This window comes from Bradyrhizobium sp. CCGB12 (assembly GCF_024199845.1).
Classification (GTDB): Bacteria; Pseudomonadota; Alphaproteobacteria; order Rhizobiales; family Xanthobacteraceae; genus Bradyrhizobium.
In genome coordinates this window covers 626,875-857,560 of the sequence record NZ_JANADO010000001.1, presented here as the reverse complement: position 1 = coordinate 857,560, position 230,686 = coordinate 626,875, and the positions used below count along the sequence as shown (strand labels likewise).

The 230,686-nt window shown below is 61.0% G+C and carries 207 protein-coding genes and 4 pseudogenes (2 of these 211 running past the window's edge); 58 read left to right on the top strand and 153 right to left on the bottom strand.

Translation table 11 applies throughout. From position 1 onward, the window contains the following. A protein-coding gene (locus NLM27_RS03965; protein ID WP_254142105.1) for an alpha/beta hydrolase crosses the window boundary here: on the bottom strand, window positions 1-1,067 show its 5' portion. It extends 721 nt beyond the left edge of the window; the window shows 1,067 of its 1,788 coding nt (coding positions 1-1,067); its start codon is at window positions 1,065-1,067; its stop codon lies beyond the left edge, outside the window. 702 nt (window positions 1,068-1,769) lie between these two features. On the opposite strand from NLM27_RS03965, the gene NLM27_RS03960 reads away from it, so the two are divergent. Next, window positions 1,770-2,048 (top strand): hypothetical protein, encoded by a 279-nt coding sequence (locus NLM27_RS03960; RefSeq protein ID WP_254142104.1) that lies wholly within the window; start codon window positions 1,770-1,772, stop codon window positions 2,046-2,048. Between the two features lie 800 nt (window positions 2,049-2,848). On the opposite strand, the gene NLM27_RS03955 is transcribed toward NLM27_RS03960, so the two are convergent. The 10 genes from NLM27_RS03955 to NLM27_RS03910 all read right to left on the bottom strand — a co-directional run bounded on the left by NLM27_RS03955 (window position 2,849) and on the right by NLM27_RS03910 (window position 11,911). Continuing rightward, the gene (locus tag NLM27_RS03955; RefSeq protein ID WP_254142103.1) at window positions 2,849-3,607 is read right to left on the bottom strand and encodes an SDR family NAD(P)-dependent oxidoreductase; all 759 of its coding nucleotides are present in this window, start codon (window positions 3,605-3,607) and stop codon (window positions 2,849-2,851) included. Between the two features lie 42 nt (window positions 3,608-3,649). After that, window positions 3,650-4,360, bottom strand: a complete 711-nt coding sequence (locus NLM27_RS03950) for an ABC transporter ATP-binding protein (RefSeq protein ID WP_254142102.1) — start codon at window positions 4,358-4,360, stop codon at window positions 3,650-3,652. Further along, complete coding sequence (locus NLM27_RS03945) at window positions 4,360-5,106, bottom strand: ABC transporter ATP-binding protein (protein ID WP_254142101.1); 747 nt, start codon at window positions 5,104-5,106, stop codon at window positions 4,360-4,362. Before NLM27_RS03945 ends, NLM27_RS03950 begins: the two co-directional genes overlap by 1 nt. Continuing rightward, on the bottom strand, window positions 5,103-5,984 hold the full coding sequence (locus tag NLM27_RS03940) for a branched-chain amino acid ABC transporter permease (RefSeq protein WP_254142100.1): 882 nt from the start codon (window positions 5,982-5,984) through the stop codon (window positions 5,103-5,105). The genes NLM27_RS03945 and NLM27_RS03940 overlap by 4 nt, the downstream gene beginning before the upstream one ends. Further along, window positions 5,981-6,868, bottom strand: a complete 888-nt coding sequence (locus tag NLM27_RS03935) for a branched-chain amino acid ABC transporter permease (protein WP_254142099.1) — start codon at window positions 6,866-6,868, stop codon at window positions 5,981-5,983. The genes NLM27_RS03940 and NLM27_RS03935 overlap by 4 nt, the downstream gene beginning before the upstream one ends. A gap of 50 nt (window positions 6,869-6,918) precedes the next feature. Next, the gene (locus tag NLM27_RS03930; RefSeq protein ID WP_254142098.1) at window positions 6,919-8,163 is read right to left on the bottom strand and encodes an ABC transporter substrate-binding protein; all 1,245 of its coding nucleotides are present in this window, start codon (window positions 8,161-8,163) and stop codon (window positions 6,919-6,921) included. Then, window positions 8,160-8,879: an isochorismatase family protein gene (locus NLM27_RS03925; protein WP_254142097.1), complete on the bottom strand. Its 720-nt coding sequence runs from the start codon at window positions 8,877-8,879 to the stop codon at window positions 8,160-8,162. Before NLM27_RS03925 ends, NLM27_RS03930 begins: the two co-directional genes overlap by 4 nt. Next, the gene (locus tag NLM27_RS03920) at window positions 8,876-9,715 is read right to left on the bottom strand and encodes a polysaccharide deacetylase family protein (RefSeq protein WP_309144734.1); all 840 of its coding nucleotides are present in this window, start codon (window positions 9,713-9,715) and stop codon (window positions 8,876-8,878) included. The genes NLM27_RS03925 and NLM27_RS03920 overlap by 4 nt, the downstream gene beginning before the upstream one ends. Before the next feature lie 98 nt (window positions 9,716-9,813). Next, window positions 9,814-11,037 (bottom strand): CaiB/BaiF CoA-transferase family protein, encoded by a 1,224-nt coding sequence (locus NLM27_RS03915; RefSeq protein ID WP_254142095.1) that lies wholly within the window; start codon window positions 11,035-11,037, stop codon window positions 9,814-9,816. Continuing rightward, window positions 11,030-11,911, bottom strand: a complete 882-nt coding sequence (locus NLM27_RS03910; RefSeq protein ID WP_254142094.1) for a CoA ester lyase — start codon at window positions 11,909-11,911, stop codon at window positions 11,030-11,032. Before NLM27_RS03910 ends, NLM27_RS03915 begins: the two co-directional genes overlap by 8 nt. A gap of 179 nt (window positions 11,912-12,090) precedes the next feature. Between NLM27_RS03910 and NLM27_RS03905 the strand changes: the two genes are divergently transcribed. From NLM27_RS03905 to NLM27_RS03895, 3 genes are all read left to right on the top strand, one after another. Beyond that, window positions 12,091-13,020, top strand: a complete 930-nt coding sequence (locus tag NLM27_RS03905) for a LysR family transcriptional regulator (RefSeq protein ID WP_254142093.1) — start codon at window positions 12,091-12,093, stop codon at window positions 13,018-13,020. 292 nt (window positions 13,021-13,312) lie between these two features. Then, window positions 13,313-13,459 carry a hypothetical protein gene (locus NLM27_RS03900; protein ID WP_254142092.1) on the top strand — a complete coding sequence of 49 codons (147 nt, stop codon included), beginning with the start codon at window positions 13,313-13,315 and terminating at the stop codon, window positions 13,457-13,459. 1,342 nt (window positions 13,460-14,801) lie between these two features. Further along, window positions 14,802-16,181, top strand: coding sequence for an L-serine ammonia-lyase (locus tag NLM27_RS03895; RefSeq protein ID WP_254142091.1), 1,380 nt, complete (start codon window positions 14,802-14,804; stop codon window positions 16,179-16,181). A 41-nt stretch (window positions 16,182-16,222) separates the two neighbouring features. Here the strand turns inward: NLM27_RS03895 and NLM27_RS03890 are convergent, their stop codons facing one another. Then, on the bottom strand, window positions 16,223-17,482 hold the full coding sequence (locus NLM27_RS03890; RefSeq protein ID WP_254142090.1) for an aminotransferase class III-fold pyridoxal phosphate-dependent enzyme: 1,260 nt from the start codon (window positions 17,480-17,482) through the stop codon (window positions 16,223-16,225). A gap of 266 nt (window positions 17,483-17,748) precedes the next feature. On the opposite strand from NLM27_RS03890, the gene NLM27_RS03885 reads away from it, so the two are divergent. Next, window positions 17,749-18,471, top strand: a complete 723-nt coding sequence (locus NLM27_RS03885; RefSeq protein ID WP_254142089.1) for a GntR family transcriptional regulator — start codon at window positions 17,749-17,751, stop codon at window positions 18,469-18,471. A gap of 8 nt (window positions 18,472-18,479) precedes the next feature. Here NLM27_RS03885 and NLM27_RS03880 read toward each other — a convergent pair whose 3' ends face one another. From NLM27_RS03880 to otnK, 12 genes are all read right to left on the bottom strand, one after another. After that, complete coding sequence (locus NLM27_RS03880; protein ID WP_254142088.1) at window positions 18,480-19,478, bottom strand: transketolase family protein; 999 nt, start codon at window positions 19,476-19,478, stop codon at window positions 18,480-18,482. Beyond that, window positions 19,475-20,347, bottom strand: a complete 873-nt coding sequence (locus tag NLM27_RS03875; RefSeq protein WP_254142087.1) for a transketolase — start codon at window positions 20,345-20,347, stop codon at window positions 19,475-19,477. The genes NLM27_RS03880 and NLM27_RS03875 overlap by 4 nt, the downstream gene beginning before the upstream one ends. Before the next feature lie 21 nt (window positions 20,348-20,368). Then, window positions 20,369-22,045, bottom strand: a complete 1,677-nt coding sequence (locus NLM27_RS03870) for a N,N-dimethylformamidase beta subunit family domain-containing protein (protein WP_254142086.1) — start codon at window positions 22,043-22,045, stop codon at window positions 20,369-20,371. A gap of 74 nt (window positions 22,046-22,119) precedes the next feature. Beyond that, the gene (locus tag NLM27_RS03865) at window positions 22,120-24,381 is read right to left on the bottom strand and encodes a LamG domain-containing protein (protein ID WP_254142085.1); all 2,262 of its coding nucleotides are present in this window, start codon (window positions 24,379-24,381) and stop codon (window positions 22,120-22,122) included. Beyond that, window positions 24,378-24,722, bottom strand: coding sequence for a hypothetical protein (locus tag NLM27_RS03860; RefSeq protein ID WP_254142084.1), 345 nt, complete (start codon window positions 24,720-24,722; stop codon window positions 24,378-24,380). The genes NLM27_RS03865 and NLM27_RS03860 overlap by 4 nt, the downstream gene beginning before the upstream one ends. 56 nt (window positions 24,723-24,778) lie before the next feature. After that, entirely contained in the window at window positions 24,779-25,840 is a 1,062-nt protein-coding gene (locus NLM27_RS03855) for an extracellular solute-binding protein (RefSeq protein ID WP_254142083.1), read from the bottom strand. 30 nt (window positions 25,841-25,870) lie between these two features. After that, window positions 25,871-26,665 carry an ABC transporter permease gene (locus NLM27_RS03850; RefSeq protein ID WP_254142082.1) on the bottom strand — a complete coding sequence of 265 codons (795 nt, stop codon included), beginning with the start codon at window positions 26,663-26,665 and terminating at the stop codon, window positions 25,871-25,873. Beyond that, window positions 26,662-27,537 carry an ABC transporter permease gene (locus NLM27_RS03845; RefSeq protein WP_254142081.1) on the bottom strand — a complete coding sequence of 292 codons (876 nt, stop codon included), beginning with the start codon at window positions 27,535-27,537 and terminating at the stop codon, window positions 26,662-26,664. The genes NLM27_RS03850 and NLM27_RS03845 overlap by 4 nt, the downstream gene beginning before the upstream one ends. Next, on the bottom strand, window positions 27,537-28,640 hold the full coding sequence (locus tag NLM27_RS03840; RefSeq protein ID WP_254148743.1) for an ABC transporter ATP-binding protein: 1,104 nt from the start codon (window positions 28,638-28,640) through the stop codon (window positions 27,537-27,539). The genes NLM27_RS03845 and NLM27_RS03840 overlap by 1 nt, the downstream gene beginning before the upstream one ends. 110 nt (window positions 28,641-28,750) lie before the next feature. Beyond that, window positions 28,751-29,539, bottom strand: a complete 789-nt coding sequence (locus tag NLM27_RS03835; RefSeq protein ID WP_254142080.1) for a shikimate dehydrogenase — start codon at window positions 29,537-29,539, stop codon at window positions 28,751-28,753. Between the two features lie 10 nt (window positions 29,540-29,549). Continuing rightward, window positions 29,550-30,197 (bottom strand): class II aldolase/adducin family protein, encoded by a 648-nt coding sequence (locus NLM27_RS03830; protein WP_254142079.1) that lies wholly within the window; start codon window positions 30,195-30,197, stop codon window positions 29,550-29,552. Beyond that, window positions 30,194-31,576: a 3-oxo-tetronate kinase gene (gene otnK, locus NLM27_RS03825; protein WP_254142078.1), complete on the bottom strand. Its 1,383-nt coding sequence runs from the start codon at window positions 31,574-31,576 to the stop codon at window positions 30,194-30,196. Before otnK ends, NLM27_RS03830 begins: the two co-directional genes overlap by 4 nt. Before the next feature lie 45 nt (window positions 31,577-31,621). On the opposite strand from otnK, the pseudogene NLM27_RS03820 reads away from it, so the two are divergent. After that, window positions 31,622-31,843, top strand: a pseudogene (locus tag NLM27_RS03820) (L-serine ammonia-lyase, iron-sulfur-dependent, subunit alpha); the annotation flags it as partial. Here NLM27_RS03820 and NLM27_RS03815 read toward each other — a convergent pair. The 8 genes from NLM27_RS03815 to NLM27_RS03780 form a co-directional block, all read right to left on the bottom strand. Further along, a complete protein-coding gene (locus NLM27_RS03815) occupies window positions 31,810-32,832 on the bottom strand; it encodes an ABC transporter ATP-binding protein (protein WP_254142077.1) in 1,023 nt (340 codons plus the stop codon). The pseudogene NLM27_RS03820 and the gene NLM27_RS03815 overlap by 34 nt on opposite strands. After that, window positions 32,825-33,820 carry an ABC transporter ATP-binding protein gene (locus NLM27_RS03810; protein ID WP_254142076.1) on the bottom strand — a complete coding sequence of 332 codons (996 nt, stop codon included), beginning with the start codon at window positions 33,818-33,820 and terminating at the stop codon, window positions 32,825-32,827. Before NLM27_RS03810 ends, NLM27_RS03815 begins: the two co-directional genes overlap by 8 nt. A 9-nt stretch (window positions 33,821-33,829) precedes the next feature. Beyond that, window positions 33,830-34,639, bottom strand: coding sequence for an SDR family NAD(P)-dependent oxidoreductase (locus tag NLM27_RS03805; protein ID WP_254142075.1), 810 nt, complete (start codon window positions 34,637-34,639; stop codon window positions 33,830-33,832). A gap of 25 nt (window positions 34,640-34,664) precedes the next feature. Continuing rightward, on the bottom strand, window positions 34,665-36,104 hold the full coding sequence (locus tag NLM27_RS03800; protein WP_254142074.1) for an amidase: 1,440 nt from the start codon (window positions 36,102-36,104) through the stop codon (window positions 34,665-34,667). 3 nt (window positions 36,105-36,107) lie between these two features. Further along, window positions 36,108-36,995, bottom strand: a complete 888-nt coding sequence (locus tag NLM27_RS03795) for an ABC transporter permease (protein ID WP_254142073.1) — start codon at window positions 36,993-36,995, stop codon at window positions 36,108-36,110. Continuing rightward, a complete protein-coding gene (locus NLM27_RS03790; RefSeq protein ID WP_254142072.1) occupies window positions 36,988-37,941 on the bottom strand; it encodes an ABC transporter permease in 954 nt (317 codons plus the stop codon). Before NLM27_RS03790 ends, NLM27_RS03795 begins: the two co-directional genes overlap by 8 nt. 26 nt (window positions 37,942-37,967) lie before the next feature. Then, window positions 37,968-39,545: an ABC transporter substrate-binding protein gene (locus NLM27_RS03785; RefSeq protein WP_254142071.1), complete on the bottom strand. Its 1,578-nt coding sequence runs from the start codon at window positions 39,543-39,545 to the stop codon at window positions 37,968-37,970. A 68-nt stretch (window positions 39,546-39,613) separates the two neighbouring features. After that, window positions 39,614-41,032: a sulfatase gene (locus NLM27_RS03780; RefSeq protein WP_254142070.1), complete on the bottom strand. Its 1,419-nt coding sequence runs from the start codon at window positions 41,030-41,032 to the stop codon at window positions 39,614-39,616. Between the two features lie 117 nt (window positions 41,033-41,149). Here NLM27_RS03780 and NLM27_RS03775 point away from each other — a divergent pair, with 117 nt between their 5' ends. Together NLM27_RS03775 and NLM27_RS03770 are read left to right on the top strand one after the other, a co-directional pair. Continuing rightward, window positions 41,150-41,833 (top strand): GntR family transcriptional regulator, encoded by a 684-nt coding sequence (locus NLM27_RS03775; protein WP_254142069.1) that lies wholly within the window; start codon window positions 41,150-41,152, stop codon window positions 41,831-41,833. 874 nt (window positions 41,834-42,707) lie between these two features. Further along, entirely contained in the window at window positions 42,708-44,093 is a 1,386-nt protein-coding gene (locus NLM27_RS03770) for an integrase arm-type DNA-binding domain-containing protein (RefSeq protein ID WP_254142068.1), read from the top strand. Window positions 44,094-44,110: 17 nt separating this feature from the next. Here the strand turns inward: NLM27_RS03770 and NLM27_RS03765 are convergent, their stop codons facing one another. The 5 genes from NLM27_RS03765 to NLM27_RS03745 are packed head-to-tail and all read right to left on the bottom strand — an operon-like array spanning window position 44,111 to window position 48,534. Further along, window positions 44,111-45,472 (bottom strand): LLM class flavin-dependent oxidoreductase, encoded by a 1,362-nt coding sequence (locus NLM27_RS03765; RefSeq protein ID WP_254142067.1) that lies wholly within the window; start codon window positions 45,470-45,472, stop codon window positions 44,111-44,113. A 3-nt stretch (window positions 45,473-45,475) separates the two neighbouring features. After that, the gene (locus NLM27_RS03760; RefSeq protein WP_254142066.1) at window positions 45,476-45,901 is read right to left on the bottom strand and encodes an OsmC family protein; all 426 of its coding nucleotides are present in this window, start codon (window positions 45,899-45,901) and stop codon (window positions 45,476-45,478) included. A 31-nt stretch (window positions 45,902-45,932) separates the two neighbouring features. Further along, window positions 45,933-47,015 carry an ABC transporter substrate-binding protein gene (locus NLM27_RS03755; protein ID WP_254142065.1) on the bottom strand — a complete coding sequence of 361 codons (1,083 nt, stop codon included), beginning with the start codon at window positions 47,013-47,015 and terminating at the stop codon, window positions 45,933-45,935. A 20-nt stretch (window positions 47,016-47,035) separates the two neighbouring features. After that, window positions 47,036-47,764 carry an ABC transporter ATP-binding protein gene (locus NLM27_RS03750; RefSeq protein ID WP_254142064.1) on the bottom strand — a complete coding sequence of 243 codons (729 nt, stop codon included), beginning with the start codon at window positions 47,762-47,764 and terminating at the stop codon, window positions 47,036-47,038. Next, window positions 47,761-48,534, bottom strand: coding sequence for an ABC transporter permease subunit (locus NLM27_RS03745; RefSeq protein WP_254142063.1), 774 nt, complete (start codon window positions 48,532-48,534; stop codon window positions 47,761-47,763). The genes NLM27_RS03750 and NLM27_RS03745 overlap by 4 nt, the downstream gene beginning before the upstream one ends. A gap of 560 nt (window positions 48,535-49,094) precedes the next feature. Here NLM27_RS03745 and NLM27_RS03740 point away from each other — a divergent pair. From NLM27_RS03740 to NLM27_RS03725, 4 genes are read left to right on the top strand one after another with little or no spacing between them, the layout of a single operon-like run. Further along, complete coding sequence (locus NLM27_RS03740) at window positions 49,095-50,747, top strand: ABC transporter substrate-binding protein (RefSeq protein ID WP_254142062.1); 1,653 nt, start codon at window positions 49,095-49,097, stop codon at window positions 50,745-50,747. Window positions 50,748-50,785: 38 nt separating this feature from the next. Beyond that, the gene (locus tag NLM27_RS03735; RefSeq protein ID WP_254142061.1) at window positions 50,786-51,796 is read left to right on the top strand and encodes an ABC transporter permease; all 1,011 of its coding nucleotides are present in this window, start codon (window positions 50,786-50,788) and stop codon (window positions 51,794-51,796) included. After that, window positions 51,793-52,632, top strand: a complete 840-nt coding sequence (locus NLM27_RS03730) for an ABC transporter permease (protein ID WP_254142060.1) — start codon at window positions 51,793-51,795, stop codon at window positions 52,630-52,632. The genes NLM27_RS03735 and NLM27_RS03730 overlap by 4 nt, the downstream gene beginning before the upstream one ends. Then, window positions 52,611-54,314 carry an ABC transporter ATP-binding protein gene (locus NLM27_RS03725; protein ID WP_254142059.1) on the top strand — a complete coding sequence of 568 codons (1,704 nt, stop codon included), beginning with the start codon at window positions 52,611-52,613 and terminating at the stop codon, window positions 54,312-54,314. The genes NLM27_RS03730 and NLM27_RS03725 overlap by 22 nt, the downstream gene beginning before the upstream one ends. Window positions 54,315-54,333: 19 nt before the next feature. Here the strand turns inward: NLM27_RS03725 and NLM27_RS03720 are convergent, their stop codons facing one another. Continuing rightward, the gene (locus NLM27_RS03720; RefSeq protein ID WP_254142058.1) at window positions 54,334-55,347 is read right to left on the bottom strand and encodes a DUF2891 domain-containing protein; all 1,014 of its coding nucleotides are present in this window, start codon (window positions 55,345-55,347) and stop codon (window positions 54,334-54,336) included. Then, the gene (locus NLM27_RS03715) at window positions 55,344-56,267 is read right to left on the bottom strand and encodes a hypothetical protein (RefSeq protein ID WP_254142057.1); all 924 of its coding nucleotides are present in this window, start codon (window positions 56,265-56,267) and stop codon (window positions 55,344-55,346) included. Before NLM27_RS03715 ends, NLM27_RS03720 begins: the two co-directional genes overlap by 4 nt. Before the next feature lie 71 nt (window positions 56,268-56,338). On the opposite strand from NLM27_RS03715, the gene NLM27_RS03710 reads away from it, so the two are divergent. Together NLM27_RS03710 and NLM27_RS03705 are read left to right on the top strand one after the other, a co-directional pair. Beyond that, the gene (locus tag NLM27_RS03710) at window positions 56,339-57,271 is read left to right on the top strand and encodes a LysR family transcriptional regulator (protein ID WP_309144733.1); all 933 of its coding nucleotides are present in this window, start codon (window positions 56,339-56,341) and stop codon (window positions 57,269-57,271) included. A 181-nt stretch (window positions 57,272-57,452) separates the two neighbouring features. Then, on the top strand, window positions 57,453-58,805 hold the full coding sequence (locus NLM27_RS03705; protein WP_256569922.1) for an FAD/NAD(P)-binding protein: 1,353 nt from the start codon (window positions 57,453-57,455) through the stop codon (window positions 58,803-58,805). Window positions 58,806-58,843: 38 nt separating this feature from the next. Here NLM27_RS03705 and NLM27_RS03700 read toward each other — a convergent pair whose 3' ends face one another. From NLM27_RS03700 to NLM27_RS03680, 5 genes are all read right to left on the bottom strand, one after another. Then, window positions 58,844-59,245 (bottom strand): glyoxalase/bleomycin resistance/extradiol dioxygenase family protein, encoded by a 402-nt coding sequence (locus tag NLM27_RS03700; RefSeq protein ID WP_254142054.1) that lies wholly within the window; start codon window positions 59,243-59,245, stop codon window positions 58,844-58,846. 131 nt (window positions 59,246-59,376) lie between these two features. Beyond that, the gene (locus tag NLM27_RS03695; protein ID WP_254142053.1) at window positions 59,377-60,159 is read right to left on the bottom strand and encodes a class II aldolase/adducin family protein; all 783 of its coding nucleotides are present in this window, start codon (window positions 60,157-60,159) and stop codon (window positions 59,377-59,379) included. A 16-nt stretch (window positions 60,160-60,175) separates the two neighbouring features. Next, window positions 60,176-61,168 carry an NAD(P)-dependent oxidoreductase gene (locus tag NLM27_RS03690; RefSeq protein ID WP_254142052.1) on the bottom strand — a complete coding sequence of 331 codons (993 nt, stop codon included), beginning with the start codon at window positions 61,166-61,168 and terminating at the stop codon, window positions 60,176-60,178. Window positions 61,169-61,310: 142 nt separating this feature from the next. Beyond that, a complete protein-coding gene (locus NLM27_RS03685) occupies window positions 61,311-61,691 on the bottom strand; it encodes a ferredoxin family protein (protein ID WP_254142051.1) in 381 nt (126 codons plus the stop codon). Next, window positions 61,688-63,292 (bottom strand): FAD-dependent oxidoreductase, encoded by a 1,605-nt coding sequence (locus NLM27_RS03680; protein WP_254142050.1) that lies wholly within the window; start codon window positions 63,290-63,292, stop codon window positions 61,688-61,690. The genes NLM27_RS03685 and NLM27_RS03680 overlap by 4 nt, the downstream gene beginning before the upstream one ends. 503 nt (window positions 63,293-63,795) lie before the next feature. On the opposite strand from NLM27_RS03680, the gene NLM27_RS03675 reads away from it, so the two are divergent. From NLM27_RS03675 to NLM27_RS03665, 3 genes are read left to right on the top strand one after another with little or no spacing between them, the layout of a single operon-like run. Next, window positions 63,796-64,803 carry an ABC transporter substrate-binding protein gene (locus NLM27_RS03675; protein WP_254142049.1) on the top strand — a complete coding sequence of 336 codons (1,008 nt, stop codon included), beginning with the start codon at window positions 63,796-63,798 and terminating at the stop codon, window positions 64,801-64,803. 1 nt (window position 64,804) lies between these two features. After that, the gene (locus NLM27_RS03670; protein ID WP_254142048.1) at window positions 64,805-65,620 is read left to right on the top strand and encodes an ABC transporter ATP-binding protein; all 816 of its coding nucleotides are present in this window, start codon (window positions 64,805-64,807) and stop codon (window positions 65,618-65,620) included. Next, a complete protein-coding gene (locus NLM27_RS03665) occupies window positions 65,613-66,437 on the top strand; it encodes an ABC transporter permease (RefSeq protein ID WP_254142047.1) in 825 nt (274 codons plus the stop codon). The genes NLM27_RS03670 and NLM27_RS03665 overlap by 8 nt, the downstream gene beginning before the upstream one ends. Window positions 66,438-66,464: 27 nt before the next feature. Here NLM27_RS03665 and NLM27_RS03660 read toward each other — a convergent pair whose 3' ends face one another. Genes NLM27_RS03660 through NLM27_RS03630 form a run of 7 tightly spaced genes read right to left on the bottom strand, consistent with a single transcriptional unit; the run spans window position 66,465 to window position 72,069 of the window. After that, window positions 66,465-66,812, bottom strand: coding sequence for a DUF3088 domain-containing protein (locus tag NLM27_RS03660; protein ID WP_254142046.1), 348 nt, complete (start codon window positions 66,810-66,812; stop codon window positions 66,465-66,467). Between the two features lie 27 nt (window positions 66,813-66,839). After that, on the bottom strand, window positions 66,840-67,160 hold the full coding sequence (locus NLM27_RS03655) for a ferredoxin family protein (RefSeq protein WP_254142045.1): 321 nt from the start codon (window positions 67,158-67,160) through the stop codon (window positions 66,840-66,842). Next, window positions 67,157-68,785, bottom strand: coding sequence for an FAD-dependent oxidoreductase (locus NLM27_RS03650; protein ID WP_254142044.1), 1,629 nt, complete (start codon window positions 68,783-68,785; stop codon window positions 67,157-67,159). Before NLM27_RS03650 ends, NLM27_RS03655 begins: the two co-directional genes overlap by 4 nt. 24 nt (window positions 68,786-68,809) lie before the next feature. Further along, complete coding sequence (locus NLM27_RS03645; protein WP_254142043.1) at window positions 68,810-69,592, bottom strand: MetQ/NlpA family ABC transporter substrate-binding protein; 783 nt, start codon at window positions 69,590-69,592, stop codon at window positions 68,810-68,812. Window positions 69,593-69,634: 42 nt separating this feature from the next. Then, window positions 69,635-69,886, bottom strand: a complete 252-nt coding sequence (locus NLM27_RS03640; protein ID WP_254142042.1) for a hypothetical protein — start codon at window positions 69,884-69,886, stop codon at window positions 69,635-69,637. A 29-nt stretch (window positions 69,887-69,915) separates the two neighbouring features. Next, the gene (locus tag NLM27_RS03635; RefSeq protein ID WP_254142041.1) at window positions 69,916-70,713 is read right to left on the bottom strand and encodes a MetQ/NlpA family ABC transporter substrate-binding protein; all 798 of its coding nucleotides are present in this window, start codon (window positions 70,711-70,713) and stop codon (window positions 69,916-69,918) included. A 36-nt stretch (window positions 70,714-70,749) separates the two neighbouring features. After that, window positions 70,750-72,069 carry an O-acetylhomoserine aminocarboxypropyltransferase/cysteine synthase family protein gene (locus NLM27_RS03630; protein ID WP_254142040.1) on the bottom strand — a complete coding sequence of 440 codons (1,320 nt, stop codon included), beginning with the start codon at window positions 72,067-72,069 and terminating at the stop codon, window positions 70,750-70,752. Window positions 72,070-72,323: 254 nt separating this feature from the next. On the opposite strand from NLM27_RS03630, the gene NLM27_RS03625 reads away from it, so the two are divergent. The 3 genes from NLM27_RS03625 (at window position 72,324) to NLM27_RS03615 (ending at window position 76,282) form a co-directional block, all read left to right on the top strand. Continuing rightward, window positions 72,324-73,730 carry an LLM class flavin-dependent oxidoreductase gene (locus NLM27_RS03625; RefSeq protein ID WP_254142039.1) on the top strand — a complete coding sequence of 469 codons (1,407 nt, stop codon included), beginning with the start codon at window positions 72,324-72,326 and terminating at the stop codon, window positions 73,728-73,730. A gap of 185 nt (window positions 73,731-73,915) precedes the next feature. Next, a complete protein-coding gene (locus NLM27_RS03620; protein WP_375142226.1) occupies window positions 73,916-74,881 on the top strand; it encodes an aliphatic sulfonate ABC transporter substrate-binding protein in 966 nt (321 codons plus the stop codon). A gap of 60 nt (window positions 74,882-74,941) precedes the next feature. Then, entirely contained in the window at window positions 74,942-76,282 is a 1,341-nt protein-coding gene (locus NLM27_RS03615) for an LLM class flavin-dependent oxidoreductase (RefSeq protein ID WP_254142038.1), read from the top strand. Between the two features lies 1 nt (window position 76,283). On the opposite strand, the gene NLM27_RS03610 is transcribed toward NLM27_RS03615, so the two are convergent. Continuing rightward, a complete protein-coding gene (locus tag NLM27_RS03610; protein ID WP_254142037.1) occupies window positions 76,284-77,375 on the bottom strand; it encodes an LLM class flavin-dependent oxidoreductase in 1,092 nt (363 codons plus the stop codon). A gap of 334 nt (window positions 77,376-77,709) precedes the next feature. Here NLM27_RS03610 and NLM27_RS03605 point away from each other — a divergent pair, with 334 nt between their 5' ends. Genes NLM27_RS03605 through epsC form a run of 6 tightly spaced genes read left to right on the top strand, consistent with a single transcriptional unit; the run spans window position 77,710 to window position 83,081 of the window. Next, the gene (locus NLM27_RS03605) at window positions 77,710-78,513 is read left to right on the top strand and encodes an ABC transporter permease subunit (RefSeq protein WP_254148741.1); all 804 of its coding nucleotides are present in this window, start codon (window positions 77,710-77,712) and stop codon (window positions 78,511-78,513) included. Next, a complete protein-coding gene (locus NLM27_RS03600) occupies window positions 78,510-79,238 on the top strand; it encodes an ABC transporter ATP-binding protein (protein ID WP_254142036.1) in 729 nt (242 codons plus the stop codon). The genes NLM27_RS03605 and NLM27_RS03600 overlap by 4 nt, the downstream gene beginning before the upstream one ends. Window positions 79,239-79,255: 17 nt before the next feature. Then, on the top strand, window positions 79,256-80,260 hold the full coding sequence (locus NLM27_RS03595; protein WP_254142035.1) for an NrtA/SsuA/CpmA family ABC transporter substrate-binding protein: 1,005 nt from the start codon (window positions 79,256-79,258) through the stop codon (window positions 80,258-80,260). A gap of 22 nt (window positions 80,261-80,282) precedes the next feature. Further along, window positions 80,283-81,515, top strand: coding sequence for an acyl-CoA dehydrogenase family protein (locus NLM27_RS03590; RefSeq protein ID WP_254142034.1), 1,233 nt, complete (start codon window positions 80,283-80,285; stop codon window positions 81,513-81,515). Between the two features lie 42 nt (window positions 81,516-81,557). After that, window positions 81,558-82,130: a flavin reductase family protein gene (locus NLM27_RS03585; protein ID WP_254142033.1), complete on the top strand. Its 573-nt coding sequence runs from the start codon at window positions 81,558-81,560 to the stop codon at window positions 82,128-82,130. Between the two features lie 6 nt (window positions 82,131-82,136). Next, a complete protein-coding gene (gene epsC / locus NLM27_RS03580) occupies window positions 82,137-83,081 on the top strand; it encodes a serine O-acetyltransferase EpsC (protein ID WP_254142032.1) in 945 nt (314 codons plus the stop codon). Here the strand turns inward: epsC and NLM27_RS03575 are convergent. The 5 genes from NLM27_RS03575 to NLM27_RS03555 form a co-directional block, all read right to left on the bottom strand. Then, a complete protein-coding gene (locus tag NLM27_RS03575; protein ID WP_254142031.1) occupies window positions 83,078-83,944 on the bottom strand; it encodes an ABC transporter permease in 867 nt (288 codons plus the stop codon). The genes epsC and NLM27_RS03575 overlap by 4 nt on opposite strands. Then, window positions 83,937-84,812 carry an ABC transporter ATP-binding protein gene (locus NLM27_RS03570; protein WP_254142030.1) on the bottom strand — a complete coding sequence of 292 codons (876 nt, stop codon included), beginning with the start codon at window positions 84,810-84,812 and terminating at the stop codon, window positions 83,937-83,939. Before NLM27_RS03570 ends, NLM27_RS03575 begins: the two co-directional genes overlap by 8 nt. Continuing rightward, window positions 84,809-85,867, bottom strand: coding sequence for an ABC transporter substrate-binding protein (locus tag NLM27_RS03565; RefSeq protein ID WP_254142029.1), 1,059 nt, complete (start codon window positions 85,865-85,867; stop codon window positions 84,809-84,811). The genes NLM27_RS03570 and NLM27_RS03565 overlap by 4 nt, the downstream gene beginning before the upstream one ends. 21 nt (window positions 85,868-85,888) lie before the next feature. Then, on the bottom strand, window positions 85,889-86,815 hold the full coding sequence (locus NLM27_RS03560) for a TauD/TfdA family dioxygenase (protein WP_254142028.1): 927 nt from the start codon (window positions 86,813-86,815) through the stop codon (window positions 85,889-85,891). Between the two features lie 296 nt (window positions 86,816-87,111). After that, window positions 87,112-88,551: an FAD-dependent oxidoreductase gene (locus tag NLM27_RS03555; protein WP_254142027.1), complete on the bottom strand. Its 1,440-nt coding sequence runs from the start codon at window positions 88,549-88,551 to the stop codon at window positions 87,112-87,114. Between the two features lie 373 nt (window positions 88,552-88,924). Between NLM27_RS03555 and NLM27_RS03550 the strand changes: the two genes are divergently transcribed. From NLM27_RS03550 to NLM27_RS03525, 6 genes are all read left to right on the top strand, one after another. Then, complete coding sequence (locus NLM27_RS03550; RefSeq protein ID WP_254142026.1) at window positions 88,925-89,761, top strand: class I SAM-dependent methyltransferase; 837 nt, start codon at window positions 88,925-88,927, stop codon at window positions 89,759-89,761. A gap of 44 nt (window positions 89,762-89,805) precedes the next feature. Further along, window positions 89,806-91,149: an LLM class flavin-dependent oxidoreductase gene (locus tag NLM27_RS03545; RefSeq protein ID WP_254142025.1), complete on the top strand. Its 1,344-nt coding sequence runs from the start codon at window positions 89,806-89,808 to the stop codon at window positions 91,147-91,149. A gap of 38 nt (window positions 91,150-91,187) precedes the next feature. After that, complete coding sequence (locus NLM27_RS03540; protein WP_254142024.1) at window positions 91,188-92,003, top strand: MetQ/NlpA family ABC transporter substrate-binding protein; 816 nt, start codon at window positions 91,188-91,190, stop codon at window positions 92,001-92,003. A 9-nt stretch (window positions 92,004-92,012) separates the two neighbouring features. Next, a complete protein-coding gene (locus NLM27_RS03535) occupies window positions 92,013-92,339 on the top strand; it encodes a hypothetical protein (RefSeq protein WP_254142023.1) in 327 nt (108 codons plus the stop codon). A gap of 212 nt (window positions 92,340-92,551) precedes the next feature. Next, on the top strand, window positions 92,552-92,704 hold the full coding sequence (locus NLM27_RS03530) for a hypothetical protein (RefSeq protein ID WP_254142022.1): 153 nt from the start codon (window positions 92,552-92,554) through the stop codon (window positions 92,702-92,704). A 44-nt stretch (window positions 92,705-92,748) separates the two neighbouring features. After that, entirely contained in the window at window positions 92,749-93,258 is a 510-nt protein-coding gene (locus NLM27_RS03525) for an Lrp/AsnC family transcriptional regulator (protein WP_254142021.1), read from the top strand. 38 nt (window positions 93,259-93,296) lie between these two features. Here the strand turns inward: NLM27_RS03525 and NLM27_RS03520 are convergent, their stop codons facing one another. Continuing rightward, a complete protein-coding gene (locus tag NLM27_RS03520) occupies window positions 93,297-94,181 on the bottom strand; it encodes an alpha/beta fold hydrolase (protein WP_254142020.1) in 885 nt (294 codons plus the stop codon). A 513-nt stretch (window positions 94,182-94,694) separates the two neighbouring features. Here NLM27_RS03520 and NLM27_RS03515 point away from each other — a divergent pair. Together NLM27_RS03515 and NLM27_RS03510 are read left to right on the top strand one after the other, a co-directional pair. After that, window positions 94,695-95,684 (top strand): annotated as a pseudogene (locus tag NLM27_RS03515) (integrase arm-type DNA-binding domain-containing protein); the annotation flags it as partial. Window positions 95,685-95,758: 74 nt separating this feature from the next. Continuing rightward, window positions 95,759-96,145, top strand: coding sequence for a hypothetical protein (locus NLM27_RS03510; protein ID WP_254142018.1), 387 nt, complete (start codon window positions 95,759-95,761; stop codon window positions 96,143-96,145). Window positions 96,146-96,355: 210 nt separating this feature from the next. Here NLM27_RS03510 and NLM27_RS03505 read toward each other — a convergent pair whose 3' ends face one another. The 8 genes from NLM27_RS03505 to NLM27_RS03470 form a co-directional block, all read right to left on the bottom strand. Further along, window positions 96,356-97,165: a crotonase/enoyl-CoA hydratase family protein gene (locus NLM27_RS03505; protein ID WP_254142017.1), complete on the bottom strand. Its 810-nt coding sequence runs from the start codon at window positions 97,163-97,165 to the stop codon at window positions 96,356-96,358. Between the two features lie 71 nt (window positions 97,166-97,236). Further along, entirely contained in the window at window positions 97,237-97,995 is a 759-nt protein-coding gene (locus tag NLM27_RS03500; RefSeq protein ID WP_254142016.1) for an SDR family NAD(P)-dependent oxidoreductase, read from the bottom strand. Window positions 97,996-98,173: 178 nt separating this feature from the next. Further along, on the bottom strand, window positions 98,174-100,024 hold the full coding sequence (locus NLM27_RS03495) for a feruloyl-CoA synthase (RefSeq protein ID WP_254142015.1): 1,851 nt from the start codon (window positions 100,022-100,024) through the stop codon (window positions 98,174-98,176). Window positions 100,025-100,036: 12 nt separating this feature from the next. Further along, window positions 100,037-100,741, bottom strand: a complete 705-nt coding sequence (locus NLM27_RS03490) for an ABC transporter ATP-binding protein (RefSeq protein WP_254148740.1) — start codon at window positions 100,739-100,741, stop codon at window positions 100,037-100,039. Between the two features lie 2 nt (window positions 100,742-100,743). Beyond that, window positions 100,744-101,502: an ABC transporter ATP-binding protein gene (locus NLM27_RS03485; protein ID WP_254142014.1), complete on the bottom strand. Its 759-nt coding sequence runs from the start codon at window positions 101,500-101,502 to the stop codon at window positions 100,744-100,746. After that, window positions 101,499-102,689, bottom strand: coding sequence for a branched-chain amino acid ABC transporter permease (locus NLM27_RS03480; protein ID WP_309144788.1), 1,191 nt, complete (start codon window positions 102,687-102,689; stop codon window positions 101,499-101,501). The genes NLM27_RS03485 and NLM27_RS03480 overlap by 4 nt, the downstream gene beginning before the upstream one ends. Window positions 102,690-102,730: 41 nt before the next feature. Further along, complete coding sequence (locus NLM27_RS03475; RefSeq protein WP_254142013.1) at window positions 102,731-103,672, bottom strand: branched-chain amino acid ABC transporter permease; 942 nt, start codon at window positions 103,670-103,672, stop codon at window positions 102,731-102,733. A 33-nt stretch (window positions 103,673-103,705) separates the two neighbouring features. After that, window positions 103,706-104,959, bottom strand: coding sequence for a branched-chain amino acid ABC transporter substrate-binding protein (locus tag NLM27_RS03470; protein ID WP_254142012.1), 1,254 nt, complete (start codon window positions 104,957-104,959; stop codon window positions 103,706-103,708). Window positions 104,960-105,373: 414 nt separating this feature from the next. On the opposite strand from NLM27_RS03470, the gene NLM27_RS03465 reads away from it, so the two are divergent. Both NLM27_RS03465 and NLM27_RS03460 read left to right on the top strand, forming a co-directional pair. Next, window positions 105,374-106,243 carry an amidohydrolase family protein gene (locus NLM27_RS03465; RefSeq protein WP_254142011.1) on the top strand — a complete coding sequence of 290 codons (870 nt, stop codon included), beginning with the start codon at window positions 105,374-105,376 and terminating at the stop codon, window positions 106,241-106,243. A gap of 174 nt (window positions 106,244-106,417) precedes the next feature. Then, window positions 106,418-106,825, top strand: coding sequence for a MarR family winged helix-turn-helix transcriptional regulator (locus tag NLM27_RS03460; RefSeq protein WP_254142010.1), 408 nt, complete (start codon window positions 106,418-106,420; stop codon window positions 106,823-106,825). 620 nt (window positions 106,826-107,445) lie between these two features. Here NLM27_RS03460 and NLM27_RS03455 read toward each other — a convergent pair. The 3 genes from NLM27_RS03455 to NLM27_RS03445 all read right to left on the bottom strand — a co-directional run bounded on the left by NLM27_RS03455 (window position 107,446) and on the right by NLM27_RS03445 (window position 112,950). Continuing rightward, window positions 107,446-109,167, bottom strand: a complete 1,722-nt coding sequence (locus NLM27_RS03455; RefSeq protein WP_254142009.1) for a methyl-accepting chemotaxis protein — start codon at window positions 109,165-109,167, stop codon at window positions 107,446-107,448. Between the two features lie 205 nt (window positions 109,168-109,372). Continuing rightward, window positions 109,373-111,532 carry an alpha/beta hydrolase domain-containing protein gene (locus NLM27_RS03450; protein WP_254142008.1) on the bottom strand — a complete coding sequence of 720 codons (2,160 nt, stop codon included), beginning with the start codon at window positions 111,530-111,532 and terminating at the stop codon, window positions 109,373-109,375. Between the two features lie 170 nt (window positions 111,533-111,702). After that, entirely contained in the window at window positions 111,703-112,950 is a 1,248-nt protein-coding gene (locus NLM27_RS03445) for an acyl-CoA dehydrogenase family protein (protein WP_254142007.1), read from the bottom strand. Window positions 112,951-113,121: 171 nt separating this feature from the next. On the opposite strand from NLM27_RS03445, the gene NLM27_RS03440 reads away from it, so the two are divergent. Then, entirely contained in the window at window positions 113,122-114,063 is a 942-nt protein-coding gene (locus NLM27_RS03440) for a helix-turn-helix domain-containing protein (RefSeq protein ID WP_254142006.1), read from the top strand. A 168-nt stretch (window positions 114,064-114,231) separates the two neighbouring features. Further along, window positions 114,232-114,576 carry a multidrug efflux SMR transporter gene (locus NLM27_RS03435; RefSeq protein WP_254142005.1) on the top strand — a complete coding sequence of 115 codons (345 nt, stop codon included), beginning with the start codon at window positions 114,232-114,234 and terminating at the stop codon, window positions 114,574-114,576. Window positions 114,577-114,644: 68 nt separating this feature from the next. On the opposite strand, the gene NLM27_RS03430 is transcribed toward NLM27_RS03435, so the two are convergent. Continuing rightward, on the bottom strand, window positions 114,645-115,460 hold the full coding sequence (locus NLM27_RS03430) for a helix-turn-helix transcriptional regulator (protein WP_254142004.1): 816 nt from the start codon (window positions 115,458-115,460) through the stop codon (window positions 114,645-114,647). Window positions 115,461-115,749: 289 nt separating this feature from the next. Between NLM27_RS03430 and NLM27_RS03425 the strand changes: the two genes are divergently transcribed. From NLM27_RS03425 to NLM27_RS03415, 3 genes are read left to right on the top strand one after another with little or no spacing between them, the layout of a single operon-like run. Then, window positions 115,750-116,871, top strand: a complete 1,122-nt coding sequence (locus NLM27_RS03425; RefSeq protein WP_254142003.1) for a hypothetical protein — start codon at window positions 115,750-115,752, stop codon at window positions 116,869-116,871. A gap of 51 nt (window positions 116,872-116,922) precedes the next feature. Further along, window positions 116,923-117,444 carry a VOC family protein gene (locus NLM27_RS03420; protein ID WP_254142002.1) on the top strand — a complete coding sequence of 174 codons (522 nt, stop codon included), beginning with the start codon at window positions 116,923-116,925 and terminating at the stop codon, window positions 117,442-117,444. Window positions 117,445-117,468: 24 nt separating this feature from the next. Further along, window positions 117,469-118,671, top strand: coding sequence for an ABC transporter substrate-binding protein (locus NLM27_RS03415; RefSeq protein ID WP_254142001.1), 1,203 nt, complete (start codon window positions 117,469-117,471; stop codon window positions 118,669-118,671). Window positions 118,672-118,709: 38 nt separating this feature from the next. On the opposite strand, the gene NLM27_RS03410 is transcribed toward NLM27_RS03415, so the two are convergent. From NLM27_RS03410 to panD, 11 genes are all read right to left on the bottom strand, one after another. Continuing rightward, window positions 118,710-119,063 (bottom strand): DUF1330 domain-containing protein, encoded by a 354-nt coding sequence (locus NLM27_RS03410; RefSeq protein WP_254142000.1) that lies wholly within the window; start codon window positions 119,061-119,063, stop codon window positions 118,710-118,712. Then, on the bottom strand, window positions 119,060-119,647 hold the full coding sequence (locus NLM27_RS03405) for a TetR/AcrR family transcriptional regulator (protein WP_254141999.1): 588 nt from the start codon (window positions 119,645-119,647) through the stop codon (window positions 119,060-119,062). The genes NLM27_RS03410 and NLM27_RS03405 overlap by 4 nt, the downstream gene beginning before the upstream one ends. 100 nt (window positions 119,648-119,747) lie before the next feature. Continuing rightward, complete coding sequence (locus NLM27_RS03400) at window positions 119,748-120,245, bottom strand: MaoC/PaaZ C-terminal domain-containing protein (RefSeq protein WP_254141998.1); 498 nt, start codon at window positions 120,243-120,245, stop codon at window positions 119,748-119,750. An 18-nt stretch (window positions 120,246-120,263) separates the two neighbouring features. Further along, a complete protein-coding gene (locus NLM27_RS03395; protein WP_254141997.1) occupies window positions 120,264-121,391 on the bottom strand; it encodes a thiolase family protein in 1,128 nt (375 codons plus the stop codon). After that, window positions 121,388-122,896, bottom strand: a complete 1,509-nt coding sequence (locus tag NLM27_RS03390; protein ID WP_254141996.1) for an AMP-binding protein — start codon at window positions 122,894-122,896, stop codon at window positions 121,388-121,390. Before NLM27_RS03390 ends, NLM27_RS03395 begins: the two co-directional genes overlap by 4 nt. Next, complete coding sequence (locus NLM27_RS03385) at window positions 122,893-123,447, bottom strand: biotin transporter BioY (protein WP_254141995.1); 555 nt, start codon at window positions 123,445-123,447, stop codon at window positions 122,893-122,895. Before NLM27_RS03385 ends, NLM27_RS03390 begins: the two co-directional genes overlap by 4 nt. A gap of 11 nt (window positions 123,448-123,458) precedes the next feature. Then, window positions 123,459-124,085: an energy-coupling factor transporter transmembrane protein EcfT gene (locus tag NLM27_RS03380; RefSeq protein ID WP_254141994.1), complete on the bottom strand. Its 627-nt coding sequence runs from the start codon at window positions 124,083-124,085 to the stop codon at window positions 123,459-123,461. Next, on the bottom strand, window positions 124,082-124,852 hold the full coding sequence (locus tag NLM27_RS03375) for an energy-coupling factor ABC transporter ATP-binding protein (RefSeq protein ID WP_254141993.1): 771 nt from the start codon (window positions 124,850-124,852) through the stop codon (window positions 124,082-124,084). Before NLM27_RS03375 ends, NLM27_RS03380 begins: the two co-directional genes overlap by 4 nt. Before the next feature lie 24 nt (window positions 124,853-124,876). Further along, window positions 124,877-125,725 (bottom strand): pantoate--beta-alanine ligase, encoded by an 849-nt coding sequence (gene panC, locus NLM27_RS03370; protein WP_254141992.1) that lies wholly within the window; start codon window positions 125,723-125,725, stop codon window positions 124,877-124,879. A gap of 2 nt (window positions 125,726-125,727) precedes the next feature. Next, window positions 125,728-126,612 (bottom strand): 3-methyl-2-oxobutanoate hydroxymethyltransferase, encoded by an 885-nt coding sequence (panB, locus tag NLM27_RS03365; protein WP_254141991.1) that lies wholly within the window; start codon window positions 126,610-126,612, stop codon window positions 125,728-125,730. A 27-nt stretch (window positions 126,613-126,639) separates the two neighbouring features. Further along, a complete protein-coding gene (gene panD, locus NLM27_RS03360; RefSeq protein WP_254141990.1) occupies window positions 126,640-127,095 on the bottom strand; it encodes an aspartate 1-decarboxylase in 456 nt (151 codons plus the stop codon). 371 nt (window positions 127,096-127,466) lie between these two features. Here panD and NLM27_RS03355 point away from each other — a divergent pair, with 371 nt between their 5' ends. From NLM27_RS03355 to NLM27_RS03345, 3 genes are read left to right on the top strand one after another with little or no spacing between them, the layout of a single operon-like run. Continuing rightward, window positions 127,467-127,766, top strand: coding sequence for a Dabb family protein (locus tag NLM27_RS03355; protein ID WP_254141989.1), 300 nt, complete (start codon window positions 127,467-127,469; stop codon window positions 127,764-127,766). Window positions 127,767-127,771: 5 nt separating this feature from the next. Continuing rightward, window positions 127,772-129,154 carry an aminodeoxychorismate synthase component I gene (pabB, locus tag NLM27_RS03350; protein ID WP_254141988.1) on the top strand — a complete coding sequence of 461 codons (1,383 nt, stop codon included), beginning with the start codon at window positions 127,772-127,774 and terminating at the stop codon, window positions 129,152-129,154. Further along, window positions 129,151-129,744, top strand: a complete 594-nt coding sequence (locus tag NLM27_RS03345) for an aminodeoxychorismate/anthranilate synthase component II (RefSeq protein ID WP_254141987.1) — start codon at window positions 129,151-129,153, stop codon at window positions 129,742-129,744. The genes pabB and NLM27_RS03345 overlap by 4 nt, the downstream gene beginning before the upstream one ends. A 100-nt stretch (window positions 129,745-129,844) precedes the next feature. Here the strand turns inward: NLM27_RS03345 and NLM27_RS03340 are convergent, their stop codons facing one another. From NLM27_RS03340 to dgoD, 6 genes are all read right to left on the bottom strand, one after another. Then, on the bottom strand, window positions 129,845-130,582 hold the full coding sequence (locus NLM27_RS03340) for a FadR/GntR family transcriptional regulator (RefSeq protein WP_254141986.1): 738 nt from the start codon (window positions 130,580-130,582) through the stop codon (window positions 129,845-129,847). 4 nt (window positions 130,583-130,586) lie between these two features. Then, entirely contained in the window at window positions 130,587-131,588 is a 1,002-nt protein-coding gene (locus NLM27_RS03335) for an ABC transporter permease (RefSeq protein ID WP_254141985.1), read from the bottom strand. Beyond that, window positions 131,585-133,150, bottom strand: a complete 1,566-nt coding sequence (locus NLM27_RS03330) for a sugar ABC transporter ATP-binding protein (RefSeq protein WP_254141984.1) — start codon at window positions 133,148-133,150, stop codon at window positions 131,585-131,587. The genes NLM27_RS03335 and NLM27_RS03330 overlap by 4 nt, the downstream gene beginning before the upstream one ends. 50 nt (window positions 133,151-133,200) lie before the next feature. Continuing rightward, the gene (locus NLM27_RS03325; RefSeq protein ID WP_254141983.1) at window positions 133,201-134,175 is read right to left on the bottom strand and encodes a substrate-binding domain-containing protein; all 975 of its coding nucleotides are present in this window, start codon (window positions 134,173-134,175) and stop codon (window positions 133,201-133,203) included. Window positions 134,176-134,244: 69 nt separating this feature from the next. Then, on the bottom strand, window positions 134,245-135,021 hold the full coding sequence (locus NLM27_RS03320; protein ID WP_254141982.1) for an SDR family oxidoreductase: 777 nt from the start codon (window positions 135,019-135,021) through the stop codon (window positions 134,245-134,247). Window positions 135,022-135,029: 8 nt separating this feature from the next. Next, window positions 135,030-136,202: a galactonate dehydratase gene (gene dgoD, locus NLM27_RS03315; RefSeq protein WP_254141981.1), complete on the bottom strand. Its 1,173-nt coding sequence runs from the start codon at window positions 136,200-136,202 to the stop codon at window positions 135,030-135,032. A 159-nt stretch (window positions 136,203-136,361) separates the two neighbouring features. Here dgoD and NLM27_RS03310 point away from each other — a divergent pair, with 159 nt between their 5' ends. The 3 genes from NLM27_RS03310 to NLM27_RS03300 are packed head-to-tail and all read left to right on the top strand — an operon-like array spanning window position 136,362 to window position 139,596. Further along, window positions 136,362-137,228, top strand: a complete 867-nt coding sequence (locus NLM27_RS03310; protein WP_254141980.1) for an SMP-30/gluconolactonase/LRE family protein — start codon at window positions 136,362-136,364, stop codon at window positions 137,226-137,228. 22 nt (window positions 137,229-137,250) lie between these two features. Next, a complete protein-coding gene (locus NLM27_RS03305) occupies window positions 137,251-138,201 on the top strand; it encodes an aldose 1-epimerase (RefSeq protein ID WP_254141979.1) in 951 nt (316 codons plus the stop codon). 42 nt (window positions 138,202-138,243) lie between these two features. Beyond that, window positions 138,244-139,596, top strand: coding sequence for an MFS transporter (locus NLM27_RS03300; RefSeq protein ID WP_254141978.1), 1,353 nt, complete (start codon window positions 138,244-138,246; stop codon window positions 139,594-139,596). 249 nt (window positions 139,597-139,845) lie between these two features. Here the strand turns inward: NLM27_RS03300 and NLM27_RS03295 are convergent, their stop codons facing one another. From NLM27_RS03295 to NLM27_RS03270, 6 genes are all read right to left on the bottom strand, one after another. Further along, window positions 139,846-141,402 carry a PAS domain S-box protein gene (locus NLM27_RS03295; protein WP_254141977.1) on the bottom strand — a complete coding sequence of 519 codons (1,557 nt, stop codon included), beginning with the start codon at window positions 141,400-141,402 and terminating at the stop codon, window positions 139,846-139,848. Between the two features lie 362 nt (window positions 141,403-141,764). Beyond that, window positions 141,765-142,022 (bottom strand): hypothetical protein, encoded by a 258-nt coding sequence (locus NLM27_RS03290; RefSeq protein ID WP_254141976.1) that lies wholly within the window; start codon window positions 142,020-142,022, stop codon window positions 141,765-141,767. Window positions 142,023-142,180: 158 nt separating this feature from the next. Beyond that, window positions 142,181-144,889, bottom strand: coding sequence for a CoA-binding protein (locus tag NLM27_RS03285; protein ID WP_254141975.1), 2,709 nt, complete (start codon window positions 144,887-144,889; stop codon window positions 142,181-142,183). Window positions 144,890-144,899: 10 nt separating this feature from the next. Beyond that, complete coding sequence (locus tag NLM27_RS03280) at window positions 144,900-146,195, bottom strand: ATP citrate lyase citrate-binding domain-containing protein (protein ID WP_254141974.1); 1,296 nt, start codon at window positions 146,193-146,195, stop codon at window positions 144,900-144,902. Between the two features lie 71 nt (window positions 146,196-146,266). Further along, window positions 146,267-147,496: an NAD(P)/FAD-dependent oxidoreductase gene (locus NLM27_RS03275; protein ID WP_254141973.1), complete on the bottom strand. Its 1,230-nt coding sequence runs from the start codon at window positions 147,494-147,496 to the stop codon at window positions 146,267-146,269. Window positions 147,497-147,532: 36 nt separating this feature from the next. Next, window positions 147,533-148,801, bottom strand: a complete 1,269-nt coding sequence (locus NLM27_RS03270) for a Rieske 2Fe-2S domain-containing protein (RefSeq protein WP_254141972.1) — start codon at window positions 148,799-148,801, stop codon at window positions 147,533-147,535. A 138-nt stretch (window positions 148,802-148,939) separates the two neighbouring features. On the opposite strand from NLM27_RS03270, the gene NLM27_RS03265 reads away from it, so the two are divergent. From NLM27_RS03265 to NLM27_RS03255, 3 genes are all read left to right on the top strand, one after another. Beyond that, a complete protein-coding gene (locus tag NLM27_RS03265; protein ID WP_254141971.1) occupies window positions 148,940-149,248 on the top strand; it encodes a non-heme iron oxygenase ferredoxin subunit in 309 nt (102 codons plus the stop codon). Window positions 149,249-149,346: 98 nt separating this feature from the next. Then, complete coding sequence (locus tag NLM27_RS03260) at window positions 149,347-150,189, top strand: LysR family transcriptional regulator (protein WP_254141970.1); 843 nt, start codon at window positions 149,347-149,349, stop codon at window positions 150,187-150,189. Between the two features lie 308 nt (window positions 150,190-150,497). Beyond that, a complete protein-coding gene (locus NLM27_RS03255; protein WP_254141969.1) occupies window positions 150,498-151,271 on the top strand; it encodes an SDR family NAD(P)-dependent oxidoreductase in 774 nt (257 codons plus the stop codon). 123 nt (window positions 151,272-151,394) lie between these two features. Here the strand turns inward: NLM27_RS03255 and NLM27_RS03250 are convergent, their stop codons facing one another. The 9 genes from NLM27_RS03250 to NLM27_RS03210 form a co-directional block, all read right to left on the bottom strand. After that, window positions 151,395-153,098, bottom strand: a complete 1,704-nt coding sequence (locus NLM27_RS03250) for a methyl-accepting chemotaxis protein (protein WP_254141968.1) — start codon at window positions 153,096-153,098, stop codon at window positions 151,395-151,397. 458 nt (window positions 153,099-153,556) lie between these two features. Beyond that, window positions 153,557-155,296 carry a methyl-accepting chemotaxis protein gene (locus NLM27_RS03245; RefSeq protein WP_254141967.1) on the bottom strand — a complete coding sequence of 580 codons (1,740 nt, stop codon included), beginning with the start codon at window positions 155,294-155,296 and terminating at the stop codon, window positions 153,557-153,559. 68 nt (window positions 155,297-155,364) lie between these two features. Next, window positions 155,365-156,147 carry a GntR family transcriptional regulator gene (locus NLM27_RS03240; protein ID WP_254141966.1) on the bottom strand — a complete coding sequence of 261 codons (783 nt, stop codon included), beginning with the start codon at window positions 156,145-156,147 and terminating at the stop codon, window positions 155,365-155,367. Between the two features lie 27 nt (window positions 156,148-156,174). After that, window positions 156,175-156,957 (bottom strand): ABC transporter ATP-binding protein, encoded by a 783-nt coding sequence (locus tag NLM27_RS03235; protein WP_254141965.1) that lies wholly within the window; start codon window positions 156,955-156,957, stop codon window positions 156,175-156,177. Beyond that, complete coding sequence (locus tag NLM27_RS03230) at window positions 156,954-158,732, bottom strand: ATP-binding cassette domain-containing protein (RefSeq protein WP_254141964.1); 1,779 nt, start codon at window positions 158,730-158,732, stop codon at window positions 156,954-156,956. The genes NLM27_RS03235 and NLM27_RS03230 overlap by 4 nt, the downstream gene beginning before the upstream one ends. Beyond that, window positions 158,733-159,767: a branched-chain amino acid ABC transporter permease gene (locus NLM27_RS03225; protein ID WP_254141963.1), complete on the bottom strand. Its 1,035-nt coding sequence runs from the start codon at window positions 159,765-159,767 to the stop codon at window positions 158,733-158,735. It lies immediately after the preceding gene. A gap of 58 nt (window positions 159,768-159,825) precedes the next feature. Then, window positions 159,826-160,977, bottom strand: a complete 1,152-nt coding sequence (locus NLM27_RS03220) for an ABC transporter substrate-binding protein (protein ID WP_254141962.1) — start codon at window positions 160,975-160,977, stop codon at window positions 159,826-159,828. 35 nt (window positions 160,978-161,012) lie between these two features. Beyond that, the gene (locus tag NLM27_RS03215; protein ID WP_254141961.1) at window positions 161,013-162,107 is read right to left on the bottom strand and encodes a 2,5-dihydroxypyridine 5,6-dioxygenase; all 1,095 of its coding nucleotides are present in this window, start codon (window positions 162,105-162,107) and stop codon (window positions 161,013-161,015) included. Between the two features lie 22 nt (window positions 162,108-162,129). Continuing rightward, on the bottom strand, window positions 162,130-162,771 hold the full coding sequence (locus tag NLM27_RS03210; RefSeq protein ID WP_254141960.1) for an isochorismatase family protein: 642 nt from the start codon (window positions 162,769-162,771) through the stop codon (window positions 162,130-162,132). 156 nt (window positions 162,772-162,927) lie between these two features. Here NLM27_RS03210 and NLM27_RS03205 point away from each other — a divergent pair, with 156 nt between their 5' ends. Next, window positions 162,928-165,363, top strand: a complete 2,436-nt coding sequence (locus NLM27_RS03205) for a xanthine dehydrogenase family protein molybdopterin-binding subunit (RefSeq protein ID WP_254141959.1) — start codon at window positions 162,928-162,930, stop codon at window positions 165,361-165,363. A gap of 1 nt (window position 165,364) precedes the next feature. Next, the gene (locus tag NLM27_RS03200; RefSeq protein WP_254141958.1) at window positions 165,365-166,390 is read left to right on the top strand and encodes an alpha/beta fold hydrolase; all 1,026 of its coding nucleotides are present in this window, start codon (window positions 165,365-165,367) and stop codon (window positions 166,388-166,390) included. Here NLM27_RS03200 and NLM27_RS03195 read toward each other — a convergent pair. From NLM27_RS03195 to NLM27_RS03185, 3 genes are read right to left on the bottom strand one after another with little or no spacing between them, the layout of a single operon-like run. Next, window positions 166,356-167,366 (bottom strand): ketopantoate reductase family protein, encoded by a 1,011-nt coding sequence (locus tag NLM27_RS03195; protein WP_254141957.1) that lies wholly within the window; start codon window positions 167,364-167,366, stop codon window positions 166,356-166,358. The two genes, NLM27_RS03200 and NLM27_RS03195, sit on opposite strands and share 35 nt — an antisense overlap. Before the next feature lies 1 nt (window position 167,367). Then, on the bottom strand, window positions 167,368-168,132 hold the full coding sequence (locus NLM27_RS03190; protein WP_254141956.1) for a class II aldolase/adducin family protein: 765 nt from the start codon (window positions 168,130-168,132) through the stop codon (window positions 167,368-167,370). Between the two features lie 10 nt (window positions 168,133-168,142). Continuing rightward, window positions 168,143-169,312, bottom strand: a complete 1,170-nt coding sequence (locus NLM27_RS03185; RefSeq protein ID WP_254141955.1) for a pyridoxal phosphate-dependent aminotransferase — start codon at window positions 169,310-169,312, stop codon at window positions 168,143-168,145. Window positions 169,313-169,527: 215 nt separating this feature from the next. Between NLM27_RS03185 and NLM27_RS03180 the strand changes: the two genes are divergently transcribed. Together NLM27_RS03180 and NLM27_RS03175 are read left to right on the top strand one after the other, a co-directional pair. Next, window positions 169,528-170,031: a (2Fe-2S)-binding protein gene (locus NLM27_RS03180; RefSeq protein ID WP_254141954.1), complete on the top strand. Its 504-nt coding sequence runs from the start codon at window positions 169,528-169,530 to the stop codon at window positions 170,029-170,031. Continuing rightward, window positions 170,024-170,830 carry a xanthine dehydrogenase family protein subunit M gene (locus tag NLM27_RS03175; protein WP_254141953.1) on the top strand — a complete coding sequence of 269 codons (807 nt, stop codon included), beginning with the start codon at window positions 170,024-170,026 and terminating at the stop codon, window positions 170,828-170,830. Before NLM27_RS03180 ends, NLM27_RS03175 begins: the two co-directional genes overlap by 8 nt. Before the next feature lie 177 nt (window positions 170,831-171,007). On the opposite strand, the gene NLM27_RS03170 is transcribed toward NLM27_RS03175, so the two are convergent. The 7 genes from NLM27_RS03170 to NLM27_RS03140 form a co-directional block, all read right to left on the bottom strand. Further along, complete coding sequence (locus NLM27_RS03170) at window positions 171,008-171,463, bottom strand: CoxG family protein (RefSeq protein WP_254141952.1); 456 nt, start codon at window positions 171,461-171,463, stop codon at window positions 171,008-171,010. A 329-nt stretch (window positions 171,464-171,792) separates the two neighbouring features. Beyond that, window positions 171,793-172,815 (bottom strand): helix-turn-helix domain-containing protein, encoded by a 1,023-nt coding sequence (locus NLM27_RS03165; RefSeq protein ID WP_254141951.1) that lies wholly within the window; start codon window positions 172,813-172,815, stop codon window positions 171,793-171,795. 131 nt (window positions 172,816-172,946) lie between these two features. Then, window positions 172,947-173,933, bottom strand: coding sequence for an NADPH:quinone oxidoreductase family protein (locus tag NLM27_RS03160; RefSeq protein ID WP_254141950.1), 987 nt, complete (start codon window positions 173,931-173,933; stop codon window positions 172,947-172,949). Between the two features lie 34 nt (window positions 173,934-173,967). Next, window positions 173,968-174,366 carry a PaaI family thioesterase gene (locus NLM27_RS03155; protein WP_254141949.1) on the bottom strand — a complete coding sequence of 133 codons (399 nt, stop codon included), beginning with the start codon at window positions 174,364-174,366 and terminating at the stop codon, window positions 173,968-173,970. A 50-nt stretch (window positions 174,367-174,416) separates the two neighbouring features. Then, window positions 174,417-176,084: a class I adenylate-forming enzyme family protein gene (locus tag NLM27_RS03150; RefSeq protein ID WP_254141948.1), complete on the bottom strand. Its 1,668-nt coding sequence runs from the start codon at window positions 176,082-176,084 to the stop codon at window positions 174,417-174,419. After that, a complete protein-coding gene (locus tag NLM27_RS03145) occupies window positions 176,081-176,695 on the bottom strand; it encodes an SRPBCC family protein (RefSeq protein ID WP_254141947.1) in 615 nt (204 codons plus the stop codon). Before NLM27_RS03145 ends, NLM27_RS03150 begins: the two co-directional genes overlap by 4 nt. Before the next feature lie 32 nt (window positions 176,696-176,727). Next, window positions 176,728-178,041, bottom strand: coding sequence for an amidase (locus NLM27_RS03140; protein WP_254141946.1), 1,314 nt, complete (start codon window positions 178,039-178,041; stop codon window positions 176,728-176,730). A 343-nt stretch (window positions 178,042-178,384) separates the two neighbouring features. On the opposite strand from NLM27_RS03140, the gene tcuA reads away from it, so the two are divergent. The 3 genes from tcuA to NLM27_RS03125 are packed head-to-tail and all read left to right on the top strand — an operon-like array spanning window position 178,385 to window position 181,859. After that, the gene (gene tcuA / locus NLM27_RS03135) at window positions 178,385-179,821 is read left to right on the top strand and encodes an FAD-dependent tricarballylate dehydrogenase TcuA (RefSeq protein WP_254141945.1); all 1,437 of its coding nucleotides are present in this window, start codon (window positions 178,385-178,387) and stop codon (window positions 179,819-179,821) included. Then, entirely contained in the window at window positions 179,808-180,917 is a 1,110-nt protein-coding gene (gene tcuB, locus NLM27_RS03130) for a tricarballylate utilization 4Fe-4S protein TcuB (protein ID WP_254141944.1), read from the top strand. Before tcuA ends, tcuB begins: the two co-directional genes overlap by 14 nt. Before the next feature lie 48 nt (window positions 180,918-180,965). Next, window positions 180,966-181,859 (top strand): polysaccharide deacetylase family protein, encoded by an 894-nt coding sequence (locus NLM27_RS03125; RefSeq protein WP_254141943.1) that lies wholly within the window; start codon window positions 180,966-180,968, stop codon window positions 181,857-181,859. A gap of 341 nt (window positions 181,860-182,200) precedes the next feature. Here the strand turns inward: NLM27_RS03125 and NLM27_RS03120 are convergent, their stop codons facing one another. From NLM27_RS03120 to NLM27_RS03050, 15 genes are all read right to left on the bottom strand, one after another. Continuing rightward, window positions 182,201-182,656: a CoxG family protein gene (locus tag NLM27_RS03120; protein WP_254141942.1), complete on the bottom strand. Its 456-nt coding sequence runs from the start codon at window positions 182,654-182,656 to the stop codon at window positions 182,201-182,203. A gap of 72 nt (window positions 182,657-182,728) precedes the next feature. Continuing rightward, window positions 182,729-183,490, bottom strand: a complete 762-nt coding sequence (locus NLM27_RS03115) for an ABC transporter ATP-binding protein (protein ID WP_254141941.1) — start codon at window positions 183,488-183,490, stop codon at window positions 182,729-182,731. Further along, window positions 183,487-184,482 carry a branched-chain amino acid ABC transporter permease gene (locus NLM27_RS03110; RefSeq protein ID WP_254141940.1) on the bottom strand — a complete coding sequence of 332 codons (996 nt, stop codon included), beginning with the start codon at window positions 184,480-184,482 and terminating at the stop codon, window positions 183,487-183,489. Before NLM27_RS03110 ends, NLM27_RS03115 begins: the two co-directional genes overlap by 4 nt. Then, entirely contained in the window at window positions 184,479-185,336 is an 858-nt protein-coding gene (locus tag NLM27_RS03105; protein ID WP_254141939.1) for a branched-chain amino acid ABC transporter permease, read from the bottom strand. The genes NLM27_RS03110 and NLM27_RS03105 overlap by 4 nt, the downstream gene beginning before the upstream one ends. A 30-nt stretch (window positions 185,337-185,366) precedes the next feature. Beyond that, entirely contained in the window at window positions 185,367-186,554 is a 1,188-nt protein-coding gene (locus NLM27_RS03100) for an amino acid ABC transporter substrate-binding protein (protein WP_254141938.1), read from the bottom strand. Window positions 186,555-186,624: 70 nt separating this feature from the next. Further along, on the bottom strand, window positions 186,625-187,110 hold the full coding sequence (locus tag NLM27_RS03095) for a (2Fe-2S)-binding protein (RefSeq protein WP_254141937.1): 486 nt from the start codon (window positions 187,108-187,110) through the stop codon (window positions 186,625-186,627). After that, window positions 187,110-187,973 carry a xanthine dehydrogenase family protein subunit M gene (locus NLM27_RS03090; RefSeq protein ID WP_254141936.1) on the bottom strand — a complete coding sequence of 288 codons (864 nt, stop codon included), beginning with the start codon at window positions 187,971-187,973 and terminating at the stop codon, window positions 187,110-187,112. Before NLM27_RS03090 ends, NLM27_RS03095 begins: the two co-directional genes overlap by 1 nt. Next, a complete protein-coding gene (locus NLM27_RS03085; RefSeq protein ID WP_254141935.1) occupies window positions 187,970-190,339 on the bottom strand; it encodes a xanthine dehydrogenase family protein molybdopterin-binding subunit in 2,370 nt (789 codons plus the stop codon). Before NLM27_RS03085 ends, NLM27_RS03090 begins: the two co-directional genes overlap by 4 nt. A 3-nt stretch (window positions 190,340-190,342) precedes the next feature. Next, complete coding sequence (locus NLM27_RS03080; protein ID WP_254141934.1) at window positions 190,343-191,107, bottom strand: ABC transporter ATP-binding protein; 765 nt, start codon at window positions 191,105-191,107, stop codon at window positions 190,343-190,345. Next, window positions 191,104-191,607, bottom strand: a complete 504-nt coding sequence (locus NLM27_RS03075) for a (2Fe-2S)-binding protein (protein WP_254141933.1) — start codon at window positions 191,605-191,607, stop codon at window positions 191,104-191,106. The genes NLM27_RS03080 and NLM27_RS03075 overlap by 4 nt, the downstream gene beginning before the upstream one ends. A gap of 1 nt (window position 191,608) precedes the next feature. Beyond that, window positions 191,609-193,897, bottom strand: coding sequence for a xanthine dehydrogenase family protein molybdopterin-binding subunit (locus NLM27_RS03070; protein WP_254141932.1), 2,289 nt, complete (start codon window positions 193,895-193,897; stop codon window positions 191,609-191,611). 4 nt (window positions 193,898-193,901) lie between these two features. Then, on the bottom strand, window positions 193,902-194,759 hold the full coding sequence (locus NLM27_RS03065) for a xanthine dehydrogenase family protein subunit M (protein WP_254141931.1): 858 nt from the start codon (window positions 194,757-194,759) through the stop codon (window positions 193,902-193,904). Window positions 194,760-195,938: 1,179 nt separating this feature from the next. After that, on the bottom strand, window positions 195,939-197,669 hold the full coding sequence (locus NLM27_RS03060) for a GMC family oxidoreductase (protein WP_254141930.1): 1,731 nt from the start codon (window positions 197,667-197,669) through the stop codon (window positions 195,939-195,941). A 59-nt stretch (window positions 197,670-197,728) separates the two neighbouring features. Next, window positions 197,729-199,216: an aldehyde dehydrogenase family protein gene (locus tag NLM27_RS03055; protein ID WP_254141929.1), complete on the bottom strand. Its 1,488-nt coding sequence runs from the start codon at window positions 199,214-199,216 to the stop codon at window positions 197,729-197,731. Window positions 199,217-199,282: 66 nt separating this feature from the next. Continuing rightward, window positions 199,283-200,242, bottom strand: coding sequence for a helix-turn-helix domain-containing protein (locus NLM27_RS03050; protein ID WP_254141928.1), 960 nt, complete (start codon window positions 200,240-200,242; stop codon window positions 199,283-199,285). An 838-nt stretch (window positions 200,243-201,080) separates the two neighbouring features. Here NLM27_RS03050 and NLM27_RS03045 point away from each other — a divergent pair. Then, complete coding sequence (locus NLM27_RS03045; protein WP_254141927.1) at window positions 201,081-202,028, top strand: LysR family transcriptional regulator; 948 nt, start codon at window positions 201,081-201,083, stop codon at window positions 202,026-202,028. On the opposite strand, the pseudogene NLM27_RS03040 reads toward NLM27_RS03045, so the two are convergent. The 26 genes and pseudogenes from NLM27_RS03040 to NLM27_RS02915 all read right to left on the bottom strand — a co-directional run. Next, a pseudogene (locus NLM27_RS03040) lies at window positions 202,001-202,244 on the bottom strand (DUF2274 domain-containing protein). The gene NLM27_RS03045 and the pseudogene NLM27_RS03040 sit on opposite strands and share 28 nt — an antisense overlap. Before the next feature lies 1 nt (window position 202,245). Further along, the gene (locus NLM27_RS03035; protein ID WP_254141926.1) at window positions 202,246-203,445 is read right to left on the bottom strand and encodes a TrbI/VirB10 family protein; all 1,200 of its coding nucleotides are present in this window, start codon (window positions 203,443-203,445) and stop codon (window positions 202,246-202,248) included. After that, on the bottom strand, window positions 203,442-204,416 hold the full coding sequence (trbG, locus tag NLM27_RS03030) for a P-type conjugative transfer protein TrbG (RefSeq protein WP_254141925.1): 975 nt from the start codon (window positions 204,414-204,416) through the stop codon (window positions 203,442-203,444). Before trbG ends, NLM27_RS03035 begins: the two co-directional genes overlap by 4 nt. After that, window positions 204,413-205,093: a conjugal transfer protein TrbF gene (trbF, locus tag NLM27_RS03025; RefSeq protein ID WP_254141924.1), complete on the bottom strand. Its 681-nt coding sequence runs from the start codon at window positions 205,091-205,093 to the stop codon at window positions 204,413-204,415. Before trbF ends, trbG begins: the two co-directional genes overlap by 4 nt. A gap of 50 nt (window positions 205,094-205,143) precedes the next feature. Next, window positions 205,144-206,361: a P-type conjugative transfer protein TrbL gene (gene trbL, locus NLM27_RS03020; protein ID WP_254141923.1), complete on the bottom strand. Its 1,218-nt coding sequence runs from the start codon at window positions 206,359-206,361 to the stop codon at window positions 205,144-205,146. Then, window positions 206,358-206,741, bottom strand: a complete 384-nt coding sequence (gene trbK-alt / locus NLM27_RS03015) for a putative entry exclusion protein TrbK-alt (protein WP_254141922.1) — start codon at window positions 206,739-206,741, stop codon at window positions 206,358-206,360. Before trbK-alt ends, trbL begins: the two co-directional genes overlap by 4 nt. Further along, on the bottom strand, window positions 206,741-207,472 hold the full coding sequence (trbJ, locus tag NLM27_RS03010) for a P-type conjugative transfer protein TrbJ (protein WP_254141921.1): 732 nt from the start codon (window positions 207,470-207,472) through the stop codon (window positions 206,741-206,743). The genes trbK-alt and trbJ overlap by 1 nt, the downstream gene beginning before the upstream one ends. Further along, window positions 207,469-209,910 carry a conjugal transfer protein TrbE gene (trbE, locus tag NLM27_RS03005; protein ID WP_254141920.1) on the bottom strand — a complete coding sequence of 814 codons (2,442 nt, stop codon included), beginning with the start codon at window positions 209,908-209,910 and terminating at the stop codon, window positions 207,469-207,471. Before trbE ends, trbJ begins: the two co-directional genes overlap by 4 nt. Before the next feature lie 8 nt (window positions 209,911-209,918). Continuing rightward, complete coding sequence (locus tag NLM27_RS03000) at window positions 209,919-210,182, bottom strand: VirB3 family type IV secretion system protein (RefSeq protein WP_254141919.1); 264 nt, start codon at window positions 210,180-210,182, stop codon at window positions 209,919-209,921. Further along, complete coding sequence (locus tag NLM27_RS02995) at window positions 210,182-210,508, bottom strand: TrbC/VirB2 family protein (protein ID WP_254141918.1); 327 nt, start codon at window positions 210,506-210,508, stop codon at window positions 210,182-210,184. The genes NLM27_RS03000 and NLM27_RS02995 overlap by 1 nt, the downstream gene beginning before the upstream one ends. Next, window positions 210,505-211,425, bottom strand: coding sequence for a P-type conjugative transfer ATPase TrbB (gene trbB / locus NLM27_RS02990; protein ID WP_254141917.1), 921 nt, complete (start codon window positions 211,423-211,425; stop codon window positions 210,505-210,507). Before trbB ends, NLM27_RS02995 begins: the two co-directional genes overlap by 4 nt. 601 nt (window positions 211,426-212,026) lie before the next feature. Continuing rightward, on the bottom strand, window positions 212,027-213,310 hold the full coding sequence (locus NLM27_RS02985; protein WP_254141916.1) for a glycerate kinase: 1,284 nt from the start codon (window positions 213,308-213,310) through the stop codon (window positions 212,027-212,029). Between the two features lie 43 nt (window positions 213,311-213,353). Continuing rightward, window positions 213,354-215,045, bottom strand: a complete 1,692-nt coding sequence (locus NLM27_RS02980) for a methyl-accepting chemotaxis protein (RefSeq protein ID WP_254141915.1) — start codon at window positions 215,043-215,045, stop codon at window positions 213,354-213,356. A 243-nt stretch (window positions 215,046-215,288) separates the two neighbouring features. Beyond that, window positions 215,289-216,152: a sugar phosphate isomerase/epimerase gene (locus tag NLM27_RS02975; RefSeq protein WP_254148738.1), complete on the bottom strand. Its 864-nt coding sequence runs from the start codon at window positions 216,150-216,152 to the stop codon at window positions 215,289-215,291. 240 nt (window positions 216,153-216,392) lie between these two features. After that, window positions 216,393-217,349, bottom strand: coding sequence for a LysR family transcriptional regulator (locus NLM27_RS02970; RefSeq protein ID WP_254141914.1), 957 nt, complete (start codon window positions 217,347-217,349; stop codon window positions 216,393-216,395). A 155-nt stretch (window positions 217,350-217,504) separates the two neighbouring features. Then, window positions 217,505-218,695, bottom strand: coding sequence for a dihydrodipicolinate synthase family protein (locus NLM27_RS02965; RefSeq protein WP_254141913.1), 1,191 nt, complete (start codon window positions 218,693-218,695; stop codon window positions 217,505-217,507). A gap of 10 nt (window positions 218,696-218,705) precedes the next feature. Continuing rightward, window positions 218,706-219,857 (bottom strand): Gfo/Idh/MocA family protein, encoded by a 1,152-nt coding sequence (locus tag NLM27_RS02960; protein ID WP_254141912.1) that lies wholly within the window; start codon window positions 219,855-219,857, stop codon window positions 218,706-218,708. A gap of 27 nt (window positions 219,858-219,884) precedes the next feature. Beyond that, window positions 219,885-220,913: an amidohydrolase family protein gene (locus NLM27_RS02955; protein ID WP_254141911.1), complete on the bottom strand. Its 1,029-nt coding sequence runs from the start codon at window positions 220,911-220,913 to the stop codon at window positions 219,885-219,887. A 32-nt stretch (window positions 220,914-220,945) separates the two neighbouring features. Continuing rightward, on the bottom strand, window positions 220,946-222,316 hold the full coding sequence (locus NLM27_RS02950) for an MFS transporter (RefSeq protein ID WP_254141910.1): 1,371 nt from the start codon (window positions 222,314-222,316) through the stop codon (window positions 220,946-220,948). A gap of 400 nt (window positions 222,317-222,716) precedes the next feature. After that, on the bottom strand, window positions 222,717-223,481 hold the full coding sequence (locus NLM27_RS02945; RefSeq protein WP_254141909.1) for an IclR family transcriptional regulator: 765 nt from the start codon (window positions 223,479-223,481) through the stop codon (window positions 222,717-222,719). Window positions 223,482-223,815: 334 nt separating this feature from the next. Continuing rightward, a pseudogene (locus NLM27_RS02940) lies at window positions 223,816-225,113 on the bottom strand (MFS transporter). A gap of 109 nt (window positions 225,114-225,222) precedes the next feature. Continuing rightward, a complete protein-coding gene (locus NLM27_RS02935; RefSeq protein WP_254141908.1) occupies window positions 225,223-225,885 on the bottom strand; it encodes a hypothetical protein in 663 nt (220 codons plus the stop codon). 182 nt (window positions 225,886-226,067) lie between these two features. After that, complete coding sequence (locus NLM27_RS02930) at window positions 226,068-226,505, bottom strand: ribbon-helix-helix domain-containing protein (RefSeq protein WP_254141907.1); 438 nt, start codon at window positions 226,503-226,505, stop codon at window positions 226,068-226,070. A gap of 9 nt (window positions 226,506-226,514) precedes the next feature. Then, window positions 226,515-228,515: a conjugal transfer protein TraG gene (locus tag NLM27_RS02925; RefSeq protein ID WP_254141906.1), complete on the bottom strand. Its 2,001-nt coding sequence runs from the start codon at window positions 228,513-228,515 to the stop codon at window positions 226,515-226,517. A gap of 120 nt (window positions 228,516-228,635) precedes the next feature. Next, entirely contained in the window at window positions 228,636-230,168 is a 1,533-nt protein-coding gene (locus NLM27_RS02920) for a collagen-like protein (protein ID WP_254141905.1), read from the bottom strand. After that, window positions 230,165-230,686 carry the 3' end of a hypothetical protein gene (locus NLM27_RS02915; RefSeq protein WP_254141904.1) on the bottom strand. It continues 678 nt past the right edge of the window, so only the last 522 of its 1,200 coding nucleotides appear in the window; its start codon lies beyond the right edge, outside the window; it ends in the stop codon at window positions 230,165-230,167. The genes NLM27_RS02920 and NLM27_RS02915 overlap by 4 nt, the downstream gene beginning before the upstream one ends.

The window sequence follows — 230,686 nt, the reverse complement described above, 5'->3', positions numbered from 1 at the left end:
AAGTACGTTGCGCTTGCGATCCTGCCGTCTTCGTTCGCAGCCAGGTAGGCGGCGGTTGAGGCGAGCAGAGTGCCCCCAAGACAGTATCCGATGGCATTGACCTCCTCTTCGCCGGTCGCCCTTTTGATTGCATCCAGGGCCGCGACTGGACCCTCGAGCATGTAGTCTTCGAAACCCTTCTCGGCGAGCTTCTCGTCCGGATTGACCCAGGAGATGACGAAGACGGTATGGCCTTGGTCGACCGCCCACTTGATAAGCGAATTCTTCGGCTGAAGATCGAGGACGTAGAACTTGTTGATCCATGGCGGGATAATGAGGAGAGGCCGCTTGCGTACGTCGCTTGTCGAAGGAGCGTACTGGATAAGCTGCATCAGATTGTTCTGGAAAACGATCTTCCCGGGAGTAGTTGCGATATTCTCACCGAGCCGGAAAGCCTTCATGTCGGTCATCGTGATGGAGAGGCGACCCTCGCCACGACCGAGATCGGAAAGCAGGTTGTCCAGCCCGCGGAGCAGGTTTTGTCCTCCGGACTCTAGCGTGGCTTTGAGCACCTCCGGATTGGTGGCGACGAAGTTCGAAGGAGAAATGGCGTCGACGAACTGACGCGTGTAGAAGTCGACCTTTCGAGCAGTGGCGTCGTCCATGCCCTTTACGTCTCGGACGGTCGAAAGGATTGCCTTGGCGGCGACCAGATAGCTTTCCTTCACGTAGTTAAAGACTGCGTTCTCGGTCCAGTCGGGATGCTTGAAACGTTTGTCCTTGAGTTTGTCGGACTCGCAAGGCCGCGTCAGCCACATGCTTTCTGCCGCCGATTTCCACACCGCCATGCTGTCGTTGAAGAGGTCGATCTGGGCCTTCGCCACCGGCGTCGGGTCCGACATCATTCTTGTCATGAGATCGACGAAATCAAACCCGAGCGTCGAGGTGTCTCCCATGCCGACCTTCGTGGCGTCGGCCTGGGATGTGGCGAACCGCTGCATCAACAACTGGCTCTGCTTCGCGACCGAGTGCAGTTGGCCGGCGAGAACAAGAGGATCCCACGTAGGTTGCGTCGATCGATCTCCCATGTCTTCCTCCCTCCGTTTTTCGAAAGAGTACCACCGCTGGGACCGAAGGCCAGCGAAGAGGCGGTCGATTCCGCGGGTGGCGGGATTAACGTGGGGTCGTAAGCCAAGTTTCCGTGTGCCGCGATCAACGTTGAGCATCACATGTAGGTACCTGGATTCGTCCGGCGATCCGCACAAATTCGGGTATATTGTGCTCTGCAAAGGGCACCCGGGCGTCTAGGCGCGAGGGCCGCCAAAATATCCGATCGCCGCTGAAGCGGCTGTGATTGCGGCCCCAATGTAAGAGATTGTTCAACGTCTATGAGCTGCCTGTTGCCTCGTCAGCACTGAGGCCGCCCGAAATGGACCGTGCCGCTGATTGTCTCGATCGCAGCTGGCCCATGCAAAGGCGCATGGCGATCGGAGGGATACGCTGCCGCTTCGCCGACATCGGAGAGGATCGGTTGCGCAGATCGCCAAACGCTGGGTCCCCAGGGTGACGCACAGCGGAGTCTAGGGAACAACCGAAGCGATGATGCTTGCGCGTGGAATAGGTTACCAATAACGGACATCGTCAAGCGCCGCGTCCCAGGCCTCTACGAAGCTCCAAACAACGGCGGTGCAACCAGAGCAGCATATTGGTCCAACCATGGGTTGGTTTTTAGACCGATCTTCATCGGCTATCTGATCCCAGCTCCAACGACTTACCCTCCGGATCCTGCATTGCTGACAGAACAACTAAATCTCGAAGATTGGGCCTGGCAAATTTCGGCCGAAGTCTACCGTCTCAATTTGTATAGCCGTCTGACGGGAAAAGCAGAGCCAAATCGATCATCGGTCACGGATGAAGAGTTGGCTGAAGCGATCCGGGACAGCTTCACTCAAATGAACGAGATCGCCTATCGCGAAATGGTCAAGTTGGCGACCGAGGCAGCACTAGAAACCTATGATCGGATCGTATCGTCCGTCGTCAAGCGGTCGCGCGTTCGGCTGCGCAACTGAAGCCGCTTTGCGCGCACCCGGAAGGTCGCTCTCTTGACTTGGCGCACATGCCGTTGCGCCGCTTGCGGCCGGTGTCGCGGCGCGGCTGAGCGTGGGCTCTCACTAGGGAAGCGACCCCGGCAGGGGCTGGCAAGCGCCGGGGCCGCTCCATCCCTCTTGAAGCACGCCCCGCCGAGCGCAAGCCAAGCATACTGGAGAAATCGAAAGGCGAGGACTTGGTCGGCGCGGCAGCCTGTCGCACCCGATAGTTGGCCTAAATTAGCCGCAAGCTTGGACCGACCTTTAGGTCAAGGTTCCTGAGGTTTTAGTTGTCCTGCGGCAACAGCTAGTCTCGCTCGTCAAGCGACGCGCCGATTCTATTTGCGGCGCAAAAACCTCGGGGCGTAGCTTTGTTGACGCCGGGGCTGGACCATATTTCACGTATTTTTTTGACCCGGCGGGGGCCGCAGCGTCGCAAGCCGCTGCGGCCTTTTTTACTGACAGGCTGCAACGGGCGAACACCGTTCGAGTTGCAAGACGATGGTTCCGCTATGGGCACAAGATAGACACTCCCTCGGCAATCTTTCCCGTGGCACGCCTCCCCGCGATCCGGGCCGGGATTTCATTTCCGGAACTCTCGCTTTGCTCTTGCCGCCGCTCTCGCGCAGCATTTGCGTGCGATACGCCTTGCCTTAACCTTCGCTTTGCTCTCCAGCCGCGCAAAGCCCGTGTTGATCGATTGTGAGCGCGGTCTGCAGGATCACCGCATATCTGTATCGCGTGTTGCACGCATCGATCTAACAAATATTCACGAACCTGACCTAGTGCGAGAAGCGTCGCGCACCTCCGTCAACGTGGATTACCTGGCCCGTGATGTAACGGGCAAGTGGCGAGGCAAGAAAGGCGACAAGCACTGCGAGATCTTCCGGCTCGCCGATATAGCCAGCAGGACAATTCTCCGCGACCCATTTGCGCTGAGACTCCTCGGTCGGCAATAATTTCTGATCGATCTGCTCGGAGTGTAGCCGGCCGGGCGGGATCGAATTGACCGTGATCCCATCCTTGCCGACGACACGGGAGAGCGACTTTGCCCAGATGTGGGTGGCCCCATTGGGTGGAATGCCGCCATTCAATGCCAGCGGCTCATCGCCCCCGGTCAGATTGATGATCCGGCCGAATTTCTGAACCTGCATGATGGGCACGAAGGCGTGGGCGAGCTCCCGACCGGCATGAAAATTAAGCGCCATGGCCTCATCCCATTGCTCACGCGTGCCCAGCCCGTCGAAGGGCCGCGAACCGCCGGCATTGTTGACGAGGATGTCGAGCCGGCCGAAAGCGGCAAGCACCTCATCTCTGATACGCGGGGCGGCGTCGTGCTGCGTGATATCTGCGACGATCACCAACGGCCGCTCGCGTCCAGAAGCCGCAATCTCGTCCGCCGCATTTCTCAGGCGGTCTTCTCGCCGGGCCACGATTGCAAGGCGACATCCCACTTCGGCAAGCGTCTGCGCGATCGCGCGGCCGAGGCCAACGCTGGCACCGGTGACAAGCGCGACCTTGCCGGCGAGCTTGAGATCCATGGTTTTCCCCTTTTGCCGTGACTTGATACTTGCCAGCGTACCTCAAAGGCCGAGATATGCCTTTCGGACCCGATCATCGTCCTGAAGAGCGGCGGCGGGGCCCTCGATCGCGATCCTGGCCTGCTCCAGCACGTAGGCGTACTGCGCCTGCTTGAGAGCCAGGGCGACATTCTGCTCCACGAGCAGAATGCCGATGCCTTGTGCCACAATCTGGCCGATGACGGCCATGACCTGCTTGACTACAATCGGGGCCAGACCGAGCGAGGGCTCGTCGAGCAGCAGGTAGCGCGGCTTCGACATCAGGCCGCGCGCGATTGCGCACATCTGCTGCTCGCCGCCAGACAGCGAGCCAGCCTGTTGGCCGAGCCGCTCCTTGAGCCGAGGAAAAATGGAAAGGACGCGGTCAAGCGCGTCCTTTTCGTGTCCCCTCGCCCGCGGTGCGTAGCCTCCGAGTTCAAGATTCTCGCGCACGCTCATGAAGGCGAAGAGCTGGCGGCCCTGCGGAACATGGGCAATGCCTGCCTCGACCCGCTCATGGGCCGGCATACGCGTAATATCGTTGCCTTCCAGCCGGATCGTGCCGCCAGAGACATTAGCTTGCAGGCCGGAGATCGCGTTCAGCGTGGTGGTCTTGCCCGCACCATTGGCTCCGAGCAACGCGACAACGCTATTGGCCGACACCGAACAAGTGACACCGCGCAATACGGTGATGTCGCCATAGCCGGCAACGAGATCGGTTATATCGAGCGTCATCAGTCGTCGCTCCCGAGATAGGCGGCCACTACGGCCGGGTCTCGCACCACCACTTCCGGCTTGCCCTCGGCAATCTTGCGTCCATAGTCGAGCACCACAACCTTGTCGGCGAGCGACATCACGGCGTGCAAATTGTGCTCGATCATGATGACCGCGAGGCCGTCCTGATGCGCGAAGCTCCGGATCAAATGAATGCTCTCATTGATCTCCGAAGCGTTGAGGCCAGCGAGTATCTCGTCGAGCAGTAACATCCTTGGTTCGATCGAGAGAGCGCGCGCGAGCTCAAGCCGCTTGCGGGACTCCAAGGTCAGACTGCCCGCCTGCTGGTCGAGCAGCGCATGCATGCCGACGCGGCCAACGATCTCCGCGGCCTTTTCGCGTGCCGTCGCCAGCGGATAGTTCAACAACGCGCCGACGGTGACATTCTCATGGACCGTCAGGCTGACGAGGGGCTTGACGATCTGGAACGTACGGCCAATGCCCACGCGAGCGCAGACACTTGCAGAAGCACCGGTAATGTCCTGGCCGCCAAAACTGACGCTGCCGGAATCGGGCCCGAGTTGACCGCTCAGCATATTGAACAGCGATGTCTTGCCGGCGCCATTTGGACCGATGAGCCCAACCATCTCGCGGTCGGCTACATCCAGCGACACCTCGTTCACGGCGACGAGTCCGCCAAAGCGGCGTACGAGCCCGCTGGCGCGCAGCAGTTCCTTGCCAATCGATCGGTTGGTCGTGCCCGTCATGTGGGGCGCCATGCCTTGACCGTGCCGACAATACCCCTGGGCGCCAACAGCACGGTCCCGAGCAGCACGGCGCCATAGATCAACAGCCGGGGCCCACCACCGAAGAACTGGCTCAACACCCCGTCGAGCGGTGTCATCACCAGCGAACCCACGATCGGGCCGAGCGGTGTGCCAAGCCCGCCAATGATGCTCAGAAGCGCGATCTGCACCGAAATGTTGATCGAGAACACGCTCGGCGGATCGAGGAACAGGATGTACTGGGCATAGAAGAAACCGCCGACGGCCGTGAGCGCGGCACTGATCATGGTGACGATCAGCTTTACCTTGACCGTCTCGATACCCATGCTGGCCGCGGTTGCCTCGTCGTCGCGAACGGCGATCAGATAGAGGCCGAGCCTGCCACGATGCATCCAACGGGTGATCCCGTAGACCGTCATCATCAGTGCGAAGGCCGCGACGAGATAGGCCCACCGCGAACTGAAGATGAATGTGGAGATACCCGGCTGGAACGGGATTGCGATGCCGCTTGGGCCGCGTGTGAGATCGCTCCAGTTATTGGCGACGATTTCCATCGCGATCGGGAAGACCAGCGTTGCCAGCGAGAAGAATGCTCCGCGCAGCCGAAAACAGGGCCAGCTGATCGCCACAGCAAGCCCGGTCGTAACAAAGATGCCAGCGATCAAGCCTAGCCAGGGCGAAATACCGTATTTGGTGAAGACGATCGCAGTGATGTAGGCGCCGATGCCGAAAAACGCCGACTGTCCGAGCGACACAAGTCCGCCATAACCCGCCATCAAATTCCAGGCTCCGGACAGGGCGGCCCAGAGACAGGTCATCACGGCGATGTTGAGGTAGTAGTCATTGAAGAACGCGCTCATTTGGTGCCGACCTCTTCCATGCCAGCGCGGCCGAATAGTCCCTGAGGACGGATCAACAGAATCAGGATGAACAGCACAAGCGCGATGACGTCCTTGAGTTCGACCGAGACGTAGAAGCCTGTCAGCGTCTGGGTGACGCCAATGATCAGCCCTCCGACCATGGCGCCGGCGACGCTGCCGAGCCCACCGAGAACGACAACGACAAAGGCGGTGATGATCAGGTCGACCCCTGCGGTCGGAAACGTATAGAACATCGGCGTCAGGATGCAGCCTGCCACCGCCGCACAGGCAACGCCGGCGCCGAACGCCAGCCGGTTCAGCCGGTCCGTGTTCACACCCATCAGCGAGGCAGCATAGCGGTTTTGCACCATGGCGCGCAGCGCCTTGCCGTCGCGCGAGAGTTGCAGAAACGCGATCAACGCTCCCGCCATCAGAAAGGCGACGATGAAGGCGTAAAGTGAGCTCACGGAGATGGCGACATTCCCGACGATGAGGGATTGCGAGGAATACGCCGTCTGAACCGAACGATAGTCGGGGCCCCAGAAGGTAAGGGCAACGTTCTGAAGGATCACCGAGAGCCCGAAGGTCGCGAATATTTGCATCGCATGCGGCGCGTGCAGGATCGGCTTGATCACCACGCGTTCGGCAAGCAAGCCAAGGCCGAACAGGACCGGCGTGACGATGAGGATCGACATATAGGGATCGATTCCCCACAGCGCGTTAAGCCAGAAGGCCCCGAACATGGCGAGCATGATGAACTCGCCTTGCGCGAAATTGACGATCCGCAGGACACCAAAGATCAACGTTAAGCCGATCGACAGCAATCCGTAGACACCGCCGATCAGCAGGCCCGAGACCAGCAATTGAGGAAGGATGTCCAGCATCTCGTATCCAGGCTATGGGCGGTGACTGATTGCCCGCCACCGCGGCCAGATCAGCGCTTGTCCCAGGTCTGGAGCGGCACCAGCACCGGATCGCCGGTCTTGAGGTTGTCCGGCGCCACCACGACGAGCTTTCCATCCTGCCATTGCTGAGCGACCGGGAACGAACGCTCGTTCTGCCCCTGCATCTCGCTACCCGGCCTGGCAAATTTGACGCCCCAGCCGAGCGAAGTGCCGCCGGCGGGAATGTCGAGCGCAAGCGCGGCGTCCTTCAGCTTGACTGGATCCGTCGCGCCGGCCGTGCGGAGCACCTTGTCGAGCAAGATGTAGGTGCCGACAAACCCCTGGGTGCCGACGTAGGATGGCGCCTTGCCCTGACTGGCCTGGAAGCGCTTCTGGAACTCGGCGAGCAGCGTCCGCGCCTCGTCCGAGAGGGATGCGGGATTGATGCCCGCCGATCCCTCGGTGTCGAAGATTCCATTGACGGCGCTCCCCAATCCTTCACCGAAGCTCGCCAGACCGTAAATGCCGCCAGTACCGATGAAAGCCCCGACATTGACGCCGAGTTGCTTCATCTGGCGCTGGATCAGGAGTGCATCATTGGCATAGGACGAGGCGATGACGATGTCGGCGCTGCTCGCTTTCATACGCAGCACGAGCGGGGCGAGATCGGTGGTCGCGGCCTTGTATGGCAGACGCCCAGCGACCTTGAAGCCGAGGTCCTTAGCCTTGGTCTCGGCCGCGGTCGCAACCGAGGTACCGTAATCCGAATCTTCGTGCACGATGAGCACGGTGAGATCAGCAGGCTTCTTGCCTAGACGCGGCGCGATGGCGCTCGCAGCGAGATTGGCGGCAAGCTGACCGTTCGAGCTCGCCGTGAACACGAGGCGGAAATAGCCGCTGAAACCGCGCTTGGTCAAACCGTCGGCAATGCCGCCGGTCTCCCAGTAGAGCCCGCCGCGGCGCTCTACCACCTGGCTTGCGGCGTAAGACAGTCCGCTCGAATAGGTACCCGTGATGATCTGCAAATTCTCAAGCGAGGACAGGCGCTCAGCCTCCGACTGCGCCTTGTCGGGGGTCGAGGCGTCGCCCTGGACGAGTTCGACTTTCTTGCCGGCGATGCCGCCTTTCTCGTTGATCATGTCAACGGCGATACGCGCGCCATTGAGGTTTTCATTGCCGAGCAGCGCCAGGCCGCCTGTCAGCGGGTAGAGTGCGCCGATGCGCCACGTCTCTTGCGCGCTCGCGGACAAAGTCGAGGCAGCCAACACGAGAGCCGTCAATACAAGACGTTTCATTGTCTATCCCCCTTGCTGTGTTTCTGAAGTCTGGCAATGACTGCGGCCGCATCCGTCACGTCGGCGAATTGCCGATCCATGTCGAAGAGGCTGATCGCGTGCGAGATCGGCAACCGGTCGAACACCGCGTCGGCCGGAACGATCGCGCGATAATTGTAGGAAGCGGCGTCGAAGACGGTGGCGCGCACGCAATTACTGGTCGCACCGCCGAGCACGATCACGGTGTCGATATTGCGCTCGATTAGATAACCGAGCAGTGGCGTCCCGTGGAAACCACTGGGTTTTTTCTTCACGAAGACGATATCGCCTGGCTTGGGTCCGACTTCGGGCAGCAGTTCGGCGCCCATCGTTCCGTCGATGCACCAGTCATCGCGCTCCTTCATGAAGGCGCGCTTGCGACCATAAACACCAATATCATTGCCGCTGGCGTCGAGGGCGAACCGGGTCAGAAACACCGGAACGCCTGCCTCTCGTCCGGCGTCCAGGATGGCCGCGATCCGATCGACTGCCGCCCATCCAATTTCGCCGCAGGATGAAGGATAGCGTTCGTCGCGAATGCCGCGCTCGCCGACCATGTAGCGTTGCGCGTCGATGACTACGATCGCCGGCCGGGCGCCGAAACCCATCCGCTGCGCAAACCGCCCCCTCGCCAATACGGCGCGGTCGGCCTCACCCAAATAGCTATCCCAGATTTGCGTGCCGGTTGTGTCGTTCATCGGCCAGCCTCGGAGGGCGCGTGGTGGGCGTGCCAGTGCTCGGCGACATCGAGGCGCCTGCAGACCCAGACGCGGTCATGCTTGAGGATATGATCGAGGACGTTCGCCAGAGCTCGCGCCCTTGCCGGCCGCCCGGTAATGCGCGGGTGAAGGCCGATCGACATCAGCCCAGGCTTCTCGGCACCTTCCGCATAAAGCTGGTCGAAAGCCGACTTCAGATAGCCCTCAAAATCCTCGGGCGCGGAGAAGCCGGAGGGAGCTGCAAACTTTCCGTCATTGGCATCCATCGTGTAGGGCACGACAAGATGGGTCTTGCGCTCGACCTCGACCCAATAGGGCAGTTCGTCATTGTAGGCGTCCGAATCGTAACGAAAGCCGCCCTCCTCGACGATAAGGCGACGCGTATTCTCGCTCGGCCCGAAACGACAATACCAGCCGAACGGCCGCTCGCCGGTCGTGCGCTTGATCGAAGCAACCGCGCGCGCGATGCGCTCTCGCTCTTCCTCTTCGCTAAGGCGGAAATGCTCTTCCCAACGCCAGCCATGACAACAGACATCGAAATTCGAAGCAGCGATGGCCTCCGCTACCTGCTGATTGCGCTCGAGCGCGAGGGCACAGCCAAAAACCGTTGCTGGCAACTGCCGTTCCTGGAATAGATCGAACAGCCGCCAGATTCCGACCCGGCTGCCATACTCGTACATGGTCTCGAAGGCGAGGTCGCGCTGTCCGGCCGGCACCCGCCCACCCGGGGCCTCGGCGAGGCCAAGCTCGGTACGATCACAGCCGTCTGGAACGCTGTATTCCGACCCTTCCTCATAGTTGATCGCAAAATTCACGGCGATGCGTGCCTTACCAGGCCAGCGCGGATCGGGGCGTTTTCGACCGTAACCAACAAAATCACGCGGATGTTCGGAACTTGGCCGCCAGACACTTGTCATGCTCTGTCCTCTCCCTGTGCCGGGAGCCGGCCTGCGGCCCGCAACTCATCAATGATCTCGTCGCGATCCTGGTCGATCCGTGCGCCGGTGCGACGGATCGCGCCGGGCGTGCGCGACATCACCGGGAAGACGTTCTGCATCCGCACCGGGCCGAGATCCTCGTCGGGCACCGAGACCACAGAGTTTCGCGCTATATATTGCTGATCCCCGAAGATCTGCTCGACATCGTAGATTGGCGCAATCGCTGCCTCGACGCGCTCGAACGTCTCGAGGACTTGGGACAAATCATGTTTGGCGATCCAGCCACCGACGATCCGGTCGATCTCCTCGACATGCTTGATGCGGTCGAGGTTGGTCTGGAAGCGCGGATCATCCGCCGTACCCGGACCACCCGTCAGGTCGAGCACGCGCTTGACGATGCTGGGCGTCGCCGCCGATAGCGCCACCCAGCGCCCCTCACGCGTGCGATATGCATTGCGCGGAGCGTTGTTGACCGAACGATTTCCAGTGCGGTTCTGGATCACACCGAGTTGGTCGAAGATGATAGGCTGCGGTCCCAGCAAGGCAAAGATTGGTTCGTAAATGGCTAGATCAATATACTGACCCTTGCCGCTGCCGCCGATGTCACGTTCGTAAATCGCGAACATCGAGGCGAAGCAGCCGTAATAAGCCGCGATGCCGTCGGCGAGCCCAAATGGCGGTAAAGTCGGCGGGCCATCGGGCTGACCCGTGATATGAGCGAAGCCGGACATCGCCTCGGCCAGCGTGCCGAACCCGGCACGTCGGCTATACGGACCAGTCTGACCGAACCCGGTCACCCTCACCATCACAAGCCGGGGATTGATCTTCGAGAGCACATCCCAGCCAAGCCCCCAACTTTCCAGCGTGCCGGTTCTGAAATTTTCCACGAGAATATCTGCGTCGATGATCATCGCCTTGAATATCTCGGCGTCCTCGGCGGTCTTCAAATCGAGCGCGATGCAACGCTTGTTGCGCCCTGTAGTCTTCCACCATAGGCCGTGCCCTTCTTTTTTGGCGCCCATGTTCCGTAACGGATCGCCGCTCGGGTGCTCGATCTTGATGACGTCCGCCCCGAAATCGCCCATCAGCGTTGAGATGATCGGTCCCGCGAACAGCGTTGCGCAATCAATGACGCGTAGACCCTTCAGAGGGCCTGCGGCTGCAGGCATGGCCCGTTCGGTTTTCATCGTTTCAGGCATGGTGGGCCGCCCCTTCGGCGATTCTCAGCACGGCGCGGGCCCGGTCGATAAATGGTCCATCGGCCATGACGCCATCGACCATGAACGCCCCGACACCGCGCGCGAGCATCTCTTCGGCTTTGGCGACGATACGCCGCGCATTTTCGACTTCCGCGTCGCGCGGAAAGAATACCGCGTTGGCGATGTCGATCTGACTGGGATGGATGCAACTCTTTCCCGCAAGACCTAGCGCGCGGCCAGCTTCAGCATCCATCCGGAACGCTTCGCCATCTGCCACGCCGACGAATGCTCCGTCAAAGGCGTCGATACCGGCTTCGGCAGCAGCAAGCCGAACAGCCAGGCGCACCGGCGCCAGCGCAAGTGGAGTGCGCTCGATTCCAAGCGGTTCGAACAGATCGCCGAAACCGAGCTGCAAGCCGATCACCCGCTCATGGGACAGCGAGATCTCGGCCGCCACACGCAGGCCGCGCGATGTTTCGATATTGGCGAGAATGCCGACGCGGCGGCTGATACCGTTCTCGCGCTCTAGCCGATCGAGCAGCCGCGCCGTCTCCAGGATCGTTTCGGCACTTTCGACCTTCGGGAGATTGACGATGTCGAGGCCGGGTCGCACGACCGCCTCAAGATCATCGGCAAAGAAAGGCTCGCCCCAGGGATTGATGCGGACAATCACAACCTTTCCCGCCGTTGTGCGATGTTCAAGCGCCCTGGTGACGTAGCCGCGCGCTTCGATCTTACGGTCTTCCGCGACGGCATCTTCGAGATCAAAAGAGATTGCGTCGGCGGCCGATTGCCACGCTTTGTCGAACAACTCGGGACGGGAACCCGGTACGAAGAGCTTGCTTCGCATCGACGGGGAACGGGTAGCAGACATCGCCACGACCTACCTATGAGAGCGCGTTATACCTCACCGTCCAGCAACTCCCATCTTCGCGTTGGCTTTTGCTGGAAAGCCTCGCCATTCCATCCTTAGATTGCTTGTTCGACAAATATAATGTTGTTAGAGGGGCATTCCTGTGGGGAATGCCCTGGACACCACCAAAACGTGCAGCCATGGACTTTCGCAAGCTTCGCTATTTTACCGCCGTCGTCGAAGCGAAAAGCATCAGCAAAGCAGCTGAAAGTCTTCACGTGGCCCAGCCCGCCTTGAGCAAGAGCATCCAGTCGCTCGAAGAGGAACTAGGCGCCCTGCTTTTGCAACGCTCGGCCAAGGGTGTTGCCCTGACGGAGGCGGGGGCCAGGCTCTACGAGCATTGTCAGATTGTCTTCAAACAACTCGACCGGGCCCGGCACGACGTACGCAAATCGATCGAACAACCGTCGGGTGTCGTGGCCGTCGGGCTGCCACACAGCTTGATGACGGTGCTCGCCTTGCCTCTGTTGCAGCTCACTACAGCGCGTTATCCCGATGTTCGCCTGGAGCTGAAGCAAGAGCATACCCATTTGCTGGGTAACGATATCCGAGCGGGAAAGCTGGATTTCGCCGTAATGGCAGAACCGCGCTCAGCATCGGGCCTGCACTGCCAGCAACTTCTGAAAGAGGAGCTTCTCTTTGTCGGACCGACCTCAGCCGACCTGAGTGCCCGTCAGACCCATATTTCCTTCATGGATGCTTCAGCGCACGAATTTATCCTTCCTTCGGTCGGTAATGGGCTACGCCATACGGCAGAAGGACATTTTCGCGCCCGCTCCCTGCCGCTCAACGTCAAATACGAAGTCGATGCCATCGCCCTGATCACGCAATGCGTACAAGCCGGGCTTGGCGTCTCGCTGCTGCCAGGCGGGTGCATCCGCATGGATGCCGACCAGGGCCGTATTCGGGCGATGCCTTTCGCGGAGGGCGGTTGCCACCGTACCATCGTGTTGTGCCAGGCGGCGGAAGCAGCCTTATCTCCAGCAGCGGCCACCGTAATGGCAGTGGTGGAAGAGGCTGCCCGGGAATTGGTGACTGGCGGTCAGTGGCTGGGAGCTAGGTTGGCTTGAACGATTCTCGCATTGCAAATGCGCATTCGACAGCCCGTCGCAATGTACGCCAACATGCGTGTGCGATCTGCCCTTTTGCACATCGCTTTGTTCTCCGGCCCAGCTTCGCTGAGCCAGTCTGGATGAAAGCTCGAATTTGCACTGCCCCATGGTAACGATACAATCTCCTGCCGTTTTCTTGGGACCGGTCACTCCTTTGAAGCCCGACAGGGATCGTCTAGACCTCTTTCGGCTTCAAGGTCGCTTTTGACCCGTGGACTCGCAAGGCCGGCGCATAACTGACAAGGGACCAATGACCGTCTTTGCTTACGTCAACACGAGCAAGCAGGTCGGCCACGCAGACTATATCAATTTGTTCGCCACGGTTGAGTCCGCGGAAAACTGGTTCGAGGAAAATGACCCCGAGAGCGTCGCGTTCGAGTACGACGTTCTGGAGTGAGCCGGATCGCTGTAGGCAAGCTGATGAAGCGTACCGCCGAACAACCCTACTCTGATCCTGAAGCCACTAGAAACGAAAACTAGTCGAGCTCGCAGCCACCATCGAGTCGGTCCAGAACGGCCGCATTCATATCGGGAATCAACGCGCCATTCCTCTACGCGCTCAAAGCCAGCAACCAGGAGGTCGGCGACGGCATCAAATGCGCTGTCGAGAAAGGCTGGCTCGAGTGGCACAAGAGCGAGACTTACGCCCGGCTCGTGAAGACAGGCGTCGCTTAACTCGCCTTATCGAAGGAAGCCCGCCATTCGCGACGGGCTCAAGTCTATGGGAGGAAAAGCGCCATGAAGGACGCAGCAAGAGCCTACGACGAGTCGCGCCGATACGGTGTGTCGCGATCGACACTGTGGGCAACAAAGCGCCCTAGCGCCGCCTTTTGAAGCACGCCCGTCCTGCATCGCGCCCACAAGTCGACGCGACCAATCAAGACCTTGAACCGCAAAGCTTCTCCTCGCGACAGAATTAAGAGACGGGTTGTTGAGTGAGTAGCATCATGCGTATCAAGTCACTCACGTCATATTTTCTTACCTGTATCATGATACTGGCCGCTCTGATTGGCACGCGGCAGGCATTTCCCCTTCAGGCGGATGCCAGCGCGAGGGCCGCCACATCTGTTGATCAGTTAGCGAATCGGGCAGCCAAGCGTGACAGGCTACCAATTGTGCGAGCATTGCCTAACGACACCCGTTGCAAGCCGCCGATTGACGTCGTGGGACGTTGTTTCGCCGACGCGAGATTGAATCAGAGCGTGGCCTGAAGCCGAGAAGCATCCCCTGCCCTGCTGAAGCGTCGCTTGACGACTACTTCAGCGGAGACCCCGGCCGACGCCGCGCGTAATTTTCTGGCGAACGGCGAAGTCGATATCGGTTCGCTGCTGCCGCAGGTCAAGGTGCCGACCCTCGTCATGCATTGCCGCACCGTTCGAGGCGGGGCGGCAGCTGGCGGCCGGCATTCCGGGCGCCCGCTTCGTACCGCTCGAAGGCCGTAACCACATCATGCTGGAGGGCGAGCCGGCACGGAGCTCTTTCTCGAAGAGCTGCGGGCGTTTCTCGCGTAAGGAGGGAAGCGCCGCAACGTCAGTGGTCAGCTCGCCGCCGCAGGCTATGATGTCAGACGTTCGGCCCAGACCTTTCCTTTCGCCGCTCTTCACGTGATCGGCATCGTCAATGGTGTTTGCGCGGGAGGGGCCGATCCGCAGCGCGATGGAATGGCGATTGCCGTCTAAGGGTTGGGCTGCTACCGCACAGCCTGTCGTGCAGAAAGCCGGTTCGACCAGAGGCGCGTGATGTTTCTGAGCGTATTCGACGTCTTCAAGATCGGCATCGGCCCCTCGTCGTCGCATACGATGGGGCCCATGACGGCCGCCGGACATTTCCTCAATCTCTTGCGGCAGAATCCGTCTGGTCGCCAATCGGCCGCCGTCGGAGCGACCTTGCATGGATCGCTCGCATTCACGGGGAAAGGCCACGCCACGGATCGCGCCGTGGCGCTGGGCCTGCTCGGCTGGACGCCCGCCGAATTCGATTTCGACGCGGCCGAACGCCAGCTCGACGATCTCCGACGCGGTCGTCTCCTGCGCCCCAATGGGCTGCCGCCGCTCAAGTTCGACCCTGCCCTCGACATCGTCTTCGACTACGGGCCACCATTGCCCGGTCATGCCAACGGGCTAGTTCTGTCCGCCCGCGATTCCACCGGGGCGGTGATGTTGGACGAGACCTATTATTCCATCGGCGGCGGTTTCGTGGTGACGGCGCGGGAGCGCGAAGCATCGCCGGCTGCCGCTGACGCGGTACCGTGGCCCTATCCATTTGCGAACGCGAGCGCGATGCTGCGCATGGCGCGCGAGAGTGGGTTATCCATAGCGGACATGAAGCGCGCGAATGAGACCCACCTCCGTACACCTGAAGAAGTCGAACGCGGCCTCGTCCGTCTCTGGTCGGTCATGAACGGGTGCATCGAACGGGGGCTGAGTCAGGAAGGCGAGTTGCCCGGGGGCCTCCACGTGCGTCGCAGGGCCGCGCGGATTCATCAGCAATTGATGGCTGAACGGCGGGCCAATCGCTCTCAGCCCCACGCGGCAGCCGACTGGCTGAGTGTCTACGCGATGGCCGTGAACGAGGAAAACGCGGCCGGCGGCAGAGTAGTAACCTCGCCGACTAATGGGGCCGCCGGCGTCGTGCCCGCGGTACTGAAATATTATTTGGATCACTGCATCGGGGCGGAGCCCGACAAGATTGCCGATTTCCTGCTTACGGCTGCGGCGATCGGCGGGTTGATCAAGCACAACGCCTCGATCTCTGGAGCCGAGGCTGGTTGTCAAGGCGAGGTTGGGGCGGCGGCCGCGATGGCCGCGGCCGGATTCTGTGCGGTGCTGGGCGGATCGCCCGAGCAAATTGAAAATGCCGCGGAGATCGCCCTCGAACACCACCTCGGCATGACTTGTGATCCCGCAGCGGGGCTGGTCCAGGTCCCGTGCATCGAGCGCAACGGCATCGGCGCCATCAAGGCGGTCGCGGCGGCCTCGCTAGCGCTGCGCGGCGACGGATCTCATTTCATGCCGCTGGACAACTGCATCGAGGCAATGCGGCAGACGGGCGAGGCCATGAACGCGAAGTTCAAGGAAACGAGCCTGGGCGGATTGGCGGTCAACTTGCCCGAGTGCTGAACTTCACTATACGTCTTGATGCATGGCCTCATGGCGGGTGTTCAAGATCGACCCATCCGCCCCTCGCTCCCCGTGCCAAGTGCCGCCACAACTGAAAAGCTGTGCTCGGCTGCATCGAGCGCCGCGGCGATGTCGGCCTCGGTATGGGCGGCGCAGAGAAACATGTTGTGCTTGGGATGGAAGTACACTCCGCGCTCGAGCATGGCGTTGCAGAAAGCAAAGCCCTTCCGAAAATCTGGATCGTCGTCGAATAGCACCGTTGGCATTTGCGCGGGGCCCGACTGGCGAATGGACTGGCCGAATTGGCGAGAACGGGTTTCCAGACCATCACGCAATAATCGTCCGAGATAGGCCAGGCGGCTTGGAATGTCGTCCCGGCGTACGATCTTCAATGTCGCGACGGCAGCTGCCATCGAGACCGCACCCGCCCAGAACGAACCCGTCACGAAAACCTGGGACGCCGCGCGACGTAGCCAGTCGGCCCCGGTGATGGCTGCAAGAGCGTAGCCGTTTGCCATAGCTTTGCTCCAGGCCGACATGTCGGGACGGACGCCCAGCGCTTCCCAACTTCCGGCTGTATCGAGACGAAACCCGGCGCGGACTTCATCGATGATCAGCACGGCGCCCTTGTCAGTGCACAGACGCCTTGCAGCCTGGGCGAACGCCGGAGAGGGGAGCTCCTGGTCAAAGCCCATGTCATGGCGGAAAGCAGAGATCAGGATGCCAGCAAGATCACCGCCTGCTGCCTTCACCGCTTCCTCAAGGCTCTCGACGTCGTTGAACTTGAAATACGACAGATGGGCGCGATCTTCCGCAGTCACGCCGAGAAGCGAGGGTGAGCACCACGGCACGGCGCCATGATAGGCGCCCTTCGCAACCACTATCTTTCGCTTCCCCGTCGCCGCCCGCGCGATGGTGACGCAAGTTGTTGTCGCGTCGGTGCCGTTCTTCTGGAACTGCGTCCAGTCGGCGTGCCCAACCATGTCCACGACCAGCTCGGCCAGCTCGACCATCACTTCGGCGGGGCCGTTGAGACAGTCGCCGTCGCGCCGTTGGCGCTCGGCGGCCTCGTCTACTTCGGGATGATGGTGACCGAGCAGGTTGGGCCCCCAACTGCACATAAAGTCGACATACCGGTTGCCGTCGACATCCCAGAGCACTCCGCCCTCGCCGCGGCGAAAGAATTGTGGGTAGGCGTCCGGCAACTTGGCGGCATGAAGATGCCCCCACATCCCGCTCGGAACGACCTTTTCAGCGCGAGCGCGCAGCGCAGCATCCTGTCTCCTATTCAATCCCGGCATATCGGCCTCTTCTGATCAATATTGATATATCATATATCTGAACGAGTGTCGCAAGCCAAGAGGTTTTGTCGCGTCGGCCGCGCGCCGGCGGCACGCTCGCGCAATGTTTCGAGACCCGGTTGCATCCAAAAGTGAATAAGAGACCAGTGGCTCACGCGCGGAGGTTTTCGCCATGGTGCACAACCAGCCCGGCCTATATTATATATAAAATGGACTCGGGCTGGGCCGGATCGGCAGGCAGGCCAAGACCGGTTTGAGGACCTAAGATGGCTGATGTTGACCTGAGACTGAGTGATCGCGGGGTAGGACCGGTCGCCCGCGACAGCTTGACGAGTCTTGTCTACAACAACCTGCGCCAGGCGCTGATGGAAGGCCGGTTCTCGCCTGGTCACCGTTTCAAGATCCGCGAACTTGCCGCGACCATGAATGTGTCGGAGACGCCCATTCGGGAAGCCTTGATGCAGCTCGTGCGCGGGCGCGCACTGGAGATGCAGGCCGGGCGCTCGATCATGGTAGCCCACATGACAGCCCAGCAATATATCGAGCTCCGAACCGTCAGGCTGTTTCTCGAGGGCCTCGCCGCGGAGCACGCGACGACGCGCATTTCCGAGGCCGGCATTGACAGGATGGAGGCGATCCATCACGAGCTAATCAGTGCCGAAAAGGAGCACAGATGGCCCGATGCGGTTCGTGTCAACTGGCAATTCCACCGCAGTCTCTATGATGGATCGGGACTTCCGGAGGTTCTCGCCATCCTCGACGACATCTGGATGCGCAACGGCCCATTGCTGAATTTTCTCTACCCCCACGCGCCACCGACCTATTCGAACGAGCATCAGCATCTATCGGTGCTCAAATATCTTCGGCAGCGACGGCCGGACAAGGTTCGCGAAGCAATCCAGGCAGACATGATGGAAGGCGGCCAGAATCTCGTTCGGCTTTTGGAGAAGCACGGCGGCACCTCCAATATCCCACCGGACGAAGACTGAGCAGCACCTCAAGGACGCCGCCTTTGGCGCAGATCCTCGACCGCATCGATGATCGCGCGCTTCGACAGACCGTATTTCTCGAACAAATAGCCGGTCGAGCCGCCCTCGGCGAAGGAGTCGCCGACACCGATGCGGCGAAATCCTGTATGAACACCTTCTTCGAGCAACAGCTCGGCCACCGCACTACCCAATCCGCCGATAATGGAGTGGTTTTCGGCCACGATCACCAAAGGTGCAGAGCGTGCCAGCTCGGCCAGATCCGGATCAAGCGGCTTCACTGTCGGCATGTCGACCACCGTCAACGACAAGCCTTCGCACGCAAGCGTCTCAGCGGCGCGTAGCGCAATCGCCACCATCATGCCGCAGGCCACCAGCACGCCATCTGCGCCGCGACGGAGCACCTGCATTCTTCCGATCTGAAAGTCCGACTTCGCTGAAGCCGATTCATCCGCGCCATCGGCACGCTTGAGCCGCAGATAGACCGGCCCTTCATGTGCAGCCACCGCGGCTACGGCCGCGCGTACGTCGCCTGGACCGCAGGGCTCGATCACGGTCATGTTTGGCAAGGCGCGCATCAGCGCGAGATCGTCGATCGCCTGGTGTGAGACCCCGAGCAACGTCGTGAGGCCCGGGATGACGCCCACGATCTTCACGTTCGCACGCGGATAGGCGACCTGCATGGCAATCTGGTCGTAGCAGCGGCGGGTGGCAAATACGCAGAAGCTATGGACAAAGGGAATTTCGCCGGACCGTGCGAGGCCGCCGGCGATCCCTATCATGTTGGCTTCGGCAATGCCGATCTGATGAAACCGGTCGGGGAGAGTGTCCCGGAACAGGTCGGTCTCTGTCGGCAGCGTCAGGTCAGCCGTCAGGCAGACGATACGCGGATCACGCTGTGCGGCCGCGACGAGGGCTTCCCCATAGTGCTTGACCGCGGGCGCGGCGCTGGCGTTGCGCGCCGTGAAATCCAGAACTTCGAGCGAGTCCCGATCGTTCTCGGCGATCATCTTGATCCCTCCCTGGCAGATTGCGAAAGCTCGGTCAGCGCCCTCGACGCCACGGTGGGCGGCAGTTTCAGATTGTGAGCGAGCAGCCCCTCGAGCGACGGCACACCCTTGCCGGCAAGCGTGCGGGCCACCAGACATGTCGGGCGTTCCTCGCCGCGCGCACGCTCGAGGCTGGCCAGCAGCGCGGAGATGTCGTGCCCATCGACGGTCTCGACAGCCCAGCCGAACGCAGCGAACTTCGCGTCGATCGGCGCCACCGTGACGACCTGATCGATATGTCCTTCGACCTGCATCCGGTTGTCGTCGACGATCAGGCAGAGATTGGAAAGACGCGCGCTTCCCGCGAACAGGGCCGCCTCCCAGAGCTGGCCTTCCTGCAATTCACCGTCGCCCAGCAGCACATAGGTCCGAGCCTGGGAGTGCCGGCGGCGCGCGGCGAGCGCCATGCCGATCCCGACAGACAGCCCCTGCCCCAGCGAGCCGAGCGTCGCTTCTATGACGGTCCCGACGCGCTCCGATGCATTGATTTCGAACGGCGATCCGTCGCCACAATAAGAATGGACTGCCTCACAGGCGACCAGACCGCGTGCCGCAAGCGTGGCATAGAAGATGGCCGTATTGTGCGCCGTGGACAACAGGAATCGGTCGCGATCCGGCCATTCGGGGTCCAACGGATCGAGACGCAGCTCGGAGAAATACAGGACCGCGAACAGGTCGGCTGCCCCCAATCCTTGCTGCACATAACCCTGGCCCGTGGGTGCGACCAGATTGATGACGTCACGCCGAAGGCTCCTGGCAATGCGCGCAAGCTCCTCGACTTCGGTCGTTCGCGACGCGGGCTGTCGGTCGCCGGTGGCTCGATCGAACATGTCTTCTCCTTTGCGGCGACTTCAGCCGCGCGTCTCTGAGGTAAAGCGATCGAGGATGTTGCGGGTGATGCGCTGCGTGAAGGGATCACCGCGCTTGAGTCCCATCACCCATTCGCAAGTGGCAGCCGTCAACACCTCGCCCTTGCCGCGGGACATGTGTACCATCATGCCGGAGCCATATTTGTAGCGGGCAAGTCCTTCCGGCGTGACCTCGCCAGTGACGCACTCCACCAGGCCTTCATGGTCGCTGCTGCGCACGTAGTATCGGAAGCCCTCGCCCGGGAACTCGTCCTCCGCCAGCACCGCCGGTGCCATGGCGAGAATCTGGATGGACCCGGGCTGGCCTTCGACGGGAACGGGAAACGGAAGGCCGTGACGGAACGTATAGTCGAGCCCGTCGACCTCGTAGGCGAAGATGCGCTGCTTGTCGCCGAAGATGTCGGCATAATGCAGCCCGGTGCCGGCAAAGGCCCAATGTTCGGGGCGATACACCGTGAAGCCTTTTTGGCCGTTCGGCGCGAAGCCGCCCCAAGACGCGTAGAGGCCGTGCACGCCGTTCACCCCGACGGTCGACGAGCCGGGCCAGCGGACATTGCGGTCTTCCCAGGCCGACGTCATACGACGTGCCTTGTCGGTACCGACGACCGGATCCCTGTGGATGGCCTTGAACTTGTGGCAGACCTGACGCTGACCATCGTCCTCGAGCCTGATCTGCCAAAGGAAGTTGGCGCCGAAGCGCGCGAGGCGGCCACCAGCCTCGACATAACGCTCGATCGCCTCGCGCATTTCCCAGGTCCAGTATTCGTCATGGCCGATGATGGTCACGCAAGGGTAGGCGTCGAGCAGCTCCGGCCGATAGTGCAGGTCAGTCTGAGTGATCATGTCGAGCTCATAGCCCTCGCTCTCCGCCCAGAGCACGAAATGGCGGTCGTACTGAGCCCAGCCCGCGGCGGCGTAGTACTGGCCAAAGCCATTGGCGAAGGCCCACTCCTTCATCGGATAGCGCGGTGCATCGCCCATCTCGGGCGCGGGATCAGCGCAGATGCGCGGCGCGCCTGCGGGCAGCCAGACCATGCCGCGCGTCCACGGCCGCTGCAGCGATAGCACCGGCGACGGTTCATCGCGGTTCGGACCTTCGACGCCGAAATAATGATTGGCCCCACCGAAATCGTTGTAGGCGGTCCAGGTGCCGGTCGGCAGGATCATCAGGATCCTGGCCCGCCGCGTCTTCTCGGTCGGCCGCACGACAAAGAAATGGTGCTGGACGAAGCGGGCGCCGTTCGGCCGTTCGCAGGAGGACACCACGCGATAGAAGCCCGAACGGAGGTCGGGCGGCAGCTTCCAGCGGTGCGAGACAGGCCAGTTGCAGCCGCTGCAATAAGCATTGTCCGGCGTCGGCGCGAATACCCCATCAACTGCTGCGACCTCGCGCACCATTTCCGGCTCGAGACCGTCGCGATAAATTTGCAGCCGCCAGGCCTTGGCCGTTGCCGTCGAATGGAAGACGACCTCGTCGCCGGGATCGTACGACATCGCGTCGGTGTAGGTGTAGACTTCAGGTATGGCAGGATCGCCGCGCGGCGCCTCGTACCATGGCTGGCTGCCCCAGTGCTCGTCCGCATGCATCGGACGCGTCTTGCGGGGAGCGACGTTGACGGATCCCATTTCCGGCGATTGAAACTCGCGCTTGTCTGACATGACAGCCTCTTGTTCGAAGTGCCATCCCCAACTGGGATGGCGATATTACCTGATAAGCCGAAGTCGCCAGCCAGCTAGGCGCCGGCAGATATGACGAAAGGCCTTGGATCGAGGAACCGATTGACGACGTTCAACGTGATCGTGCTGATGTTGTTGTCGTAATTGTTGTGGCTCAGCGACATGCCATAGGTGATCGATCCCGTCGCGAAGACGGCACCGCCATTGGCGGTCTCGAAGAACACCATGTCGGCGCGCACAAGCGCGTTCTGTGTGCCGTCCAGTCCATCGACTACAGTTCGAAACTCTTCCGGCGTCGGCAGCGCGCCGGCTCCCAGTCCTTCCGAGGTCGCTATCCGCAACGCGTGCCGCGGCGTTCCCAGTTCGAGATCATACCGGTCGATCTCGCTGCCGACCGCGCCGTTGTAGCGAAAGCCGAAATCGCCGAACTTCTCGTGGCGGCCCGTGCCCTCGAAGATGAAGGCGACGCGCCCGTCCTCGCTTTCGGCGGTGCGCAGGTAATAGCCGCAGGTGTCGTTGATCATGGCGGAAAACCCGACGCCGACGAGCTTCTGCGGCGCAAAACCCGAGTGCCGCCACAGCGAGCCTGGCTCGCCGGTGCCGGCAAGATGCACCTCGCCCGGTTCGGACTCCCAGGTCCGTGTCCCTGCCATGCCGCGACGCACTTCGAGCGCGGCCGGTGCTGCCGGATGAAAGCCGCAGCGCCAGTAGAACGCATTGCCGCCCATGGAGATGTGCCGCCCGCCGGCGTTCTGATACGCCATGATCGCGTTCATCATGTTGAAGCTGAAATATTCCGGATGGGTCGGCGTCATCATCGCCCGGTAAGGCGCAAGCGCCCGCGCGCCCTCCCGGTCAAGCTCGACATCCGTGATCAGGTCGTAGGCGATGCCTTTCTCCTCGAGCCAGTCGAGAATGTGGGTATCGTTGATCAGGTTGAACCAGTAGCCGCGCGGCCGCATGTTGAGTATGGGACGCAGCCAGGAGCTGTAGGCGCGGCCCGATCCGTCGACATGGCTATCATAGGTTGACTGACCGATCTCGGGGTTCTCCTGCATGAAGACATCGTCCAGCGGCAGCCACAGCACGTGCTCCATGAGCGTCTCGAAATGAACCTGATAGAGCCGTAGCGCACTGTTGGCATAGGCAAGATAGGTCCCAATCGACGCTACCACTACAAGATCGGCGCGCTTGGTCTGCCTGCCCGGTGTCACGAAGAAGGTGACATAGCTCTCGTACTGCCCGTCGGGGTCACCGCTCGTCGGCGTCAGCCGCAGCGCATAGACGCCCGATCGCCAAGCAACGGGCACATCGAGCGCGCAGGTGGTCTGCCACTGACAATCATAGATGTCGTCACTGTGGAAATGGATGGCGGCATATTCGCGCGGCGAAAGCCGGAAGTCGTGTACGGCGCCGGACCAGTGAAAGCTGGTGACGCCTCTGCGAGGCAATTGGTGCAAGCGGCCATGCAGGCAGTTCGGCGAGATGTCCTTGATTAATAGCGTCGAGATTCCATCGGAAAAATCCCAGAACGCGACGAGCCCGGCCTCGGTCACGCCCGTCCGCGGACCACACTCGAATACACGCAACTCTTCCGCGTCGAGTTGCTGCGAAAAGATTCGCGGAGCCTCGATCTTGCCGTCGAAATGAGCGGCATATTGCCGATCGCCGTTCAAATGATGGGCCGCAATCAGGAAAGGCAGTCCGGAATCGACATCAAGGCTCCGCGGTAGTGCAAAGGATTGCGAGTGGGCCGCCGCCGGGCGAACGCCATCTGCCGGAACGATCAACGAAACCGTGGCCGACGCTGCCCCGAAATCGAGCGCGCACGATATGAAAGCCCAGACGCGTTCACGCAGCCTGACGTCGAGGACGAAACGAACCGGCCCACCCTCTGCTCGGCCGAGGACCAGTACCGGACGCCCATCCTCGTCGAGCTCGAGCGCATAACCCCGTCCCGAACCCTGGCACCAATTCCCCATCACGGCCCTGGGATTGTCGGCAATACGCGTGGGATAGACGTAGGCGCCGAAGGACCAGTGCGCACCGGTGGGCACCAGCACGCCATCATGCTTGATGACGGCGTTGGAGCCGGGCCGGATGGGTTGATCGAGGCAAGCATGCTCGCCGTCGATGTTGCTTGCCATGATCTCGTACTTGAAACCAGGACCGTTGGCGTCGACGTCGCCGCAGCGCAGCCGCAGCACCTCGACTTTCACCTTCCGCCGCTTGCTGCTGAGCTGGAACTTCACCTGCTCTCCCGCCGGCACGCTGATGCGATCGGGATAGCCGAGATACTCGTTGGTCTTGTAGATCACCCCAGCATCTCCGCCGGTAGGGCTACGCCGGTCATCTCCAGCCAGCGCAGCTTGAAAACATGCCATTCGGCCTCGGCGAGCGAGGTGAAGACGCAATCGTCGACAAAAGGCATCGGATCCCCGCGACGCCTGGGGATCCGCGACAGCCGCCACGCCTTTCCCGGCTCGAGCACGATGAGGACCAACCGGCCTTCCGGCCGGCCCCATCGCATTCGCGCCAGCAGCTTGCGCAACTCCGGACTGTGAACCCCCAGCGGGCTTGCACGGAACTCCTCCACGAGGTCGAGCCTTTTGGAGTCGATGACGTAGCGCAACGCGTTGGGGTCACTGGTCTGATCCATGGTCCGTTCCTGTCTCATGCGGGCGATGCGGCCGCCGGTTGCGCCGCTGCATCGGATTAGCGAGTCAGCCAGGCCATCCAGCGCTCACGCAGCTCGTTGCGATGCTCGCCGATCCAGGCGAAGTCCGGCTTCACGAGTTTTTCGTAGTTTTCCGCTGAAGTCGCATAGAGATTGCGTTCTTCCGGCTTCATCAATTCGATGGCCGACTTGCTGGCGGTCGCATAGTTGACGGCGCGCATGAACGGCACATGCGCCTCCGAGCTTGCATAGAAGAAGTCGAGATAGGCCATGGCCGCGTTGACGTCGGGAGCGCCTTTCAGGATGGCCATGTAGCCGGTGTCCCGGATCGCCTGATCCCAGGACAAGGCCGCCGGCACGCCCTCTTTCACGACGGCCAACGCGCGCCCGGAGTAACTCATTGCCATAACCACCTCGCGGCTGCGCATGATCTGTTGCACCTGGTCGCCGGTCTTCCACCAGACGGAGACATTTGGCCTGATCTGATCAAGCTTCTTGTAGGCGCGGTTGAGATCCAGCGGGAAAAGCTGGTCCGCCTTGACGCCATCGGCAAGCAGCGCCGCCGCCGGGACCCACCAGTCGCTATCGCCAGTATCCGGCAGGCCGCGCGGTCCCGGAAACTGTTTCACGTCCCAGAAGTCGGCCCAATTCTTCGGCGCCTTCTCCTTGAAGGCCTCCGTGTTGTAGGTGATCAGCATGCCACCGGTCGTGCGCGCGACGCCATAAGGCTGGCATGCGTCGGAGACGCCGAACTTCTGGACGTTCGGCAGCTTGGCACAATCGATCTTCTCCAGCATGTCGGCGCGCCCGACGAGGTCGGGCCCCGTTGCGGTGACGATGTCGAACTCGATCTTGCCGGTTCGCTGCATCGCCTTGGCGCGCGCCCACTGATCGGGAACCTCGATCGCAACGGGAACGACTTCCACGTTCTTTGCCTTGTTGAAGGGCTCGTAGAAATGCTTGGCGAGCGTGTTGCCCATCAGGCCGCCGGTCGTGGCAATCACCACCTGGTCCTCGAGCTTCTGGGCGGCGACTGGCAACGTTGCGGAAAAGACAACGGTCATTGCGCAAGCGGCGGCCGTCCACATGCTCTTCGACATCGACGTACTCCTCTGTTGTGCTCGCCCGGACTACTGGGTCTTGCTGCGGGATCTGAGGGCATGAGCCCCAAGTAGAATCGCGATGGACAGAACGATCAGCAACGTGGCGATCGCGGGAATGATCGGCGTCAGGTTCTGCTCGATGTCCTCGAACATCCGGCGCGGCAAGGTCTTCTGGCGCACGCCCGACAGAAAGAACGACACGACCGGCTCATCAAACGAGATGATGAAGGCAAACAGCGCACCGCTCGCCAGGCTCGGCAGGATCAGCGGCAGGGTGACGTGGCGGAAGGCGGCAAAGCGCGTCGCGCCACAGCTCATGGCCGCGGCCTCGAGATTGGCATCCACCCTTCCCAATGCGGCAGCCATCGTGAAGACGACGAAGGGTAGCGTCAGCACGGTATGTGCCAGCACGAAACCGGGGATGGTGCCGGAGAGTCCGATGGTCTGGAAGAAGAGATAAAGACCGACCGCGATCGCGATATGCGGCACGATGATCGGCCCGATCAGCAGAACCTGGAACAGGGTCACGAGCCGACTACGGCCGCGCACCATGGCATAGGTCGCCGCGGTACCGATCACCGAGGCGCAGATGGCGGTCAGGAAGGCCACCTGCAGGCTGAGCAAGGTCGCCGCGCGCCACTGCCGGCTGTCGAAATATTCGGCGTACCATTTCAGGGTGAAGCCGGACGGCGGAAACGCCAGATAATCGTTTTGCCCAAACGACATCGGAATGACGATGACCAGCGGCACGATGATGAAGGCCAGCACGGCATAAACGCATGCGCCGAGCGCGAGCGATCCCTTGTCGGCGGGCGGCTTCACGACGCTGCCCCCATCAACCGGTCAAAACGCAGGGTCTTGCTGAAGATAACGGCCAGCAATGTCACGAACAGGGTGAGCACGCCCACGAGGGCCGCCGCGAAAGGCCAGTCGAGCACCTCACGGATCTGCTGCGAAACCAGCGTCGAGACCATCATCTCCTGCGGCGAGCCCAGGAGCGCCGGCGTGATGAAGAAGCCAAGCGCCGTGAGAAACACCAGAAGTGAGCCACTGACGACGCCCGGCAGGCTGAGCGGCAGGATGACTTCGAGGAAGGTGCGCCAGCGCGTTGCGCCCAGCACGGCGGCGGCACGCGTGTAATCGTTCGGAATGCTGCGCAAGGCACCGTAGATCGGCAATATCATGAACGGCAGCAGCACGTGGGTCATGGCGATGACCACCGCGCTCTGGGTATAGAGCAGCTTGAAGGGCTGCGAAGTCAGGCCGAGCCCCATCAGCGCCGAGTTGATCAACCCGTTGCGCTGGAACAGAATGGACCAGGCTGCCGTGCGGACAAGCACACTGGACCAGAGCGGCAGGATGACACACACCGCGACGAAGCCGGCGACCGCGCCCTTTGACCGGCTCATATAGTAGGCCACCGGAAATCCGAGGATCACCGACAGAACCGTCACCAGCGTCGCGGTCCAGAGCGTGCGGGCCAAGACGCGTGCGTAAACCGGGTTGCCGACGACGCGGGCGTAATTGTCGAGGGTCGGATGCGGCTCGGTGACGCTGATCACCAGGAGCTGCACGATCGGATAGATGAAGACGAAGGCGATGACGGCGAAGAACGGCGCGAGCAGAAACAGCGTCGAAAGACCACTCAGCCGGCGGCCGTCGGAATGCCAAAAATCCGATCGCACCGGCTTCATCACTCACGCCCTCGATAGAGCAGAAGCGCCTCCATGGGCACGGAGAAGGACGCGATATCACCCGGGGCCAGGTGACCGACATCGGAGGCACCGGCGATGCGTGCACGCATCTCTGTGCCATCGGCAAGGCGCCCGATCAGGAGCAGCGCCGATCCGGCATAGACGATATCGCTGAGCGTGACCTTGATGACGGGCGCGGTGCCGGCACCAAATTGCAGGCGCTCCGGCCTCACCGCCAGAACTGCCGACTCGCCCGCCCTCACCGGCTCGACGGCAGCATTCGCCGGAAGGCTCCATGTCTCGCCCCACGGCAGCCTCACCGCGACGGTGTCGCTCGCGCGTTCGACGGTAACGTCGACGAAATTCATCTCGCCGATAAAGCCCGCGGTGAAGAGATTGGCAGGACGCTCATAGAGCTCGCGCGCGGGCCCGATCTGCTGGATCCTGCCATCCTTCAGAACGGCGATCCGGTCCGCCATGGTCAGCGCTTCGCTCTGATCATGAGTCACGAAGATGACTGTGATGCCAAGCTCGGCATGCAACCGCTTGATTTCGAGCTGCATGTCCTCGCGCAGATTCTTGTCGAGCGCGCTGAGCGGCTCGTCCATTAGCAGGACGCGCGGGCGATAGACGATCGCTCGGGCCAAAGCGACGCGCTGCTGCTGACCACCGGAAAGCTCGTTCGGACGACGCGTGCCATAGCCGGCAAGGCGCACCGTTTCGAGCGCGGCTTCCGCACGCGCATGGCGCTCAGCCCTCTCAAGGCCACGCATCTTCAGGGGAAAGGCGACGTTGTCGAGAATCGACATGTGGGGGAACAGCGTATAGTTCTGGAAGACCATTCCCAGATTGCGCTTGTTCGAAGGAACGTAGGTCAGATCTTCGGAATCGACGTGAATGCTCCCGCTGGTCGGGAATTCGAATCCGGCAACGCTCATCAAGATCGTGGTCTTCCCGGAGCCGCTCGGCCCGAGCAGGGCGATGAACTCACCGGCCGCGATATCAATATCGACGCCATCGACGGCAGACACCGCGCCGAAGCGCTTCTCCAGGCGACTGATGCGGATCGATGCGCCTGATACCGCTTGTCTGGCCGATGCAATATTCACGGAGACCTATCTCCTTCTTCCGTTATCGTCGAGAAGGGCCGCGGTCTCGCGCCAACCCTCGTATCTGCCTGGAACTTCCTCGATATAATATTTGATATATCAGGCTAGCGTGCAATGAACCGTGCGACAAGGGCCATTTGCGCATCGAGCATGGGCTTTCCGCCGATAGTCCTCGCGCCCTGCCCGGCAGCCTTGGCGAGAAGTCGTGTGACGGCCGGATTCACAATGATGTCGCTGACCACAGCGCCCGGACCGATACTGTCGATATCCAGGGGCAGCGGATCATCCGCTTTCATGCCGAGCGACGTCGTGTTGACGATCAGATCGAATGACCGTGCCTCTGCATGATTGGCGCTGACTTTCGTGGCTGGATAGTGCTCGGCCACGGCCGCCGCGAGTGCGCGAGCTTTCTCCTCGTCACGGTTCATGATCGTAAGCTCGCGCGCGCCGGCCTCCGCCAAGCCGAAGGCGGTCGCGCGCCCCGCTCCACCCGCCCCGACCTGGAGCACCTTCCGGCCACGCACCGCGATCTCGTGTTGGGCGAGGCTCGAGATGAATCCTCTCGCATCGAGGTTGTCACCGATGAGCCGGCCTTCGGCCGTTCGCTTGACGAAATTGACGGCACCAATCATCCGCGCCGTGGGCGTGATCTCATCCAGATGCTCGATCACCTGCGTCTTGTGCGGAATCGTTACGCCGAAACCAAAGACGTTGCGCATCAACCTAACGCTCGCGACGACCGCTCCGAGATCGCCGGGCAAGATATGGAGCGGCGACACCGCGACGTCATCGCCGATCGACTGAAAATAAGCGTTGATCACCGCACTCGCCCGAACATGGTCGATCGGGTCGGCCAACACGAACATGATCTTGGATTTGCCGGTGATCTCCATGATTGTCTCCTCAGGCCGGCAAGGCAGCGCGGCCGTAGCTGCCATAGCGTTCGAGCACCCGCACCATCTCATCGTCGGGAAGGATTGCAGGCGCGCCGGCCTGGCAGGCCAGCAGATATTGCCGCGCAAGGGTTTCGAGCTTCACCGTGAGGTCGAAGGCTGCCTGCAGCCCTTTGCCTGCGGCAATCATGCCGTGGTTCGCCAACAGGCATGCCTTGCGCTGTTCCAGCGCAGCGACGGCGCCGTCAGCGAGGGCTCGGGTGCCGAAGGTCGCATAGGGCGCACAGGGCACATCGTTTCCACCAAAACTGGCGACCATGTAGTGGAAAGCCGGAATTGGTTTTGCAAGACAGGACAGGGCGACACAGCAGTCAGCGTGGGTGTGCACGATCGCGTTCACGTGCGGATAGGCGTTCAGAATGGCCAGATGCATGTGCCATTCGCTGGACGGCAGGCCGTCTCCGACGACCGTTCCATCGCGTCTCAAACGGACCAGACGGTCGGGCGTCGTATTGCCGCTATTGCCGCCGGTCGGTGTGATGAGAATGTCTTCGCCCATGCGGCAGCTGACATTTCCGCTGCTGCCGTGATTGAAACCCTTGACTTCCAGACGGGCAACCACATCCAGCACGGATTGCCTGAGCTCACCTTCGTTCAATTGATGCCCTCCGGATGCAGCATTGATTGAAGTGTTGTCGCGAACAGGTCGACCGGACCCAGCTTGCCCGACTTCAGACAAAGAGCGACCGGATCGTCTTCGTCAGTCACGGCCGTGCCGATACCCGGCCCGCCATAGGGACCGACCCGCAAGCGCCGAATGCCAAGGTGATCGACGATCGAGCCAGACGTCTCACCGCCGGCTACGACGAAACGCCGCACGCCGGCGCTGCGAAGCGAGACGGCTAGTCGACCAAGGATGCCTTCAGCGAGTTGCGCCGCGCCTTCGCGGCCATATCGCTGCTGAGCCAAATTGACGGCGTCGTGAGACTCCGACGTCGCGATGCCGACCGGACCGTTTTCCAGCCGCGGCCGTGCCCAGTCGAGCGCGGCAGCAACCGCCGACTCGACGCCATCCGCCTTGAGAAGATCGATGCGGAGTACGGGATGGCATTTCTCGAACTCGGCGAGCTGCTCCAATGTCCGCTCGGCACAACTCCCGGCGAGAACGACACCGGCTCCGCCGACCGCAGGCAGACTTGGTGATGTCTTCGCCGTCGGGATGAGCCCCCGCGCCTTCCATATCTCCGGATAGTGCTGGACGATTGTCGCATTGCCGGTCATCAGCTTCCAATCGCTGGTGAGCGCGGCAAGCGTCGCGAGGTCGCGCTCGTAAATAGTGTCCGCAATGAAGTAGCGGACACCTCGCGCAGTCTCCTCTGCTATCGCGCGTTTCAGGGGATCGAGCCCCGCGCCCAAGAGGGGGTGAGCCAAAAGACCAACCTTGTTTTGGGTCTGCCGCTGCAGAACCCGGACCAGATCCGGATCGGTCATTGGCGTCAGCGGATCGTTGCGTTTGGGCGATTCCGAGATCAACTCGGTGCCGAGAAACAGATGGCCGTTATAGACGGTCCGGCGGAGGGCAGGAGAAGCCGGACAAAATGCGGTGTATTCCGCACCTGAGAGTTGCATCAGCAGGTCCGACACCGGACCGATATTGCCCCGGTCGGTCGAATCGAACGTCGCGCAATACTTGAAGAAAATCTGCCTCGCGCCTCGCGCAAGCAGCGCCCGCGCCGCCCTCTCGGTCTTGGCGACGGCTCGGTCTGCGGGAATGACGCGCGTCTTCTGTGCAACGACAATGGCGGGAGGATCGCCGAGGCTGGCAACAAGATCGGGCTCAGTCACAAAGCCGCAATCGATGCCGGCAGCAATCAGCATGGCGGCCGTTTCCATGCCGCCGGTCAGATCGTCCGCTATCACCCCAAAGATCGGCTTTGTCATTCGCCCGAAAGGCCTCTCCGGAACCGCTTCTAATCTTGATACATGATATATCAAATATTGCAAGGCGAGTTCTTTGGAAGCGGGCGAGCCTGCCAAGATCGCTTCGCAGGGCGACTGAGTGTCTAGGCGACGGCCGAGATCGAGGAAGCAGCCGGAGGCAAGCTGACTTCGCCGATTAACGGGGCCGCCGCGTGGTACCCGCGGTGTTGAGATTCTTATTTGGATCGCTGCATTGGGGCGGAGCCCGACAAGATTGCCGATTTCCTGCTTACGGCTATCGGCGGGCTGATCAAGCACAACGCCTCGATCTCTGGGGCCGAGGCCGATTGTCAGAGTGAAGTCGGATCAGCGGCCGCTATGGCGCGGCCGGATTCTGAAGAGGCGAAGTGGCAGGCGACGAGGTGATCGCGAGCTTCGCTCAACTTGGATTCAAGTGCAGGCTCGCTCGTCGCGCAGAGTTCCTGCGCGATCGGGCAGCGCGTCCGGAACCGGCATCCCGATGGCGGATCGATCGGAGACGGCACATCACCGCGCAAAACAATCCGCTCCGGCTTACTGTCGGGATCCGGCTGCGGCATCGCCGATAGCAACGCCTTCGTGTAGGGGTGACGCGGATCGTGATAGAGGCTGGCGGCCTCGCCGATTTCGACAATCTTGCCGAGATACATCACCGCGATGCGGTCGCTGATGTAGCTGACCACGGCAAGATTATGCGCAACGAAGACATAAGTTAGTTTGAACTCCCGCTTCAGCGCAACGAGCAGGTTCAGCACCTGCGACTGCACGGACACGTCGAGCGCCGACACCGGCTCGTCGGCGACCACCAGCTTTGGCCGCAGCACCAGCGCCCGGGCGATCCCGATGCGCTGGCGCTGGCCGCCCGAGAATTCGTGCGGATAGCGCTGTAGCGCGTCCTGCTGCATCCCGACCCGGTCGAGGATGTCGGCAACCAGCATGTCCCGGGCGCGGCCGGTCGCGATGCCCTGCGCGTCGAGCCCTTCGGCGACGATGTCACGCACCGTCATCCGCGGATCGAGCGAGCTGGTCGGATCCTGGAAGATGAACTGCATGTCGCGCCGCAGCTGCTTGAGCGCGGCGCCGCGTTGCGAGGACACGTCCTTGCCGTCGAACGACAGCTCGCCCGAGGTTACCGGCAACAGCCCAGCGAGCATGCGGCCGAGGGTAGATTTGCCACAGCCGGATTCCCCGACCACACCCAACGTCTCGCCGGGAAAGATGCCGAGGCTGACGCGATCGACCGCACGCAGCTGTCCGCTGACGCGCTGCAACAGGCCATGGCGCACCGGAAAATGCTTCTCGATGTCTCGGGCTTGCAGCAGCGGCTCAGGCATGCACGGCCTCCTCGGATGGAAGCTGCGACCCGCGCAGCCAACAAGCCGTCCGTCCCTCGCCCGCTGCAGCCAGGGCCGGTTCCTGGCGGCGGCAGTGCTCGATCGCGTAGTCGCAGCGCGCGGCAAAACGACAGCCCGGCGGCAGATGCAGCGCACTCGGCACCTTCCCCGGAATGACGTGAAGCGGCTCCGCCTGCGTCATGCCGAGCCGCGGGATCGAGCGCAGCAGCGCCTCGGTATAGGGATGTTGCGGATTGCGGAAGATCGCACGGACGGGGCCACGCTCGACCACCCGCCCGGCATACATCACGGCGACGTCGTCGCACATCTCAGCGACCACGCCGAGATCATGGGTGATCAGGACGATCGCCATGCCGAGCCGCTCACGAAGCTCGCGCAGCAGCGCGAGGATCTGGGCCTGAATGGTCACGTCGAGCGCGGTGGTCGGCTCGTCCGCGATCAACAAGCGCGGTTCGCAGGCGAGCGCCATCGCGATCATCACCCGCTGCCGCATCCCGCCCGACAGCTGATGCGGATAGGCCGAGAAGCGCAGCTCAGGTGAGGGAATGCCGACCAACTCCAGCAGCGCGGCGGCACGCGTGCGCGCTTCTTGCGCGCTGATCCGGCGATGCAGCCTGATCGCCTCGACGATCTGATTGCCCACGGTGTAGACCGGATTGAGCGAGGTCATCGGCTCCTGAAAAATCATCGAGATCGCGTTGCCCCGAACTGCCTGCATCTGCGCTTCCGACAGCGCGGCAAGATCGCGGCCGTCGAACAGGAGGCGGCTGCCTTCGGCGACGCGCCCCGGACGCTCGATCAGGCGCATGATCGAGAGCGCGGTGACGCTCTTGCCGCTTCCGGATTCGCCGACGATCCCGAGCGTCCGCCCCTCGCCCACCTCCAGGTCGACGCCATCGACGGCCTTCATCACGCCCACCCGGGTGTGAAAATAGGTCCGAAGATTCTCGACCTGGAGCAGCGGCATGGCGACGCCTCAGCTTGCCGCAAGGTTGGCGCTGCTCGGCAGCGGCGGCGAGAAGCGGCCGTCGGCCGCTGTCCAACCGCCGTCGACCAGCAGATAGGAACCGGTGACATAGGAGCTCGCATTGGAGGCGAGGAATACCAGGGCGCCGGCGAGTTCGGACGGCTGCGCCCAGCGACGCAGCATCGATTTCTCGGCATAGGCGCTATACCAGGCCTTGTCCTGCTTGATCTGCGTAGTGAGCGGCGTCTCAACCACGCCCGGCGCGATCACGTTGGCGCGCACGCCGCGCTCGCCGAACTCGGCCGCCAGCGCCCGGACCAGCTGCAGCGTGCCGGCTTTGGTCGCGGCGTAGACGCCCTGCCCCGGCTCGACCACCATCGCGCGCACGCTGGAGAAGGCGACGATGCTGCCGCCGCCACGGTCGGCCATCTTCGGCGCGAAGGTACGGAATGCCCGGAAAGTGCCCTTCAGATTGAGCGCGATCACGCGATCGAATTCCTCGTCAGTGAGATCGACCACGCGCTTGCGTACATTGACCGCGGGCGTCACCACCAGCACGTCGGGCGCGCCGACCGCGGCGGCCGCATCGGTGATGCTCTTGGCGTCCGACATGTCCACATGCAGAGCTTCCGCGGAATATCCGTCGGCCTTGATCGCTGCGGCCGTCTCACGGGCATTTGCAATGTCGATGTCAGCGCAGATCACATGCGCGCCGTGGCTCGCAAGGCCGAAACAGCCGGCCTGGCCGATGCCTTTCGCTGCGCCGATGACGAGCGCGCGTTTGCCGGTCAGGTCGAACAGTTTTGCGTAGTTTTCCATGTTGGTTTTCTCCTGGTTGACGTCTTCACATTGCGGGTTTGCGGCCGCTCCACGGCCAAGCTTGCTCAATGGCGCGCGCGGCACGCAGTACGAGCGATTCCTGATTGGGCGGCGCTATCACCTGCAGGCCGACCGGCATGCCATTGACGAAGCCGCATGGGACCGTGGCAGAGGTAAAGCCGGCGAGATTGACGGCCAGCGTATAGGCGACCAGCGCCGGGATACGCTGGGCGGGGCCAACGGATTCGATGACAGGCGCGGTGAAGCCGAGCGTCGGCGCGAGCACGAGATCGCAATTCTGGAACGCGGCCTGGAACGAGCGGACAAATCCGGCGCGCCGGCGCACCGCGCGCGAGTAGTCGGCACCGCTCACGCCTTTGGCCCAGGCAAATCGTTCCCGCGCATATTGAGTCAGTTTGCGTCGCGCCGCGACATCGGCATAGAGGCTCTCGCCGAGCGAAGCGTAACGGTCGACGAAGTCGAGCACCCGCCAGGCTTCGTCTATGCCTTGCGTGTCGAGGACCACGGGTTCGTCGACAAAGCTGCCGCCGAGGTCGCTGAGGCCGAGGGCGGCTTTCCTGATCGTAGCGACAACATCGGCGTCAACCTGGTCTGCGACGCTCTGATCTTCCCACCAACCGAGCCGTAGTCCCGCAATCCCCTCATCGAGCCGCGCGAGATAATCGGGCGGCTCATCCAGCCGGCACAGCGGATCGTCGGCCGAGGGTTGTGCCAGCAGCTGCAGCAGTGTGGCCGCATCCCGGACGTCACGGCTGATCGGGCCTGCACTGCAAAGGAACAGCGTGGATCCGAGCGAGCCGTGGCTCGGGACCCGGCCGTTGCTCGGCAGCACGCCGAGCACCCCGCACATCGCCGAGGGCAGCCGGATCGATCCACCTGAATCGCTGCCGAGCGCGAGCGGGCCGAAGCCGGCTGCGACACTCGCCCCCGCCCCGCCGCTCGATCCCCCGGAGGTGCATCGGGAATCCCACGGGTTGAGACATTCGGGCGCGATGCGGCCGACAGTACGCCAAAACGTCCCGAATTCAGGTGTGGCGGTCTTGCCGATGATCACGCCGCCAGCTGCCTTCACACGCGCGACATGGAGCGAATCCTCCTCCGGCACGTGGTTGGCATAGATCCGCGAGCCGCTGGTAGTGCGGATGCCCTTGGTCCAGAACTGATCCTTGATGGAGACCGGCACGCCGGCGAGCGGCCCGACCGGCTCACCGCGATGGATGCGGCGATCGATGGCCTGCGCCTGCTCAAGCGCGGCATCCACCGCAAGCGTGACGAAGGAATGGGTACGCCGGTCCAGGCGCGAGATCCGGGCGATGAAGTGCTTTGCGACTTCAACGGCCGAAAGCCGTCGTGCGACGATGGCCTCGCGGAGCTGCCAGGCCGAAGCCCAATGGATATCGGCGGGAAAATCGGCTGTCGCGTCGGTCTTTGTCTTGTTCAGCATGATCTAGCCTCGCGGATCCAGCGCATCACGCAGACCGTCGCCCATCAGCGTGAAACCGATGACGACGAACACCATGGCGACGCCCGGGCTGAGTGCGAGCCAAGGCGCCAGTGCCATCACCGAGGTGGATTCGGCGATCATGCCGCCCCAGGTCGGATCGGGCGGCTGCACGCCGAGTCCGAGAAACGACAGCGAGGCCTCAGTCAGGATCGCAATCGTCACCGTCAGCGACGCCTCGACGATCAAGGGCGCGGCGATGTTGGGCAGCACGTGCCGGACCATGGTCCGCGCCCGGGAGACCCCGAGCCCGATGGCCGCGGTGATGTAGTCGCGCTCCCGCACCGTTAGCGTCGAGGCGCGTGCGACGCGGGCAAAGCGCGGCATGAACAGCAGGCCCATGGTGAGGACGAGATTTGGCAGGTTCGGCCCAAGTGCCGCCACCAGCGCAATCGCCAGCAGCAACGCGGGAAAGGCCTGCAGGATATCGAGCAGGCGCATCAGGCAGGCGTCGACCAGGCCCGATGAATATCCGGCGACGAGACCGATCAGCGTGCCCGAGGCAAAGGCCAGCGCGGCGCTCAGGCAGGCGACGGCGAGCGAGCTGCGCGCGGCGTGGAGGATGCGCGTCAGCACATCGCGCCCGAGCTGGTCCGTCCCCAGTAGAAACTCGCGCGACGGCGGCGAGAGCGAAGCATCGGCGATCTCGAGCGGATCATGAGTAGTGAGCCATGGCGCCGCGAGCGCAAGCGCGATCGATAGCAGCACCATTGCCGCACCAATGACCAGCGGCAAGTTCCAGCGCAGCCGCGTGCGATGATAAAATCGTACCGGTGCGGCCTGCAGCTGCGGCCGCTCCGGCACGTCGATCATGGTCGGAAGCGCGTCAACCATGCTGCTGAATCCTGGGATCAAGCAAGTAGTAGCTGAGATCGACCACGATGTTGATCAGCACCACCAGCGTCGTGACGACGAGCACGGTCGCCTGCACCTGCGTATAGTCGCGATGATAGATCGCATTGAGCATCAACTGCCCGATACCGGGCAGGCCGAACACCTGCTCGACCACGACGGCGCCGGCGACCAGATGCGCGGCGGTGACACCGACCGCGGTCACAACAGGCAGCAACGCGTTACGTAGGCCGTGTCGGATCAGCACGCGCATGCGGCCGGCACCCTTGGCGCGTGCGGTTGCTATGAACGGCTCCGCCAGCACCTCCAGCATGGCGGCGCGGGTGTAGCGCATAATCGTGGTCGCGGCCGCGAGCGACAGCACGAAGGCCGGCAGCAGCAACGTCTGTAGGCTGCCGAAGGGGTCTCGATGCAGGTCGACGGCACCCAGCGTCTTGAACGACGGCCAATAGATCGACAGCAGCAGCACCGCAGCAACACCAACGAAGAACGGCGGCGTTGAAAGGCCGAGCAACCCGACGCCGCGAATGGCAAGATCGGGCCAGCGTCCGCGCGTCGTCGCGGCGACAACGCCGCCCGGCAATCCGATCAGAAGCGCGAACAGCAACGACAACGCGGTCAGCAGCAACGTCACCGGCAGATGCGAGGCGATCTGCGGGCCGACCGGCAGGCCCATCACCAGCGAGTTGCCGAAATCGCCGCGCAGCGCAGCCGAAAGCCACAGCCCATATTGCACCGGCAGCGGCTGGTCGAGATGAAGTGCATGGCGGATGTTCTGGGCGGCTTCGGAATCCAGCGCAACGGTGGGCCCGGCGAGCACGCTGACGATATCGCCGGGAATCAGATGAATGATCGCAAAGCTCATCAAGGAGACGCCGACCAACACTGGCACGGCGAAGACAATGCGGCCTGCGGCATATTTGAGCATCGAATCTCCCTCCGCGCTCGCCCGCGCTACCGCAGCCAGGCCTGCCGAAGAGCGACGCGCTGCGACGACGGCAACGCTTGATAGCCCTGCAGCTTGCTCGACCAAATCTCCCATCTGATCGCCGCCGCACAGGGCGTGATGATATAGGCCATGTCGGCGACGCGCTGCTGGACCTCACGGTAGAGCTTGACGCGCTCGGCTATGTCATAGCTCTGGCGCGCTTTGGCGAGCAGATCGTCCAGCACGGGATCGGCCGTCTTGCCCGGATTGACCGTGGATTTCGAATCCAGCCGGATCGAGATGTTAGTGTCGGGATCGGGTCCCCACACCAGGCCGGCCATGGAGATCGGCGATTCCGTCGATTGGAAGTCGGTGACGAGCTGGCTCCATTCCTTCTGCAGGATCTTGATCCTGATGCCGATCCGCCCGACCATCTGCTGGACGATCTGGGCAATCTGAACGTCGCCGTAGTTCGCTGGCGAGACTGCGAAGATCGTCTCAAAGCCCCCTGCGTAGCCGGCCTCCGCCATCAATGCCTTTGCCGCAGCGACGTCCTCCTTCGCATAAGGCAAGCCGGATACCTCGCTACTCGGAACGGCGAACGGCGCCTGCATCGGTGGCAGCGCGGCCGCGAGCCCAGCCTTGCCGCGCCAGATCACCTTGACGATCAGCTCGCGATTCAGCGCCAGGCTGAAGGCGCGCCGAACGCGGACGTCGTTGAACGGCGGCTTGCGGGTATCGAATTCGAGCAGAATCAGCCGCGCAAAGGACGTCGGCTCCGGCGCGACGATATCGGCGACATCCTGCATTTGCGCGGCCGAGTCGGGACGGCTCATCCAGGTCAGTTGCACGGTCCCTGCGCGAAGCGCCGCCATGCGGCTGCCCTCGTCGGGAATGATCCGGAAATCGAGACCGTCGAGATAGGGCAATCCGGGCTCGTAATAATAGGGATTGCGTTTCAGACTGATCAGCGAGTTCGGCCGGAACTCGTCCAGCATGAACGGTCCGGTGCCAACGCCGCCCTTGATGAGATCGCCGCGCTGCCGGACATCCTCGCGGCTGACGATCGCGGTGTATCTGACGCTCGCCAGATAATTGAGGAATGGCGAGAATGGATGAGCGAGACGGAAGACCACCGTCTTCGAGTCTGGCGCCTCGATCGCAGAGATCACCGAGAAGATCGACAGCCAGGGCGAACGGGTGGCAGGATCGACCATGCGCTGGAACGTGAACTTGACGTCCTCGCTGGTCAGAACATTGCCATTGTGGAATTTCACGCCGTCGCGCAGATGGAAGACGAAGGTCAGCGGATCGGGATTCTCCCAGGCCAGGGCGAGATCGGGCTCGACATGACTGACCGTCGCATCCCATTTCAGCAGACAGCTGAACATGTGCTCGGCGATGTTGGTGGTCGAGAACGCCGCCGTCTTGTGCGGATCGAGCCCGATCGGGTTCTCGTCCTGGCCAATGGTCAGCACGCCGCCGCGCTTCGGCGCCGGAGCCTCATCGCCTGCCGCGACCGGAAGGCCCGCGGCATAGCCCAGTCCGATCAGCCCCACACCCGTAGTGCCGAGGAACCGCCTTCGCGTGATGTAAGTCATCATGCCGCCCTCCACCGATTTAATCGACGCAGGATTTCGGCGCTACGCAGAACCCGCGCAGCGCCGACCACTCAGGATGCGGGTTCGAGCAGTCCGGCAAGACGCGGGTCGGCGTATTTTGGCGTCACGCCGGCGCGGCGGAGATCTTCCGCATATAGCTTCAGCAACGACCGGATCACGTCGGGATGCTTCGCCGCGACGTTGGTGGTCTGCTTCGGATCGGCGCTGAGATCGTAGAGCTCGACCGGCTCGGTCGGCGTCGCATAAAGCAGCGACCATCGTTCGGTCGTGATGGTGACGGGCTGCCACTCGACGACGGTGCGCATCAGATCGTCGACGACCTCGACGGTGTCACCGGGATTGGCCAGCGGCAGCGCGGTCAGCACGTGGTCCCGTCCCTCGAACTTCTGGCCGCGCACGCCGGGCAGCAGCGAATGTCCAAGCATCTCCGACTGACGTGGCAGGCCGGCCATGTCACAGATCGTCGGCGCGATATCGAGCGCGCAGGCGAGCTTGCCGGTACGACCGGGCTTGGCGCCGGGCACATGGATCAATAACGGCACGCGCGCGATCTCTTCATAGAGCGGCGAGCGCATCCATGTCGCCTCGCCGGGCGCGCGGCGCACCATCTTGCCCATCATGCCGTGCTCGCCAAGCAGGAAGCCGTGGTCGGAGACGAAGATGACGGCGGTGGAATCCTCGATGCCGAGATAGGCGACCTGATCGAGCAGATGGCCAATCCAGCGATCGACCAGTTCGAGCTCGCCGCTATAGAGCGCCCGCGCCACCGCGATGTCGCGGTCGGTCATGCCGTGTTTTTTGCAATCGCCATAGGGCGGATGCACGCGCTCGCCGGCATAGTCGGGCAGATAATGACGCGTATAATAGGCCGGCGGATCCCAAGGCTCATGCGGATCCCAGGTGTCGACCAGTGCAAAGAACTTGTCCTCGTAGATCTGCTCCAGGCACCTGGCCGCCTGCACCATGGTGAGCGGCGCAGGGCAATCCATCTCGCCGACGCGGGGGTCGGGCTTCACCTTGCCGGTGATCGGCCATTGCGGCAGCTTGCCTTCACCCTGCCGCTTGGTCTTGTTCGGCGCGCTATAAGAAGAGTAATGCGGCGTGCCCAAGAGCTGGGACTTCATATCGTAGAAGAAATTGAAGCCGCGATCGTAGGAATAGCCGTTGATCTGATAAAACGGCGTGTCGACCACGCCGAGCGTGGTGTAGCCCACCTCGGTCAACGCGGTCGCGATCGAGCGGTCGGCGCGCGGCAAGGCGCCCCAGCCGACGCCGGCGAAGGCCGGCTTGCCGGTGAGATAGTCGTAGCGCGCGGGGACGGTCGGGAAGCTCGACGCATAATAGCGGTCGAACACCATCGACTTGGCGGCGAGCCGGTCGAGGTTCGGTGTCCTCACGTGCCCGCCATTGTAGCCGAGCAAGTCCCAGCGGACGGTGTCGGACACGATCATGAGAATGCGGTCAACCACGGCAACCTCCCTATAGTTCTCTTGTCGTTATAGTAAAATATCACATATCACGCTGCGGTCGTCAACGAGTAATATGTTACACATGACATTTACGCCGAGGAGAATCTTGGATAGAGCATGGCGATGGATATGAGAGAGAGCGGCGCGCTCAGCCTGGTGTCGGGTCCGAGCCTGCGCGAGCAGGCACGCACGGTGATCCGCGGGCAGATCATCACCGGGCAGATGCAGGCCGATCAGCTTTATTCGGTGCCGCGGCTCGCGACCGAGCTCGGGGTGTCGGCAACGCCGGTGCGCGAGGCGCTGCTCGATCTCGCGCGCGAAGGCCTGCTCGAGCCGGTGCGCAATCGCGGATTTCGCGTGGTCGCCCTCTCCTCAAACGAGCTAAAGGACATCTACGCGATCCGCACGATGCTCGAAGTGCCCAGCATCGCGGAGATCGCTCGTGCGGGTCTCGCGCCGGCGCAGTTGAAGCAGCTGCGCGCCCTCGCCGAGGTCACCAAACGCGCCGCCGACGCGGGCAATCTGATCGAGTTTCTCGAATCCGATCGCAAGTTTCACGTCGAGCTGATCGCCACGCTCGGCAACAAGCCCCTCGCCGACCTCGTCGAGACCCTGCGCGACCGCGTTCGCCTGCATGGCTTCAAGAGCGGCAAGAGCCGCGAATACATCGCCCACTCCGCCGCCGAACATTTCCAGTTGCTCGACCTCCTCGCCAAGCGCAACGAAGCCGGCGCCGTTGCGCTGATGCAGAAGCACATGGAGCGATCCCGACACGTCTGGAGCGAAGGCCGGGAGACCTAGGCGCAACAAATTCGGTGCCGTCCCGGCGAAAGCCGAGACCCATAACCACAAATGCGAATTGGTTTGCACTGCTGAGACGACGAGTCCCTTTCACAACATCTGCTGCGGCGTATGGGTCCCGGCCTTCGCCGGGACGACGAAGGGGATAGAGCCGCGGCTCATCACGTCTGCCGAACGCCGCACGCAACCGCCTGCTGCCGCTCGATTCCACGCCCCTCAATCACTCGCTGCAGCGTCTGCTCAGCTTCATCCTGGGGTGCCTCGTTGCTGCAGGGGCGGTTTTGCTGATGGAAGATTGGGCCTGGTCACTTCCGGCAGCATTGGCCGGAATGGCAGTTGCGGTGCGTTAACGGCGTCCGACAACGGGTTTCGTCGACAATTATCACTTTTGCCGTGTACGCGGAGCGAGTAAAATCGCAGTTCGTCTAAGATCGCGCGAATTGCGGAGAGCGGGCACCAAACCCGCAACTTTAGAAAACTGAGAATACTTGTAAGCGCCCGCCCGCCTTCCGGCCCTGGTATTTCTAATCATGCACACGCATTCGCCGGTTGCGGCACCCGCGAGCCGTCTTTGAAAGCAACCACCACAGCAAAATCACCGTTTGAAAATCAGATACTCAAACGGCTTTTCTGGATAAGTGATTGATTTGGTGGGCGCACCAGGGCTCGAACCTGGGACCCGCTGATTAAGAGTTCAGAACCGGCACTTTCCCACAGCTTCCAAGAGCGCGCCAGGGTACGACGCCCTTCAGTAAGCCGTTGATGTTTCCTTATTTTATCGCATAGCTTCGCGCTCCCTCGAACACAAACCTTCCAACTGCTCGATCCGCTAACACCGTTTGAGAACCGTTTTAGCGGGCATGGACTCTCGCTTATGGCTGATATTCGAATTCCCCTCACGGACAAGACGATCGCTCAGCTACCAGCCCCGAAGGACGGTTGGTACTTGGCGCGCGACACCGAGCTGAAAGGTTTCTTTGTCGTCATCGGAAAGCGACGACGCACTTTCACCGTTCAGGGAGACCTCAGGCAGGACGGCAAACGGGCTTCATCCATCAGGGTTTCCATTGGCGATGCTCGTGAGATGTCGACCCGAGCTGCCCGTGCGACCGCCAAGGAGTACTTGGCCCAGATCAGCCGGGGACGGCATCCGAAGGACGAGAAGCAAGCCGAACGGACCAATCCCGCTCCTGCAGTAGGAAATGTCGGGGCGGTCGCAAGCATCACGCTTAGGCAGGCGTGGCAGCGGTACCTCGAGGCCCATCTAATCCGCAAGAATCGCAGCGAAAAGACCATCGAGGGCTACCGCGATCACGTCGAACGAGTTTTCGCGGCGTGGTTGGACATCACGCTCCATGAGCTCGCAACCGACCCAGCTCGCGTAGCCAAGAAGCACGATGAAGTCACAAGTGAGAACGGGCCATACATGGCCAATGGCAGCATGCGAACCCTGCGGGCTATCTACAATCATGCGCGGAAGACGAACAGGTCGTTGCCGTCAGATAATCCGGCCGATGCGGTCGACTGGAATGAAGAGGAGCGTCGCAACACCGGGATGGGGTCCACCGACCTGACGGGCTGGTTCGCGCAGCTCGCCGCCCTAGAGAACCCCGTGCGTAGAGAGTTCCACCTCTTTACTCTCCTTTGCGGTTCTCGGCCCACTGCGCTCCAGGAAGCTAGGCCGGAACACATCGATTTTCGGCGGCGGACGCTGCACATTCCCAAACCGAAGGGTGGCAGGAAGAAAGCCTTCGATATTCCCTTGTCGCGACAGATGGTCCTTTGCCTCGTCCGCTCAATCCGGTTCGGCAGGCAGATGTATCCTGCGCAAGCAAGAGAGTGGGTATTTCCGGCCGATAGCGCGTCGGGGCATTTGGCGGAGACAAAGGAGGACCGCGAAATTCTATCGAAGTGGGGCAACGACCTGCGTCAGACCTTCCGCACGATTGCAACGGCAGCCGGCGTCTCGGACATCGACGCCAAGCTCCTGATGAACCATGCCATTTCCGGAGTAAACGCAGGCTACATTACGCGGCACAAGCTTCTAGAAGATCATCTGCGCAACCAGCAGCAGGCGATCAGCAGCGCCGTATTTGATGCGTTGGGCGCGCCGATAAGCCGAGAGGGTGCGCTGCAGGATTGGCTGGGAAGAGGTGGTATCCGACGAGCAAGCCAACGCGCCGCCTCCGATAGGAAACAAAGCTTAGTCCGCCCGGTCGCTCAGATTGGACAAGGATCATTCTGGAACTCGACGGGATGAACGTTTGGCGCTTCTATCTATGGCGTCGAGGATGCAAAAGCAGTCCCGCAGTCCGCCGGCCGAGGCAGGCCGAGCGAGTCGCGCAGGGTCGCCCCATCGTACTCGGTTCGGAACAGTCCGCGACGTTGCAGCTCCGGCACTAGACCGTGGACCAGCTCCTCCAACCCGCCCGGAAGATATGGGACCTGCAACATGAAGCCGTCGCAGGCGCCGGCCTCGAACCACTCCTGCATGCGATCGGCCACCGTGCCCGGCGTGCCGGCGAAGCCGCTGGTGGTTCTGCCCGCGCCATAGCGCTGTCCGAGTTCGGCAAGGCTCAGGCCCGAACGGCGCGTCAGTTCGGAAACCTCGCGGTAATGCCCTTCGACACCGGGCACGTCGAGATTCTCGGGCAGGACCTGATCCTGCGGGAAACGCGAGAGATCGACGCCGAGGTGATAGGACAATGTCGAGAGACCGGACTCGGGATGCGACAAGTCGTGGAGCTGGTCGTGCAGCGCCTTGGCCTGCTTATCCGTGTCGCTAATGACAGGGACGATACCAGGCAGCACCTTGATCGTATCGGGGTCGCGACCGAAACGCACCGCGCGAGCGCGCAGGTCGTTGCGGAATTCGACAGCGACGTAGATCAGGCCTGGCGTCACGAAGATGACCTCCGCCCATCGCGCCGCAAAATCGCGACCACGATCCGAAGCGCCGGCCTGGATGAAGACGGGGCGCCCCTGTGGCGGCCGGCTGACATTGAGCGGGCCCCGCACGTTGAACCATTTGCCGGAATGATCGATCCGGTGCACCCGCGCAGGATCGGCGAACAGCGGGGTCTGACGATCGCGGACCAGCGCACCGTCCTCCCACGAATTCCACAGCTTGGTGACGACCTCGAGAAACTCGTCGGCGCGCTCGTAGCGTCCCTCGCGCGAGAGCTGCTCGGTCAGGCCGAAATTGCGCGCCTCTGCCTCCTGGAATGAGGTGACAATGTTCCAGGCGGCGCGGCCACCGCTGAGATGATCGAGCGTGGCGAGCGCGCGAGCCAGCACATAAGGCTGGGCATAGGTCGTGGAAATGGTCGCGCCGAGACCGAGATGCTTGGTCGCACCCGCAATGATCGAGAGCACCACCAGCGGATCGAGCCGTAGCGCGCCCAGCGCGCCGTAGCGAAGCTGGCTGTCGAGGCTGCCGCCCAGCGTGTCCGGGATCGCGAGGATGTCGGCAATGAACAGAAGATCGAAACGCCCCTGCTCCAGCAACCGGCCGATGTTCTGGTAGTAGGCGGCGGACAGCAGATCGCCGTCCGCTTCCGGATGCCGCCATCCGGCATGGCTGCCGGACACAGGACCTGCGGAGACAAAGGCGGCAAGGTGCAGCTTCTTGTCAGGCATGGATCAGCTCACAGTCCAGGAGATCTCGACGGGACCGCCGCGCTTCAGCGTATTGTAGATCGGGCAATTGGCGGTGAAACCGGCAACCAGCGTTTCAGCCTCGCCCGCCGTCACGCCGGACAGGCGCACCGCGATACGAATCCATTCGTACTGCGTCGGATCGGTCGCGTGACGCCGGAACGAGACTTCGGATCCAGCCTCGCGCAGCACGACCCCCTGCTCCTTCGCGGTCTTTTGAATAAGCCCGAGCGAGCAGCTTCCGAGCGACGACAGCAGCAATTCGCCGGCGTTGATCGCCTCGCCGGGACCGCCGACGGCGACACGCTGGTCCGAAATGAAATGGTTTTTACCCGCACTGAGCAGATAGCGGCCGAACTGGCCGATGGTGGCGGAGGTGATCGACACCGTCTCGCCGGTTTGAGCGTTCATGATGTTTCTCTCGTGTTGTCGTTATCGCCGCTCAGGCGCCGAGCTCCAGCGCAACGGCCTTCTTCGCCGTGTCGAACTGCGTGCCAAGCAGGAACGATCGGACGTCGACCTTGTTCGGGAGCACACCGAGGGCATGGAAATTGTCGGCGAGATCCTGCGTCGATGCAGCGGCGGCCTCATCGATCGGCTTGAGCGCAACCGCCGTCGATTCGGACAGCCTGGCATCGCGGACAAGCTTCTCGTAGACGGCCTGCTCGGTTCCATTCGGCGGAAAGCCGCCCTGCAAGGCCCACAGCGCAACGGACTCGGCCGGATGCGCGAAGATATAGGCCTGGGTCTCCCGGATGATCTTCACGAACCTGGCGAAGAGCTGCGGATATTTCACCGCGACGTCGCTGCGCGCGACGTAGAAGGCGTAATCGTAGGTCTTCACGTCGGGCAGCAGACGGGCCTTGCCACCGAGCTTTGTCAGCGCCAACGCCGTAGCCGGCTGCCAGTGAATCCAGCCGTCGATGCTGCCTTGCGCGAAGGCCGTGAACGCATCCGCCCCGCTCAAGCTGACGGCCTGGACATCAGACAATCTGAGGCCGGCGGTCTCCAGATATTTGATCAGGCTGTAGGTGCCGGTCGTGCCGTTCTGGTGGGCGATCTTCTTGCCTTTGAGATCGGCCGCCGTCTTGATCGACGAATTGACCTGCACCAGGAAATCGACCTCGTCGACCGGCAGCGGATAGGCCGCAAGCGGCACGATCGGCACACGCGCCGGAACGGCATTCACGACCGCAGTCGCCGTTGCAAAGGTGAAATCGACCGAACCGGCCTTGATCGCCTCCATCACCGGCAGCGATGCCGTGAAGCCGGGTTGCCAGACGATCTTGGTGCCGAGCTCCTGTTCGAAATTGCGGCCGCCGACGCCTGCCCGCAGCGATGCCCAGACGCCGGTACGGCCGTCTCCGATCACCGCGACGGTCAGCTGCGGCGGCACGGCATCGGCGGCATTCGCGCGCGAAGCCCAGGCTGCCCCGGTCGCGCCCGCGGCAAATCCAGCACCAATCGATAGGACCGAGCGCCGCGAGAGACCCGCGCCACCGCGTGTCGAACCACCAAAAGTCATAACGTCGTCCTTTCGTCTTGTTATGCAACACCAACCAAATCGCGCTCGGCCGTCAGCAGGCCATCGAGCAGCTCTTCTTTCAAAGCCGACAGCACCGGGTCTCCGCGATGCCGCGGACGCGGCTGGTCGAAGATCAGATCGCGCGCGATGCCGCCGTCCTTGACCAGGAGCACCCGGTCGGAGAGCAGCAACGCCTCCTCGACGTCGTGCGTCACCAGCAGGACAGTGCGAGGCCGCGCGATCAGCAACTGCCCCAGCAGCAATTGCATCGCAGCCCTGGTGATGGCGTCGAGCGCTCCAAACGGCTCGTCCAGCAGCAACAAGTCCGGCTCATGGATCAGCGCCCTCGCCAGCGCCACGCGCTGGCGCTGGCCGCCCGACAGTCCGACCGGAAATTCACTCTCACGCCCCTGCAGGCCAACGGCTTCGAGGATGCGACCGGCGTCATCCTTCCTGCCCCTGACGCCAAGCAGCACGTTGCCGAGGACGGTTCGCCACGGCAAAAGGCGATCCTCCTGAAACATCAGGCGCACGTCCGCCTTGTGGCCCGTCGTCCGGAGCTCGATGCGGCCACGCGAGGGCACGTCCAGCCCCGCCACAAGACGCAGGAGCGTCGACTTGCCGGCGCCGCTCGGCCCGATGATCGAGACGAACTGGCCGGCCGCGATGTCGAGATCGACGTTATCAAGCACCTTGCGGCCCGCGAACGATTTGCCGACCGAGCGCAGGTTGACGCCGGCCCCGCTCATGCCTTCACCCTATCGGCATAGTTCGGATGCCAGCGCAGCAGGCGCCGCTCGATCAAACGTGTGACGAAATCCGACATCCAGCCCGCGATGGCGTAAAGAATGATGGCCAGAACGATGATGTCGATGCGCAGGAGCTCGCGTGCATTCTGCACGAGGTAGCCAACACCGTCCCGCGACGCGATCGTTTCAGCGACAACCAGGGTGAGCCAGGCCACGCCAAGCGCATAGCGCATGCCGACCAGGATGGGCTGGAGCGCAGCCGGCAGAATGATGGACCAGACCAGCTCGGCGCGCCCGAGGCCGTACGACTTTCCAAGTTCGATCAGCTTGGGATCGACGTTGCGGATGCCGCCGACCGTATTGATGTAGACCGGGAAGAGCGACCCCATCGCGACGAGAATAAGCCGCGGCTCCTCGCCAATGCCGAACCAGAGGATCATCAGCGGCACTAGCGCCAGATGCGGGATGGTCCGGATCATCTGCAGCGACCGATCGACGAGATCGTGCACCGACTCGAACAGCCCCACAGCGAGGCCGAGTAGCAGCCCTCCCAGGGCGCCGATGCTGAAGCCGATCGCAACCCGGCGAAGGCTGACAAGGATGTCGTGCTGCAACTCGCCGCGCTCGGCAAGCTGCCGTGCCGCGTCCCAGATATCGGATGGGGCCGGAACGATCGCCGTGGATACGATTCCTGTTGCCGAGAGGAATTGCCAGACGAAGAGCAGGCCGAACGGCAGGAGCCAGGGCAGAACGAACGAGCGCCATGACAAGCCACGCGCGCGCGATCGCGACGCCTCCGACGAGTAGGCGACATCGGCAACCACTGTCGCGACAGAATCACCGGCGCGGAGGAATGGTTCCGTACGACCAGCCGTGGGCGCCGCAGTTGCATTAGCCGGCCCGGAAAGTAGCGACGCATCCATCATGAAATCGAACTTGCTCCGTCCCAACTGAAACGGCGTCACCTTCGCAAACTCCGACGCGCAATTCGATGGTCACAAAATTCATATTTCGTGCGTCGGCGTCAGTGGCGTTCTACCTAGCTCGGGATTTTGCAGAATGTCTTTTCAATGTGACGATGCTCCACGTGATTTGGCGGCCTGGAAGAATCGTCTCCAAGTTGACTTCAATCGCGCGCACTTGCGCCGATGACAAAATGGCTGTCGCGCCGATTGCCTTGGTGCCGAGGCATTTGTTGCTCGTCTCAAGCGAAATTTGGAATGGCCAGCTCTGTTCGTTTCGCTTCTCCTAAGCGGAAGCGCCGATCGTACCGAAACATCGCGGCGGCTGCCGTGATGCGCCCGACGACATCAATCACCAGGGGTTATCCATGACCGTTCGCTTCCTTCCGCTCTCGTTCTCCCGGCGTCGCCTGCTGGTCGCCGCCGCCGTGGTGGCCGCCACCGCATTGACGGACATGGCAGGTCTTTCGCCGGCTCAGAGCGCCGACGGTCGGCAAAACGGCGGCAACATCACCTTTCTCATCGACTCGCTCGGCAGCACGTGGATCCCGAACAACAGCGCCATCTCCAGCTTCCAGGGCCACATCTGGGGCCACGTCACCGACAAGCTCGTTTACGTCGACGCTGACGGTAAGGTCAGCCCGTGGATTGCCGAGCGCTGGGAGCAGAACGACGATGCGACGCAGTTCACCCTCCATCTCAAGAAGGGCGTGACTTTTTCCGACGGCAGCCCGCTCGACGCTGCGGCCGTCGTCGCCAACCTCGACATCTGGTACGCCGGCCGCAAGAGCGAAGGCATCAACCCGATTGGCCTGTTCCCGAAGACCTACGACCGTGCTGAGACAATCGATGCGACCACAGTGAAGGTCTCGTTCAAGGCGCCGACGCTCGGCTTCATCCCGACCCTCGGCTACCACGGCTCGATCCTGATCTCCCCAAAGACCATCGCGCAGCCTGCCGCGCAACAGGCCGATCTTTCCAAGACATCCGGCAGCGGCCCGTATGTGGTCGATTCCTGGAAGGAGGGAGACTTCGTCAAACTCATCAAGCGCAAGGACTACAACTGGGGTCCTGCGGCCGTCGGCCACACCGGCCCGGCCTTCCTCGACTCCATTACCTACAAGCTGGTGACCGAGCCATCGCTGCGGGTGGCCGCCGTCCAGTCCGGCCAGGCCGACGTCGCCTACAGCCCCTCCCCGCAGGAACTGAAGTCTCTCAAGGAAGCAGGCTTCATCACCGCGACCCCGCGCTATCTCGGCTTCGTCAACGGCCTCGCGATCAACACCAAGCTCGAGCCCTACAACGATTTGAAGGTGCGCCAGGCGCTCCAGGCCGCCATTAACCGGAAGGAAATCATCGACACCGTCTACACACCAGACTGGAAGCTGGCGACGTCCTTCATCCAGAGCAATGTGCCGGGCGCGACCGATCACAGCGATCTGCTGGCCTACAATCTCGGCAAGGCCGAGAAGCTTCTGGACGAAGCGGGCTGGATCAAGGACTCCAAGGGAATCCGCAGCAAGGACGGCAAGCAACTCTCGCTGACGCTCTACTCCAACCCCTACCTTGCGACCGCGAAGGCGATCGACGAGTTGATCGCCCAGCAGCTCGGCAAGGTCGGCTGGAAGGTCTTCATTCGCGCCTACGACGTCGTGACGTTCGGCGAGAAGGTCAGGTTCGGCGGTCCGGCCGTACCCGCCTACGAGGTGACGCGCAGCTTCATCGACGCCGGCACGGTCGCCAGCATCCTCACAGACGCCAACAACGGCGAGAACTGGTTCAACCTCGGCGACAGCGACAAGAGCCTCAACGATCTCCGCGACAAGATCGCCGGCGCCGGCTCCGCCCAGATCCGTGACCCGCTGCTCGACCAGCTGCAGACCTACGTCCTTGAGCAGGGGTACTTCATTCCGCGCACGCAGATCGTCCAACGCATCTACGTGCAATCGCCGAAGCTGAAGGGCGAAGTCTACAACGGCGTCGCCTACGCCAGCTATTACACGGCGACGATCAGCGAGTAAGGCGCCGTGCACTCGAACGATGTGAGAAGGCGGCCGGCATGAGTGGTCCTTATCTGCGCTATGCCGCAAGGCGCCTCGTCCAGGCCCTTGCCGTCATCTTGCTCGCCTATGTCTTCACGTTCGTCGTCGTCAGCATCCTGCCGGGCGACCCCATCACCAACGTCCTGCGCGATCCCCAGAACGGCTTCACCGAGGACGAGATCAGACAGATCATCGCAGCCCAGGGGCTGGACCAGCCAATTCTCGTACAGCTCTGGACGTCGCTGTCCCATTTCCTGGCCGGCGATCTCGGTCTGTCGATGCGGTCCAGCCGGCCGGTGACAACCCTGATCGCCGAGGTGCTGCCCTCGACACTGGTGCTGGCGTCGTCGGCCTTTGCCGTCGCGCTGCTGCTGGCGGCGACGATCGCCTACGGCACGCAGTTCCTTCCCAAGCGCTTCGGCCAAGGCTTACTGCGGGGTTTTCCATCATTGTTCCTGTCCGTGCCCAATTTCGTGATCGGCCTCGTGCTGATCCACGTTTTCGGCTTTCAGCTCGGACTTTTCCGCGTGATCGCGCCCAACAGCTTCTGGGCGACCTTTTTCGCCGCGATCGCGCTCGGCATCCCGATCTCCGCACAGATCGCCGAGGTGCTGATCGCGAACCTCGACCACGAATCCGCACAGGACTACGCCGCCGTCGCGCGCGGCCGCGGCCTCGGGCAGTTTCGGCTGTTCGCGATGCATCTGATCAAGCCGTCGTCGCTCCCGGTCGTCACCATCATCGCGCTCACCCTTGGTGAGCTGCTCGGCGGCTCCCTGATCACCGAAACGGTGTTTGGACGCACCGGCATCGGCAGCCTGGTGCAGCGTTCGGTGAGCACACAGGACCTCCCCGTCCTGCAGGCCGTGGTCTCGCTGGCAGCAATCGTGTTCGTGCTCGTCAATCTGATCGCCGACCTCGTCTATCCCCTGCTCGACCCGCGCGTGAAACTCGTCGGCGGACCCAAATATCGCCCGACGACAGCCGATGACAGCTCGGCCGGTACGCCGCAGGCGGTGACACCATGAGTCTCGTCTCCGACGCGCACCTTACGGCCAGCCGCCGGCTGACATCCTTTCGTATTCCGCCAACCGTCGCGCTGTCATTTGCAATCATCGTGCTGGTGATCGCGTGGTCGCTCGCACCTGGCCTGTTCACGAGCCAGAGCCCCGTCAACGGCATTCCCGCCGACAAGCTGCTCGCTCCTGGCACAGCGCACTGGTTCGGCACCGACCATCTCGGCCGCGATCTCTACACCCGCGTGGTCTATGGCACGGCGTCATCGGTGACGAGCGCGCTCATCGCGGTCGTGATCGCCGCCGTCACTGGCGGCCTGATCGGGTTGCTGTCGGGCTTCTTCGGCGGCTGGGTGGATATCGTGTTCGCCCGCCTCGTCGATGTGCTGCTGGCGATCCCGCACTTCCTGCTGGCGGTCATCGTCGTCACTGCGATCGGCTTCGACACCACGAACGCGGCGATTGCGACCGGCGTCTCGGCGGTTGCCGTGTTCGCGCGGGTGATGCGTTCGGAGGTCATCAAGATCCGGCAGGCGACGTTCGTCGAGTCCTCGTTCCTGCTCGGCGGCTCGCGCTGGCACATCCTGCTGCGGCACGTGCTGCCGAACGCGTCGCGTTCGCTGTTGCCGCTTGCGGTGCTGCAATTCGGCCTGTCGATCCTGGTGATCGCGAGCCTCGCCTTCCTCGGCTATGGCGACCCACCGCCCGCGTCCGACTGGGGTCTGCTGATCTCGATCGGCAAGGACTACCTGAAATGGCCGTGGCTGGTCTACGCACCGGCCTTCGTCACGATCGCGACCGTCCTCTCCGTGAACAGGATCAGCCGATGGCTCCGCAAGACGGACTAACCTCCACTCTCATCCGCCCCGAATTCGTTGCGCCGCGGCCGCTGCGGTCGATCCCTCTCCTTGGGGTCGACGACCTGTCGGTCGCCTACGGGTCGCATCAGGTTGTGACCAACGTGGGATTCGAACTGGAGCGCGGCAAGAGCCTCGCCCTCATCGGGGAATCCGGCTCCGGCAAGTCGACGATCGCCCGCGCGCTGCTGCGGCTGCTTCCGAGCGGCAGTCACGCCACCGGTCGCGTCGCATTCGACGGCCAGGAGATCCTGCGGATGCCTGAGCGTGGCTTCCGGCCGCTGCGCGGACGAGCCATCGGGTTCGTGCCGCAAGATCCCGGCAACTCGCTCAATCCGGTGCGAACGATCGGCGCCCAGGCGCATGAGGCCGCCGCGCTCCTCGACGAACCCGACAGGGCCGCGCGCAAGCAGCTCATCCTGGACATTTTCGCGCAGGTCGGGCTCGACAATCCCCAGCGGGTCTACGACTCCTACCCGCATCAGCTATCCGGCGGAATGCTCCAGCGCGTGCTCATTGGCCTTGCGATCCTGCCCCGGCCGTCGTTGCTGGTCGCGGACGAGCCGACCTCCGCGCTCGACGTCACGATCCAGAAGCGGATTCTCGATCTGCTCTCGCGCCTCCAGGACGAGCTGAATATCAGCCTGCTGCTCATCACCCACGATCTGGCGATCGCTGCCGAACGGGCGGATACGCTGGTCGTGCTCAAGGACGGGATCGTCCAGGAGACCGGCAAGACCGCTTCTGTCTTTGCCTCGCCGGCCTCGGCCTATGCGAGGAAGCTGCACGCCGACGTGCCGGCCCTTAACCCAGACCGCTACGCCGACCTGCGCGACCTAGGCTTCCGTCGCACCAAGAGCGAGGCTGCGAAGATCGAGGTCAGCGCCGTCACCAAGACCTTCGCGGTGGACGACAAGACGCTGACGGCCGTCGATAACGTGTCGTTCAGTGTCCCGGCCGGCACCACTCACGCGCTGGTCGGCGAGTCCGGCTCGGGCAAGACGACGACGATCCGGCTGCTGCTCGGGCTGGAACAGCCTGATGCCGGGACCATCATCGTCGCCGGCGAGCAGCTCAACGGGCGGTCTCCGACCGAACTGCGCGCGGCCTGGCGCCACCTTCAGCTCATCTATCAAAATCCCTTTACGTCGCTCGACCCGGCCTGGAAAGTCGAGCAACTGATCCGCGAGCCGCTCGACCGGTTCAGGATCGGCACAGTCCGGGAGCGCGACGAGCGCGTGCACAAGGCTCTCGCCGACGTGGGGCTCGGTCAGCATCTGCTGGCGCGCAAACCCGGCGCACTGTCCGGCGGCCAGCGCCAGCGCGTGGCCATCGCTCGCGCGCTCGTCCTCAAGCCTGACGTGATCGTGCTCGACGAACCCACCTCCGCGCTCGACGTCAGCGTCCAGGCGGACATCGTCGAAGTGTTGCTGTCGCTGCAGGCCGACCTCGGCCTGACCTATGTGTTCGTCTCTCACGACCTGGCGCTGGTGCGGCAGCTCGCCCACACCGTCTCGGTGATGCACCGCGGACGCATTGTCGAACATGGGACCGTCACCGACATCTTCGACAATCCGCAGCAAGCCTATACGCGCTCGCTGCTGGCCTCGATCCCGTCAGGTGTCGCAGATGCGCAGCAGCCGAAGCCTCAGCTGATCGTCGCGGCCGAATAATCGACGCGGACCGTATCGCTCATTCCGCTTCATCGAGCGCGAGAACGGCGAAGCTCGCAAGCCAATGCTCTCCCATATAATGAGTGGCGAGATGAGGAAGTCCGGCGGACAAATGCTCTTGCGCCGCCTCATGGGCAATGGCACGCCGTTCGTCGTTTGCCGGCAATGCATCGCCGAGGGCGCGCCAGCACCAGGCGCGGCTGAGATTGAGGCCGTCGAGATGAGCGATCTTGCCGTCGGTGCGGTCGCTGACGGTCGCAGGCCGGAACAAGGTCGCTGGCTGCCGCTCGAGCACGCGCGGCAGGAACCGGTCGAACCAGGGCAGGAACACATCTGGCGGCAGCAGGCGCCGCATGCACTCGGCCTCGATCAGGGCCGAGGACTGGAAATCGTCGCCGCTCGGCTCGCCCCAGGCCGGGCAATCGCGATCCTCGCCATACCAGCGCAGGCCTGTCTCGAGCAGCAGCTTGGCCAGTCCCTCGTCCTTGCTGATCTCGGCATAGTCGGACGCCATCCGCAGGCCGAACGCGGTGTTGAAGTGGGTGCCGACGCGCACCGGATAGAGCGACAGCGGCAGGAAGTCGCGAAAGCGCTGAGCAATGACGTCCGCCAACGGCGCGAGATTGCGGCCCCAGCGGTCGTCAGATTGCAGTGCCAGCTCGGTCGCCAGCTTCAGCAGCCAGCCCCAGCCATAGGGCCGCTTGAAGCCGCGGGCGGTCGGACGTGCAAAGTAGGCGCTCTCGACAGCAACCTTCTCGGGGACGAACTGCTCGTCGAACAAGGCCCGAATATCGGACGCCACGGCGAAATCCGGAAAGCGCCGGAGCAGCCGCGCCAGCATCCAGTAACTGTGAACGCAGGAGTGCCAGTCATAGCTGCCATAGAAGATCGGATGCAGCTGGCTCGGCGTGCGGGCGTCCGCGGGCTCGGCCAGCGCGTGGTCCACGTTGTTGGGATATTCGCGCCTGACATGGCCGAGCGCGATGCGGGCGAATTGCGTGGCTTGTTCGCGGGTGAGACGGGACGTCGTCATAGAGTGGCCTTTCGTTTGCCGCGGCTGATCAACGTCTCGATCAGACGCGGCAGGATGTAGATCGGGAATTGCGTCGCCGCGAAGTATAGGGCCATGCGCGGCGAGGCGGCAGCACCGAGCGCCGACCAGACCAGCCCGACATTGCGATTGCCGAGGATGAGGCCGACCGTCAGCCGCTGGGGCAGAGTTCCCGGCAGCAACAGGGCGCCCGAGGCCTGAAGCGCAAGGTTGCAGGCGAAAGCGAGCACAAGGCAGAGCATCGCGGCCGGCACATCCGCTGCGATCTGCGCGGGGATGCCGGCCATGGTGGACACGGCGAAGAGGACCAGCGCCGTGACGATGACCCCATCGACGACGTCGCCACGGGCCGCCAGAACTTGCGCGGCGTGCCGGCGGAGCAGGAAGGCGACGCCCTCGGCGCCGCCAATCAGCAACGCCAGCCGCAGCGCCAGCTCGAGCGCGCTGATCTCGAGCCCGCCGAACCAACCCGCAAGCAGTGGGACCGTGACCGGAGCGAGCACCATGGACAACACCGTCACGACGAGCGGTACCGCAGCATCGAGCCCGAGCATGCGGGCCACCGCGGCCGTGCCGCTCGACGGCGGGGCCGAGACCGCGAGCACGATCGCAAGCGCGAATTCCTTGGGAAGACCGAGGGTATGGCCGGCAACCCCGATCGCCAGCGGACAGACGACCATGACGACGGCCGGCAGGAGCACGGACAGCGACGGCTGCCGCAGCGTCGCGACGACGGCCTGACCATCGACGCGCAACAGCGTTCCGAGCACGATCACGAAGATCGTGGCCGGCATCAGTGGATGGATCAGGTCTGCGAGCGCCGGGCACGCAAGCCCGAGCAGGACGCCGAGCGCCAGCAATGTCGGTCCGCGCGGGATGAGGCGCAGGAGTGAGGGTCGCATGCGCCTCGTCCAATCGGGTCTCCCGCGCCAATAGATCACCCCGAGCGGAATTCTTGAAATCGATTTTTAGTATGCCTATCATCGCTCAGATGAATTTAGCTTCCGTCGATCTCAATCTCCTGGTCGCCTTCGAGGCGCTGATGGAGGAGCGCAACGTGACCCGCGCCGGCGAACGCGTCGGTCTGGCGCAGCCGTCGATGAGTAGCGTCTTGACCCGCCTGCGGGCCCTGTTCGGCGATGATCTGTTCGTGCGATCCGCTTCGGGCATGCAGCCGACGGCCAAGGCGCTGGCGCTGGCCCGGCCGATCAGCGAGGCGCTCGGGCAGATCCGGGGCGTGCTGGCGCCCGGATCGAGCTTCGATCCCGCGACCGCCCGCCGCCGCCTCTCCATCGCGGTGACCGATTACGGCGACCTCGTCGTCGTGCCGCCTTTGGTCGCGGCGCTGCGACGGGAGGCGCCCGGTATCGATCTCGTGGTCCGCCCCATCATTGATGCCGCTGCGAGCGTTGCGAGCCTCGAACACGGAGAGATCGACGCCTTGATCGGCGGTCATCTCCCCGCCTCCGCGCGTGTTACGCGATGTGTGCTGTTCGAAGAGAAGTTCGTCTGCATCCGCGACGCCGGGCGCGCTGGACGGAAAGCCCGGCTCACCAAAGACGACTATACGCGCCTCCCGCATGCCCTGTTCTCGTCGGCGGGCGGCGACGGGCTCCCCGGCGCTATCGATACGATGCTGGCCCGGCACGGGCGCAAGCGCCGGACCGCCATCACGCTTGCGCATGTCGTCGCGGTTCCGTTCGCGATCGCCGGCACCGATCTCGTGGCGACGATGGCCGAGCGTATCGCCCGCCGCTTCGCCACAAGCGCCGGCGTGTCCGTCGTTCCGGTTCCCTATGATGTCGAGGCCTTCACCATCGACCTGCTCTACACGCGCCGCGCCACGGCCGACCCGGCACTGCGCTGGTTCATCGCGCTGGTCAATCGCATCTGCAAGAAGCTCTGACTGGCCGCTGCCTCCGCGCCGATATGATCATTCCACAAACGTCAACTACGACGGAAGAAACATCACTTCTTTGATGCTGCGGCAACGCTATCGCGGTCTGTCCGACTATCATCGCAATTGAGCCGTAGAACCAATCGCAGTCCTGCGACGTTGACCGACCGATGAAACGGGGGGCGGCACGATGGGTCCGGAGGGGCGGCACGCGATTGTCATCGGTGGGGGCGCGAGCGGCGCCCTGATGGCGTTTCAACTCCTGAAAGCGTCTCTACCGGATCTTCGCGTCACACTGATCGAGAAGCGGCCCGAGATTGGCCGCGGCCTTGCCTACCACGCAGGCAATCCAGAGCATCTCCTCAATGTGCGCGTTTCGAACATGAGCGCGCTGCCTGACGATCCCGGGCATTTCTGGGACTGGCTGTGCGCGCGCCCTGACGGGCCGATATGTCCTGATCCCTACTGCTTCGTTCCGCGGCAGACCTATGGCGACTATCTCGCCGACCTGATCGCGCCACTGACCTCCCCCGACGGAACGCGGGGTCTCACGATCTTGCAGAACGAGTGCATCGCGATTGCTGAAACGCCATCCGGCGTCGCGGTGACGCTGGCTGACGGGACGCTACTGACTGGCGCCATCGCGATTCTCGCGACCGGCCACGACGCTGCGGCGTCGCGCCTGCCCGGCCATGTCGATCCATGGGTCGCTCCCACTGCCGCCGGCATCGACAGCAATGCAACCATGTTGATCCTCGGCACAGGTCTGTCGATGGTCGACTACGTGCTGTCCCTGCTTCGCCGCGGACACCGGGGGCAGATCGTTGCCCTGTCGCGGCGCGGACTGCTGCCGAGAGCCCATCGCCGCATCGATCCGATGCGACTCGCCGAGAGCGAAATTCCGTTTGGAGCCCGGATCGGCGTCTTGCTGCACTGGTTTCGCCGTCGTATCGAAGCGCATGCGGCCGAGGGTGGCGACTGGCGCAGCGCGATCGACGCCATCAGGCCCCACACCCAGCGGCTCTGGCGGGAGTTGCCGCTGGAATCACGGCGTAGATTTCTGGAGCATGCCCGCGCCTGGTGGGACGTCCATCGCCACCGTACGGCGCCCGAGGTCGAGACTCGCATCACGGAGGCGCTTGCGAGTGGACGCTTGACCGTCATCTCCGGCAAGCTCACCACCGTCACACCGAACCAATGTGGTGCGCTCGTCTGCTATCGCAGGCGCGGCCAGAGCGCGCTGTCCGAGCTTCAGGTCGGCGCGATCGTGGACTGCACCGGCATCGTCAAGGATCCCGCTGCCAGCAGCAACCCGGCGGTCCGCAGCCTGTTCGACAATGGCCTTGCGCGGATCGATCCCTTACGGATCGGCATCGAGGTCACGCCGGATTGTGCGATCGTTGGCGAGCACGGATTACCATCGCGACGCCTCTACGCTGTCGGCCCGCTCACCCGGGCCGCGTTCTGGGAGATCATCGCCGTACCCGATATAAGGCAGCAATGCGCGGATCTGGCGGCGCGTCTCCGGACTCTTTCGCTTTAGGATCACAGAGTCGCGACCAAATTCACCGCGGGCGCGCGCTAGGTCCGGTCAATCACCTGCGCAATCTCCCAGACATGACCTGAAGGGTCCGCGAAAGACGCGGTGCGCCTTCCCCAAGGACGGTCGATCGGCCCATTGAGCAAATCGACACCGATCCCGCGGAGAGCCGTGCAAACCTGATCGACGTCGACAACTCTAATTGTCAACAGGACGCGCGCCCCTGCGGATGACGGCCCGACACGCAGCGGCTCGACGAGCGTCGGCGCCTGAGACACGTCGAGAAGATTGATCAGGAGCCCGCCGAATCTGAGCACGGATGAGACCGCATCCTCCCAGATCGTCTCGGATGCGAAAACCCTGGCGTAGAAGGCTTTTGACGACGCAATGTCATCGACGAACAATGTGATGACTTCAACTTCGCTTGGCAGACCATCGACCATGTCGCCCAGCTCCCTACCGTTGCGGGGGCTTGCGCAAATGCGACGAGCCGCTCGCCGTCATATCTCACGATGTCACGGCGAGGCGCAACTCCGGCGAACCGAGCCATCCGCCCGGCTCGCGAGCAGTAATCCTAGTTGAACAGATCCGGTTCCGCCTCGGTGATCCAGTCCCACAGCGGCTGGAAGCTGAAATAGCCGCCCTTGTGCGTACCGACCTGTCGCGAGGTCAGGCTGGCGACCTCATTCGGGATCGGCTTCGGCGTGCCGGCGGCTTCCGCAAGCAACTGGGCACGCGCAGCATTGTCCATCGCGATGTACCACCAGGCGGCAGCCTCGATGGTCGGCCCCACCGTCAGCAGGCCGTGATTTTGCAGGATCGCAGCCTTCTTCGATCCCAGCGCCTGCGCGATCTTGCGCCCCTCTTCCGCCTCCAGCACGACGCCGGAGAACGGATCGAACAGCACGTGGTCCTCGTAGAAGGCGCAGGAATCCTGCGTCAGCGGATCGAGCAGGCGGCCCAGCGCCGACCAGGCCTTGCCGTAGGTCGAATGGGTATGGGCGGCCGCGATCACCTCGGGGTGCGCCGCATGAATCGCGGAGTGGATCACGAAGCCGGCCTGGTTGATCGGCTTGTCGCCGATCAGGATATTGCCGTCGTGGTCGACGAGTTGAAGGTCGGACACTTTGATCTGGCTGAAATGCTTCGACAGCGGGTTGATCCAGAAGCGTTCGGGGAATTCCGGATCGCGCACGGTGACATGACCCGCGAGTCCCTGATCGAAGCCATAGCGCGAAAACAGCCGGAACGTCGCGGCGAGACGCTGCTTGCGGTGCAGCCTCTCCTCTTCGAACGTCGCCGCCGGCGTCCGCTCGACCAGCGAATATTTCCTGGGCTTCTCGACGACCTTGTTCATTGTTGCGGTTCCTTTTCTAGTATTCGAGAGTCTTGTCGAAGACGTCGGCCAGCGCCACGCCGTGCGCATAGGCGTCGAGATTGACCAGCGTCTTGTCGGCCAGCCGCTTGACGTCCTCGCCGCCGGTCCACGAGACGTGCGGGGTGAGAACGACCTTGGAATGGTCATAGATGGGATCACCATCGAGCGGCGGCTCCGGGTCCGTGACATCGAGCGTGGCGCCGGCGATCCGTCCGCCATCGAGCGCTTGCAGAAGAGCTTTCTGATCGATGATCTTGCCGCGCGCGACGTTGATCAGGTGCAGCGATTTTTTGGCCCGTGCCAGCACGTCGGCATTGATCAAGCGGGTAGTCTTCGTCGTCGCCGGCAGCGCCAAAACGAGATGATCGGAGACCTCGACCAGCTCCTCGATGCTGTCCACGGGCTGGATGCCCGGGAGAACGTAGGGCCACGCCGAGCGCCTGAGCACCTTGATGTTGACGCCGAACGGCTTGACCCGCTCGGCGACGGCCCGGCCGATCGCACCAAAACCCGCGATGCCGATCGTCTTGCCGCTGAGCGAGCCCAGCGGAGCGATCTTCCATTGCTCGCGGCTGCGCGGCCGGATCTCGTGAATGCGCTTTTCGAAGCCGAGCATCGCCGCGAGAACATATTCGGCGATCGGATCGGCCGAGATGCCACGGCCAACCGTCACCACGGGGCCATCGAGCAGCCACGCCGGAAAGAAGTCGATGCCGGTGGATGCGGTCTGGATCCAGCGCAGGCCGAACGGCCAGCCTGCGGGCTTTTCGCCAGGCGCCTTGTTCCAGCCCGCCAGCGGCCGCGTCAGCAGCACGTCGGCCTCTGGCGCGACCTCCCACGCAGCACGATCGGCAGGATGATCGATGATCAGCGGACGTGACCAATGCTCGGCGAGTGCTGCCCGAACCTCTGCGCCAAGCTGATTGACGATGATCGGCGATCGCACGCTGGTGGAAGCGCTTTTGCTTTCAATGCGGGGAGTGTTCATGTCACGCGTTCATGCTGGCTCTGATGCGAACATGCTAGGCGCTCGAGGCAAGATAGTCTTTTCAAAGATCGCCGGCATCCTGCAACAACAGGACGACGCGCTTTGGGGAGGCACATGAATTCGTCTCCGCACGCGTGGCCGGCTATTCCTTCGCGGCGGCCGGCCGTTCCGCTCTCGCTTGCGCCGCAGCCTCACCGGCGCGACGGAAGACAGTCTCCATTAGCCATTGCTCGTTGGGAAACTGCTCCGCCCATTCATCCCAGCCGGAGTGCTTGCGGTATCGGCCGAGACGGCCGGACGCCAGCACTTCGGCTTCGCTGACGGCAACACGGCGACCGCAATCGGGCGCGACGTAGATCGCGTCCGCGCGACAATAGAGCTCGCACATGAAGCAGGTCTGGCAGTCCTCGACACGCGCCAGAATGGGCGGGCCGCCGCGGCCGGGATCGAGCACGTTGGCCGGGCAGACCTCGATGCATGCGCCGCAATCGGTGCAGCGCTCAGCGACGATGAGCTCGATCATGGCACGGCCTCGAGTTGACCCGGCCGCGCCGCCGCGGATGGACGGTCGAGCGCAACCTGGATGCGCTCCAATCCGCCGCTGAGCAGCCGCGCAGCCAATCCGGGATCTTGAGCAGGAAAATCCTCGCGGCGGTGAAGTCCCCTGCTCTCGTTGCGCACGGCCGCCGTAGCCACCGACCAGCGCGCCGTCGCCACGAGCGACGCAGCCTCACGCAAGGCGATCGTGCCCGCGTGCCCACGATCCGCTACTTCGCTCCAGAGGTCTTCGAGGATGCGCGACGACGCGGCAAGTCCGGGCCCGGTGCGGAACAGGTTCTTGTCGAACGGATGCATCTCTGCCCGCACACTGCTTCGAATGGCGGCGACGTCGAGTGTCTGCGGTCGCCCGCCCGGACGCAGCCCGGTACGGCCGAGCGGTTGAAGCCTTTCCGTCCGCCGCGCCGCGCTGCGCGCCACACGCGCCGCCGCGCGTCCGGCGAATACGCCTGATGACAGCGCCCAGGCCGAATTGACGTTGCCGCCGCCGGAGATCGCGCCCGCGACTTTTTCGCGCGATGCATTATCGCCGGCCACGAATAATCCCGGCACGGACGTCGTACCATCCGTATCAAACACGCGCACGCCACCGATCCCGCGGATGGTGCCATCATTGTGCAGGGTGACCTCGAACCGGTCGCGGTAGGGATCGATGCCCCAGCGGTCGAATACCAGCGGCACGTTGGGCGAGATCGTATGCAGTCTCGCCTTGATGTCGTCGGGTAGACGGTGCAGCGAGCAGTAAACTGGCCCGCGTTGCAGCGCGCGAGCCAGGTGGATGGTCTGGTCCGGCCCGAACGGCAGATCCAGCTCCCGCCCCTCGGCGTCATAATAGGTTGCAAATGAATAGGCCATGCTGCGCGTCATCGTCGAATGCGCCGGCGCGATGGTGTAGGCGGCGGTGAATTCCATGCCGGACATCTCCGCGCCCGCCTCCGCCGCCATCAGATAGCCGTCGCCCGTGTTGGTGTGCGATCCCAGCAAGTGCGACAGAAAGCTGGTCCCGCCCGCCGCGAGGATCACGGCACCGGCCTCGATCCGATAGGACCGGCCGCCGTCCTGCCGGCGCAGGCCGCGCGCGCCGCCGATCGATCCATCGGAACGCGCCAGCAGCTCGAGGACGGGCGAATGATCGAGAACGGTGACGCCGTGGCCGAGCACCTGCTGGCGCAGGGCGCGCATATATTCCGGCCCGCGTACCGCGCGATGGTTCACGCGCCCCTCGTCGTCGACGCCGAACTTGTAGTAACGCGCAAGCGTCGGCAACGTGCGCCAGGTCTGGTCGAGGATGCGATACATCCACTCCGCTTCGCCAAGGCCCAGACCGGCAGCCACGCGGTTGGCGACCGCCGCGTCGCGCGCCCCAGGAGGATCCGGCGGCACCCACCAATGGCCCGGGCCCGCCGCCGCCGTGACACCGCTGGTGCCGCAATAGCCTTTGTCGACCAGCACGACCTTGGCGCCTGCCTGCGCCGCCGACGTCGCCGCCCAGGTGCCCGCCATGCCGCCGCCGACGATCAACACGTCAGCCGTCAGCGACAATTCTTCGAGCGATGACGAAACCACCTTGCGCCTCCGGGCAATGGCGCAACCGCATTCCAGCGCCGGACGAATGCCGGGTCCAGAAGCGCGCCACCTTGTCGCAGCATGTTTGGGCGAGGCCGCCCGCAGGTCAATGAAAGGCAAAACTCTTTTCGGCGCGCGCTGCGAATGACTCGTGCCCTCACCGCCGATAGCGACGAGACGTCTGTCTCGTCGTAGAACAGCCTTCTCCGGATATCGCGCTCAATGGGACGACGGTTTCCGGAGCTGCGCTGTCGGCGATTTCGAATATCGCGACAAGAACAGCGGGCACGCATTTCGTCGCATCGAGAACACGCTTCTTCCTCTGAAGCGCATTTGAGAACAGAACCTCTAGCAAGGGCACTGGGTCCAGCGCGTTTCTTTCGAAAATCGCGCCGTGACATCAGTCCACTGGACCGGCCAGCAGATTTCCTGACATGTGGCTGTCAAAGGCTGAACACACGACATGTCCCGGCCAATCCGACGTGAACGCGAGAGACACGGAAATGATTGCATCGAAGTCCATTTGCGCAGCCGCGCTCGCCCTGGTGATGGCGGACGGGGCTGCAAATGTTGCCCGCGCCGAGACGGACCAGCTTCGCATCGCCCAGCAATTCGGTATCGCCTATCTTCCGCTCATCGTCGCATCCGAAAAGGGCCTGATCGAGCAGGAGGCCAAGGCGCTCGGCATCGCGCCGCCGAAGATCGAATGGCTGCGGCTCTCCGGCGCTGCCGCCATGAACGAGGCGCTCATCTCTGGCGGCCTCGACTTCGCGACCGCAGGCATCACGCCGATGATTCTGACCTGGGACAAGACGCGGACCACTGCCAAGATCATTGGCGTCGCCGCGCTGGGCTCGATGGCCAATATCCTCACCACCAACAATCCGAACATCAAGACGCTGGCGGATTTCACCGAGAAGGACAGGATCGCGCTTCCGTCGGTCAAGGTCGGCTTCCAGCCGATCGTGCTCCAGATGGCCGCGGACAAGGCGTTCGGCAAATACGACAAGCTCGACGAACTCACCGTCAGCATGCCCCACCCCGATGCAACGGCGCAGATCCTCTCAGGGCATTCGGAGATCACCGCCCACTTCACCTCGCCGCCGTTCTCGCAGCAGCAGCTGGCAAGCGGCAAGGTGCATCAGGTCCTCAACAGCTACGACGTGCTCGGCGGCCCCCACACCTTCAACGTGGTCTATTCCACCACGAAGTTCGTCAACGACAATCCCAAGACCATCCAAGCCTTCGTCCGCGGCCTCGACCGCGCCAACGAATGGATCAAGGCCAATCCGAAGGACGCCGCCGCGCTCTACATCAAGGCGGAGGGATCGAAGCTCGCGCCCGACTTCGTCGAGGGCATCATCCGCGACAAGGACGTCAACTTCACCACGGCTCCCGAAGGCGCCCAGAAGTTCGCGGATTTCGAGGCCAAGGTCGGGCTGATCAAGCAGGCGCCGGCATCGTGGCGGGATCTGTTCTGGTCCGGCCTCGGAGAGAAGCCTGGAAGCTGACATGAACGTCGCTCCGCGACTGACTGCCCTTGCCGGCAACAGCGCACCGCCGGCGCTGCTCGAACTCGACCACGTCAGCATCAGCTATCCGACGCCTGACGGTATCCTCACGGCTGTCGAGGACGTCAGCTTCAGGATCTCGGCCGGCGAACGGCTGGTGCTGCTCGGCCCGTCCGGCTGCGGCAAGTCCACGCTGCTGCGCGCCGTCGGCGGCTTCCTCAAGCCAAGTGCCGGCGAGCTTCGCATGACCGGCCGGCGGATCGGCGCCCCGGGCCCCGACCGCATGACAGTGTTTCAGGAATTCGACCAGCTGCTGCCGTGGCGCACCGTGCTCGGCAACGTGCGCTATGCGCTGGAGCGGGGGAAATCCATGCCGCGGCGGGACGCAGAAGGCGTTGCGCGCCGTTGGCTCGAGCGCGTCGGGCTGAAGAATTTCGTCGACGCCTTTCCCCACACGCTTTCAGGCGGAATGAAGCAGCGTGTGGCGATCGCGCGCGCCTTTGCGCTGGAGCCAACTCTGCTGCTGATGGACGAGCCCTTCGCCGCGCTGGACGCGCTGACGCGGCGGCAGATGCAGGACGAATTGCTGAGGCTGTGCGAGGAAACGGGGAATACCGCCTTGTTCGTGACCCATGGCATCGATGAGGCGATCCGCGTCGGGACCCGTATCCTGGCCCTGACGCCGCATCCCGGACGGCTGGCCGCCACATTCGATGTTCCGCTGGCCGCTCGGGCTCGCGGCACCGCTGGTTTCGCCGAGCTGGAACGGCAGATCCAGGAGACCGTATTCTCTGCCCCGGAAAGCGAGCATGTCTGACATCGCCGCACCAAAGCTCGTGCGCTCGTCAGCACTGCGGCGCGCGCTCGACGGCACGCCCTGGCGGCGCGTCGTGATCCTCGCCGGCTTTGCGCTGGCCTGGGAGCTCTATGCGCGCTGGCTCGACAACGCGCTCTTGCTGCCGACCCTGGGCGCAACGCTGTCGGCGCTGTGGTCTGCAATCCTGTCGGGCGAACTGCCGAACCGCGCGTTGACCTCGCTCCGGGTTTTGATCACCGGCTACGCGCTGGGCGTTGCCGTCGCGGCGGTGCTAACGACTCTCGCCGCCTTGTCGCGCTGGGGCAATGAGGCCCTTGGCTTGCTGACGTCGATGTTCAATCCGCTTCCGGCGATCGCGCTGCTGCCCATCGCGCTGCTGTGGTTCGGTGTGGGAACGCCGAGCCTCATCTTCGTCATTGTGCACTCGGTGCTGTGGCCGGTGGCCCTCGCCTGCTACGGCGGTTTTCTCGCGGTGCCGCCGACCCTGCGGATGGCCGGCCGCAATCTGGGCCTGTCAGGTGGACGGTTCGTCGCGGAGATCCTGGTGCCCGCAGCCTTTCCCCAGATCCTGTCGGGCCTGCGGATCGGCTGGGCGTTCGCCTGGCGCACGCTGATCGCGGCTGAGCTGGTCTTCGGCGTCAGTGCCCGCTCCGGCGGAATTGGCTGGTTCATCTACACCAGCCGCGCGCAACTGGAGACCGCGAGTGTATTTGCCGGACTGCTCACGGTGATCCTGATCGGTCTGCTCGTGGAAGGCGTGATCTTTCGGAGCCTGACACGGATCACCGTTCAACGCTGGGGCCAGGTTCAAACCTAGGGTGTGGCTGGCCGCTTCCGATCAGTCCTAGTGGTGAACATGCGGAAACGCATACCGGTCGGCCAGATACCGCAATATCCGTTCCGGCGCATCGACGAAGCGCCGGCCGTTGGCGATGCCGGCATCGTCAGGCACCGGCTGGCTGTCATCGAAGACCAGAACCGGAAGCGATTGATGCTGCTCGCCCAGGAGCTCGACGATCGCCGTTCGCGGACGCGCGAATGGCAGACGGTGCACCTCGATCTGCGTTGCTAGTCCGGGAAACGACCCCAGCAATCCCTCGATCGCATTGGAGTGCGGGCAGACGAAGAAGCGGCCCGGGTGCTCGGGGTCTTCAAATCCCGGCTTCAACAGGAACAGGCGGTCTCCACTCATGGCGCACTCCACGACACGACATGATCTTCAATGGCCGAACAGCCGGTAGCTCCGATCTGCATCGCGCAGGTGCCGGCTCTCGTCGGTCCATCCCACCGCACGCCGATAACTGCCCAGCACTTCGGCCTCCTTCAACGCCACGACGTCGAGCTGTTGCGGGGTGTCGGCGAACGGCGAGACGAAGAGCGCGTCCTCAGGGCAGTAGAGCTCGCACAGGAAGCAGGTCTGGCAATCGCCCTGACGCGCGATCCGGGGAATGCCGTCGGTCTTGTCGAAGACGTTGGTCGGGCACACGTTGACGCAGATGTCGCAAGCCGTGCACCGCTCTGCATCGATGACCTCGATCATTCGGCGGCCTCGGCATATTGGAGGGAAGGCAGCGGCCGCGCCGAGGTCCAGACCTCGTCGAGGCCTCCCGTCGTCACATAGTGGAGATAGCGGTCGTCCTGCTCGGGATAATCGTCGCGGCGATGCATTCCCCGGCTCTCCTGACGCGCCAGCGCGCTGCGGTACATCCAGCGCGCGGTCGCGAGCATGGCGGCGGCCTCGCGCGCCCGCAACAGCTCCTGCTCGCCCGGCGCATCGGCAACCGACGCATCGGACCACAATGCATCCAGCCGGCTGAGCGACTGACCCAATCGTCCGGCCTCGCGGAAGTAATTCAGCTCATAGGGAAACACCTCGCCCTGAATGCTCTGGGCGAGCGCGCCGCCTTGCAAGGGCCGCCCGCTGCGGGAGCGCAAACCGACAGTGCCGCGTCGGAACACCTGACGCCCGACGGTGACGCCTAGCTGTTGCGCAAACTCGGCGGCGCCTTGGCCGGCCCAATACCCTGAAGACATCGCCCAGGCGGCATTGTGGCTGCCGCCCCCGGTGAAGCCGCCGCAGATCAGCTCGCGCGTCGCGGCATCGCCTGCCGCATAGAGGCCAGGAACCGTGGTCGCGCAACTGTCGTCGAGGATCCGCAAGCCCCCCGTGCCGCGGACCGTGCCCTCGAGGCGCAGCGTGATGGGGAAGCGCTGCGTGAAGGGATCGATGCCGGTGCGGTCGAACGGGAGGAAGAAATTCGGCTGCGATACCCGCATGTGCTTCTGCGTCTCGGCATCGGCCTCGTCGAGCTGAGCGTAGACCGCCCCCTTGCGTAGCGCCCGTGCAATCACCGAGCGCCCGCCTTTCGACGAGGCTCCCGGAATGACGCTGCCCTGCTCATCGGTGAAGCTCGCCCAGCTGTAGAACAGGGTCTTGGTCACCGATCCGAACGCCGGCGAGATCGCATAGGCGTTGGAGAATTCCATGCTGGTGAATTCCGCCCCGGCTTCGGCGGCCAGCAGATAGCCGTCGCCGGTCAGCACGTTCGACCCGAGCGTCTTGCTGAGGAAGGCGCACCCGCCGGTGGCAATCACCACCGCCTTCGCATTGACCGTCCAACGATCGCCTTTCTGCCGTCGCAGACCGGTAGCGCCCGCAACGACGCCGCTGCCGTCCACAAGCAGTTCAAGCGCCGGAGAGTGATCCAGGATCGTCACGCCGGCCTGCTTCGTCCGCTTGCGCATCAGCCGCATGTATTCCGGCCCCTGCAGCGAGTTCCGCTGCGGCTTGCCGTCCTCATCGACGGGATACGGATAGCCCCAATCGGCAAGCTGGTTGCTCTGGGCGTAGGTCCGGTCCAGCACCCGCGCCATCCAGCGGCGATCCTGGAGATGGCCACCGAGCTTCTCGCGGCTGGCCATCGCGGCTTCGCGGCGTTCGGGCGCGGGGTCGACATACCACACACCGGTGCCGGCCGCCGCCGTCGCACCGGAGGTGCCGCAAAAGCCCTTGTCGGCGAGCACGACGCGTGCGCCGTGCTCCGCGGCGCTGATCGCGGCCCATGTGCCCGCGGGACCGCCACCGAGCACCAGCACATCGGCGTCGAACACGACCGATCCTGCTGAACTCGACAGCCTTTCGGCACGGCTGGATGGAATCGTCATCGCTAGTCTCCCGATTGAGGCTGTTCAGAACGCGGGGATCTGGCCCGGCAGCTTGTCCTTGATGATCTGGCGGATCGTGTCGTTCTGATAGGCATGCACCAGCTTCGCGACCCAGGGGGCATCCTTGTCCTTCTCGCGAACGGCGATGAAATTGTTGTAGGGATTGTTGACCGGGGACTCGATCGCGATGGAATCCTTGCCCGGGATGAGGCCGGACGGAACAGCGTAGTTCGTGTTGATGATCGCGGCATCGACATCGTCGAGGCTGCGCGGCAACTGGGCGGCGTCGATTTCGCGGATCTTGAGCTTCTTTGGATTTCCGGTCACGTCGAGTGTGGTCGGCAGGATTCCCACACCATCCTTGAGCTCGATCAGCTTTTCGGCCTGAAGCAGCCGCAATGCGCGTCCGCCGTTCGACGGGTCGTTCGGGATTCCGATGGACGCGCCGTCCTTGATCTCGGCGACCGATTTCGCCTTCCTGGAATAAAGGCCGATCGGGGCCACGATGGTCTCGCCGACCGCGACGATCTTGTATCCCCTCGCCTTGATCTGATTGTCCAGGAACGGCTTGTGCTGGAAGGCATTCGCATCGAGATCGCCGACATCCAGCGCGGCATTGGGCAGCAGATAGTCGTTGAAGACGACAACCTGAACATCGAGGCCGTCCTTGGCGGCGATCTCCTTCACCTTGACCCAGACGATTTCGGCATCGCCGCCCGATATCCCGACCTTGATCTTCTGATCCGCGGAGGCCGGGGCGGCGAACAGGGCAAGGGCGGCCATCACGAGAAGCAAGCTACGTCTCATAGTCTGCGATCTCCTTCTTTGAGCGATCATCTGTTTCGAGGTCTAGCCGACGCGGGCGACCAGGACGTCCGCCGTGGGCTCCGCGAATTCGGAAGACATGTCGTGGAAGAGAGCAAGTTCCTGAACCGTCGCGGCACGCGGACGATGGCTCGAAGCCATGGCACCTCGCTGCTTGAGGAAGAACCGGTCCAGCGCCTGCACAAAACCCGGCGAACCCGCGATCTCCGCAGCATGCCTCTCGCTTCCGGCCACGAAAGCAAAGCTCATCCGGTTGACGTCAACGACATAGATCATGGCGTCATGTCCTTGTGCAGCACGCTGTCCTAGCTGCTGAATCCCGCCGGGATGAATGCCGGCAGCTTCTCCTCGATGAATTGCTTCACTTCGGGCGAGTTGAACACCTGGATGAACGCCTTCAGGCGCGGATCGTCCTTCTTGTCGGGACGGGCCGTGAAGCGCAGCACAAGGCCTTCGTCGACGGTGCGATCGATGATCAGCGCAGACTTGGGATCGCCGCCGGCGGGAATGAGATAGGTGATGTTGACCAGTGCAAGCGTCACGTCGTCGAGCGAGCGATAGGTCTGCGCGGGGTCGAGCTCGACGATCTTGAGGTTCTTCGGGTTCTCCGCGATATCGAACTTGCTGACCGAGAAGCCCTTGCCCGGCGCAAGCTTGATCAGCCCGGCCCGCTCCAGCAGGATCAGCCCGCGCGCGCCGTTGAGCGGCTCGTTCGGGATGGCGACGCTGTCGCCCGACTTGATCTCGTCGAGCGTCTTGATCTTCTTCGAGAACAGGCCGACCGGCGCGATCACGCCGACCTTGTCGGCCTGCACCAGGTTGAAGCCGCGCTGCTTGTTCTGTAGCGCCAGATAGGTGGCATGCTGGAACAGATTTGCATCGACCTCGCCACTGTTCACGACTTCGTTCAACGCCACCCAGTCCGACAGCTCGACGATCTTGACGTCCTGCCCCTTGTCCTTGGCGAGCTTGGCGGCAAAGGACGCCAATTGCCCGACAGGGCCGGCGCTGGTCGCGATCTTCAGCGGCTCGCCGGCGAACGCGGCGGCCGTGAATGCAAGCCAGAGACCGGCGGCCTGGGCGGTACGGCGAAGGATCTTCATTGTCTCAAATTCCCGTTTCAATTCAGGTGAAAGGCCTCACGCGGCCTTGCGCGCGCCCGCGTCGGCCTGCGCCAACGCCTGGCCGAGATCGGCCAGGATGTCGTCGGGATGCTCGATGCCGACCGACAGGCGGACGTAGCCGGGGGTCACGCCGGCTGCGAGCTGCTCGGCCGGAGTAAGCTGCTGATGCGTCGTCGATGCCGGATGAATGGCGAGCGAACGAGCATCGCCGATATTGGCGACGTGATAGAACAGTTTCAGCGCGTCGATGAACCGCCGGCCGGCTTCGACGCCCCCCGTCAGCTCGAAGCCGACCAGCCCGCCGAAGCCGCCCTTCAGATAGGCATCGGCCCTGCGCCGGTTCTCTCCGGTCTGCAGGCCGGGGAAGATCACGTTCGACACCGACGGATGCTTGGCGAGGAAGTTCGCGACCTTCACCGCATTCTCGTTGTGCTGGCGGATGCGCAGCGGCAGCGTCTCGAGACCCTGGATGAACTGGAAGGCGTTCTGCGGCGCGATCGATGCGCCGAGGTCGCGCAGCAGTTTGACGCGGGCGCGCAGGATGTAGGCGATCGGGCCGAGCGGCTTCGCGGCCTCGGTCCAGATCGCGCCGTGATAGGCCTCGTCAGGCTTGTTCAGCAGCGGAAAGCGATCCGCATGTGCGGCCCAGTCGAAATTGCCGCCGTCGACGATGGCGCCGCCGATCGCGGTGCCATGGCCGCCGATATACTTCGTGGTCGAATAAACCACCACGGCAGCGCCATGCTCGAACGGCCGCGCGATCAGCGGCGAAGCCGTGTTATCGAGGATCAGCGGTACGCCCAGCGAGCGGCCGATGTCGGCAACTTCCCTGATGGGAAATACGTTGAGCTTGGGATTCGGCAGCGTCTCGCCGAAATAGGCTCGCGTCTTCGCGTCGGTGGCGCGGCGGAAGTTTTCGGGATCGGAGGGATCGACGAAGCGCACCTCGATGCCGAATTGCTTCAGGGTCTGCGACAGCAGCGTCCAGGTGCCGCCGTAGAGGTCCGTCGACGACACGATATTGTCGCCGGCCTGCGCGATGTTGAAGATCGCGAATGCGGACGCCGTCTGTCCCGAGGCAACCGCGAGGGCGGCCGCCCCGCCCTCGAGCGCAGCCAACCTGTCCTCAAAAGCCTGCTGGGTCGGGTTGCCGATGCGGGTGTAGATCGGCCCGAGTTGCTCGAGCGCGAACAGGCGCGAGGCGTGGTCGGTGTTCTCGAACTGGAACGACGTAGTCTGATAGATCGGAACCGCCACCGCACCCGTAGCGGGGTCGGTACGATACGAACCACCATGCAACGCGAGCGTCTCGAAGTTCCGGGTCTCCAACGCCATCTGCAATTCCCTTGTCTGTCTCGAGAGCGCGCACGCTGCGCGGCAAGCGGTGCTTGTCGACGAAAATGATGCGGTCGGATTCTGCGGCTGTCGAGCGCTTCAGGAAAATAGCGATGCGCGTGCTGCATCATCGTGGCCTCGCAACGCGTTTGTTTCCGCGCGTTCGCCGAATTGGAAACAAACTCGCTGGCGCAAAGTGTTAAAAATGATCACGCACAGCGGATCGGCTTTGCGATGAACGATCGGGCCAGACCATGACGCGACCGCGCGAGCTGCGCTTCAACGCCTTCAACATGACCGCGCCCAGCCACAATTGGGCAGGCCTGTGGTCGCATCCGCGCGATGCGTCGATCGACTACAACACGCTCGATTATTGGACCGGCTACGCCAGAACCGCGGAGCGCGGACTGCTCGACGGCATTTTTCTCGCGGACGTGTTCGGCGTGTACGACGTCTATGGCGGAAATGCCGAGGCGGCCGCGCGGCATGCGGTCCAGCTTCCCAACGCGGATCCGACGCTACTCGTATCCGCCATGGCGCTCGTCACAAAACATCTCGGCTTCGGTATCACCTCGAACCTGACTTTCGAGCATCCCTACCAGCTCGCACGCACGTTCTCGACACTCGACCATCTCACCAGGGGCAGGATCGGCTGGAACATCGTCACCGGCTATCTCGACAGCGGCGCACGCGGCATGGGCCTTCCGGCCGGCCGCGCGCATGACGATCGTTATGACGCGGCCGAAGATTTTCTCACCGCCGCCTACAAGCTGTGGGAGGGAAGCTGGGAGGACGACGCGGTTCGCCGCGATCGCGGCAGCGGCATCTTTACCGATCCCGCAAAGCTTCATCGGGTGCTGCATGACGGTCCCTACTTCAAGGTCGACGGCATCCATCTGGCCGAGCCCTCGCCGCAGCGGACGCCGCTGCTCTACCAGGCAGGCGCCTCAAAGCGCGGCCGTGCCTTCGCCGCCCAGCATTCGGAAGCGATCTTTCTCAACGGCCAGACCAAGTCGATCCTCGCCCGCGCCGTCCGCGAGATTCGGGAGGCCGCCAAGGCCCTTGGTCGCGATCCCTACGACATCCGCCTGTTCGCCGGCGCGACCGTGATCGTGGCGCCGACACGGGCCGAAGCGAACGATCTGCTCGAGGACTACGCGCGGCATGTCGACCAGACCGGCCAGCTCGCCTTGTTGTCGGGCTGGACCGGCATCGACTTCTCGACCTATCGGCCCGACCAGCCGATCGAATATGTCGAGAGCAACGCCATCCAGTCGATGGTCGAGAATTTCACAATACGAAGCGACCGCCCGGTCAATGTCGGCGATCTCGCCCGATTGAGCCGTGCCGGCGCGCGGTCGCCCTTCGTGGTCGGCTCGCCGCAGGACGTCGCCGACGAGCTGATCGACTGGGCCGACCAGACCGACGTCGACGGCTTCAACCTGTTCCGCCTGGTGGCGCCGGAATCGCTGAACGCTTTCGTCGACCTCGTGGTGCCGGAGCTGCAATCGCGCGGCGTGTACAAGACCGCCTACCGCGACGGCACGCTGCGCGAAAAGCTGTTTCCGGGACGTGGCCCGCGGCTCCACGCGACACATCCCGGCGCGGGTTTTCGGCGGTTGCCGTCAAAGAGTTCGTTCCATTCCGACGCCGCCGAATAGCGCCGCTGCCGGCGCGCTTTACCGCAAGGGAAATCCCGTTCTCGCATTGAAACCAGCCGGAGAATGTTCGTTCCCTGGCGAACCATACCTTGAAATTGCAAGGCGAGCTCGTTTACCGGCACATTGCGGGCTTGCTGCCGTGACAACGCGCCGCCGAAAGCGGCTCAGCTTCAGGACAATTCTTCATGCCTCATCTCACGTCCCGCCTGCGGATCCTCGCCGCGGCCGCGCTCAGCCTCTTTGTCATGGCGGCCGTTCGGCCTGCGATGTCCGAGGAGATCCGCATCGGCTATCAAAAATCCTCGACGCTGACGGCGATCCTGAAAACGAACGGTGAGCTCGAAAAGGCGTTGAAGCCACTCGGAATCACGGTCTCATGGCACGAATTCACCAGCGGCTTGCCGTTGCTGGAGGCCATCAATATCGGGAGCATCGATTTCGGCGCCGACGTCGCCGACACGGTGCCGATCTTCGCGCAGGCGGCCGGCGCCAAGCTCGCCTATATCGCGGAGGAAGCCGCCTCGCCGGCGGCACAGGCGATCGTGATTCCGGAATCTTCGGCCATCAAGACCGTCGCTGAACTCAAAGGCAAGAAGGTTGCCGTGACCAAGGGCGCGGGCAGCCACTATCTGCTGCTCGCAGCACTGGCGAAATCCGGGCTCAGCTTCAAGGACATCACGCCCGCCTATCTGACGCCGGCGGACGGCCGCGCGGCCTTCGTCAGCAACAATGTGGATGCATGGGTCGCCTGGGATCCGTTCCTGACCAGCGCACTGCACCAGACCAAAGGCAAGATCCTGTCCGATGGCAGCAATGGCTTTGCGAGCTACAAGCGCTATTACCTCGCCTCCGCCGCTTATGCGGACAAGCATGCCGAGGTGCTCAACGTGATCTTTGCGAAGCTCTCCGCGACCGGAAAATGGGTGAAGGCGCAGCCGAAGGAAGCTGCCACATTGCTCGCCGGGCTCTGGGGTATCGACGCGGCAACCGTCGAGGAGGCCAACAGCCACCGCTCCTATCAAGTGGGCGCGGTCACCGGCCCGGGCCTGTCCGAGCAGCAGCGCATTGCCGATGCGTTCCACGCCGAAGGCCTGATCCCCGTGAAGATCGACACCACGACCCTCAAGATCTGGTCGCCGAAGGGATCCTGATCGGGTTGCCCGTCCTGCTGCGCACCGTGATCGGACAACACGCTGACCTCTGGAATCCCCATGCCGCCACGTCAACTGCACCTGAACGTCAACCTGCTCCACTCCGGCGTCTATCCATCGGCCTGGCGACTACCGGAGAGTGATCCGCGCGCCTTCTTCGATCTCGGCCATTATGTGCGGGTGGCGCAGATTGCCGAGCGCGGCAAGCTCGACGCGATCTTTCTCGCGGATTCCCCAGCCGTGAACGATCGCATCGACTACCGGTCGTTCACTTCGCTGGAGCCGACCATCATTCTGGCCACGGTCGCCGCCGCAACAACGCATGTAGGGCTGATCGGGACGGTGTCGACGACCTACAACGAGCCCTACAACATCGCGCGCCGCTTCGTGACGCTCGACCACGCCAGCGGCGGCCGTTCGGGATGGAACGCGGTGACGACCGCGGATGCCGCATCAAGCCGCAATTTCGGCCTCACGGGTGCAGTGGAGCATAAGGCCCGCTACGAGCGCGCCAAGGAATTCACGGAAATCGTCCACGCGCTGTTCGATAGCTGGGAGGACGACGCCTTCGTCGGCGACAAGGCGAGCGCGCGGTTCGTCGATACGTCGAAAGTGCATCCGATCGCCCACCGCGGCCCGCATTATTCGGTGGCCGGACCGCTGAACGTCCCGCGCTCGCCGCAGGGACGGCCGGTTACGGTGCAGGCCGGCGGCTCCAACGACGGACGCGATTTTGCGGCGGCTTATGCGGAAGCGGTGTTCACGCTGGCACAGTCGATCGAGGAAGGCGTTGCCTATGCGCGCGATCTGCGCACACGTGCGGCGGCTTACGGGCGTTCCGGCGATTCCATCGTCACCCTGCCCGGACTTGCCACAGTCATCGGCAGCACCGAGGCCGAGGCGAAGCGGCGGCAGGATGAGCTCTGGGAGCTGGTCCCGATCGAATACAGCCTGGCGCGGCTCGCCGGCACGCTTCAGATCGACCCTGCTTTGCTCGATCTCGACAAGCCGCTTCCCGATCCGCTGCCGCTTCCGGCGAACGCCAATCACACCATGTTCCAGGGCACCGTGAACATCGCCCGGCGCGGCAACCTCACCGTCCGCCAATTGATCCGCGCGCTCGGCGGCGGCGTCGGCCATCGCATCATCGTGGGCACGCCGGAGCAGATTGCAGACGATATCGAGGCCTGGTTCAAGGCAGGCGCCGCGGACGGCTTCAACCTGATGCCGGATGTTCTGCCGACGGGGCTCGAGACCTTCGTCGACACCGTTGTGCCGATCCTGCAGAAGCGCGGCCTGTTCCGCACCGAGTACACCGGCACGACGCTGCGTGACCATTTTGCTCTGCCGCGGCCGGCGAGCCGTTTTGCGAAACGAGCGCCGGAAGTCGCGTCGGCCTGAGTTACCCCAGCGACCGGGCGATCCTCTCGGACGGCCCATCCGATTGTCTGGCCCGGACGCGGGGGATGATCTCCTCCGCGAAGCGCTGCATCTCGGCCTCGAAGGGCTGGAATTGCAGCATGAAGAGTTCGATGCCAGCAGTATGGAACGCCTCGATGCGCGTCGCGACCTCGTCGTAACTGCCGACCAGCCCGGCGGCCGTGCCGCCGTTGCTGCCGACCCGCGGCGTCTTCTGCATGGTCTGCATCATCACGACCTTCGGATCCGTATTCTGTTTCTGGATCGCCTTCATCGGCGCATCCTTTGCGGCAAGGCTGAGCAGCCGATCATGGGCGGCCTGCGCCTCTTCCCGGGTTTCACGTGCGACGACAAAGGCGGACAGACCGAAACGCAAGGGTGGCGCCGAACCGCGCGGACGGGCCGCGACGTCGGCGATCAGGCCGGCGACATCGTCGAGCGGCTGGCCGTTGATGAACCAGACGTCGCCGTGGCCGGCGACCAGATCGCGCGCCGGCTCGGATTCCCCTCCGACATAGACGGCAGGACGCTTGCGATAGAGGCTGGTCGGCCGCAGCGCATAGTCCGAGACGCTGAAATGATCGCCGCTGAAATTGAGGCGCTCGCCCTCCATCAAGCGGGACACCACGGAGATCCACTCCTTGCCATAGGCATAGCGCGCATCGTGCTCGGGAAAGCCGATCCCGGCCTTTTCCAGCTCGGGCCGGTTCCAGGCATTGACCAGATTGATCGCAAAGCGGCCGCGGCTGATGTTCTCGATCCCCAGCGCCAGCTTGGCCAGCACCACGGGATGATAGAGATACGGCTTGATGGCGGCGATGATCTCGATCCGCTTGGTCAGCGCCGCAACCGCGGCCGCGGCGCTCCAGGCTTCGAGCTGGTCGAGATCTTCCTGGTGAGGATTGATCGTGTGCTGCGCGATCAATGTCGAGTCGTAGCCGAGCTCCTCGGCTGCAAGGATCAGATCCCGATTGCGCTCCCAGGAGGCATCATAGGGCTCCTCCGGATCCTGATGCGCAGCACGGGGCCCGTGCACCAGCGCCCAGATGCCGAAGCGAAGCGGTGCGGTCGTCATCATGCTCTCCCGTGAATGCCCTGATCTCGCGCGTTGTCGCCAATGCCTGACGCAAGATCAAGCAGACGGACAGCAAAAGATTTTCTTTGTCGCGCATCCGCGCCACGACGACAGCAGATCACTCCGGAGCGGATGACAATTGAAATACCGCTCTATTTCTGTCGGCCCGATTTCGTGGGACATTTTATTGGGACAACAAGTCATTGGCGTCACACGGCCTGCATCGAATGCAGTGCGTGAAACGAGGTCTCGCGTCTTGAGCAATATCGAACTGAGCGACATCGACCGCACCGCGATTGGCGCGGAGGGTGGACCGTCGTCGCGCAGCAGTGAAATCGCACGCGCGCCGGCTTCGGCGAAAAGCAAGCTCGGCGCGCGCGGCCTCCAGCTGCTGTCATGGCTCGCCCCCGTTGTGCTGGTCGTGATCTGGGAGTGGCTGGCGCAGGCGGGACTTCTCTCGCCACACGTGCTTCCCGCGCCCAGCAAGGTGATCCGGACTGCATTCAAGCTCGCGACCACCGGAACGCTCCTGAACGATCTCGGCGTCAGCCTGCTGCGCGCAGCGTCGGGATTTGTGATCGGCACAGCGGTCGGTGCGACGCTCGGTATTCTCGTCGGATTCTCCAGGATCGCGGAAGCAGCAATCGATCGCAGCGTCCAGATGATCCGGGCCATTCCGTTCCTCGCGGTCCTGCCCCTGGTCATCGTCTGGCTCGGCGTCGGCGAAACCCAAAAGATCTTCCTTGTCGCACTTGGCGTCACCTTCCCGATCTACATCAATACCGTGCTCGGCATTCGACAGGTGGACCCCAAGCTGCTCGAGCTCGGCCGCGTGCAGGGCCTGAACGCCATTCAGCTGATCCGCCGGATCATCCTGCCCGGAGCGTTGCCGTCGATCCTGACCGGGGTCCGCTATGCGCTGGCGACGGCGTGGCTCGCGCTGGTCGTGGCGGAAACGATCGGCGCGCAGTCGGGCATCGGCTTTCTCGCGATGGACGCGCGTGAATTCCTGCGCACTGACGTGATCGTGCTGACCATCGTGATCTATGCGCTGATCGGCGTTGCAGCTGATGGGATTGCGCGTTTCCTCGAACGGCGCCTGCTGGCCTGGCATCCGAATTACGGAGCGGCGCGATGAACACCCATGTCGCATCGCTGTCACCCGCCTCATTCGAGACCGGGCCGGCCGTTGTCGTCAGCAACCTCCTGCGCAGCTACGGCAATCGCGTGGTCATCGAAAGGCTGAACCTGCGCATCGAGCGGGGCGAGTTCGTCGCGCTGCTAGGCGAGAGCGGTTGCGGCAAGACCACCTTGCTGCGCGCACTTGCGGGTCTCGATGCCATTCAGGGCGGTCGCATCGTGGCACCGCGCCGGCCGGCCGTGGTGTTCCAGGAGCACCGGCTTTTGCCCTGGGACAGCCTCTGGCGCAACGTCGCGCTTGGCTTGCAGACGCCGGACGCACGCGAACGTGCCGCAGAAGCGCTGACCGAGGTCGGCCTCGGCGACCGTCTCGACGACTGGCCGCGCAACCTCTCCGGCGGACAGGCCCAGCGTGTCGCTCTGGCCCGCGCGCTGGTGCAGCAGCCCGAGCTTCTGCTCCTCGACGAGCCCTTTGCCGCGCTGGACGCGCTCACCCGCATCCGCATGCATGAGCTCGTCCGCGAGCTCGTCGCCAATCATCAGCCGGGCGTGCTGCTCGTCACCCACGACGTCGACGAAGCCATTGCTTTGGCCGACCGCATCCTCGTGATGCGGAACGGCGCCATTGCTTACGAGCACCGCGTCGCACGCGGCAGCTCGACACCCATTTCGCGTAGCGAGCTCCTCGGCGAGCTCGGCGTGAATTCTCAATCCTCCCACTAATTCACCGGAAGGCCCTTATGTCCGACTCTCCTATCGCCAAGCCGTCCCGGCGCAGCTTCCTCGGCACCGCGGCCTTCGGCGTCGGCGCGCTTGCCGGCCTGAACATCGGTGATTTCGCCGAGGCCGCGACTGGCCGCACCACCGACACGGTCCGCCTGACCTGGGGACTGAGCGGCCTCAACCTGATCGCCAAGGAGCGCGGCGAGTTCGAGAAGGTGCTGGCCAAGGACGGCATCAAGGTCGAATGGCTCGGCCCGTTCCCGAACCATGCGCCGACCCTGCAGGCCGTCACCGGCGGCAGCGCCGATTTCAGCTTCGGCGGCAGCACCACCCCGGCGCTGGCCGCGATCATCGCCGGCTCACCGCTGGTGTTCACCCAGTTCGTGGTCTACGAGCCCCGCACCACGGCCATCATCGCCAAGGACGGCTCCGGCATCGACAAGATCGAGGACCTCGTCGGAAAATCGGTCGCGGTCAACCGTTCTGGCCTCGGCGAATTCCTGCTGGTCGCCGCGCTCGAGAAGCACAAGGTCGACCGCTCCGCGGTCAAGTTCGTCTATCTCAATCCGCCGGATGCCGCGCCGGCGCTTGCCTCCGGCAAGGTCGACGCCTGGTCGATGTGGAGCCCCGGCGTCGATATCGCTCGCCTCGAATACAAGGCGCACGACCTCTTCCTGGAGGGCCGCGACCTCGACTTCCAGATCGACTACACGTCCTACCTCACCACCCGCAAATTCGCGACCGACAATCCTGCTCTCGTCCGCGCCGTGAACGATGCGTTCCGTGCCGAAGGGAAGTGGATCTCTGAGAACGGCAAGGACGCCGAGTACATCGCCCAGAAGGTGGGCAAGTACAGCGATGAGGTCCGCGACCAGTTCATCGCGCTGAAGCGACAGTACCGCTACTTCGCCGTCAACGACGAGCGCTTCATCAGCGAGTTGCAGAAGGCCGCCGACTGGCTCGTCGCCCGCAAGGTTTTGCCCGAGCCGGTCAAGGTGACCGACCATCTCGCCCAGCTCTGAGAACGTGACCAGTAGGCCAATCATGAACAAGACCGTTTCTGCCCCCTCCTTGACGACATCCGAGCCGCTCAAGACCGGCTCGCCGGAGCTGGAGGCGCTGCTCAACCAGATCGCCGAGGGTGCGAGTGCGCGCGAACGCGACCGCGTGCTGCCCTTCGAGGTCATCGACCTCATTCGCAGCGCCCACCTCGGCGCCTTGCGGCTGCCCGTGGCCGCGGGCGGTGCCGGCAGCACCATCCGCGCCCTCTTCGCCTTCGTCATCCGCCTCGGCGAGGCCGATGCCAACGTGGCCCATATCCTGCGCAACCATTTCAGCGTGGTTGAGCGGCTGCTGCGCACGCCCAAGGACGAGCAGAGCCGCGCCTGGCAGAAGGCGGTCGCCGAAGGCGCGATCATTGGGCTCGCCACCACCGAGCTCGAAAGCCCGCGCGTCGGCAATGTGACGCCTGGCACGACCTTCACGCCCGACGGGAACGGCGATTACCTGCTGAACGGCACCAAATATTACAGCACCGGCACGCTGTACTCGGATTACGTCCTGGTCCGCGCCGCCGATCCGTCCGGTTCAACCGGTGCGACGCTCGTTCCGATCAAGCGCGAGGGCATCGAGCTGGTCGACGATTGGGACGGCCTCGGGCAGCGGCTCACGGCCACCGGCACGACCTATTTCCGCAACGTCAGGGTCAAGCGGCAGGAAGTCGTATTCGACACGCCCGACGGCGGTTATGGCGTCCCCTATTCCAACACGTTCGCCCAGCTCTTCCTGACCGCGATCGTCGCGGGCATCGCGCGGGCGACGTTGCGCGACGCCTCCGCGCTGGTGCGTTCGCGCAAGCGCACGTTCTACTATGCCCCGACCGAAATCCCGACCGATGATCCGCTTCTGCAGCAGACGGTCGGCCAGATCGCCAGCGGCGCCTTTGCTGCCGAGACGGTCGTGCTTGCCGCCGCCGAAGCGCTGGACGTCGCGACCGACGCATTCGACGCCGGCGCGTCAAACGCCACGGAGGCCGCGCACACCGCCGCGCTGCTCTCTGCCAAGGCCAAGATCATCGCCGACGATTTCGCGATCCGCGGCGGCAGCCTGTTGTTCGACGTCGGCGGCGCCTCGGCGACCAAGAAGGTCACCAATTTCGACCGTCACTGGCGCAATGCGCGAACGCTCTCCTCGCACAATCCGACCACCTACAAGGCGCGTTCGATTGGCGAACACGAGATCAATGGCACGCCGTTGCCGGCAAAGGGCTTCTTCTAGGACATGCCGGCGCGCGAGAGTCTGACCCACGGAGGAACGGATATGGGAAGATCCGACATCCATCTCGTCACTGACAGCAACGAGATCGAACGGCAGTTCCGCGGGGTCATGCGCCGCCTCGCCGGCGGCGTCAGCATCATCACCGCCGGTCGCGACGACGACATCACGGGAATGACGGTGACGTCCCTGACCTCGCTGAGCGCGAGCCCGCCGCGCGTGCTGGTCAGCGTCAACCGCCAGGCGTCGTCCTTCGCGCTGATCGAGCGCTTCGGGACGTTCGGCGTGAATATCCTCGGCTCTGACCAGCAGGATCTGGCGGACCGTTTCAGCAACGGCCGCCTCAAGGGACCAGAGCGCTTCGAGGGCATTGCCTGGTCTGCCGGGACCTCAGGCGTGCCGCTCCTTGGAAACTCGCTCGCAACCGTCGAATGCCGGGTCGAAGAGATCATCGAGCGCTATTCCCACGGAATTATCGTCGGCAGTCTTTTGAGCTTCGAGCTGTCGCCCCACCTCTCCGGGCTGGTGTACTGGAACGGCCAGTACATCGAGATCAAGCATGATTTCGATCTCGATCTGCTCGCCGAGATCAGCATTCCCCTGGCGCATGTCAGGTGAGACAGCATGAAGCACGAGCTGCCTCGCAACCCCTCCGACGATCGCGAACCCGATAACCCGCCGCAGAAGCGCTGGCAGCTTGACCAGCTCGTCGCCGCGCTCCGTGTCTCTCGCGAGGAGACCCACAGTATCCGCAGGGACGGTGAGGCCCGCCGCGCGCCCTCGCGCGAGGCGCTCCAGACGATCTTGGACGGTCTCACCGAAGCGCTGTTCCCGCGCCACTACGGCCAGTTCGATCTCGATGGCGAGAACATCGACTATTTCGTCGGCAACCGGCTCAGCATCGCGCTCGACGGCCTGTGCGACCAGGTTCACCGCGCTGCGCTCTTCATCGGGGACGAGCTCGTACCCGGCTTCCAGCGCGAGGACGCGATCGGGCTGACGCGCAGCTTCGCCTCACAGCTTGCCGACGTGCGCGGACTGATCATCAGCGACCTCCGCGCCGCCTTCGTCGGCGACCCCGCCGCCAGGAACTTTCCGGAGATCCTGATCGGCTATCCCGGCATGACCGCGATCATCCACCATCGCCTTGCCCACATTCTCCATCAGCTCGGCGCCCGTCTGATCGCCCGCCTGGTCGCGGAGATCGCGCACACAAGGACCGGCATCGACATTCATCCCGGCGCCAGCGTCGGCTCAGGCTTCTTCATCGATCATGGCACCGGTGTCGTCATCGGCGAGACCGCCATCATTGGCGACAACGTCCGGATCTATCAGGCCGTGACGCTCGGCGCCCGGCACTTTCCGACAGATGACGACGGCCATCTGATCAAGGGCGACGCGCGGCATCCGATCGTCGAGGACGATGTCGTGATCTATGCCGGCGCCACCATTCTCGGCCGAATCACGATCGGCCGGGGCTCAACCATCGGCGGCAACGTCTGGGTGACCCAAGACGTGCCGCCGAACAGCATCGTGACGCAGGCCACCGCCCGCAACAAACAGGGTTAGGTCGCCGGGGCCTTCCAGCGCACCAGGCGGCGTTCCAGCGCCTCGAGTATGGCGTTGAAGACGAGGCCGATCACGGTGATGCCAAGGATGCCAAAATACATCTGTGGGATCAGGAAGCTGTACTGGCTGTTGATGATGAGATAGCCGAGGCCGGATTTCGCGCCGACCATTTCGGAGGCCACCAGCACCAGCATCGCGGATGCGCTCGCCAGCCGAATGCCGACGAAGATCGTCGGCAGCGACGCCGGCAGGATCACCTTCCGGAACAGCTGGCTTGGCGTCGCGCCCATCGTCCGTGCCGACTTGACCAGCAGCGGATCGACCTGGCGGACGGCCGCGATCGTATTGAGCAGCAGCGGCCAGGCGCAGCTGTAGATCACCATCGAGACCTTCGAGAGCTCGCCGATTCCCAGCAGCAGGATGAAGACCGGCAGCAGCGCAAGCGGCGCCGTGTTGCGCGCGATTTCGATGATCTGGTTGAGGAGATCGCCGAGCCGCGCATACGATCCCATCAGCACACCCAACGGCACGAACAGGGCAATGGCGATCAGGAAGCCACTCAGCGCGCGCAGCAGGCTGGCGCCGACGTCGTCATAGAGCTCGCCGGTCTGCGCGAGCTGCCAGCCCGCGGCGACCACCTCGGAGAACGGCGGCAGAAACGTCTGGTCGATCAGACCGAGACGCGGCGCCGTCTCCCAGAGGGCGAGAAACAACAGCAGTAGCAGGGATTTCTGCCCGATGGCGCCGAACCATCGTGCGACGCCGCCCGTGGCTGCGGCCAGCGTGCCGGCGCGTTGCCTGGCCCGGTCTTTCGGGCTCCCCTCGGCCAGCTCCAGCAGCGTCAGTATCTCCAGATTAGACATGAGCCGGCTCCTTCGCCTTTGCGCCGCGCTCGCCGTCCGGTGCGCGCACTTGCGATCCCAGCGCTTGCGACCCTTGCGCCTTCAGCACCTCGTCGCGCAACAAGGACCACACCTCGTGCCTGACCTGCCCGAACCGAGGCAGCGAGCGGACATCTTCGGTCTCGCTGTGCAGCTCGTCGGGAATATCGACGACCTGCTTGATACGGCCGGGGCGCGAGGTCATGACAGCAACGCGCTGGCCAAGGACGACGGCTTCGTCGATGCCGTGCGTGATGAACAGGATGGTCTTTCCGGTACTGCGCCAGATTCGCAGCACCTCGCCTTGCAGCGTCTCCCGCGTCTGCGCATCGAGGGCCGCGAACGGCTCGTCCATCAGCAGAACCTCGGGGTCATAAGCGAGGCTGCGGGCGATCGCGACCCGCTGCTTCATGCCGCCGGAGAGCTCGTGCGGATAGCGGTCGGCGAAGCCAGACAGTCCGACCAGGTCGAGGTAATACAGTGCCCTCTCCCACCGCTCCCTCGCTCTCAAGCCGGCAATGTCGAGCCCGAACTCGACGTTCTGCGCGGCCGTGCGCCAGGGAAACAGCGCATATTGCTGAAACACGATGCCGCGGTCGCGCGCCGGCCCCTCGATAGGCTTGCCGTCGAGGATAATGCGCCCGCTGCTCGGCGTCGTCAGCCCGCCGAGCAGGTCCAGCAGGGTCGACTTGCCGCAACCGCTCGGCCCGACCAACGCCAGGAATTCGCCGGCACGAACGTCCAGCGTGATGTCGTCCAGCGCGGTAAAGCGCTCCGTCGGTCCACCATCCTTGCCGCGGACCAGGAACTCCTTGCGCACGTGCTCAAAGCGGATCTTGGCCGGGGTCATTTGGCCTCCGCGGTCTTGCCGGGACGGAAATAGTTGAGCTCGTTGGTGTAGAGATCGGACGGCTTGAACTGGTCCTGCTTCAGGAGACCGTCCTTCACCAGCCAGTCGACCCAGACCTGGAGCTCGGCATCGCCGATCACGCCGCCCTTGGTCGCAACACCGGTGCTCTTCCAGTATTTGATGGGCGTTGCGTCCTCGTTTCGCTTCCGCTCGGCAATGACGCGCTCGAAGCGGGCCCGAACCTCTTCCGGCGGCGTCGTCTGCGCCCAGGCGATGGCGCGGGAGATGCCTTCGACCAGCTTGCGCGAGGTATTGGGGTTTTCCTTGATGAACTTGTCCCGCAGCACATAGGAGCCGCCGGTGAAGTTGCCGAAGATGTCGGTATCCGCAAACAGCCTGCGGATGCCGCCGCGTTCCAGCGCCTTGTCGCGCAGCACGCCGTTGAGCGTGCTGACCTCGACCTGACCCTGCCGCAACGCCTGCTCGCCCGTGACCGGCGGGATCGCGACCAGCGTCACCTGTTTTGCTTCCGCCGGCGTCAGGCCGTTGCGGGCCAGATATTCGCGCAGCACGAATTCGAGATGCGCACCGAGCGTGTTGACGGCGACCTTCTTGCCGATCAGATCCCGCGCGGATTTGATCGGGCTGTCCTCCTTCACGTAATAGCCGTTGTAGGTGTTGTCGTCCGAGCCGTAGTAGCCGACCACCGCCTTGATCGGGGCCTTGGCCGCGATCAGCTTGATGATCGCACCATAGAATGCACCGCCGATGTCGATGTCTCCGGTGACGACGGTCTGAATGTCCTGCGGACCGCTGATGGTGTTCCCGATCCATTTGAGCTTGAGCGGAGCCAGATAGCCGAGGTCGTCGGCGAGCTCGATGAACGTGACCTGGCCGGCCCAGCCCTGGTAGCGGATCTCGGTCTTCTCGAGCTGCGTCTCGGCCATGGCGCTGCCGACGAGGCCGGTCAGGCCGAGGGCGGCGAGCCCGAGTTGCCGGCCTCTTGCGCGCAGGCCGGCAACCAAACGGCGCAGTGCGGAGATAGCAATTCTCATCGTGTTCACTCCCTGCTCGCCTCAGGCGGCTTTGGCTTGCGGCTTGGCTGACTTGATGCGGGTCACGCTCTGGCGGCCGTCGATGCCGACCGGCACCTCGCCATCGATGGTCGCGCGGCGCACGACGCGATGCTGATCGCCGTAATCATTGACGGCGTAGTGCTGGGTCGCACGATTGTCCCAGATCACGACGTCCCCCTGCCTCCAGCTCCACCGCACGGTGTTCTCCGGCGCGGTGATGTGCGACTGGAACAGGTCGAACAGCTTCTGCCCGTCATATTTCGGCAGGCCGACGAAGCGCTGGACGAAGTTGCCGAGCACCAGCGTCCGCTCGCCGGTTTCGGGGTGGACGCGAACGACCGGGTGCTCGGTCTCATAGATCGTCCCCGTGAAGACCTCCTCGAAGTGCTTCCTGTCGGCGTCGCTCGCCCGCGTCTTGACCGCGTAGTCGTAGGCATTGCTGTGCACGGCCCAGAGCTCATCGGCGAGCTTGCGTAGCGGAGCCGGCAGCTCGAGATAGGCCGCGGCCGTATTCGACCAGATCGTGTCGCCGCCGAACTCGGGGATTACAACCCCGCGCAGGACTGAAATCTTGGGATAGGCATCGACGAAGGTGACGTCGGTGTGCCACTGGTCCGCGCGTCCGCCGCCTCGCCCGGAGTCGAGCTCGAGGATCGACGCTGTTCCCTTGGTTGCGCCGACCGTCGGATGCGGCACCAACTTGCCGAGCCGGACGGCAAACCGCTCCTGCCCGGCATCGTCCAGATGGCCCTGGTCGCGGAAGAAGATCACCTTGTGTTCGAGCAAGGCGTGGTTGATCGCTGCGATCGTCCGGTCCGGAAGATCGCCCGAGAGCCTGATGTTCCTGATCTCCGCGCCAATACGGGCGGACCGCTTGACGATATCCGCACGCGGAATGACGTTGTCGATGGTGATTCCGTCAGTCATGTCATCTTCCCCGAGACCGCGATCCATTGGGACAAGGCTCCGCCGTTCGCCGATCGCTGCTGCGACGGCGGAGTGAAGAACAGTGATGTTGCGAGCGATCCTCTTGCAGGACTGCCGTCCGCTCTGGCGGCAATCGCGTCTGGCGGGACCTTTCCGTGAGAGCTGCATCCGTGCAGCTCTTGTTCAGTCACACGATGCTAACTCAAGGACTTCGGAAATAGCTTCCAAAGTTCGAAGCAAGTGGAAAATAGACGCACCATGCTCTTGGCTTGTCCAGTTGCTACTTGCGCTCTCCTCTATTCCGCCGCGACGATGTTCGGCGACCGCCAGACGGCCGACGCATAGAGCGACGGCTCGAAGTCGTCGGCGATGGGCCCGTTGATCCGCGCCTCGTGCGCCGGAAGGTCGTCGAGGAACAGATCCCGGCTGATCCGCGCAACGACGCCTGGAATATCGCGCTTGAAACTCGGAACGTCTCCGATCGGAAGGCCGAAGCTGACGAAGGCTGCCGGGGTGAACACGTGAATGTTCCGCAGGTAAGGCGCACGGCCCGGCTCCTTCTCCAGGAATTCATGTCCCGCGCCAAGATAAGGGTGCGCGCCGAGGAAATCATCCTGCTCGCCCGCTACCGGCGAGAAGCGATCACGCCATAGCAGGATCTCACTGGCGAAGGCGGCGAGCTCCGGTCGCCTTGCGAGATCGACCTGATAGCCCGTACCGGCGATGACGAAATCGAACGCGATATCGCCCTGCGGCGTGGTCGCAAGCAGCCGGCGCCCGAACGGCTTGGCTGAGGTCCAGGACACCGCCAGATGCAGGTGGAAGTTCGGGGATTTGACCACGCGCGCGATCGCGTCGGGCGGCGGCGTCGACCCGGCGCGGCGGAAACGGATGGCCTGATGCCAGCGCAGCGCGTCCGGCAACGACCCGTAATTGTCATATGCGCCCGGATATCCGCGCGTCCTGATCACGGGCTCCGAAGCAATCTTGTCGCGGCGCGCGAACAGATGCACCTCCCTCGCCCCGGCTTCGAGCGCAACCGCCGCAGCGTCGAACGCGGAGGCTGCACTGCCCAGCACCGCTACCGACTTGTCGCGCAGCTTGCCGAAATCGATCGCCTCCAGGGTATGCGCATAGAGCTCCTTGGGCAGATGGCGCGAGAGCACCTCGGGAACGGACGGACCGCCGTTACTCGGGAAACCGCTGGCCAGGATGACCTTGCGGGCGGTTTCGGTTCTCGCTTCACCCGCTACGTCGAGATGAAGCCGCAGGTGATCCTGCGCCGGCTCGATGCGGAGAAGCTTCGTCCGGTAGCGCACCTCGATGCCGAGCGTCCTGCGATACCAGTCGAGGTAGGCTGCCCAGTCCACACGAGCAATTCGATCGATCGCCTCGTATGCAGCCGCGCCATGGCGGGCCTCATACCACGCCTGGAAGCTCAGCCCGGGTAGGCCAAGCTCCGGTCCAGGCAGACTTTTCGGAGTGCGCAGCTTGTGCATGCGCGCGCTGCTTAGCCACGGGCCGGACGAGGCCGCGTCACTTGCAGCGTCGATCACCGTGACCTTGCCGATGCCGGCGCGGCGCAATGCGAAGGCAAAAGCGCTTCCGGATTGCCCACCGCCGATGACCGCGACGCTGTGGTCGATCGCCTGACGATCCGGAACCCAGTTCTGCGGATCGGGACCGAGCAGCCGCAAGGTCTCGCGAGCCGCGTCGTCGATATTGGACTGAAACATGTTGCACCCGGATTTGTCTGCATCAGATGCGACCAAATCGTAGAAGCCAACGACACTCAGTCAATGAAATGGAATTGGTTTTGTTTGGCGGCGAGAACAACGAACTCACCATGACGCCGCGGCGCGTTGAACGATTTTCGTCGACGGCGCCGAGCGAGTCCGAAAGTGCAACGGACATTCGCTCGCCAGGCCTTCTTTCCGTTGAGACGATCGGTTCGCGACATCATCTCCTTAATGCGCTCCCGCCGCTAGATTCATGCTCGGGTTGCACTGAACAACGCAAATCCATTTCATCGACATTTCTCGCTCCGGCAACATAGAGTTCGTCTCGATCAAGCCGTCTCAGCGGCTGCAGGAGATTTTGGACAGCACGATGTCGACCGCCGGCGTCATCAGCCTTGAACGGGACACGCCCGAGCTTGCACACACCTACGAGCAGGCCGGCATCCTCCAGTTTCACCACGGCAAATTCCTCATCGGCCCGCTGTCCCTGAAATCAGGAGATCGCGTGCTCGATATCGGCGCCGGCACCGGCCGCCTCACCGAGTTCGCCGCGGGACTTGTCAGCCCGGACGGCAACGTGATCGGCATCGACCCGCTGGAGAACCGGATCGCCATCGCGCGCCTGCGCGCCTCGGAGACGCTGACCTTCGATGTCGGCCGCGCCGAGGATCTTTCGCGCTTTGAACCAGCGGAATTCGACGCCGTCTACCTCAACAGCGTCTTCCACTGGATCGCGGACAAGCGGCTGGCGCTACGCGAGATCGAGCGCGTCCTCAAGCCGGGCGGCCGGATCGGGCTGAACGTTCAGGATCCCACCAAACCTCACGAGTCGCGAATCCTGCTCCGCCAGGCGATCGAACAGGCCGGCTTCGGCGAGAGAAGCGACGAGTCGCATCGGGTGCTCGGGGCGACCGACGACGAGCTCAGAGCGCTGTTCGCCGAGACCGGTTTCGTCGGTTACCGAAGCGACCTGCGCTCGCTCTTCGATCTGCACGGCGAGGTGAAATCGGTGCTCGGATGGTCCGAGGCCAGCGCATTCGGTAACTTCCTTGGCGGCTTTTCGCCGGCGGAACGGGCAGAAATCGACGCGGCCTTTGCTGCGCTGGTCGAGGCGAAGCGCACCCCCGAGGGCCTGCGCCTGGCGCGCTATCTGCGCTTCGCCTTCGCGCGAAAGCCGGCCTCGCCAACCATCCCTTCCGTCTCGTAGTCGCTCGCGTCCCTATCCGGCCATCGCACCTGGACATTCGAACCATGAGCAACCAACGGCAGCTTGTTCTCAATCTCTTCATCTACCCCGGCGGCCATCACGAAGCCGCGTGGCGCTACAAGGGATCGTCGGCGGATCGTATCCTCGATATCACCTTTTACCAGGAACTGGCGCGGCGGGCCGAGGCCAGCAAGTTCGACGCGATCTTCTTTGCCGACGGGCCGGCGCTGGCCGACAATGTCCGCTATGCCCAGCGCTTTCGCTTCGAGCCGATCACTTGGCTGGCTGCGATCGCCGCGGTCACGAAGCGCATCGGCCTCATCGCAACCGCGTCAACCACCTACACCGAGCCCTACAACCTCGCACGCCTGTTTGCCTCGCTTGACCATCTGAGCCAGGGCCGCGCCGGCTGGAACATCGTCACCACCAGCGCGCCGCAGGCCGCGCAGAACTTCGGCCTGCCCGAACACCCCCCGCATCACGAACGCTACGAGCGCGCCCGCGAATATCTCGACGTGATCTCGCGGCTCTGGGACAGCTGGGAGGACGACGCACTCGTCAACGACCCCGCTTCCGGCATCTTTGCCGACACCAGCAAGATCCATACGCTCGACCATGTCGGCAAGCACTTTCGCGTGCGCGGCCCGCTGAACATCTCGCGCGTTCCGCAGGGCCGGCCAGTGTATGTGCAGGCCGGGGCCTCCGACGACGGCCGTGCCTTTGCCGCCCGATATGCAGAGGCGATCTTCACTGCGCATCAGACGCTTGAGTCGGCCAAGGCATTCTATGCGGACATCAAGCGCCAAGCCCGCACCTTCGACCGCGGTCCGGACGAGATCAAGATCCTGCCCGGCATCAGCCCTTTCATCGGCAGCACGCAAGCCGAGGCCGAGCGCCTGGAAGAGGACTTCAACGCACTGATCCAGCCCGAATATTCCCTAACCCAGCTGCGCCAGATGATCGGCGTCGACCTCACCGGCTACGATCTCGACGGCCCCGTTCCCCGCCACTTGATCGACACCGCGAGCGCGCGCGGCGTCGCCAGCCGCTTCAAGCTCGTCGTCGACATTGTCGATCGCGAAAAGCCGACCATCCGCCAGCTCGTGCAGCGCCTCGCCGGCGCACGCGGTCACTGGGTGATCGCCGGTACGCCCGAAAAGATCGCGGACAACATCCAGACCTGGTTCGAGAACGGCGCCGCGGACGGCTTCAACGTGATGCCGCCCTGGCTGCCCGGCGGCTTCGATGTTTTCGCCGAGCAGGTGGTCCCGATACTGCGCAAGCGCGGCCTGTTCCGTGAGGACTACACCGGCACGACGCTGCGCGATCATTACGGCCTCGCGCGCCCCGCCAGCATCTACTCCAACGCGGTCAAGGCGATCGCCTGACCGCATTCCCAATCAAAACTCGGGCTCAGCAAGTGAATATGAAGACAGCGTTGTTGCTCCTCTCCGGCCTTTTGGCTCTCTCCCCCTTCGCTGCCGGAGATGTCTCGGCACAGCAAGCCGCAAAGCCGGAGTTGCGGGTTGGCTTCGTGCCGGGCCCCTACATCGACGAGTTCAAGATCGGCGTCGAGCCGGAGCTGAAGAAGAAGGGCTACAAGATCCGCTATGTCGAGTTCTCGACGGGGCTTGAAGCCAACAACGCGGTGTTCAAGTCCGAGATCGATGCCAATGTGATGCAGCACACGATCTTCCTCGAGTCCTACAACGAGCGCCAGAAGACCGATCTCGTTGGCATCGTCCACGTCCCCACACCACCGATGGGTCTCTATTCGAAGAAGCACCCGCTGGGTTCGCCGATCAAGCCGGGCTCCAGCGTCGCCGTGCCGAACGATCCGGTCAATCTGCAGCGCGCACTCTGGGTGCTGCGCGATCTCGGCCTGATCGAGATTCGCGACGCCAAGCCCGTCGACGTCACCGAGCTCGACGTCGTCAAGAATCCCGGCGGGATCAAGCTGGTCCCGCTCGAAGCCGCGCAGGCCCCGCGCGCGCTGGACGACGTCGACTTTGCCGCCATCCAGGGCAATTTCGCGATCTTCAGCGGGCTGAAGCTGACCAACGCCTTCGCGCTCGAGAAGATGACGACTCCCTACATCAACGTGCTTGCCGTGAAGAAGGCCAATGCCGCCGCCGAATGGGCCCAGGACATTGTCGCCGGTTACAAATCGCCCGGGTTCAAGACCGCAATCCGGGCCGACCGCTTCTATGACGGGTTCACTTTGCCTGACTACATGAAGTGAGTGGAGCGCATGTTCGACTTCACGCTCGAATGGGCCGGCCGTCGTTCCGTCGCGGAGCGCGCGATAGACGCGCGAGCGGCGACTGAGCAGCTCCACATCCGCGAGGCCTTGATCTTTCCTGTGATCCTGCTGATCACCTTCCTGTTCGCGTTGAGCATCATGACAGGCGCACATTTGAATGGACGAGCCAACGACGCCTTGCCGTATCTCGTATCCGGAGGCATGGGCATGCCCTTGCTTTATCCCGCGTCGGCGTCCTGTCGCAGGCCGTCGAACTTGGGTTCCGTGCCGCGGCTCCCGCAGGCCGAAGTACTCGCGCTACTGATGGCTGACTAGCGGCAAGGCCATGCCTTCATGCTTTCGCCGCGGCGATGGATATCAAAATCATCCATCTCCGCCAGGCACCGTGAAATTTTTGAGCCGCCCTCGCGACGGCGCCAGCACGATTCAGCCAAATTGATCCCGACACGCGTGTAGCAATGTTCAACGCCATCCCTGCCGTGATAGCTTTTCCGAGTTCTCGTCCTACACCGTTGTCCGGAGTGAACATGAGCTACGTCATCTCGCTGCAATCAGGCTTCGCTCGTTTGATCGAACAGACACGCGGATGGTTCCAGCGCTCGCTGCGGCCGCGGACAGGCTCCCCGGACAACAAGCAGGACGATTTCTACGAGATCTTCCTGTTCGGGCCTCACGGCTGACGCCAGACAACGCGCCCAACTTTCCATCACACAGAGGTTTTGACATGACCGACGTTGCGTTGCAGCTCGCCGAGACCGGCCGCCGTCTCGACGCCATCGACCGCAAGATACTGGCGGTCCTCCAGGAGGACGCTTCGCTCTCGGTTGCGGAGATCGGGGACCGCGTCGGCTTGTCCTCGACGCCGTGTTGGAAGCGTATCCAGAGGCTGGAAGCCGACGGCGTGATCCTGAGACGGGTTGCCCTGGTCGACCAGAACAAGATCGGGCTTGGCCTTTCGGTGTTCGTCTCCGTGGAAAGCTCCGATCACTCCGATGCATGGCTGAAGCGGTTTGCCACGGCGGTCAGCGCGATGCCCGAGGTGATGGAGTTCTACCGGATGGCCGGCGATGTCGATTACATGCTGCGCGTCGTCATTCCGGATATGCTTAGCTACGACGTGTTCTACAAAAAGCTGATCCACGCGGTGCCGCTCAAGAATGTCACCTCGCGCTTTGCGATGGAGAAGATTAAGTCGATCACCGCGCTACCGGTTCCACCGGTGGCGGCGGATTGAGATCTCACACGCGATGAATGCGGCCCGCGGCCTTGCTGTCAGGCCGTCGCGTAACGCGAGAGAAATGGCCTGACAGCGTCGAGCACGGCCTCAGGCTGTTCTTCCGGCTGGAGATGACCGCCGGGAATGGCCCAGCCCTCAACATCGGCGGCCCAATTCCTCCAGATCCGAAGCGGCGTATCGATTTCACTGAAACGGCCGTGCTCCCAAAGCACCAGCACGGGGCACTCGAGGATCCGCCCGGCGGCACGATCGGCGAGGTCGTGCTCATGGTCGATCGTGGCGCCGGCGCGATAGTCTTGCATCATTGCATGCCGCACTTCCGGTCGCCGGAATGCTTCACGATAGACCGAGAGCGCTTCGTCCGACAGGCAGCCAAACTCCGTGGTCATTTTTCGCAGCGTCCGGTTCAGGAAGAAATCGGGGTCCCCGCTCAACAGCCGTTCGGGCAAGTCATAGGGTTGCGCGAACAACAGCCAGTGATAGGCGCCGAGCGCGAAATCCTTGCAGGCGCGCGCCCAGACCTCGCTGGTTGGAATGACGGTCAAGGACACGAAGGCCCGTACCGCCCCCGGATGATCCAACGCCAACCGGTATCCGACCCGGGCACCGCGGTCGTGTCCGATGACGGCAAAGCGCTCAAACCCGAATTGCTTCATGACCGCAACCTGATCGCGCGCCATCGTGCGCTTGGAGTAGGCCGAGGCGTCGGCCTGCTGCGGCCCGCGGCTGTCGCCATATCCCCGTAGGTCCGTAGCGACAACTGTGTGTTCGCGCGCCAGAACGGGAGCAATGCGATGCCAGGCGACGTGTGTCTGCGGATAGCCGTGGAGAAGTAGTAGCGGAGGACCACTGCCTGCAGTGAACGCGGCGATCGTCGCGCCGTCTGTCTGGATTTCGTGGCGCTCGAATCCCTCGAACATGGGTCGGTCTCGATCCGCTATTGGCTTCCCGGCGATCCAACCGGATACAGCGCCAACAAGGCGATGTCGACGGTGCAAGACCGGCGATCGGCAGCCAGCCGATCCAATTCTAGGCTACCTAGGGTGAAGCGCCACACGCCGCAGCGCGAGCTAGCTGACCACAGAGGCGAAATGCGTTCACGCGCCGGGCGAACTCTAGCCCGTACAGCAGATTGAATCTGCATTTTCGCCAACAATCACCGTTTGAAAAATCAGCTGCTCAAACGGTATTGCTAGCTAAGCCATTGAAATGGTGGGCGCACCAGGGCTCGAACCTGGGACCCGCTGATTAAGAGTTCATAATCGGCGCTTCGCCGCGATTTCCAAGTCTGCGCTAGACTACGACATCGTCCAAAAAGGTCTTTTATTTAGAGGGACATGTCGCGTAGCTTCGCGGTCCAGCGAACCCAAACCCTTAAACGCCCCGGTTTGCCAAAACCGTTTGAAAACCGTTTTAGCAGTTGCCGCTCTTTCATGACCGACATTCGCATTCCCCTGAGCGACAAGGCTATCGCCCAGTTACCCACCCCGAAAGATGGCTGGTACCTTGCTCGTGATACCGAGTTGAAGGGCTTCTTCGTTGTTGTCGGGAAGCGGAAAAGGACATTCACCGTCCAGGGCGATCTCAGGCTAGGAGGAAAGCGGGCAACAACAATCAGGGTATCTATTGGAGATACCCGCGAACTGACAACCCGAGCAGCACGCACGATCGCCAAGGAATATCTCGCTCAGATCAGCAAAGGACAGCACCCGAAGGCGAGGCAAGGTGGGGGCGCCGAACAAGCCGAAACGGGTCGGAATGCTGCGGCAACATGCGTTACCCTCAGGCAGGCTTGGCAACGTTATCTGGAAGCGCACTTAACACGCAAAGGCCGTAGCGAAAAAACGATTAGCGGCTATCGCGATCACGTGGAACGCCTCTTTGCAGAGTGGCTTGACACCCCTCTGCTTGAGCTCGCAGGAGATCCTGCCCGCGTGGCAAAAAAGCATGATCAGCTGACCAAGGAGAACGGTCCGTACATGGCGAATGGCAGCATGCGGACGCTTCGGGCCATTTACAATCATGCTCGGAAAACCAATCGATCGCTGCCGCGTGACAATCCCGCGGACGCCATCGATTGGAACCAGGAAGAGCGCCGGAATACCGGGATGGGCGCTGGCGATTTGAAAGGATGGTTCATCGAGCTCGCTAGACTAGATAATCCTATCCGGCGTGAATTCCATCTATTCACGCTGCTCTGTGGATCGAGGCCCACTGCATTGCAGCAAGCTCAGCCCGGTCACATCGATTTTCGGCGACGAACGTTGCACATCCCTAAACCAAAGGGGGGCAGCAAGCGAGCTTTCGATATCCCACTCTCCCGGGAGATGATCCTGTGCCTCATTCGGGCACTTCGTTTCGGTAGGCAAATGTATCCTTCTCAGGCGCAAGCATGGTTGTTCCCGGCCGAGAGTGCCTCAGGTCAATGCCGTCCGTCTCCTTGCCCTCAATGCCGGACCTATCGTTTCCCGACCTGTCCGATCCATCCGGTAAACTAATGGCAGAGTTCAATTCGTTCACACAACAGGTTGGCGACGCTCTGCCCCTGCTCGAACAGATGGATTATGAGGTCACCACGTTCAAAGTTACTTGGGGCCTCCCGCCTAAAGCGCGGTTACGACTAAAGTCCAACGGCAACACCGACCCGCAGAAAGTGAGTGCTATCGCCGCGAGGGCCCCGAGCAATGGCGTACTCGTATCAGCTCTGATTAGCAGCGCGGTGACGGCTAAGCGCATCCAAAGCACCATGAAATTGGGGACCGCCTTTCTCGATGTAGATTTCGCCGTCCCGCCGCGCGTGAATATGAAATTTGTCAGCGCGAAAGACGGCGCAAAAGACGATATCCGCGACTTGGACGACCTCGAGCTTTCCTGCAAGAACTGAGGTTAGAATATTCTTCCGCCTTTTGACGGGTCCACGTTTCGAAGCGCGATGAGTTGCCGTGCTGAACAATCATCGCCCCCGGTAGCACGGCTCATGTTGTGGCGGTACGTGACGCCGTCATCTGCACACTCGCCAAAGAAGACATTTTTTTATTTATCGACCGCCCCCTCTTATGCGCGGGAAGTTAGATAGCCTGCTGTCACCTGAACTCTACCTGGAAACCGTCTCTTTGTTTCCTGATCTAATCGAAGGTGGCGCGACACGCTCTGATTGCTTGTTAACGAACATCTCCAAGCGTTCGATCGCTTCCGGACTGCCTTGCGTGTACGACGAAAGCAAACTCTCGACGAACAGTCCGTTTTCTTGGGAAAGATCCTGAATGCGCGGCAGAGCATTGGTAATTGCGTAGTTCGACAGCGGGGCATTTTTCGCGATCTTATCGGCGAGCTCGCAGGCCTTATCCAAGGCTTTTCCCGGTGGAACGACATAGTTGACGAGGCTGAACCGCTCCGCTTCGACGACATCAAGCGTCCGGCCTGTCAGCATCAGATCTGTCATCCGCGCCGCAGTCATCATTCGCGCAATTCGTACCGATCCACCACCACCGACGAAAATGCCGCGTTGGCCTTCCGGCAGCGCAAAGAATGCTGTCTCATCGGCGACTCGAAGATGGGTTGACGCGGCCAGTTCGAGACCGCCGCCAATGACCGCGCCATGCAGGGCAGCCACAAAGGGGATTCTGCCGCGCTGTATCTGATCGAACACGGCATGCCATCTCTGTGAGCCGAACAGGCTCTCAGTAGGTGACTTTCGCGCGAACTCGACGAGGTCGAGTCCCGCCGAAAAATGCCGGCCATGCCCATAGATCACGCCGACCTTGCTCTCGGCAGACGCGCGTCTCACGACGGCCTCGAGCTGGTCAATGACACCGTCGCTGATGGCGTTCCGCTTCTCGGCGCGGTCGAAGCCAATCAGTGCAATCGGACCTCTGACCTCGTACGTAAAGTGTTCTTCCTTCATTCCAGATTCCTTCAACCGCCGCACGCCGGCGAATGACGCCAAACCGTCGTTCAAACAAGCAGGATCCGGCGCTAACGCGGTCCCATACGGATGCCGCCGTCAAGTCGAATGGTTTCGCCGTTGATCATGGGATTTTCGACGATGTGAACTGCGAGCTCTGCGTATTCGCTAGGACGTCCAAGACGAGCCGGATGCGGCACTTGTCGACCAAGGCTCTCCTGGGCCTCCGCGCTGAGTCCGCCGAGCAGGGGCGTCTGGAAAATGCCAGGGGCAATCGAGTTGACCCGAATGAGCGATTGCGCAAGATCCCGCGCAATTGGGAGGGTCATGCCAATCACGCCGGCCTTGGATGCGGCATACGCAGCCTGACCAATCTGGCCCTCGTGCGCGGCTACGCTCGCGGTATTGACGATGACCCCTCGCTCCTCGCCGATTGGATCAAGTTTCGACAAGTTTTGGGCGAACAGCCGAATGATATTGAATGTCCCGATGAGGTTGACGTTGATAATCTGGCGGAACTTGTCGAGTGGATGCGCGCCATTTTTGCCGACGGTCCGAATCGCCCCGCCCACGCCCGCACAATTGACCAGGATGCGTGGCACGCCCGCCCCTTGGGCGACCTGATCGAGCGCCTTTTCGATATCGCCTTCGTTCGTAACGTCAGCAGAGATCGCGAGGCCACCCACCTCCCGGGCAACGGCTTGCGCGCCGTCCGCATTCAGGTCGACTACGGCAACTTTAGCACCGCGGACGGCCAATGCCTTCGCAGTCGCCGCGCCAAGGCCCGAGCCACCTCCAGTGACGACCGCTGACAATCCCTCGACTTTCATTTTAGACTCCTCACAGCTCTGTTCGTCGATTCTTGCGGCACTGCCTGATTGGCCGAACCGATCCACCACGACTTATTCCACTACGACACTGTATTGTCCACTACGACACATTCATACGACCGCGACCCTCAACAGCCCTTGTAACCGCCGACTTCGGACTCATGCGCATCCACCTTTTTCAGATCACGATGACGTCCGCGCTACTCGAATACAATCGTTCGACGTCCATGGCCCTGCCCGCCAGGACGGCCCGCTGATTGACGTATCCCTTGTCGGTTATCTCATTGGCTGCGAGCGATGGCGGCGCCTTCAACAACAAAACCCGCTCCACCCGTGCCGAACTCCCGCGCGCGTTATCGTTGTATTGTCTGAGGCGGTTCTGGATGAATGCCTGTATCGCCGGGTGGTTCAACTCAAACGAACCGCCGGCTTCCTGAGCTGACATCCCGCGAATGGAGGCTTCGTCTGTGAAGAGAAGGAGCCCGATCGCTTCCCGGTCGTGCCCAGCGACGACCACGTGCGTCGCAATCGGTAGCAGCACATTGAGCGTATTCGTCTTGACAGCGCCGACCGAAACCCAGGTGCCTGAGTTGAGCTTGAAATCTTCGGCGAGACGTCCGCCGAAAAGAATACCCTTCGACGCATCGTCTTCGTCCGCAAGTTGCGCCGCGTCGCCGGTCTTGAAGAAGCCATCCGAGTCGAACGCGTCACTGGTGAGGTCGTCCCGCCCCACATATCCGGGCGTTACGTTGACGCCCCTCACTCGCAACTCATACCAGTCACCACTGACCGCGAACTTGATCTCACAGCCCGGAACAGGCAGCCCGATATTGTCGGCTCGGCACGAGTGGTAGTGCACACCGGTTGCGAGCGGCGCTGTTTCCGTCGTGCCCCAAGCCGTCACGATCGGGATGCGCTCCCCCCTCACGTCCAGCGACATGCGCTCCAGTGCGGTCCAGATTCGCTGAGGCAGACTTGCGCCCGCATAGTAGATCAAGTCGAGTTCGCCGAAAAAGTGTCGTCGGAACGTAGTGTCGGCCTCGAGCTCGGGCACTAGCATCTCAAAGGCTTTGGGAACGTTGAAGTAAACGGTGGGCTGGATCTCGCGTAGGTTTCGGATGGACTGCTCGAAGGAACCCCCAACAGGCTTGCCCGCATCGATGTTCATCGTGCCACCGTGGCGCAGCGTAAGAAAGAACGTCTGATTTCCTCCGAACGTGTGGCTCCATGGCAGCCAATCGACGAGTACCGGAGGTCGTTTGTCGAGGAACGGGAAGATTTGGAGGAGTTGCTGTTGATTGGACGAGATCATGCGGTTGGTGTTGATGACCGCCTTGGGCGAACCGGTAGATCCCGAGGTGAAGATGTACTTCGCGATCGTTTCAGGTCCGCAGCTCTTGTATAGGTCCGGCGCCAGCCGTGATTCCGTAGCAAGAGCATGTCTCAGCGCGATTGATCCTGGTTCGGACGGCTCGTTGGATAGGACGACTGAATCGCGCGGTCGCACGTTAGCCACGGCGTCCCGTAATTTCGCCAGGCTCTCGACAAATATTACCTTCGGGTTGAGCGTTTCGATGCACAAGCGGAGCTTTGGAAACGCGTCCGGGATCGACGAGTATGAGCTCGAGATTGCTGAGAACGGGATTCCCGCATAAAGCGCAGCCAAATGAACCAGCGCGTGAGAGATCGAGTTCTCCGTCAATGCCACTACGGGACGAGTAACGCTTGCGCCACTATCCACTAGGAACTGCGCCAAGGCTCGCACCTGGGCCATCGCCTCGCCGTAGGACACCTTCTCCCACGCCCCGTCCGAGCCACGCTGCGCCAAGTATGTGTGCTTCGGGCGCTCCACGGACCACTTGGCCAAGTACTCGATGACGTTTCCGGCGAACGGCCCTAGTTCGCGCTTCGACTTGAGTATAAATCCACCGTCTGAAAGTATGATCTTCTCAATTAAGGGCGCAGCGAACCAAGATTCGGCTGGCGCCGCTGCGGCCCGATAGGAAACAGACTCAATTTGATCGTGCATGCCTCACGCCCCTCATGCGACATCGAGCCACGTTGCTCGAACCTTTGGCGAGCTCTTGAATTCCTCAACCGATCCTTCGAAGACGATCGCTCCGTGCCCCATGACGGCCACGCGCTCACTTATCTGAAGTGCCATGACGAGTTTTTGCTCAACGAGGACGATCGCAACTCCGCGACCGCGAATGTCGACTAGCACCTCGCGCAGGCTATCTACTATCTTCGGCGCCAGCCCTTCCGTCGGCTCGTCAACCAGCAGCACGTAAGGATTGCCGAGCAGCGACCGGCCGATTGTCAGCATCTGCTGCTCCCCGCCAGAAAGCGTTCCGGCCCTTTGCAGCCGCCGTTCCCTGAGCTTTGGAAAGTACCCAAAAATGTCGGACAAGCTCCATGTGGCTGCGGCCGGCCGTCGCTCCTGTTGGCCGAGCACCAGGTTCTGCTCGACCGTCAAACTGGAGAACACAAGCCGTTCTTCCGGAACATAGGCGATCCCTCGACGGGCGATCGCAGTCGGAGACATGCGACAAAGATTCTCTCCGCTGAGCTCGACCGCGCCTGCGGAAGGCTGAACGATCCCCATAATCGCTTTCAGCGTTGTCGATCTACCGGAGCCGTTACGTCCCAATAGGGAGACGATGTTGCTCGGCTGCACGGCGAAACTGACACCTTGGAGAATATGCCCCTTGCCGTAATAGGCGTGAAGGTCCTTGATCGCGAGCACCGTCAATGTGTGACCTCACCAAGGTAGGCCTTTTGCACGTCTGCATTTGCCCGGATTTCCTCAGGCGTGCCGGAGGCCAAAATTCTGCCATACACGAGCACCGATATCCGATCGCACAAACTGAACACGACGCTCATGTCGTGTTCGACCATCAAAAGAGTTCGGCCGACGCTCACTCGGGCGAGGAGCTCTGTCATTGCCTGGGTCTCTTCGCGCGACATGCCCGCCATCGGCTCATCCAGAAGAATGAACATTGGATCCGTCGCCAGAGTCACGGCGATTTCGAGCGATCGCTGGGCCGAATATGATAACGTGTCGGCTGCCGCGTGCGCATAGGGCGCGAGTCCAACCGACTTGACGAGCTCGATTGCTTCCTCTTCGACGTCCTTGAGCGACGAGGCAGGACACAACAGCCTCCATTTGAGGCGTCGACGTGACATCACCCCAATCTTCACATTGTCAAGAACGGACATATCCTTGAATATGTTCGTGATCTGAAATGAGCGTCCAATTCCACGCCGGTTCAACCGGTTCGGCCTGAGGCCGACGATGCTCTCTCCGTTGAGGCGAACCTCCCCCTTGCTTGGGTGGACGTTGCCGGACAGCAATCCGATGAGCGTGGTCTTGCCGGCACCATTTGGTCCGATCAAGCCGTGCCGTTCGCCGCGCTTCACGCGCATGGACAGGTTGGAGATGATCGTTAGGGCGCCGTAGCTCTTCGACAAATTATCGACGCGAAGAATGTCTTTGACGGTTGTCAATTCGCACCTCCCGGCTGCGATGCCAGATCGGGCGGCAGCGCTTCCCGACGGCCGATCAAGTGGACAAGCAGGCTTCCTGCCACGATCAAAAATGCTCCGAGAACCAGGCCCGCCGGGAGGTTCGGCGCCTGCAGGGGAACGTACGAGCTGATCGAGGCGGTGAGAAACGATTGAGATCCTGAGGCGTGACCTCTGGAGATTGTCTCAATCAGCACGATGAGCCCGACGATCGGAAGTATCGCGCCGGCTGGCCTCATCGACCTGAACGGCCCCCCCTCGCTCCCGCCAGCGCCCCATTTTCGGATTACATTCGCCAGCCACACGCCGACCCCGTTCGGGGCGTAGAGCATGACCGCCATGAAGATCATGCCCTCGTAGAGCGGCCAAGCACGAGTGTAGTTCGAGACCAGGAACGGAAATGCGGTCAGCAACGCAGCGGCGGATATTGGCGCAAAAAACAGGGTCGTTCCGCCAATGAAGCAAAAGAAAACGATTTCAATCGAGATCGAGGCCGAGAACAACGAGTAGTTCGCGGTCTCATTGGAGAGCGCCAGGAGCGCGCCTGCCAAGCCCGCGAAGGCGCCGGACATTCCGAACGCGACCGTCTTGATCAGATGCGCATTGTAACCGAGTGCTTCGACTCGAACCTCATTGTTGCGGAGCGCACGAACTAGCTGGCCATAGGCTGTTTTCGACAAGGCCCAAAGGGCGGCGACAGCGATGGCGACCCAGATCGCGACCAAATAATAGACTTCGCGTGTGGAGGCAAAGGCGATCGAATGCCAAGGCATTCGCATCGCCGTCAACCCCGCTTCCCCGCCGAACACGTCATCCCATAGTGGCGCAATGACGTGAATGAGCTCCGCAATTGCGAGCGTTACGAGCGAAAAATATGTTCCGCTTCGCTTGGTCACCAACGATCCTGCGATTGTTGCGAACGCCAGCGTGGACAACAGGCCGACCAGAGGCATGATCGGAGTCGGGATCGAGAACGTTCCCTTCTCCGATAGCGCCATGAAATGTAACGTGACGATGGCGCCGAAACCGAAATAGGCAGCGTGGCCAAACGACAGCAATCCCGCCTGACCAGCGAGCAGGTTGAAAGCTGCGGCGAAAAGAGCGGCAATCAGCATCTTCGTCGCGACTGCCTGAAGGGTCGCCCCAACGAGCAAGGGAAAAACGGCCACCGTGAGACAGGCGCCGCAGAGGACGAACAGGGACCGCTTATTCAATTTCGCTCTCCCATCAGACCGGACGGGCGCACCAACAGGACGACGATCATCAGGATAAATGGCACGGCCCCGGCGAAAGAAGACACCGGCGTGGACAGGATACCTTTGCCCCCCGCTGGATCGAGGCCGCACCCGAGCCGCACGCAGACCGACGCGAACGATAGATCGACACCGATGACGAAAGACGTCAGAACGCCGATCAAGATCGCTGCAATGAACGACCCCAGCACCGATCCCAGGCCACCGACCACTACAACCACAAAGACAATGACACCGAAATTTAGCGCCATGGACGGGCTGGTCGGATAATACGCGCCTCCGATAGCTCCAGCGATCCCGGCAAGAGCGGCCCCGGCTGCGAAAACCGCCGTGAACGTCGTATCGACGTCATGGCCCAGCGCTGCGGTCATGACTGGAAGCCGTTCCGCGGCGCGAACGACCAGACCAACCTTGGTCTTAACGAGCGTGAGCCAGATCACCAGAAACATGCCGACTGCCGCCAGAGCGATGAACAGCCGGTAGAACGGGAACGACGTATCGAAGACAGTGAACGCGCTAAACTTGAGATATGACGGTACGCCGTAGTCTACTGGGTAATCGCCGAACAGTACCTTTACGCATTCCTCGATCACATAGGCGAGGCCCAAGGTGAACACCAGCTCCTGGCCGTGGCCGGCCGAATGAACGCGTCTCAGCATGGTCCGTTCAATAAACGCAGCCAAGACGCCGACGAACACCGGCGCGACGAGCAATCCAATCCAGAAATTGAGGCGGGATGCGCACACATAACCGACATAGGCCCCGATCATATAGAAGGACGCGTGTGCCAGATTGAGTATACCCATCATCCCGAAGACAAGCGTAAGGCCTGCCGATACCGTGAACAGCAGGAGCCCGTACACGAGGCCGTTGAGCAGGGAAATTGCGTAAAATTCCATCTGGGAGCACCGGCCCGTTGCTCGAGACCGCGGTCAGGATCTTTGCATGACGCAGGATTTCTGCACTGGATAGATCGCCTGCTCGCCGGGGATAACCTTCACCGTGCGGAAGCCGTAGGGCGAGCCCTCAATCTTGTATCTGACGTCTTTGCTGACTTTGGATACGACGATCGGAAGGATCAGCTGATGATCTTCCTTGCGCATGGTCAGATTGCCGAAGGTGCCCTTGTATTCGCCGCCTTCCAGCGCCGTGGCGATGGCCCGAACGTCGATCTTGGTGTCCTTGCCTTTGTCCAGCGGCTTGATCGCATTCATCACATAATTGAACATCGTCCGCACGTGCGGCTCAACGTGGTAGGCCGGGAACCGTCCAGTCACTTTTTGGTAGTCCACCGCGAACTCTGACTTGTCGTCCTCGACGTTGTACGTGTTCGCGATATATGCGCCGTCGGCGCTCGCGCCCGCGCTTCCGAGATAGCCGGGGCCGTCAAGGTAGGTCGTGCCAAAATTGGCTTTGAGCCCTGCGTCCGCTGACGCTCTGAGAAGCAGCAACAGATCGCTTCCCCAGCTGGAGGTGATGACGGTCTGCGCTCCACTCTCCTTTATCTTCGCGACATATGGCGCAAAGTCCTGGATGCGGGACATGTCGTGGAGTGTCTTCCCGGCAATCTGGAAGCCGAGCTTGCTGGCGTTGGCTTCCGTTGCAGCTTCCATTTCCTGTCCGAGCGAATAATTCTGGTTGATCGAGTAGATTTTCTCGCCGAGATCACCTTGCTCTTTCATGACCGACAGCAGCGCATTGGCACGCATTGTTGCCGTCGAGATCAGCCTAAAACTGTAGAAATGGCACTTGGCTCCGGTCAGCTCGCTGGCTTCAGCTCCCACGTTGAGGAACAGCACCGGGTTGTCCGGCGATCGGAGATTGTGGCGACGGATGTCCTCGGAAAGCTGGGCTGCGATCGCCGAGCCGCCGCCTTCGATAACGAGGTTGGCACCTCCCGCGATCGCCTCCTTCAAACGATCGCTGGCGACAGAAGTGCTCCCCGCGTTGTCGAATACGGCCAACTCGATGGGCTGCTGTGCAAATCCACCAGCCGCGTTGATCTTATCGATCGAATAACGGGTGATGCTCTCATAGATCTTGCCCGTCGGGGCAAGAGGACCGGAGAGCACCTCGATGAGCGCTACCTTGAGCGGGTCGGCCGCTGCGTTCCGCGCTAGCCCCCCGGTCGCTCCCGCCAGAACAATCACCATTGCCGTCTGCAAAACACCGAAACGCCCAGCCATCGCCACGCTCCATAACAGGAAAGCAAACTATTCCTCTTTTCAACAATTTCACCGATCGCCGAACTCGTCAATTCTGAAATCGAGGCATCGCCCTGCCTAATTTCATGACACCACACCACGCGTTTTGCCCGAGCATCCTCGTTTGATCGCATCGCAAATCTGCTTATTGCATCGCGAAAATCCCTGCTTTCCAAGCACTTTTCGAAGGATCCGAGCTGGTTTGCCGGACCAGAGGCGCCCGACGCTGCAGCAATTGCATCGCGAGATCGTGGAGACGACCGACCTACGCGCCGACGATACAGATGCGACATTTTGTTTACTCGGACACATCTCTGTAGTATGAGCTTGGCTGCGGTCGGATGAGGCATTTGTAAGTTCGGCGCTCTAAACGACCTACAGAGGAACCATTCGGTCATGCCAACTCTCGACGACGTCATCGCGATCGACATCCACACGCATGCGGAAGAGCCCTGCGGGACTCATGCAGACGACGGATATGACGACTTCCAGGCCCAGATGGCGGAGTATTTCAAAACGCCGCACAAGCATCCTCCGACCGTTCCGGAGACCGCGGCCTACTATCGCGCCAAAAAGATCGCCGCGGTGATCTTCCCGGTCGACGCCGAGCGCGAGACCGGTTTCCGCCGCTACAACAATTACGAGATGCTCGAAATCGCATCGGAGCATTCCGATGTGCTGATTCCGTTTGCCAGCATCGATCCTCACAAGGGCAAGCTCGGCGTCCGCGAGGCTAGGAAGCTAATCGAGGAATACGGCGTACGAGGCTTCAAATTCCATCCGACGATGCAGGGCTTCTACGCTAATGACCGGTTGGCCTATCCGCTGTACGAGGTCATCAATGAGAGCGGCGCGATCGCGCTGTTCCATACCGGTCAGACCGGCGTTGGCTCAGGAATGCCGGGCGGCATGGGCATGCGGCTAAAGTACTCCAACCCGATGTACATGGACGATGTCGCGGCCGACTTTCCCGACATGAAGATCATCCTGGCGCATCCCTCCTTCCCATGGCAGGAGGAGGCGCTGTCGGTGGCAACCCACAAGCCGAACGTCTATATCGATCTCTCCGGTTGGTCGCCGAAATACTTCCCGCCGATCCTGGTGCGCTATATCAATTCGATCCTCCAGGACAAAATGCTGTTCGGCTCGGACTGGCCCGTCATCTCGCCGGATCGCTGGCTGGCGGATTTCGCAAAACTCGACATTCGCGAGGAAATTCGGCCCAAGGTTCTGAAGCAAAACGCGCGGAAGCTTCTCCAGATGTGACTTTCGGACTGGCACGGCTCTTGCCAATCCACCGTTCCGACCGTATGCAGTGGCATGCGTCTGGAGTGAAGATTGGCCTTATCTCGAACAAATGCCGCCTCGGCGGACGCCGATACGCGGAGCGAGACTCTCAACCTTAGTCGCGTTGAGAGCCTCGTCGGCGTGGTTACGCGAATGGTTCAGGTCTGTCTGACGGACGCGTTTTACGAGAGATTTGGTGACCTTGAGATAAGTTGCACGGAATTCTCGGTTCTGTCGGCGGCAAGAGCAAATCCCGGCACGAACCAGGGCGAGATCGCCAATGCATTGATGATCAAGCGGTCCAATATGACCAAGATCGTCAATAATCTCGCGAAGCGCAAGCTGCTTACCCGATCCTCCACGAATTCAGATAAACGGGCAGTCACGCTCCAGGTGACGAAAACCGGCGCCCAGCTGCTCGACTTGGTCGAGGCCCAGGTGTTGCAGCAAGACCGAGCGGCGGTGTTTGCGCTGTCGTCGCACGAGCGACACACTCTTCTCGGCCTACTCGGCAAGGTTGCCGATAGCTATAAGCTCAAATATCGCAGCTCATCCGACTAGTCGTGTTTCGCCGCGAAAGCGTAGCCCAACGCCGGCCACGATACTGACCTCCTCTGATAATCCTGCTTACCGGTTCGCAGCACCTTTGTTGCAAGCAAAGCTCCGCGCATCTTCGAGCAATTTGGCCGCTGCGGAAGAGTCACCGTCATCGAGAAGTTCAAGCGCCAGGATCGCGATCGCGAGCGACGCTTCAGTTCTAGCCGTTGTTTCAGCATGACTATTTTGTGTCTCAGTCAACATCTCTCTCGCTTCTATGAGCCCGAATTCAGAACAACTGATCACAAACTATTCCTCTTTTCAACAATTCTCGTCGCGAGAATTCAAGAAGGGAACATGATTCAGTTTTCCGCGGACGTTGCACAGCGACAAGGAGACGTGCTTTCGGGCACATCGGCAGTTCACGAACAGGGTGCGCCCGGTCAACGCGTCCCGCAGCAGAGTTGATGCCCGAACGAATGCACCTACACCTCCTCCCATAGTCGAACCGTGGATCACACGTTTCGAGCCCCGTTGGGTGCGCTCGGAGGCGTTCGAACTCCTGCCCCCTCGGATTCAGCCCCTGGATCTCAGAATATTTTCAGAGTTACCTCCTAGGCGCCACTGACGCGATGACTCGCCCATTAGGCGGCCCTCACTGACTCCAGGAATCGGCCGAGCTCACTTTTTAACCGGCCACTTTCGTCGGACAGCGACTTCGCCGCAGCTAAGACCCGACGGGAAGCCAGACCCGTTTCTCCGGCTTCACTTCGCACGTCTGCGATGCTGTGTGATACTTGCGCGGTACCGGTGGCTGCCTGCTGAACGTTGCGCGCAATCTCCCGGGTCGCAGCGCCCTGTTCTTCCACTGCCGATGCTATGGTCGAGGCGATCTCCGAAATCTTTGCGATGGTATCGCCGATTTCCTTGATCGACACAACGGACTCATTGGTTGCGAATTGAATGTCCGCGACTTGCGTGCTGATTTCACCTGTCGCCTTCGCCGTCTGCTGTGCCAGCTCCTTTACTTCTGCGGCTACCACGGCGAAGCCGCGTCCGGCGTCGCCGGCGCGCGCGGCTTCGATGGTCGCGTTCAGAGCCAGCAAATTCGTCTGACTAGCAATGGTGTTAATCAGCTCAACAACCGCGCCGATTCGCGTGGCGGCCTGGGCGAGCTGCCCGATTCTGGCGTCGGTCTGCCGTGCCTGTTCGACAGCTTCGCCAGCGATCCGCGCCGATTGCTGCACCTGGCGGCTGATCTCGTTCACCGAGGACGCCATCTCCTCACTGGCGGAAGCGACCGACTGCACATTGGTCGACGCTTCCTGCGACGCCACAGTCACTGTGGTCGCGAGCCCCTGTGATCGCTCGGCGGTAGCCGACATCGCATCTGCGGAGCCTTCGAGTTCACCTGCCGCAAGGGACACGCTTTCGATGATGCTGCCAACCGCCCCCTCAAAATCGCTGGCGAGCGCCTGCATCTCGCTCCGGCGCTGCTCGCTGGCGCGAGCTTTGGCAGCTTCCTGTTCCTGCTGCATTCGTCGGGAGCCGGTCAGCCGGTCGCGGAATACGACGAGGGCGCGCGCCATCTGGCCGATTTCGTCGCCGTCTTTTGCCTCCGGCAACTCGACTGTCAGATCGCCTTCGGCCATTGCCTGCGTTTTTGCGCAGACGTTTCGAACACGCCCGCTCACGCTCGCGCCGACCAATGCAATCAAGCTGATCGCCGGCAACGCAAGCACAAACAAGACGCCTAGAACTTTCCAGACCATGCTGAGAAAGTCGGCGCGGATGTCGTCTATGAAGACCCCCGTGCCGATAAAGATATTCCAGGGCGCGAAGTCTTTCACATAGGACAACTTCCACGCGGTGAGCGTGTCATTCGGGCGCAGCGGCCAGGTGTAGGCATGGGTGCCTTCTCCCTTTGTCTTCGCGATCTGGGCGAGCACCGGGACGAATTGCTGGCCGTTGGAATCCTTTAGGCCTGATATATCCTTGCCCCACAGCGTAGGATTAGGATGCGCAAACACGACGCAATCGTAGGTATCCGCGAAAATGTATTCTTGGCCGGAATAGTGGATCGTCTGCAGCGCGTCTCTGAAACGCGCCTTAGCTTCGTCGCGGGTGATTTTGCCTTCGGCTGCCTGTGCTTCGAGCTGCTCCGCCAGGCTAACACCAACTTCGACCAAGGCCTTAAGCTTCGCCACACGATCGTCGTACATCCGCTGATAGCTAAGCCATAGCACCGCGCCGGCGACGCAACAGAAGGCGACTGCGGCGGCAAACACCAAGCCCAATAGTTTGGATCGGATCGACAATCTGTTCAGCACAAGCGTCTCCAGCACTGGCCTGAGATTGAGCGGCAAGAAAAATCGGCATCTCAGCCATAGTGGTACTGCTAGTTGTCAGCACTTGAGAAATTGTGAAGCTCGATAATGAGAAAAATCAATGCGATCGATGAGTTATTCCAATTGACCTAAGCGCGAATGCATTCAGATCTCGGAAAACCCTCGGGACCCCCGGATAAGATCTTTGGCGAAACAGACCGTGCTACTCTTCAAGTCGAGTTTTTTACGGACGACAGAGCTTCTCGGCGAGAGAGTCGCGCTCCCGGTCGTCAGGAATACCAACAAAATAGTCGACAGCGGCGGCCTCTTTCATCAGGCGGTTCGCATCTTCTCGGCGAAGAAAACGCTTCGAAACCTCCTGCTCGGCCACCCTCTTGACCAGACATAAATAGCCAGCCTGCGTGCCATAACGCTCTTCAAGCGATGGACGCGGATCGCTGGACGACAGCCGTTCGGCCTTCGACTTTGCGAATGGAATGTACCCTCCTGTTAAGCCGCCGCCGCAAGGTTGGCCCTTGAAGAAACCTGCGGCCGTCGCATTCCAGCCGAGATAGGTCCCAAGTGGCACTTGATGAAGGACGGAGCGGACGCCAACCGTCTCGTTTCCGTCTGCATCCACCCTGGGCATCAAGGCGGGAATGATCTGTCTGATTGCGGGTGGCTGGCGCGAGATCACGCCCGAAAAATTGGCATAGTCGAATGTCTCGCCGAAATCGTAGTCCATCAGACCGACAGCCATTCCCGTCGGCGAAGGCACGCCGGGTATCTCGGGAAAGTTCATGGCTTCGTGCGTGTTTGCCACGAGGTCACCATGCGCTAGCGTCGGATAGACGCTGGGCGGAGGCTCGGTGCCGTGTACAACCCAATCGACGAGCGATACCTGCAAGGCATTCATTGTCTCATCTTCGGGATTGGGATTTTGGGCCAGGACGCATCCGGCCGCTGGACGCGGCGCAGCGGTGAACCCACCCGCTCCTCCGCCATGAGTTGTACCTGGAAAGAAGTAACGTCTTACATTCGCAGGGAGTTCGAGATCCGCCTTCGCGTCGGTGCCTGTCTCGGCAATTGTCATCAAGCGCGCATTGTATTCGCTGGCACCAAAGGTCTCGAAGATCTTTGGGCAAGTCTCCGAAGCGGAGCAGCGATCCAGTAGACTCGAGCGGGGGCGACCCCGCTTCTTGTCGGTGTAACTGGCCCACCACAAGGTGCCCTCGCCCCCAGGCTCATAGAGGGTGCCGGACCCACTTGGCAGGCCGAAGCGCACGTTGATTGACGTCAGGCGGCCGGCGATATGCGGATTGGCGCCGTCGAACACGCGTCGCTTCTGCTCGTCTTCATTGAATCCAAGAAGGAGGAACGTCTTGAGCGCGTTCCCGGATTGAGAGATCCCCTGCACCACCGCGTGGTGAATCTTGCCGGCAACCGGGTTCGGAGTGCCCTCGTCGTCCGCAGCTTCGAAACGGAAGAACGACGCAACATCACGCATCGTAGCCAGACCAACTCCGAGCACCTTCGGATCCCTGGCCTGATAGACCAGTTCATAGAGCATGCCGGGATCAAATCCATCCCTTAGGCAAAGTGAACGCGGATTGGAATCTCCCGGAAACTTGGTCTTACTGCAATCGGCGAACGCCCAGTCGCCAGGTGGTACGTCCCTCAACTCACCGGCTTCTCCGGCCCGTGTTTCCGTTCTCTTAGCGATGAGGCGCGCCTTCGTCGTGTCGAGACTTGCCGCATCATACGGAATCAGGGTCGCCAGCATGCCTAGAGGGCGTGAACTCGATCCGGCGGGCGCGTTGGCTATGCGCGCCAGGACAACGCCGGTGATGGATGAACCGTCGGGATTGTGCGCAACGGGAACCTGTACGGTCCAGTTGTCGCTCGTCTGCAAAATGTCACCTTGCCAACCGCTGATCAGCGCGACATGGCCGAAATCCTGCGGCTTCGTTGCCGATGGACCGAGGCTGCTTGGACTAACATTTGCCGCAACAGGCCTGCCTCGATTGACAACGTCATACCAGAGAACGCCACTCGCCTTTGCCATGTCTTTTGGCTTCGTCAGCGTGAATTTTGAAACGTACTCAACGCGGCCTCGGCTATTGCGCGGTGCAAGCCCGATGTCGGTAATGATCGCGTTCAGGCGATCTTTGGGATCGAGTTCGCCAAAAGCGCGCCCCGACAAGCTCTCGTTCTGCCCGTCGGGAAGCGCGATGGCCTGATCGACGACGATCTTCGTAACCCGCGCCTGCGCCCCGGGTGCTGCGGCGAGAAGCGCTGAGATCGCCAGCGTGCCTATACTTACGCCGAGAATTTTCGCTCGGCACACCCTTCCATTCGGCGTCCCCGTGTCTGCCTGCGGGCGTCTCCTGATAGCGTTCCTCATATCGTGCGGCTTCTTCTGTTTAGGCGGCCCGGCCGCATCTTCTTCGCAAACCTCCCAGCCGGCAATAGCGGGATGGGTTCAGAAAATGCACACCCCCCTGCGGCTCTCGCCTTGCTAAGCGGTATGGCTCTCGTTCCCCCTTTCAAAACGCATCATGTCTGACGTGCCGATCACGTCGCTCCGGACGCGGCGAGAGGATCGTAGTCCGCGTTCTTCAATAGCGCGTGAAGCTGGCGACGGCGTACACCCATGTTGCCGCCGTCGAATAGCGGATACGCAAGTGCATCCTGCAACAGGCCCGCGAGCGGGACCTCGTTGTTATAGCTGTCGATCCCGACAACACGCATAAGGTCAGTGATCACCTTGACCGCCGTCTCCGAACCAAAGATCTTTGACTGTAGCGACAGCTCGAACGCGCCGGGGGCCTGGGTGTCGAGCGCGTGGCAGGCACGCCAGCTCAGATACCGTGCCGCCTCGATCTGCATCTTGGCATCGGCGAGTGCATAGCCGACAGCCTGGTGTTCGATGATCGGCACGGCGCCGCCGCGCCGCTCGGTGCGCGCAAAGTTAAGCGCAAAGTCAAACGCGGCACGCATCAATGCCACGCCGAACACGCCAACCAGCGCGGCGGTTCCGGTGAAGCTACCCTCCACCAGTCCTAAGCCCACGCCCGGTCCTCCGATCACATTGTTCTTTGGCGCCCGCACATTGTCCATTCTGAAGCGCGGCACGAGGTGGGAACGATGCCCAACTGCATCGATCGCCTTCTCCAGCGCGACGCCTTCCGTCGGCCCCTCGACGGCAATAATCGATATACCTTTCTCAGGCGACGCGGCTGTATCGGTCCGACAGACCACGCAGATCAGATCGGCGCCTCTACCGCTCCAGCCTGTTGCGCTGGACACCCACTGCTTGGCGCCATTGATGACCCACTGGTCGTCTTCGAGCCGCGCGGTGGTACGCACGCCCTCCGCCGGAGCAGGCGCCGCAAAATTGGCGCTACCGCCGGGCTCGCTGAACCCAAAGGACGCAAGCGGCGCTCCGCCTTTGGTCAGGAACGGCACAAGCAGACGCTTCAACTGGTCGGGCGACCCGCCAAGCATTACGGGCATCAAGCCAAGCAGCGTTCCGAACAGTGTGAGGGACACGTTCACGTCAATCGCCTGGAATTCCTCGGCAACGACCGCAAGATCGAGCACACCCGTGCCGCCACCACCAAGCGGCGCCGGAATCAGTCGCTGCAGAAAGCCCTCCCTTATGGCCGCCTCGTAGAATGGACGCGTCGCAAGGAACCGCTCCATGGGCGTGGGCAGATGGCCCGTCGCTTCCCTGACCCCGGCGAGCTCCTTGCGAGCAAATCTTCGTGCCGACTGCTGCAGTGCACGCTGGTCAGGTGTGAGTGTAAAGTCGATCGGCATTGGGGCCTCCTGTCGCGTTGCGGCATACCAACGGAAAACGCGAGGAAGCCTGCAAGGACCGTGGACCTCCGTCATTTGACAAGACGTACCGGTACGTTTGACAAAACGTCCAGAATGACTGGCATGGAGATTGAATATAAGCTGCAATAGCCTGCTTTTGGGTGACCGACGATGACTCGCGTTTCCTGGCATATGCGGGATGTGCCTCCCGCCGAACGGTTTGCCTACTGGCGGGAAGCGGTCTGCCAGAGCTTCATGCCGCTCGAACCGGAAGACCTATCCGACAACCACTTTGATGGCGGCATCGACGGTGTCGGCGGCACCTCCTTGCACATTTCGCGTGTCCAGTCAGTCCCCGCCGTGGTTCAGCGCACCCGGCGTGGCATCGGCAAGCTTCTCGATGGCTCGTTCTACGCCAACCTCCAGCTCTACGGAGATGCAATCGTCGAGCAGAACGGTGAGCGGGCGATCGCCCGTCCGGGCGACATCGTGCTGGTGGACACCAACGAGCCATTTTCCATCCGCTTCGAGCACGGCTGTGACCTGCTCTGCGCCACCATTCCGGACGGCAGCCTCCGTCGCCATCTGCAGCACTTCACCAAGCGCCCGAACGTCATTCGCAGCACGGGGGCTGGACGACTCGCCTCAGCCTACTTATCAACGCTGCGCGACCTCAGAGAGGATTTCGAGACGGTCGACGACCTCGCCGGCGAGCAGCTCAGCACGCTATTGATCCGTGCGGCGAGCGCCGAGATCGGCGTGGCCGACGCGCCGACGCGCCGCGAGACGACTTTGAGACGCATTCTGGATTTTATCACCGACCAACTCGACAATCCGCTTCTATCGGCCAAATTCGTCTGCCGCGAACTCAAGCTTTCGCGCAGCAGCTTATTTGCGATCCTAGGTGACTCCGACATCGCTTTCGCGTCTTACATTCGCGGACTTCGACTGGAGCGTTGTGTTGGGCAGCTTCGCGATCCGCGCCTGTCTGGCGTTGCAGTCGGCGACATTGCCCGTCGTGCTGGCTTTGCTAGCCAGGCGAGCTTCACCCGCGCGTTCACGCGACGCTATGGCGCACCGCCGGGCTCCTATCGCAGCAAAAGCGACATTTGATTCAGTTTGGCCTGACCAGCCCGCGAACGCATGCGGAATTCCACACGACACGTGGGCCATCTACCGTCGGCCTCAGGATAGCCTGATGGAAGCGCGTATACAGCCAAGCCCATCTTGAGACCAAGTGGGACGACGTTTACAACGGCCCCATCTGGAAAGGTCTCTCGAATGAGTACTGGTCTGATTGCCTATGGCGCGCTCGCCGCAGCGATTGTCTGTGAGGTCATAGGCACATCTCTTCTCCAAAAATCTGAGCAATTCACGAAACCGATTCCAACATTGCTGATGGCGGTGTTCTACGCAGGATCGTTCTTCTTTCTCTCTCAGACGCTCAAGACGGTGCCGCTCGGCGTGGCGTACGCGATCTGGGGAGGATTGGGCATCGTGCTGACTGCCCTCATCAGCATCTTTGCGTTTCGCCAGACGCTTGATTTAGCCGCTATAATCGGAATAGGCATGATCGTTGGCGGAGTCGTCATAGTTAATGGATTTTCCAACACCACACTACATTGAAGCAACTATTGCGTGGGCTCGCTCATAAGACCAGAACAGGTTTGCCGTGCCATTCCATCCGGATCTGATTAAAGCTGCGCGCCAATAGGCAGCTGAGGAAGCACTCGTAGGCAACGGGCGAGCAATTCGGTTTGCGTCGCAATCCCGAGCTTGGCATAGGCGCGTTTTCGGAAGGTGATCACGGTCGTCGGCTTGATGCGGAGCGAGAGCGCTATGCCCTCCGTGTGCATACCTGTGAGAATGCAGGCGAGCACGGATTGCTCTCGAGCGGTCAAATGCGGGCCAAGCAGCTCGACCAACTTGGCTACGAGTTCGCGGAAGTTTCCGGTTGTGAGAGCGACTTCAAGCCGTTTTCGGCCTCCGTGCATTCGCACCAGGCTGCCAACCATGCGTGCCAGCTGTGTCAGGCAACGTATGTCACCCTCTACGTAGTGACCCGTCCGTACTGTACGATACAGATTGACGTAGAATGCGACGTCACCAAGCCGCCAGAGGTATGACACCTTGTCGACGATTCCAACCGTCGAATAAAAACGTCTTTGGTAAGCCTTGGTCTTGAGCCGGGCTCGGTCGTGACGACGGATTACGATCCGCCTGCTGCGGCTTCTACTCAGCTTCACAACGTCCACGAAATTTGGGTCGAAGACGTGGTGATGGGCGACGTAATCACGCGTCAAGGAGCGCGCCTGCGCCAAGTCAGCCCGGCTCGCTATGGACAGCGTCTGAAGGTTCTCGCCCGTTCGATATGTCAGAACAGTCAAGTGATCGACGACCACGACTGCATTAACAGCCTTGAGTAGCAGTTGATCGAAGGCTGGCGTGCCTATGGCGCCGACGACATCGGCGAAGGCATCTGACCAACGTGAAAGATCACCCCTCGCCAATACGTGCGCCCCGACGCTGTCCTCTTTTAGGAGGATATTCTGAACCAGATCGTGCGCGCAATCTAGTCCGCAAGAACGAGAACAACTCAGTTCACAGCGGAGGAAGTTACGTGCAGGCCAGTCTATTCCTATTCGCCACAAACCCGTCGGGGTGCCCTAAGCAGGCGCAAACGGAAGGCGATGCCGTAGATTTCATCGTTCCGCCGGGCGCTTCCCGGAGGACTTCTCTCTTTGATCTCGAATTCGATGGGTCTGTGGCGCGACTGAACGCTGCGGGCGGATGTCGATCATGATCACCCCGGAGCTCGTAGCCATTGACGTTCGACCTGGCGCGGCCATGGAAAGCCAGTCTGGGCTCGCCATGTTGCGACCGCGGATCTGGGGTGCCTTCGCCAACTCGACCGGCGCAAAAATCGCCGCGATCGTTATTCATCCAACCAGCAACTTCATGGGACACTACCTGATTGGCCCACTCGCCAATCGCGGCGTAGCTACCCTTGGGCTCAATACGCGCTATCTCGGCAATGACGCCGTGCTGCTTCTGGAACAGGCGATTCAGGACCTCGGCGCCGGGGTGCAGTGGCTTCGTCAGCGTGGGTTCGAGCGCGTGCTTCTGATCGGAAATTCGGGAGGCGGCGCGTTGGTCAGTCTCTATCAAGCGCAAGCCGAGAAGCTGACGATTGATGCGACGCCCGCCGGCGACGCCATCGATCTCGAACCGGGCGATCTGCCGCCCGCAAACGCCATTGCGCTCAATGCAGCCCATCTCGGACGTTCACGCCTTATGGATGCCTGGATCGATCCCGCTGTGATCGACGAAAACGATCCGCTGAGTTCCGACCCGGCGTTGGACATGTTCAACCCCGACAACGGCCCAGCCTATTCGAGCGACTTCATGACGCGGTATCGCGCGGCGCAGAAGGCCCGGAATGCGCGCATCGAAACCTGGGCTCGCGCGAAGCTGCGGCAAATTCGTGCAAAACCGGATGGAGCCCGCGACATGGCATTTATTATCCATCGGACGTTGGCTGACCCGCGATGCCTCGACCCGGCCCTCGATCCCAACGATCGCACTCCGCGCACGACGGTGTGGGGCGCACCACATCAGCAAAACTACGCCGCCAACAGTGTTGGCCGCTACACTTCTCTGACGGGATACCTCAGTCAATGGTCGCAATCGAGCCGCGGCGACGGTCCGACCAACCTCGCGCGCACGTCAGTGCCGGTTCTCCTGCTGGAGCACACGGCGGACTCGTCTGTTTTTCCGGCAGACAATGACGAATGGGCGAGCGCGGCGATCGGACGCATCGAGCGACACACGTTGAGAGGCGGCAACCACTACCTCGCTGGCCAGCCGCAGCTCATCTCGGAGGCTGCAGATCGGATCGCGGCATTCGCGCAACGACTTTGACCGGAACGACCGCGTTGAACATCTAGCCCCAATCATTGATCGAGGTCCGATATGAACTTTGCGATCCAGAAACTCAATCATTTCGCCTACCGTTGCCGCGACGCCGGAGAGACCCGCGCGTTCTATGAGGACCTGCTAGGCTTGCCCTTGGCGCACGTGATCAAGCAGGACTATGTACCAAGCACTAACGAATATTGCCCCTACGTGCACATCTTCTTTCGCATGGCGGACGGGTCCTACATCGCCTTCTTTGACTTGGGCGATGGAAAGGCAACCAAGCCCGATCCCGAAACCCCGGCGTGGGTCAATCATATCGCGCTCCAAGTCAACAGCATCGAGGAGATTCTAGCGGCGAAGGCCAGACTAGAGGCGGCGGGTGTTCAGGTGCTGGGGGTGACCGATCACGAGATCATCCAGTCGATCTACTTCTTCGATCCGAACGGACTGCGGGTCGAGCTCACCGCCTGGTCCGCAACCGAGGACGAGATGGCGGAGAAGGCCAAGGAAGCCCACGCAGAATTGGCAGCGTGGGTCAATCGCCATGACGTTAGCTCGGCATCGTCCGCCGCTTGAACATCGAATCGTTGGGAGAATACGGTGCTGCGCTCATTCAGTTGGCTTGCGGTGGCAATCACGCAATTCGTGGCGTTGCCGGCTCTGGCTCAAATTTCCGACGACATGGTCCGGATCGGCGTCCTGAACGACCAGTCTGGTCAGTTCGCCGAGATGGCTGGGAAAGGATCCATCATCGCCGCGCGCCTCGCGGCCGCTGATTTTGGTGGTACAGTCCATGGAAAGCCGATCGAGATCATTGCAGCCGATCATCAGAACAAGCCTGACATTGGTGCGACCATCGCACGGCGCTGGTTTGATACTGAAAAGGTTGATGCGATCGTCGACGTTCCGGGATCGGCTATCGCGTTAGCCGTCCAAGAGCTCGCTCGAACAAAGAACCGTACGCTGCTGCTCTCCGGTGCAGCTTCGTCGGATCTGACTGGTAAAGCCTGCTCTCCGCTCAGCAGCCAATGGTCGGACGACAGCTATGCCATGTCGGCAGGCCTTGCCAACGCAATCGCGCGCGATGGGGGTGACAGCTGGTTTTTCATCACCGCCGACTACGCTTTCGGTCACACGCTGGAAAAAGATGCCAGCGAGGCGATCGCGAAAAACAATGGCAAGGTCCTTGGTAGCGTCCGCCATCCGTTCGCAACCGCTGACTTTGCATCATTTCTGCTCCAGGCGCAGAACTCGAAAGCCAAGGTCGTGGCGCTCGCCAACACCGCGGGCGATACAATCAATGCTCTCAAACAAGCCAGCGAGTTTGGTCTCATGCAGGGGGGACAGAAGGTCGTCGCCATGGTCTTGTTCGTGACGGACGTCCACAGCATTGGTCTGCCCCTCGCCCAGGGTACCTACTTGATGACCTCGTTCTATTGGGATCAGAACGACGCATCACGAAAGTTTGCGAAGCGCTTCTTCGAAGCCAACGGCACCATGCCAACCAAGGAGCATGCCGCCACCTACGCATCCGTCCTGCACTATCTGAAAGCGATTGACAGCGTCGGGACGGACGAAGCCGGTGCCGTGAACAAGCGCATGCGTGAGCTACCTGTCGACTACTTCGGGCACGCCGGACACATTCAACCGAATGGTCGAGCCGTGTACGAAGTGATGCTCTATCGCGTGAAGTCACCCCAAGACTCCAAGTACCCCTGGGATTACTTCAAACCGGTACAGGCTGTACCCAATGAACTTATTTACCGCAGCCCGGACGCAGCTGGTTGTACAACTGCGCGGTGAGTTCAACGGGACGGCCCTTGTCGGCTGCATGTTTCTGATCAGCGCTTAGGGGGACCGCCGATACCCAGCTTGGCCAACAGCTTTGCGTACCAAGGTAGTTTAGGCAAGCCTTCCACCAGATAGCCGGTACCGACCTGTGCGTTGACGCGCAGCTGTTTGAGCTCCTGGTACATGTCGGACTCGTACCAGGCCTTTGCCTGCTCAAACGAAGGAAACTCGATGATGATCGGTAGAAGGGGGCGATAGTCCCCCTCGACTACCCACATCTTCCCATAGATCGAACGGTACACTCCACCGAACGCAGCGACAGTCGCCGGCGCCCTTGCAACGTAGGCGTCGATTGCTGCCTGATCGAGCGTCTGGCGGTTATCGAAAATAAAGAAGCTGCTCATGTATTACCCTTTCGATCAGAGCGTTTATTTTCGGTGGTGAGATTTTCGCCGTAGGTCATGGCAATCAAGCGCTCTTCGAGAGCCGCGACCTCTGACTGTCCACTACCGGTGAACCAAACGCCATCTGCAGCCAACCGGACAATCGCCAATGTCTCTCCGCTGTCCGTCTGGCGATGACGCGCCAGACGCTGTTCAAGCCAATCGATCCATAGCTGCTTTAGTTGAGCGTCCGCCACCAAGGCTGCGGAAAGGCCCGCGCATGTCGCGTCCATCGCTCTGTGGCGGTCCGCAAAGATCAACCGCACATATGCTCGCGTGAAGCGACCGATCGCGCTCTCGTCCGGCTCGATGCAACCGTCGATCGCCGCATCAAGCCGTTCCAGCAGGTCGACGAACATTGCCTCCAGCAACGCCTGCTTCGACGCGAAATGGTGAAACAGTCCGCCCTTGGTTATGCCTGCCGCAACGGCCACAGATTGGATCGATAGGCTCGTCAGACCATCCTTGGCCGCGATCGCAACTGCACTGTCGAGCAAGCGTCGACGGTTCACTTCGGGCTGCTTTATGCGCGGCTTCGAACTCATGGCGAATACATACCGGTCGTCCGGTATTTACTCAAGTAAAATGTTACGGTATTTAAACACCATTCAAACAATCGAGATTGAAGGCTCCAATGCGCTTGCGTCAGCCGAAAAAGACGTCTGTGCGCTGTGATGTCAGTACGCGTTGTCCCGAGTTCAGTTCGAGATCGCATGATGCGTCCACCTGCACGAAACGTGGTCGCTGCTGTACGAGGGTCAGTCGCGCCTGGAGGCGAAACCCGTCGCCTGGACGCACCGGGTAACGAAACCGAACCGCGCGAAGAGCTGCCGCTCGGCTTTGTGCGGCCCCCGCGACTACATATGCCTCCTGCAAGAGCGCTGGCACGAGCGCTAGGAGCATTTGGCCGGGCACGATCGTCATACCTCCATTCAGTTCACGCTTGGCGCGCTCCGCATCGGTATGAACCCAGTTCCGGTCACCAGTCAGCGCGACGAAGCGATTGACCTCATCCTGCGTCACCGATCGCCAGCGCCCAGGGGCGAGTTCAGTGCCGACGAAGGGAGCCAGATCGATCGCCCGCGCGACGCGAAGTGGGATCGCCTGCGTCGAAGATTCGAAGTCCGGCGGCATTTGAATCATCGCGGCACGTTATTCCCTTCAGACCGTCGCCAGTAGCGCGCTGCCGAGCCCGCCCGCAGCCGCGATCGCCGCCAGCCCGATCGCGCCGGATGCTTCCGATTGCATTTCGTGCCAGAGGCGCACGGCCAGGATCGCACCGGATGCACCGATCGGATGCCCCCGCGCGAGTCCGCCGCCGCCACGATTGAGCGAAGCCTCCGGCACGCCAATGCCTTCAACACAGGTGATCGCCTGGGCGGCAAAGGCCTCCATGACCTCGGCCACTGCAATCCGTGCCGGCGCGATTCGCTCCGCCGCAAGGAGGCTCTCAGCCGCGGCAATCGGTGCTCTGCCGGGTATCGCTGGGTCGCCGCCGCGACGGGTCGCCGACACAATCCGTATAGGCCGCCTCCCGTTGAGCCGCCGGGCCATCGCCTCGGAAACCACCAGCAGCGCTGCCGCCGCGTCGGCTTCGACCGCCACCGTCGCACGCGTAACGCCGAACACTGCGTCGCCCGCGAGGGGCGCAAGGCGCGCACACATGGTCCCCTCCAGGGCGCGGGGAAAGGCATCGTGCGACAGGTCGGCGAGCGGCACGATCTCCGCCGCGCCAGGAGGATTTTGCAGCGCCTTGCAATGGCTTCCGATCGCATATTCATCCTGCCGTGCGCGCGAAATGCCGAACCTTTCGGCCAGCGTCGCGGCAGCGGCAATCATATCAGGGTCCCGCTCCGGCCATGGCGCGAACGGAGGACGGTCGTAGGGCTGCGGCGCCTCGTCGGCATGGCGCGGCCGCCGCGCGCGCAACGGCGCACGGCTAAAGCTCTCGACACCGCCAGCTATGACGGCGTCTGCTCGTCCGCTCAAGATACGCTCGGCGGCGAGCATGATCGCGTCGAGGCCGCCGCAGCATTGGCTATCGATGGTCAGCGCCGGCACGTGATCCGAAAGACCTGCCCGCAGCGCGGCGAGCCGTGCCGGGTTTCCGCCGCCGTACAATGCGTTGCCGAAGATGACGTCGTCGATCGCCTCCGGCGCGATGCCGGTGTCGGCCAGCACGGCCCGAATTGGCGCCGCGCCGAGTTCGTCGACCTCCACCGCCTTGAATGCGCCGCCCCGAGGGGCGACCGCCGTCCGGCGTGCGGCGACGAGATATGCGGCGCTCATTGCAGCACCTCGCAGTCGCCGGATTCCCAGAGCCAGCGCAGCGCATGGAAATCGGTCTTGCCGGACGAGGTCATTGGCCAGTGCGGTGGCACGGCAAACCGGCGCGGGATCTTGTAGAGCGGCAGGCTCAGGCGGGCATGGCTGATCAGACTGGAAGACGCTATGCGCCCATCCGGGCCCAGCCTGAGCAAAGCCACCAGCCGCTCGCCCCGACGTTCGTCGACGACGCCAAGAACCCCAGCCGCGGCCACAGCGGGATGCCCCTCAAGCACACGCTCGATCTCTTCCGGATGCACGTTCTTGCCCGCCGTAATGATCATGCGGCTGGCACGGCCGGCGAGCCTCAGGAAGCCGCGCGCGTCGAGCATGCCGATGTCACCGACCGACACCGCATCACCATGACGTGGCAGCACCGTTTCGCCTCCGCAGGCATACTCCATGAAGAGGAAAGGACTTGCCACAAACACTTGACCGGTCTCTCCAGGCGGAAGGCAACGCCCGAGATGGTCGCGAATAGTGAGATTGACGGCTGCGAACGAGCGCCCGACGGAGTCCGATGGGACGTCCTCGTCGTCCTTCGCTACGGTCACGAAGCTCAGCTCGGAGGCGCCGTAGAACTCGGAAAAGCGGGCCGCGGGAAATTGCCGTCGCAGTTCGGTCACCGCGCGACCTTGCCATTTGGCACCTGACGACAACATCCACCGCACGTTTAGGAACGGCGGCAGGCCATCGCGCATGGCGGCCTCTATCATCATTTCGAGCTGGGTCGGCACGCCGTAAATTACGCTTACCTGGTGGAGCGCGATCAGGCGGTTGACGAGATTCGGCCGGAACTGACGGCACAGAATGACGGTTGCTCCGACATAGAGCCCATGCGCAAGGCCGTAGAGGAATAGGGAATGCGTCAGCGCGCCCGGTGCGAGCACGATGTCGCCGGCGCCGATGTCGAATTCGCGGTCCCCCGCCCGAAAACTCTCGATCCACGATTGATGGTGGCGGCGATATCCTTTCGGCATTCCGGTCGATCCCGAGGTGAAGCCGACATAGAACGGCGTCAGCGGATCGGGCTCGGCGATCGCCGCGGGCGACGGACCGGCGCCAATGGCGTCCGCGACGGACTCGAACGGGCCGTGAGGATCGACAACCGCGAACACCTCCGTGTCCTCGGCCAATGTTGCATCGCCACTCACGACGATCCCCGCCGCCAGCGCCGTGATCGCAAGCCGCGCCGTCTCCGTCGGCCAAGAGGGATCGAGAATTTGCGCTTCCCGACCCGCGCGGCAGGCTGCAAGAAACAGCAGCACAAGCGCCGGCCCGTTCGGCAGATGCAGGGCGACGCCGCGGCCCACTGGCACCACCTTCGCCAAATGTCCGGCAAGACGGTTCGCGGCCTGATCGAGCTCTTTCCAACTCACTGCATGGTTGTCGCAAACGACGGCCAGCCTGTCCGGCGTCTCGCGGGCATGCCGCGACAGCGTTGCAGTGATCGTGGAAGCCATGGTCATGAACGGCTGACGATTGCAGCCGGATAGCTCCGGTGCGACGCCTCCGCGACAAAGGCAGTGGCCAGCGCCTTCAAGAGATCGCCCGGCACGAACACCGCGGTTGCAGCCAAGGCCTGCGGCAGACTCATCCTTGCCATCGCCATCAGGCCGAGAATGCCGCAGGCATATTCCACCACGATGCCGCCCGTGATCGCGGCAACGAGCGCCGCCGTGAATACCGGCAAGGACCTCAGCCGCTCCATCACAAGGCCCGACACAAAGGCAGCGGGAACCCAGCCCAGCAGGAAGCCAACCGACGGCCCGAAAAGCACGCCGAGCCCGCCGCGTCCGCCCGATAGCAGCGGCGCTCCGAGCAGCACCACGAACAGAAACAGCAGCACCGCCAGCGCGCCATGGCGCGGGCCGAGGATAATCCCGGCCAGCATGACGCCCAGCGTCTGGGCCGTGATCGGCACACCCATGGCGATTGGCAAGACGATGCTGGGCACCATGCCAAGCGCTGCGATGACGGCGGCCAGCAGGGCGATACGAACGATAGCGCGGGACTCCACGGGATTTGCTCCTACAACCGGGGTGAGTGACGATCGGCGGCGGACCGGTCAAAACCGCGTGCATCGAGCGCTTCCGCGACACGGTCGGCAAGCTGCAGAATGTCGGCGACGAAAGCGGCCACCAGTCGAAGCGGAACGCGCCGGTGCGTGCGCGCCTTCCAGGCCTCCTCGCGGGCACGCCACCGCGTCAGCAGGACCGGCACAAAACGCAGAACAAGCGCGACGGCGAGCGCCATCTTGCGCGGATTGACGCCAAGCGGGCGCAGCACGCGGAACGCTGGTGCCATTACTTCCATCAGCGCGCTCATCGTGATGGTCATGCTGACAAGATCGGCGAGCAGAAGCATGGCCAGCAGCCGCATGGCGACGACAGCGCCGGCATTCCAACCACCCGATGCGGTCTGCACACCGCCGACGACCACAAGCAGCGGCAACAATGGTCGCAGCAAGCTGAGGCGCGCCATGCCGGCGCGGCCAAAGCCGGCATAGACCATGGCAATCAACGCCAATACGCCCGCCATAATTCTCCAGTCGCCGACCGGCAGAAGAAGCACAGTGAGCAGGGCAAGGCCCGCAAGTTTGACGCCGGCCGGTACGCGGTGCAACCAGGTCTGTGGTGCGAGGCCGTCGGTGATCATGACGTCAGAGCGTCCCCTGCCCCTACGATCGTTGCATGGGCCCGGTAGGCAGGCAGCACTTCGGCGGGTCGGCCATCGAGGCGGATGTGGCCCGCATCCAGCCAGATGATGCGGTCGAACTCCGCGAGCAGTTCGAAATCATGAGACGCCATCACGACCCGCTGCGGAAGCGCCATGATCCTGCGGTACAGAACTAATCGTGTCGGCAAGTCGAGACTGGCGAACGGCTCATCCATCAACAGGATCGACGGCTCCATCGCGAGCAGCGCCAGTATGCAGACCAGCTGCTTCTGGCCGCCAGACAGTTCGTTGACGTTGCGGTCTGCCCATTGGGCGCAGCCGTGCCGCTCCAACAGCGCCATCGCCTGCTGCCGCGCCTGCGGGGTCGGCATGCCGCGCTCTGCCGGACCGAAAGCGACCTCCTCGGCAACCGTGGGGAAGATGAGCTGGTGGTCGGGGTTCTGAAACAGAAAGCCGACCTGTGCCGGAAGGTCTTTGCGATGTCGTACCGTATCGAGCCCCTCTACCTCGACGCGCCCGCGAGTCGGCAGGAGCAACCCGTTCATCAGCCGCAACATCGTGCTCTTGCCTGATCCATTGTCACCAATCAGGCCGATCCGGCGCTCAGCCAGGCAAAGCCCGGAAATGGCAAGCACCTGACGGTCCGCGCGCCGAAACTGCACTTCTTCGAAGATGATCCGTTCAGCCGCCCCACGAAAGTGAGGACGGCCTACCGGAGGCGCTTCGCGTCGGACAGCTTCAATCAAAACGATTCTTTCGCCTCTGTCGCGCTACGGAGTTGGCTGAAGTATCACGTTGTCGATAAGCCGCGTCGAGCCGACATAGGCCGCCACGCACAGTGCCGCGGGGCGGCGTAGCGGACTTACAGCAGGCTTGAGCGTGTCACCGTCGACAAGCTCAAGGTATTGCAGCCGATCAACCGTTTCCAAATGCCCCCTGGCGATTGCAATCAGCTTGTCCACGTTCCGCTCTCCCAAGCCGAACGCCTCCGCTGCGGCGAACAGTCCACGACTGATCGCGAGGGCCCGTCCCCGGTCTTCCTCGCTGAGATACCGGTTGCGGCTGCTCATTGCGAGACAGTCCGTTTCCCGAACGGTCGGCACGGTCACGATCGCGATTGGCAGATTCAGATCGACGGCCATGCGACGCACGACCGCGCACTGCTGAAAGTCCTTTTGCCCGAAGAACGCGGCGTCGGGCTGCACCATGTTGAACAGCTTGCTTACGACCGTCGCGACCCCACGAAAATGCCCCGGCCTGAAAACGCCGCAGAGCGGTTTCGCGAGCTCGCCCGGTTCAACGAACGTCTCGAATTGAGGAGGATAGATTTCCTTGGCGGTGGGCGCGAAGACGATCGCTACACCGGCATCGCGGCACAGTTTTTCATCGCGCTGGAAGTCACGCGGATACGTGCTGAGGTCCTCGTTTGGCCCGAACTGAGTGGGATTGACGAAGATACTAACCACGGTGACGTCGCATTGCGCCCGGCTGGCCTCGATCAGCGCCAGGTGGCCATCGTGCAGAAAGCCCATTGTCGGCACAAATCCGACACGTTTGTCGGCTCTGCGAGCCTCTGCGAGAGCGCGGCGAAGCTCGCCGACCGTCGTGATTGTCTGCATTGTTACGCTTCACATCGGGTTCGATTGGAAGGCGCCCAGTTTGCGATCGTCTCACCGATGCCTTCGGGAAGCCGATAGGACTCTTGCGGTGCCGGGAATGTACCGTTGCGGACATCGGCAACCCAACGCGACAGCGCCTCCTGCAACACCCGAAAGCCGTCGGCGTAGGTACGAACGAATTTTGGGACATGACCTTCAATCAAGCCAAGCACGTCGTGGAACACCAATACCTGCCCCGAGCAACTAGGACCTGCACCAATCCCGATGGTAGGTATAGTCAGCGTTTCCGTCGCTCGCGCAGCGAGCTCGGCCGGGATGCCTTCCAGGACCAGAGCGAAGCAGCCCGCCTCCTGCAGGCGATGGGCGTCGTCGAGCAGGCGCAAGGCGTCATCGGCCTTGCGGCCCTGCACCTTGAATCCACCCATTGCATTGACGCTCTGCGGGGTCAAGCCGAGATGACCCATCACCGGAATCTCACACTCGACCAGCGCACGTATCATTTCGACACGTTTGGATCCGCCCTCGAGCTTGATGGCGTCAGCGCCACGCTGCAAGAAGCCTCCGGCGTTGCGTATTGTGTCATCTGGACTGAGGTGAAAGCTCAGAAATGGCATATCGGCCACGAGCAAGGCTTGAGGTTTTGCGCGCGCAACCGCCTCGAGATGGTGATTCATCATCGCGATGCTAACCGGCAGCGTATTGTCAAATCCGAGGCAGACGTTGCCGACGCTGTCTCCGACAAGGAGCATATCCACGATAGGATCCGCAATACGTGCGGTGACCGCATCATAGGCGGTCGTCATCACGAGCCGCCGCCCCTCCTCCTTCCACCGTTGCAGCCTTGGAAGCGTGACTCGCTCGCGTTTGGCCTCTGAGGTGTGGCTCATTCTCGCCCCCTATCTCGTCAGCCGGCCTTAGTTCGATTCCGCGGATCGAAGCGGTATAGGTTTCACGTCGCCCGCCTCACCTACTATCTCGAAGCAATAACGCTCGGCACCATCCCGAGTAACGGAATAGGTCATGCGATCGATGATGTGGTTGTTGCGATCGAAGGCCAGAATTCTTGGTTTTAACCGAACGATTTCCACCCCATCCACGTACGTCGAACTGCAGACGATAATCTGGTCGCCGACCTGGCAGGTGCGTGCGGCAGCACCGTTGAGGACACAACAACGCGAGCCGGCCTCCCCAAAAATTACATAGGTCGAAATTCGCGCCCCGGAGTTCTTGTTCCAGATCTCCACGAATTCCATCGGCAGAATCCCTGCCTCATGGCACTGATCCGGATCGAGCGTGATCGAACCGTGATAGTGAAGATTGGCCTCCGTAACGTGGATGCCGTGCAGTTTTGCGGCCAGCACTTTTCTCATTTGGCGGTTCCATTAAGCGCGGCGCGCATCGCTAAAGCCGACGCCTTCCTAGGAAGCGCGAGATAAAACTGTCAACCGCGAGAGTGAAAAAGAAACATAACCCTCAAAAGCAGCGATCCAACGCATAAAATCATCCAATGGTCGCGCGATCATCGCGCAAGACCTTCCCACTGTTCGTCATGCCTAAAGCGGAACTACCGCAAGTCGGGCGCGGACGTCTCGATCGCCGTCACACTTGCAACGAAGGACTCGAACTCTTTCTGGATCATGCCGACCGTCGGACAACTCACGTTTCGGAGTAGACAGCCATTTCGAAGCCCGTATAGATCGCCCGGCAACACTCATTCATCTCGCACCAGCCAAAGCCGCGCATGATTCGTCACATCGTCTTCTTCACCGCAAACAACGAAGCCAATATCGATCAGATCGTCGAGGGCCTGTCACTTCTTGCCGCAATCCCGCATGCACGCCGGCTCGAGGTCGCCCGCAATCGCAAGACTGACCAACTCGGGAACGACATCGACATCGTGCTTTATGGTGAGTTCGACAATGAGGCAGAGCTCGCAGCTTACAAAGCACACGATCTCTATCAGGAATCGATCAGGCGGGTACGGCCACTGAGGGAACTACGCTTCGCGGCCGATTACAGTTTGGCTGATGTCGCTTCGTAAGCCCGATGCATGTCACAGAGCTGTCCTGGATCGAGCCGATCGCGGCGGCGCGTTGTCTCGCAGATCGGCCACACTTCACGTTTCTGGATAGCGCGGCAAACGACGCCCTGCTCGGACGCTATTCATACCTGACTTGCGATCCATTCAGCATCTTCGTAATCGCAAACGGACGAGCGAGCTGCGACGGCGAGATTCTCGACAGCGCTCCATGGGACGCCCTCCGCGCGCAGCTTTACCGTTATCGGCAACAGCATCGCTGTGATCTCCCTCCCTTCCAGGGCGGTGTCGCCGGCTTCCTTTCTTACGATCTGAATACGACATTGGAACGGCTGCCGTCTCCCACAGCCCATGGCCAAGGATTTCCGCAATCGATCCTCAATTTCTACGACGTGGTGCTCGCCTATGATCATTCCGACAAACGGTGCTGGATCGTTTCGACCGGATGGCCCGAGCAAGACACCACACGTCGCCGCAGCCGTGCTCGCGCGCGAGCCGATGAACTAGCGGCACTGCTCGCGTGTCCACCTTTGCAACAGAGTTCCTCCCCTGCCGCGGCGCGCTCATGGCAGTCGAACTTCAGCCGCGACGCCTATGTCGCGGCCGTTGAGCGTGTTATTGACTTGATATTGGCCGGAGACATCTTCCAGGCAAACATCGCGCAACGCTTCAGCACTAGACTTTCGAGCCCATTCGATCCGCTTGACTTCTATTGCCGACTCCGCGCGTTGAACCCGGCGCCGTTTGCCGCTCTCCTGCGCTACGGCAAGAGAATTATAGCATCCAGCTCGCCCGAACGGTTTCTCAAGCTCAACGGTCGACACGTTGAGACGCGGCCGATCAAGGGCACGATAGCGCGCTCAACCGATCCGCAGGATGATCGGCGACGCGCCGAGTTTCTTCTTGCTAGTGAGAAAGACCATGCCGAGAACGTGATGATCGTGGATCTCCTTCGCAACGATTTGTCGCGCGCTTGCGCTGCCCACTCGGTCGAGGTTCCCACGCTGTGCAGTCTCGAGTCCTATGCTTCGGTGCACCACCTGGTTTCGGTCGTTACGGGCAAGCTCGCTGATGATCATGATGCCATCTCCCTGCTGCGCGCCTGCTTCCCCGGCGGCTCGGTTACCGGAGCACCGAAAGTGCGGTCGATGGAAATCATCGCCGATATAGAACGTGTCGCACGTGAGGTCTATTGCGGAGCCATTGGCTTCATTGGTTTCAGCGGACAGATGGATACAAATATCGCGATCCGAACCGTAACGATCGATGATGATCTTGTGGTTTTTCATGCCGGCGGCGGAATCACGGCGATGTCCGATCCAAGCACTGAATATGACGAGACGCTCGCAAAGGCGCAACGCATCTTCGATGCATTTCGCGCTCTGCCATGATTGCGATCATCGACAACTACGACTCCTTCGTCTTCAATATCGCTCGTTACTTCCGAGAACTAGGAGAAATATCGGAAGTGATCCGAAACGACGCGACCAGCATTGGAGATCTCGTCGGGCTCAAGCCGCGAGCGATAGTTATCTCACCGGGACCGTGCACGCCAACGGAGGCCGGGATCTCAAGAACCATTGTTCATGAGCTCTCCGGTCGCATCCCGATACTAGGCATCTGCCTTGGACATCAATGCATCGGGACCGCTTTCGGCGGATCGATCGCACGCGCACGCCGCCCCATGCACGGTCGGGCCTCGCACGTCACCCATGACAGCAAAGGTCTGTTCAAGGAGCTTCCGTGCCCACTTCGCGTTGGGCGTTATCACTCTCTCATTGTCGAGCTCGATGACACGTGCGGATCACCGCTGATGGTGACAGCGCGTTCCGAGGATGCCGAGATCATGGCTCTCGCACATCGTCATCATCCAACCTTCGGCGTTCAGTTTCACCCGGAATCGATCCTCACTCGTGGCGGACACACGCTGTTTTCAAATTTCTTGCAACTCGCCGAGGCTTCCCGCGTGACAGTACGATGATCGTTTCGTACATGAGTTTTGCAGCCGCTTCTTGATGCGATCTAAGGACCCAGCGTTGAGCTGGCCGCGCTACCGACATCGTGCAGATGTCGTCCAACTCTCAAATCGTCTGCAGATCTTCGGCTGCAATGTCGAGAAGTTGATTCATCGCTCGACGCGCACCGACTGGATCGCGCAGGCGGATGCATTCGAGCACCTCGTGATGTGCATCGATAGCCTTGTTTTGCGCCCGCATGAGTTCGCCGGTGATCAGGAAGCTCGACCGAAGTGCGGCCTCAATCGTCCCAACGAGCGCCCGCAGCACGACGTTATGGCTGGCGGAAATCACCCCTGCGTGGAAGGCGAGGTCTGATTCGCAACAAGCGTTAAGATCCGTCGGCAAGGCGGCGCGCATCCCTAGATAGGCCTTCTCGATGACTGCCAGATCCGAGCTGGTGGCGCGGCGAGCAGCGAGTTCGGCGGCGGCTGGCTCGATGATGCGTCGCGCTTCGATCAGACCGGATACAAGATCAGGATCTCGGCGGATGTCCGGATGCCACGACAGCACAACCGGGTCGAGGACACGCCAATCGTCACGCGGTCGGACCTTTACTCCAATCCGTGGTCGTACCTCCAGCAGGCCCTTAGCGGTAAGAACCTTGACCGCCTCGCGCAGCGTCGTCCGGCTGACAGCAAGCTCAACAGTAAGGTCGTCCTCGCGTGGCAAAGCCTCGCCAGGCCGGTAGCGGCCGCCAAGAATCCAGCCGCCCAGAATGCGCACGGTCGCGTCGTGGACCTTGCCGCCCTCGCCGCCTGTCGAAATTGAACCGGCTTGCTGCCAGCCGGAGACTTCCTCCACGTGACTACTCCCCGCTTGCGGCGCGCTGGCGTTCCTGAATGACGACCGCCAGGACCAGGAGCGCGCCCTTGGCCAGCAACTGATAGAATGTCGGCACGCTGGTAAGGATCATCCCGTTGTTCAGAACCCCGATGATTAACACACCCAGCATGGCCCCCACGATGGTGCCTTTTCCGCCCTGCAGCGCGCAACCCCCCAATATGGCGGCTGTGATAGCTTCGAGTTCGAGACCCTGGCTGCCCGAGGCCGGCTGACCCGACATCGTGCGCCCGGCCAAGATGATTCCCGCCAATGCGGCGGCCCCACCGCTCATGGAGTAAATGGCGAGCTGGTACCGGCGGATGGGGATGCCTGCCAGACGCGCGACGGTCTGATTGCCTCCGATCGCGTAGATGTTGCGCCCCACTACGGTAGCTCGCATGAATAGAGCGAAGACCGCCATGACGATGAGCAGGAGCCAGATCGCAAGTGGGATGCCGGCGAATACTCCGATCCCCAGTACGCGCAACGCATCGTCCAGAATCGGCACTGAGTTTCCGTTGTTGGTGATATAGGCAAGACCACGAAACGCCGACATGGTGCCCAGCGTTGCAATGACAGCGTTCACGGGGCCATAGACTATGATGAGGCCATTGATTGCGCCGGCGGCAAGCCCCGATGCGATACCCGCAGTAAGCCCAAATGCGACCGAGCCTGTCGCCTGGATCACGAGTGCAACAACCATGGTCGTGAGGCCGACGACCGAGCCCACGGAAATATCGAGCCCGCCTGAGACGATCACGACCGTCTGCGCCATCGCCAAGATGCCCAGGATGGTGATCGCGAGACCAATATTGACGAGGTTACGACCGGTGAAGAACACGTCCGCTCGGAGCCAGCCGAAGATCGCCAGCAGGACGGTGAGCGCAATGAGCAGGCTAAGATTCTGAGCACCCACGGTCGTCAAAAGGCGCCCGCGGTGAGATCGGCCAGAGGATCCGGTTGCAGATGCTAACATCGTGCTCATGCGTGTGTTCCGTTTACAAATGAGGAGACATCCGCCGATCCACGGCGCATGGCGAGTTCAAGCACGGCTTCCTCCGTGGCAATGCACGCAGGCAAGGTCCCGGTGATTACACCCGCGCCCATCACGGCGATCCGGTCGGCCAGGCCAAGCAGCTCCGGCATCTCGGATGAGATAAGGAGGATGGCCATTCCGTCGTCGGCGAGCGATTCGACAAGCCGGTAAATTTCAGCCTTCGCGCCAATGTCAATACCGCGAGTCGGCTCGTCGAGGATCAGGACTTTTGGCTCACGTGCAAGCCAGCGGGCGAAGACGACCTTCTGCTGGTTTCCGCCAGAGAGCTTGCCGACGGCCTGCTCGACGCTGGGCGTCTTGATGCGCAAGCGCTGCACAAGGTCGGTCGCGATTGCAGTCTCGCGCCGGCGATTGAAAATGCCAAACCGCGAGACCTTGTCGGGTACGACGAGGCTTGCGTTCTCACGCACCGACCGGACGAGAAGCAGCGCCTCCTGCTTGCGGTCCTCGGGGACAAGCCCGATCCCGGCAGCGATAGCGTCACGCGGCTCGCGCATTCGCACTGGACGATCGTCGACCAGGATGCGCCCTCCAGTTAATTCGTCGACGCCAATGATGGCGCGCGCCACCTCCGTGCGGCCGGCGCCCACCAGTCCACCGAGCCCAAGAATCTCACCGGCCCGCACCTCCAGACTCACGTTGTTGACATGAACAGTCGACACGCCTTCGAGCTTGAGCCGGACGGCGCCGTGCTTTGCCGTGCGCCGCCGGAACAGCTCCGTCACGGGCCGCCCGACCATCATCCGGACGAGTCTCTCCTCGTCCACATCCGTAGTAGGCACGGTATCGACCAGCTGACCGTCGCGCAACACCGCCACCCGGTCGGCAAGATTAATGATCTCGCGCAACCGATGGCTAATGTAGACGATCGAAACTCCGGACGACGCCATGCGCCGTATAATGGTGAAGAGCCGGCCCGCTTCGTCCTCAGTCAGGGAGGACGTCGGTTCGTCGAAAGCCAGCAGGCGGACGCCGGGACGTAATGCCCGCATAATCTCGATGAGCTGGCGCTGCGCCGGACCGAGCTGGCGAGCGGGCATGTCAGGCGACAGCACATCCTCCACTCCGAACTCGAACAGCAAAGCCGCGGCACGGCTCGCAAGATCGCGGCGGTCGAGCAACACCATTCCGCGGGTACGATAGTCGCCGATGAAGATGTTTTCACCGACAGTCAGTTCGGGGATGATCTCGGGCTCTTGATGGATCACCCGAATCCCGTGCGCATGCGCTTCGCGCGGGGTCACGAGGGTGACAGGCCGGCCCTCAGCCAGGACAGTTCCGGAGTCAGGACGGTGCTCTCCTTCGAGGATTCGCATAAGAGTGGACTTGCCGGCCCCGTTCTCGCCCACCAGTGCGAGGACGTTTCCCCGCCGAAACTCGAGCGAGACATCGCTCAGCGCCTGCACGGCACCGAAGCGCTTGCTGACGCCGGAAACGGCGGCCACAGGCGGAGCGATGTCGTGCACGTCGGTTAATGCCGGTCTTGCCATGAACACTCCCGCCGCGGCGGCAGGCCCCGCCGCATTTCAGATGATCAGGATTACTTGCAGCCGAGCGCAGGCTTGTACTGATCGAAATTGTCCCGGTTGATGAGGGTGGCGTCCTGATAGTACGTCTCCTTCATCGGCTTGCCCTTTGCTTGGTCGTACAGGGCCTGAATCGCAGCCGCTCCGTGTTTTGCCGAATCCAACCACATCGTGCCGCGGAAACCATTGGCCTTGCCCGAGCCAAATGCCTCACAAGAGCGCGAGCCATCGATCCCGATTCCGATCACCGTCTTCGGATCCATGCTGGCATTCTCGGTGGCACGCACGCCGCCGAGCACTCCGTCATCGTTGCAGGAGAAGAACACCCATCGCTTCGCACCGGGATTGGCCGTCAGCGTCGTCGAGACGACATCGATCGCGTTGACCATCGTGTTGTCATAGGGGATCGAGACCATCTGCTTTTCGGCGCCGGGAATTGAGGCCACAAGAGCTTCGCGTGCGCCCTGATTGCGACGCATGCAGGTGTCAGCCTTCTGATCCTCAATAGAGCCGATCTTGACAGAAGCGATGTCCTTGTCCCAGCCCTCGGTTTTCATGATGCGAGCGATTTCGCCGCCGACTTGTTTTCCGATGTTGAGTGCGTTCATACCCACATAGGCGACAGGCTTTCCGTCCTTGAACGTTATGTTGTCATCGACGGCGATCAGTTCGACACCTGACGTCTTCGCTTTGTCAGCGACTACCGGACCCAAGGCGCGGTCCGGGACAACGATCGCGATGCCCTTAACCCCGTCTCCAACATAGGTGTCAAATGTCGTGACCGTCAGGTTGGCATCGAACTGGACATCCTGGACCTTGAGGTCAATACCGAGTTCCTTGGCCTTGTCCTTGGCACCCTGGACCTCGCGGACGAACCAAGGATGATCGCCCATCTTGTTGATGTAGCCAAACTTGACGGTGTTCTCTGCGTGAGCCGGGAAAGCAGCGCAGGCCGCGGATAGAGCCATAATAAGTCCAGTGACCTTCATGATTTCCTCCTCGTTCCGGTCCGGTCGGAACCGTCATTGTTGTGCTATCGGCCACCGGCGGCCGGCGAGTCACTCGTGATAGAGAACCGATCGACCTCCATCGATGACGATCGCGGCCGCGTTGATGAACGGCGCCTCGTCAGAAGCAAGGAACACGGCAGTCATGGCCACTTCCTCCGGCCGGCCGATGCGGCGTGGTGGGTGAAGGTTGCATGCCCTTCGGCGTTCGGCTTCCGGGTCAGGGAACGAGGCCCAATAGTCGCGGGCGATCTGCGTCTCGATGTAGCCTGGGCAGATTGCGTTCACCCGAATGTTCTCAGCGGCGTATTGAATGCCGAGCGCCCGCGTGAGGCCGAGCAGCCCGTGCTTGGCTATTGGATAGGGGAACGTGCTTGGGATGATCGCGAAGCTATGGCACGAGGCGACATTGATGATCGCCCCGGCGCGACGCTCGCGCATCCTTGGCAGCGCGGCCTTGCAACAATGCCAGGCGCCGTCGAGATCAACGGCGAAGCAACGCCGCCATTCCTCCTCAGTCGTCTCAAGCGGTTCGTGGAAGACGTTGACGCCGGCATTGTTAACGAGAACGTCGATTCGACCGAAACGAGAGAGCACATCGTCGATCAAGCGCTGGCAGCTCTCTGGCGCGGCCACGTCGGTCTCGACGAAATGACTGTCGACGCCAGTCGCGACGAGGCATTCTGTCACCGCCCGCCCCGTCTCCGGGGCCTTCTCGGCCACGATAACGGCGGCCCCCTCCGCCGCGAAGGCGCGGGCAATTGCTTCCCCGATGCCGCGCCCCGCTCCAGTGATAACCGCCACCTTGTCCTTCAAACGTCCTGCCATGGCGTGCCTCACCAGTCGACAACGGTGCCGTCGTCGAGAACGGCATTGACGGTATGGATGACCTCTTGCTGGAAGGGATGGCGCGCGCACGCGGCTTCATTCACCTCGATCCCAAGGCCCGGCGCCTCCGGAATCTGCCAATGGCCGTCCACCATTCGAATCGGGCCCTGTACGACGTCGAAGTACCAGGGAACGGCGCCCACCATCTCCTCCTGTATAACGTGGTTGGGGGTCGAGACAGCGAAGTGCAGCGCGGCGACGCCAGCAATGGGCCCGAGCGGGTTGTGTGGCGCGATGCCAACCGAGGCGTTCTCCGCCATGGCAGCGATCTTCTTGGCCTCGAGCAGTCCGCCCACATGACAGATGTCGGGCTGAACGATGTCCACGGCGCGGGAGCGGAAAAGATCATCGAACTCGAAGCGATCGACGAGACGCTCGCCGGCGGCGGTCGGAACACGGCTCTTGGCGGTCACAGCGGCGAGGCTCGGCGTATCGCCGGGCGGCAGCGGCTCCTCTACGAAGAGCGGACGCGCAGGCGCGAGCGCTTCGATATAGGCAAGCGCTGCCGAGACAGACGCCGTCCGTCCATGGAAATCGATCATGATCTCGACTGACGGCCCGACCGCTGCGCGTAGCGCCTCCATCATGCGCGCGACCTTGTCAACTTCGGACAGGCTCGCGGTGTAGTTGGTGTAGGGGATGAATACTGCTTTGAACGCGCGATAGCCCTTGGCAGTTACCTCGCGCGCACGTTGGACCAGCGGCTCGGCCTCGAGCGTTTCGTAAACAGCGCGCATGTCGCCCAGACCGAGGTGGGTGTAGACCTTCACCCGGTCGCGCACCTTGCCCCCAAGCAGGCGCCAGACGGGAACGCCGAGCGACTTGCCGAAAATGTCCCAAAGCGCGAGTTCGATGCCCGAGACGGCGGACGTGCCGATCACTCCCAGGCGCCAGAAGCTTTGCTTCTTCATGACTCGCACGAGTTGCTCGATGTCGCGTGGATCGCGCCCGAGCAAGAGCGGAGCGAGGTCCTCAACGGCACCGGCGACAGCGCGCGTCTTCCATTCAAGCGTTGCTTCGCCCCAGCCATAAAGCCCCGGTTGATCGGTCTCGACGCGCACAAAGACCCAGTTGCGCATCTCGGCATTCACGACTCGGGTCGTCACCGAGGTGATCTTCACGTCATTGCCCCTCATCTTGCGAATTTGCTGATCCGATGATATCGTATTATTAATCGTATGAATAAGAAATAAGATCGTATCTTGACGTTTGTCAATCCCAAAACGGGAAAGGGGTGAGCAGCCCCCGATTGACAGGCAGCCGTCGTAGGGGGTGAAGCGATGACGATCGAGCTTGCCGTCGATTGCCGGAATCAACTTGGCGAGGGACCAATCTGGGACGTCCGGGAGCAGGCGCTTTACTGGGTCGACATCGCCGGTCGCGAGCTGCAGCGGTTCGACAGTGCAAGCGAATCTGTTCGGCGATGTTTGATGCCGGAGCGTGTCGCGTCCTTCGCGTTGCGCCGCTCGTCGGGAATGGTGCTCGCGCTGGAGAGTGGCTTTGCCTTCTTCGAGCCTCTGACGGAGGAGTTTCGCTGGATCGCCCGTCCCGAGGCAACGATCGGGCGCAATCGCTTCAATGACGGAAAGTGCGACAGCTCAGGACGATTCTGGGCCGGCACCATGGACGACGCCGGTACCGAATATACAGGCAGCCTATATCGACTCGATGCCGACCTGACGGTGCACCGCATGGAGAATGGCGTCGGGATACCCAATTCGCTGGCCTGGAGTCCCGACGACCGTACCTTCTACTTCGCGGACACGCTCGATGGACGGATCTACGCCTATGACTATGACGCGCCGAGCGGGGCAATCTCGCAGAAGAGGCTGTTCGTCTCAACGAGCGATCCCGGCTCCCCTGATGGCTCGGCGATCGACAGCGAAGGATATCTTTGGAACGCCGAGTGGGATGGCTGGCGCGTCGTCCGATATGCGCCGGACGGGAGTATCGACCGGGTCATCCCTCTTCCAGTGCAGAAGCCAACCAGCTGCGCGTTCGGCGGGCCCGATCTCCGAACGCTGTACGTCACCAGCGCGAGATGGGACCTGGCCCCGTCCGACTTGGCGGCACAACCGTGGGCGGGCGGCGTCCTGACCATGCAAGTGGACGTCGCCGGCCTGCCGGCTGCTCGCTTCGCTGGATAACATACGAAGCACGGCAAAAAAAATGGGCAGCCAACGAGTTTTCCTCTCAGACGGCGAAGCCGAGCTGGAGATCACTCCCAGCCTCGGCGCCGGCATAGCGCGCTATGATTTTCTTGGCCCGAAGGGCCGCGAGCCACTGTTCAGGCCCGCTCCCGAACACACCCGCGACCCTTTTGCACTGGGATGCAACTTGCTCGCCCCGTGGTCTAACCGGATCTCCAACGGCGGCTTCTTCTTTGAGGGCCGTTTCCACCCTCTAGAACCGAATTTGCCAGGAGAGCCTTTCCCAATCCACGGCAACGCGTTCGGGCTACCATGGCAAGTTCAACGCCTCGGGCGCCACTCTGCCTGCCTTAGTCTCGACAGTGAAGGACCAGGACCATTCCTTTATCGCGCCGACGTTTGCTATAGGCTCGATGAAGGCGCTCTGACAGTAGCCCTCGCAATCACCAATAAGGCGGCAACCGCACTGCCCTATGGACTCGGATTGCATCCGTGGTTTCCGCGAACACCGCAAACGAGACTCCTTGCTCCCGCTCCTCTGGTGTGGCTGGAGGATGTGCGACATCTTCCAACCCGACGGGTTGCGGTTGAGCTGCGACCGGATTGGGATTTTCGAAGCGAACGCGTCCTGCCAAAGGGCTGGATCAACAATGGTTTTGAAGAATGGACATGCGCTGCGCGCATCGTCTGGCCCGAGCGCTCGTTGGTACTCGATGTTGCGGCCGATCCGCCCCTTTCGACCTGCATCATCTACTCGCCTGGAGTGGCGGCCGACTTTCTCTGCGTCGAACCCGTCAGTCATCTCGTGAATGCGCACAACATGCCGGCAGGTCCGGCAGCGAACGGTCTTGCGATTCTCCGACAGGGCGAATCGCTAGCCGCCACATGCCGGTTCGCACCTCATGCGGTCCCGCAGACACCATTATGCAAGCCTATTCCGGATCGCCAGAACAGCACACACGCCTGGTGACGCTCGTGTCCAAGAGAAAACAAACAGGTAGGAGGAAATACTTTGTCAGAAGAGCAGATCTACAAAACGGTGACTTGGCGGCTGCTACCCTTTATCGCTACGTGCTACATGGTCGCCTATCTGGACCGGGTGAACGTTGGCTTCGCAAAATTGCAGATGCTGAACGATCTCGGGATGTCGGAAGCGGCGTATGGCTTGGGTGCCGGAATATTCTTCCTCGGCTACCTGCTGTTCGAGGTGCCCAGCAATCTTATCTTGCACAAGGTGGGCGCAAAATCGTGGCTAGCTCGCATCATGATCACATGGGGAATTATCTCCGGCGCGATGGCATATACCGGCGAGCTTGGCGCGCTGTTTGGTGTCAGCAGCGAGACCATGTTCTACATTCTAAGATTTCTTCTTGGTCTAGCCGAGGCGGGATTCTTTCCTGGTTTGATCCTCTACTTGAGCTATTGGTATCCATCCTATCGTCAGGCACGGATCGTCGCGCTGCTTCTGATTGCCCAGCCAGTATCGTTTATTATCGGTGGACCACTATCAGGCTGGATCATCGACTCCATGTCGGGCGCCGGAGAGATGCAGGGCTGGAAATGGATGTTCATCATTGAAGCGATACCCGCGGTTGTCCTTGGGGCATCGATCCCGTTTTACCTGAACAATGGCATCCAAACGGCGCACTGGCTATCTGCCGAAGAAAAGCTGATCATGTCGCGAAACCTCGCTCAAGAAAACAAGACGAAGTCAGACTATCCTCTGGGCCACCTGCTACGGATCGGCATGGTTTGGACCTTCGTCCTGATCTACTTCCTTCTGGTGATCGGCATATATGGAATCAATTTCTGGCTGCCGTCGATCATCAAGTCGACAGGTGTGCGAAGCAATCTTACCGTCGGGCTCGTTACGGCTATTCCCTACGCAATTAGCGTAGCCATAATGCTCTGGGCATCTCATCATGCCGAGAAAGTCAACGAGAAGCGATGGCACACGACAATTGCGGGGGTCCTCGCCGGACTTGGATTGATAGCGAGCGCTTACGTCGGGTCAAACACCGTCTTGACGATCGCATTCATCTCCGTGGCAATTGGAGGAGGCCTAACGGTCAATGCTCTCTTTTGGAGCTTTCCTAACTCGATGCTGACCGGCGCCGCCGCGGCAGCTGGAATCGCGACTATCAATTCTATCGGAGCGTTAGGCGGTTTCTTTGGTCCTACGATTCTCGGTTGGCTTTCAACTCGATTGGGCGATACCAGCGCAGGACTATCCGTTCTTGGGCTCTGCTTGATCGCATCAGGCCTGGTCGTAGCGCTGTCCTGCAAAGATCATGGCCTCAAGCAGGCCGAGCGCAACGCACCGGGGCGAGAGCCTGCTGCAGAGTTTGGATCGGCGAGACAGTAGCCTCGCTAAAGCAGATAGTCCGAGACCGCTCCGTTCAGAATAGGCCTGGCAGGGACTATCGAGCGGTCTCGACGCTCTGTTTGAATACGAGCGAACGCCCTGCGCTCTCCGATATCCGAGCGATGAGATGCCCAATTCGAGCGGGCATCTTTCCTGACCGCCCCCTCTAACACGAGTGTCCAGGTGCGAGCCGGAATCCAACGCTCGAATTGTGGAGCTTATCAGGACAGCTCCGATATGCACTGGCGTTCATCGTGCATCATCGCAGTATGGCGGAAGGACGACCTGGAAAGTCGCGCCAGGCCCAAGATTACGAGAAGCAGACAGTCGCCCTCCGTGAGCCTCTACTATTGTGCGACAGATCGAGAGCCCCATCCCCATGCCACCTGATTTCGTGGAGAAAAACGGATTGAAAATCGTGTCCGCGTTCTCAGCGGAGATCCCGACGCCACAATCGGTCACAGCCAAGAACATCCAGCCTGCTTCGTTCTGCCCCGACTTGATGACCAGTTCACGCGAGCGATCGGTTACTGCACTCATGGCCTCAATGCCATTCGTCACCAGGTTGATAATCACCTGCTGCAGTTGGACTCGATCGCCTAGAATTTTCGGCAGTGGGGGAGCCAGCTCCATCCGCAAAGCGGTTTCGTGGCTAACGAATTCTCGCTTCACAATCGCCATCACCTCGCTGACAACCTCATTGAGGTCGAGCGGTCCCATCTCCACTTCGGTCTTCTTCGCGAGCGCCCGGACGCGCCGAACCACCTCGGTCGCCCGATTGCTGTCGTCGATAATCCATCCCACTGACCGGCGCGCAGCCTCTAAATTGGGAGGATTGCGGTCGAGCCATCCGAGGCATGCTCCCGCATTGGACACGATTGCACCAAGTGGTTGGTTGATTTCGTGAGATATCGACGCCGTCAGTTCGCCTAAGGACGTCACACGGGTGATGTGGGCAAGCTCCACTTGCGCGGTGTGCAAGGCCCGTTCGGCCTGGTCGGCACGGATGGTCGCAGTGATATCGGTAGCGGTGCCCCGGTAGCCAAGAAATTGTCCGCTTGTGTCGTAGTGAGGTCTGCCGCTCGTACGAATGTAGAGCGGAGATCCATCGCGGCTTGCAGCGCGGTACACGAAGTCGCGAAACGGAAGATGCGCATTCAGCGTCGCCTGATGTTGCCGCCATTTCTCGGGCTCCGATTCGACATCGGATGCGAGCTCCCAGCGAAGCAAACCGATGAGCCCCGAGGCCAGGATGTCGACGGATTTGGCGTGTATTGACAGACCGCAAAACCGGTGGTCTGGCCCGGTCTCCCATATCCAATCGGTAGCCGTTTCGACGTAATCGCGAAAGCGCTGTTCGCTCTCACGAAGGGCAGTCTCCGTCTGCTTGCGGTCCTCAATATCGGTCGCCGCGCCATACCATTCGACAATCTTGCCTGCTTGGTCCCGCTGCGGTTGGGTGCGGAACAAAAACCAGCGGTACTGACCGTCAAAACGGCGCAACCGCGCTTCAGCCTCTCCAGCAATACCCGACGCCCATATCGCGCGGAAAGCTTCCGACAGGCCTGCCACGTCGTCTGGATGAATGACTGCTTTCACCAGCTTCGAATGTAGCGCCTGTTCCTTCGACAGGCCTGTAAAGTCTAGGTATTGGTGATTGACGAACTCGATGGCTCCGTCGGGTTGGTTGAGCCACATCAGGGCGGGGACGGCGTCGATGACCCGCCGGAGGTAATCTTCAGACCGATCGATCTGATTGATCGCCTTCTTCCGTCCTCTCGCAACAACTTGCTCCGTGACAATCATGTCGTGCCCTCCGGAAGCGTATGCGAAATCAGCGCCTGCGATGCGTCTTTTTTCCTAGAGCTTGACGCGATTACTATACACCTTCCTGGCCCGCATCATAGGTGGCGACACGACGGCCTGAGCTTCCCGACTGACTCTCTCTGGTAGCAAGGAGAATTGGTCTCAACCCTTCGAAACGTTCACGCGGCACTGCAAACCGATCGCGCTTCGACTCTCTTCGCCCAGATCACGCAAGGAACCTGCATTGCAACGCCGCCAGTCCACATGACTGTCAACCAACCTATGGCGTAGGAGACTTTCGGCCCGGGAGCATCGGAAGGGCATTTCGATCATGGGGCATGCTGGCTCGCGAGACAATTGCTTCAGTTCGACGAATCAAATGACGTGAGATACCCCAGCGCGACTTCGTCAGTTCTCGGGTCGGTCGCGAGCAGCGCTCGACGCTCCACCAGGCTGCGAAGGTGGTAGCCGAGGCGCTGCACGTCTTCGCGAATTAGTTCACTCACCGACCGTACGGCGCGCTTCTTCTTACGCCAATTTCCGCCCAAATCCGAAGGAACAGGAGATCCACGCGGCACGACTAGGAGGTCGTTCCTTCCGTTCAAGTAAACGTCGTACATGAAATTCCCCGCTAGACGCCTCTTCAAGCGCGCCTGGTCGACACCAGTCTGCTCCCAAAATCTTCCCAAGAGCTCCGCCAAATAGCGTGGATCGGAGACAATACGAAGAGTTTCTGTTGCCGTCGATCTCCAAGGGGCTCGCACCGTGCGCCACAGGTTCAGGCCACGAACCGGCACTGCGAGGCTGCCGTTCGCATGTCCATGTCTCGACCTCGATTCATGTGATCGTCGATCTCGGCGGCACAGCCCAGCATTCGAGCGTGGATAAACATCGTGAATGCCGCGCTTTCGAGCGCTGACTTGGATAGGAGTCCGTCGCGGTATGGCTGCCAAAGCATTTTGAGCAACAGCGCCGCAATAACCGCGTCTATGTTGACACAGTACACTACTCGCGACACACCCACTTCGAATAGCGCTTTGACGAGCGCGCGATAATAGGCGTGGAAGACGTTGTATTCGCCGCGATCAGTCAGAAGGTCGTGAATCCAACGTTCTCGAGGATCGTGGTTGACGGCTTTGTCCTTAAAGACAGGATGGTTGACCCCCGGAATTTTTTGAAGACCTGTACCGCCTCCCCGCGCTCGCTCAGACTTGTATTGCGCATAGTTCGCTGCCGTCTTCGCGGCGAGCGCTTCCAGATCAATTCCATGATTGGCGTCGCCAGGATCGACCAGAGAGGTCTCTTTAAACTGTTCGATCAGAAACGCGATGGCCTCATACCCGTTACCGCCATGCGCGTAACCGCTATGGGTCAAAAAGCCGATCGTCGCCTTGTTAAGCTGCACGCGGTCTGGACTTTCTGGCCCATCAGCCGAGACCGCACCCTTGGCGCCCTGCGCGGAGATCGTACCGGGACCATTCGACAATAATAGCCCTATCAACGTATCGAATATGAAGACGCTGCCCGGATCAGCCTTGTTTCGGCCAACGATAGCGAGACAACCAATCTCGCCGAGAGAGTATCGGTTCATCAGCTTTTCGTTTGAAACACCGCAAAAGGATGATGGCTTATGCTCTATCGCCGAAACAGATGCGCCGAGGAGGACGCCGAATAGGTGCAGCCACCACGGTAGGCTTTCTGCTGTGGCACGCGAGATCCGCTTTCGCATCAATGGCTTCCATGCCAACGTCGTCGCGATGGCCGCAAGGACGGCGTCATGGGTCGGATGACCGCCGAGGCTGTGCAAAAAGCGTAGGAAGACCGACCGGGCGCGTCGCGCTGTGATCGCATTGATCAGTGCCTCGGCCCGCGGATCGGGTGTCGCTTGCAGCAGCAACTTCGCGAATCCGTCGTCTGCGCCTATCAGCCTGACGTCGAAATTCTCATCGAGCACATCTGCAAGGCCCGTTTCCGCAAACCGATCGGTCAACATGGTACAGATGCGCCGGGCTGTCTCAACCCGCCGTGGACCGACCAGACTTGCCGCAGCAGCCAGTGCGACATTTGGCGAATTTCCAGCCGCCCGCGACGCCTCCGCCGCGGCGAGTTCAGGCCGTTTGTAAAGGTTTACCTCTGCCGCTATTGCCGCATTCACGAGGGCGCGATCATTCTCGCTCGCCGGCTCGCGCAAGAGGGCGAGCAGAAGGTTGGCCTCCATGGGATGGCGTGCTGCCTCCAAGAGCGACGTCCCGTGGAGGCTCGTGATCTGCGTTTGTGGATCCATTTGTGAGGCGCCGGAGACGTCCTTCATGGACTGCCGTGGATAAGTCACGCCGATCTGGCAATTGAGTTGTGTAATCTGGGCGCCATAGGGCGCTATTGCCTCGACTTCCGGCAAATCGAGGTGCTTCGGGAGGTCGAGCCCGGCGTTCGAGCCAAACCAAGGCTTTAGCGCGAGACTAGCCTCCGGCGCGAAGTCGTGGCCAATCCCGTTCTTACGCATCACTGCCGTTAGTGCGGCCGGGATGAAGGCAATGTTGGTGACCACCGCGCCCTGTTTGGAGACAACGGGGTTGTCGGGCGTGAAGACACCATCGACGCAAAGCTTTTCCAGGAACCAGTGTTCCTTGGCGGCCGCATCATCGTCTCCGCCGGCCATGGCGCCGGCGTGACCAACTGGCCGTGCCAGCCGGCTCTTCCAGCGACCAACTACGCAGGCGACTACGGGCTTCGTGAACTGGGCATCGAGTTCATAGTAACCGCCCGGCTCGACATACAGCACTGCCGCCTTGCTTCGCTCATCATTGGCGAGGGCAAAAGCGAATTCGGGAGCGGCATACTGGATATAGATATCTTTGCCGCTTGAAATCAGCGTGGTCGTTCCCCATCCGCCCATGCGCAGGTAGGCGGCGATGGTGGTCGTGAAATTTCCCGAATTGGAGAAGATTGCAACCGAGCCTGGTTTCAGTATCTCGGCGGGGTTGTCGCCGCCGAGGGCTCCTCCAATGCGCACCCGTTGGTAGGAATCGGCTACCCCGAGGCTATTGCCGCCGAAAATATCGACACGATTGTGCTGCCCGAGTGCGCGTATCTCTCTACTGTCGTGAACTGAGAGCTTCTCCGTCACGATGAAGATCTTTCGAAGCTCGGGATTGACCCGAATCAATTCGGCGACTCCGTCTCGAGCACCGGACGGTGGTAGGTAGACCACGCCGCAATTGAAGCGGAGACCCGCCTCCAGGCCTTCCCGCACGTTGTTGAAGACCGGAACGCCGCCAAGCGCCGTTTCTAGAACCTGCCCACGGCGCCCCGGTGACGTTCCGAATACGACATTGCCTCCGGAATATGCATGACCTACGGGCGTTACGTCGGTCGACTCGCTGCCCAGGATGTTGAGGACGCAAACCTTGTCTGCCCGCGTCGCAATCTGTTCGAGCGAGCTAATGCCGACGTGGTACTTGAAGTTGCCGTTGCTTGTCTTCTGCACGCCGATCTCCTTAAGCGGTCGCCTGTTGCGCTCGACTGCCAGCGTTCAGTGAACGCGCGATAAGCTCGCGCCCGCCTCGTTTCATCCACTGGTCCGCTTCTCGCGCGTAGCCCACGACCTCGCTCATGTCGGAGTCGAATCCAAAAAATCGGTAGGGCAACCCCAGCGCTTCAGCGGTGTCGCGCAGGGCACCCATGCCGCGCACGAGATTTGGGCCACCTCGCCCCACCACAATGAATAACGGGGTCGGACCGTATCGAGCTACATGCTCCCGCAACGCATCGGCGAGCGCACGAAACGTCTCGAAAACGTCCGTGTTGTTCGACTTTCCACCGATGATGAAAAGTACGTTCGCCTGGCCTAGCCAGTGCCGGAAGCAAACGCGTGCGACCTCCTTCATCTTCTCATAGGACGGGTTGCCGCCGAAGTCAGACGAGATGATCGCGTCGTCGCCGAGAATCTCGGTCACGAGCGAGTTGGCGCCGCCCCCAAAAGTGGGCGCGAGGATCGTCCCCTCGCTGTTGATCACGCAAACATCGCTTTGCCCCTGGTAGGTTCGGAGCCGGTTGATCTCCGCCTCGAAATCCGAGTACCCATCGGAAAGTAGATGGCTAGGAAGGTCGAGCCGTTGCCAGCGCATGTCATCGCGGTCAAAGGAGCATTTGAAATCGCAAGCAACCGGCGTTAACCGGCCCTTGGAATCTGGCCGCATCCTGATTGGGTCGAGCTCGATCGTGGTCATACCGAAGCCGTGGTACAATTCCCACAGCTTTGGGAGCTGCTGCACCAATGGAGAGATGAGCTCCTTTGGCGCATTCAACTCTGAAAGGGCGTTGGCGACCACGAAGGCCTTTAAGCCGGTAAGCGGGTCAAATGGGACTTGTACGACCTCGCTCTTATCGAGCTCTTCGATGTCTACACCGCCCTTATGGGTCAATGTCATCGTTGGAGCGCGGAAACGGGTGCTATCGGTGATGGAGAAGTAAATCTCGTGCGCAGCCGGGACGGCGCCTTCGAAAGTAACCCCATTGGCCTTGGCGGTTACGTTTCCTTGACGGTGTTCGGCAAAATAGAGGCGTTCTTTTTCGCACAGAGCACCCTTGAGATCGGAAACCCGTCCAAGTAACCCGGCCTTGCCTTTCTTGCCAACGCCGCCTTTGAACACCGGCTTGATAAAGATCGAGTGGTGGCGATCTATCAGGCACTTGATCTGCTCTTCACTCGCGTCCGGTCCCAGGACCTCAGCGGTGGGGAAACCGACAAATTGCAAGAGCTTCGCCCCGTGCAGCATGCCCGTGACCTGCATTTATGCCCTCCACACTGCAACTTATTGATTGACCGGGGCCGGCGGACAAGGTCCCGCCGCGTTATGGAAGATCAGGCCGCCTGGGCTGCCAATAGATTACGAAGCGGAACGTCAGCATCGGCTAGGAGCTGCGTGTCAACTTCGGCTTTCCGATCGATTGCCTCCCGTACCGGTCGAACATTTCGGCCGTCATTGACCAACAGCGCCCCGACGATTCGACCCTCGCTCAATTGAAGGATCGAAAAACGGTTATCTTCGCGCCGGCCCCTGATAACCACTTTGTCGTGCGACGCGGGCACACCCACGATTTGAACGTTCGTTCCGAATTGATCCGTCCAGAACCACGGCGTTTCGCAATAGCTTGCCTCCTGGCCCAACATCGCCTTTGCGGCGATGGCTCCCTGTCTTGCAGCATTCTGCCAAGACTCAAGGCGCACCTGGCGGTCATGAATTCCATTCCAATGGCTCGCAACATCGCCCGCGGCGAAGATCGCCGGATTCGTAGACCTCATCGAAGGATCGACGCGGATCCCGTCTTCGACATGAAGACCTATCGCCTCGGCAAGCTCTGTATTTGGCACGGAGCCGATTCCAACGACGACGGTGTTCGCATCGACTACGGTTTCATCGCTGAGGTGGAGCCTGCAGCCGTCTGCAGACTGCTCCAACCGCGAGATCGTCACTCCGAGCTTCACAACCACACCTTTGGAACGGTGCAGCTGCAGCATGTGCTCGCTGACCTCCGGAATGACCGACCTCTGAAGCAGCCGGGATGCCTGGTCGATCACCACGACGCTACATCCCAGTTCGGAAGCGGTAGACGCGACCTCCAAGCCGACGTAGCCGCCACCGATGACAACGACCTTTGCACCAGCCTTGAGCCGCGTTTTCAAGCGCTTGGCGTCATCAAGTGATTGCAGGTAGTACAGCGATGACACGGCGGCAAATGGAGCCCGGAGTTGCCGCGGACGAGAGCCGGTTGAGAGCAGGAGCCGGTCAAAGGAGATGCTGCCCCCCTTCTCGAGACAGACACGCCGCTGATGCAGATCGATCGAAGCAGCTTGCCCGTAAACCATCTCAACGCGCTCCGTGCTGAAGAACTCAGCGTCGCGCAGTAGTGGGGCTTCTTGTACGGAGCCGCTCAAGAAAGCTTTCGACAGCGGGGGCCGATCGTATGGAACGTGCGGCTCCCCGCTGACTAAGATCAGTCGGCCATCAAAACCGATGCGTCGGAGGTTCTCCGCCGCCGACACCGCGGCGAGACCGCCGCCGACCAGGACGATGGTTCGCGGCGCTTCCATGGGAGATGAGACGAACTCGGATGATGGCCGCATGTTCTATTCAGCCGCCTCACTTTGCGACTGCTCCGTACCGAATGTCCGGTCGAGGTTGCTGTTGATCAGGTTGTAGACCCCCAGCTCCTTCTCCGACATGTATCCAGGCACGAAGCGCGGCGAAAACGCTGCATCTTGCAGCGTATCCATCATGCCGGAGTCCTCCTCGAGCACGCGCGTGGTGTAGAGCGTGTAGTCCTTCACCTTGTCGGCGAACCCGTCCCGATCGAACCATTCCTTCGGGAACAGTTGATAGCAATAGATACGGGTCTTGGTCGGAGTGATCGGCCAGATGACGAACGGATGGACATTGTCTGAGCGCGCAAACAGTTGCACGTTCGGCGAAAGATGCCCGGCACAGGCAAAGTCCTCGGTCTCATTTTTCTCGGCGAGCGAAGGCATAATGCCGAAGCGAGACTTGTTGTCCTCGGTCATCGGCGCGCCGCGATAGAAGGCGGTGAACGCACCCTGGCCGCTGCGTGTTCCCGTGTACCGGTTGGGCGAAAGGTTCTTTCCGATCGTTTCCTTGTGAAGAACCGGACTGTGATAGGCGTCCATCAAGTTCTCTTTCGCGAACTTCCAGTTGCACTCGAGCGTAATGTCGAGCTTCTCCGCCAGACGGCAGTCTTCCTGCTTCAGGAAGCCGAAGTCCTTCTCGAAGTCGGAAATGAATTCTGCGAAGGCGACCGGGGCTTCAGCGAAGCTGATGAAGACCCACCCTCCCCAGCGAGACAGCGAGAGCGGACGCAACCGGCAGTTCTTCGGGTCGAAGTTCTTGGCGTTGCGCATGTGCGGCGCGCCCAGGAGCTTGCCGGAGAGGTCGTACAGCCACCCATGATACGGGCACGTGAATTCCTTTGTATTGCCGGCCTCGCGCGCAACCGCAACGCCGCGATGTGCACACCGATTGTAGAAGGCGTGAATTTGGCCATCCTCGTCTCGGGCGACGATGATCGGCTCGTCGAGGATGCGAAGAACGAGATAGTCGCCTGGCTCCTCGACTTCCTCTTCACGCGCCACCATCAGCCAATCCTTGAGGAACATGTTCTCCTTCTCGAGGCGGAAGACCTCGGGATGCCAGTACATGTAACCAGGCAGATGCCGCGCTTCGCTGATCGGCAGTCGGGTCGACTCATACCCCGCTCCGATGGAAGCCGTCGCCCGCGGGCCAGCACGGAGAGCGTCTTCCGGGCTCAAAGCCCCCGGCAGCGTCACAGTATGCACGGGTGCGCGGTAACCGCGCCCGCCATTCGGGGTCGAGTTCTTGTCCATCGTCGGCTCCTTGCGCTCATTCTGGAATTAGAATATGTATACATATGGACAAAGGCCAGTCAATAGGCTGGCGAATTTCACGGGAAAATCGCCTGTGGCAACCCCAATATGTATCCATAAAGCACAAGGAGGCCTGTTTTGGCTTGGATTCATGTGGCGAATGTCGCCGACCTCGACGGCCAGGAAATTCTTGGAATCCGAAAGGACGGGCATGACGTCGCCGTTTACCGACTCGGATCGGATTACTTCGCGACCCACAACATCTGCACGCACCAGTTCGCCCACCTATCGGAGGGCTACGTCGTCGACGGATGTATCGAATGCCCACTTCATCAAGGTCTGTTTGACATACGAACGGGCAAGGCCCAGGGCGGCATCGTCAAGACCGACTTGCGGACCTATCCTGTCCGTATCGAGGATGACCGGATCATGGTCCTACTTGACTAGGGCACCCGCACTGGGATCACCTTCCAACGACTCTGCCGGCACCAGTCCGCCGCAAGTCGCTTCGGTACGCCAGCGAACGATCGATCAGGAAGGCGCGGATGGACATCGAAGACCTCAGAACATTCGTCAACATCCTCGAGTCACTCAGCTTCACCCGAACTGGCGACAAACTGGGTCGTACCCAGTCCGCAATCAGCCTGCGAATAAAAAAACTGGAGGACGAACTCGACTGCAAGCTCATCGAGCGGGATGGGCGAACGATGCGCGCGACTGCGCAAGGCGAGTTGTTGCGGAGCGAGGCGGTCCGCCTTGTCGAATTCCACGACAGGGTGAAATCGAGCTTCAAGAGAAAGGGAATCGGAGGGGTGCTACGTCTCGGAGTCACCGACGACGTTGCCGATGGTCCACTCTCCTCCGCCTTACGACGCTTCGCGAACGAGTATCCGAACATTCAGATCGAGGTTTCTGTCGATCTGACGCAGCATATTCTAGCGCGCCTGAAGCGTTCGGCGTTCGACGTAGCTGTGGCCAAGGTAGACGGCTCTCATCAACCCACAAGGATACTGCGTACCGAACCACTGGTCTGGTGCACGCATTTGGACGCAAACGACCAGCCCCCCGGCGTAATACCCGTGGTCACATTCGTCGATGGCTCATACCCTCGAGACCTGATGCTGACGCACCTCACGCAGGCTTATATCGACTGGCGAATCTCGGTGGTCTCGAGCTCGCTATCCGGATTGAGAGCCGCCGTAGAGGCCGGACTTGGTGTCACCGCTATCGCGGCTGGGGCCATACGCGGCGGGTTGAAGCCGGCACCAGAGGCATGGCGCCTGCCACCTTTGCCGCCGGCCCAAACAGCCCTATTCGCTGCAGCTTCGACAACGCCGGCGCAGGAGGCGTTCATAGAGTTCATGTCCGCCTCGTTCCAGATGGCCTGACCTCCCTCACAAATCACGGCGGCTCGACATCCAGCCCGCCTGGAAGAAGGTTGGCCGCGCCTCAGCATGGCACTGAAGGAAAGGCCGCATGAACAGGCGCACGTCCGAGATTTGGCCAGTATGTCCACCTGGCGCTGCCAGTAACTTCACTCAAAGGTGATGCCATGGAGCCGCTGTGGTTCGAACAAGACAATTTCTACCGCGATCCAGACCCGCTCGATCCTTGGCTGCTTGCCGGCTTATGCGCTGTCGTAAACATCGCATTTGTTGCGGCAATAGCATTGATGCGTTGACAAAGGGATCACTGCATGTCGGGCAAACTCGATAAGAAGGTCGCGATCGTCACAGGAGCGGCAGGCGGAATTGGAAGCGCCATCGTGCGGAGATTTCTCGCCGACGGCGCAAATGTGCTGGCAACCGGCCAGGACAGCGACGCTCTCAGCGCTCTAAATGGCGAGGCTGGATCATCAAGCCGCCTCAGTCTGCTCGCCGCGGAATTAACGGATCAGAATGCGACGAGAACTCTGATCTCGAGCGCGATAGATCAGTTTGGAAAGCTCGATATCCTGGTCAACAACGCCGGCATCGGCGCCGCGAAGTCGGCGGTCGAGACGACTGACGACGATTGGGACCGGTATCTCAACGTCAATCTCCGGTCGGTTTTTCGCATTTCCCGGGACGCTATTGTTCACCTGGAACAGACGAAAGGCTGTATCCTCAACATCGCGTCGGTGTTCGGAATGGTTGGCTTCCGCGGCAGCGCTCCGTACTCCGCCTCAAAGGCCGGCGTCATTGGTCTGACCCGTCAATTGGCGGCGGATTGCGGTCCCCTCGGTGTGAGGGTGAATGCAATTTCGCCAGGTGTGATTGAAACTCCGATGACCCAAGCCCGGCTTGCGGAGAGAGGTTGGCACTTTCGGGCGACTGTCGGGACGACTCCGTTAGGTCGCCCGGGGAGACCGGATGAAATCGCGGCTGTCACCGCCTTTCTGTGCTCTGAAGAAGCGTCCTATATTTCGGGTGAGGTCATTGCAGTCGACGGCGGTTGGTCGAGCACTCGTTACTTCGCCGATCACGGCTAACTACCGCGACCGGCGAAGACGACGGGCAGACCTCTGGTGAGAACGTCAGCTGCACCCAGATCTCCTAACCTCACAATTGCAAGTCAGAATTCTACAGTTACCCTTCCCAACGCGCCATCCACTCTACGCCGCATCAAATAGCGCGACGAATTCCTTGGTTTCGAGTCGCAGCTCGTCCGCTCGCTTTGACAAATCGCTAGCAAACTCCCTGAGTGCATTTGCGGCATGACCAGTAGTTTCGGCAGCTTGGCTGACCGTTGCAATACCGCCGCTGACGTCGGCCGTGCGAGTTGCGGCTTGTGTGACATTGCGCCCAATATCGCCGGTCGCTATATGCTGCTGCTGTACAGCGCTCGCGATTGCAGCGGATATCTCGTCAATTTGCTGTATGACAGCGCCAATTTCCTTAATTGCTTGGACGGTCCCTCCAGTCGCAGATTGGATGCTCGCAATCTGGGTCGCAATTTCTTCAGTGGCGCGGCCTGTTTGGGTAGCCAAAGCTTTTACTTCCGAGGCGACCACCGCAAATCCTTTGCCCATATCTCCGGCTCGAGCTGCCTCTATGGTGGCGTTTAGAGCCAAAAGATTGGTCTGGCTGGCAATCTCCTGAATCAGACGCACGACATCGCCGACTTTGTGGGCGGCTTCAGTCAGTTCCGTGACGGTATCTGCCGTCGTCCTAGCCTGCGTTACGGCCCCCCGCGCGACCTGAGCGGATGTCTGCACCTGACGACCGATCTCCGAAATCGAAGCAGCCAGCTCCTCAGTTGCTGCAGCTACCGTCTGAACATTGGAGGAGGCTTGTTCGGCTGCACCGGCCACTGTGCTGACCTGAGACGTCGCCTTCTCGGCGGTATCCGACAGTTGGTTCGCTGATCCGGACACCTCCTGCGAGACCTTGACGAAGCTCTCAGCGATTCTACCGATCTTTGCAGCAAAGATATTTGATTCTCGCACCAGTTGGCATCGACGCTCGTCCTCCATTTGCTTGCGGACGGCATCAGCTTCCTGCTCGCTTCGCAGTCTATCCGCATCCGATGCGTTATCTTTGAACACTTGAACAGCACGAATGATGTCAGAGACTTCGTTTTGGCCCTTCGCTTCCGGAAGGTTGATATCTAGATTTCCGGAAGCGAGCTTCCTCATAATGGCTGTAAGCGAGCCCAGTGGCTTGATTGAGACGATGTTCCACCAGGCGACCGAAGCACCGACAAACAAGGCGGCGGCACTCAAACAGAGCATCAAGAGCTGAAAGCGACCGGCAAGGTTACGGGTCTGTTCTGCAATCTCTCGATTGGCGCGCTCCTCAAGATCGATAAGCTCATTGATGCGGCCGAGCCATTCCACAAAAACGGGGCGTGCCACCATCAGTACGCTTCTGGCCTCAGGACCGTCGCCGGCCCGCTGCTTTCGGATAATCTCGGACGCCAAAGGAATGGCTCTGCTCTCGGTCGCCTTGATGCTCGCAAGTATCGTTCGCTCGTTCTGATCGATGTCGTCTCGCGCGGCGAACATTTGGTCCAGCAATTCTGCCGAGGACGCGTAAAACTGTGCGAGCCGCTCTATTTCTCTGACTACGGCTTCGGTTTCGGATGCGGCAACAAGTGTGACATCTCGCAGGCCAATTGCCCGGTCGTGAACGCTTCCTCGGAAATTGATGGCAAACCGTTGTTTGACGCTATTTACGTCGTTCATCCTGGTGAGATTCTGATTGATCTGATTTACCTGGACGACAGCAGTCGCCGTAAGAGCAATCATGAGCGCAAAAATGCTTAGAAAGCCGAGAACAATCCGCGTGGTTAACTTGCTTCTCTGAAGAATTTCCATCGTAGCCTTCGACTAAATTTTGAATGGAGGATCTGGCGTTCGCCAGCCGGACTTGACCAGATCATGACAGAGTGACGCTCTAACTCGCTCGGTTCATCACGTATGATCGATGACGTTACGCGGACGCTTTCTTGTCGCTACAATACGTTCCAGCGCATTAAGATGTGGTTCACTGCGAGTGTGCGTAACATCGCCAGCTCTTGAAGATTACGACGATCGTCGCGCGATCATTGACGCAGACGGGTAACTTGCGCGTCACTAGATTACCCCTAGATCACTCAGTCGCATCGCGCCAAAATGACGTTTCGCTGTCTTGTTGTGAATGCACTCGACCGTATGCATCTCCGGTGACTCAAGACACGAGAATGCACGAAGAGCCAGAGCCTGCGCGGCAACCGAAAGCTTGCGTCATAAAGGGCTTTCGCCGTTTTCGTCGCAGTTTACAAACGCAAGATCGGTCAAGCCGCGCGCATCGTCGCCATGAACTCGTCAAGCTGGCGCTTCAGCCGTACACTATCTTCAGACAACAAGCGGGCTGACTTGAGCACTTCGTCTGCAGCCGACGAGGTCTGTGCAGCGCTGCGATTAACCTCGACAATGTTCTCGACCACCGCGGAGGTCCCCGCCGCCACGCCTTGCGCATTCCGCGCAATTTCGTCCGTTGCCAGGCCCTGCTGCTCGACGGCAGTCGACACCACCTCTGAAATGGTCGACATACGATCGATAGTGCCAACAATCTCCTGAATCGTGCCAATAGACCGCTCTGTTGCTCCTTGCATTCCAGAGATGTGAGCCGAAATCTGCTCGGTCGCGCTCGCTGTCTGGCTCGCAAGCGACTTCACCTCCGCGGCAACCACCGCGAATCCCCGGCCTGCGTCACCGGCGCGAGCCGCCTCGATAGCGGCGTTCAGCGCGAGCAGATCCGTCTGTTCAGCAATCTCTCTGATCAGCTTGACGACTTCTCCGATCTCGCGAGCCGCGCCGGACAGCTCCGCTATTCTCGCATCCGTCTCTTTGGCTTGGCCCACTGCATCACGCGCAATGCTTTCCGATTCCTGCACGCGCTTCTTGATTTGAGCGACTGACGCGGCGAGTTGTTCTGCCGCAGCCGCAACCGACCTGACGTTGGAGGACGAGTCCTCCGAAATGCTGGTCACGCGGCCTGATAAGCTTTGCGTGCTTCCAACCGCCGAGATCATGTCGCGGGCGGCCGCTTCTAGCTGCTCGGCAGACGCTGAAACGTTGGAGACGATGGTTCCAACCGCTGCTTCGAACTCTTCTGCGAATCGGACAAGTTCGACTCGCCGCGCCACGGTGGCTGTGCGGGTCCGCTCTGCCTCTTCCGCAGCCTCCTGCTCTGCCTTTGAAATGGCCGCCAGCTTGAACGCCTCCACGGCATTGGCCATCTGCCCAATTTCGTCCTTTCGGAGCAGCCCCGGCAAGATAACGTCAAACCGACCGGAGGCCATTTCACGCATCGCAGCGCAAAGCGCGGTCATCGGCCGGGACAGACCATTCCCAAGCGCGAGGGCTAGCAACATGCTTAGAAGCAGCTGCGCACCAGTCAGCGTTTCCACCAGCCCTTCCGTCGCAGATACTGTCGCATCTCGTTCACCAGCGATCGATTTTTGCTCGGCAACAAGGCCAGCAGCGACGTCACTTGACGTTTGCATCATGGCCCCAGACACTCTGCCCATGCGCTCCGCTAAGGCGCGGAGTTCATCCTCCTGCCCTGGAGCAGGACCATTGTTCAACGCTTTGGTGAGCTGCGCGAATATCCTGGCGAAGTTCTCGAACTGCGCCTTGACCTCCAATACACGTGCTCGCAAGCCTGCTTCCGCTTCCGCTTCCGCTTCCGTGAACTTGCCAATCGCTGCCCTGATTTCGCTTTCCGCTGCCAAAGCTGCCTTCGCATCGCTCTTATCGGCGGTTACGGCAGAATAGCGAGCGAGAGAATGATATGTCGTGAGAGCGCGATCGAGATCCTTCGCCTCACCGGCCGTTTCCGCACTGTGCCTAAAGGCGGCGTCTGCGGTCTTGATCCGTTCGTACCCGATATAAATAGCGGCAACGTTCGCCAGAAAGAGTGCCGCCACAGTTGCGAACGCCAACAATATCTTGGTACGAAGCCCCAAATCTCCAAAAGCACGCGTCAACGAAAGCACGCGCAGCTTTGCGCGCAGTTTTCCGCCCCACATGAGCCCCTCTCCACCGAGCCGGCACTCCTATCGTTGCGGCCGCCGACCCCCGCAGACGAACGCAGTTTTTACGCGATCAAAAGATGCGGTTTGGTTGCAAATTCGGCGACAGCTGCGGCCGAGTCTTTCGAACTTGCGACCATCTGTTGGTAGTACTCCGCGAGCAAATCGGACGAGAACCGAATGTGCTCGCGCATCGCGGCCTCGGCCCGCGCGGAGTCCCGCTCCAGAATGGCATTCACGATGATATGGTGATGCGAGTGCGCTTGCTTTGCGAGAAAATAGTTGCGGTCGTCGAACCGATACCAATGGACGTTTCGCGCACTCGTTAACGGCAACCGTTGAGCGTTCTCGACGAAGGAGATCAGCATTTCGTTGCCCGTTGCCTTGTAGATCGTCGAATGCAACCGCTCGTTCATGTCGACCCAGGCGTCCTGATCCTTCTGCGCGAAATGCCCTCGGACCAGTGCTCTATCGCCGTAGTCGAGACACTCCTGCAGCACGTCGCCTATGGCATCATTCACGCCAATTTGCGCAAGGAGTCCGCATGCGAGTCCCTCGAGCGAGGCTCTCACCCTATATGCGTCGATGAGCTCCTTGATGCTAAAGGATCGCGTTTTGTAGCCGCGCTTGGGCCCCGGAACGAGCAGGCCTTCCTGCGCGAGCGTAGTTAGCGCGGAGCGTACCGGGGTCCGCGAGATGCCGAGCTTATCGGCGATAGGGATCTCCTGAAGATGCGTCCCCGGGGGCATCTCCCCGGACACGATCATCTCGCGGATGCGAGTTATCGCTTCCTCGGTGAGGGAGATAACAGCGTCCTGTCTGTCCTGGGGTATAGGCCTCTTCGCCATGTTCGCCTTCCGTACGAGTTCGAGCCTCTACCGGGAAGCATACCTCTTCGGAGGATCGTCTTGAATGCCCGATCCGGCATCTTCATAGGAATGTCCCATGCCTAAATAGGTCTCGACGATCCGGCGGTCATCACGGAGGACCGCACTTTCACCCTCCATCGAGATTTCGCCATTCTCGAGCACGTAGGCATAGTCGGAGACCTGCAGGGCCGCCCGCGCGTTCTGCTCGATCAGCAGAATGGACACGTCGGCTGCTCGCAAGGCCGCAACGATCTGGAATACCTCTTTGACGATGCGAGGAGCCAGCCCGAGGCTCGGCTCATCGAGCATGAGGAGCTTCGGAGCACACATCAGTGCACGGCCAATTGCCAGCATCTGGCGCTCGCCGCCCGACAGCGTCGCCGCATACTGCTTCCGCCTCTCCTTCAGGCGCGGAAATCTCGAATAGACATCGTCAAGCCGGGATTTCAGAACAGCTTTGCCTAGCGACCGCGATGGATAGCCGCCGAGCAAGACGTTATCCTCGACGCTCATCGACCCGAAGAGCTCGCGTTTCTCCGGCACCAGACAAAGGCCGTTCTCGACGCGTTCCTCTCCTTCGGACGAGTTGATATCCTCGCCTTGGAACGAAATGCGTCCACGACACGGAAGCAGGCCCGCCACAGCGTTGAGAAGCGTGGACTTGCCGGCGCCGTTTGGGCCGATGACCGAAATCACCTGCCCTTTCTGCACCTTGAGCGACACGCCGAAGAGGGCCTCGACCTTGCCATAGGCGACCCTCAGTTGGTCCACTACCAGAAGATCGCTCACTCTACTCCTCCGAGATATGCTTCGAGCACCCGCGCGTCCGACTGGATGGCCTTCGGCTCCCCCTCGGCAATACGTTGCCCGAAGTCGAGCACGATCAGGCGGTCTACCAAGTTCATTACGAAGTCCATGTCATGCTCGACGATCAGGATCGACACGCCCTCTCTCCGGAGTTGCCGGAGCGTCTTGGCGAGTGCCACCTTCTCCTGCAGCCTCAGCCCCGCGGCCGGCTCATCGAGCAGTAGCAGGGTTGGATCCGCCGAGAGCGCCCGGGCGATTTCCACTATTCTCTGTTGGCCGAGCGCCAACGATCCGGCTTCGGCCAGCGCAGACTGGGCAAGACCAACCCTCTCAAGCTGCCTCGACGCCTCGAGGCGCACCGCCTTCTCGCTGCCTCGCTCGAGATGGAGGAGTGCTGCCAAGACTCCCGCTGATGCGCGCCGATCGGCACCGATCATGACGTTCTCGACCACGCTCATCGTCGGCAATAGCAGCACGTGTTGGAACGTACGTGCCATGCCTTCCGCCGCGATCTTGCGTGAGGGTAACTGCTCGGTGTTTCGACCGCAAAACTGCACGGAGCCGGACGTGGGCGAAAGCACGCCGCTGATCACATTGAACATGGTCGACTTGCCGGCGCCGTTGGGACCGATGACACCAACGATCTCGCCCGCCTTGAGTGAGAAGCTTAACCCCTCTAGTGCAACCAGGCCGGCAAACCGCTTGCCGAGATCGGATACCACCAGGACGTCCGACTCTGGCACTGGCTTGTCGCGGATCGGCAGGTCGACGGGCGTAGTGCCCGTATCGAGCGGGGTATACTCCGCACTTGCGAAAAGCTTCCGGACCGGATGCAGGAATCCCTCAGGAGCCCTTTGCAGCAAGATAATCAGGACGACCCCGAAGACAATCATCTCGTAGTTGCCCCCGTTGCCCAAGATGGTCGGCAGGAAGTCCTGAAGAATTTCCTTCGAGATAATTACAGTGGCAGCCCCGACGACTGCTCCCCAAACAAGCCCAGCGCCTCCCACGACCGCCATGAATAGGTATTCGATACCGAAGTTCAGGCCGAAAGGCGTGGGGTTCACGAAGCGAAGCATATGGACGTAGAGCCATCCCGACAGGCCCGCCAGCAGCGCGGCAAGGACAAACGTTTTGACCCGCACCGACGCAGTGTCGATGCCAAACGTCTCCGCCATGGCCGCTCCGCCCTTAAGGGACCTCATCGCGCGGCCAGGGCCCGAATTGAGCAAGTTCGTCGCGCCAGCAATCGCAAGCATGACGGCGAGCCATATCAGAAAGAAAATCGACCGCGAAGTGTCTAGCGCGACGCCTGCAATTCGGATCGGAGGAATACCGCCGAGACCGGTCTGCCCGCCGAGCATCTCGATATTTCCAAACAGGAAATAGAGCGCGATACCCCACGCGATGGTGCTCAAGGGCAAGTAGTGGCCCGCCAGCCGAAGTGTCAGGGCGCCGATCACATAGGCCGACAGTCCGGTGAGCATCAAAGCGAAGAAAAGGCCAATCCACGGGTTCAAACCAAAGCCCGTCGTGGCAACTGCCGACGAATATGCTCCGATGCCAACGAATGCCGCCTGACCGAAGGAGGTCATTCCGCCAATTCCGGTGAGCAGAACGAGGCCTAGCGCGACCAGCGTGGCCAGGCCGATATAATTGGCCAACGTTACCCAGTACTCGCTGCCAAAAGCGAATACGGCCGCGAGGACGACGATGAGAATAGCAAAAGGAGCCGCTTTGCGGATACGCCTGTTCACTTATTCCTCCTCGAAATGGATGCCGCGAAGGGACCGCCAGAGCAGCACTGGAATGATCAGCGTAAAGACGATCACTTCCTTGTAGGCGCTGGCCCAGAAGGACGAATATGATTCCAGAATTCCAACGAGGAGCGCGCCCACGGCAGCGAGTGGATAGCTTGCCAGTCCGCCGATGATAGCTGCCACGAAGCCCTTTAGTCCGATGAGGAAACCCGTATCATAATAGATCGTCGTCACCGGAGAGATCAGGATGCCGCAAGAAGTACCGATTGCGGCTGCAAGCGCAAAGGTAAGCCTGCCTGCATGTTTGCCCCGGATGCCCACGAGCTTGGCGCCGATGCGGTTAACCGCCACGGCTCGCAGCGCCCTACCACGTAGGGTGAAACCGAAGAACAACCACAGAGCCACAATCCCGGCTAGTGACGCCACAATCACCCACACACTCTGGGCCGTGACCAACACCGGTCCCCAATTCATTGAGAAGTCAGCAACAGGAGGATTTCTCGATCCCTCGGCGCCGAATGCGAGGAGACCAACGCCAACCATGACGAAGTGGACGGCCGTCGCAACGATCAAGAGCATCAGGACCGACGCCCCAGCTATGGGCTCGAACGCGAGCCGGTAGATCTGAGGCCCCAGCGGAATCATAATCGCAAGGGTAAGCGGAATTGCGAGAAGCTGAGACATGCCGCCTGGTGCGAACCGCCACGCTACGAATGCGACGGCCAACGCATAGAGGATCTCTGAAAGCGCTTTTCCTAGTACCTTTGACGGTACACCGCCGCGATACGCCTTCCAGATGTCCACGGTGGAGAGAAGCACAGAGCCGGCAAGCATCAGCCACACCGTCATGGGAACGACGCCAGCCAGCAATCCAGCGAAGGTGAGGGCTCCGTAGGCAACGAACTCGCCCTGCGGGACAAACACGATGCGCGTTACGGCGTAGACGAGCACGAGCGCGATCGCCGCGAGGGCGTAGACCGCGGCGTTCACGAGCCCGTCCTGCGCTAGAATAAGAAAGATATCGATGTTCATGCGAGCTCCAAAAAAGGTGGACCGCTCCGTTCAGGAGCGGCCCAAGTCAGGGAGGAACTCAGGAGCCGTTGGCTTTAACGAAAGCCCACGTTCCATTTCGAATGGTGATCATTGCCGGAGCATCGACCGCAAAGCCCAGGTGATCCTGCGCAGTCAGGTTGAATACGCCATGGGTCGCCGGTAAGTTGGCGGTATGCTCGATCTCGTCACGCAGCGCCTGACGGAATTCCGGCGTGCCGGGCTTGGCCTTGGCTGCGGCCTTCGGAATGGCGTTCTTGAGAAGAAGCCATGCATCGTATGCATTCGCACCGAATGTCGAGAGCGAGTTGGGACCGTAGGTCTCCTCGTAGAGCTTCTTATACTCCAAACCGGTCGCTTTGGTCGGCTGATCGTCCGGCAGTTGATCGACCACGATGACCGGTCCGCTTGGCAGCAGAGTGCCCTCGACGTTCTTCCCACCCACGCGAAGGAAGTCGTTATTGATGACACCGGAGGTCTGGTAGATCTTACCCTTATAGCCGCGCTCACGGAGCGTAACCTGCGGAAGCACAGCCGGGGTGCCAGATGCGCCGATCAGTACCGCGTCCGGATTGGCGGACATGACCTTCAGAACCTGAGCCGTGACGCTTGTGTCGGTCCGATTGTACTTCTCCCAGGCGCCCATCGTTACGCCATTTCGCTCGGCCGCCTTCTGGAGTTCCGCGCCCCATCCTTCTCCGTAGGCATCATTGAAACCGATGTAGGCCAGCGTCTTCACGCCGGTCGACTTCATGTGCCGCGCCACGGTCTCCGCGATCATGCTGTCGTGGTACGGCGTCTTGAACACCCAACGGCGTTGCGCGTCCATCGGATCGACGATCCGCGCCGAGGCTCCGAGGCTGATCATCGGCGTCTGTGCGCCGTTGGCGACCTCGATCATCGCAAGCGAGTTGGGAGTCGTGCTGGAACCGATGATGGCATCGACCTTGTCTTCCGACGTGAGCTTCTCCGCATTCTTGCGGGCGGCGGTCGTGTCGGACGCATCATCGAGTATGACCCACTCGATCGAGACCCCTCCGACCGATTTGGGGAGCAGTTGAAGCGTGTTGCGCTCCGGGATTCCGAGCGATGCCGCAGGACCGGTCGTCGACAGCGTCGCCCCCAGCTTGACTTGCCCAAAAGCAGGACCGGCGACCGTCGCCAGCACCGCCGCCAAATAGATCTTCCACATGTTACCCTCCTTACGCTCCCTAGGAATCTTGATGATTATTCCGCCGCGACGAGCTGGACACCGGTCTGAGGCCCAGCACCCGCCACGCGCTGATCTGCCGCGACGACGTCGCCATCCCGCACCATCGCTTCGCCATCGAGGAGCACCGTGCAATTCCGCATCGGGATATCGATATGACATGGCGAGTTGTTGCGACCGCCAGCTTCGGAATTTGGCCCGGTCGAGAACAGGAAGTTTCCGTAGAACGACCGACCATCCATCCCGAGAGTGCGCGACTTGTCATGCTGCATTTGAAGGGCCGTCCATTTCGCCCTCGGCTGCAGACCGTACCCCACATGCGATATCCCATAGGCGCCGGGGTCGTTGTAGCTGGCCATGTACTCCTTGAGGTATTCGGCCTCGAATCCGCCCTCGATCGATCGGATCAGGCCACGCTCAATTCGCAGCGTGATCCGCGACGTCGCATACATCTTAAACGGAAAGAGCATGTCGCCGACGTCAATGACGACCGTCCCATCACCCTGCCCCTCATTAGGCCAGGTCGACGTAAAGCCGCTCGGCCAGTGGTCCCAATGACCGGGCTCGTCGGCGTATCCATATTCCGGCAAGGACGGAAACTGACCAATCGGCAAAACGAGGTCAGTGCCGGCCGCCGACGTCACCTTCATGGTCTTCGCTCGCCGCAATCGCGCGTCACATGCCATGACGCGCCGCTTGTCGTCCTCGGTGGGAATCATGCGCGCCAGGATTTCCGGCGGCTCGAGCACCATGAGCATACGCGTGCCGGCTTTCAGGATCTCGATTTGCTCGGGCGAATGCAGGAGCCCCATCAGATCGGCGACGAACGAGACATTCTTCAGCGTCTCGATCGCGGCACGATTCCCGGTGAGAGGAGTGACACCGACAAAGGACGTTCGGTCAGCGCCGACAGTACGGATCGGCGCGGCCGGCGGAATATGGAGCTGGAAGGTCGTACAGCCCAATTCCTGCGATGCGCGCATGGCAGCACGGAAGTTGCGCTCGTTCGAAGCAGCGCCAGTCAACACACAAACCGTTTCGCCCGGCTTCACACGGGAGAGCCGCAAGACCTCAAGCCACATCGCGGCATCATTCAGACTCTCTGAGTACATATGACAATCTCCTTTGCGGTCGTCAGGCTGCGACGGATTTGAGCTGCGAAAGGAACGCGATCACGTCCTGGCTGTGAACGATGTCCGCGTACTTCTGCGACAGATCAAACAGGCTTGCATCGTGGGGAGACTGGGCGCGGTCGCCGACGCAATCGGCAGGGACAATCGGGCGGAAACCATGGCACAGCCCATCCAGCACCGTCGCGCGCACGCAGCCGCTGGTCGTGCAGCCCGTTACGACGATGGTGTCAACGCCGCGACCGTTCAGCAATCCGTGCAGACCGGTCTCAAAGAAGACCGACGGCAACCTCTTATCGAGAACGATCTCGCCGGGCACCGGAGCTAGTTCATCGATGATGTGACTTGCCGGATTGTTCTTGGTCAGCGACTTGAGGCGCGGAACTTTCAGACAGTGAACCGTCGCGTCGGACCCATCCTCGGCATAGATGATGCGAGAGAAGACGACCGGGCATTTGGCGGCACGGAAAGCCTGCAGCACGGGCAGCGTGCTCGCAGCCGCCGCAGCGATATTGCCTCCTCCGAAAAGCTGCGGGTCAACGAATCCGTTGACGAAGTCGACAATCAGCAGCGCCGGGGAACGCCCGAATCCAAGCTTGTGACCGAACTGCTGCCTCTTGAAGACCTCGATCTCGTCAGGACCCATTTTTCCTCCCACGGGCGGATTGTTTAGAATTAGAATTTGTATACATATGGCGATATGTATACATATAGGAAAAATATTTCTTGGCAAGGGCCAAAATTCGGCTAACAGCGCCGAAAAGCTGTGCGATATGTATCCAAATAAGGCTAGGAGGACAAAATGAGCTTTGTTGGCAGCCACGTGCCTCGGCGCGAGGACATGAGGTTCATTACGGGCCGCGGTGGCTACACGGACGACCTGAAACGCGTGGGAATGACCCACGCCGCTTTCGTCCGAAGCCCCTTCGCTCACGCTCGGATCATCTCGATCGACACGGCAGAAGCGACGCAGATGCCGGGGGTGCTCGCCGTTCTGACGGGGGCTATGTGGGCAGCCGAAGGCCGTGGAGAGATGCCGACGATCGCACCCGTCCGGTTTCCGGACGGCTCGCCCATGAACGAGGCATCTCGCCCAGTGTTCGCGGTCGATATCGTTCGCCACGTCGGAGACACAGTGGCTGTCGTCGTGGCGGAGACCAGATGGCAAGCGCTTGACGCGCTCGACAGGATATTGGTCGACTATGAGCCCCTGCCCGCTGTCGTGGAAGCTGCCGATGCCCTGGCAGAGGGAGCAGAGCTCGTTCATCCCCAGTTTGGGACGAACGTGACGTTCGTCAACACGGTCGGCGACGAAGCGGCGGTGCGAGCAGCATTCGCGCGCGCGGACTATGTTGGTGAGCTCGAGGTCGTCGCCAACCGTATCACGGCCAATGCGATGGAGCCGCGCACCTATCTCGGCGAATACGACAAGTCACGTGATCACTACACGCTCACTGCCAGCACGCAGATCCCCCACCTGGTGAAAAACTGGCTGGCCGACGACTCCCTGCGCGTGCCGGAGCATCAGATCCGGGTGGTGGCTCCTGACGTCGGAGGCGGGTTCGGGCCGAAGAATACTCACTATGGCGAAGAGGCCGCCGTGCTGTGGGCGGCACAGAAAGTCGGCCGGCCCGTGAAGTTCGTCGCGACCCGCAGCGAGTCGCTGATTACCGACGCTCACGGCAGAGACCACGTTACACGCTGTCGAATTGCAATGAGCAAGCAAGGCGAAATCCTCGGCATAGAAGCCAGGACGATTGCCAATCTGGGCGCGTACATGACCGCGTTTGGCCCGAGCATTCCTGCGCACTACTATCCGCGTGTTCTGGCCGGCCTTTACAGGACGAAGGCGATCTTTTGCCATATCACGGGTGTCTACACGCACACGGTACCCGTCGAGGCCTATCGCGGGGCTGGGCGGCCGGAGGGGATCTACGTGCTCGAGCGTCTGCTCGAGAACGCCGCTCGCGATCTCGGCATCGAAGTCTGCGAAATCAGGCGTCGCAACTTCATTGCGCCTACCGACTGCCCATATGAGACCACCATTGGAGTGACCTACGACTCCTGCGACCCTGATGGACTTCTCAACAAGCTGACCAATCTCGCCTCTTATGACGATCTTCGCCGCGAGCAGCGAAAGCTTCGCGGACAAGGCATCCGAATGGGCATTGGTCTTGCCGGCTTTGTCGATTGTGCTGGCGCGCCCAGCCGGGTCGCGGCGAAGATCGGCCGCCGTATCGGAGGATATGACGTCGCCACCGTGCGCGTGCATCCATCAGGGAAAGTGACCCTGTTTTGCGGTACGCACTCGCACGGACAGGGACATGAAACATCGTTCTGTCAAATCGCGGCGGACACGCTTGGGGTCCCCTATGAAAATATCGAGCTCGTCGAAGGTGACACCGACCGCATCCCGAACGGTCTTGGGACCTGGGGATCCCGCTCGCTTTTCCTCATGGGTCCTGCGATCGCGCGAGCCAGCGGACGCATCATCGATAAGTGCAAGCGGCAGTTCGCGCACCTGATGGAATGTTCAACAGAGGACGTCGCTTACCAGCAGGGCGTGTTCGAGCTTGTGGGCACCGACCGCAAGATGACGTTCACCGAGGTCGCGCGCTGGTGCTATCGCGGTCACGACTACCCGCAGGACATGGAAATGGGGCTGGAAGAGACAGTCTTCTACGATCCGCCTGCCCGAAACACTCCCTCCGGAATGCAGCTCGCCGTGGTCATCGTCGATCCAGATACCGGCCAGGTCCGTGTCCGCAACTTCGCGGCGATCGACGACTGCGGAAAGGTCGTGAATCCCCAGATCGTCGAGGGGCAATTGCATGGCGGAGCCGCGCAAGGCATCGGCCAAGCACTCATGGAGCAGTGCACCTATGATCGCGACAGCGGCCAGCTGATTGCCGGATCCTTCATGGACTACGCGATGCCGCGCGCCGACGATCTTCCGTCCTTCCTGTTCGAATCGCAGGAGACCCTGTCTCCCAACAACCCGCTGGGCGTAAAGGGAGCCGGCGAGAGTGGCAGTATCGCCGCTCCGGCCGCGATCGTGAACGCAGTCGTCGACGCCTTGTGGGACTTGGGAGTGCGAGAGATCAACATGCCCTTGACGCCGCGCAGGGTATGGCACGCGATCCGCGACGCGCGCTCGCAAGAGCATTCAGCCGGTACTCAGCTTCCGGACGGACGGTGGAAAGCCGACTTTCGAAACCTTGCAGCGACGAGCCTCTAACGTGTCTGAGAACATCTTTACTGTCGCCAACTTTCGGCTGCAGCGCGGTGGCACGCTGCCGGAGGCCAAGCTTGCGTACAAGACCTACGGCACGCTTTCGCGGGCCAAGGACAACGCTGTGCTTTTTCCCACCTGGTTCGGAACGAAGCATTCCTCGAACGAATGGCTCATCGGTCCCGGGAAAGCCCTCGATACCGACAAATGGTTCGTGATCGTGCCGGGCATACTTGGCAACGGCGCCTCCTCGTCGCCCAGCAACACACCCGCCCCGTTTGACCGCGGTCGCTTTCCTCTCGCTACGCTACTCGACAACATTCGCCTTCAGTACGCGTTGCTGAAGGCAGTCTTCCTCATCGAGCGCCTTCATGCGGTGATTGGCAGATCGATGGGCGCCCAGCAGGCCTATCAATGGGCCAGTCTGTATCCGGACATGGTTCCCCGAGTCCTTCCGTTTTGCGGTTCGGCACGAACCAGCCGGTTTAACTACGTGTTTCTAGCGGGTTTGAAGGCAGCCCTCACCGGCGATGCCAGCTGGAAGAATGGCGAGTATGAGACACCGCCCCTCGGGGGCCTCCATGCTGTCGGGCGCCTCTATGCATCCTGGGCACTAAGCTACCGCTTTTATGACAGGCAACTGGATCAAACGATGCTCGGCTTTTCCAGTCCCGAAGACTTCATGACACGGTACTGGGAGAAGACCTTTGAAGGCCGAGATGCGAACGATCTATTGGCGCAAATCGCCACGTGGCAGCAGGCTGATATCAGCGATAATGAGACATTCGGCGGCGACTTGAAGCGCGCACTCGGTGCGATCCGCGCCCGGACGATCGTCATGCCCTGTCGAACAGATCAGTATTTTCTAGTCGCCGACTCTGAGCGGGAAGTGCAGTTGATCGCCGACGCTGAGCTGCGCGTAATCGAGTCCGATTGGGGGCACCGGGCCGGCACGGGAGGCACCGACCCGGTTGACATCGCCTTTATCGAGCGCGCGGTCACCGATGTCCTAGAAGACAGGCGACCGCGTTAGCGCCTGGGATGTCATTGCCAAGACAGCGCGCGCGCACCAAGGCAATGATGCCGGTGAGGGTCGGCACCGGCACATTCGCGTGTTTGGCGAGTTCGACAACTGCGTCGCACAGCGAGGCGGTCTCCAATGTCCTCCCCGCTTCAAAGTCTTGAAGCATCGACGTCTTGAAGGCGCCAAACGTCGCGCTGTAGGCTAACCTGGCCTCGACATCGACCTCCTGAATAATCTTCAGCGCACGCCCCACCGCCGCGACTTCCTCCATTATCTCGGCGGCCACTGCACGCGCTGCAGAATTACCCAGAATGTCCCTGAGCGTCCAACCGGTCACCACAGAGACCGGATTAAGTGCGGCATTGTTCAGCAGCTTCAGCCACAAGCTTTTGCGGATGTTAGGGTCGAGTTCTACCGTAATACCAGATCCGGCAAAAACTCGTAGGACGGCGCTGGCCCGCTCGATCTCAGAGGGAATAGCAGGGCCGACGCTAAGAGACGAGCCAAAGACGTGGTGAACCACGCCGGCGCGCTCGGTCCTGGCGCCTATGTTGACCACGGCTCCAACGACTTTTGCCGTATCAACGAGGGCGGAGAGCAAGCCCTGTTCGTCGACAGCCTCCAGTTGGCGTGGCGCCTTCGCGCTTCCATGCGGGAGCCACCACGGAACCCCATTCATAGCCGTCATCACGACACGCGAGCTCTCCAATAGATGTTCGAGCTCTCGCGCTGATGTGGTTAGCTGGTGTCCTTTCAATGCAAGAATGAGTAGGTCGAAACCATCTGCCCCCTGAACTGCCGCCACCTTCACACGTTGCCGCGAGCCGCGACCGTCTGCTCCAAACAATTCGATGCCGTCGCGGGACAGCTGGTCGACAGCCGTGGGCCGCGCCAAAATCGTTACATCGCGGCCAGCTCTGCGCAGATGATGAGCAAGAAGTAGTCCGATGGCACCTGGTCCCACTATCCCGATGCTTTCAGCCATCCTAGATCTCGTAAAGCCGGGGATCGATCTTGCGTCGCAGCGCCTCGAATATGCGGCGTGCGCCGTCGCCGCGTGGATCGAATGACTTGAGCTGGCGTGTCGATCGCTCGGCCACTACAGCAGGTATTTCGATGGTCGGCGAACCATACGAATGAGTGGCCACCTGAATTTGGCAGGCTCTCTCCAGCCGCCAAAGAAGGTAGAACGCTTCAGGAATCGACGGGCCACACGCCAGGAGCCCATGATTTCGCAAGATCATGGCGCTCTTGTCGCCGAGGGACGCAAGCAATCGCGGCCCCTCGTCCTGATCGACCGTAATACCCTCGTAGTCGTGATAGGCGACCTCGTTGTATAGTTGTGCAGCATAAAAGTTGGTGCATTCCAGTCCCAAGGACAGCGCGGCTACCGCGCATCCGGCAGTGGTATGGGTGTGCGCGATACAGCGAGCATCCGGACGGGCGCGATGGATGACGCTGTGGATCAGGAATCCCGCCGGATTCACATCGTGCCCTGAGCCATCGACCGCTCGACCATCGAGGTCAATTTTGACCAGGTTGGAGGCCGTTACTTCGTCATAGGTCAGGCCAAACGGATTGATCAGGAAGTGACGCTCCTCGCCAGGCAACTCGAAAGTGATGTGGTTAAAAATCAGCTCCGTCCAACCGAGCGCGTTGAATATCCTGTAGCACGCCGCGAGCTCGCACCTCAGTTTCCATTCAGAATCCGACCAAGCGGACGTAACCGTCCCACGGAGCTGTTCGTTCATATTCGGTTCCTCAAGATAAACGGGCGATGGCGGATGCGATACGTTGACAGGCCGCGGTCAGCTGGCCTTCCGACACAACGAAAGACATTCGGAGATGATGTCTGGCTCCAAAAATTGATCCGGGAACGGTTGAAACGGCCGCAGAGTTGAGAAGGTATGTCGCAAGCGCAACATCATCCTCGATGAGCGTGCCGCCCGGCGTCCTCCGACCGATCAGCTTCTCGATGGACGGAAACGCGTAGAAGGCTCCGGAGGGGTAGCGGCAGCTCAATCCTTCGATTTGGTTCAGAAAGCCGACCAGGATGTCACGCCTCCTGCTGTAGGCCTGCCGCCAGCTCTCTAGGAACTCTTGAGGCCCCGTTAGCGCCGCTTCGGCTGCGACCTGGCCCACCGCGCTCGGCGTCCAGCTCGATATCGTCTGCACGTATCCCATGGCGGCCATGAGATCGCGGGGGCCCAGCGCGTAACCAATTCGCCAACCCGTCATCGCGTACGTCTTGCTCACGCCATTCACGACAACCGTGCGGTCCTTGAGATCGGGCGCGACATTCACAATATTCTTGGCCGCTCCCTCGAATACCGTCTTCTCATATATATCGTCGGAAATGATCAGAATGTCAGGATGACGCCGCAGGAGAACCGCAAGAGCTGCAAGGTCAGCGGTCGACAAAACCACGCCAGAGGGATTGCATGGTGAATTGAGAATGATCCACCGCGTGCGAGACGAGATTGCCGCCTCAAGCGCGCCGAGGGGAATGGCACCTGTGTCGTCAGCGGCCAGCACACAGACCGGGACACCTCCCTGCGCAACGATCATATCCGCGTACGGCGAGTAATACGGAACCAGCAGGATCACCTCGTCTCCTGGATGGAGCGTGGCTCGCATGGCATTGGACAACGCTTGGGTGGCGCCGGTGCTGATTATGATCTCGTCAATCTCGTACCGGAGGTCGTTCTCCCTCTCATACTTCTGACGCACGGCTTCCTTCAGCGCGAGTGTGCCAGTCATTTCGGTGTATCGCATTTGCCCCGTTGAAACCGCTCGGCAAGCTGCTTCGCTGATCCACTCCGGGGTCGAAAATCCACTCTCCCCCATGGCAAGGGAGATGACGTCTACGCCCGCTCGGCGCAGGGCCTCCGTCGCACTCGTGATGCGCTGAAATGCCGAAGGTTTGGCCATCGGAATTGCGAGTTGCAGTCGGGCCTGACGCCTAGGCCTCAGTTCAGTCGCCTCGGAAGTCGTCACGCTGCGGCACCTCCCATTTGAGCCCAAGGATTAGGCCGGAGGAGGAACATTTCGGAAACGAGAATCCCTCATCGTCGGCATGAGTTTTGCCAATTTGCCTATGGGACGGCCCACCTCCATGCTCGGGCAGTGGATCGAGCGAGAGGATCATGAAGGAAACGTGCAAACTTCGGGTCAATGGAAAAGAGGTTTCTCTCGAGATCGACCCGCGAACGCTTCTGGTCGAAGCATTGCGCGAAACTCTCGGCCTCACCGGCACCCACGTCGGCTGCGACACTTCGCAATGCGGTTGCTGTACCGTCCTGGTGAATGGCGAGGCGATTAAGTCGTGCACGATCTTGGCGATCCAAGCGGCGGGGAAGTCCGTCACGACGATTGAAGGTCTCGAGGCCGCCGACGGCACCCTCCATCCTGTGCAACGCGCATTCGTCGAGCACCATGGCCTGCAATGCGGTTATTGCACGCCTGGATTTGTCATGAGCTCGGTCGAGCTGGTCGATCGGTACGACGATCTCGACGAAGAGAGCGTGCGGCACCTTATTGAAGGTAATATCTGCCGGTGCACCGGCTATCATAATATTGTCCGGGCCATCCTCGCCGCCGCGGCAGAGAAGAAGGCAACGCCCGACGCTTGGACGAACACTGATGTATAACTTCAACTACATTCGGCCTCACGATATTGAGGAGGCCAGCTCTCTCTTGGCCAATGACGACGACGCAAAGGTCGTTTCTGGTGGCATGAGCTTGCTCCCAAGCATGAAGCTGCGTCTGGCACAGCCCAGCGCGCTAATCGACTTGAGTGCGCTCGATGCTTTGAAGGGAATTGAGGTCACTGCGAACACTGTTACGATCGGCGCGATGACCCGCCATGCTGATGTGGTACGCTCCAAACAGATCGCGGGCGCGATCCCAGCCATCGTGAAGCTTGCGAGCAACATCGGCGATCGCCAGGTCAGAAATCGAGGGACGATCGGCGGCTCGGTCGCCAACTCAGATCCTGCCGCCTGTTATCCGTCGTCGCTCCTTGCCCTGCGCGCGGTCGTCACAACGTCCAAGAGGTCCATCCCGGCTGATGAATTCTTCAAGGGGCTGTTCGAAACGGCCCTTGATCCCACCGAGCTGATTACCTCGATCCGCTTCGAAATACCGCTTGCGGCTGACTACCAGAAGTTCAAGCAACCCGCATCGCGCTTTGCGCTCGTTGGCGCTTTCGTGGCGAAATATCGGGACGAGGTTCGCGTCGGGATCACAGGCACAAAGGCCTGCGCCTTTCGATGGCATGAAGCGGAAGACGCTCTCCAGGAACGATTTGCCCCGGATGCGCTCGACGGCCTGTACTTACCAGAGACCGACGTGAATTCTGACATTCACGCAGATGCCGAATACCGCGTCCATCTGGCTAACGTGATGGTGCGCCGAGCAGTCGAGCAATGTCTTTCATGCTTGGGCTAGATGAGGAGGCGCCTCGCACGCGCCGATATTGGATCACTTTGCTCGAGCGCGCCTTCGGCGCTCTCATCTCCGGCATCCGGGGCTCGCTCGTTACGCTCTCGAAATATCCCCCAATCCACTGATCATTGGGTGGGTGACTACTCCTAGTGGGCGTAATCACCCAATGTATCCAGAAGTTCAGGTCGTTATCGCTGCAGCAAAGTTCGCGAAGAACTGTTCTGCCGTTTTACTGGCAACACCATTGATAAGGCGATTGCCGAGTTGGGCGATTTTTCCTCCAACGTCAGCCTCGACTTCGTAGCGCAACAGGCACCCTCCGGCCGGCTCGACAGTGTCACTGAGCTCGACACGGGCGCCGCCCTTGGCAAATCCGGCGATACCGCCCTCGCCCTGGCCGACGATCCGATAGCCATTTGGCGGATCCATGTCCTTTAGTTCGACCGCTCCTTTGAAGGTCGCTCCCACCGGTCCGACCTTGATCTTCACGGTAGCACGAAAGGCATTGTCACCGACCTGCTCGAGCTCCTGGCAACCAGGGACGGAAACCTTGAGTATTTCCGGATCGTTCAACTTCGCCCAGACTGTTTCACGGTCGGCCGCAAGCACGACTTCACCCTTCATCGTCATTGCCATAACAATCGATATCCTTCCGAAGGACCGGGGCCGATGCCCATTCCGGTCTGTTGATCAAGGCAGTCTTTCACCCGGCTGGGAGACGCTAGCTAGCGACCGCAGGCGCGTCCCCGATCCAGACACCAAAGGACTAACGCCAGAGCATCAGCCCTCGGAGTGCGATCTAAGAAACGCAGCGGCTCCATGCAGCGCAAGCGCCGCGGATCCACCAGCATCTCGTTGCCTTGATCTGGTTAGGGCACCCACCCCGAAGCTCGCAAACGAGAAGCTTCAATGATGATGATGACTTCTTCCAATACGCCCGCAAGCACATAGGCGGGATCGTCAAGCTACTTGCCTGCACGACGACGGCTGGACGGAGCTCCGGCGGGTTTGCTCTCAGCAGCGTCCGACTTCTCCTCGATACGTCCCTGGTCTTGCATTGACGCCGGCGCATCGTGTTCGCGCGATGGGGCGACTGTATCGCTGTTTCTCGAAGGCGCTTCCAGCAGACCACGTAGATGAGCGGCCGCCGTCGCGCCCTTGATCGCGCCCCGCCACATCTCACCGGCGACTTTCTCGTGCAGCGCCGTTGCCTCGGGCGCTGAGGTGATCATGGCCACTCCAAGCCGGATGTTCGGCTGTTCGCCGAGGCGGAACGGACTGACCGTCAGCATCTTGGTGTCCGCCATTCGGAATATCTGGAAATGTGTGTGCGGAAGTGATTCCGTCACGACTCCTATCTGGACTCCGATCGCGTCTTCCTCGATCACTTTCGCGAAATGCTCGACCTCGGCGCGCGCCATCGCGCGCCTTTCTTCGAGTTCGGCACCGACGATCGATGGATTACCGACAAACCCACTTTGCACAAAGCGCCGGATCTCTCGAGCAGAGATCAGATTGAGTATTCCTGGCTTCCGCCGCCGGTAGATTTCTTTGCGCTGTGCGAGGATCTCCATGATCTGGTTGACTTGCGTCACGTGCTTCTGGCGGTCAGGCAAATCCTGCGGAAGACTTTCCTTCAGCACGGTGTCCAGCATGCCGAGAAAGTTCTCCGATGAGAGAAGGAACGATATCGGCCCGGAGAGCACCATAATGTGCTCCGCGGTCTCCTCGAACTGGCGCATGCGCTCAAAATAGCTCACGGCCGAGGGCATGTATTCGATGCCCACGCCCAGTAGCGTCGGCATCGAAACCTGTAGAAGTTCCGATAGCTTCTCAAGCGTCTCGATTTTGGCTAGTTCGCCTTTTTCGAATCTGTAGAGTGCCGTGCGAGATATGCCAACGCGGCGCGCGATCTCGTCCGCGCTCAGGCCGGATCCCATGCGGAAAGCACGAAGCCTGTTTGCGATCTCTTGATAGCGGATGGCCACGTTAGCCCCTATTGCTGCCTAGACGGAAACCCTACTCCTGTGCTGCTTTACAGCCCGGGAATCGGCATTTCTACCAAGAAAATATAGTCGCTTGAGACCTCCTATGTAAATTCGCCGCCCCGAAGACCGGCTCAGTTGCTGAGTACAATACGGCTCTTGGCCTTCCGGTCGCGGATTTCAGCCAGCGCCCCGGCGAACTCTTGCAGGGGCCGGACCGACGTATCAGGAGGCTTTACGAGACCCTTTTCGTAGAGTGCGAAAATCTCCTCGAAACACTCGCGCATAAGGGCTGGCGTCCGCTTGCGGTAGTCGCTGACCTGGAGGCCGCTAACCTCGATGTTCTTTACCAATAGGTAGTTTACCTTGACCGTGGGAATCTCGCCGGCGGCGAAGCCGACGACCACCAGGCGACCCGACCAAGCCAAGGCCCGAAAAGCGGCTGCGAAAAAGCGGTCGCCGAGCGAATCGATCACGACGTCCGCTCCCTTCCCACCGGTCACCGCGTGAACTTGTGTGCGCAGCCCATCCCTCAGATTCTCCACCGAGAGATCGATCACCTCGTCCGCACCCGCGGCCTTAGCAACGTCGGCCTTGGCCATCGAGGAGACGCCAGCAAGTACATGGGCGCCAAATGCCTTCGCGAGCTGGACGGCGGCCAGCCCGACGCTGCCGGTCGCGCCGAGAACCAGGACGCTCTCGCCTTTGCGCAAGCGACCACGTTCACGCAAGGCAAACCAGGCGGTGTCGAATGCCAATGCCATGGCTGCAGCGTCCGTAAACGACATGGCGTCCGGAATGCGATAGGAGTGGTCAGCCAACGCGGTCGCGCGCTCCGCATAACCGCCCTGCTCGGCGGTCGTAAGCACCCTGTCACCGACCGAAAACCTTGACACGTTGGCGCCAACTTTTGCAACGATGCCCGCCGGCAACTTGCCTGGCGTGAACGGTCGCGGCGGCAGGAACTGGTAGGTGCCGCCGATCACGAGGAGATCGACGAAGTTGACGCCCACCGCGCGCACATCGATGAGGATCTCATCGGGGCCAGGCTCCGGGCTCGCCACTTCTTCTATCGAGAGGCTCTCCGGTGTTCCAAACTCACGAACGGTAACCGCACGCATTACAATTCCTTTCAAGCGGGTCAGCGCAGCCTTGTCAGCCTTCGCGCGTGCTAAACGCACCTCGTCCTACGGCAACGACATTTCCGTCCTCTCCGCGAACTTCGACATCGGCTCGGCCAAGGGAACGGCCAACCGAGAGAATGCGGCCCGTCGCGATGAGATCGCCCTCGCGCGCCGGCCTTAGATAATCGACGCGAAGGTCGATAGTCGGGACCATTCGCCCCACGCGAACCGAGATCGCGGCATGCGCGGTCATGTCGACGAGACAGGCGATCACCCCCCCATGGACGAAGTTGCCGTCCCGACGCCCACGGAATTCCTTACGGTAGGGCAAGCGGACCACCACTGAACCATCGTCGTCCACGCGGACTGGCTGCGGGCGCAGCACATCGTGGAACGGCGGGTTCGCCATTTCATGAGTGAGGCGCGCCATCGCAGTTCCCGCGTCAAGGCCGCCTCCTTCCACGGATGGCACTTTGTTTGTCATCCCGCTCTCGTCTGGCTTGGTACAAAGCGGATCGCCTGCGGTGTTACCTTCCCATCAGCGATTTGCACGGCAATATCGCGCTTGAGAATCTTGCCGCTTGCGGTCAGCGGAATATCATCGAGCGACAGGTAGTACTCCGGCATGTCGTAACGCGACAGACCGCTACGGTCGAGGTGTTCCAACACATCGTCGGGAGCCACCGAATGTCCGGGACGAAGCATCACGGCGAGGCACACTTTCTCGCCGAGCCGCAGGTCTGGCACCGGTAGAGCCGCAGCACGCGCGATTGCGGGGTGCTGCATGGCAAGGTTCTCGATCCGAGCCGGATAGATGTTGTGGCCCCCGCGAATGATCAGATCTTTCTTGCGCCCGGTTATCTGGAGGTAGCCGTCCTGGTCCAAACGGCCGATATCACCGGTCATGAACCAGCCGTCGGAATTGAAGGCATCATCATTTGCGCCTTGATCGTCGAAGTAGCCCAGCATCAAGCTGGCCCCCCGTCCTCCGATCTGCCCCGTTATCCCGACCGGTAGCTCTTGGTTGACGTCGTCCTTGGAGAAGATCTTGACTTCGTATCCATCACACGCCCGGCCAGATGTCTGAACCACGCGGTCTGCACCATCATCGATCCGGGTATAGTGATGAGATCCGGCTTCCGTCATGCCATAGCCGCTCTGTGGCACAACACCGGTCAGCAGGAGCTCCGCGATAACTTCACGTGGGGCAGAGGCACCGGATATCCGGAAACCTCTGACAGAGCCCGGCGAAGACATTTTCCTCGCCTTCATTTCGTTCAGAAGGTCCATGGCGTGGGTCGGAACGCCGACAATAAACGTCGCCCCGACTTCGATGATCCGATCGAGAGTGCTTGCGCCGCGCGCAAGATCATGCACCACCAACTCCGCGCCGGCAGCGAGCGCCATGATCAACGATCCAAGGCCCAGATTGTGGCTGAGAGGGCTCATCGTATAGACAACGGATTGAGTATCGAACCGCCAATCCGCAATCATCGCTCGCGCATTGGCCAGCAAAGTATTGTCACTGTGCATCACACCTTTCGGGCGCCCGGTCGTTCCGGATGTGAATGCCAGATACACCGCGATGTTCGGATCGAGGTTGATTGCCTCGTCGTAATCCGCTTCGGCCGCCTCCGGCAAGGTCCCCCCTGCGGCGCTGCCGGCTGCGCCGAGCGCAAAGATCACCTTCAGCGACGGAACTTCGGCTTCACTTGCAAAGATGTCCTTCCGCGCAGCATCTGCCCCATACCCGATCTCGCCAATGAAGGCAGCGGCCCGCATTCTGTTCATCAGTTCGATGATGTCTCCCACCGTATGATCGCGGTGAAGCGACGGACAGCATACAAATCCCGAGCGCGAGCAGGCCACGAGAGCAATTGCCGTCTCGATACGGCTCGAAAGCCACACCGCGACTCTGTCCCCTTGGCGCAGACCCGCCTGCGATAGACGGCTTGCCAAAGCGTCGGAACGCGCGATCAGCTGCTTGTAGGTGATGACGCCCGAGCGATCGCGTACCGCAACCCGCTCAGGGTTGACCGAGGCATGCCCCCGGACCAGGGAGTAGATCGTATCGTTGCGCCAATGCCCCGCTTGATAATGCTCATCGAGCCTGCGCTGGGACAGAAGTGTAAGTATGATATTGGTCATGCCTTGCTTTCGTTCTTACCGCCGAACAGGCTGGTTATGCTCGCCCATAACGCCCTCACGACGAGCGAGAAGCCGCCGATGGGTTTGGCGGCAGCTTCGACTTCAGGTTCGCTGATTGCCGGAGCCGCGGGGGTCGAAGCTTGCGAAGCGGAGGGTGGCGCCTTCGCAATCTTCTTTTCCAGCGCCTTTGAGAACTGTGTAATGAGCTGCGCCGCGATAGTTTGGATGACGCCGGCGCCGCGCCCGTACTGAGCAACGGACCCGGTCAGATTCAGATCGGTGTCGATCAAGACCTTCGAGCCCGCCCCTGATGGCTCCAGGCGAAAATCGGCGACAGCACTCGCTCCGCCTCGCCCCTTGGCATCAGCGCCCTGCGCTTTGACCCTCGCTTTGTGCGCGACGTCATCCCGCTCTTCGAACTTTGCGGTTCCAGCAAAGGCGAGAACGACAGGTCCCATTCGTACAGAGACCTTGCCTTTGTAGGTCTCTGCGTCGACGACCTCGGTGAGTTCGGCGCCAGGCAAGCATGGAGCGATCGCCGGAATGTCCATCAGCGTTTTCCACGCTTCGGCGGGCGGCAAAGACACCTCGAAACTGTTTGAAAATCGCATGTTCTGTTCCTATGCCGATTGCTTCGAATTGATCATCGAGAACTCGCGGACATTACCCATTTGGCGAGAGCCAGCAGCGCCCCGTCCTCCATATGTCGACCGACGAACTGGACACCGACGGGCAGCCCCAATCGGCCGCGCCCTAACGGCAGTGTCAATGCCGGCAGATGCAAAAGCGTCCAAATTTCCTGAAAGGAGGCGTCGCCTGTTGAATCCAACCCTTTAGGCGCTTCGCCAACGACTGCCGGGGTAACGATCCCGTCATATCCCTCAGTCGCATTCGCGACCCAACGACGCCAGCGCTCCGCAAGACGAAGTGCGTCGGTGTAGGTTTCGTAGGAAGTCGACCAACCCTTGGCAAGCGTGCGCGACATCGCCGGACTGATCTGATCACGGTGATGCTCGTACTCCCACGCCATTGCGCGGGCTCGTTCATACGCGTTGATCGCAGCGCGGGCCTCGGTCAACTCGGCAAACGCGGCCGGGACCGGCAGCTCATCGACCCACGCCCCGCGCACCCGCAAATCGCGAACTGTCGCCTCGATCAGGTTAACCGTGTCGGAAGAGGCGAGATGCCACTGGTGCCCCCGAAAAAGCAAGAGACGCGGCGTTGGGCTCGCCTGGGTAACAGCACCCACACGGCCAACCAGCACATCCCAGCAGAAAGCGACATCATCGACATTCCGGGCCATCAGCCCGATGGTGTCGAGCGTCTCGGCCGCCAGCTTCAAGCCCGCACGACTGACGGCCCCGAAGGTCGGCTTAAATCCCACGATGCCACAAAACGCGGCCGGTCGAAGAATTGACCCGCCGGTCTGCGTGCCAAACGCTAGCGGCACCATTCCATCAGCGACCGCTGCGGCGGAGCCGCTTGAGGAGCCGCCCGGCGTATGATCGGAAGCCTGCGGATGGGTTGTCGCACCAGGCGCCACGCCGGCGAATTCGGCGGTCACTGTCTTGCCGAGAACGACCGCGCCGGCGCTTCGGAGCGTAGCTACACACGCCGCATCAGCGATCGGGCGGTATCCGCGATAGATCGGCGAGCCCATTTCGGTGGGCATGCCCGCAACATCGATCACGTCCTTCACCGCTATGGGAACGCCGTGGAGTGGCCCCGCCAGCGGAGCAGCGTCACGGGCACGCGCCTGCGACAGGACCTGCTCTGGATCCAAGTACGACCACGCTCGCACGACCTGATCGCGCTCGGCTATCCGCTCGAGGCACGATCGAACCAGACTCACCGCTGACAGCTCTCCCGCGGCTACCCGCGCGGATGCTTGCGTTGCCGATAGACCGGCCAGAGCTGCCGGAACGGCCTCTGATGTGTTCACGCGATCCAGTGTCATTTGGTTTGCTTGACTGCCCGTCGTTCTAAAATGAGTTGTTGTAGCATTTTTGGGACAATGCAAGCCATATTTTGGGTTTCGTCAGTCAAATCGGTGAGAAGTTTACTTTTTGGTCTTGCAATGCCACTCCCATTGAGTCCGGGATTCATTCATATTTCCTGCAGTAATGGACGAAGAGATCCAATTTCAATGCCGATAAAGGTTCTATTATACCTATTTATGGATGCGATATTGTAACCGTCCCATTTTTTGTATTTTTGGCTTTACATGGCTTTTGGCGCAGGTCTATTGAGCGATGTGCGCTCGATGAACGAGCCGCCTATTGAATCCAGAGCGAACGGCAATGAACTCCGTGGTTTCAATTCTCAATGGAGCGATAACGCCCGTTACATCCAAGCGGTACGACGTGCTGGTGATCGGCGGTGGCAACGCGGCGCTCTGCGCCGCGATCGCCGCACGGCGCGGCGGTGCCTCCGTCCTGGTGCTCGAAGGCGCGCCAAAGTTCTATCGTGGTGGCAACACGCGCCACACCCGCAACATGCGCTGCGCCCATGACGCTGCCACCAAAATCCTGACCGGCCCCTATACTGAGGACGAGTTCTGGGAGGATCTGTTGCGCGTCACGGGCGGGCAGACCGACGAAGTGCTCGCGCGCCACATGATCCGCGAGTCCAAGGACATCCTGAACTGGATCGTGGAGCAGGGCGTGCGTTGGCAACCCTCGCTCGGCGGCACGCTGAGCCTCGGCCGCACCAACTCCTTCTTCCTCGGCGGCGGCCGCGCGATGCTGAACGCACTGTATCTCACTGCCGAACGCCTCGGCGTCGATGTCGAATATGACGCCGAAGTCACCGACCTCGTGATCGAGGACGGCATGTTCCTGGCCGCCCACGTCAAGCGGCCAATCAACGGCGAGACCGAAATCAGCGCAACCTCTCTGGTCGCTGCTGCCGGCGGCTTCGAGGCCAACATCGAATGGCTGAAGGAGCACTGGGGCGATGCTGCCGACAATTTCCTGATCCGCGGCACGCCCTATAATCGCGGCTCGATCCTGAAGATGCTGCTCGGCAAGGGCGTGCAGGAGATCGGCGACCCCACCCAGTGCCATGCGGTCGCGATCGATGCCCGCGCACCGAAATTCGACGGCGGTATCATCACGCGCCACGATTCGGTCGTGTTCGGCATCGTCGTCAACAAGCACGCAGAGCGCTTCTACGACGAGGGCGAGGACATCTGGCCGAAGCGCTATGCGATCTGGGGGCGGCTGGTCGCGGCGCAGCCCGACCAGATCGCCTATATCATCTTCGATTCGACCGTGGTCACCTCTTTCATGCCGACGTTGTTCCCGCCGATCGCGGGGCAGACGGTCGCCGAACTGGCCGGCAAGCTCGGGCTCGATCCGGCCGCGCTCGAAAACACCATCACCGACTTCAACGCCGCGGTGCGGCCGGGCAAGTTCGACCACACCATTCTGGACGACTGCCGCACCGAAGGCATCACGCCACCGAAGACACATTGGGCGCGCCGGATCGAGACGGCGCCCTATCTCGCCTATCCGGTGCGGCCGGGCATCACCTTCACCTATCTCGGCACGCGCGTGAACAAGGAGGCGCGCATGCTGATGAAGGACGGCAAGCCGTCGGCCAACATGTTCGCGGCCGGCGAGATCATGGCAGGCAATGTCTTGGGCAAGGGTTACGCGGCCGGCATCGGCATGACCATCGGCAGCGTGTTCGGGCGTATCGCAGGACGGGAAGCGGCGAAACATGCACGGAACTAAGATTCTCGACGAAGCCGACCGCCTGATGACGGTCTGCAATTCCTGCCGCTACTGCGAGGGCCTGTGCGCGGTGTTTCCCGCCATGGAGATGCGCCGCGCCTTCTCCGACGGCGACCTCAACTATCTCGCCAATCTCTGCCATTCCTGCGGCGCGTGCTATGTCGACTGCCAGTTCTCGCCGCCGCACGAGTTCAACGTCAATGTCCCGAAGACGCTGGCGATCGCGCGCGCCGAGTCCTATGCGGCCTATGCCTGGCCACGGCCGCTCTCCGGCGCCTTTGCGCGCAACGGCCTCGTCATCAGCATCGTCGCGGCGCTCAGCATGGCGGCCTTCATTCTCGGCTTCGTCGCCCTGAACGATCGCACCGTGTTGTTCGGCGTGCATACCGGGCCGGGTGCGTTCTACAGACTGATGCCGCACAACACGATGGCCGCGCTGTTCGGCGCGGCGCTGCTCTATGCCATCCTCGCGCTTGTCATGAGCGTGCGCGCGTTCTGGCGCGACATCGGCGACCCCATCGGCGGCCGTGCCGATGGCGGCTCACTTCTTCAGGCGATCCGCGACGCCGGCGAGTTGCGCTATCTCCATGGCGGGGGCGTCGGCTGCTTCAATGAGGACGACCGGCCGACCGACCGGCGCAAGCTCTATCATCACCTGACCTTCTACGGCTTCCTGCTGTGCTTTGCCGCGACCTCGGTCGCCACCCTCTACCATTACCTGCTGGGCCGCGAGGCGCCGTATCCCCTGTGGGATCTGCCGGTCGTGCTCGGCGCACTCGGCGGTATCGGTCTGATTGTCGGGCCGATCGGGCTTTTCGTTGCCAAGATGCGCCGCGCCCCCGAGCTACTCGACCAGGAGCGCTACGGCATGGATGTGGGCTTCATCGCCATGCTGTTCCTAACCGGTGCCACCGGTATGGCGCTTTTGATCCTGCGGGAGACGGCCGCGATGGGGCCGCTGCTCGCGCTGCATCTCGGCGCGGTGTTCGCGTTGTTCATCACCATGCCCTACGGCAAGTTCGTGCACGGTATCTACCGCTTCCTAGCGCTGGTCCGGTACGCCAAGGAGCGACGTGCGGAGATGATCGCCGAATAGCGCTGACTCGGAAAGCACCCTTTCAACCCGCATGGTGGGGGAGATTTGATGATATTGAAGCATCACAATCGCTACGATTACTCGCCGATCCATCAACGACCGCAATTCAAGTGGCCTCAAGGAAAGCGGCTCGCCTTCTACATTGCGTTGAACGTCGAGAACTTCAGCTTCGGTGAGGGCCTGGGTCATACGCCAACAGCGCTGGGACCACCCCCGGATACGCGCAATTTCGGCTGGCGCGATTACGGATTGCGCGTGGGCATCTGGCGCATCTTCGACATGATGGATCACTTCGGGCTCCCGATGTGCCATCTTCTCAATGCGTCAGTGTGCGATGCCATGCCCAGCATTCCCGAGCGCATCCGGATGCGTAGCGATGAAGTCATCGGGCATGGCTACTCGAACTCGGAACGGCAGTCCGGGATGGATGAGGTCACGGAATCGGTCATGATCCGCCAGGCCACCGAAACGCTCGCGCGGCATTGCGGCCAGCGTCCATTCGGTTGGATGGGCCCGTGGATCGCCGAAACGCTCATTACGCCAGACCTCCTGAAGGAAGCTGGTTACACATTCATCATGGATTGGCCAGCAGACGATCAGCCGTTCTGGATGCGCACGCGCGCCGGACCCATTTTGTCGGTTCCATACCCGATCGAGATCAATGACAGCCCGATCATGCTGAGCCGCCATCAGCCGGCAACCGATTTCCGCCAGATGATCGTGGATCAGTTCGAGGAGATGCTGGAGCTTTCTAAGCAGCAGTCACTCGTGTTCGGGATTTCGCTACATACGTTCGTAGCCGGTCAACCATTCCGGCTACGGCAAATCCGCGAGGCACTTGACCACATTGTAGATCACCCGCGCTTCTCCGAGGTCTGGGTCACGACTCCAGGCGCTATCGCTCGCCATTCTGAAGCTCTACCGCCGGGAACGGTACCCTAAGCCCACGTCCCTTCGCCTAGCTGAGCCCTTACTGGCAGCGCTGGTCACTCTGCGCTACCGGTCTGCTCTTACGTCAGTGTGATTGCATCTGTCGCCTTCGAAGGGCGGCAAGAAGATATCGTCAACGTGCGGCTCTTCGTTCGGAATGTCTGGCCTATACTATCCCAGGTATCGGCCATCCTTGTCTCAAACGCAGGGAACGGAGCCGTCGTCAGGCTCCGACCCTCGTTTCGTCCCGCATTCCGCCATTCCGTCGGTCGTTACAGCAACCATCGTCGATCGGACAGCAACGATCGCCGCTCTTCGAGACTCAAAAGGCTGTCGAACCCGGCGGGCAGAGATCAGTTCTTGATCGCCGCGGCAAAATTGGCAAAGAACTGTTCGGCCGTCTTGCTTGCGACCCCATTTATGAGCCGGCTACCAAGCTGAGCGATCTTTCCTCCAACGTCGGCTTCAACCTCGTAACGCAACAGACAGCCCCCTGCAGGCTCGACGGCGTCAGTGAGTTCTACACGCGCGCTGCCCTTAGCGAAGCCGGCGATGCCGCCTTCGCCCTGCCCGACGATCCGATAGCCGTTCGGCGGATCCATATCCTTCAGCTCGACCGCCCCCTTGAAGACTGCTCCGACAGGGCCGACCTTCAACTTGACGGTTGCGCGAAAGGCATTGTCTCCCACCTGCTCGAGCTCTTGGCAACCAGGCACGGACGCCTTGAGGATCTCGGGATCGTTCAATTTAGCCCAAACGGTTTCACGGTCGGCCGGGAGCGCGACCTCACCCTTCATCGTCATCGCCATTGTCGTAGCTTTCCTTAACGGACGCAGCCCATCTGGCACCTAAGGTGCCGACTGCCCTTAACTCAATGTCGGTCAGTTCGGCGTCGCGGCCGCAAATCGTTCCGCGAACTTGTTACCGAGGTAAGCCTCGATAACGCGAGGGTCTCGGAAGACCTGATCCGTCGGTCCTTCGCTGACGACCGCGCCATGGTGCATGACAACGGCGCGCTGGGCCAGAGCAGTGACCACCCGCATCAAGTGTTCGATGACGATGATTGTGATCCCTCGTGCGGCGATCGCTCTTATCATGCCAATTGCATCATCGATCTCCGATGAATTCAGGCCTGCGTTGACTTCGTCGAGCATCAAGACCCGCGGGTTCATGGCGAGACTCTTGGCGAGCTCCAATCGCTTGCGATTGGCCAATGCCAATTCTGACGCCGGCATATCCTTCAGATGAATAAGCTTCGTGAACTCCAGAGATTCGAGCGCCTTGTCCTGGGCCTGCCGAATGCCGCAATGACCGGCGTAAATCGCTCCGGCCATTACATTCTCGAGCACGGTCATTCGTGAGAACGGCTGAACAATCTGGAACGTGCGCGCGATTCCGCTCCGCGCAATCGCATGAGGCTTCCGTCGGATGAGACTCTTGCCTTCGAAGATCACATCTCCGCCGAAGACGGGGAGAAAGCCGGAGATCAGGTTTACCAAAGTGGTCTTTCCTGCTCCATTCGGACCGATCAATCCAACAATCTCGCCCGAATTGAACTTCAGGCTGACATTGTCGACCGCTCGGATACCCTCGAAGGAACGCAGGACCGACTTGAGCTCTAGTATCGGAGAGTTGCTGCTCATGAAACCTGCCTCACAATAGTTTTCGCGGAAAGGTTGGTTCGATGAGACCTCGCCCAGCGGTTAAACATGGATTTCCATGAGAGGCCCAACACGCCCGCCGGCAGGAAGTAGATGACCGCAACGATAATCAGGCCGAGGATGCCGCTGTGCCAATCAATGAAGTAAGCCCAGACAAACTCCTTCAGCACAACGTAGAATACCCCCCCGATAAGTGGCCCGAATATCGTCCCCATGCCACCCAGCATGACCATGACCGGAACCTCAATGGTCATAATGAGATTGAACGCGTCCTTGGGCTCGATGAACGCAACCATTGAGGCATAGATGCCGCCCGCGGCGGCGCCGATTGCGCCCGAAAGCACGAACGCGGCAACCTTGTAAGCAAAGACGTTGATGCCGACCATCGATGCGGCCTGTTCATTTTGACGGATACACCGTAGCCCGAAGCCGAAGCGTGAGCGATCAACCACCACCGTTATGAGGAAAGCGCCCAACGCGAGACCGAGCATCGACAGGAAGAAGAAGCGACCCACCAAGTCCGGATTTCCCGGCTGAATTGGGATGTTCATCCCGATCGCTCCGCCGGTCAGCGAGTCCCAATTGTTGGCAACTTCGCGCAAGACCTCAACGCTGGCGACTGTGCCGACCGCGAAGTAGTGACCTTTCAAACGAAGCAGCGGTAAACCCAGCAGTAGTGCAACAATGGCACCGATCAGCGCGGCAGCGATCCATGCTGCATATATCGATAATCCTTGCATTTGCGCGATGCCGTCAGCGTAGGCTCCTACGCCGAAAAACGAGATCATGCTGAGCGCCGGGTATCCCATATAACCCCCGACCAGGTTCCATGCCCAGCACAACACGCACAGCATCGCGAGCGTTGTACCAACCTGGAGATAATAGTTGTCCAGCACGGCAGAAAGCGATGCAGTAGCCGCAAAAAGCAGCAACCCAAAGATAAGCTTGAAAACTGTTGCCCGATCCAGAATCATTCGTAGCCCTTCTTGCCTGCGAGACCGGTGGGAAACAGGACGATCACAGCCATCATCATCATGAAACCAACGGAGGTTGCCCATTGCTGCCCGAAAGTCAGCGTGCCGAGTCCCTCGACAATTCCGAGCATGATGCCGCCAAGGATGGCCCCTGGGACGCTACCCAGGCCGCCCAGCACGCAGATAACGAATGCTTTGCCGAGGAATACGCCGGACATCATCGGAGTGATGGGGTAGATGAGCGCAAGCGCGCAGCCAGCCGCGCCGGCCATCAGCGCACCGATTCCGAATGTCAGCGCGTAGATGTGTGGGATCCGGATCCCCATCAATGCTGCGGCATGACGGTCCATCCGCACCGCGATGATGGCCCGACCGGTCTTGGAGTGGCGCAACAGCCAATAGAGCAGCAACGTCAGGACCACCGCTACCAGCATGCCACCAACACGAGCGACGGGAATGCGGACTCCGGCGAAATCCAACATGCCAAAGTTCGTGACGAGCGAACGAGGAGTCGCGGTAAAGACGTGAAGAATCAGGTTATTGACAATAAGGTCGAGACCAAAAGTCAGCGTCAGCGTGATCAGAATCGGCTGCATAACGACGCGGTTCAGCAAACCTCTCTGAACCGCGTAACCGAACAGAAACAACAGAACACAGGCAACCGGCACAACCAGATAAAGAGGTAGTCCTAGCTCCTGCACTCCATAGAGGCAGAGGTACGCGCCGAGCACCACCATCGAGCCGTGCAGCATGTTGACGATGTTCAACACGCCCCAGACCAGCGAGAATCCGACGGCGAGGCAAGCGTATAGCCCGCCGATCAGCAATCCATTTACAAGGTATTGACCCAACATGATATCCGCCTCAGCCGCTGGCCTCGCTCACTACTTCGACTCAAGGAGCTTGAGATCGCCCTGCTTGAGGTTCTCTGGAGCGAGAACCAGAAGCTTGTCGTTCTGGATCTGCATCACAAGCGCGGCATTGACATCGTTCTGACCCGACGCCCCGTAGTGGATGGGGCCGTAGAATGTATTGAACGTCTTTTCGTGTAGGACTTTGCGAACAGCGTCGGCCGAAGTCGACTTCGCCTCCTCGATCGCCATCACCAACGTCTGGCAGGAGGCGGTCGCCGCAGCCTCAAGATAGGTTGCATCCCGCTTGTAACTTTCGCGGAAGGCCTCGTTGTATTTGAGCGACGAGCCGAACAGGAATGGGTCGGTGTAGTTCGCGTTCTGATGCCACCACGAGTTCGTGGTCACACCTTCGGCCAGCGCCTTGATATTCTCCCGGAACTCCGGATAGGCGGGGCCTGCGGTCATCGTAAGGACCTTGGGAGTCAGACCGAGGTCGGCCATCTGTCGCCTGATCAAGATCAGATCCTGCGTGTATCCGGTCACGTAAAGCCAGTCCGGATTGAGCGTCTTCACTTGCGTCAGAACGTTCGAAAAGTCCGACGTGTCGGGCGAGTAGATTTCGTTGAAGACAATCTCGAGGTCTTGCGCTTTCGCCGTCGTGACCAGCTCGCCCGCAATCGCTTTCGGGAAAAGGCTGTTGAGTGCAAGCACTGCGACGCGCTTAAGCCCTGGCGCCTTCTTCTTGTAGTACCCCACCTCGGCTTCCGTGATCATGTTGTTTGGAAACAGAACGCCGAAAAGGTTCTGGAAATTCTGATCGAACACGCTCTTCGTCGCTGCCGAGGCCGCGATCATTGGAACGCCGTAACGTTCGGCCACCACGGCAGTGGCTTTGGTGTCACCCGATCCGTATGGGGAGAACAGGAACGGCACCTTGTCGACGTTGATCAAGCGCTGAACGATCTGCACTGCGCGATTGGTCTCGCTCTGATAGTCATATCCGACCAATTCCAGCTTCAGCTTTTTGCCGTCGACGTCGACGCCACCCTTCGCGTTCACCGTGGAAACGCAAATGTCGTAGCCTTGTTTTGATTTCTTCCCTGCATCCGCAAGGGCCCCTGTCAATGCCAATGGGGCGCCCAGGCGAATGGTCTCTTCGGCCAGGGCGGGCCCCGCCGTCAGCGCGGTCAAGGAAAGCACAACGATCGTCGATTTCATTGTCTTCACGATAATCCCCCTTCGTTTGATCTGAACATCGCATCGCGCTCGGCGCTCTGCGGACGGCTCCTCACTTGAGATTGCTTCTTGTTTTCGTAAGCTCCGCGGCGGCGTGCTGCACAGCCTTTACGATCCCGGCATAGCCGGTGCATCGACATATGTTGCCGGCCAGCGCTTCGCGTAAAAACGCCTCATCCGCTTCACCGTAGCGATTGATGATGTCCCGAGCGGTGATGAGCATTCCCGGGGTGCAGTAGCCACACTGAAGGCCGTGACAAGTGTGGAAGCTGTCGCGAAGTTGAACGATGGATGGATCGTCGCTCAAGCCTTCGAGCGTACGGATGTCGGCACCATCCATTGCCACCGCAAGAGCGATGCAGGAGCGAGCAATTTTGCCGTTGACGACAATGGTACATCCACCGCAAACGCCGTGCTCACACCCCAGATGGATAGACCTGGCATCGGCTTGCTCTCGCAGGAAGTCGGCCAGTGTCGTTCTTGGGTCCACAGACGCCTTCAGCGGCTCGCCGTTGACGGTGAGTTCGATTGTTTGCATCAGAGCCCCTCAGGTTCTACTGGCTTCACTCCGAAGCTCATCTGGGCGGACCTCAGGAGGCACGTCCGCAATTGCCAAATGTGGACATCGTCGAATTCACGACCGCTTTCGGCGATATCGGAATCCATCGACTGCGACAGCACAGATGCGTGCGCGGCGTGCCACTCCTTCAGCGTCGAGAGAACGTCCTCGGTATGCTTCAATCTGACGGGCGCGCCCTCGGTAGCTCCCAGAAACGCACGCGTGGCGCTCGGAGAGCGGATCGCAATCGCCATGGCATGGGCGAACTCCCCGACCTTCCGGCAAAGCTTGTATGTCCCCCACTTCGCGTCGGGATGAAGCCTTGGAATCCTGATGCCGGTGAGAAGGTCGGACATCCCGAGTTGTGTCGTATAGGCGGCGACGACGAATTCCTCGGATAGACAGCTGTTCTTTCCATCCGGTCCTTCCCATTCGACCGTCGCGCCGAGCGCGGCGGTGGTGGTCAACCAGTCGGCAGATGGGTCCGCCAGCGCCATGCTTCCGCCGATGGTGCCCCGATTGCGGACAGCCTGATAGGCGATCGCGGAGGCGACTTTCGGCATCAACCCATTTGAGGGATCCGTTACCTCGCCGATCTGGATCCGCTCGTGGGTAATGCATGCCCCCAGCCGGACCTCTCGGTCATCGGCGGAGAACTCGCGAAAGCCCGGAATCCCGCCGATATCGATCAGGCGCTCGGCGGAAACCATCCGCAAGTTGAGCATGGGAACGAGGGACTGGCCCCCGGCGATGATTTTTGCATCCATTCCCCCCTCCTCCAGCGAGGCAATCGCCTCCTGCACAGAGTTTGGACGGACGTAGTTGAGGGCTCCGGGCTTCATGCCTTCGCTCCTGCTTCGGCATCTATCAGCGCGCGAACGATACGCTCCGGGGTCATCGGCGTTTCGTTGATCGATGCATCAAGGGACCGCAAGGCATCGTTCACAGCATTGCAAAGCGATGCAGGAGCGGGGATCGCCCCTCCCTCGCCCATTCCCTTGATGCCGTATTTGGTGATCGGTGACGGAAGACTGAGATGCTCGATGCGGGCGGGAAATACCTCGGACGCGCCGGGCACGAGGTAATCCATGAAGGTGGATGCCAAGGGCTGCCCGTCCGAATTGTAGGGCATCTCCTCGTAGAGCGCGGTGCCGATACCTTGCGCCAGACCACCCATCATCTGGCCATCGACGATCATGGGATTGACGATAGTTCCGCAGTCATGTGCGATCGCGTAGTCCAGGATGTGGACCAGCCCCGTACCGATATCGACGGCAACGATGGCGGCGTGAGTGCCGTACGACCACGCGCCGGTGTCCTTTGAGGTCCGATATGAGGCAACCACAGACAAGCCAGGGTCCACGTCCTCAGGCAGCCGTTCCGGCCGTAGAAATGCGGCAACAGCTACTTCTTCGAGCGAGACTTGCGCGCCTCCAGGTGATTTGGCGATGACAAAGCCATTTGCGAGCTTCACATCCTCGACCGGGACCTGGAGCAGATGCGCGCCGATCTTGCGCAATTTTTCTGCAAGTAGCTCGCTTGCGCATCCGACCGCCCCGCCGGACATGACCATCGAGCGCGACGCGAACGTTCCCATGCCGTACGGCGCCAAACTCGTGTCGCCGTGACGGACGACCACGTGAGCAGGGTCAATCCCCAACTCTTCACTCGCAACCTGGGCCAGTGTTGTCTCGAGCCCTTGACCGTGATTTTGGATCGGCACGTCGATGATCAGCATGCCATCCGGAGTCATTTGGAGAGCGGCCTGCTCGTAGCCAAAAACAACCGGCAATCCGCGCTGAACCCACTCCGCCGTACCGTGCGCGGTCTGTTCGAGATAAGTGGCATAACCGATCCCGATCCTGTAATCGGTGCCCGAATAGCGCTCGCGCAGTGCGGCTACGCGTTCCGGCTTGATAAGGTTGCGCGCGGCGACGGCACTCGCAGCGTAATCGCCGTTGTCGTAGGTCTTGCCGCCGGCCGAGCGCCACGGAAACTGATCCGGCTTTACGTAGTTGCGCAGACGCACCTCTACCGGATCGAGACCGAGATGGGCTGCCAACTCATCGACCGTTCGTTCAATCGCAAAGCAGGCCCCAGGCCTACCAACACCCCGGTAGGGACCAAGGGGGGACTTGTTGCTTGCACAGGTGCGCGCTGTAGCTCGATAGTTCGTAATCGCGTACGGACCGGGAAGAAAGCCGATCGCCATTCCCGACTCCATAGGCGCGGTCCATGGCCACACAGAGTATGCGCCGGCGTCCACGTCGATCGACGCCTCGAGACCCAGGATGACGCCATTGCGATCCGCATGTACGGTTACCTGATAGCGATGCTCGCGAGCATGCGGAGACGCGATCAGGTGCTCACGGCGGTCCTCGACCCAACGCAGGGGCTTCTTGGTCTTCCGCGTCAGGGCAGCTAGCGCGACCTCTTCGGGATTGAGGTTATTCTTTACACCGAAACTGCCGCCAACCTCGGGGGCAACGACGCGAAGCTCGCGCTCCTTCATCTTGAGACAGTTCGCCAGCGCGGTTCTGATGACATGCGGGAACTGGGTCGACGAGTACACCACGAGCTCACCAGTCCGCTCGTCGATATAAGTCATCACGCCACGCCCCTCCAACGAGACGATGGCCTGCCGGTTCATCCTATATTCGCGAGTTAGCGTGACCGCGGCCTCGGTTCGGGCGCGGTCAACATCCCCAACGTTGACGTGGGCTTCCAGATAGAGGTTATCCGTCCACCCTGGATGGATCGGCGGATAGGCGGGATCGCGACACTGTGAAAGGTCGCTGACCGCTGGCAGCTCTTCGAATTCAACGAGCACCTGCTGTGCCAGGTCCTCGGCATCGGCGCGTGTCCGCCCAAGGCAAATCGCGATCGGCTCGCCGACGAAACGCACCTTGTCGTTGGCGATGGCTGGGTAGTCTGACCGACGAAATCCCTTCGCCTGAGAGTCTGCGCGGATCGGGAGGATGTCGCCCAAGTCTGCAAGGAGGAATACGCGTTTCTCCATGCCTGCGGGCTTCTGTACTCCGACTATCCTCGCATGCGCGACAGGACTGCGAAGGAACGCGACCTCCCACATACCGGGCTGGCTGATGTCTGCAATGAACGAGCTGCGACCGGACAAGAGCCGCTCGTCCTCATTGCGAAGGATCGAGCGGCCGATTCCCTTACCATTCGATGAAAACGGCTGATGCATTGCTCATAGACCCATGTAGGCAGATTGGACGGAGGGGTCCTTCATGAGGTCTTTTGTCAGACCATGCATGCGAACTTTGCCGGATTCGAGCACGTACCCGGTGGTCGCAATCTCGAATGCAGTCATCACATCCTGCTCAACAAGCAGGATCGAGATGCCCTGCTCGTTGATCTTGACCAGGCTCTCGGCGAGCAGCTCGACAGCCTTCGGCGCCAGGCCGAGTGAAAGCTCGTCAATCAGGAGAAGCTTGGGTCGCGCCATGATACCGCGCGCGATCGCGCACATCTGCTGCTGGCCACCAGACATGGTCGTCGCGCCCTGATTCGAACGCTCGGCCAAAATGGGAAAGATTGAGAAGACGAGGTCTAAATCGCGAGCAATCTCAGCCGGACTGTCGGTGCGCGCGTAGGAGCCGAGCAAAAGATTGTCCCGCACGCTCAAGGTCGGAAAGAGCCTCCGTCCTTCCGGCACATGGATCAGACCCTTCCCAACAATCTGATCGGCGCTCCGGTTTGCGATCTCCTCGCCGTCGAATTGGATGTTCCCACTGCGGGCACGTACCATGCCCGAGATGGCAAGAAGCAACGTGGTCTTACCGGTCCCGTTGGGACCGACGATGGATACAATCTCGCCCTTCGGGACAACCAAATCGACGCCCCACAACACCTGGACGTCACCATATCCAGCGGTCAGCCCCGCAACCGTAAGGACCGACGGCTTCGATGCGGCGCGCGCATCGGGCTTGAGAGGAACTACAACGTCCGTCATCGGACCTCCCGTACGAGCTGTTCGGATCCGGCCCGGCGAGATGCGGCGAGCTTCACGGCGTCGACGATCTCCGGATAAGCCGAGCAGCGACAAAGGTTGCCGGAAAGGTAATGCCGGATTTCATCGTCACTTGGATCAGGATGAGTATCCAGCAACTGCTTCACCATCATGATGAAGCCTGGCGTACAAAAGCCGCACTGGAACGCGCCGGCTTCGATGAACGCCTCTTGAACCGGGTCAAGCTTTTGACCGTTGCTGATGCCCTCCACGGTGACCACCTGCGCGCCATCGGCCAGCCACGCCAAATAGAGGCACGACGACACGGCCTTCGAATCCACGTAGACCGTGCAGCAACCACATAGGCCTTGGCCGCAACTCTCCCGCGCACCTTTCAATTCGAAGCGTTGGGAGAGAACCTCGATGAGAGTTTCATGCGGCATGACGCTTGACGACACCGCAACTCCGTTAAGCGTGAAGCGAATGGTTCGTGGCTCAATCATCTCAGTCCTCCGCCAGCGGCGTACCATTCTTGAGTTGGATGGCGCGGAAGATGGATTCCGGCGTCAGCGGCAAGTCGGTCATATGGATCCCGAGCGCATCCGCCACCGCGTTGCCGATTGCGGGCGACAGTGAAATGGACGATGTTTCGCCCGTGCCCTTTGCGCCAAATGGCCCGGTGGTCTGTCGCGAGTCGACGAACTCGTTGATGAACTGCGGGGGAATATCCAACAGAGACGGAATCTTGTAATCGGCCAGCGATCCGTTGGTGAGCTGACCATCGCGGAAGATCATGTTCTCAGTCATCGTGAAACCGAGTTGCATGATCGCCGAGCCAGAAACCTGCTGCCTGACCAAGGTGGGATTGAGCGCGACGCCCGCATCCACGACGTTGACCAGCTTGGTCACCGAGATGCGACCGGTTTCCGTATCGATCTCAACTTCGGCGCCGGCGCCGCCGATGCCCCAAAATGGGGTTGCGTTCACCGACTGACCGGTCTCAGGATCCGGCTTCTTGTAGGCTGGAATAAAGCTGCCGGTTCCGATGATGTTGCCAGCTTGCATTCCATACTTCTTCCGCAACATCTCGCTGAGCGGGATGTTGCTGTTCGGCGCTAGGCCCAGCTCGACCGCCAGTGCTGAGATCTTCGCCTTTGCATCTTCCGCTGCCAGGCGCACCGCCGTCCCCATATGAAATGTCGAGCGGGATCCCAATGTGCCCATGTCATACGGCGTGACATCGGTATCAGGATGGATAACGCGAATAGCTTCGGCATTGAGGCCGAGAACTTCAGCGGCGATCTGGGCCATGACCGTATCGGAGCCCTGTCCCATGTCGACGGTACCGATATACAAGCCGCAGCTTCCATCGCCGTAGAGATTGACGATCGCAACTGACGTGGTCGGCGATGTGATGCCCTTGATACCCAGCGCGACGCCGCGACCGCGACGAATGGTTCCGCTCCCTCTCTCTAAGGGACTGTGCCATCCCATTCGGCTGATCACTTGATCAAGCACCTTGTCGAGTGCCGCGTCGCGCACAATCGTGCCGGATGCCTGGGGCCGGCCTTCGCGCAAAAGATTCTGGCGTCGAAATTCGATCTTATCGAGCTTAAGTGCCTCCGCGATCATGTCGGTATGGCACTCGTACGCCCACGCGGTCTGCGGCGCTCCAAAGCCCCGAAGAGCACCTGCCGGCGGACGGTTCGTGTAAACCGCATACGAGTTGATCGCGACGTTCTCGATGTCGTATGGACCCGCCGACGTAAAACCCGCCTTCTGAGTCACGCGGGGGCCGATGTCCGCATACGCGCCACCGTTCCAGAAGATCTTGCAGCGGCGCGCGACGATCTTCCCGTCGTTGTTGACACCGCTCTTGATGGTGAAAGTGCAGGCGTGCTTGGTCACCATGAAGAACTGCTCTTCCATGGTGAGTGAGATTTTGACTGGGCGCTGAATCAGGAGAGATAGCGCGGTCACCAATGCTTCAAGCTTGATGTAGAGCTTGCCGCCAAAGCCACCGCCGATGTGCGGAACCTTGACGCGTACGCGATTTTCCGGCCATCCAAGCAGGCGAGCCATCTCAATGCGCACGAACGACGGCCCTTGCGATGCCGTATGCAGCGTCATGCGCCCGTCCTGCACGTCGGCGACGGAGACGAAAGGCTCCATGGGAGTGTGCATCGCCTGCTGACAGCGGAAGGTGTGCTCGAAGACGTGGTCGGCCGACTTGAATCCGGCCTCGACGTCGCCCCGCACGAGCTTGTAGTCGAGAGCGACGTTTGTGCCGCTCCGGCCCTTTAGGTGCTGCAGATCGGGGAACGTCGCGGCCGGCTTGAGCTCGTCATGAACGCAGACGCTCGAAGTCATTGCCTCGACCTCGTCAAACACTGCGGGGAGCTCCTCGTACTCCGCAGTAATCAGGCCCGCCGCATATTCCGCAACACGCGGATCCGACGCCAGCACGACCGCCACTGGCTCTCCGGCAAAACGAACCTTTCCGTCCGCCAGGATGGGCTGATCGTGAAACGCCGGCCCATAGTAGGGATTCGGAATGACAGTCCGGATGTCGTCGATCGTAACGACACGGAAGACCCCCTCCACGGCCCGCGCTGCCGAGATGTCGACGCTCTTAATAAGCGCATGCGGGACGGTGCTACGGAAAATCTTTCCGTAAAGCATTCCCGGAAGCCGGAGATGATGGACGTACTCCGCACGCCCCGTCACCTTTTCACGCGCTTCGAGACGCGTGACCGACCGGCCAATGTTCCCAACCGGCATCATGTCCACCATTGTATCAACCTCCAATGACGGACTGAAGCGCGCGCGCAAGATGCACGCGCAACAAATGGTTCTTGTAAGAAGCAGAACCGCGGCTATCGGAATGGATTTCGACCTCCGCAACAGCCGCTTCGCCGGCACGTCGCAGGCGCACCTCGTCGACTTCGCCCCCTCGCAGGACCTCCTCCGCCGCTCTCAGCCGCGTCGGTTTATCGAGAGCCGCGCTCAGAACAATGCGCAAATCTCTAACGACACCTCCCTCCAGCTGAAGGGATACGGCGATGCCCAACGCCGGCCAATCATGGATGGCGCGAGTGGTGATCTTTGCGTACGTCGACCGCCAGCCCTCGCGAAGTGGCACACAAATCTCTGAAATCAGCTCGCCGTCCGAGATCGAGGTCTCGTAATAGCCACGAAATATCTCCGCGACGGGAATAACCCGCTCTCCATTCTTGCTGACAAGGCGGGCCGTGGCATCATGCGCCATCCAAAGCGGCGGCAAGTCGAGATGCGGATCTGCGTGAGCCAGGTTTCCACCCACGGACGCGACATTTCGCACCCGCACGTTGGCAAGCGTCTTCATGGCCTGAACAACGGCCGGGAAATGCCTTCGAACGACGTCAGAGTGCTCAATCTCTGAAAACGTGGCCATTGCGCCAATGCGCAGTCGCGCACCATCTTCGCTCAATGCCAGACCAGAAAAGGGAGCGATGCGCCGCAGGCTCACAAGCCTCATCGGCTTGAACATCTGAGCCTTCATCATCAGCATGAGCGCGGTACCGCCCCCCATCGGACGCACACCTGGATCATCGTGGCCCAGGAGGTCGAAGGCATCCTCCAGTGTATGCGGCTCGCAAAGTTCAAAGCTCAGCATGACGAGCCTCAAAATTGCACGACCGATCAATCCGGGCCGCGCCAGCACTAAAATCAGCAAGCACCGATGGTGCGGGTAGCACCAGGGCAAGCATCACGCTTCGGAAGAGACAGTGAAACATCAGAACGGTTCTCAGCAGCTCACAGCACCCAAGTTTGCAGACCGACACGCCCATGTCAACTTTTTAGGACAAACTCGGTCACTTTGGCGCAACTATGATCTATCATATTGGTATTGCTATATTTTTCTCGTTACAAAATTGGACAATGACTAGAACAAAGGCATGCTAAGCCTAAAGTTTGGCACCCGGAATGCCGAAATTGGCATCCCGGCGAACCATCCGTACAAAAAATGGCATGCACCCTAGAGTTGGACATTCTGGCTCCATCTAAAGGAAGACGTTTGTCTGATTCCGAAATCTGACTTACGCGCGATCCAAGATCGCGTGCGTTTTGACCAATCATTTTCATGCTGGGCAGGACCGGAAGTCATCAACGCGCGCCGAGCTATGCTCTCAGCACCGGTCGCTCAAGGGTTTTGCTGCTGAGCGGCGTCATGTGATCGAGGCTGCGCGCTAGAGCAAACCGCCATGGCCATTTCATCGAGTCGCCTTCGTCTTCGAAGCCGCCCCACGCTCAAGCGATTAAAGCCCTAGGCTTCCGCCTCGCCTATTTCCACATTGTCCAGCCGATGATCTAGACCAGCTCGACCGCACACGTCAGGCGCGGTGGGCTTCGAATGCAGCAGCGCGCGCCTCACTGCATCGTTGGCGAGTCAGTCGATGCCAGCAAATGAAAATATTCAATGAAGATGATGAGTTTTCTAAATCTATCGCAGCGCCAGCCAAACAGCCGACCAGTGCACCTTACCTTCGTCCGCTACTTCTGCTTGGCTCATGCTTTTGAGCCGGTAGAATCCTGGATTTGGCTCGATCGGTCCGTACGGTCGTGGGCATGAGACAAGAGGAGTCGAACTTGCCTTGCCGGCCCGGTCGGTAACGGGTCTCACGCTGGCCGAGGCACTGACGCGGACGCGTACCGCTCGCCTCCTTCCCGTCCAAGCGACCTATTGGCCGTCGGCCGGGAAGGAGGAACGATGCCCTCGGATAGCGACGAAGTTCTGGCCGCCCTTTAAACTTCGACCCCGAAGGTTCGCACCTAAAGCCACAGACCTCCAACGTTAGCCAGTCAGGATGTCCGCCATGCGTTCGCCAATGATCACGGTCGGCGCCATAGTGTTACCGGTCGTGATACGCGGCATGACCGAAGCATCTGCGATCGAAAGGCCTTCGATTCCGTGAACCGAAAGCTTGCCGTCGACCACCGATGTCTCGCCCTTGCCCATTTTGCAGGTGCAGCTCTCGTGGAAATACGTTCCGGTTGCATTGCGAGCGAAGTCGGCAAGCGCCGCCTTCGACAGCGGACCAGGCATCACCTCACGCTTGGCGAACTTCGAGAGCGGCGCCGAATTGCCGATTTCGCGGCAAAGCTCGATGCAGTGGACCAGCGCCGTGAGATCGGCATCCTCGCGAAGAAAGCCGCCGTCGATTTTGGGAGCGACCGAGAAATCTGTTGATGTCAACTTGACTTCGCCGGTGCTGCGCGGTCGCACGATGCCAGGGGCGATCGTCCATGAACCAGCCGGCACTTCGTACTGCTTGCCCGTCACCTCGCTTGCATAAGGTATTTCCTCGCAGAACGGCTGCATATCGGGTGTGTCCAACGCGGAGTTAGACTTCCAGAAGAAAGTCGCCTCAGCACCGCTGTTGGCCGGAGGCAGCGGGGTCTTGTATTCCCAGATGCAACCACCCGCCAGGATGTGATCTTGGAAGTTTTGCCCGACACCCTGCAGGTCATGGCGCACATCTATGCCCAGGGGTTTGAGATCCTGCGCGCGGCCAATGCCCGACAGCATCAATAGCTTGGGCGTATTGATCGCGCCCGCGGACAGGACCACCCGCGATGTGGCTCTAACCGTATGCACGGTCCCATCCTTCACGAAAGTCACGCCTTTTACCGTCGTGCCGCTAAACTCGAGTTTTTGAACCGTAGCTCCGGTCAGCAGCGTGATGTTCTTTCGCTTGAGATTCTCCCATAGATAGGCCGATGGAATGTTCAGCCGGCGTCCATCGCGAATACGCACATTCGCCAACGCGACACCGCCATTGCCCTCCATCATCTCGCCATTCATATCCTCGAATGCCGGGATGCCCACCGTGCCACAAGCCTCGACAAATGCAGGCGCAACAGGGTTCACGTCCCGAACCCGATCGACATAGACAGGACCGCCCGTGCCTCTACGGTCCGGATCGGGCTTTCCGTGCCAGTCCTCGATCCGCTTGTAGATCTGCAGGACCTTCTTATAGCTCCACGCGTCGTCGCCGGTTTCAGCAGCCCAGAAGTCAAAATCGTTCTTGTGGCCTCGCGCCCAAATCATGGCGTTTATCGATGAGCCGCCGCCAACGACCTTGCCCATGGGCAGGATAAGCGACCTCCCATTGACCTTGGCGTTCGGCTCAGCGGTGAAACCCCATTCACGATCAGTGCGGATGTTGCTGGTCCAGAGGCTCGGGTTGAGCACCGCATCGAGCTGATCGGTGCCGCCCGCCTCGAGTACGAGCACATTTGCGTCGGTTTTGGCAGCAAGGCGGCCGGCTACGACGGCACCGCCTGAGCCCGAGCCTACGACGATGTAGTCGTAGGTCGGTTTCAGATTTTGGGAGTTGTAGCGCTGAGTTATCGCTGCATCGCCGAGCGTCTGAGCAGCTGCTTGCACGGCGGCAAGACTGGCTCCAGCGGCCAGCGCGAGCTTCATGAAGCGCCGGCGATCAAGACGACCGTGCACAAGCCCTTCTTCCAGCAAATTCAGGTAGTCGCCCTTAGCGAGCGCGTCAGTTTCTCGTGGATTCATCGTATTCCCCCTGTAAAGATTGTCGTGGGTAAGGCATGGGCTCCCCGCCTTGTCCGGGCCTAGAAAGGAAGCGTGCGCGGCTCGCGCTGCGTCGCTATCCAGCGCTGCACCGTGTAGGCCTCGATCGCCCCCTTCGGCCCCCATTTACCGCCGCCGCCCGAGGCTCCCAGGCCGCCAAACGGCGCATGCGGTTCATCGTGAACGGTGCTGTCATTGACGTGCACCATCCCGGCATGGATGCGCTCGGCCAGCATCTCGCCGAGCATCGGATTTCCGGTCACGATTGAGGCGCTCAGGCCGTATGGCGTGTCGTTCGCCATCGCCACAGCCTCGCCGATAGTGTCAAACGGCGTGACCGTCACGACCGGCCCAAAAATCTCGTCGATCCACACCGCCATATCGCGCGTAACGGCCGACAACACAGTTGGCTCATAGTAGGGACCCCGGCTATTGCCACCGCAATGAACCTTGGCGCCCGCTGCGACTGCTTCATTGACCATCGCTTCTACGCGCTGCAGAGCGCGTCCGTTGATCAAAGGACCGATGACGCAAGTCTGTTCTGCAGGATTAGTCGGCACGAAGTTGCGCGTCTTGGCGACCAGTTTTTCGAGAAAGAGGTCGTAGACGGAACGAGCCACCAGAACTTTATCGCAGGACATGCAGATCTGTCCCTGGTGGAGAAACTTGCCGAAGAAGGCGATGTCCACCGCACGATCGAGGTCGGCATCCTCCATCACGATCGTCGGATTCTTCCCGCCGAGCTCCAGCACAACAGGTTTGAATATCGGCGCGCAGGCCGTCGCCAGCATCTGTCCGACCTTCGTCGAGCCCGTGAAGCTCACGACTTTGACGCGGGGATCCTTGACGAAGGCATCTCCGACGATGGGAGCCCGATCGCGCGATGTCGTCACCACGTTCAGGACCCCCGCTGGGAAGCCGGCATCAGCGAAGAGTTCCGCTATCATCAAGCCGCCGGTGACGGGACTGTCCTCGGACGGCTTCAGCACTGCGGTGTTGCCAAGCGCTAGAGCATACACAATGCCGCGGATCGACAGGTAGAGAGGAAAATTCCATGGCGTGATGACGCCAATGACCCCGACGGGCGTGCGGTAAGTACGGTTGTATTTACCTGGGACCTGGCTGGGGAGGATCTCACCAATGTCCCGGGTGGCAAGTCCCGCGGCTTCGCGTAGCGCAATCGGTATCTGCGAGCACTCGAACATCGCCTTGCCATAGCCCGATCCCGTCTCACGGATCAGCGCCTGAGCGAATTGATCCTGTCGACCTATGAAGAGCTCAGCCGCGGCATAAAACATTGCTGCACGAGCCGCTGGTGGTAGGGCCGCCCAGCCGGGCTGCGCACGGGCGGCGGCTTCGATCGCCCCGTCGACCTCGCTTGCGCCCGCTTCGGTCACGCGAGCGAACACCTCGCCGGTCGTAGGATCGAGGCTGCTGAAGCTCGCGCCGGCTTCTCCGGGCGTCCATTGACCGTCGATGAACAGGCCAGCGGATATATTCAGAGCTCTTGTAGCATTCCAATCAAGCACGTACGCCCCCCTGTTGTTGACGACATGATGTCGCCGTCGCGGGACGCTTGACTAGGAATGTTGCGGTCAATTTCTTGTACGTTGCTCCCACATGCGCATCTCGGGAGTCTGGCGCTTGCGCCGATAACTTGCTGGCGGCTCGCCGGTGAACTGGCGGAATATACGCGTGAAGTGTCCGGTGCTCGAAAATCCAAGGTCCTGGGATATCTGCTCGACCGACATGCCATACTGCTCGAGTAGGTGGCGGGCCTTGGTGATCCTGAGACTCTGGGCAAATCGCGCCGGCGACAGCCCAAAGCGCCGCAAGAACTGACGCTGCAGCGTCGACTCGCTCATGCAAGCGACCTTCGCGAGTTCGGCATTGGGCAGATGCAGGTGCAGATTCTCTCGGATCAGGCGCGCTGCCATGTTGAGGCCGTTATCCGCCGCCGTATCCGGATTTAGCATCAGCAGGTTTCGACCATGCCGCTGCAGCAACGACAGGATTACCTCATCTATGCCGTTTTCGATCAAAGCATCTCCGAAAAGCGCATCGCGGTTCTGGAATAGGTGCATCAGATGGTCCAGGCGCAGGTAATCTCCCTCGTCCTTCGGGACCACGACGAAGCGTTCCCAGTCCATCAGGACGCCGACATCGTCTCCTTTTGAGGAGACGCTGTCGTTCAGACGCGCGATCACGCTTTGCATTCGGACGGTTTCGATCTCAAAACAGTCGCATTGGACAGGCGTATCGGGCGCCGCAGTTGAGAGGTCCACGTCGATCGTTGTATCTTGCGGCACATACATGACGTCTCCGACGTGGAAGTCGAAGGGATCGCTGTCGCCAACCCGCATGATCTTGAAGCCACTGGTCAGGCGGCAAATGATCGGAGTTGAGAAGCGAAACTGTACCTGCGCAGCGGTGTTTGTGTAGTAAGTCGCCGCTTCGGAATGCGCGCTGTAGTGCGCTGTCCGATTCTCGACGATCTTTTCAACCTCACGAGATCGGGACACCGGTCTCGTGAGGTCGGAACTGTCCGTGACCATGCTCTCCTCCTGCGTGCCCCTGCACTTGCTTGAGAACACCGACGTCGACGGTCTTGAGCGGGACACTTCCAAAAGAGTTCGCCGCTGGCTGGCCGAGATCCAGCCTGCGTGAGCGCACCCAACATCGCGGCCGCCCCAGATGGTGTCCCGACCCTACGCGTCGCAAATCCCCCCTCTCCTTTGCCCAGAGAGGAGGCAAAGTGTCTGCTATGCCCTCCTGTCACAAAAGAGATATTAATTCCATTTTTTGGTCAATCTCTTTCTTTTACTCCAGAAACGGGACAGACTATCGCGGTCGAGCCAAGAAGATAAGGGAGGCCGTCCAGCGGCCTTCATTTATTCGAAGGCGCGCCGCCACGGCTCTTTCTTGAAACTCGATCTCTCAGCTTGGTCGCCTTGATGCGCTCAACAACGAGCTCGCGATTAAATGGTCGCGCCTTGTAATTTCTTGTTGACGGCCTTCGCGCCGATCCTAATGGCGCGGCAGGCAATGTGAGTGGGCGCGCATGGTATGTGCCAGACCATAAACTCATCGAATGCGGAACGCATTCTGCGTGACAGCCTCGATCGTCGCGCGATCCGTCTCCGATCGTGATGTCGGCTTCATCACGTCGATTGATAAACTTGGTCGGCGATCTCGCGCGGCAAATCGCGGGATCCTGACGTGACCCAGACAACAGTTCACCGGCTCGGCAACGAGTTGGCTCGGGATCAGCACGACGCCAACACTCGGCGTCAACGTGTTTGGCTGAGTCAATCCAAGCCCGCAAAAGAATCCTCAATGAACTAGATGAGTTTTTTCAATGCCGCGGCAACGCCAGGTAGTGGATATTGAGACATGGAAAGAGAACGTGTACCTACGCCACGCGGCAACCTGAATGTACCGCTGAGTCAGCTTCGACACGCCCTAGCAGCGGATGACTACGGCAGTTTCAGACAAGCAGCCGAAGTTTTGTCGATCAAGCAGTCGACCCTCAGCCGTTCGGTTCAACTACTCGAACGGCGCTTCGGCGCCACGATATTTGAACGCTCAAGCGGGGGCGTACGAGCGACGCTGACTGGTCGTCACTTCTTGCGAATGGCACGCTCCATACTGGAGCAGCTAGATGCACTTGCCGCCATAACACAGGCTGCTGGCAGAGGCGAGGCCGGCCGGCTTGCTATTGGATTCTGCACATCCCTCACGACAGGCAATTTGAGGGCATCCCTGCTGGATTTCCGTCAGAGATTTCCTCAAATTGAAGTCGTAGTAGTTGAACGGCGGCGCGCAAGTCTGGCGACGGCGCTACGCAATGGCGTGCTCGATGTTCTCATCATCATCGGGAAGCTTCCGGTACTGAATGGCAGTATCAAGTCGCTTTGGAATGAGCGGGTATTTGCGCTCTTGCCCGCGGAACATAACTTGGCGACACGGGAGGTCGTATATTGGACTGATTTGCGCAACGAGACCATCATCTTAAGCCAATACGATCCAGGGCAAGAAATCGAGGATCTATTGGTGTCTAAGCTAGTTTCGCCAAGCGAGCGTCCGAAGATCGAGCGGCACGACGTTAGTCGTGGTGCGCTCAAGAGCCTTGTTACGATGAAGGCAGGGATTAGCATCGTTTTGGAATCAGACATAGGTGCGAACTTTTCGGGCCTCGTATATCGGGAACTGCGCGACGGTAGCGGACCGAGCGTACTGAGCTATTCGGCCTATTGGCAAAATGACAACGAAAACCCCGCACTGAAGACCTTTCTAGAGCTGCTTTGTGAGCGTTATCCCTCGCGCTCCCCGATGCTCTGACGTTTGCGGCGAAGCTTTGCGAAAACCCTGTCCGTCGCCATGAAGCGCGCCAGCATTGGAGCAATCAGCCGGGCCGGATCGCCAATGGGTTGACCACTTTCGTTCGCCAGAATGTCCGAATACGCGAGAAGGTCCCGATGTACGGCGGCCGGCAACTCATGCGTGACCTTGACACGGTTTATCATCGGCGAGTGCACCCAGCTTGAGCTTTGCCAAGTTATTTGCCTCCATACGGTTCGAGTGCGAGATCGCGATTGACGATGACCCGCAGCGGAAATCCAGGGCGAATAGTGAGGGTCGGCTGGATGTTGAGATTGCGGCGAACGATCTGCTGACCGGTCTGATTGGCCGAATCCCCTGCCGCTCTTCGCAATGCCTGAATAATACCGCTGTTATTATTGTTCACGTCGCTACCGGAATTCACCTCGGTCCCGACGGCGAGCAGAGTTGAGAGCGCAGCTGCACCCAACAACTCCTTCCAGTGATTGTCGACCCCGTCTTCTAGGCCGGAATACCCGCCGGCATCGGCTCCTGGTTGTCGCTCAAGTACGATGGACCGGCCATTCGGCATGATCAACCTGGTCCAGACCAGAAGCACGCGTGACTGCCCAAATGCGACTTGGCTATCATAAGAACCAATCAGCCGTGCCCCTTGTGGAATGAGCCGGGTTCGGCCGGTAGGAGTGTCGTATACCGCCTCGGTGACTTGCGCCGTGATCGGGCCAGGGAGATCGGAGCGGATCCCCGTCAGCAGCGCACCTGGAATCACGGTCCCTGCTTGCACCACGAACGGCGATGCTGGTTTGACCAGACGATCGGGACTCGTCGTACGCCGGTCGACCGCCGCGTTCACGAAGGCAAGCTTTCGCTCCTGGCCATTTTGCGCGAAGGCTTCATCGGACAACGCCGTACTATTTGCTGCGGCATCACTCGTCGGTGTCGTCGCAGTCGGCGTTCGGCGATTTGTAGAGGCGAACACTTTGCTTGTGCGCGCCGCTTCGCTCTCCTGATTGACACGCTGTTGTTCAGCGTCAACCGCCAATGCACCGTTCTGGGTCTGCGCCGCGACGATCGGCCGACCCAAATCGCCGGGAAGAGGTGGACCAAGCGGTGGCACATCTTTCGGAACGCCTGAGTAGTCCTTCGGCAGGCCGGCAAGTTGGTCGGCAACATTGTGGTGATCAGTCGAATAGAGCTCTTCGGAAGCAGGAGTGCCCTTCTTGCTAGATTGCAGCGCCAAGAACATTGCTCCAGACATGAGGGCAAGAACCAGGGCGGCGCCTCCGATCAGGACCCTACGCGAGATCCGCGTCACGCCCGGACGCTCAGGCCGCAATTGGAACGCTTTCGTAGCATCGTCGCGTGCCCGTGGCGGCGCAGCATTCCGTTCCGGTGGCCCGCTGCTCGTATCGGTCATGACGACCTCCCATCGGCTCTGACGATGCGCACCTTCTGCTGGCTTTCACCTCCTAGCCTCAATTCGGCGGCGGCGAAAAGCCGATCGACGATCAACAGACTTCCGAAAGCGCGATAGTTGACAAGCTCGGTCTTCCCGTCCTGCCCGATGACGAAGAGGGGCGGCATCTCACCCTGTGCAATGCCCGGCGAGAATTCGATATAGACCTTGCGTCCGTCGTCGTAGGCGTTGATCGGACGCCAGGGCGGGTTGTCGCCCTCGATGGTGTAGCGATAGCGGCGCTGGGTTGTATCGGGGATAATCGGCGTCGGCGGCACGCCCCGGCCACGCGCGCGATCTTCGGGATAGAACCAGGTCACCGAAGGCATGTACGGCTTTTCGCGGGAACGCAATTCAAGCAGATAGGTGCGCCGATCGGTATTGACGACAAGATTGGTCGCAATTTCGGACCGCGTCGGCTTGACCATAATGTGAACGCGGCGGGTATCCCCGCTACCGCTTTCGGTGTCGCCGACGACCCATCGCACAGTGTCGCCGGCAGCTACAGGTCCCGAACCGATCAATTGCTCACCCGGCTCCAGTGCGATGTCGGTGATCTGTCCCGGTGCGGCATAGATCTGGTAGAGGGCGCCCGGGCTATAGGGAAACACTTGCACCGCGTTGAAATACGCCGCCTTGCGGGGCTGAACACGGGCCGCGTCGTTGGCGCTCTCGATCCTTTCGACCGGTTCCTTGGCTTCTTTCTGCTTGCCGCCGCGCGCCGGGGTCCAGGCGGGCGGCACGTGGAGAGGTCGCGGCCGATCGTCGCTCAGCACTGGCGGATCGGGAAGCGGCGGGAGATCGCTGTCGTAGCTGATCTGCGGAGGCTTGAAAGCGGTGCATCCGCCGAGCGCGAGAGCCGAGACCAAAAGGGTTGACGCCAAGCTGCGTCGCAACGTCCCTGACGTCCGAGAAATAGAGGGCGTGGTCATCCCAGCTCCTTCGACCAGTTGATGGCGTTGACGTAGATCCCGAGCGGATTTTTGCGCAGCCGGTCGATGTCACGGGGCGGCACCAAGACAATCGTGAGAATTGCGCTCCACCGCTCCGAGGCAGCAAGCTGGCCATTTTCGTAGCGCCGTTCGATCCAGGCTAAGCGGAAGCTTTCCGGAGACGCCCTGATTACGCTGGAGACTTCGATCGCCACTTGCGTCTTCCCAACCTTGGCGAAGGGATCGTTGTTGCGCGCGTAATCATTGAGGGCTGCAGCACCGCGGTCCGTCGTGAAGTCGTAGGCGCGGAGCCAGTCCTGGCGCAGCACGATCGCGTCCATCGGAAGGCCACGGACGTGTTCGATGAACCGGGCTAGATGAAAGGCAATCTGGGGATCATTTGGTTGGTAGGGGGAATCAGCGGGCGCGACAGCTTTCACCTCGCCGAGGTGATCGACCTCGACCACCCAAGGAGTGATGGTGCCCCGTGCTGACTCCCACGCAAGCGCCGCGGCGAAACCGGCGGATAGGAAAAGAGAGCCGAATGCCATCATGCGCCAGTTTTTGGCCTGGACTCGTGCCGAGCCGATGCGGTCATCCCAGACCTGAGCTGCTCGTTGATAGGGCGTGACCGGTGCGGGCGTGCGGCCATAGTGGACGGCCGATCGTTTGAACATGATTTGACCTCAAGAGTGAATGGGAGCGGTAGATGGAGTGATCGTAGGCATTAGTTCTCGTCCTGCGAGAGATCGACAGACGCCCCTCCCCCGCCGTGATCACCTGCCCGTACCGCCTGCGTAGCGCTCGAGGCTCCATGACTGATCGTCTGTGTCCGTTTCATGCGGCGAACCCAGGCGGGAGCTCCCTCGGAGGACGTAGAATCGCCGCTAGCCGTGCTGCCGCTTGATCCAGTGGAGTGGGCCGCAGCAGAGCGGAGGGGCCCGGCTGGAGCCGGCGCGGTTGCTTCGGCTGCACTGGACTGACCTCCTGCACGGAAGGCGCTCAAGGTGGCGCCGGAAATCGCGCGCCCTCCCCCAACGGCACCTCCGGTCAGCGCGGCGCCACCGGCTGCGAGCGCTGCTCCGGCGGCAACAACGCCACCTGCCGCTAGGCCGGTGCCGACAGCGCTACCTGCGCCGAGCTGTGGTCCACCAGAAACGATCCCATTGGCGATACCTGGTCCGAAGATGCCGAGACCAAGCAACGAGAGCGCCCCCAACACCAGCGCCATCGCGCTCTCAATGGTCGGCTGGTTACCGCCAAAACCCGACGTGAATTGTGCAAACAGCGTCGAGCCAATGCCGACGATCACGGCCAGCACCAGGACCTTGATGCCGGAAGAAATCACGTTGCCCAGTACCCGCTCCGCGGCAAAGGCCGTTTTCCCAAACAGACCAAAGGGAATCAGCACGAAGCCTGCCAGCGTCGTCAGCTTGAACTCGATCAGAGTGACAAAGAGCTGGATCGCCAAGATGAAGAAGGCGAGCAGGACGACGATCCAGGCGAACAACAGAACGACGATCTGGACAAAGTTCTCGAAGAAGCTGACGTAACCCATCAGGCTGGAGATGGCCTCAAGGATAGGCCGTCCGGCGTCGAGGCCCACCTGTGCAATCCGGCCGGGACGCAAGAAATCCGCTGATGACAGGCTGGTGCCGGAGGCTTTCAGGCCCAGGCCTGCAAAGCTTTCGAACACGATGCGCGCGAGGCTATTCCAGTTGCCGATCAGATAGGCAAAGAGGCCGACGAAGAGGGTCTTCTTGACGAGGCGAGCGATGATATCGTCATCGCCACCCCAAGACCAGAACAGCCCAGCAAGCACGATGTCGATCGCCGCGAGCGTGGTCGCGAGGTAGCCGACCTCGCTGCCGAGCAGCCCAAATCCGGAGTCGATGTAGCGGGTGAAGGTTTCCAAAAACTGGTCGATGACACCGGTGCTGTTCATCGCTCGTTGCCTCCGGGCGTCGGCACGGAGGGGTTGCCAGACGGTAAACGGCTTTCATCCTTCGGTGACGACGGAATCGGGCTGTTGGCCGAAGTTCCATCAATCACTTGCCCGGCACTACCCTCCCTCTGGCTCAGGAATTGGCGCCGTTTCTCCGCCCAGACCTTCCGACATTCGAGCAGCTCGACTTTCTGTTCGTAGGTGACGGTACGGCACTGCGCGAGCTTGGATGCGAGAGGAACGGCTTCCTGGGTAGCCGATGCGGAAGCTCCGGTCTGGTCCGGCCCGCCGCGCAACTGGATTGCGCAGGCACTGACGGCCACGGCGAGGAGCAGCGCCACTACCCCGATCTGAATCCGATTGAACCTATCAGTCATCATCAGTGAAACATCTGCACGGTTGCGGCTTGATAACCTTGGCCCGGCATCAGGAATCGGCGGAGTTGTTCCCTGCCCTGGTCTTGTGCGACGGCTCGTTGCGCGAACTCCAAGCTCTGAGCCCGTCCCTGTGCGGCGACGACGGCGGTGAGATCGGCGAGCTGCTGGGCTTGCAATCCGAGAAGTTGGTTACCTGCCTGATTTGCCTGGAGTGCGCCGGTCGCACTTTGGCTTGCGGTCACGAGCGCCGACATCTGGGTTCGGCTGGTGTCGAGATTTCCGACAACGGTGGCCTGCACCCGCATCGCGTCTTGCAGGCCCACAAGCGCGTTCTGCCAGCGCGCTTGTGCACTGGCCACCAGTGCCTGGCCCGGCGAACTTGACGACACCGGCGCATAGGTCGTGGAGAACGCCCGATCGATCTGCTGGATGTCGTAGGCAATGCGCTGAGCCTGCCCGAGCAACTGTTGGGTGCGCAGGATCGACTGCTCGAGCTGTTGCAATGACGAAAACGGCAGGGTCGCCAGGTTCTTGCCCTCGTTGATCAGCATTTGCGCTTGATTTTGCAGGGACGTGATCTGGTTGTTGATTTGCTGGAGGGCGCGTGCAGCCGTCAGCACGTTCTGCACATAATTGCTGGGATCGAATACGATCAGCGCCGACGCTGGCTTGGGGGTGCCGGCAAGAATGGCCGCGAGGGCACCCGCTGTTAAGACACGACGGAGGAGACTCATGAGGCGGTCTCCAGGCTGGTAAGATGTGGAATGAGATCGCAGGCCCAGCCGATATCTCTGGCCCGCAGCCAGCCCGGCACAAAGTTCGCGTCGCCCTTTTCGACCAGGACTTTCTCGATCAGCGCCTGATCGGCTTTCGAGGAGGCGGCCGTAAACGCCAAGGCGATCTCGCCAAGGCCAAGTTCAAACAGGCGGTTGCCGCGACGCGACTGGCAGTAGTAGTCCCGCTTCGGCGTCGCACGGGCGAGAATCTCGATTTGGCGGTCGTTCAACCCAAAGCGGCGATAAATTGTCGTGATCTGCGGCTCGATGGCACGATCGTTGGGAAGCAGGATCCGGGTCGGACAGCTCTCGATGATGGCGGGCGCAATCGCCGAGCTGTCGATGTCGGCCAGCGATTGGGTTGCGAAAATTACGGAAGCATTCTTCTTGCGCAGGGTCTTCAACCACTCGCGAAGTTTCCCGGCAAAGTCGGCGTCATCGAGCGCGAGCCATCCCTCGTCAATGACGAGTAACGTTGGACGACCATCGAATCGGTCTTCGATTCGGTGAAACAGGTATGACAGGGTGGCTGGCGCGACCGCCGAGCCGATCAGTCCATCGGTTTCGAAGACCTGAACCGGGGAATCGCCCAATCGTTCGCTTTCGGCGTCGAGTAACCGATCGTAGGGGCCGCCCAGGCAGTAAGGTTGGAGTGCCCTCTTCAATGCATTCGATTGCAAGAGGACGGAAAGCCCGGTGAAGGTTCGTTCTGGAGGGGGCGCGGAGGCGAGCGACGTCAGGGCCGACCAGACATGGTCCTTGACCTCGGGCGTGACCTCGATCCGTTCGCGGGCCAGGATCGAAGCGACCCATTCGGCTGCCCAGCCGCGTTCTGCAGGATCGTCTATCCCCGCGAACGGCTGGAGCGAAACAGACTCGGACACGTCTCCCGCTACGGCGCCGCCGAGATCATGCCAGTCGCCCCCCATGGCAATTGCGGCCGCCCGGATCGATCCACCGAAATCGAATGCGAAAATCTGGGACTCCGGATAGCGGCGGAACTGCAAGGCCATCAGCGCCAAGAGCACCGACTTGCCGGCGCCGGTCGGACCAATGACCAAGGTGTGTCCGACATCACCGACGTGAAGCGAGAACCGAAACGGGGTCGCCCCCTCGGTCTTGGCAAAGAACAGAGGCGGCGCCCTGAAGTGATGGTCCCTCGCCTCGCCCGCCCATACGGCCGAGAGCGGAATCATATGCGCCAGGTTCAGGGTCGAGATCGGGGGTTGGCGGACGTTCGCATAAACATGTCCCGGCAGGCTCCCGAGCCAAGCCTCGACAGCATTCACCGTCTCGATCATGCAGGTGAAATCACGTCCCTGAATTACCTTCTCGACGAGGCGCAGCTTTTCGTCGGCAGCGCGCGCATCCCTGTCCCAGACAGTAACGGTCGCAGTGACGAAGACCTCACCGATCTGGTCCGTCCCGAGTTCCTGAAGGGCGGCGTCGGCATCGATGGCTTTGTTGTGCGCATCTGTGTCGAGAAGTGCGGAAGCCTCGTTGGTCATCACCTCCTTCAGGATCGCGCCGATCGACTTCCGCTTGGCGAACCATTGACGACGAATCTTGGTAAGAAGTTTGGTCGCATCCGTTTTGTCGAGCATGATCGCCCGGGTCGACCAGCGGTACGGAAATGCAAGCCGGTTGAGATCGTCGAGGATCCCCGGCGTGGTCGCCGTCGGGAATCCTACAACCGTCAAAATACGCACGTGGGCTTCGCCCAGTGTCGGCTCGAGGCCGCCGGTCAGGGGCTGGTCGGCGAGCAGCGCATCAAGATACATGGGGATCTCTGGCACTCGGACCCGATGCCGCTTGGCCGAGACGGTGGAGTGCAGATAGGTCAGCGTTGCCTCATCATCGAGCCAGGAGCATTCCGGCATGAATCCCTCGATGAGCTGCAGTATGCGGTTGGTACGATCGACAAACCCGCTCAGGATCTCGCGCGCATCAGCACCGGCAGTGCGGCCGCTATTCTCGTAGAGGAGCCGCTCTGTCATGGCAGTTACCTCCTCAGGCGGGAGGTAGAGGAACGTCAGGTAGTAGCTTGAGTCATAGTGCGCGCCGGCTTCCTCGAACTGCGCTCTTCGCTCCGCGTCGACCAGGGAGGATGCAACGTCGGGAAATGTGCTCTGCGGATAGGCGCCCGCGGAGTGCCGCTGTGCTTCCACAAAGACGGCCCACCCCGATCCAAGGCGGCGCAACGCATTGTTCAGACGGCCGGCGACGGCGACGAGTTCGGCCGGCACGGCGCTGTCGAGATCTGGTCCCCGAAATTTTGCTGTCCGCTGGAACGAACCGTCCTTGTTGAGGACGATACCCTCATCGACGAGAGCCGCCCAAGGAAGAAAATCCGCCAAGCGAGTGTTCGAGCGTCGGTATTCGGCAAGATTCATCATAAGAGGACTCACAAGCTGAGATGACTGGGGATGCGGACGTGCCGGCGTCCGACTTCGACGAAGGCGGGATCGCGCTTGGTTGCCCAGACGGCGACCATCTGGCCGACGGACCAGAGCAGAAGACCTGCTAGCCAGAGGCGCAGACCGAGCCCAAGCGCCGCGGCCAGGGTGCTGTTGAGGATGGCGACCGATCGCGGTGCGCCACCCATGAGGATCGGTTCGGTCAGTGCCCGGTGCACGGGCGCGAAAAAGCCGGCGATCTGCCCGTCCATCAGATCACCACACCGCCACCAAACGAGAAAAACGACAGGAAGAAGCTCGACGCCGCGAAGGCGATCGACAGGCCGAAAACGATCTGGACTAGCCGTCGGAAGCCACCAGATGTGTCGCCGAATGCCAGCGACAGGCCTGTCACGATGATGATGATGACCGCGATGATCTTTGCGACGGGGCCTTCGACCGATTGCAGGATCTGATTGAGCGGTTGCTCCCACGGCATGTTGGAGCCTGCCGCCCACGCAGGGGCGGCAATCACGCAGCCCCCTGCGAATGCTCCGACCGAAAGGATGATCCTTTCGCAAAACAAACGACAATTCATAGCTGGTCTCCTATTGGTGAAAGGCTGTAGTCCCCCGAGGGTCCGAGCCCGGTCACACGGGCTAGTTCTCCAAGCCGGCGATCGGCACCTCTGCCGACGAGCACGGCAATGACGTTGATGGTCTCGGCAATCAGGGCGCGTGGGACAGTGACGACAGCTTCCTGGATGAGTTGCTCGAGCCGGCGCAACGCACCGAGGGCTGTGCCGGCATGGATGGTGCCGATACCACCGGGGTGCCCGGTGCCCCACGCCTTCAGCAGGTCGAGCGCTTCCGCTCCGCGGACTTCGCCGATCGGAATACGATCAGGCCGCAGCCGCAGCGCGGAGCGCACAAGATCGGAGAGCGAGATCACACCATCCCGCGTACGCAGGGCGACGAGGTTCGGTGCCGTGCACTGAAGCTCTCGGGTATCTTCAATGAGAATCACGCGATCGGCGGTCTTGGCGACCTCCGCGAGCAGCGCGTTTGTCAGCGTCGTCTTGCCGGTCGAGGTACCGCCCGCGACCAGTATATTCTTACGAGCGATGACGGCCGCCCGCAGCGCATCGGCCTGCTCCGAGGCCATAACCCCGGCCGCGACGTATTCATCGAGCGAGAACACGGCGACGGCCGGCTTGCGGATCGCGAATGCGGGGGCAGCGACGACTGGCGGAAGCAAACCTTCGAAGCGTTCACCCGTCTCAGGCAATTCGGCCGTGACGCGCGGCGCACCAGGGTGAACCTCGTGACCGACATGATGAGCAACCAACCGGACGATACGTTCCCCGTCAGAAGCGGACAGGCTCTCGCCGGTATCCATGAGGCCGTTTGACAGCCGGTCGATCCACAACCGGCCATCCGGGTTGAGCATGACTTCAACAATCGACGGATCTTCCAGGAAGCGTGCAATGGCAGGGCCAAGGGCGGTGCGCAGCATTCGCGCTCCACGCGAGATCGCCTTCGACTGACCAGAATAGATCGACACCGTCGTCCCCCAACAACTGACGGCAACTCGCTGGCCCTCAGGTCGAGACGATACAAAAGCAAAGGGCCGGATCAGCACAACGAGAGCCTGATCGGGGTCGTGGTCTGGCGTAGGAAAAGAAAGATTCGGCTGAGATCGCAGCGACGAGTACTCACCCCTTCGCGTGCGATACGGCCCATCAATAGCGAGGCCACACCACGAACGGATAGTCGACTTTAGACTCGTATCTTTCTGCTGTGACGACGTTGTTTCTTGCTGCTACAATCTACGTCGTTCGCGGAACATCCCCTGTGCCAAGGACGAGAGCTGACTAGAGAATGATACTTCAGATTCGGTCAGACACGCCGCGTTCGATCTTGCGGATCTTTCCCGCTCAACCGCCGTGCAATCAACTTAGAACCGACCGCTCCTCCATCATTTGATTCTTACAGGAGCAACGCTTGCATCTGGCCCCCTGTCCCTCGCAACGCTCGAGCGCAACCAATGCTTATGGTTGCTCGCTGCGAACGGACTGGATACTCAGCAGATGGCGCCCCCCGGGAGCGTAACAGCATCAATCCACCAAGATCACCCGAATATCGTTCACGTTGGTGAGCGTCGGTCCTGGCGTCAGAAGGTCGTTGGTCGCTAAGAAGAACGCAGTAGCGTCGTTATTCGCGAGATAGGTTTCCGGCTTAAGGCGCAGTGCCCTCATCTTCGCAAATGTCGTTGGGTCGATCAGGGCCCCGGCGGGATCCGTCGCCACGCCGGCACCGCCGTCGGCTCCATCGGTATCTCCGGCGAGAGCAGCAATGCCGGTCGTATCTCTCAGCAAGTCGGCAAGCGCCAGGGCATATTCCTGATTGGGACCGCCGCGACCGCTGCCGCGCACGGTGACTGTCAGCTCACCACCAGAAAGAATTGCAGCATGTCTGCCAGCACTGCGCAGCTCCAATGCGAGCTTGGCGTGCGCGGCAGCAACGACGCGCGCTTCGCCTTCGAGGTCGGAACCGAGATCGATCACATCATACCCCGCAGCCCTAGCGAGCTTCACTGCGGCATCGAGCGATTGCCTCGGACGTGCGACAAGCTCGAATTGCGTGCGGGCAAAAGCGAGATCGCCCGGCTTGCAGCTTTCGTTGACGGGATCGTGCAGCGCGCGGAGCACGGCAGGCTCGATTTCGAGACCGTACTCTGCGATGACGTCACGGGCGTCGGCAAGCGTCGTCGGGTCGGGCACGGTGGGACCGGAGGCGATCGCAGACGGCTCGTCATACGGTACGTCGGAGATCGCCAGCGTGACGATTTCGCCGGCACGTTGGCCGAAGCGCGCCAGCCGTCCGCCCTTGATTCGCGAAAGATGTTTGCGAACCATATTGACGCCGTCAATCGGTGCGCCTGAGCGAAGCAAGGCGCGATTAACGGATTGCTTCTGTGTAAAGCTCACGCCTCCTGCTGGCGCGATCCAATTCGCTGAGCCACCGCCAGACAGCAAAACCAACAGGAGGTCGTCAGCCCTGGCCTCGCGCGCAAGCTCGATCGCTTCCGCCGCGCCCCTCAGCCCGGCTTCGTCCGGCACCGGGTGTCCGGCTTCGACCACGCGGATACGCCGTGTCGGAACACCATGACCATGCCGCGTAGTAGCAATGCCAACGAGCCGCTCAGGCGCAAGACCAAGCGCGTCGAGGTAGTACTGCTCCGCAGCAGCTGCCATTGCTCCCGCGCCCTTGCCTGCAGCAAGACAGATCACCCGGCCCACGGGAGCAGGTCGCAAATATGGCGCCAACACCACGCTGGGATGGGCGGCTGCCACGGCGGCATCATATATGGCCCGCAATAAAGGACGTCGATCAATCATGATGATGCAAAGGGTCCAACCGGGTCCACCCGCGCAGCGCGCCTTAAGCGCCCCGCACCGATGCCAAGAACCTCCCGACTTCCTGCTTCAACCGTGCATTGTCGCCGGACAGAGATTTGGCCGCGCTCAGCACGAGACCAGAGGCAGTTCCGGTATCCTCCGCACCACGCTGAACCGCGGTGATGCTCGCCGTTACCGCCGCTGTGCCATGGGCCGCCAGCTGAATGTTGCGAGCAATGTCCTGAGTTGCGGCACTTTGTTCCTCGATCGCTGACGCGATGGCGGCTGATATCTCGGATATCCGGTCTACCACACCACCAATGTCCTTTATCGTATCAACGGCACCGCGGGTGGCGGCCTGGATGTCCACAATCTGTAACCCGATCTCTTCGGTTGCCGCCGTCGTCTGTTCGGCGAGCGCCTTAACTTCTGTCGCAACTACGGCAAAACCCTTGCCCGCATCGCCAGCCCGGACTGCCTCGATCGTGGCATTAAGGGCAAGCAGATTGGTTTGGGCTGCAATTTTCCCGATGAGTTCGACGACATCATCGATGCGCGCGGCCGCTCGGGCCAGTTCGTCAGTACGTTTATTGCTCGCGCGCGACTGCTCGACAGCTGCGGAAGCGATGCGAGCAGCCTCCTGAACCTGCCGGCTTATCTCCACGATCGAGGCCGTCATCTCCTCGGTAGCGGAAGCAATGGAGTGCATGTTGACGGACGCCTGCTCAGCCCCCGACGCCACGCTTGTCGCGAGCCGAAGCGATTCGGATGCGCCAGCCGTCAGCGTGGTTGCCGACGTTTCGAGCTCGGTTGATGCTGACGAGACCGTCTCGACAACTTCACCGATCATGTTCTCGAATTCGCGAGCAATCAAGTCGACCCGATTGCTTCTTTCGATCTTGGCTCTGGATTCGGCAGCGGCCTTTTCATCCAATGCTCTCTTGGCGATCAGCGCCTCCTTGAATAGTTCAAGAGTGGCAGCCATGCGGCCGATCTCGGTATGCTTGCCGCGGCGTTCTATGGAGACCGATAGATCTCCCTCGCTAAGCGCCTGCATCTGCGAGATGATGGTGCTAATACCGGCAGTGAGATCGCGAACCAGGTAGACAGCAATAGCGATACCTCCCATCGCCCCGACGGCAATCAGGGCGATTAGCCACCTTAAGCCCTCATCGAAGCTTCGAGCCGCCTCGGCTCCGGCTCGATCCGCCGCTTCGTTGTTGAGAACGATTGCCCTCATCAAATATTCGTCGGCCGCCAAGCTCTTGGGATTGACGACTTTCGCGTTCATCTCGTGCGCCTCATGAGGCACCCCGCCTACCTCATTGCGAGATCTGGTCATGACCTCTCGACTTCCGATGAGGTATCCGTCCCACAATCTCGACCAGCGATCAAACAGTTCCCGCTCTTCCGCGGATCCAATTAGCTTTTCATACGCGGCGCGGGCCGCGTTGCCGGCCGCGATGGGCTTCTCAAGTGTCCCCTCCGCAGCGAGCTTTGCTTCCTTCGTTTCCGCGAGCATATGCTCCCTGATCATATTCCGGTAATTGATCGTGCTTGCCCGAAGCTCCCCCAGCGCACGAACGGAAGGCAGCCAGTTCGTCTGGATATCCTTGGTCCTGGCATTGATCAGCTGCATGCTTCTGACTGAAAGAAGCCCGATCGCAATGGTGACCACTATCAGGATCGATATGACGGTCACGACTTTCGTCCTGATCGAAACATCCGTCAGCATACGAGCTCCTCTTCCTCGACACTGCAAGCGCAAACGAGCACGCACGCTTGGCGCCCGTGGCAATTGCCCGCGATTCGAACACAAACTTCGACGAATGGATGGCGGCTTGGCGATCGGGTCGGCTCGCGCCAAGCGGCTAGAGTGATCGGGCGCCGAGGATGACACTCGCCCAACTTACAACGACCTTCCGACGGATAGTCCGCAACGAATCGCCGACCGCTCTTACGTTCACGTGTGACGCTCTCAAACAGAGCCTCTGTGCCGAGCAATGCAGGTTGCAATCACGTCTCCCATTGGCTTAGTCCACCAATCGTTGGAGAAGATCTCGATCTCGGAATAGCCGTCAAAACCCTCTGCTTCGACGACGGCACGGATCGACGGAATATCAATGATACCGTCCCCCATCATCCCACGGTCGTTGAGCAAGTCGCGCGTAGGTACCAGCCAGTCGCACACGTGGAAGGCATGTATACGGTTCTTACCCGCACGACGTATCTGAGCGATCAAATCCGGATCCCACCACACATGATAGACGTCGATGGCAACACCAAGCCTGCCAGACTTTTCTGGATCAAGGCGATCGCAAATGTCGAGCGCCTGGCACATCGTACTGACACAGGCGCGGTCGGCGGCATAGGCTGGATGCAGAGGCTCGATCGAAAGCCGCATGCCAACCCCGGCGGCATATTCTAGCAATTCCGCGATCCCCTCCTCAGCTTGCGCACGCGCCCTCGCAATATCTTTGGAAGGGACACTTCCCGGACGCGAATATTGAGGTAGCCCGCCAACCACGAGAACGAGGCAGGGCGCGTTTAGCGCCTTGGCTTCATCGACGGCCCGCCGATTGTCATCACGGACGACCGCGCGGAGCCCCGGATCTGCGGGAAACATCCCGCCACGGCAATAGCCGGAAAGATCCAGGCCAGCGTCTCGGACCAGTCTTACGGCTCGATCGAGGCCAATCGCGGCCACCTGGTCGCGCCAAGGGTCGATCGCGCGGATGCCGGCGCGCGCGCAGGCATCGACGATAGCGACGAGATCGCCTTGATGACGTACTGTCGCCGTGTTCAGCGACAGCCAACGATGGTCTTTTGAGAAATCACGCATCATTCAAGCCCACAGCACGCACCGATATCGCGCGAAGGCCCACTTACCCTTGATCATCCGCCCCATTTCTCCGCAAAATCGACAAACGTGCACAGCCCGATCCCGTCATTCGAGATGCGACAACAATTCCCCATCCAACTACTGCTTCAGCGTGGAACGCGATTCAAGATCGTGAGATGACATAACAGTTATTGCTGCGCCTGCCTTCCCCTCGTTGAGCCGGTGCCGCGAAGGCCGATCTCACGATCGGTGGTTCAGCGCAAAGCTACCGGATGGCCCGTCTGGACCGACGGATCGGGGATCGATCGGTGCTAATGGATCGGATCGTGCCTCGCGAAACTGCTGTCGGATGGCCGTGAGAACGGTCTTGGTCGCAACCGTCTGTGGCCGCTGCATCGATGTCGCGACGCTCAAGCGAAGCGGCGAGAAGATTCCGCTAAGACGCCGGATGTCGAAGCCCGTCGCCGTACTATTCGTGCTCACAAGACCAAACGGGACGATCGTATGCAGAAGGTTGCAGCGAACCAGTTCCAGCATCGTGTTAACCCCGGTGATCTCGAGGTCGACTGCCAGGGTTGTTCCGGCGATCTGGGCTGCGCTTTCAAGGACCGCTCTCAAGCGATCTGGCCGGGGCGGAAGCGCTAGTGGCAAGTCGCGAATAGACTCGAACGTCGTCCCTCCTTCCTGATGGTCGCTTAGACTGCCCAGCGCGCCGAGCAGAACGAAATGATCATTCATGAGATGCTCAACATTGAGCGTGCTCATGTTGGGAGGATTATACAGAATGGCAATGTCGGCGACGCCATTGCTCAACAGTTCGATCGACTTACCGGTGTCCGCCTCGATCAGACTCAATGAAATCCCATCGCATTCGACTTTAGAGCGCCGAATGAGATCGCCCGTCAACCGGGCCGAGAGCCCCGGCACGGCAACGATCACACTTCCAGATTTCGCGGCACTGAACGATCGAAGTGCATCCTGCGCACAGGTGAGATTCTGCAGAATCGACCTGGCGTACACGAGCAGATGATTTCCTGCAGTCGTCAGCGATATCCCCCGGCCATTTCGATTGAAGAGTTGAACACCGTACTTGTCCTCAAGAGCCTTGATGTCCCGGCTGAGTATGGGTTGCCCGATGGCGAGCGACGTCGCCGCCTTCGAAAAGCTCCCGGCTTCCGCCACCTGCAGGAACAGCAACAACCCTCTGAGATCGATTGAGGCTCGCTTGACTTGCGGTAAGATCATCGTCGTCCAATCGGATGTTCAAGCTGCGTGAGCACGGCTGCGGCCGTCGGGCTTCCTCTATTCGTGCCAGGCTTTCCCTGGTTTGGGCACCGGTGGGAATAGGTGCGTCACGCCTCAATTCCTCTGACGGCCAGCACTTCCTTCATCCGCGCAACTGCTCGATCGGGGTCCGTCAGCAGTCTTGCCCGATCGGCAAGACGAAATATCTGCGCTAGATGGAGGGTGGATCGTGCGCTTTCCTGACCACCGATCATGGTGAAGTGATCCTGGTGACCATTGAGATAGGCCATGAAGACCACCCCGGTCTTGTAGAACCGGGTCGGCGCTTTGAAGATGTGGCGCGATAGCGGAACAGTGGGCGCCAGGACATCTTCGAAGGTTGCGACATCACCGTCGGCAAGACGTGATAGCGCGTAAGACGCTGCCGGCGCGATAGCGTCAAAGATACCCAGCAAGGCATGTGAGAAGCCGTGCGCGTCGCCCGCGATCAGCTCGGCATAATTGAAGTCGTCGCCGGTGTACATTTTCACGCGCTTGTCAAGCCGTCGGCGCATGTCAATCTCTCGCTGCTTGTCCAGCAGAGAAATCTTTACCCCATCGACCTTCTCAGCATGAGCGTTGATGATGCCAAGCGCGGTGTTCATCGCCGCGTCAATATCGTGCGTCCCCCAATAGCCAGAGAGGGCTGGATCGAACATGTCGCCAAGCCAGTGGATGATGACGGGTTGGCGAACCTGGGACAAGATCCGGTCATAGACCGTCTCGTAGTCCGAGGCGCCAGTGCCGACGCGCGCGAGGGATCTGGAGGCCATGAGGATGATTCGACCACCGACGGCCTCGATCGCTTCGACCTGCTCTTCATAGGCACGAATCACATCGTCAAGCGATCGGGTATCGTCGGGGTTCAAATGGTCGGTCCCGGCTCCTGACGCGACCAAGCCACCCCGCGCCCTTGCAGCCGCAACACTTTTCTTGATCAGCTCCAAGGACGTCGGCCAATCGAGGCCCATGCCGCGCTGGGCCGTATCCATGGCTTCGGCGACGCCCAGACCGAGATCCCAGATGTGTTCGCGGAACGCAATCGTTCGATCCCAATCAATTGCCGGCTCGAGCCAAGGATCGACGGACGCTAGCGGATCGGCGACCACATGTGCCGCCGAGAACGCGACGCGGTTCAACTCACCCGTAAGCTTTGCCGAAAACGCCTGGGGTACCGAAAGGCGGTAGGTCTCCAACCCCCGTTCGGCGGTGGGCAGCTTCAAGGACAGAGACCCTTCTGTAGGAACAGGTTTGTTCATCTGTCGCTCCTCACACTTTGAGCGGGGCTACGTCGACCCACCGCCGTTCGCGCCAGCTTTGCAGTGCACATTCGACGAGTTGCACGCCCTTGGCTCCTTCGAGCAGTGTGTATTTGTAGGGGGCGTCCTCGCAGACATGACGGATGAACATTTCCCACTGCACTTTGAACCCGTTGTCGTAGGAGTCGTTGCTGGGGACTTCCTTCCAGTCTGCGTAGAAGTCGTGGACACGCTTCTCGTCGGGATTCCACACCGGGCGAGGCGTTGCCTGTCGGGGCTGGATGACGCAATCGGTCAGACCGGCGACCGCGGAGCCGTGGGTACCGTCGACCTGAAACGTAACGAGGTCGTCGCGGTAGACCCTCGTCGCCCAGGACATATTCATATGAGCAATGACCCCGCCCTTGAGGCGGAATGTGGCGTATGCGGAATCATCCGCAGTTGCCTTGTAGTTCTTGCCCTGCTCATCCCAGCGTTCTGGGATGTCGGTGGCTCCAATGCAGGTCAGGCTTTCCACTTCACCGAAAAGATTGTCGAGCACGTAGCGCCAATGACAGACCATGTCGAGGATCATGCCGCCGCCGTCCTCGGCGCGGTAATTCCAAGAAGGCCGTTGGGCAGACTGCCAATCGCCCTCGAAGACCCAATAGCCGAACTCACCGCGAACAGACAGCATGCGGCCGAAGAAACCACTGTCGCGCAGCATCGCCAGCTTCTTCATTCCTGGCAGGAACAGCTTGTCCTGGACAGTGCCGTGCTTGACGCCCTTGGCGTTGGCCAGCTTGATCACGCGCAGGGCTTCCTCGAGACCGGTCGCGATAGGCTTTTCGCAATAAATGTGCTTGCCGGCCTCGATCGCCTTCGCGAGCAAGCCAGGTCGGGCCTGGGTCGTGGCTGCGTCGAAAAAGATTGTATCGTTCTTGTCAGCCAGGGCGCCATCGAGATCCGTCGTCCAGCGCGCGACGTTGAGACTCTTTGCCAACCGCTCGATCCTGTCGGGATTGCGGCCGACCAGGATCGGATCCGGCACCACCCGGTCGCCGTTGGACATTGTGACGCCACCTTGATCACGGATCGCAATGATCGAACGGATCAAATGCTGGTTGAGACCCATGCGGCCGGTGACGCCGTGCATGATCACACCAAGACGATGAGTAGCCATATGATGTTTCTTCCTCTTCAGTTGGGATCAGACTGTGAGTGGAGACCGCGCGCGGCGATCGATAAGACGCAGGACGTTTCCGCTATCGATCTTGCGGCGAAAGGCTTCGCTCAGCTCGAGTGCATTGAGCGCATTGATCGTCTCTCGAACGAGATAGCTTCCGCCCTCCGAGTCAAACGGGAAGTCGCTGGCGAATAGCACCTTGTCCGCACCGAAATAGTCGAGCCCACACCGCGTGGCACCGACAGCCCCCGAAAGCGCCGTATCCGCGAAGAACATGTGAAAATAATCTTCAGCTGGCTTCTTGAGAGGCTTCGGCAGCAAGTCGCTGTCCGCCGGTGGCGTGCGACTGCCCATTTCAAGTCCCCATCCCTGAGTGATACGCCCAGCGAAATAGGGAATCATCGCCCCCATGTGATGGGTGATGATCCTGAGGTTTGGATGACGATCGAATAGTCCTGAGAAGACCAGCCGCGCCATTGCGACGCTGCTGTCGTAGGGCCAGCCGAAGCACCACCAGATTTCGTAGCGGGACTTGGACTCGGTCGGATAGTCGGGCAACGGTCCGCGCACGGGGTGCAACCAGATGACGAGATCGCGTTTTGCAATTTCGTCAAAGACTGGGGCGAAGCGCGGATCATCCAACGGAATTCCCCGTACATGCGTGCAAAGCTGAAACCCGGCAGCCCCTATCGAATCCGCTCGTGCAATTTCCGCCAGGGCCTCGTCGATATCGTGCAGAGACAGCGCCGCGGCGAAGCCAGGAAATCGATCAGGATGCCGCTGCACCAGATCTGCCAGGCCGTCGTTCATCAACCGCATGAGGCTTGTCGCCAGCGCTCCATCGGCGAGGTCCTCTATGGGCGGCATCGACGGCGTCAACAGTTGCCGGTATCCGCTGAACCCGTCCATCAGGCGAAAACGTTGGTCAAGGTCGTATAGCGGCTTGAGCTCCATCCAGCGCCGTAGCGGCCCGGCGGCCGACGCCATCGTCTGCAGACGCTCGAAGTAGCTCGGCGGGAAGATGTGAGTCCAAGCGTCGATGAATTCCGGCACGTGTATTACTCCGCAAGACGAGGAAAACTGAACTAAGGAGACAGAGTCTCGAGCGACTTCCCGGCAGTCTCGACTGCGAATGCCCATGTCACGACGGCGCCGAGGGCCAAAACGCATCCGAACACGGCGAAAACACTGCCTATGCCGGCTGCCGTCGACACGTAGCCGACAACCAGCGGCCCCGTCGACGAGCCGAGACGAAGCCAAGCACTTCCACAGCCGGTCCCGAGAGCACGCAACCGTGTTGGGTAAAGCTCTGCCGAATAGAGGTACATCGAGAAGGCGATCGTCTGAACGATGGCGTAAGCCGTCGACACAAGCACGAGAACGTGCAGTACGGTGTCGGCGCCCGTGATGGCGAGCAATGCGAGCGGTATCACAGCCAACGCGAATGCAGCCGCATACCAATTCCTTCGTCCAACGCGATCGATAAGAAGGGCGCAAACGATCGATGCAACAACCCCGCAGGCCGACGTGGTGAAGCCGTAAGCGAGGCTGGTTTCCAAGGGCAGCTTGAAGACCTCGCGGTACAAAGTCGGCATCCACGTGATCATGCCGTTCAGCACCATGTACGCGCAGAACCACAGGGTCCAGATCATGAAAGTTCGGCCACGATAGATGCCACGAAACAGTTCGTGCCAATCGGTACGGGCGACGGTGAGCGAGGCCAGCGGAGAAGGCTCGGCAAGCACGTGTCCGCTGCGCTCGGCGGATTGCTCGAATTCGCTGACGACGGCATCGGCCTCCGCAAGGCGCCCACGCGCTGCAAGCCATCGCGGCGACTCAGGCATGAGGAAGGGCAGCGGAAACATCAGGACGGACGGCACCAAGCCAACCAGGAACATGGCCCGCCAGCCATATAGCGGCACCAGGAAATACCCGACGACTCCCGCGAACATGAGCCCGACGGGGAAGATCACCTCGTACAACAGGAAGAAGCGGCCACGCTTTCGGCTGCCGATCATCTCGTTCACATAGGCACTCGCAACGGGCACCTCCCCCCCGGTTCCGATGCCCTGAACGAAACGACAAAGCATCATCGAGACCGCGCCGGTCGCAAACAGACACGCGATGTCCATGCCGACAAACAGCGTGATCGTGATCCAGAGCACCTTTATCCGGCCGATGCGTTCTGCAAGCCAGCCGAAGAAGACGGCACCGATCAATTGGCCGACGTAACCGAGTGAGAGAATCGCTCCGACTTCCGCGGGCGATAGACTCCATTCCCGCACCAGCACCGGCATCGCGAATGCGATGGCAAGGACTGTATAGGCGTCGAAGAACGTCGCTGCCCCGATCACAATGCGAATGATTGACAGCCGCCGCGTCACCGGCAGCCGATCAAGGCGTGCGGCGATCAGCTCGGCGCTGGGCGGCGGCAGAGGTGTCGTGGCTTGCAGCAATTTAACCTCCCGTTTCCGTCTCAATTCCAAAGGACGCTGCGAAAATCGTCACTTTTCGGATTGCGAAGTTTTTTTCGTTATTCGAAGTGTCTTATGCGGCCTTTTCGCCCCTGTCAAACGTGTTCTGAAGGCAACCGCCGGCGGTCCCTCGGACGCGAGCGGCAATTCACTGAAAATGCGCGGGAATTTGGCAGGTTACGATTTGGATCGCGATTGGTTCAGGCCGCAGCCGCCTGTCGAAGCCGGTGGCAAATACCTCTCGGACACGGCGAGCGGGCCCTAGATTCGGCGTGAAATCCAACATCAGCGCGAGCACAACCGCGCAAGCGTGATCTACGCCACGCCTACAGCGCCTCGCGATGCGAAACGCCTTCTGCAAAGAGCTACGGGTGGCTTTGTGCTAGAGGCTTGGCCCGATACTTCCCGACGCTTCAATGGCACGCGAGATGCTGTGCGCGGCAGCTCGCGCGGGCTCAAGTGCAAGCGAACGAAACTCAGCTTCCGAAATGCGTCCCACGGGCGAAGCGATACTGATCGCGCCGATCGCAAGCCCATCGGCATCACGCACAGGCACCGCCAAAATGCGCAACCCCTGGCTCAGCGTAGAAGGGCGCAGCGCGTACCCCTTTTTTCGAATCTCCGCGAGGGAGGGACCGATGTCGCTCCATTCGATCGGTTGATACGTCGAGGGATTTCGCCGCTGAGGCAGCGCCGCCAAACTCTTCAACTCTGATTCCGGACGAAACGCCAGAATACTATGGCCAATAATACTTTGGTGAGCCGGGACTGTGGTGCCGAGCTGTATGTCAACACTGATGCGCGTCAGCCCCGCTCGAACGCGCTCGATGTAGAGCACTTCTGCACCATCGAGCACACCGAAACTTGCTGCCTCGCTCGTGTCATTGACAAGCGTGCGCAGAACCGGTCGCACAATCGTACGTAAATCCTGGTGAGCGATGGCCCGAAAGCCGAGATCAAGAACCTTCAAGGTCAAGCGGAAACGTCGGCTGTCCGGGACCCGGTCGACGTAACCGAGATCAACAAGCGTGTTCAGCATGCGGTGGGTCGTTCCGGGATCGAGCGCCGCCGCGATCGCCAGCTCGCTCAATGTCAGTTCTTCGCGATCTGGGCCAAAAGCCTCGAGAAGGCGAAAGCCCTTGGCCAACGATTGCACTGTGCTGCGCAGCCGATCTGAATCCCGCGCTTCGGTCTTCGCGGAAGACCGCCGCGAAGATGCGTGCTTTGTGCCGGTCCTTGACAAAGGATGTTCTTCTGCTTCGAAATCTCGCCGTGATTGAAACCGTATGGGGCAGCCAACCCCTTGTCAACTCATGCTGATCCGCCGTCAGTCCGATCGCTGGGGCCTTTGGTGCCTCCATGAACGAGCGTCGAGGGGGAGCTTCTCTGGCAACCTCGCCACATCGGTTCGATCGAGTGTGCGGTTGGCAAATCGGTCGCGCCGCATCTTGCGAAGCTATTCTGCCCACTTTCGTTCGACATCACCACTCCGCATCGGGTTGTCCCTCGACAATTGAATACTCGATGAGTGGAATGATCGCTTCGACAGTCTCTCCGGTTCGCTCGCGACTGTGAAGGAAGACTCCGGCAAGTCCCAGGGCACTGATCCAGGGCCGGGCGAACCAAGCCAGCGCCATTACCTGTGCAGCAACGCTCAACCCAAAGGCCACTTGGTAGGCCATCAGCGGATAATGTCCGTTCTGAACGGGCCATTGCTGCAATATGAGCCCGGTTCCGCACTGAACGGCGAAGGCCCACCCGAAATGCAGTACGTTCAGGCTGCCATTGGCACGGGCCGCGAGCTCGGTTGGAAAGTATTCTGCGATCGCCGCGTAGCTGAGCACCGTGACGGCGCCCACAACAGAAACCACTGACCAAAGCAACATAGTGGGGAGCGGCAGACGAAGGATTAGCGCAATCTCCGCCAAGACGAACACTGACGCCACGACCGCGAGCAGCGCTTCCGAGCCCACGCCTTGGCTACGCAACCGGTCCGCAATGGTGCCCAGCAACAAGGCGCCGACGCATATGCCGATCGCCATGACGAACAATTGCGCCACCATGGCCTCACGATTGAGCCCCTCCACGTCGATGAGCCAGGGTGCGGCCCACAATGCCTGCAACGACCAGGCCGAGCCAACGCAGGTTGCGGAAAGAGGCGCAATTCGCCAGAAGCGTCGATTGATGACGATCGCTTCCAGCCGGAGCCCTGCCGGTCGTGCCTGCTGTGTCATGCGGGCCTCTGGAACTGCAAGAAAGATCAGAAGGGCGGTCGCGAGCGTTGTGATCGCCAAACTCTCGAATAGCCCCCTCCAGCCCACCCAACTCAGCAACCATTCGGCAGGTAGGGTTGCTGTCACCGCTCCCAAGGCACCCAGCATGATCATATATCCGTTCATCAGCGCGACCCGTTCTCTTGGAAACCAGAGAACGATCGCTTTCAAGCCAGCCATCAATGCGGCTGCTACGCCAAAACCAATCATTGCGCGAGCGAGCAGGAGTGACAGGAAACCGGTCGAAGCACCGAACAGAGCGGCCCCCAGCGACGCGGCGAGCAGCAACGCGCTCTGCCCCGGCGCGGGCCAAAACGATCCAACAAGATTCCGATTGGAATCTGCGCGGCCCCGAAGATGAGGAAATAGACTGATGTCAGCAGCCCGAGACTGCTGGCATCAAGACCCAGGTCAGCCGATAGAGACTCAGAAATCAACGAATTGATCGTTCGGAACAGATAGGAAAGATAGTAGCCTGCCGCGAACGGCAAAAAGACGCCGAACATCAGCCGCCATTTTGGAAGGCGCCTCGTGGCATTTCCCTTCGGATAACCGGATGCGCCAGATGGCTTGAGCGGGATCTCGCCTGCGCTCTCTCCGGCCGCCTCAATCGAGTCAGCAGAACGCGTCTGGCAAACTTCGAAAGTTATGGTTGCTGCCGTCCTCCTGGACGGCAGCAGCCTGCTCGGATTCCGCGTTTGGGGCGACGTCGGCGAGGACGTCATCCTGATCTTCCGGACGACAGGGCACTGCCTCTCTATCACTCCGAGGTGGAGAGGCGTTGCGCTCGGTCGGACTGAGACCGGCGACCGTCTCCCGCATCAGCGACTGACCTAAGCGCACGCGTCGATCAACCTGCTCGGCCAGGGCCTTAAACCGCAGGTCACCCAGCACGCAGGCATCGCGCTGCCGCGATGGCGACATCGGGGGCGTCACCGTGAGGTGATAACGAACGTGCAATGCGACCGTCTCGGTGATGATCGCAATTTCACTCTCTAGGCGTTCAATCTGATCGCCAATTTGATGCAGGGCTTCGTGAAGCATGCTTTCCGCCGGCGGAGCCGGATTCAAGAAATGCTCAAGCGCGGTCTCTATGAAGATGCTCTTGCCGGTGCCCGCCTGACTGGTTGCAGCCTCCAAGCGCTCGAAAGTCGCCTCGGAAAGTTGAACGCAGACCTTTCTGGTTCGAAGGATTTCAGTTGGAATCGGCGAGGCGTTCGTCTCAGCTTGATCCAAGCTCAAGTTGACTTGGCCATTGCGTTCGCTGTCGGCTGTCATGATCTCCCCTCCCCCTTGATCGGTGCAGCGACGCTCGCAATCAGCGAGGCCGAAGATCCGATCATCGAATAAGCTGACTTCAGCAGCGGCAGGTGACAGAAGGAGCAGTCCCGAGATTTCCTCAACCTCACAATCGTCGACGTCGTAATTTGGCGTAGCGAAAGCAGGAATCGGCGGGCCGCTCAAGCAGGATCAGGTTTGTCGACCGTCCGGCCATGCGGCTCGACATCCAAAGTAATTTCCTGCGCGAGGCTCTGGCCTCGAGCGAGGCGGCGCCCCAACGCCTCAATGAACCCTTCATAGCGTTCTCGGCCCTTGGCCTGTGCAGCAGCTTGCGCGGTATCCGGCAAGGGCGGCGTCGCCGTCAGCCAGAAACGGACGAACAACGCCAGTGCTTCATTCGAAATTATCACGTGACGCTCGAGACGCTCCACTTGGCGCGCCAGCCGGTCCAACCGCCGGCCGAGAGCCGCTTCCATGCGCTCGGAGCCATCCGGGGAGAGGAATGATGACAGTGCCGATTCGACGATGAGGGCCTGTGGCACCCGCTTCCGGTTGGCATAGTCCGCTAACTGGCTGGCGAGATCTGGTGGCAGGCGAAATGTATGTTTGGTTCGCATCGCCTCACCCTAAAGACCAAGGCCATCATCGGGATCCATCGCGGCCTGGCGGGCCACACTTGTCACCGAGCGGCGTAGTTCGCCAGCACGCTGGATGTCGTCATCGGAATCTTCGTCGGTAAATTCGAACTCGGTCTTCACGGGAACCGGATCCGGTGCCACATCTTCATGTACGGGAAGTTCCGGCTCTCGCCTGATGCCACCATTGGCGGGGTCGTCGATGGATTCGCTCTGTTGTTCTTGAACCCTTGATTTCTGCGCTTTGCGCGTGATGCCCGGCAGCCGTAACGTGCTCCAGTCATCCGCCGCAGGCAAAACGCGGCTCCCCGCGCCATCAGACGTGGCCGGCGGAAGCAATCGCTCACGAAACCGCGGGTCTTCGAAATAGCGCGCCTTCTTCGCACGGATCGGCGGACACCCCGAAACCAGAACCAGCTCATCGTCCGGCGGCAATTGCATCACCTCGCCAGGCGTCAGAAGCGGACGTGCCGTCTCCTGCCGAGACACCATGAGGTGACCGAGCCACGGGCTCAACCTATGGCCTGCATAGTTCTTCATGGCGCGCAGTTCGGTCGCGGTTCCCAGCGCCTCCGACACGCGCCGGGCAGTTCGTTCATCATTGGTGGCAAACGACACGCGGACGTGGCAGTTGTCCAGGATCGAATTGTTCGGACCATAGGCCTTCTCGATCTGATTGAGGGACTGGGCGATCAGAAAACTCTTGAGACCATAGCCAGCCATGAACGCGAGCGCCGACTCGAAGAAGTCCAGTCGGCCGAGGGCTGGAAACTCGTCCAGCATCAACAGCACACGATGCCGGCGTCCCTTGGCGTTCAGATCTTCAGTCAAGCGGCGGCCGATCTGGTTGAGGATCAGCCGTACGAGCGGCTTGGTCCGGCTGATGTCGGAGGGCGGCACCACCAGGTAAAGCGTTGTCGGCTGGTCTGCCTCCACGAAATCGCGGATCCGCCAGTCGCTGCGGCGTGTCACCTGTGCCACAACCGGATCGCGGTAAAGCCCAAGGAACGACATCGCAGTTGAAAGGACGCCGGACCTTTCATTGTCGCTCTTGTTCAGGAGCTCCCGGGCCGCCGAGGCGATGACCGGGTGAACGCCGGCATCGCCAAGATGAACCGTCAACATCATCGCGCGCATGGTCGCTTCGATCGGGCGCCTGGGATCCGACAGGAATTTTGCGACTCCAGCCAAAGTCTTGTCCTGCTCGGCATAAAGAACGTGCAGGATCGCGCCGACCAACAGGGAATGGCTGGTCTTCTCCCAATGGTTACGCCGTTCCAGGGCACCTTCCGGATCGACCAACACGTCCGCGATGTTCTGGACGTCCCGAACTTCCGATTCTCCGCGACGTACCTCCAGGAGGGGATTGTAGGCCGCCGAGTTGCGGTTGGTGGGATCAAACAAGACTACCCGGCCATGGCGTGCGCGAAAGCCAGAGGTCAGATGCCAATTCTCGCCCTTGATGTCGTGTACGATGCAACTACCCGGCCATGTCAGGAGCGTCGGCACTACGAGGCCAATACCCTTGCCCGATCGCGTTGGCGCGAAGCAGAGCACATGTTCGGGCCCGTCGTGTCGAAGGTAATTGCGATCAAGCCGACAGAGCACGACACCGTCCGCTCCCAAGAGTTGCGCGCTGCCGATTTCATTCTGCAGTGCCCACCGGGCCGAACCATAGGTTGCCGCGGTCTTCGCCTCTTGCGCCCGCCAGATCGACATTCCGAAGGCGACGATGATCGAGATCACCCCGCCGGACGCCGCGATGCAGGCGCCCTCGACGAAGATTTTGGGGGCATAGGCATCGTATGCGTACCACCACCAAAAGAAGGCGGGCGGGAGGTAGATGGGCATGCCGAGCTCAAACCAGGGCGATCCGAGCCGAGGCTGAAATCCCAGCCTCCAGGCAACCCATTGCGTCGCTGCCCACGTGGTGATGAGCACGATAGCAAGGACAAGCGTGATTTGGCCCCAAAGCACTTTCGTTGTCGACATGACGACAACGACATCTGGAATATGCCTATCAGCAAGAGTTGTCGAACTCGCGGAGTACGAGCGGCGGCGTTCGGCTACGCTTGGTAGAGTCCCCTTAAAAAATTCACTCAAGCGAACAGATCAGAAAAGGGACACCCCCCGAAGTGAGGCGGGCTTTCCTGGAGAAGGATCTGGCCCGTCCTTGCCCTTGTTGCCTGGCCGTCCTTGCTCCCCCGTCGTGCCAGTGGCGCCCGCCCCGCAAACGCCGAATGGATCGCTTGGCAAACCTAAGCCGCCAGCGCCGGGCGACCCGGGGGCACTCGGATCACCGCCTTCGCCCTTGCGTTGGAGCGGAGGAGCATGATCGATGGTCTCTCCTTGCCACCATCGCACTTTTGATGCCAAAGCTTTCTGCAGCGTGGATTGGCTCTTGAGGAAATAAATCTTTAGACTACCGGGCTGTCCAGCCTTACCCCCAGGGCTGCCATCTCGGCCGTCCTCTCCCTGCGTCCCTGGCTCTCCCCGTGCGTTCGTCCCCCAATTCGGTTCGTCACATAAAATAAGCTTACAGCTTGTCTGCGGGTCGGTGCAGGAGGCAAATGCCACTTGGTTTTGCTTCAGCAATTGCTTTGTTTCGTCGTCCATTTTCGGGTCTCGAAGTTGTTCGGCGACCTTCTTGTTAAATTCATCCAACTCCTCCCTTCGAGGAGGGCGAAACGACCACTTCGGACGGCCTGCAAGCGACCGCCGGTCGGCGGCTCGAGGTCGTGCAGGAGGTTGCTCCCCGTGTGCGCCTTTTCCTCCCCGCTGGCCCCTTAAATCGACTCTGAGCAGCCCATCTCCCTTGACGTCTCCCAAAACAACAATGGTCACGCTTCCAGCATCGGCACCATTCAGCCCGGGGGTCTTCGGGTCCAACCCGACATCAGATGGCACATCGTCGGGGCCGTATGCATAGATCTGAGGCTGCTCCTTGTCCCCCGCCAACTGCAAGCTGTTCGTCATGATGAAGAGATGCTTGCTTCCAATCCTGAGAGAGCTCGTATTGTCGAAGACGACTTCTCGCGCAGCGATAACGGCATCGCCCTTGAATTCTCGTATATCCTGGCTGGGAACCGTAAAGCTGTCCTGATTGAAAAGATGCAGGAAGGAGCGCGCATCGGAAATGCGGTCGCCGGTCGTCTTTAGCTCGCCCAACTGTAGATCTTGCACGGCCGAGGGGCCGGATGACTCAAGACCGTCCAAAAAGCTCCCAACGTCGGCTGTTGCATATTTGAGACGTTGATAGTGAAGTTCAAAAATGGCAGCCGACCAGATTGGCAAGATCATAAAATTGAGTGTGGCTAGCACAATGAGTCCAAGCCCAAGCACGAGTAGCAGGCTGCCGCGGGCATTCCGTTGCGCATTTTTGGCTTTGACGATCTGGTCTTCAGTCGTCTGATCTCCAACAGGGACGACAGCGATCGAGACTGCGATCGCAAGCAGAGCAAGATACAGAAAAATGAATGTAACGCTGACAGCTTCGATCGCGCGCTCTGCATTGGCAAAATAAGATGCCACTCCCGCCAGTAGCATCAGCGCAAGCGTAATAAGGAGCACCAAGCGGGCCGGCTTGTTCGGAATGGAACGAATGAAATCGCCAACCTTGAACGGGTCAGGTGCCAGATCCGTCATTGCGGGATCTCGCTGTCTAAGTTCAATTTGACTACGCTTCCGCCATTCCCCGCCTTTCCGATGGCACCGTCCCGTCCGTCAGGGCCCGAAGGGCCTTGCGGGCCGGCCTGACCTCCACCGCAGAAGCCTCCGCCGTGACCACCCGGTCCGCCCGGTCCGCCGGGTCCTCCGGTACCGTGCCGCCCACCCTGGCCACCTTCACCGCCGTTCGCAATGAATCTGATTGAGTTGAAGAGGCGATCGGGATCTGCGGCGACAAAAAACAGCGTTCCTCCGTCCCCGCCCTGCGAACCGGGCGCTCCATCCTCCCCCTTGCCGCCCGGCTGCCCTGGACCACCAGGGCCACCACCGTGCTTGCAGTCGAACAGGCTTTGGGCCGAATTTTCACCGGGCGCACCGCCCGCACCAGTCACACCGTTGCGTCCATCGGCTCCCTTCGCTCCACTCGTTCCAGAAAGGTCCACCAGGAGCTGGCCACGAATGCGGTCGTAAACGATCAGTTTGAGTTGTCCTCCGGC

Bases quoted from the DNA above. Each gene is read 5' to 3' on its own strand.
- NLM27_RS03070 (WP_254141932.1), bottom strand. From the start codon at position 193,897: ATGGTGGACATGATGCCGGTTGGGAACATTGGCCGGTCGGTCACGCGT.
- NLM27_RS03625 (WP_254142039.1), top strand. From the start codon at position 72,324: ATGACGCGACCGCGCGAGCTGCGCTTCAACGCCTTCAACATGACCGCG.
- NLM27_RS03855 (WP_254142083.1), bottom strand. From the start codon at position 25,840: ATGTCGAAGAGCATGTGGACGGCCGCCGCTTGCGCAATGACCGTTGTC.
- NLM27_RS03320 (WP_254141982.1), bottom strand. From the start codon at position 135,021: ATGGCAGGACGTTTGAAGGACAAGGTGGCGGTTATCACTGGAGCGGGG.
- NLM27_RS03440 (WP_254142006.1), top strand. From the start codon at position 113,122: ATGACTCGCGTTTCCTGGCATATGCGGGATGTGCCTCCCGCCGAACGG.
- NLM27_RS03330 (WP_254141984.1), bottom strand. From the start codon at position 133,150: ATGGCAAGACCGGCATTAACCGACGTGCACGACATCGCTCCGCCTGTG.
- NLM27_RS03220 (WP_254141962.1), bottom strand. From the start codon at position 160,977: ATGTGGAAGATCTATTTGGCGGCGGTGCTGGCGACGGTCGCCGGTCCT.
- NLM27_RS03260 (WP_254141970.1), top strand. From the start codon at position 149,347: ATGGACATCGAAGACCTCAGAACATTCGTCAACATCCTCGAGTCACTC.
- NLM27_RS02975 (WP_254148738.1), bottom strand. From the start codon at position 216,152: ATGCGTGATTTCTCAAAAGACCATCGTTGGCTGTCGCTGAACACGGCG.
- NLM27_RS03185 (WP_254141955.1), bottom strand. From the start codon at position 169,312: ATGGCCAAACCTTCGGCATTTCAGCGCATCACGAGTGCGACGGAGGCC.
- NLM27_RS03750 (WP_254142064.1), bottom strand. From the start codon at position 47,764: ATGAGCGGGGCCGGCGTCAACCTGCGCTCGGTCGGCAAATCGTTCGCG.
- NLM27_RS03635 (WP_254142041.1), bottom strand. From the start codon at position 70,713: ATGAAGATCCTTCGCCGTACCGCCCAGGCCGCCGGTCTCTGGCTTGCA.
- NLM27_RS03795 (WP_254142073.1), bottom strand. From the start codon at position 36,995: ATGGTTGACGCGCTTCCGACCATGATCGACGTGCCGGAGCGGCCGCAG.
- NLM27_RS03215 (WP_254141961.1), bottom strand. From the start codon at position 162,107: ATGTACTCAGAGAGTCTGAATGATGCCGCGATGTGGCTTGAGGTCTTG.
- NLM27_RS03530 (WP_254142022.1), top strand. From the start codon at position 92,552: ATGAGCTACGTCATCTCGCTGCAATCAGGCTTCGCTCGTTTGATCGAA.
- NLM27_RS03520 (WP_254142020.1), bottom strand. From the start codon at position 94,181: ATGTTCGAGGGATTCGAGCGCCACGAAATCCAGACAGACGGCGCGACG.
- NLM27_RS03535 (WP_254142023.1), top strand. From the start codon at position 92,013: ATGTTCGACTTCACGCTCGAATGGGCCGGCCGTCGTTCCGTCGCGGAG.
- trbG (WP_254141925.1), bottom strand. From the start codon at position 204,416: ATGACCACGCCCTCTATTTCTCGGACGTCAGGGACGTTGCGACGCAGC.
- trbK-alt (WP_254141922.1), bottom strand. From the start codon at position 206,741: ATGATGACTGATAGGTTCAATCGGATTCAGATCGGGGTAGTGGCGCTG.
- NLM27_RS03355 (WP_254141989.1), top strand. From the start codon at position 127,467: ATGATTCGTCACATCGTCTTCTTCACCGCAAACAACGAAGCCAATATC.
- NLM27_RS03930 (WP_254142098.1), bottom strand. From the start codon at position 8,163: ATGAAACGTCTTGTATTGACGGCTCTCGTGTTGGCTGCCTCGACTTTG.
- NLM27_RS03790 (WP_254142072.1), bottom strand. From the start codon at position 37,941: ATGCTCAAATATGCCGCAGGCCGCATTGTCTTCGCCGTGCCAGTGTTG.
- NLM27_RS03145 (WP_254141947.1), bottom strand. From the start codon at position 176,695: ATGCGATTTTCAAACAGTTTCGAGGTGTCTTTGCCGCCCGCCGAAGCG.
- NLM27_RS02985 (WP_254141916.1), bottom strand. From the start codon at position 213,310: ATGATTGATCGACGTCCTTTATTGCGGGCCATATATGATGCCGCCGTG.
- NLM27_RS03715 (WP_254142057.1), bottom strand. From the start codon at position 56,267: ATGCGACCCTCACTCCTGCGCCTCATCCCGCGCGGACCGACATTGCTG.
- NLM27_RS03270 (WP_254141972.1), bottom strand. From the start codon at position 148,801: ATGGACAAGAACTCGACCCCGAATGGCGGGCGCGGTTACCGCGCACCC.
- NLM27_RS03210 (WP_254141960.1), bottom strand. From the start codon at position 162,771: ATGGGTCCTGACGAGATCGAGGTCTTCAAGAGGCAGCAGTTCGGTCAC.
- NLM27_RS03170 (WP_254141952.1), bottom strand. From the start codon at position 171,463: ATGGCAATGACGATGAAGGGTGAAGTCGTGCTTGCGGCCGACCGTGAA.
- NLM27_RS03470 (WP_254142012.1), bottom strand. From the start codon at position 104,959: ATGGCTGGGCGTTTCGGTGTTTTGCAGACGGCAATGGTGATTGTTCTG.
- NLM27_RS03675 (WP_254142049.1), top strand. From the start codon at position 63,796: ATGATTGCATCGAAGTCCATTTGCGCAGCCGCGCTCGCCCTGGTGATG.
- NLM27_RS03500 (WP_254142016.1), bottom strand. From the start codon at position 97,995: ATGAAAGTCGAGGGATTGTCAGCGGTCGTCACTGGAGGTGGCTCGGGC.
- NLM27_RS03700 (WP_254142054.1), bottom strand. From the start codon at position 59,245: ATGGTCGATGGTCTGCCAAGCGAAGTTGAAGTCATCACATTGTTCGTC.
- NLM27_RS03785 (WP_254142071.1), bottom strand. From the start codon at position 39,545: ATGATGACTTACATCACGCGAAGGCGGTTCCTCGGCACTACGGGTGTG.
- NLM27_RS03810 (WP_254142076.1), bottom strand. From the start codon at position 33,820: ATGCCGCTGCTCCAGGTCGAGAATCTTCGGACCTATTTTCACACCCGG.
- NLM27_RS03615 (WP_254142038.1), top strand. From the start codon at position 74,942: ATGCCGCCACGTCAACTGCACCTGAACGTCAACCTGCTCCACTCCGGC.
- NLM27_RS03000 (WP_254141919.1), bottom strand. From the start codon at position 210,182: ATGGACGGGCAGATCGCCGGCTTTTTCGCGCCCGTGCACCGGGCACTG.
- NLM27_RS03050 (WP_254141928.1), bottom strand. From the start codon at position 200,242: ATGGTCACGGACAGTTCCGACCTCACGAGACCGGTGTCCCGATCTCGT.
- NLM27_RS03140 (WP_254141946.1), bottom strand. From the start codon at position 178,041: ATGACACTGGATCGCGTGAACACATCAGAGGCCGTTCCGGCAGCTCTG.
- NLM27_RS02980 (WP_254141915.1), bottom strand. From the start codon at position 215,045: ATGCTGACGGATGTTTCGATCAGGACGAAAGTCGTGACCGTCATATCG.
- NLM27_RS03560 (WP_254142028.1), bottom strand. From the start codon at position 86,815: ATGACTGACGGAATCACCATCGACAACGTCATTCCGCGTGCGGATATC.
- NLM27_RS03410 (WP_254142000.1), bottom strand. From the start codon at position 119,063: ATGAGCAGCTTCTTTATTTTCGATAACCGCCAGACGCTCGATCAGGCA.
- NLM27_RS03035 (WP_254141926.1), bottom strand. From the start codon at position 203,445: ATGACCGATACGAGCAGCGGGCCACCGGAACGGAATGCTGCGCCGCCA.
- NLM27_RS03885 (WP_254142089.1), top strand. From the start codon at position 17,749: ATGGCTGATGTTGACCTGAGACTGAGTGATCGCGGGGTAGGACCGGTC.
- NLM27_RS02935 (WP_254141908.1), bottom strand. From the start codon at position 225,885: ATGACAGCCGACAGCGAACGCAATGGCCAAGTCAACTTGAGCTTGGAT.
- NLM27_RS03205 (WP_254141959.1), top strand. From the start codon at position 162,928: ATGAGCTTTGTTGGCAGCCACGTGCCTCGGCGCGAGGACATGAGGTTC.
- NLM27_RS03905 (WP_254142093.1), top strand. From the start codon at position 12,091: ATGGACTTTCGCAAGCTTCGCTATTTTACCGCCGTCGTCGAAGCGAAA.
- NLM27_RS03085 (WP_254141935.1), bottom strand. From the start codon at position 190,339: ATGCATCAGCCGTTTTCATCGAATGGTAAGGGAATCGGCCGCTCGATC.
- NLM27_RS03760 (WP_254142066.1), bottom strand. From the start codon at position 45,901: ATGAACGCTCAAACCGGCGAGACGGTGTCGATCACCTCCGCCACCATC.
- NLM27_RS03620 (WP_375142226.1), top strand. From the start codon at position 73,916: ATGCCTCATCTCACGTCCCGCCTGCGGATCCTCGCCGCGGCCGCGCTC.
- NLM27_RS03180 (WP_254141954.1), top strand. From the start codon at position 169,528: ATGAAGGAAACGTGCAAACTTCGGGTCAATGGAAAAGAGGTTTCTCTC.
- NLM27_RS02920 (WP_254141905.1), bottom strand. From the start codon at position 230,168: ATGACGGATCTGGCACCTGACCCGTTCAAGGTTGGCGATTTCATTCGT.
- NLM27_RS03195 (WP_254141957.1), bottom strand. From the start codon at position 167,366: ATGGCTGAAAGCATCGGGATAGTGGGACCAGGTGCCATCGGACTACTT.
- NLM27_RS03280 (WP_254141974.1), bottom strand. From the start codon at position 146,195: ATGCAGGTCACGGGCATGCTGCACGGGGCGAAGCTCTTGCAATTTGTC.
- NLM27_RS03295 (WP_254141977.1), bottom strand. From the start codon at position 141,402: ATGATTGTCACGGAGCAAGTTGTTGCGAGAGGACGGAAGAAGGCGATC.
- NLM27_RS03640 (WP_254142042.1), bottom strand. From the start codon at position 69,886: ATGATCTATGTCGTTGACGTCAACCGGATGAGCTTTGCTTTCGTGGCC.
- epsC (WP_254142032.1), top strand. From the start codon at position 82,137: ATGAAGCACGAGCTGCCTCGCAACCCCTCCGACGATCGCGAACCCGAT.
- NLM27_RS02960 (WP_254141912.1), bottom strand. From the start codon at position 219,857: ATGGCTACTCATCGTCTTGGTGTGATCATGCACGGCGTCACCGGCCGC.
- NLM27_RS03420 (WP_254142002.1), top strand. From the start codon at position 116,923: ATGAACTTTGCGATCCAGAAACTCAATCATTTCGCCTACCGTTGCCGC.
- NLM27_RS03160 (WP_254141950.1), bottom strand. From the start codon at position 173,933: ATGCGTGCGGTTACCGTTCGTGAGTTTGGAACACCGGAGAGCCTCTCG.
- NLM27_RS03080 (WP_254141934.1), bottom strand. From the start codon at position 191,107: ATGACGGACGTTGTAGTTCCTCTCAAGCCCGATGCGCGCGCCGCATCG.
- NLM27_RS03305 (WP_254141979.1), top strand. From the start codon at position 137,251: ATGGGCAGCCAACGAGTTTTCCTCTCAGACGGCGAAGCCGAGCTGGAG.
- NLM27_RS02965 (WP_254141913.1), bottom strand. From the start codon at position 218,695: ATGAACAAACCTGTTCCTACAGAAGGGTCTCTGTCCTTGAAGCTGCCC.
- NLM27_RS03650 (WP_254142044.1), bottom strand. From the start codon at position 68,785: ATGACGATTCCATCCAGCCGTGCCGAAAGGCTGTCGAGTTCAGCAGGA.
- NLM27_RS03445 (WP_254142007.1), bottom strand. From the start codon at position 112,950: ATGCCGATCGACTTTACACTCACACCTGACCAGCGTGCACTGCAGCAG.
- pabB (WP_254141988.1), top strand. From the start codon at position 127,772: ATGCATGTCACAGAGCTGTCCTGGATCGAGCCGATCGCGGCGGCGCGT.
- trbE (WP_254141920.1), bottom strand. From the start codon at position 209,910: ATGATGAATCTTGCCGAATACCGACGCTCGAACACTCGCTTGGCGGAT.
- NLM27_RS03590 (WP_254142034.1), top strand. From the start codon at position 80,283: ATGAACAAGACCGTTTCTGCCCCCTCCTTGACGACATCCGAGCCGCTC.
- NLM27_RS03150 (WP_254141948.1), bottom strand. From the start codon at position 176,084: ATGACCAATATCATACTTACACTTCTGTCCCAGCGCAGGCTCGATGAG.
- NLM27_RS03775 (WP_254142069.1), top strand. From the start codon at position 41,150: ATGGCGATGGATATGAGAGAGAGCGGCGCGCTCAGCCTGGTGTCGGGT.
- NLM27_RS03870 (WP_254142086.1), bottom strand. From the start codon at position 22,045: ATGTCAGACAAGCGCGAGTTTCAATCGCCGGAAATGGGATCCGTCAAC.
- NLM27_RS03125 (WP_254141943.1), top strand. From the start codon at position 180,966: ATGATATTGAAGCATCACAATCGCTACGATTACTCGCCGATCCATCAA.
- panB (WP_254141991.1), bottom strand. From the start codon at position 126,612: ATGAGCCACACCTCAGAGGCCAAACGCGAGCGAGTCACGCTTCCAAGG.
- NLM27_RS03915 (WP_254142095.1), bottom strand. From the start codon at position 11,037: ATGCCTGAAACGATGAAAACCGAACGGGCCATGCCTGCAGCCGCAGGC.
- NLM27_RS03690 (WP_254142052.1), bottom strand. From the start codon at position 61,168: ATGAACACTCCCCGCATTGAAAGCAAAAGCGCTTCCACCAGCGTGCGA.
- NLM27_RS03425 (WP_254142003.1), top strand. From the start codon at position 115,750: ATGATCACCCCGGAGCTCGTAGCCATTGACGTTCGACCTGGCGCGGCC.
- NLM27_RS03525 (WP_254142021.1), top strand. From the start codon at position 92,749: ATGACCGACGTTGCGTTGCAGCTCGCCGAGACCGGCCGCCGTCTCGAC.
- NLM27_RS03935 (WP_254142099.1), bottom strand. From the start codon at position 6,868: ATGCTGGACATCCTTCCTCAATTGCTGGTCTCGGGCCTGCTGATCGGC.
- NLM27_RS03890 (WP_254142090.1), bottom strand. From the start codon at position 17,482: ATGCCGGGATTGAATAGGAGACAGGATGCTGCGCTGCGCGCTCGCGCT.
- NLM27_RS03950 (WP_254142102.1), bottom strand. From the start codon at position 4,360: ATGACGCTCGATATAACCGATCTCGTTGCCGGCTATGGCGACATCACC.
- NLM27_RS03695 (WP_254142053.1), bottom strand. From the start codon at position 60,159: ATGAACAAGGTCGTCGAGAAGCCCAGGAAATATTCGCTGGTCGAGCGG.
- NLM27_RS03770 (WP_254142068.1), top strand. From the start codon at position 42,708: ATGGCTGATATTCGAATTCCCCTCACGGACAAGACGATCGCTCAGCTA.
- NLM27_RS03155 (WP_254141949.1), bottom strand. From the start codon at position 174,366: ATGGCGCGCCTCACTCATGAAATGGCGAACCCGCCGTTCCACGATGTG.
- NLM27_RS03275 (WP_254141973.1), bottom strand. From the start codon at position 147,496: ATGGAAGCGCCGCGAACCATCGTCCTGGTCGGCGGCGGTCTCGCCGCG.
- NLM27_RS03630 (WP_254142040.1), bottom strand. From the start codon at position 72,069: ATGGCGTTGGAGACCCGGAACTTCGAGACGCTCGCGTTGCATGGTGGT.
- trbB (WP_254141917.1), bottom strand. From the start codon at position 211,425: ATGCTGCGCACCGCCCTTGGCCCTGCCATTGCACGCTTCCTGGAAGAT.
- NLM27_RS03585 (WP_254142033.1), top strand. From the start codon at position 81,558: ATGGGAAGATCCGACATCCATCTCGTCACTGACAGCAACGAGATCGAA.
- NLM27_RS03505 (WP_254142017.1), bottom strand. From the start codon at position 97,165: ATGAAGGAAGAACACTTTACGTACGAGGTCAGAGGTCCGATTGCACTG.
- NLM27_RS03655 (WP_254142045.1), bottom strand. From the start codon at position 67,160: ATGATCGAGGTCATCGATGCAGAGCGGTGCACGGCTTGCGACATCTGC.
- NLM27_RS03765 (WP_254142067.1), bottom strand. From the start codon at position 45,472: ATGCCTGACAAGAAGCTGCACCTTGCCGCCTTTGTCTCCGCAGGTCCT.
- NLM27_RS02925 (WP_254141906.1), bottom strand. From the start codon at position 228,515: ATGTCGACAACGAAAGTGCTTTGGGGCCAAATCACGCTTGTCCTTGCT.
- NLM27_RS03310 (WP_254141980.1), top strand. From the start codon at position 136,362: ATGACGATCGAGCTTGCCGTCGATTGCCGGAATCAACTTGGCGAGGGA.
- NLM27_RS03805 (WP_254142075.1), bottom strand. From the start codon at position 34,639: ATGGAAAACTACGCAAAACTGTTCGACCTGACCGGCAAACGCGCGCTC.
- NLM27_RS02930 (WP_254141907.1), bottom strand. From the start codon at position 226,505: ATGCGAACCAAACATACATTTCGCCTGCCACCAGATCTCGCCAGCCAG.
- NLM27_RS03880 (WP_254142088.1), bottom strand. From the start codon at position 19,478: ATGATCGCCGAGAACGATCGGGACTCGCTCGAAGTTCTGGATTTCACG.
- NLM27_RS03740 (WP_254142062.1), top strand. From the start codon at position 49,095: ATGACCGTTCGCTTCCTTCCGCTCTCGTTCTCCCGGCGTCGCCTGCTG.
- NLM27_RS03065 (WP_254141931.1), bottom strand. From the start codon at position 194,759: ATGCTGAGCTTTGAACTTTGCGAGCCGCATACACTGGAGGATGCCTTC.
- NLM27_RS03735 (WP_254142061.1), top strand. From the start codon at position 50,786: ATGAGTGGTCCTTATCTGCGCTATGCCGCAAGGCGCCTCGTCCAGGCC.
- NLM27_RS03380 (WP_254141994.1), bottom strand. From the start codon at position 124,085: ATGATCACCGACGGCCTCGCACCACAGACCTGGTTGCACCGCGTACCG.
- NLM27_RS03325 (WP_254141983.1), bottom strand. From the start codon at position 134,175: ATGAAGGTCACTGGACTTATTATGGCTCTATCCGCGGCCTGCGCTGCT.
- NLM27_RS03575 (WP_254142031.1), bottom strand. From the start codon at position 83,944: ATGTCTAATCTGGAGATACTGACGCTGCTGGAGCTGGCCGAGGGGAGC.
- NLM27_RS03845 (WP_254142081.1), bottom strand. From the start codon at position 27,537: ATGAAGCCGGTGCGATCGGATTTTTGGCATTCCGACGGCCGCCGGCTG.
- NLM27_RS03730 (WP_254142060.1), top strand. From the start codon at position 51,793: ATGAGTCTCGTCTCCGACGCGCACCTTACGGCCAGCCGCCGGCTGACA.
- NLM27_RS03955 (WP_254142103.1), bottom strand. From the start codon at position 3,607: ATGGATCTCAAGCTCGCCGGCAAGGTCGCGCTTGTCACCGGTGCCAGC.
- NLM27_RS03115 (WP_254141941.1), bottom strand. From the start codon at position 183,490: ATGAGCAGCAACTCTCCGATACTAGAGCTCAAGTCGGTCCTGCGTTCC.
- tcuB (WP_254141944.1), top strand. From the start codon at position 179,808: ATGCACGGAACTAAGATTCTCGACGAAGCCGACCGCCTGATGACGGTC.
- NLM27_RS03110 (WP_254141940.1), bottom strand. From the start codon at position 184,482: ATGATTCTGGATCGGGCAACAGTTTTCAAGCTTATCTTTGGGTTGCTG.
- NLM27_RS03460 (WP_254142010.1), top strand. From the start codon at position 106,418: ATGGTTCAGGTCTGTCTGACGGACGCGTTTTACGAGAGATTTGGTGAC.
- NLM27_RS03835 (WP_254142080.1), bottom strand. From the start codon at position 29,539: ATGGAGATCACCGGCAAATCCAAGATCATGTTCGTGTTGGCCGACCCG.
- NLM27_RS03345 (WP_254141987.1), top strand. From the start codon at position 129,151: ATGATTGCGATCATCGACAACTACGACTCCTTCGTCTTCAATATCGCT.
- NLM27_RS03665 (WP_254142047.1), top strand. From the start codon at position 65,613: ATGTCTGACATCGCCGCACCAAAGCTCGTGCGCTCGTCAGCACTGCGG.
- NLM27_RS03540 (WP_254142024.1), top strand. From the start codon at position 91,188: ATGAAGACAGCGTTGTTGCTCCTCTCCGGCCTTTTGGCTCTCTCCCCC.
- NLM27_RS03095 (WP_254141937.1), bottom strand. From the start codon at position 187,110: ATGCAAACAATCGAACTCACCGTCAACGGCGAGCCGCTGAAGGCGTCT.
- NLM27_RS03245 (WP_254141967.1), bottom strand. From the start codon at position 155,296: ATGTGGGGCGGAAAACTGCGCGCAAAGCTGCGCGTGCTTTCGTTGACG.
- NLM27_RS03510 (WP_254142018.1), top strand. From the start codon at position 95,759: ATGGCAGAGTTCAATTCGTTCACACAACAGGTTGGCGACGCTCTGCCC.
- NLM27_RS03595 (WP_254142035.1), top strand. From the start codon at position 79,256: ATGTCCGACTCTCCTATCGCCAAGCCGTCCCGGCGCAGCTTCCTCGGC.
- NLM27_RS03570 (WP_254142030.1), bottom strand. From the start codon at position 84,812: ATGACCCCGGCCAAGATCCGCTTTGAGCACGTGCGCAAGGAGTTCCTG.
- panD (WP_254141990.1), bottom strand. From the start codon at position 127,095: ATGAGAAAAGTGCTGGCCGCAAAACTGCACGGCATCCACGTTACGGAG.
- NLM27_RS02995 (WP_254141918.1), bottom strand. From the start codon at position 210,508: ATGAATTGTCGTTTGTTTTGCGAAAGGATCATCCTTTCGGTCGGAGCA.
- NLM27_RS03390 (WP_254141996.1), bottom strand. From the start codon at position 122,896: ATGACCATGGCTTCCACGATCACTGCAACGCTGTCGCGGCATGCCCGC.
- NLM27_RS03060 (WP_254141930.1), bottom strand. From the start codon at position 197,669: ATGAATCCACGAGAAACTGACGCGCTCGCTAAGGGCGACTACCTGAAT.
- NLM27_RS03120 (WP_254141942.1), bottom strand. From the start codon at position 182,656: ATGGCGATGACGATGAAGGGTGAGGTCGCGCTCCCGGCCGACCGTGAA.
- panC (WP_254141992.1), bottom strand. From the start codon at position 125,725: ATGCAGACAATCACGACGGTCGGCGAGCTTCGCCGCGCTCTCGCAGAG.
- NLM27_RS03090 (WP_254141936.1), bottom strand. From the start codon at position 187,973: ATGAAGCCCGGAGCCCTCAACTACGTCCGTCCAAACTCTGTGCAGGAG.
- NLM27_RS03895 (WP_254142091.1), top strand. From the start codon at position 14,802: ATGTTTCTGAGCGTATTCGACGTCTTCAAGATCGGCATCGGCCCCTCG.
- NLM27_RS03925 (WP_254142097.1), bottom strand. From the start codon at position 8,879: ATGAACGACACAACCGGCACGCAAATCTGGGATAGCTATTTGGGTGAG.
- NLM27_RS03075 (WP_254141933.1), bottom strand. From the start codon at position 191,607: ATGATTGAGCCACGAACCATTCGCTTCACGCTTAACGGAGTTGCGGTG.
- tcuA (WP_254141945.1), top strand. From the start codon at position 178,385: ATGAACTCCGTGGTTTCAATTCTCAATGGAGCGATAACGCCCGTTACA.
- NLM27_RS03550 (WP_254142026.1), top strand. From the start codon at position 88,925: ATGTCGACCGCCGGCGTCATCAGCCTTGAACGGGACACGCCCGAGCTT.
- NLM27_RS03400 (WP_254141998.1), bottom strand. From the start codon at position 120,245: ATGATTCAAATGCCGCCGGACTTCGAATCTTCGACGCAGGCGATCCCA.
- NLM27_RS03475 (WP_254142013.1), bottom strand. From the start codon at position 103,672: ATGGAATTTTACGCAATTTCCCTGCTCAACGGCCTCGTGTACGGGCTC.
- NLM27_RS03450 (WP_254142008.1), bottom strand. From the start codon at position 111,532: ATGAGGAACGCTATCAGGAGACGCCCGCAGGCAGACACGGGGACGCCG.
- NLM27_RS03610 (WP_254142037.1), bottom strand. From the start codon at position 77,375: ATGACGACCGCACCGCTTCGCTTCGGCATCTGGGCGCTGGTGCACGGG.
- NLM27_RS03725 (WP_254142059.1), top strand. From the start codon at position 52,611: ATGGCTCCGCAAGACGGACTAACCTCCACTCTCATCCGCCCCGAATTC.
- NLM27_RS03600 (WP_254142036.1), top strand. From the start codon at position 78,510: ATGAACACCCATGTCGCATCGCTGTCACCCGCCTCATTCGAGACCGGG.
- NLM27_RS03435 (WP_254142005.1), top strand. From the start codon at position 114,232: ATGAGTACTGGTCTGATTGCCTATGGCGCGCTCGCCGCAGCGATTGTC.
- NLM27_RS03945 (WP_254142101.1), bottom strand. From the start codon at position 5,106: ATGACGGGCACGACCAACCGATCGATTGGCAAGGAACTGCTGCGCGCC.
- NLM27_RS03335 (WP_254141985.1), bottom strand. From the start codon at position 131,588: ATGAGCACGATGTTAGCATCTGCAACCGGATCCTCTGGCCGATCTCAC.
- NLM27_RS03175 (WP_254141953.1), top strand. From the start codon at position 170,024: ATGTATAACTTCAACTACATTCGGCCTCACGATATTGAGGAGGCCAGC.
- NLM27_RS03900 (WP_254142092.1), top strand. From the start codon at position 13,313: ATGACCGTCTTTGCTTACGTCAACACGAGCAAGCAGGTCGGCCACGCA.
- NLM27_RS03225 (WP_254141963.1), bottom strand. From the start codon at position 159,767: ATGAACATCGATATCTTTCTTATTCTAGCGCAGGACGGGCTCGTGAAC.
- NLM27_RS03875 (WP_254142087.1), bottom strand. From the start codon at position 20,347: ATGTTCGATCGAGCCACCGGCGACCGACAGCCCGCGTCGCGAACGACC.
- NLM27_RS03705 (WP_256569922.1), top strand. From the start codon at position 57,453: ATGGGTCCGGAGGGGCGGCACGCGATTGTCATCGGTGGGGGCGCGAGC.
- NLM27_RS03710 (WP_309144733.1), top strand. From the start codon at position 56,339: ATGCCTATCATCGCTCAGATGAATTTAGCTTCCGTCGATCTCAATCTC.
- NLM27_RS03190 (WP_254141956.1), bottom strand. From the start codon at position 168,132: ATGAACGAACAGCTCCGTGGGACGGTTACGTCCGCTTGGTCGGATTCT.
- NLM27_RS03105 (WP_254141939.1), bottom strand. From the start codon at position 185,336: ATGTTGGGTCAATACCTTGTAAATGGATTGCTGATCGGCGGGCTATAC.
- NLM27_RS03685 (WP_254142051.1), bottom strand. From the start codon at position 61,691: ATGATCGAGCTCATCGTCGCTGAGCGCTGCACCGATTGCGGCGCATGC.
- trbF (WP_254141924.1), bottom strand. From the start codon at position 205,093: ATGTTCAAACGATCGGCCGTCCACTATGGCCGCACGCCCGCACCGGTC.
- NLM27_RS03815 (WP_254142077.1), bottom strand. From the start codon at position 32,832: ATGCCTGAGCCGCTGCTGCAAGCCCGAGACATCGAGAAGCATTTTCCG.
- NLM27_RS03395 (WP_254141997.1), bottom strand. From the start codon at position 121,391: ATGAGCGCCGCATATCTCGTCGCCGCACGCCGGACGGCGGTCGCCCCT.
- NLM27_RS03555 (WP_254142027.1), bottom strand. From the start codon at position 88,551: ATGTTTCAGTCCAATATCGACGACGCGGCTCGCGAGACCTTGCGGCTG.
- NLM27_RS03405 (WP_254141999.1), bottom strand. From the start codon at position 119,647: ATGAGTTCGAAGCCGCGCATAAAGCAGCCCGAAGTGAACCGTCGACGC.
- NLM27_RS03860 (WP_254142084.1), bottom strand. From the start codon at position 24,722: ATGGATCAGACCAGTGACCCCAACGCGTTGCGCTACGTCATCGACTCC.
- NLM27_RS03495 (WP_254142015.1), bottom strand. From the start codon at position 100,024: ATGCACGATCAAATTGAGTCTGTTTCCTATCGGGCCGCAGCGGCGCCA.
- NLM27_RS03045 (WP_254141927.1), top strand. From the start codon at position 201,081: ATGGAAAGAGAACGTGTACCTACGCCACGCGGCAACCTGAATGTACCG.
- NLM27_RS03465 (WP_254142011.1), top strand. From the start codon at position 105,374: ATGCCAACTCTCGACGACGTCATCGCGATCGACATCCACACGCATGCG.
- NLM27_RS03755 (WP_254142065.1), bottom strand. From the start codon at position 47,015: ATGACTTTTGGTGGTTCGACACGCGGTGGCGCGGGTCTCTCGCGGCGC.
- NLM27_RS03645 (WP_254142043.1), bottom strand. From the start codon at position 69,592: ATGAGACGTAGCTTGCTTCTCGTGATGGCCGCCCTTGCCCTGTTCGCC.
- NLM27_RS03660 (WP_254142046.1), bottom strand. From the start codon at position 66,812: ATGAGTGGAGACCGCCTGTTCCTGTTGAAGCCGGGATTTGAAGACCCC.
- NLM27_RS03255 (WP_254141969.1), top strand. From the start codon at position 150,498: ATGTCGGGCAAACTCGATAAGAAGGTCGCGATCGTCACAGGAGCGGCA.
- NLM27_RS03940 (WP_254142100.1), bottom strand. From the start codon at position 5,984: ATGAGCGCGTTCTTCAATGACTACTACCTCAACATCGCCGTGATGACC.
- NLM27_RS03670 (WP_254142048.1), top strand. From the start codon at position 64,805: ATGAACGTCGCTCCGCGACTGACTGCCCTTGCCGGCAACAGCGCACCG.
- NLM27_RS03545 (WP_254142025.1), top strand. From the start codon at position 89,806: ATGAGCAACCAACGGCAGCTTGTTCTCAATCTCTTCATCTACCCCGGC.
- trbJ (WP_254141921.1), bottom strand. From the start codon at position 207,472: ATGAGTCTCCTCCGTCGTGTCTTAACAGCGGGTGCCCTCGCGGCCATT.
- trbL (WP_254141923.1), bottom strand. From the start codon at position 206,361: ATGAACAGCACCGGTGTCATCGACCAGTTTTTGGAAACCTTCACCCGC.
- NLM27_RS03290 (WP_254141976.1), bottom strand. From the start codon at position 142,022: ATGTACGACGTTTACTTGAACGGAAGGAACGACCTCCTAGTCGTGCCG.
- NLM27_RS03565 (WP_254142029.1), bottom strand. From the start codon at position 85,867: ATGAGAATTGCTATCTCCGCACTGCGCCGTTTGGTTGCCGGCCTGCGC.
- NLM27_RS03720 (WP_254142058.1), bottom strand. From the start codon at position 55,347: ATGACGACGTCCCGTCTCACCCGCGAACAAGCCACGCAATTCGCCCGC.
- NLM27_RS03240 (WP_254141966.1), bottom strand. From the start codon at position 156,147: ATGGCGAAGAGGCCTATACCCCAGGACAGACAGGACGCTGTTATCTCC.
- NLM27_RS03100 (WP_254141938.1), bottom strand. From the start codon at position 186,554: ATGAAATCGACGATCGTTGTGCTTTCCTTGACCGCGCTGACGGCGGGG.
- NLM27_RS03250 (WP_254141968.1), bottom strand. From the start codon at position 153,098: ATGGAAATTCTTCAGAGAAGCAAGTTAACCACGCGGATTGTTCTCGGC.
- NLM27_RS03910 (WP_254142094.1), bottom strand. From the start codon at position 11,911: ATGTCTGCTACCCGTTCCCCGTCGATGCGAAGCAAGCTCTTCGTACCG.
- NLM27_RS03800 (WP_254142074.1), bottom strand. From the start codon at position 36,104: ATGCTGAACAAGACAAAGACCGACGCGACAGCCGATTTTCCCGCCGAT.